The sequence below is a fragment of the Yoonia sp. genome (genome assembly GCF_030731595.1).
Classification (GTDB): Bacteria; Pseudomonadota; Alphaproteobacteria; order Rhodobacterales; family Rhodobacteraceae; genus Yoonia.
Window position 1 is genome coordinate 1 of record NZ_JANQTS010000082.1, and the last position, 178,199, is coordinate 178,199.

At 59.3% G+C, this 178,199-nt stretch carries 169 protein-coding genes and 1 tRNA gene; 71 read left to right on the plus strand and 99 right to left on the minus strand.

The genetic code is table 11. The annotated features are described in order from the left end of the window. The first annotated feature begins 104 nt into the window (after window positions 1–104). Window positions 105–776, plus strand: coding sequence for a hypothetical protein (locus NWQ23_RS08885; protein ID WP_306165928.1), 672 nt, complete (start codon window positions 105–107; stop codon window positions 774–776). 2 nt (window positions 777–778) lie between these two features. Here NWQ23_RS08885 and NWQ23_RS08890 read toward each other — a convergent pair whose 3' ends face one another. The 7 genes from NWQ23_RS08890 to NWQ23_RS08920 all read right to left on the minus strand — a co-directional run bounded on the left by NWQ23_RS08890 (window position 779) and on the right by NWQ23_RS08920 (window position 9,344). Further along, the gene (locus NWQ23_RS08890; protein WP_306165929.1) at window positions 779–2,017 is read right to left on the minus strand and encodes a VWA-like domain-containing protein; all 1,239 of its coding nucleotides are present in this window, start codon (window positions 2,015–2,017) and stop codon (window positions 779–781) included. After that, the gene (locus NWQ23_RS08895; RefSeq protein WP_306165930.1) at window positions 2,014–3,132 is read right to left on the minus strand and encodes an AAA family ATPase; all 1,119 of its coding nucleotides are present in this window, start codon (window positions 3,130–3,132) and stop codon (window positions 2,014–2,016) included. The genes NWQ23_RS08890 and NWQ23_RS08895 overlap by 4 nt, the downstream gene beginning before the upstream one ends. A gap of 112 nt (window positions 3,133–3,244) precedes the next feature. Further along, window positions 3,245–4,741, minus strand: coding sequence for a tripartite tricarboxylate transporter permease (locus NWQ23_RS08900; RefSeq protein WP_306165931.1), 1,497 nt, complete (start codon window positions 4,739–4,741; stop codon window positions 3,245–3,247). Window positions 4,742–4,756: 15 nt separating this feature from the next. After that, window positions 4,757–5,311, minus strand: a complete 555-nt coding sequence (locus NWQ23_RS08905; RefSeq protein ID WP_306165932.1) for a tripartite tricarboxylate transporter TctB family protein — start codon at window positions 5,309–5,311, stop codon at window positions 4,757–4,759. 51 nt (window positions 5,312–5,362) lie between these two features. After that, complete coding sequence (locus NWQ23_RS08910) at window positions 5,363–6,316, minus strand: tripartite tricarboxylate transporter substrate binding protein (RefSeq protein WP_306165933.1); 954 nt, start codon at window positions 6,314–6,316, stop codon at window positions 5,363–5,365. Window positions 6,317–6,414: 98 nt separating this feature from the next. Continuing rightward, complete coding sequence (locus NWQ23_RS08915; RefSeq protein ID WP_306165934.1) at window positions 6,415–7,938, minus strand: AMP-binding protein; 1,524 nt, start codon at window positions 7,936–7,938, stop codon at window positions 6,415–6,417. Beyond that, window positions 7,935–9,344, minus strand: a complete 1,410-nt coding sequence (locus NWQ23_RS08920; protein ID WP_306165935.1) for an aldehyde dehydrogenase family protein — start codon at window positions 9,342–9,344, stop codon at window positions 7,935–7,937. Before NWQ23_RS08920 ends, NWQ23_RS08915 begins: the two co-directional genes overlap by 4 nt. Before the next feature lie 97 nt (window positions 9,345–9,441). On the opposite strand from NWQ23_RS08920, the gene NWQ23_RS08925 reads away from it, so the two are divergent. Further along, window positions 9,442–10,473: a LacI family DNA-binding transcriptional regulator gene (locus NWQ23_RS08925; protein WP_306165936.1), complete on the plus strand. Its 1,032-nt coding sequence runs from the start codon at window positions 9,442–9,444 to the stop codon at window positions 10,471–10,473. Window positions 10,474–10,495: 22 nt separating this feature from the next. Here the strand turns inward: NWQ23_RS08925 and NWQ23_RS08930 are convergent, their stop codons facing one another. From NWQ23_RS08930 to NWQ23_RS08945, 4 genes are read right to left on the minus strand one after another with little or no spacing between them, the layout of a single operon-like run. Next, window positions 10,496–11,509 carry a glycosyltransferase gene (locus tag NWQ23_RS08930; RefSeq protein WP_306165937.1) on the minus strand — a complete coding sequence of 338 codons (1,014 nt, stop codon included), beginning with the start codon at window positions 11,507–11,509 and terminating at the stop codon, window positions 10,496–10,498. Further along, window positions 11,506–12,486 carry a glycosyltransferase family 2 protein gene (locus NWQ23_RS08935; protein WP_306165938.1) on the minus strand — a complete coding sequence of 327 codons (981 nt, stop codon included), beginning with the start codon at window positions 12,484–12,486 and terminating at the stop codon, window positions 11,506–11,508. The genes NWQ23_RS08930 and NWQ23_RS08935 overlap by 4 nt, the downstream gene beginning before the upstream one ends. Window positions 12,487–12,504: 18 nt before the next feature. Continuing rightward, window positions 12,505–13,428 carry a glycosyltransferase family A protein gene (locus NWQ23_RS08940; protein WP_306165939.1) on the minus strand — a complete coding sequence of 308 codons (924 nt, stop codon included), beginning with the start codon at window positions 13,426–13,428 and terminating at the stop codon, window positions 12,505–12,507. 3 nt (window positions 13,429–13,431) lie between these two features. Beyond that, window positions 13,432–14,667, minus strand: a complete 1,236-nt coding sequence (locus NWQ23_RS08945; protein ID WP_306165940.1) for an oligosaccharide flippase family protein — start codon at window positions 14,665–14,667, stop codon at window positions 13,432–13,434. Window positions 14,668–14,863: 196 nt separating this feature from the next. Here NWQ23_RS08945 and NWQ23_RS08950 point away from each other — a divergent pair, with 196 nt between their 5' ends. Beyond that, window positions 14,864–16,078 (plus strand): polysaccharide biosynthesis/export family protein, encoded by a 1,215-nt coding sequence (locus NWQ23_RS08950; protein ID WP_306165941.1) that lies wholly within the window; start codon window positions 14,864–14,866, stop codon window positions 16,076–16,078. Window positions 16,079–16,096: 18 nt separating this feature from the next. Here NWQ23_RS08950 and NWQ23_RS08955 read toward each other — a convergent pair whose 3' ends face one another. From NWQ23_RS08955 to NWQ23_RS08970, 4 genes are all read right to left on the minus strand, one after another. After that, window positions 16,097–18,571, minus strand: coding sequence for an ATP-binding protein (locus NWQ23_RS08955; RefSeq protein WP_306165942.1), 2,475 nt, complete (start codon window positions 18,569–18,571; stop codon window positions 16,097–16,099). 69 nt (window positions 18,572–18,640) lie between these two features. Beyond that, window positions 18,641–19,156, minus strand: coding sequence for a molybdopterin-dependent oxidoreductase (locus NWQ23_RS08960; protein ID WP_306165943.1), 516 nt, complete (start codon window positions 19,154–19,156; stop codon window positions 18,641–18,643). A 100-nt stretch (window positions 19,157–19,256) separates the two neighbouring features. Continuing rightward, window positions 19,257–20,144 carry a UTP--glucose-1-phosphate uridylyltransferase gene (locus tag NWQ23_RS08965; protein ID WP_306165944.1) on the minus strand — a complete coding sequence of 296 codons (888 nt, stop codon included), beginning with the start codon at window positions 20,142–20,144 and terminating at the stop codon, window positions 19,257–19,259. A gap of 30 nt (window positions 20,145–20,174) precedes the next feature. Next, window positions 20,175–21,554, minus strand: coding sequence for a WecB/TagA/CpsF family glycosyltransferase (locus NWQ23_RS08970; protein ID WP_306165945.1), 1,380 nt, complete (start codon window positions 21,552–21,554; stop codon window positions 20,175–20,177). A 250-nt stretch (window positions 21,555–21,804) separates the two neighbouring features. On the opposite strand from NWQ23_RS08970, the gene NWQ23_RS08975 reads away from it, so the two are divergent. From NWQ23_RS08975 to NWQ23_RS08985, 3 genes are all read left to right on the plus strand, one after another. Further along, entirely contained in the window at window positions 21,805–22,419 is a 615-nt protein-coding gene (locus NWQ23_RS08975) for a response regulator transcription factor (RefSeq protein ID WP_306165946.1), read from the plus strand. Between the two features lie 107 nt (window positions 22,420–22,526). Then, on the plus strand, window positions 22,527–23,972 hold the full coding sequence (locus NWQ23_RS08980; RefSeq protein WP_306165947.1) for a hypothetical protein: 1,446 nt from the start codon (window positions 22,527–22,529) through the stop codon (window positions 23,970–23,972). After that, window positions 23,972–25,237 carry an O-antigen ligase domain-containing protein gene (locus NWQ23_RS08985; protein ID WP_306165948.1) on the plus strand — a complete coding sequence of 422 codons (1,266 nt, stop codon included), beginning with the start codon at window positions 23,972–23,974 and terminating at the stop codon, window positions 25,235–25,237. The genes NWQ23_RS08980 and NWQ23_RS08985 overlap by 1 nt, the downstream gene beginning before the upstream one ends. 71 nt (window positions 25,238–25,308) lie before the next feature. Here NWQ23_RS08985 and NWQ23_RS08990 read toward each other — a convergent pair whose 3' ends face one another. Both NWQ23_RS08990 and NWQ23_RS08995 read right to left on the minus strand, forming a co-directional pair. Beyond that, on the minus strand, window positions 25,309–26,010 hold the full coding sequence (locus tag NWQ23_RS08990) for a GntR family transcriptional regulator (protein WP_306165949.1): 702 nt from the start codon (window positions 26,008–26,010) through the stop codon (window positions 25,309–25,311). Further along, a complete protein-coding gene (locus tag NWQ23_RS08995) occupies window positions 26,007–27,374 on the minus strand; it encodes a formimidoylglutamate deiminase (protein WP_306166100.1) in 1,368 nt (455 codons plus the stop codon). Before NWQ23_RS08995 ends, NWQ23_RS08990 begins: the two co-directional genes overlap by 4 nt. Before the next feature lie 71 nt (window positions 27,375–27,445). Between NWQ23_RS08995 and hutI the strand changes: the two genes are divergently transcribed. From hutI to hutU, 4 genes are read left to right on the plus strand one after another with little or no spacing between them, the layout of a single operon-like run. Then, complete coding sequence (hutI, locus tag NWQ23_RS09000) at window positions 27,446–28,648, plus strand: imidazolonepropionase (protein ID WP_306165951.1); 1,203 nt, start codon at window positions 27,446–27,448, stop codon at window positions 28,646–28,648. After that, a complete protein-coding gene (gene hutH, locus NWQ23_RS09005) occupies window positions 28,645–30,171 on the plus strand; it encodes a histidine ammonia-lyase (protein ID WP_306165952.1) in 1,527 nt (508 codons plus the stop codon). Before hutI ends, hutH begins: the two co-directional genes overlap by 4 nt. Then, a complete protein-coding gene (gene hutG / locus NWQ23_RS09010; protein WP_306165954.1) occupies window positions 30,168–30,950 on the plus strand; it encodes an N-formylglutamate deformylase in 783 nt (260 codons plus the stop codon). Before hutH ends, hutG begins: the two co-directional genes overlap by 4 nt. Further along, window positions 30,947–32,620: a urocanate hydratase gene (gene hutU, locus NWQ23_RS09015; protein ID WP_306165955.1), complete on the plus strand. Its 1,674-nt coding sequence runs from the start codon at window positions 30,947–30,949 to the stop codon at window positions 32,618–32,620. The genes hutG and hutU overlap by 4 nt, the downstream gene beginning before the upstream one ends. A 75-nt stretch (window positions 32,621–32,695) precedes the next feature. Here hutU and NWQ23_RS09020 read toward each other — a convergent pair whose 3' ends face one another. The 7 genes from NWQ23_RS09020 to NWQ23_RS09050 all read right to left on the minus strand — a co-directional run bounded on the left by NWQ23_RS09020 (window position 32,696) and on the right by NWQ23_RS09050 (window position 39,700). Next, the gene (locus NWQ23_RS09020) at window positions 32,696–34,543 is read right to left on the minus strand and encodes a heavy metal translocating P-type ATPase (protein WP_306165956.1); all 1,848 of its coding nucleotides are present in this window, start codon (window positions 34,541–34,543) and stop codon (window positions 32,696–32,698) included. A 6-nt stretch (window positions 34,544–34,549) separates the two neighbouring features. Then, window positions 34,550–35,536, minus strand: a complete 987-nt coding sequence (locus NWQ23_RS09025) for an FAD:protein FMN transferase (protein ID WP_306165958.1) — start codon at window positions 35,534–35,536, stop codon at window positions 34,550–34,552. Beyond that, window positions 35,517–37,724 (minus strand): PepSY domain-containing protein, encoded by a 2,208-nt coding sequence (locus tag NWQ23_RS09030; protein WP_306165959.1) that lies wholly within the window; start codon window positions 37,722–37,724, stop codon window positions 35,517–35,519. Before NWQ23_RS09030 ends, NWQ23_RS09025 begins: the two co-directional genes overlap by 20 nt. A gap of 12 nt (window positions 37,725–37,736) precedes the next feature. After that, window positions 37,737–38,207, minus strand: a complete 471-nt coding sequence (locus tag NWQ23_RS09035) for a DUF2271 domain-containing protein (protein WP_306165960.1) — start codon at window positions 38,205–38,207, stop codon at window positions 37,737–37,739. Window positions 38,208–38,251: 44 nt separating this feature from the next. Beyond that, a complete protein-coding gene (locus NWQ23_RS09040) occupies window positions 38,252–38,626 on the minus strand; it encodes a hypothetical protein (RefSeq protein WP_306165961.1) in 375 nt (124 codons plus the stop codon). 134 nt (window positions 38,627–38,760) lie between these two features. Continuing rightward, window positions 38,761–39,411, minus strand: coding sequence for a cytochrome b/b6 domain-containing protein (locus NWQ23_RS09045; protein ID WP_306165962.1), 651 nt, complete (start codon window positions 39,409–39,411; stop codon window positions 38,761–38,763). Beyond that, a complete protein-coding gene (locus NWQ23_RS09050) occupies window positions 39,383–39,700 on the minus strand; it encodes a PepSY domain-containing protein (RefSeq protein WP_306165963.1) in 318 nt (105 codons plus the stop codon). The genes NWQ23_RS09045 and NWQ23_RS09050 overlap by 29 nt, the downstream gene beginning before the upstream one ends. Window positions 39,701–39,844: 144 nt before the next feature. Between NWQ23_RS09050 and NWQ23_RS09055 the strand changes: the two genes are divergently transcribed. After that, window positions 39,845–40,504, plus strand: coding sequence for a response regulator transcription factor (locus NWQ23_RS09055; protein WP_306165964.1), 660 nt, complete (start codon window positions 39,845–39,847; stop codon window positions 40,502–40,504). Further along, a complete protein-coding gene (locus NWQ23_RS09060; RefSeq protein WP_306165965.1) occupies window positions 40,501–41,841 on the plus strand; it encodes an ATP-binding protein in 1,341 nt (446 codons plus the stop codon). Before NWQ23_RS09055 ends, NWQ23_RS09060 begins: the two co-directional genes overlap by 4 nt. An 88-nt stretch (window positions 41,842–41,929) precedes the next feature. Here NWQ23_RS09060 and NWQ23_RS09065 read toward each other — a convergent pair whose 3' ends face one another. Beyond that, a complete protein-coding gene (locus tag NWQ23_RS09065) occupies window positions 41,930–42,394 on the minus strand; it encodes a DUF3237 domain-containing protein (protein WP_306165966.1) in 465 nt (154 codons plus the stop codon). Between the two features lie 90 nt (window positions 42,395–42,484). Between NWQ23_RS09065 and NWQ23_RS09070 the strand changes: the two genes are divergently transcribed. From NWQ23_RS09070 to NWQ23_RS09080, 3 genes are read left to right on the plus strand one after another with little or no spacing between them, the layout of a single operon-like run. Then, window positions 42,485–42,964, plus strand: a complete 480-nt coding sequence (locus tag NWQ23_RS09070; protein WP_306165967.1) for a MarR family winged helix-turn-helix transcriptional regulator — start codon at window positions 42,485–42,487, stop codon at window positions 42,962–42,964. A 1-nt stretch (window position 42,965) separates the two neighbouring features. Next, a complete protein-coding gene (locus NWQ23_RS09075; RefSeq protein WP_306165968.1) occupies window positions 42,966–43,733 on the plus strand; it encodes an SDR family NAD(P)-dependent oxidoreductase in 768 nt (255 codons plus the stop codon). A 16-nt stretch (window positions 43,734–43,749) separates the two neighbouring features. Continuing rightward, entirely contained in the window at window positions 43,750–45,537 is a 1,788-nt protein-coding gene (locus NWQ23_RS09080) for a feruloyl-CoA synthase (protein WP_306165970.1), read from the plus strand. Window positions 45,538–45,541: 4 nt separating this feature from the next. On the opposite strand, the gene NWQ23_RS09085 is transcribed toward NWQ23_RS09080, so the two are convergent. The 4 genes from NWQ23_RS09085 to NWQ23_RS09100 form a co-directional block, all read right to left on the minus strand. Then, window positions 45,542–46,873: a TRAP transporter large permease gene (locus NWQ23_RS09085; protein ID WP_306165971.1), complete on the minus strand. Its 1,332-nt coding sequence runs from the start codon at window positions 46,871–46,873 to the stop codon at window positions 45,542–45,544. After that, a complete protein-coding gene (locus NWQ23_RS09090; protein ID WP_306165972.1) occupies window positions 46,870–47,400 on the minus strand; it encodes a TRAP transporter small permease in 531 nt (176 codons plus the stop codon). The genes NWQ23_RS09085 and NWQ23_RS09090 overlap by 4 nt, the downstream gene beginning before the upstream one ends. A 77-nt stretch (window positions 47,401–47,477) precedes the next feature. Continuing rightward, the gene (locus tag NWQ23_RS09095; RefSeq protein ID WP_306165973.1) at window positions 47,478–48,527 is read right to left on the minus strand and encodes a TRAP transporter substrate-binding protein; all 1,050 of its coding nucleotides are present in this window, start codon (window positions 48,525–48,527) and stop codon (window positions 47,478–47,480) included. 72 nt (window positions 48,528–48,599) lie between these two features. Next, a complete protein-coding gene (locus tag NWQ23_RS09100; protein WP_306165974.1) occupies window positions 48,600–49,382 on the minus strand; it encodes a crotonase/enoyl-CoA hydratase family protein in 783 nt (260 codons plus the stop codon). Window positions 49,383–49,482: 100 nt separating this feature from the next. Here NWQ23_RS09100 and NWQ23_RS09105 point away from each other — a divergent pair, with 100 nt between their 5' ends. The 4 genes from NWQ23_RS09105 to NWQ23_RS09120 are packed head-to-tail and all read left to right on the plus strand — an operon-like array spanning window position 49,483 to window position 54,410. Continuing rightward, a complete protein-coding gene (locus NWQ23_RS09105) occupies window positions 49,483–50,373 on the plus strand; it encodes an amidohydrolase family protein (protein WP_306165975.1) in 891 nt (296 codons plus the stop codon). 27 nt (window positions 50,374–50,400) lie between these two features. Beyond that, complete coding sequence (locus tag NWQ23_RS09110) at window positions 50,401–51,579, plus strand: cytochrome P450 (protein ID WP_306165976.1); 1,179 nt, start codon at window positions 50,401–50,403, stop codon at window positions 51,577–51,579. Between the two features lie 8 nt (window positions 51,580–51,587). Next, on the plus strand, window positions 51,588–53,114 hold the full coding sequence (locus NWQ23_RS09115) for an acyl-CoA dehydrogenase family protein (RefSeq protein WP_306165977.1): 1,527 nt from the start codon (window positions 51,588–51,590) through the stop codon (window positions 53,112–53,114). Window positions 53,115–53,132: 18 nt separating this feature from the next. Then, entirely contained in the window at window positions 53,133–54,410 is a 1,278-nt protein-coding gene (locus NWQ23_RS09120) for a flavin-dependent oxidoreductase (protein ID WP_306165978.1), read from the plus strand. On the opposite strand, the gene pcaQ is transcribed toward NWQ23_RS09120, so the two are convergent. Next, entirely contained in the window at window positions 54,407–55,357 is a 951-nt protein-coding gene (gene pcaQ / locus NWQ23_RS09125; RefSeq protein ID WP_306165979.1) for a pca operon transcription factor PcaQ, read from the minus strand. The two genes, NWQ23_RS09120 and pcaQ, sit on opposite strands and share 4 nt — an antisense overlap. Window positions 55,358–55,419: 62 nt before the next feature. Between pcaQ and pobA the strand changes: the two genes are divergently transcribed. The 6 genes from pobA to NWQ23_RS09155 are packed head-to-tail and all read left to right on the plus strand — an operon-like array spanning window position 55,420 to window position 60,256. Further along, the gene (pobA, locus tag NWQ23_RS09130) at window positions 55,420–56,589 is read left to right on the plus strand and encodes a 4-hydroxybenzoate 3-monooxygenase (protein WP_306165980.1); all 1,170 of its coding nucleotides are present in this window, start codon (window positions 55,420–55,422) and stop codon (window positions 56,587–56,589) included. Window positions 56,590–56,631: 42 nt separating this feature from the next. Continuing rightward, window positions 56,632–57,015: a 4-carboxymuconolactone decarboxylase gene (gene pcaC, locus NWQ23_RS09135; protein ID WP_306165981.1), complete on the plus strand. Its 384-nt coding sequence runs from the start codon at window positions 56,632–56,634 to the stop codon at window positions 57,013–57,015. Beyond that, window positions 57,012–57,731, plus strand: coding sequence for a protocatechuate 3,4-dioxygenase subunit beta (gene pcaH, locus NWQ23_RS09140; RefSeq protein ID WP_306165982.1), 720 nt, complete (start codon window positions 57,012–57,014; stop codon window positions 57,729–57,731). Before pcaC ends, pcaH begins: the two co-directional genes overlap by 4 nt. Window positions 57,732–57,733: 2 nt before the next feature. Next, complete coding sequence (pcaG, locus tag NWQ23_RS09145) at window positions 57,734–58,333, plus strand: protocatechuate 3,4-dioxygenase subunit alpha (protein ID WP_306165983.1); 600 nt, start codon at window positions 57,734–57,736, stop codon at window positions 58,331–58,333. A gap of 8 nt (window positions 58,334–58,341) precedes the next feature. Further along, on the plus strand, window positions 58,342–59,178 hold the full coding sequence (locus NWQ23_RS09150; protein ID WP_306165984.1) for a 3-keto-5-aminohexanoate cleavage protein: 837 nt from the start codon (window positions 58,342–58,344) through the stop codon (window positions 59,176–59,178). A 31-nt stretch (window positions 59,179–59,209) separates the two neighbouring features. After that, window positions 59,210–60,256, plus strand: a complete 1,047-nt coding sequence (locus tag NWQ23_RS09155; RefSeq protein ID WP_306165985.1) for a 3-carboxy-cis,cis-muconate cycloisomerase — start codon at window positions 59,210–59,212, stop codon at window positions 60,254–60,256. 3 nt (window positions 60,257–60,259) lie between these two features. On the opposite strand, the gene NWQ23_RS09160 is transcribed toward NWQ23_RS09155, so the two are convergent. The 7 genes from NWQ23_RS09160 to NWQ23_RS09190 form a co-directional block, all read right to left on the minus strand. Further along, window positions 60,260–60,457 (minus strand): DUF2783 domain-containing protein, encoded by a 198-nt coding sequence (locus NWQ23_RS09160; protein WP_306165986.1) that lies wholly within the window; start codon window positions 60,455–60,457, stop codon window positions 60,260–60,262. 3 nt (window positions 60,458–60,460) lie between these two features. Next, the gene (locus NWQ23_RS09165) at window positions 60,461–62,083 is read right to left on the minus strand and encodes an FAD-dependent oxidoreductase (protein ID WP_306165987.1); all 1,623 of its coding nucleotides are present in this window, start codon (window positions 62,081–62,083) and stop codon (window positions 60,461–60,463) included. Between the two features lie 5 nt (window positions 62,084–62,088). Next, on the minus strand, window positions 62,089–63,039 hold the full coding sequence (locus NWQ23_RS09170) for an MBL fold metallo-hydrolase (protein ID WP_306165988.1): 951 nt from the start codon (window positions 63,037–63,039) through the stop codon (window positions 62,089–62,091). 226 nt (window positions 63,040–63,265) lie between these two features. Continuing rightward, window positions 63,266–63,601, minus strand: a complete 336-nt coding sequence (locus NWQ23_RS09175) for a NirD/YgiW/YdeI family stress tolerance protein (RefSeq protein ID WP_306165989.1) — start codon at window positions 63,599–63,601, stop codon at window positions 63,266–63,268. 32 nt (window positions 63,602–63,633) lie between these two features. Continuing rightward, window positions 63,634–63,771, minus strand: a complete 138-nt coding sequence (locus NWQ23_RS09180; protein ID WP_306165990.1) for a hypothetical protein — start codon at window positions 63,769–63,771, stop codon at window positions 63,634–63,636. 86 nt (window positions 63,772–63,857) lie between these two features. Beyond that, window positions 63,858–65,192 (minus strand): HAMP domain-containing sensor histidine kinase, encoded by a 1,335-nt coding sequence (locus NWQ23_RS09185; RefSeq protein WP_306165991.1) that lies wholly within the window; start codon window positions 65,190–65,192, stop codon window positions 63,858–63,860. Then, a complete protein-coding gene (locus tag NWQ23_RS09190; protein ID WP_306165992.1) occupies window positions 65,189–65,866 on the minus strand; it encodes a response regulator transcription factor in 678 nt (225 codons plus the stop codon). Before NWQ23_RS09190 ends, NWQ23_RS09185 begins: the two co-directional genes overlap by 4 nt. Window position 65,867: 1 nt before the next feature. Between NWQ23_RS09190 and NWQ23_RS09195 the strand changes: the two genes are divergently transcribed. The 3 genes from NWQ23_RS09195 (at window position 65,868) to NWQ23_RS09205 (ending at window position 68,528) form a co-directional block, all read left to right on the plus strand. Then, window positions 65,868–66,008, plus strand: coding sequence for a hypothetical protein (locus tag NWQ23_RS09195; protein WP_306165993.1), 141 nt, complete (start codon window positions 65,868–65,870; stop codon window positions 66,006–66,008). A 115-nt stretch (window positions 66,009–66,123) separates the two neighbouring features. Further along, complete coding sequence (locus NWQ23_RS09200) at window positions 66,124–67,056, plus strand: 3-hydroxyacyl-CoA dehydrogenase NAD-binding domain-containing protein (protein ID WP_306165994.1); 933 nt, start codon at window positions 66,124–66,126, stop codon at window positions 67,054–67,056. A 74-nt stretch (window positions 67,057–67,130) separates the two neighbouring features. Further along, on the plus strand, window positions 67,131–68,528 hold the full coding sequence (locus NWQ23_RS09205; RefSeq protein ID WP_306165995.1) for an aminotransferase: 1,398 nt from the start codon (window positions 67,131–67,133) through the stop codon (window positions 68,526–68,528). A 40-nt stretch (window positions 68,529–68,568) separates the two neighbouring features. On the opposite strand, the gene NWQ23_RS09210 is transcribed toward NWQ23_RS09205, so the two are convergent. From NWQ23_RS09210 to NWQ23_RS09235, 6 genes are read right to left on the minus strand one after another with little or no spacing between them, the layout of a single operon-like run. Continuing rightward, window positions 68,569–69,186: an ABC-type transport auxiliary lipoprotein family protein gene (locus tag NWQ23_RS09210; protein WP_306165996.1), complete on the minus strand. Its 618-nt coding sequence runs from the start codon at window positions 69,184–69,186 to the stop codon at window positions 68,569–68,571. A 4-nt stretch (window positions 69,187–69,190) separates the two neighbouring features. After that, the gene (locus tag NWQ23_RS09215) at window positions 69,191–70,906 is read right to left on the minus strand and encodes an MlaD family protein (RefSeq protein ID WP_306165997.1); all 1,716 of its coding nucleotides are present in this window, start codon (window positions 70,904–70,906) and stop codon (window positions 69,191–69,193) included. Beyond that, complete coding sequence (locus NWQ23_RS09220) at window positions 70,906–71,694, minus strand: ABC transporter ATP-binding protein (protein ID WP_372340120.1); 789 nt, start codon at window positions 71,692–71,694, stop codon at window positions 70,906–70,908. Before NWQ23_RS09220 ends, NWQ23_RS09215 begins: the two co-directional genes overlap by 1 nt. Beyond that, window positions 71,694–72,821 carry an ABC transporter permease gene (locus NWQ23_RS09225; protein ID WP_306166101.1) on the minus strand — a complete coding sequence of 376 codons (1,128 nt, stop codon included), beginning with the start codon at window positions 72,819–72,821 and terminating at the stop codon, window positions 71,694–71,696. The genes NWQ23_RS09220 and NWQ23_RS09225 overlap by 1 nt, the downstream gene beginning before the upstream one ends. A 35-nt stretch (window positions 72,822–72,856) precedes the next feature. After that, entirely contained in the window at window positions 72,857–73,246 is a 390-nt protein-coding gene (locus NWQ23_RS09230) for a hypothetical protein (RefSeq protein ID WP_306166000.1), read from the minus strand. Beyond that, window positions 73,243–73,554 (minus strand): hypothetical protein, encoded by a 312-nt coding sequence (locus NWQ23_RS09235; RefSeq protein ID WP_306166001.1) that lies wholly within the window; start codon window positions 73,552–73,554, stop codon window positions 73,243–73,245. Before NWQ23_RS09235 ends, NWQ23_RS09230 begins: the two co-directional genes overlap by 4 nt. 259 nt (window positions 73,555–73,813) lie before the next feature. Between NWQ23_RS09235 and NWQ23_RS09240 the strand changes: the two genes are divergently transcribed. After that, window positions 73,814–74,026, plus strand: coding sequence for a DUF2892 domain-containing protein (locus NWQ23_RS09240; RefSeq protein WP_306166002.1), 213 nt, complete (start codon window positions 73,814–73,816; stop codon window positions 74,024–74,026). A gap of 40 nt (window positions 74,027–74,066) precedes the next feature. Here NWQ23_RS09240 and NWQ23_RS09245 read toward each other — a convergent pair whose 3' ends face one another. After that, a complete protein-coding gene (locus tag NWQ23_RS09245; protein ID WP_306166003.1) occupies window positions 74,067–74,396 on the minus strand; it encodes a chaperone modulator CbpM in 330 nt (109 codons plus the stop codon). Continuing rightward, window positions 74,393–75,337 (minus strand): J domain-containing protein, encoded by a 945-nt coding sequence (locus tag NWQ23_RS09250; protein WP_306166004.1) that lies wholly within the window; start codon window positions 75,335–75,337, stop codon window positions 74,393–74,395. The genes NWQ23_RS09245 and NWQ23_RS09250 overlap by 4 nt, the downstream gene beginning before the upstream one ends. A gap of 207 nt (window positions 75,338–75,544) precedes the next feature. Between NWQ23_RS09250 and NWQ23_RS09255 the strand changes: the two genes are divergently transcribed. The 4 genes from NWQ23_RS09255 to NWQ23_RS09270 all read left to right on the plus strand — a co-directional run bounded on the left by NWQ23_RS09255 (window position 75,545) and on the right by NWQ23_RS09270 (window position 79,963). Then, entirely contained in the window at window positions 75,545–76,714 is a 1,170-nt protein-coding gene (locus tag NWQ23_RS09255; RefSeq protein WP_306166005.1) for an efflux RND transporter periplasmic adaptor subunit, read from the plus strand. Beyond that, on the plus strand, window positions 76,714–77,919 hold the full coding sequence (locus NWQ23_RS09260; protein ID WP_306166006.1) for an ABC transporter permease: 1,206 nt from the start codon (window positions 76,714–76,716) through the stop codon (window positions 77,917–77,919). Before NWQ23_RS09255 ends, NWQ23_RS09260 begins: the two co-directional genes overlap by 1 nt. After that, window positions 77,916–78,593: an ABC transporter ATP-binding protein gene (locus NWQ23_RS09265; RefSeq protein WP_306166007.1), complete on the plus strand. Its 678-nt coding sequence runs from the start codon at window positions 77,916–77,918 to the stop codon at window positions 78,591–78,593. The genes NWQ23_RS09260 and NWQ23_RS09265 overlap by 4 nt, the downstream gene beginning before the upstream one ends. A 104-nt stretch (window positions 78,594–78,697) precedes the next feature. Further along, on the plus strand, window positions 78,698–79,963 hold the full coding sequence (locus NWQ23_RS09270) for a SulP family inorganic anion transporter (protein ID WP_306166008.1): 1,266 nt from the start codon (window positions 78,698–78,700) through the stop codon (window positions 79,961–79,963). Between the two features lie 31 nt (window positions 79,964–79,994). Here the strand turns inward: NWQ23_RS09270 and NWQ23_RS09275 are convergent, their stop codons facing one another. Further along, on the minus strand, window positions 79,995–80,414 hold the full coding sequence (locus NWQ23_RS09275) for a cupin domain-containing protein (protein ID WP_306166009.1): 420 nt from the start codon (window positions 80,412–80,414) through the stop codon (window positions 79,995–79,997). 231 nt (window positions 80,415–80,645) lie between these two features. Between NWQ23_RS09275 and NWQ23_RS09280 the strand changes: the two genes are divergently transcribed. Next, the gene (locus NWQ23_RS09280; protein ID WP_306166010.1) at window positions 80,646–80,858 is read left to right on the plus strand and encodes a hypothetical protein; all 213 of its coding nucleotides are present in this window, start codon (window positions 80,646–80,648) and stop codon (window positions 80,856–80,858) included. A gap of 80 nt (window positions 80,859–80,938) precedes the next feature. Next, window positions 80,939–81,103, plus strand: a complete 165-nt coding sequence (locus NWQ23_RS09285; protein ID WP_306166011.1) for a DUF3309 family protein — start codon at window positions 80,939–80,941, stop codon at window positions 81,101–81,103. Window positions 81,104–81,116: 13 nt separating this feature from the next. On the opposite strand, the gene NWQ23_RS09290 is transcribed toward NWQ23_RS09285, so the two are convergent. Continuing rightward, the gene (locus tag NWQ23_RS09290; protein WP_306166012.1) at window positions 81,117–81,842 is read right to left on the minus strand and encodes a Crp/Fnr family transcriptional regulator; all 726 of its coding nucleotides are present in this window, start codon (window positions 81,840–81,842) and stop codon (window positions 81,117–81,119) included. 156 nt (window positions 81,843–81,998) lie between these two features. Here NWQ23_RS09290 and NWQ23_RS09295 point away from each other — a divergent pair, with 156 nt between their 5' ends. The 5 genes from NWQ23_RS09295 (at window position 81,999) to NWQ23_RS09315 (ending at window position 85,608) form a co-directional block, all read left to right on the plus strand. Next, the gene (locus NWQ23_RS09295; RefSeq protein ID WP_306166013.1) at window positions 81,999–82,235 is read left to right on the plus strand and encodes a hypothetical protein; all 237 of its coding nucleotides are present in this window, start codon (window positions 81,999–82,001) and stop codon (window positions 82,233–82,235) included. A gap of 204 nt (window positions 82,236–82,439) precedes the next feature. Beyond that, window positions 82,440–83,261, plus strand: a complete 822-nt coding sequence (locus tag NWQ23_RS09300) for a sugar phosphate nucleotidyltransferase (protein WP_306166014.1) — start codon at window positions 82,440–82,442, stop codon at window positions 83,259–83,261. A gap of 105 nt (window positions 83,262–83,366) precedes the next feature. Continuing rightward, window positions 83,367–83,495, plus strand: a complete 129-nt coding sequence (locus tag NWQ23_RS09305; protein WP_306166015.1) for a hypothetical protein — start codon at window positions 83,367–83,369, stop codon at window positions 83,493–83,495. Between the two features lie 248 nt (window positions 83,496–83,743). After that, a complete protein-coding gene (locus tag NWQ23_RS09310) occupies window positions 83,744–84,664 on the plus strand; it encodes an MBL fold metallo-hydrolase (protein ID WP_306166016.1) in 921 nt (306 codons plus the stop codon). Continuing rightward, window positions 84,661–85,608: an MBL fold metallo-hydrolase gene (locus NWQ23_RS09315; RefSeq protein ID WP_306166017.1), complete on the plus strand. Its 948-nt coding sequence runs from the start codon at window positions 84,661–84,663 to the stop codon at window positions 85,606–85,608. Before NWQ23_RS09310 ends, NWQ23_RS09315 begins: the two co-directional genes overlap by 4 nt. 2 nt (window positions 85,609–85,610) lie before the next feature. Here NWQ23_RS09315 and NWQ23_RS09320 read toward each other — a convergent pair whose 3' ends face one another. The 14 genes from NWQ23_RS09320 to NWQ23_RS09385 all read right to left on the minus strand — a co-directional run bounded on the left by NWQ23_RS09320 (window position 85,611) and on the right by NWQ23_RS09385 (window position 98,143). Beyond that, window positions 85,611–86,669, minus strand: a complete 1,059-nt coding sequence (locus NWQ23_RS09320) for a YeeE/YedE family protein (RefSeq protein WP_306166018.1) — start codon at window positions 86,667–86,669, stop codon at window positions 85,611–85,613. 74 nt (window positions 86,670–86,743) lie between these two features. Beyond that, entirely contained in the window at window positions 86,744–87,964 is a 1,221-nt protein-coding gene (gene hemA / locus NWQ23_RS09325) for a 5-aminolevulinate synthase (protein WP_306166019.1), read from the minus strand. An 8-nt stretch (window positions 87,965–87,972) separates the two neighbouring features. Further along, window positions 87,973–88,404 (minus strand): DUF302 domain-containing protein, encoded by a 432-nt coding sequence (locus NWQ23_RS09330; RefSeq protein ID WP_306166020.1) that lies wholly within the window; start codon window positions 88,402–88,404, stop codon window positions 87,973–87,975. 77 nt (window positions 88,405–88,481) lie between these two features. After that, window positions 88,482–89,744 (minus strand): NAD(P)/FAD-dependent oxidoreductase, encoded by a 1,263-nt coding sequence (locus tag NWQ23_RS09335; protein WP_306166021.1) that lies wholly within the window; start codon window positions 89,742–89,744, stop codon window positions 88,482–88,484. A 28-nt stretch (window positions 89,745–89,772) separates the two neighbouring features. Next, on the minus strand, window positions 89,773–90,468 hold the full coding sequence (locus tag NWQ23_RS09340; RefSeq protein WP_306166022.1) for a c-type cytochrome: 696 nt from the start codon (window positions 90,466–90,468) through the stop codon (window positions 89,773–89,775). Continuing rightward, on the minus strand, window positions 90,468–91,496 hold the full coding sequence (locus NWQ23_RS09345; protein ID WP_306166024.1) for a c-type cytochrome: 1,029 nt from the start codon (window positions 91,494–91,496) through the stop codon (window positions 90,468–90,470). Before NWQ23_RS09345 ends, NWQ23_RS09340 begins: the two co-directional genes overlap by 1 nt. Beyond that, on the minus strand, window positions 91,480–92,751 hold the full coding sequence (gene soxC / locus NWQ23_RS09350; RefSeq protein WP_306166025.1) for a sulfite dehydrogenase: 1,272 nt from the start codon (window positions 92,749–92,751) through the stop codon (window positions 91,480–91,482). The genes NWQ23_RS09345 and soxC overlap by 17 nt, the downstream gene beginning before the upstream one ends. A 16-nt stretch (window positions 92,752–92,767) precedes the next feature. After that, on the minus strand, window positions 92,768–94,471 hold the full coding sequence (soxB, locus tag NWQ23_RS09355; RefSeq protein WP_306166026.1) for a thiosulfohydrolase SoxB: 1,704 nt from the start codon (window positions 94,469–94,471) through the stop codon (window positions 92,768–92,770). A 100-nt stretch (window positions 94,472–94,571) separates the two neighbouring features. Then, window positions 94,572–95,417, minus strand: a complete 846-nt coding sequence (gene soxA / locus NWQ23_RS09360) for a sulfur oxidation c-type cytochrome SoxA (protein WP_306166027.1) — start codon at window positions 95,415–95,417, stop codon at window positions 94,572–94,574. A 33-nt stretch (window positions 95,418–95,450) separates the two neighbouring features. After that, on the minus strand, window positions 95,451–95,780 hold the full coding sequence (soxZ, locus tag NWQ23_RS09365; RefSeq protein ID WP_306166028.1) for a thiosulfate oxidation carrier complex protein SoxZ: 330 nt from the start codon (window positions 95,778–95,780) through the stop codon (window positions 95,451–95,453). A 16-nt stretch (window positions 95,781–95,796) separates the two neighbouring features. After that, window positions 95,797–96,213 (minus strand): thiosulfate oxidation carrier protein SoxY, encoded by a 417-nt coding sequence (gene soxY / locus NWQ23_RS09370; protein WP_306166029.1) that lies wholly within the window; start codon window positions 96,211–96,213, stop codon window positions 95,797–95,799. Window positions 96,214–96,243: 30 nt separating this feature from the next. Further along, complete coding sequence (gene soxX / locus NWQ23_RS09375) at window positions 96,244–96,717, minus strand: sulfur oxidation c-type cytochrome SoxX (RefSeq protein ID WP_306166030.1); 474 nt, start codon at window positions 96,715–96,717, stop codon at window positions 96,244–96,246. A 107-nt stretch (window positions 96,718–96,824) separates the two neighbouring features. After that, window positions 96,825–97,394 (minus strand): thioredoxin family protein, encoded by a 570-nt coding sequence (locus tag NWQ23_RS09380; RefSeq protein WP_306166031.1) that lies wholly within the window; start codon window positions 97,392–97,394, stop codon window positions 96,825–96,827. 11 nt (window positions 97,395–97,405) lie between these two features. Continuing rightward, on the minus strand, window positions 97,406–98,143 hold the full coding sequence (locus NWQ23_RS09385; RefSeq protein ID WP_306166032.1) for a cytochrome c biogenesis CcdA family protein: 738 nt from the start codon (window positions 98,141–98,143) through the stop codon (window positions 97,406–97,408). A gap of 47 nt (window positions 98,144–98,190) precedes the next feature. Between NWQ23_RS09385 and NWQ23_RS09390 the strand changes: the two genes are divergently transcribed. The 3 genes from NWQ23_RS09390 (at window position 98,191) to NWQ23_RS09400 (ending at window position 100,160) form a co-directional block, all read left to right on the plus strand. Beyond that, complete coding sequence (locus NWQ23_RS09390) at window positions 98,191–98,589, plus strand: hypothetical protein (RefSeq protein WP_306166033.1); 399 nt, start codon at window positions 98,191–98,193, stop codon at window positions 98,587–98,589. Window positions 98,590–98,710: 121 nt separating this feature from the next. Beyond that, on the plus strand, window positions 98,711–99,046 hold the full coding sequence (locus NWQ23_RS09395; RefSeq protein ID WP_306166034.1) for a helix-turn-helix transcriptional regulator: 336 nt from the start codon (window positions 98,711–98,713) through the stop codon (window positions 99,044–99,046). A gap of 55 nt (window positions 99,047–99,101) precedes the next feature. After that, window positions 99,102–100,160 (plus strand): YeeE/YedE family protein, encoded by a 1,059-nt coding sequence (locus NWQ23_RS09400; RefSeq protein ID WP_306166035.1) that lies wholly within the window; start codon window positions 99,102–99,104, stop codon window positions 100,158–100,160. 23 nt (window positions 100,161–100,183) lie between these two features. Here the strand turns inward: NWQ23_RS09400 and NWQ23_RS09405 are convergent, their stop codons facing one another. The 6 genes from NWQ23_RS09405 to NWQ23_RS09430 all read right to left on the minus strand — a co-directional run bounded on the left by NWQ23_RS09405 (window position 100,184) and on the right by NWQ23_RS09430 (window position 106,948). Next, on the minus strand, window positions 100,184–101,710 hold the full coding sequence (locus NWQ23_RS09405; protein ID WP_306166036.1) for a fused MFS/spermidine synthase: 1,527 nt from the start codon (window positions 101,708–101,710) through the stop codon (window positions 100,184–100,186). A 108-nt stretch (window positions 101,711–101,818) separates the two neighbouring features. Then, window positions 101,819–102,589, minus strand: a complete 771-nt coding sequence (locus tag NWQ23_RS09410) for a citryl-CoA lyase (protein ID WP_306166037.1) — start codon at window positions 102,587–102,589, stop codon at window positions 101,819–101,821. Continuing rightward, window positions 102,586–103,779, minus strand: a complete 1,194-nt coding sequence (locus NWQ23_RS09415) for a CaiB/BaiF CoA-transferase family protein (RefSeq protein WP_306166038.1) — start codon at window positions 103,777–103,779, stop codon at window positions 102,586–102,588. The genes NWQ23_RS09410 and NWQ23_RS09415 overlap by 4 nt, the downstream gene beginning before the upstream one ends. After that, window positions 103,769–105,286 (minus strand): tripartite tricarboxylate transporter permease, encoded by a 1,518-nt coding sequence (locus NWQ23_RS09420; RefSeq protein WP_306166039.1) that lies wholly within the window; start codon window positions 105,284–105,286, stop codon window positions 103,769–103,771. Before NWQ23_RS09420 ends, NWQ23_RS09415 begins: the two co-directional genes overlap by 11 nt. Window positions 105,287–105,298: 12 nt before the next feature. Continuing rightward, entirely contained in the window at window positions 105,299–105,829 is a 531-nt protein-coding gene (locus NWQ23_RS09425; RefSeq protein WP_306166040.1) for a tripartite tricarboxylate transporter TctB family protein, read from the minus strand. A gap of 132 nt (window positions 105,830–105,961) precedes the next feature. After that, on the minus strand, window positions 105,962–106,948 hold the full coding sequence (locus NWQ23_RS09430) for a tripartite tricarboxylate transporter substrate binding protein (protein ID WP_306166041.1): 987 nt from the start codon (window positions 106,946–106,948) through the stop codon (window positions 105,962–105,964). 105 nt (window positions 106,949–107,053) lie between these two features. Here NWQ23_RS09430 and NWQ23_RS09435 point away from each other — a divergent pair, with 105 nt between their 5' ends. The 8 genes from NWQ23_RS09435 to NWQ23_RS09470 all read left to right on the plus strand — a co-directional run bounded on the left by NWQ23_RS09435 (window position 107,054) and on the right by NWQ23_RS09470 (window position 118,261). Beyond that, window positions 107,054–107,713 carry a response regulator transcription factor gene (locus NWQ23_RS09435; protein ID WP_306166042.1) on the plus strand — a complete coding sequence of 220 codons (660 nt, stop codon included), beginning with the start codon at window positions 107,054–107,056 and terminating at the stop codon, window positions 107,711–107,713. Next, entirely contained in the window at window positions 107,710–109,086 is a 1,377-nt protein-coding gene (locus NWQ23_RS09440) for a sensor histidine kinase (RefSeq protein WP_306166043.1), read from the plus strand. The genes NWQ23_RS09435 and NWQ23_RS09440 overlap by 4 nt, the downstream gene beginning before the upstream one ends. Then, entirely contained in the window at window positions 109,056–110,081 is a 1,026-nt protein-coding gene (locus NWQ23_RS09445) for an ABC transporter substrate-binding protein (protein ID WP_306166044.1), read from the plus strand. Before NWQ23_RS09440 ends, NWQ23_RS09445 begins: the two co-directional genes overlap by 31 nt. Before the next feature lie 453 nt (window positions 110,082–110,534). Then, a complete protein-coding gene (locus NWQ23_RS09450) occupies window positions 110,535–112,070 on the plus strand; it encodes a phosphate ABC transporter substrate-binding/OmpA family protein (protein WP_306166045.1) in 1,536 nt (511 codons plus the stop codon). Window positions 112,071–112,496: 426 nt separating this feature from the next. Next, the gene (locus tag NWQ23_RS09455; protein WP_306166046.1) at window positions 112,497–113,861 is read left to right on the plus strand and encodes a type IV pili methyl-accepting chemotaxis transducer N-terminal domain-containing protein; all 1,365 of its coding nucleotides are present in this window, start codon (window positions 112,497–112,499) and stop codon (window positions 113,859–113,861) included. A gap of 299 nt (window positions 113,862–114,160) precedes the next feature. Further along, on the plus strand, window positions 114,161–115,180 hold the full coding sequence (locus NWQ23_RS09460) for an AraC family transcriptional regulator (protein WP_306166047.1): 1,020 nt from the start codon (window positions 114,161–114,163) through the stop codon (window positions 115,178–115,180). 238 nt (window positions 115,181–115,418) lie between these two features. Continuing rightward, the gene (locus NWQ23_RS09465; protein ID WP_306166048.1) at window positions 115,419–116,597 is read left to right on the plus strand and encodes an acyl-CoA dehydrogenase family protein; all 1,179 of its coding nucleotides are present in this window, start codon (window positions 115,419–115,421) and stop codon (window positions 116,595–116,597) included. 209 nt (window positions 116,598–116,806) lie between these two features. Beyond that, a complete protein-coding gene (locus tag NWQ23_RS09470; protein WP_306166049.1) occupies window positions 116,807–118,261 on the plus strand; it encodes an aldehyde dehydrogenase family protein in 1,455 nt (484 codons plus the stop codon). Between the two features lie 104 nt (window positions 118,262–118,365). Here NWQ23_RS09470 and NWQ23_RS09475 read toward each other — a convergent pair whose 3' ends face one another. Genes NWQ23_RS09475 through NWQ23_RS09500 form a run of 6 tightly spaced genes read right to left on the minus strand, consistent with a single transcriptional unit; the run spans window position 118,366 to window position 122,794 of the window. Then, window positions 118,366–119,271 (minus strand): metal ABC transporter substrate-binding protein, encoded by a 906-nt coding sequence (locus tag NWQ23_RS09475; RefSeq protein ID WP_306166050.1) that lies wholly within the window; start codon window positions 119,269–119,271, stop codon window positions 118,366–118,368. A gap of 4 nt (window positions 119,272–119,275) precedes the next feature. After that, complete coding sequence (locus tag NWQ23_RS09480) at window positions 119,276–119,611, minus strand: hypothetical protein (RefSeq protein WP_306166051.1); 336 nt, start codon at window positions 119,609–119,611, stop codon at window positions 119,276–119,278. Next, complete coding sequence (locus tag NWQ23_RS09485) at window positions 119,611–120,378, minus strand: DUF4198 domain-containing protein (protein WP_306166052.1); 768 nt, start codon at window positions 120,376–120,378, stop codon at window positions 119,611–119,613. The genes NWQ23_RS09480 and NWQ23_RS09485 overlap by 1 nt, the downstream gene beginning before the upstream one ends. A gap of 30 nt (window positions 120,379–120,408) precedes the next feature. Next, window positions 120,409–121,566 carry an ABC transporter permease gene (locus NWQ23_RS09490; protein WP_306166053.1) on the minus strand — a complete coding sequence of 386 codons (1,158 nt, stop codon included), beginning with the start codon at window positions 121,564–121,566 and terminating at the stop codon, window positions 120,409–120,411. Next, complete coding sequence (locus NWQ23_RS09495) at window positions 121,563–122,237, minus strand: ABC transporter ATP-binding protein (RefSeq protein ID WP_306166054.1); 675 nt, start codon at window positions 122,235–122,237, stop codon at window positions 121,563–121,565. Before NWQ23_RS09495 ends, NWQ23_RS09490 begins: the two co-directional genes overlap by 4 nt. Continuing rightward, the gene (locus tag NWQ23_RS09500) at window positions 122,234–122,794 is read right to left on the minus strand and encodes a hypothetical protein (RefSeq protein WP_306166055.1); all 561 of its coding nucleotides are present in this window, start codon (window positions 122,792–122,794) and stop codon (window positions 122,234–122,236) included. Before NWQ23_RS09500 ends, NWQ23_RS09495 begins: the two co-directional genes overlap by 4 nt. Before the next feature lie 318 nt (window positions 122,795–123,112). On the opposite strand from NWQ23_RS09500, the gene NWQ23_RS09505 reads away from it, so the two are divergent. The 6 genes from NWQ23_RS09505 (at window position 123,113) to NWQ23_RS09530 (ending at window position 129,023) form a co-directional block, all read left to right on the plus strand. Next, window positions 123,113–123,577, plus strand: a complete 465-nt coding sequence (locus NWQ23_RS09505; protein WP_306166056.1) for an Rrf2 family transcriptional regulator — start codon at window positions 123,113–123,115, stop codon at window positions 123,575–123,577. Continuing rightward, the gene (locus NWQ23_RS09510; RefSeq protein WP_306166057.1) at window positions 123,574–124,245 is read left to right on the plus strand and encodes a Crp/Fnr family transcriptional regulator; all 672 of its coding nucleotides are present in this window, start codon (window positions 123,574–123,576) and stop codon (window positions 124,243–124,245) included. Before NWQ23_RS09505 ends, NWQ23_RS09510 begins: the two co-directional genes overlap by 4 nt. An 88-nt stretch (window positions 124,246–124,333) precedes the next feature. Beyond that, window positions 124,334–124,546 (plus strand): DUF2892 domain-containing protein, encoded by a 213-nt coding sequence (locus tag NWQ23_RS09515; protein ID WP_306166058.1) that lies wholly within the window; start codon window positions 124,334–124,336, stop codon window positions 124,544–124,546. A 128-nt stretch (window positions 124,547–124,674) separates the two neighbouring features. Further along, the gene (locus NWQ23_RS09520; RefSeq protein ID WP_306166059.1) at window positions 124,675–125,556 is read left to right on the plus strand and encodes an MBL fold metallo-hydrolase; all 882 of its coding nucleotides are present in this window, start codon (window positions 124,675–124,677) and stop codon (window positions 125,554–125,556) included. Window positions 125,557–125,573: 17 nt separating this feature from the next. Beyond that, a complete protein-coding gene (locus NWQ23_RS09525) occupies window positions 125,574–127,247 on the plus strand; it encodes a bifunctional protein tyrosine phosphatase family protein/NAD(P)/FAD-dependent oxidoreductase (RefSeq protein WP_306166060.1) in 1,674 nt (557 codons plus the stop codon). Between the two features lie 57 nt (window positions 127,248–127,304). Further along, window positions 127,305–129,023: a SulP family inorganic anion transporter gene (locus NWQ23_RS09530; RefSeq protein ID WP_306166061.1), complete on the plus strand. Its 1,719-nt coding sequence runs from the start codon at window positions 127,305–127,307 to the stop codon at window positions 129,021–129,023. Here NWQ23_RS09530 and NWQ23_RS09535 read toward each other — a convergent pair. Next, entirely contained in the window at window positions 129,020–130,180 is a 1,161-nt protein-coding gene (locus NWQ23_RS09535) for an acyl-CoA dehydrogenase family protein (RefSeq protein ID WP_306166062.1), read from the minus strand. The genes NWQ23_RS09530 and NWQ23_RS09535 overlap by 4 nt on opposite strands. 260 nt (window positions 130,181–130,440) lie before the next feature. On the opposite strand from NWQ23_RS09535, the gene NWQ23_RS09540 reads away from it, so the two are divergent. Next, entirely contained in the window at window positions 130,441–132,057 is a 1,617-nt protein-coding gene (locus NWQ23_RS09540; RefSeq protein ID WP_306166063.1) for an alpha-glucosidase, read from the plus strand. Here NWQ23_RS09540 and NWQ23_RS09545 read toward each other — a convergent pair. From NWQ23_RS09545 to glgB, 7 genes are read right to left on the minus strand one after another with little or no spacing between them, the layout of a single operon-like run. Then, window positions 132,054–134,447, minus strand: a complete 2,394-nt coding sequence (locus NWQ23_RS09545) for a glycogen/starch/alpha-glucan phosphorylase (RefSeq protein ID WP_306166064.1) — start codon at window positions 134,445–134,447, stop codon at window positions 132,054–132,056. The genes NWQ23_RS09540 and NWQ23_RS09545 overlap by 4 nt on opposite strands. 19 nt (window positions 134,448–134,466) lie before the next feature. After that, entirely contained in the window at window positions 134,467–136,341 is a 1,875-nt protein-coding gene (locus NWQ23_RS09550; RefSeq protein WP_306166065.1) for an amylosucrase, read from the minus strand. A 14-nt stretch (window positions 136,342–136,355) separates the two neighbouring features. Next, window positions 136,356–137,987 (minus strand): alpha-D-glucose phosphate-specific phosphoglucomutase, encoded by a 1,632-nt coding sequence (locus NWQ23_RS09555; RefSeq protein ID WP_306166066.1) that lies wholly within the window; start codon window positions 137,985–137,987, stop codon window positions 136,356–136,358. Window positions 137,988–138,039: 52 nt separating this feature from the next. Further along, window positions 138,040–140,115, minus strand: coding sequence for a glycogen debranching protein GlgX (gene glgX, locus NWQ23_RS09560; RefSeq protein ID WP_306166067.1), 2,076 nt, complete (start codon window positions 140,113–140,115; stop codon window positions 138,040–138,042). Between the two features lie 2 nt (window positions 140,116–140,117). Further along, on the minus strand, window positions 140,118–141,542 hold the full coding sequence (gene glgA / locus NWQ23_RS09565) for a glycogen synthase GlgA (protein ID WP_306166068.1): 1,425 nt from the start codon (window positions 141,540–141,542) through the stop codon (window positions 140,118–140,120). Beyond that, a complete protein-coding gene (glgC, locus tag NWQ23_RS09570) occupies window positions 141,539–142,795 on the minus strand; it encodes a glucose-1-phosphate adenylyltransferase (protein WP_306166069.1) in 1,257 nt (418 codons plus the stop codon). The genes glgA and glgC overlap by 4 nt, the downstream gene beginning before the upstream one ends. Window positions 142,796–142,820: 25 nt before the next feature. Then, window positions 142,821–145,037 carry a 1,4-alpha-glucan branching protein GlgB gene (gene glgB / locus NWQ23_RS09575; protein ID WP_306166070.1) on the minus strand — a complete coding sequence of 739 codons (2,217 nt, stop codon included), beginning with the start codon at window positions 145,035–145,037 and terminating at the stop codon, window positions 142,821–142,823. 206 nt (window positions 145,038–145,243) lie between these two features. Between glgB and NWQ23_RS09580 the strand changes: the two genes are divergently transcribed. Then, entirely contained in the window at window positions 145,244–145,507 is a 264-nt protein-coding gene (locus tag NWQ23_RS09580) for a hypothetical protein (protein WP_306166071.1), read from the plus strand. Here the strand turns inward: NWQ23_RS09580 and NWQ23_RS09585 are convergent. Together NWQ23_RS09585 and NWQ23_RS09590 are read right to left on the minus strand one after the other, a co-directional pair. After that, a complete protein-coding gene (locus tag NWQ23_RS09585) occupies window positions 145,504–146,592 on the minus strand; it encodes a Gfo/Idh/MocA family protein (protein ID WP_306166072.1) in 1,089 nt (362 codons plus the stop codon). The two genes, NWQ23_RS09580 and NWQ23_RS09585, sit on opposite strands and share 4 nt — an antisense overlap. Window positions 146,593–146,597: 5 nt before the next feature. After that, on the minus strand, window positions 146,598–147,305 hold the full coding sequence (locus tag NWQ23_RS09590; protein WP_306166073.1) for a GntR family transcriptional regulator: 708 nt from the start codon (window positions 147,303–147,305) through the stop codon (window positions 146,598–146,600). Between the two features lie 104 nt (window positions 147,306–147,409). Between NWQ23_RS09590 and NWQ23_RS09595 the strand changes: the two genes are divergently transcribed. The 6 genes from NWQ23_RS09595 (at window position 147,410) to dctP (ending at window position 153,326) form a co-directional block, all read left to right on the plus strand. Further along, a complete protein-coding gene (locus NWQ23_RS09595; protein WP_306166074.1) occupies window positions 147,410–148,567 on the plus strand; it encodes an LLM class flavin-dependent oxidoreductase in 1,158 nt (385 codons plus the stop codon). Beyond that, on the plus strand, window positions 148,567–149,457 hold the full coding sequence (locus NWQ23_RS09600) for an aldo/keto reductase family oxidoreductase (protein WP_306166075.1): 891 nt from the start codon (window positions 148,567–148,569) through the stop codon (window positions 149,455–149,457). The genes NWQ23_RS09595 and NWQ23_RS09600 overlap by 1 nt, the downstream gene beginning before the upstream one ends. After that, window positions 149,457–149,960: a flavin reductase family protein gene (locus tag NWQ23_RS09605; protein ID WP_306166076.1), complete on the plus strand. Its 504-nt coding sequence runs from the start codon at window positions 149,457–149,459 to the stop codon at window positions 149,958–149,960. The genes NWQ23_RS09600 and NWQ23_RS09605 overlap by 1 nt, the downstream gene beginning before the upstream one ends. Before the next feature lie 109 nt (window positions 149,961–150,069). Next, a complete protein-coding gene (locus tag NWQ23_RS09610) occupies window positions 150,070–150,666 on the plus strand; it encodes a TRAP transporter small permease (RefSeq protein WP_306166077.1) in 597 nt (198 codons plus the stop codon). Beyond that, window positions 150,666–152,237 (plus strand): TRAP transporter large permease, encoded by a 1,572-nt coding sequence (locus NWQ23_RS09615; protein WP_306166078.1) that lies wholly within the window; start codon window positions 150,666–150,668, stop codon window positions 152,235–152,237. The genes NWQ23_RS09610 and NWQ23_RS09615 overlap by 1 nt, the downstream gene beginning before the upstream one ends. Before the next feature lie 24 nt (window positions 152,238–152,261). Next, window positions 152,262–153,326 carry a TRAP transporter substrate-binding protein DctP gene (gene dctP, locus NWQ23_RS09620; protein ID WP_306166079.1) on the plus strand — a complete coding sequence of 355 codons (1,065 nt, stop codon included), beginning with the start codon at window positions 152,262–152,264 and terminating at the stop codon, window positions 153,324–153,326. Between the two features lie 68 nt (window positions 153,327–153,394). On the opposite strand, the gene NWQ23_RS09625 is transcribed toward dctP, so the two are convergent. The 3 genes from NWQ23_RS09625 to NWQ23_RS09635 form a co-directional block, all read right to left on the minus strand. After that, complete coding sequence (locus NWQ23_RS09625; RefSeq protein ID WP_306166080.1) at window positions 153,395–153,994, minus strand: PepSY domain-containing protein; 600 nt, start codon at window positions 153,992–153,994, stop codon at window positions 153,395–153,397. Next, window positions 153,991–155,226 (minus strand): PqqD family peptide modification chaperone, encoded by a 1,236-nt coding sequence (locus tag NWQ23_RS09630; protein WP_306166081.1) that lies wholly within the window; start codon window positions 155,224–155,226, stop codon window positions 153,991–153,993. The genes NWQ23_RS09625 and NWQ23_RS09630 overlap by 4 nt, the downstream gene beginning before the upstream one ends. Before the next feature lie 747 nt (window positions 155,227–155,973). Further along, window positions 155,974–156,423, minus strand: a complete 450-nt coding sequence (locus tag NWQ23_RS09635) for a tetratricopeptide repeat protein (RefSeq protein ID WP_306166082.1) — start codon at window positions 156,421–156,423, stop codon at window positions 155,974–155,976. An 84-nt stretch (window positions 156,424–156,507) separates the two neighbouring features. On the opposite strand from NWQ23_RS09635, the gene NWQ23_RS09640 reads away from it, so the two are divergent. Then, window positions 156,508–157,761 carry a cytochrome-c peroxidase gene (locus tag NWQ23_RS09640; protein ID WP_306166102.1) on the plus strand — a complete coding sequence of 418 codons (1,254 nt, stop codon included), beginning with the start codon at window positions 156,508–156,510 and terminating at the stop codon, window positions 157,759–157,761. Here the strand turns inward: NWQ23_RS09640 and NWQ23_RS09645 are convergent. The 8 genes from NWQ23_RS09645 to NWQ23_RS09680 form a co-directional block, all read right to left on the minus strand. Next, window positions 157,758–158,942 carry a glycerate kinase gene (locus tag NWQ23_RS09645; RefSeq protein ID WP_306166083.1) on the minus strand — a complete coding sequence of 395 codons (1,185 nt, stop codon included), beginning with the start codon at window positions 158,940–158,942 and terminating at the stop codon, window positions 157,758–157,760. The genes NWQ23_RS09640 and NWQ23_RS09645 overlap by 4 nt on opposite strands. A 3-nt stretch (window positions 158,943–158,945) precedes the next feature. After that, the gene (locus tag NWQ23_RS09650; protein WP_306166084.1) at window positions 158,946–160,142 is read right to left on the minus strand and encodes a hypothetical protein; all 1,197 of its coding nucleotides are present in this window, start codon (window positions 160,140–160,142) and stop codon (window positions 158,946–158,948) included. After that, entirely contained in the window at window positions 160,139–161,053 is a 915-nt protein-coding gene (locus NWQ23_RS09655; protein WP_306166085.1) for a hypothetical protein, read from the minus strand. Before NWQ23_RS09655 ends, NWQ23_RS09650 begins: the two co-directional genes overlap by 4 nt. A 115-nt stretch (window positions 161,054–161,168) precedes the next feature. Continuing rightward, complete coding sequence (gene xylA, locus NWQ23_RS09660; RefSeq protein WP_306166086.1) at window positions 161,169–162,470, minus strand: xylose isomerase; 1,302 nt, start codon at window positions 162,468–162,470, stop codon at window positions 161,169–161,171. Continuing rightward, a complete protein-coding gene (gene xylB, locus NWQ23_RS09665; RefSeq protein WP_306166087.1) occupies window positions 162,467–163,906 on the minus strand; it encodes a xylulokinase in 1,440 nt (479 codons plus the stop codon). Before xylB ends, xylA begins: the two co-directional genes overlap by 4 nt. After that, complete coding sequence (locus NWQ23_RS09670) at window positions 163,906–164,670, minus strand: ATP-binding cassette domain-containing protein (protein ID WP_306166088.1); 765 nt, start codon at window positions 164,668–164,670, stop codon at window positions 163,906–163,908. The genes xylB and NWQ23_RS09670 overlap by 1 nt, the downstream gene beginning before the upstream one ends. Window positions 164,671–164,681: 11 nt before the next feature. Beyond that, window positions 164,682–166,019, minus strand: a complete 1,338-nt coding sequence (locus NWQ23_RS09675; RefSeq protein WP_306166089.1) for a sugar ABC transporter permease — start codon at window positions 166,017–166,019, stop codon at window positions 164,682–164,684. A 151-nt stretch (window positions 166,020–166,170) separates the two neighbouring features. Beyond that, a complete protein-coding gene (locus NWQ23_RS09680) occupies window positions 166,171–167,196 on the minus strand; it encodes a substrate-binding domain-containing protein (RefSeq protein ID WP_306166090.1) in 1,026 nt (341 codons plus the stop codon). A gap of 210 nt (window positions 167,197–167,406) precedes the next feature. On the opposite strand from NWQ23_RS09680, the gene NWQ23_RS09685 reads away from it, so the two are divergent. Next, window positions 167,407–168,672 carry an ROK family protein gene (locus NWQ23_RS09685; protein ID WP_306166091.1) on the plus strand — a complete coding sequence of 422 codons (1,266 nt, stop codon included), beginning with the start codon at window positions 167,407–167,409 and terminating at the stop codon, window positions 168,670–168,672. Beyond that, window positions 168,669–170,135, plus strand: a complete 1,467-nt coding sequence (locus NWQ23_RS09690) for a CRTAC1 family protein (RefSeq protein ID WP_306166092.1) — start codon at window positions 168,669–168,671, stop codon at window positions 170,133–170,135. The genes NWQ23_RS09685 and NWQ23_RS09690 overlap by 4 nt, the downstream gene beginning before the upstream one ends. Here the strand turns inward: NWQ23_RS09690 and NWQ23_RS09695 are convergent. The 3 genes from NWQ23_RS09695 to NWQ23_RS09705 form a co-directional block, all read right to left on the minus strand. Continuing rightward, a complete protein-coding gene (locus tag NWQ23_RS09695) occupies window positions 170,132–171,445 on the minus strand; it encodes a cytochrome-c peroxidase (protein ID WP_306166093.1) in 1,314 nt (437 codons plus the stop codon). The genes NWQ23_RS09690 and NWQ23_RS09695 overlap by 4 nt on opposite strands. Before the next feature lie 63 nt (window positions 171,446–171,508). Continuing rightward, window positions 171,509–172,789: a DUF3422 family protein gene (locus NWQ23_RS09700; protein WP_306166094.1), complete on the minus strand. Its 1,281-nt coding sequence runs from the start codon at window positions 172,787–172,789 to the stop codon at window positions 171,509–171,511. A gap of 124 nt (window positions 172,790–172,913) precedes the next feature. Further along, a complete protein-coding gene (locus NWQ23_RS09705) occupies window positions 172,914–174,086 on the minus strand; it encodes a type III PLP-dependent enzyme (protein ID WP_306166095.1) in 1,173 nt (390 codons plus the stop codon). A gap of 246 nt (window positions 174,087–174,332) precedes the next feature. On the opposite strand from NWQ23_RS09705, the gene NWQ23_RS09710 reads away from it, so the two are divergent. Continuing rightward, complete coding sequence (locus NWQ23_RS09710) at window positions 174,333–174,875, plus strand: pseudouridine synthase (RefSeq protein ID WP_306166096.1); 543 nt, start codon at window positions 174,333–174,335, stop codon at window positions 174,873–174,875. 39 nt (window positions 174,876–174,914) lie between these two features. On the opposite strand, the gene NWQ23_RS09715 is transcribed toward NWQ23_RS09710, so the two are convergent. Continuing rightward, window positions 174,915–175,001, minus strand: a tRNA-Leu gene (locus tag NWQ23_RS09715). Between the two features lie 105 nt (window positions 175,002–175,106). Between NWQ23_RS09715 and lipB the strand changes: the two genes are divergently transcribed. Further along, window positions 175,107–175,772 (plus strand): lipoyl(octanoyl) transferase LipB, encoded by a 666-nt coding sequence (gene lipB / locus NWQ23_RS09720; RefSeq protein ID WP_306166097.1) that lies wholly within the window; start codon window positions 175,107–175,109, stop codon window positions 175,770–175,772. Here the strand turns inward: lipB and NWQ23_RS09725 are convergent. After that, on the minus strand, window positions 175,769–176,902 hold the full coding sequence (locus NWQ23_RS09725) for a carboxylate-amine ligase (protein ID WP_306166098.1): 1,134 nt from the start codon (window positions 176,900–176,902) through the stop codon (window positions 175,769–175,771). The two genes, lipB and NWQ23_RS09725, sit on opposite strands and share 4 nt — an antisense overlap. 224 nt (window positions 176,903–177,126) lie before the next feature. Between NWQ23_RS09725 and NWQ23_RS09730 the strand changes: the two genes are divergently transcribed. After that, window positions 177,127–178,199: cbb3-type cytochrome c oxidase subunit I (locus NWQ23_RS09730; protein WP_306166099.1), on the plus strand; the 1,073-nt coding region annotated here is incomplete at its 3' end.

Genomic DNA, 178,199 nt, shown 5'->3' on the forward strand with positions numbered 1-178,199 from the left:
CTGGATGGATATACAGGTCACTTATGCAGGTTTACTCTGGTGTCATCCCTGTCGGCGCGGCAATTCCGCACTAAGTTCGGACCACATGCAACGATGGAAGTGCAATGCTGATCCTGACCCATGACACTGTGCGCAACCCCGCGATTCTGGCCGTCAGGCAATTGCCGCGCAAGTTTTTCGGGCGCGTCACTGTCTGGCCCAAAGGCAAGGTTGGCCTGCGGGGCATTGCGCGGATCGCCGTCGAGTTCCAGTGGGTGCGCTACACCGTGTCGCTCTTGCCGCTTGTGATGATTGGTTTGGTCTGGAACGATCTGGCGATGCCTTTGGCGCAGGCGCCCATCTTGATGCTGGTCCTGATCTGGTGGGTTGAAATGCGGGTGTTGCGCGTGCCGAAATCCAAGCGGGGCCAGATCATTGACGCAGCCGACGCAGAACGCGGGCTGGACCTTTTGCGCGTACAGGCCCGCGCGGTACTCACACAGATCGCCGCACTCCGGGACTTGCGCAGCGGCCAATTGCATCTTGTCGTCGAACAATCCGACTTGGGACTTTTTGCGCCCCTGACCTATGTCACGGTCCAGAGTGAAGACGGCCCCGCCGTGCTGGCACTGACCCGCCAAGAGCGTGACATCATCGCGCAGGGTCTGTTTCAAGCGCCACTCGACGAAGGGCTGTTGCTGCGGATCAACCAGTCGCAAAACACCTTCCTGCGCGATATCACGCTTAATGCGCGCGGCGTGTCGGCCCATGCGCGGCTGGCGGCGGCGCTGGCCTGAACTTAATGCGACAGGTCGATCAACTGCCCAAAGGGCGCGGTTAGCGCCCCCGCATCCGGCACCGCCCAGATCACGCGCAACCCACGAGGCGGCGGCCCCGGATCGCCCTCCAGATCCGTCAGAATAACAAGAGCCGCAGCACCCAGATCGCGGGCCTCCTGTACGACAGGCACAAAGGCTGTCCCGCCACCGCGCGGTAAATCGGGCAAGCTGATCTGCGTCTGGCTTGGCTCAATCCGCGCGCGGTAGCGAATACCGTCATCAAACACCAAAAGGTGCAATTCCGCGCGCATCCGGCGGGTGATCCCCAGAACCTCGGCCCAGAAAAGCGCAAGCCGCGCGTCGTCGATACTGCCCGAGGCATCAAGTGCAACGGCAATCCGCGGCACATCGCTTAATGGCGAAGAACCCGGCTCGAACCCCGGTGATGGGCCACCGGACCGCGCGGCCTGTGCGGTCCCTGCCAGCCAGCGGCGCGAAGGACGGTGCGGGGCCACACGCGGGGCCACGGTGACCGCCCGCGTCAGGGTGCGCCGCAGGATCAGCTCCCACGGGGTGCGCGGTTGTGGAATATCGAAAACCGCGTGACCGATCAGACCGATCCCACGCCCCGCCTGCTGCCCGACATCGACCGCGCGGGCCAGATTTTGCCGCCAACGCGCGTCTTGTTCCAGATCGCCCGCCGCGCCTTCGCCGTCTGCGGATGGCGCGACATCAGGATCAAAGCTGCGCTCTTGCGCATAGCCACGGGCCTTGTCCTGCGCCTTGCCTGCCCCGCCCTCGCCCGTCATCAGTGCAAAATAAAGCCGGTCGATATCCCATGTGGCCAGCGCCTCTTGTGGTGACAGATCCTGTTCCAAAGCTTCGGCCAGCAGACCCGTGAGAGTGACCGCAGGGCGTGGCAGCGCATACTCGGCCAGCAACAGCGTTTCGTTCACAAGGGCATCGGCGGCAAGGTTGTAAAGTGCGGCATCAAAGCCACCCCCCAAGCGCGTTTGCAGGTGTGTCAGGCGCGCTGAATGGCGCAAGGCCACGTGCAGGATATGATGTGCCGCAACCCCGATCTGTTCGTGCCGTGCAAGTGTTTCGAAGTCCGGGCCATAGGAGATCGTGCTGCCATCGGTACAGGTCGCATCCCCATCACGGTGGTCACACCAGAGCGACAAGGCGGCAAGCGCAGGGTCCGCCTCGACCAAGGCGCGCAAGGCCGGACTGGCACGTTTCGAATGCGCCGATGTCACGCGAGCCCGCGTTGCTGGCGGTCGGCCACATAGGCAGCATAGGATTGTGAGGTGCGAAACGCCTCTTGCAGGTCGTGTTTGAGCGCCTTTTCAATCAGCAACTCAAACCCGTAGGTGCAAAGTTCACCCAAAGGAAGCGTCGCAAATTCCCGCCTGTCCTCGGTCTGGGCCAAGGTCCCAATACCGGCCATGACGTCAATGACATCCGCCATGTGCGCTTTGTCGGCCAAAGTGACCAACGCATAGATCAAGGCCGTCAGACCATGCAAGCTGGCGGGGTACATCGCGCCCCTCTGGGACGGTTTCGCCTCGAGCATCGCGGTCGCCTGAACCGATATGGCGACGTCTTCGGCAATCAGGATGAACTCGGCTGCGGGTGCTTCGCCCAAGGTGCCCGCCAGCAGGATATCGCGCAGCATCTTGTCCTGGACCGCATACATGATGGTGCTGGCCCGCGCCCAAGACCGGGGCGTGCAGGCAATCATCTGCCCGCGCCGCAAGGTATCTTCGGTTGTTTCCAGCAGGTCGGGCCTTGTACGGATAAAGGCCGTCACCGCCGGGTGCAGACCATTTGGCACGGCATAGCCTGTCAGCCAATCGGTGGCTGCCGCCCGGATCGACAGATGGATCAGCCGGTCCGACAGCGCCGTGCCCATCTCATAGGCAAGCGCGCCGTCCTCAACCGCATTGCCGGCAGCCACGATAAAGGTTGTATCCGGCAGCCGATGCCGTCCGACGCGCCGCTCTTGCAGCAGACCGTAGACAGTGGGTTGGAGCGTCGGTGCAGCGGCCGTCAATTCGTCCAGAAACAGGATCGCGGGGGCTGCGGGATCATCGGGCAAATCCTCGGGGCGATACCAGACCGTGCGGCGTGTCTCGTGGTCATAAAACGGCAGGCCCCGCAGGTCCTGTGGTTCGATCGTTGTCAGGCGCAGATCAACCAGCTTGGCCCCGGTCTCGTTGGCCAATTGCTGCACGATATCCGTTTTGCCGATCCCCGGACGGCCATGCAGCATCCATGATGCGGTCATCGTGCCCGCTTTTTGTTCCGCATAGCCTAATCGCAAGGCCTCAAGCGCCTGCCCTGCCGAAATTGCCGTCGTATTCAGAGACATGTGCCACGCCCTTGTTTCCTCGTCAGGTAACTAGCCTAACTGGCCTTGAGGACAACAGTCGCTTGTTTCCAATCCGAAGCGCACTGTGCGTGCAGCCTTGCGGATGCGCCAATCACGCCCGGCGTGCGATCCAAAGACGCTTGATGCCGGGAGAAAGCGACCACAGGATGAAAACCAACGCCAAACCCAAGATGGTCCCGCTGATGGGGCGGGTAAAAAACACGGTCCAGTCCTGCTGGGCGTTTGCCATGGATGTGAGGAAGTAACGCTCTGCCAGAGGGCCAAGGATCACGCCAAGCACCAAAGGTGCCGATGGAAAACCGACCCGCTTCATCCCCCAGCCCAGCACGCCGAAGGCAAGGCAGACATAGACGTCAAAGATGTTATTGCGCACCCCGAATGCACCCACAACGCTCAGCACGATGATGAAGGCGGCAAGGATCGCGGGCGGTGTGCGCATCAAGGTCGAGAACAGTTGCGCCACGCCGATACCTGCAAAAATCATCAAGATATTGGCAATGATCATGGCGGCAAAAATCGTATAGACCATTGTCGGGTCCATTATGAACAACAGCGGCCCCGGGCTGACGCCATGCAGCATCATGGCCGCCAGCATGATCGCGGTTGCCGCACTGCCCGGAATACCCAGCGTCAAGAGTGGAACCATAGCCGCACCCGTTGTCGCATTCTTGGCAGCCTCGGGAGCCGCCAGTCCTTCTTCGACACCGGTACCAAAGTCTTTGCCCCGTTTGGAAACCTGCTTTTCAATGCCATAGGCGATGACCGCGCCCGGCGTGGCCCCTGCACCGGGGATCATGCCGATCAGACAGCCGATCCCCGTGCCCCTTGCTATGGCACCCTTTACGTTCAGGATGTCGCGAAAGCTGGCGCCGATTGCCTTGCCTTGGGACTTCTTTGGCCGCAGGTCCCTGTTGGTTGCCAGTAGATCCACCACTTCGCCAATCGCGAACAGGCCGATCATCACCACGACAAAACGAATGCCGCTTTCCATTTCGGGCACGCCGAAACTGAAACGCGCCTGCCCGTAAAGCGGATCAACACCCACGGTGCCCACGACGATACCCAATAGCAAGGAAACCATCGTAATCACCGGCTGGTCCTTGGCAATCGCGATGACGCTGACAAGGCCGAGAATGGTGGCTGCAAAAAATTCAGGTTGCGAGAACTTCAGCGCAAAGCTTGCAAATGGGGCCGACAGGAACGCCAGCACCAGAGCGCTGACCAAGCCGCCTGTCGCAGAAGCGGTCACGGCAATCGTCAGGGCGCGTTTCGCTTCGCCCCGCTTGGTCATGGGGTATCCGTCCCATGTGGCAGGCAAAGAAGCGGGCGTCCCCGGCACATTGATCAAAATGGCCGAGATCGAGCCGCCAAAGACACCGCCCACATATATGCCGCCCAAAAACAGCATGGATTGGGTCGGCTCCATCACATAGGTAAAGGGCAAGGCCATCGCCATGGCGTTCACGAACGAGATGCCGGGCAAGGCCCCCGCGACAACGCCCACCAACAGGCCCGTGACAATCGTCATGAACGACCAGAATTGGAATGCGGCCAGAAATCCGCCGCCCAGTAGATCTAACGCAGCCATCAGGTTTCCAATCCGCTAGTAAATCCCGGTCGCCCGCAGCAACCAGATACTGAAATTATCAAAAACGCCAGCGCCGCGCGGCAAGGGCATCAGCGCCAATCCCATGAACAGCCACAACAGCGCGATGGTCCCGATCAGGGTCACCGGCACGACGACAAGCAGGTTACGCAGCCCGCCGAAAAGGCACCAGACCAGGATAAAGATCGCAGTGGCCGTGGCAAAACCGATCTTGGGCAGAAGCCAGCCATAGGCCACGATCATGATCAGCCCGATGATCGCTTTGCCGAAATGATAGGGCGTGTCTTCGACAGGAATGGACAGTGTCGGCTTGCGGCCCGCAGCACTCAGCACCCAGATGTCGCGCGCGATCCAGAGGGCCGCGAAAACCGCCATACCCATCAGCATCGCGCGCGGCCATGCAGCAGGGCCAAGGCCGACCCGGCTTGCCGTTTGATCGCTTTGAAACATGTGACCCGGCAAGACAAGTGCCAGCACCAAAAGCGCCAAAGGTATCAGCGTCGGCAAAAGACGGAGGAAACCGGGAGGGATACCCCTCCCGGCCTGTGGCATCTGGCCAAGGTCTTGATTTGGTTTTGCAGACGCCATTGATCCCGCCCCCGCCTAGTTGGCGAGTTGTGCCGCGATCAGATCGCGGAAGTCGCTGACCATGGCTTGCGCAGCGTCGCCCGTCACAGGCGTGATGCAAGAGTAGGTCTTGGTGCAGAAAGCTTTCCACTCATCCGATGCGGTTGCTGTTGCAACTGCTTCCGACAGTTTGGCGACAATATCTGCGGGCGTCCCAGCGGCCACAGCGATGGTGCGGTAGTTATCAAGGCCCGAGATATCGATGCCAAGCTCGGCCGATGTCGGCACATCCGGAAACTCTGGATGCCGCTCTGCTGCGAAAACGACGACCGGAACAAGCTGGCCCGCCTGCACAAACTGCGCCACATCGCCGGGCTCTTCATAGATCGCGGCTGTATGCCCGCCGATGGGGGACGCATAGCGCTCTGCGGGGGCCTGGAATGGTACGTTCTCCATCTGGATGCCCGCATTCGCCAAAAGCTTGAGCGTCACATCGTCCTGCGTGCCATAGCCTGAAGTGGCGACCGTGATGGCACCGGGATTGCCTCTGGCAAACTCGAACAGCGCCTCTGCTGTTTGATGCGCGCCGCTGGACGGCACAAACAGGAACGAGGGCGAGCTTTGCACGACCGCGATGACTTCAAAGTCTTCAGGCTTGTTGTCGCCCAGACCAGAGGCCCAGGACGCGACAGTCAGCGAAATCAGCGTGCCCATCGTATAGCCGTCCGCAGGGTTGGTGCGCAGCTGTGTCAGCCCCGCATTGCCCGAAGCACCGCCGACGTTGGACACAGGAATGGACACGCCCAGCGGCCCTTCCATCAGTTGGGCCATTGTGCGACCCATCAGATCCGCACCACCGCCCGGACCGAATGTCACGATCAGCTCGACCGGACGGTCAGGATAGCCCTGGGCCATTGCGGTTCCGCCCATGGCCATTGCACCCATCAGCAGCGTCGCGCCCAGTGTTGTCTTGTTCAGTAGAGTCTTCATGTCTTCCTCCCGTTTATGGTTTGTGACCCGGATTCTTGACCTTCCCGGGGCCTTTCGTTTTGCGGCCTCCCCCTCCTCCAAGGGATGAACCGCGTCATTTAAGCTGTCATTTCAGCCAGCCTTAATCGTTGGATTTTGCCCGACGGTCCTTTGGGCAATTCGTCCATGATATGAACGACGTCAGGGCATTTGAATTTGCCCAGCTTTTGCAAGCACAGCGCCACAAGCTCGGATTGCAAGACCGTGGCACCGTCACGCAGTTTCACAGCAGCTTCGACCCTTTCGCCGTAACTGGCGCAATGGCGGGCGAATGCCGCAGCCTCGACCACATCAGGATGGGAATAAAGCGCCTCGTCAACCTCGCGGGGTGCGATGTTCTCGCCACCTTTGATGATCAGTTCTTTCAGACGCCCCGTGACAAAAACATATCCATCCGCGTCCATCTTCCCCAGATCGCCCGTGCGCAGCCATCCTGCCTCTGTAAAGGTGGCCTGCGTCGCTTCGGGGTTCTTGTAATATTCCCGCATGACGTTTGGCCCGCGGATCACGATCTCGCCCTCGGTCCCGCAGGGCACGGGCTTGAGGTCGGATGACAGGATCGCAACCGCATTGCCGTATGCCTTGCCGGGCGATCCGATCTTGCGCAACCCGGGCGGCAAGGGGTTGGACAGGATTTGCGCAGCGGTTTCGGTCAACCCCATCGTTTCGATGATCGGGATGCCAAAGCGCGTCTCGAATGCAGAGTGCGTTTCAACGGCAAGTGCCGCCGAGGCCGAACGGCCAAACCTGATCCGTGCCTTGGTCGCTGCATCAGGGTCGGTTTCTCCGTGCAACAGGTGCGAAATGATCGTTGGCACTACCGAAAACCATGTGATGTCATGTGCCGCACAGGTCTTCCAGAACCGGCTGGCCGAGAATTTTTCGCAGACAACCACCGATCCGCCAGAGATCAGTGGCCCCATCACGGTTACGCAGAGCCCGTTGATATGGTAGATCGGCAGCACGCAGAGGGCGCGGTCCTTATCCGTCAGGTGATGGGCCAAAGTCGTTGTCCAGCCGCCCGCCAGCAGGCTGGCATGGGTGTGCAACACGCCTTTGGGCCGCCCTGTCGTGCCGGATGTATACATCAGCATCGCATCATCCTGTGATGCCAGATCACACAGGGTCCCCGATGGCGTGCCTTCCGGCCAGTCGATTGCATCGCTGACGACAATGCGCCGCCCTTTGACGGGATGGGCCGCAGCGGCACCTGCGTACAAGTCCTGCTGTGCGGCCCCTACCAAGACCACCTGCGCATCGGAATGCGTCAGGGCATAGCCCATCGCCTCCGCCCCTGCCCCGAGGTTGATCAGCGCCGTGCGAAAGCCGCCATAAAGCACACCGAACAGGCACAGAATGCCGGGCCTGCCATTGGGCAACATCAGCGCGACACTTTCGCCTTTGGCCAGACCCAGACCGGACAGCTTGCCAGCGATTTCAGCCGCTGACCTGCGCAACTCCGCCCATGTGAGCGGCTCTGCATCAAGGAAATAGTGGCTTATTTCTGCGCCCTGCCCGTCAGCGCGGGCATCAAGCCAGCTGCGCACCGTACCTGTCGGCGGAGATGCGGTCACTTGCGTCATTTTCCCGCCTCGGCCCAATAGGACCCAAAGATCGCATCAAGGCCGGGTTCGCGCGACGGGATCGGGCGGACCACCTTGGTGCGCTGCATGAAATGCCGCCAATGCAAATTGTCGTCGATCGAATTGCCGCCCCAGCTGCCGCATCCCATCGACAGGGAAAACGGCAAGCCGTTCTCGAACGACCCGCCGGTGGCAAAAGTATGGGCCTGATTGACGATCACCCGGCAGGTCGGCATGTGCCGCCCAAGATCTGTCGGACGGTCCGGGTCCGTCGTGTGCAAGCCAATCGAATGGCCCGCACCCTGATAGGCCAAGACCCGCTTTGTGATGGCAACCGCATCGTCATAATCGCGCGCCCGATAAAGGGCCACCACACGGCTGAGTTTTTCACCCGACAAGGGATGATCCGGGCCGATGCCATCTGTTTCAACTGCGATAAATCTGGTTCCCGCAGGCACAGAGCCCGCAAGCCCCAGCTTGTCGATCATGACATCCGCATCCTTGGCGATCACGTCACGGTTCAGGTGGCCATGCGGCCAAAGCTTTGCGATGATGCCTGCCGCCTGCGCATCGGGCACCAATGCGCCCCCTTCTTTGGACATGGCCGCAACAAATGCGTCATAGACTGCATCGACGACCACAAGCGCGTTTTCCGACGAACAAGAGGTGGCATTGTCGAACGTCTTGGAGGCCGCAATCTTTGCCGCCGCCAGCGCAAGATCGGCGGTTTCATCGACGATCACGGTGACATTGCCCGCGCCCACACCGATAGCCGGCGTCCCGCTGGAATAGGCACGGCGGACATTGTCCTGACTGCCCGTGACCACGGCTAGGTCGGCCAGTTCCAGCAAACGCTGGGTGTCGGCTTTTGTCCCCGGCGGCGGGATCATCTGCACAAGGCGTTTGTCTTCGCCGATCTTGTCGAATTCCGCGTGGATAAACTCCAGCAGCATCACACAACAGGCAACACCCTTGGGTGAGGGTGACAGAATGATCGCATTACCGCATTTCAGCGCGTTGATGACATTGTTGGCAGGCGTGGCCGCAGGGTTGGTCGAGGGAACCACGGCCCCGATGACACCAAGCGGTCGGGCAATTTCTGTCACCCCTGTGGCGGGGTCGTCGGATACGATGCCAAAGGTCTGCGCACCCGCAATATCGCGCATCAGGCCAAGCGTCTTGCGGTGGTTCTTGGTGATCTTGTCAGGCACATTCCCAAGACCTGTGGTCTGCACCGCAAGCTCTGCCAGCATCCGGTTGCGCGCAGGTTCCATAATCGCCCAAGCCGCTGCCTGTGCGGCACGGTCATAGCGCGCCTGACTGCCCTCTGCCTCATAAAGGGCCTGTGCTGCGCGGGCGTCGGCGATCAGGGCATCCACGGGGCTAGGATCGGCAGAAGTCAACATTCAAAACCTTTATTGTCGGTTGGCATCAATGAACGCTAAGCCATGAAAATAGTATTGCAAATGTTTTCATAAAATCGCAGACTCGTGCCGAATTATCATGAAAAAACAAGCGTATAAAGTTGATATCACCTCTGTGGCCAAGGCCGCTGGCGTTTCTGCGGCCACAGTCTCGCGGGTGATGAATCACCCTGATCTGGTCAATCCCGCAACGCGCAAAAAGGTCGAAACCGCGATCCGCAAGACCGGCTATATCCGCAACCGCGCGGCACAGGCGATGCACGGGCGGCGCAGCGCGACACTGGGGCTTGTGGTACCGACGGTGAACTATTCGATCTTTGCGGAACTGGTGCAATCCTTCAATGATGCGGTCACCGATCTGGGCTTTACCCTCCTGCTGGCCACACATGGGTATGACCTCAAGGCCGAATATCAGGTCCTGCGCAAACTGCTGGAACATCGCGTCGACGGGATCGCCCTGATCGGCCTTGATCACAGCGACGATACCTACAGGCTTCTGGCCTCTCAGGATGTGCCTGTCGTCGCGGTCTGGAGCTATTCCGAAACCTCACCCCTGTCCTGCATCGGTGCGGACAACCGCGAGGCGGGGCGTCTGGCGGCAGAGCATCTTTTGTCGCTGGGCCATCAGCGCATCGGTTTCATCTTTCCGCCGACCGATGAGAATGATCGCGCGCGCGGACGCCTGCAAGCCGTCCAATCCGTGTTCGAGGACGCAGGAATCACAATCCCTGATACGTGGTCAGTGCAGTCTCTTTATAGCATCGCGCAAGCCAAAGCCGCCTGCCTGGAGCTTTTGGGGCGCGAACAGGGACTGACAGCGCTGGTTTGCGGCAACGACATCATTGCACAGGGTGCGATATCAGGCGCGATGCAACGCGGGCTGCGGGTTCCGCAGGACCTGTCGATCATCGGGATCGGTGATTTTGCGGGCTCTGCGGATATCTATCCCGCCTTGTCGACGGTCCATATTCCGGCACAAGAAATCGGTGCGCAGGCGGGCCGGTATCTTGTCGAACGTATCGCTGATTTCGATGCCAAGGATATCGTCAGGTGCAAGATCGAAGTCACCCTCAAACTGCGCGAAACGACCGCACCTCTTGTCGCGAAGTGACCCAAGATACTGCCCCGTTGCTTTACGCCCGCACCGCCGCGCGCCTGTTCCCGATTAGGTCAAGCGTCTCGGCCCACCCTTGCAAGAATCTTTCCTCAAGAAGACGGCCCTGACGATAGGGCGACAAGTTGCCCGCGGCATCCTTGTCAGCGACAAGATCTGTCATCACCTGTTTCAGGTCATTGATTGACCCGCGGCGAAAGACCATCGCTCCGCCCCGCACATGATCATTCAGTCCGTCGATATCGGCACAGATCAGGTGCCTTCCCGCACTCAGCGTCTCGATGGCGACCAGCCCATAAGCTTCCCATCGGGACGGCATGACAACTGCATCAACCTGTGCAAGGGCTGTGACAGGGTCCGCGGCAAAGCCGCGAAAGACGATACGTTCATCGTCGCCGGCCAGCTCGCGCAGCATTGGTTCCTGATCGCCTTCGCCGAAGATGTGCAATCTCAGTTCGGGGTTCTTGCAGGCCCGAAATGCGACGATGAGCGAGTCAAAGCCCTTCTGGAAATCCAGACGCCCGATCGCGCCGAAAACGCGGACGGGCCCATGTGGGGCCGTCAGGTTCCGGAAGGCTTCCAGATTGACGCAGGACTGGATCGTGGTGATTTTTTGCGGCGCGCATAACCCGCGGGATTTGATCCACTCGGCCTGTGCCTCGCTGACCGCAATGATGTGATCGAAGATCGAGAACGAGACTTTCAGCAATGCTGCAAACCGGCGCTTGTTCTGTACGTTGAGCGCAACAAAGGCTTCTGTATAGCTGTGTTCGATATGCAGAAACGGCTTGGAGGCGTTGCTGGCCCGCATGGCAAGCAAGGCAGGCAGGCTGCGCCAACTGACGGCCAGATGCGAGACGAGGATATCGGCATCAAATGGCTTTGCGATCAACTTCCCGCGCTTCACATGCAGCACGCGATGTTCGCCGAACGTCGCCATATCCGCGGAGGTGCGGATGAATTCGACCACCCGCATCACCCCGCCGGCAGTGGCGTCGTCAACCAAGTGTAGGATCACTGGACGGGCGTTCATGTTCGTGCCGCCCGTTGAGACATGATCGCAGCCAAGGCTTCGCGTCCGCCCAAAGCCAAAGCGGCAGTCGCAAGAATGGTGACAGCGCTCTTGAGCGGTTCTTCGAAGAGCGGACGCTTTGATTCCCGCAAGGAGGCCAGCAAAAGCCTTTGTGCCCGCTCGGCATCAAGATCGCTAATCGCGCGCCGCGCCAGATAGCGCAACTGGTAGGCGCGGGCCACCGGTGCGTGCCGGGTAAAGAATGCGGGGGCCAAAGGCGTAAGCTTGGTCACCATATTTTCCCATGCCATGTGCTGACGATCTGTCGCGGCGGACAGCCCGTTTGCACTGATCCGGTATCGGGTCAGCAGACCGGGGACACCTTCGAAAATCCAATCCGTGCTCAGAGCAATGCGCAGCCAGCATTCAATGTCTTCGGACTGGCGAAAGGTCTCGTCAAAGTACCAGTCGCGCTCGGTCTCGGAGGCGGGGCGAAAGGCGATGGCATCAAAAACAGCGCGCCTGATGACAGGGGCAGAGCCATTGCCGATCGGATTGCGTTTGAAAACATGAACGGCTTCGATGTTCTTGAGGCGCGGCTTCTGGCTCTGGCCAAGGAAATCGCCGTTGTCGTCGATCAGGGATGACCCTGCGTAGCTGACCCCGACTGCCGGATCCGATTGAAGATGCTGCACGTGGGCTGCCAGCTTACCCGGCTCCCAGATGTCGTCGGCGTCACAAAATCCGATAAACGCACCTTCCGCCACGGCAATACCTGTATTGCGCGCGCCTGCCAGACCGCGATTGCGCTGTCTGATGAAACGGACCCGAGGGTCTGTCTGATAAGACTTTGCAATCGCATAGGTCGCGTCGCTTGACCCGTCGTCGACGATGACAATTTCGAAGTCTTCAAACGTCTGTGCGAGGAGGGCATCAAGCGTTTCACAGAGCGTCTTTGCGACATTGAAGGCTGGAACTACGATCGTGGCGAGTGGCATGGGAAAATCCTTCTTGGATTAGCGAGAAAAGATGAACTGGTTAAGACGGCCGGGCAGTACGAGCGATACAATTGCCCCGGCGATTGTGAGGAAGCCTCGCTTTGGAGAACTGAAAAAACCGGATGGGCTGGCCCAAAGACCTTGCAGTGCAAATTTCAGAGCATCGGCGCGACCATGCCCAAGCCGGAGCGCGCGCCGCGCCAGATAGCGCAGATGGATTGCGTTCGCCCATGGCGTCGGGGCAAATCCGAAATACGCGGCTGATTGCAGGGCGATTTCTCTGCTCTGGGCCATGCTGGACAGATCGGCAGACAGGCCGTGGGCGCTGGCGCGGTAGTAGGTCTGGCACTTGTCGATCCCGATAACGCGGGCACCGGCACCGACCAAGCGGATCAGCCACTCGAGGTCTTCATTGTGGATGATGTCTTTCTTGAAGCCCTGCGATGCGATGAAGGTCATGCGACGCACCGCCATGTTCGACATGGTACACACAGGGTTTTCACCCAGCAGCATCGGGATCGACAGATCAGTGCGCGGGACTGTTGAAAAGACAGATGCCTCATGCGGATTTTTGGTGAAGAAGGCGATCTGGCCATAAGCGCCGTCGACCTCGGGATCGGCGAAAGCCACGTCAAGTTCAGCCAGCTTTGTCGGGCTCCAGACATCGTCTGCATCGCAAAATGCGATGATGTCGCCGCTGGCAAGCACCTTTGCGCCAAGGTTGCGTGCTGTGCTCGGGCCTTTGGAGACGTTGAACGCGAGCTTGATTCTGGGATCTCTGGCCGCCGCGTCACGGATGATCTCGCAGGTCAGGTCGGTGGATCCGTCATCGACGCAGATCGCTTCCCATGAGGGACAGGTTTGGGCGCGCAGACTGTCCAAAGTCTCGGGCAATGTATGTGCTGCGTTGAAGCAGGGAATGACGATAGAAAACTTTGGCATTGTTCAAGCCTCGACTGGGGTGGTGGAAAATGCGGTCAGAATGGCCGGGATTGATGCGATCACCATGATCGTGGTTGCTGTCACCGCATAGCCGACGGCCACAACGGTCAGGCCGAAGGGGGCAAGCACAAGAGTGTTCAACACGACGCCGATGGTCAGAACGATGGTCACCAGCAGTTCGATCTCTGGACGCTCGTTGGCGCGCAACCATCCGGCGGCAGCGGTCCAAAGGGTCGTCGGGATCGCTATAAGACAAAGGATCGCAACAATATCGGAAATGCCGTCCCATCCATCGCCAAACAGGAATGGCACATAATAAGGGGCGGCAAGGGCCTGTGCGATCACAACCGGGCTGATCAGGCCAAGGCCGATCAGAATGCTGTTGCGCAGTGCAGCCACGCGATCAACCGTCCGTGTCAGATGCGGAAACAGAACGGTCGAGAAGGCCACGGTAAAGGCATTCGACAGGCTCAGCCCGGCGTTGAACGCCATGAAGTAGAGGCCCAGCGCATCCGCTCCCATTGTCATACCGATCACCAGCTTGTCAGCCTGCAAGCGCAGGGCCTTGACCAGTTCAACGCCCAGGACGGAACGGCCATAGGTCAGGAAAGGGCGCAGCGGCGCAAATCCTGCAGACCGGTCAACCGTCCACGGGTGCAGACGGCGCACCGCAATCAGCCAGATCGGCGCAGACAGCAGACGCGGCAGCAAAAGCGCCAAGGCAGATGGCCAAACAAGAACCAGCACGACCGACATCAGGTTTGCCCCGACAACCTGCGCCCCCGCGATAGAGGCTGTCTGCTTGAGTTTCCCTGCCCGCATGGCGAGGGCCACATGAACAAGGCCTGCGGGCATCAGCAGGTATTCCGCACCCAAGATCAGGATCAGCAGGGCAAGCAGCGTGTTGTCGCTGTAGAAAAGGAAACCGCCAGCGATGACGGCCTGCATCAAGAACAGACCGGTGCACCAGAACCAGAAAATCCGCTGTGCAGTTGCACAGACGGCGGCAAGGTCTTCTTCCTTGGCGGCGATGATCCTTTGACCAACACCGTTTTCCGTTAGCGACTTGAGGATGTCGCCCGCGGCAATGGCCGTGGCAGCAATACCGATTTCCTTCAACTCCATCGTGCGCGCAACGGCCATCACGACCAACAGCCGCGTTGCCTTAGAGGCAACCTCTGATGCGCCATAGGCCATCAGGTTTCCTATCAAGGCCTTGGATTGGGTGGTGATCGGCATGGTGTTTGAGTCCTGTTTTCGGGTTGAAGCCAGAACTAAAGCCTTGCGCAAACCAAGTCGCGGACGCCTCGGGCGAGAAAGAGGGAGCAAAGGTGAAGGATTGTATCCGTTCGTATAGCTGCCGATACAACGTTCCCGTAGACCATCAATCGTGATACCCGTAAGGAGAGACGAATTCATTTTGCGTGAGGCTGGCTTGTTATCTTCTTTCAAAAACCGCTGCGCTGCGTCTGCCCTGATCCTTGCTGCGGCCTGCGCCAGCTTTGACCCACCCGACAATCTGGAAGCCGTGGCCACCGGCGACGCGTATCAGGCGCAATACCGTGAACCTCATGTGACGCGGGAAAATGCAGAGTTCTTGCGTTCCGCCACTCTCAATGCCCAAAAGTGCCTGCCCTATGGCGGCTTTGACGGGCTTGGCAAAGGTTCCGCGATCGCTGCGGCAGCGCTGCGCGGCGAACGTCTCAGCCGCAATGATCTGGTTGATATCCGCATCGGCAATGACGAAACCTTCAATGGCGACTATGTCATCTCGCGCGACGGCACATTGAAACTGCCGTTCCTGTCGCCGATCCGCGCACAAGGCCGCACCACTGACCAGATCGAGGCGGACATCGCGCGCCAGCTCTTGGATAATGATTTTTACAGTGACGCGCCGCGTATTTCCGTGCGTGTCGCCGATTTCGCCTCTGTGACTGTTGGCGTTTCGGGCGCCGTTTTCGAACCGCGGGCTTCAGAAATCGGCGTTGTTGGCGGCAGCAGTCTGGACACCCGCCGGCAAGACGCTTTGGGTGCCTCGACCGAAGGTCGCAACCTGTCTGTCGCGCTCCGCTCTGCGGGCGGGATTCGCCCTGACGCCGATATTTCAGCGGTCGAAGTGCGTCGCGACGGTCAGCTTTACCGGATTGACATGCGCGGCGTGTTTGAAGGCCAGAACGCGGTCGATATCATGCTGCTGACAGGCGACGAGATATCGGTTCCAAGCCGCCAGTGCTTTCAGGAAGACCTGATGCGCCCGAGCCCGATCAGCCCACCGGGGGTCAGCCTTTACCTGTCAAACCTGACACAACCCGCAACCAATAACGCTTCGGCCGGGATCGGTCAGACAGTGCGAGAGATCCCCTATGGGACGCGCTATCTTCAGGCTGTGATCGACGCAAACTGTGTCGGCGGTTCGCGCAGCACCAGCGCGGCAAGATCATCGGTCTTGTTCACGCGCAACCCGATCACCGGTGTCTCTGCAGTCATCGAACGCGATATCGAGGATCTGCTGCGGCGCGCGGATCGGGATGATTATGACCCCTATCTGCTGCCGGGCGATGCGCTGGCTTGCTACGACAGCACAATCACCAACATCACGGAAATCGGCCGCGCGCTGAGTCTCGTCGGGGCAGTGGCGCTGCTCGAATAGATCGAAGCGCGAGAAACCTTATTCAACCAAGGCGATCTTGGTATCACGCCAGACACCGTTCAGGCCGAAGACAACCCGTTCGATGGTGGCATTGTCACCGGCTTTGGCGGCTTGCTCGATCAATTTGAGCGCTTCGCGCAGTTGCACAGCGCCAAAAACAGCAGCACTGCCTGCGACTTTGTGGGCGCGCGCCGCAATCTCGAGGTAATCCTGTGTCTCATCGGACTGCAACCAAGCCACCAGGTCTTCGACTTCGCGCATGAAGCGCGCGCGCAGTTTCGCAAAAGCCTCTTCGCCCAATGCGTCTCGCGTTTCGGCGCTGTGTTCATGCGAAACAAGGCTGGCGTTGCCAGCGTAGCTTTGGGGTTGATGAATACTGAGCGTATGGCGCAGCGCGGTGCGTGACAGCGGTTTGGTCAAAATACCGTTCATGCCGTCCGACTTGAAATCCTCTTGTTCCGAAGCCATCGCATTCGCGGTCAGCGCCACGATGGGCGCATGTGCAGAGGCGCCATGGCCTTTTCTGATCTCGCGCGTGGCAACACGCCCGTCCATGACCGGCATGCTGATATCCATAAAGATCAAATCGAATTTCTTGGTCTTGGACAGTTCGACCCCTTCGCGACCGTCATGGGCAAGGGTGACGCTATGCCCTTCGGCCTCGAGCATTTCGCGGGCGACAATCCGGTTAATCTCGTTATCCTCGACCAAAAGCACGTTCAGGGGGCGGGTTGGTGCCTGGATTTCCGCAGGTTGTTCTGCTCCATTTGGTGCAAGGGCCGGCGTCACAGGAAGCTGCACCCAAAACGTGCTGCCCTTGCCCTCCACGCTGTTCACGCCGATCTGGCCACCCAGCGCCGTCACAAAGCGTTTCGCAATGCTCAGACCCAGCCCTGTCCCGCCGACTTCGCGGTCATAGGCGGTGTTGCCCGTCACAAAGTCATCAAAAATGCGCGTTGCGAGGTCTTCCGAGATGCCGGGTCCGGTATCGGCGATCTCGATGTGGAGTTGATCATTGTCGTCTTGGGTCATTTTACGCAGAACGACAGAAACCTTGCCCCTTTTCGTGAATTTCACGGCATTGCCGATCAGGTTCATCATCACATGCTGAAGCCGGTCGTAATCGGAATTGATCCAATGCAAGGCCGGACCGTCCCAACCCCACTCCAACCTTGTTTCGTTCCGAGACGCAGTGCTGCTTTGGTTGTCGATAATATCTTGCAGCAAGGCAGAGATATTCATGGGCGCGGTCATGGTGCTGAGTTTGCCCGCATCATAACGCGTAATATCGAGCACATCCGAAATATGGCTCATCAGCAATCGCCCCGAGGATTCCATATACCCGACATAGCGGTCTTGCAGATTGTTCAGCGGCGTATCTCGCAAAAGGCTCATATTGCCCAACAGCCCGTTCAACGGTGTGCGGATTTCATGGCTCATCGTCGCCAAAAAGTCGGTCTTCATCTTTTCGCTGGCCAAGGCCTTGTCGCGGGCGGCGACAAGCTCTGCCTCGGCGGCGACGCGATGCGAGATATCGCGCAGAAAGGCGATGAAAATCTGGCCTTGGTCCGTGGTCGCAGACTGAAGGGCAAGCTCTACCGGGAAAACCTCTCCATTTGCACGCTTGGCATCAAGCCTGACACGGCCTTTGCCGACAACGTGCCTTTCGCCGCCTTTGCGCATCCGCTCCATGCCCGTATCATGGGCCGCCCGCATATGGTCCGGGACGATGACCTCGCCAACTTCCAACCCCAAGACATCCGCGGTCTTGTGCCCAAAGATGGCCTCTGCCGCAGGACTGAATTCAAGGATGCGCCCTTCGCCATCGCTGATGATCACACCGTCAAGCGATGTCCCCATGACCGTGCGCATCCGCGTGGCCGTCTGGTTGTTTTCAAGCTCGCGATTGAAGATGCGAATGTTCAGCCGGTAAAGATAGACGATTGCGAGTGCCAAAGCGCCGATCAACGCGGCCAATGCCACCGCAAGTTCTGTCAGCGTGCGGGCGACCGCCTGGCGTTGCTCATCGGCGGTTTCCGCAAAAAGCCGCAGCCCTGACAGGCTCATCGCACGCACGATCGGGCGCAACTGCTCTGATCTCTCGGCAAGTGTTGGCAGGCCGGCCAAAAGCACCGCATCGTCAGCGTCGATCAAGGCCACCGTTTCATCCAGAAAGGCGGCAATAGCATCCAGATGCGCGCTGGAAATTTCGTTTGCCCGGAGTTCCGCAAAGACCGCCGCACGGTTCACCATGCCGATACGGCTGTAGAAGATATCAAACCTTTCGCGCAACTGCCCAAGATCGACCGGGTCGGCCTCAATCTGATTTTGGAGCGCGAGAAACTCGACTTCGGTCTGGGTCAGCGACCATTGCACATTATCAGAGCTTGCTGATCCAAGAAGGCGAATTTTTCGCGCCACATCATACGAGAGAAATCCAATCGCGATAAACGCAACAAGACCAGCCAGAACCGCAAGGGTTCTGCTGATCATGGGTAACTTGAACTTGGGTTTCCGCATGTCGGCCCCCTCAGAACGCGATGTCCGTGTCGCTCTTAGGGGTTACTTTACCACTTCGATCCTGTCGAGTTGCCAGATACTGCGGGAATAAATCACTTCCGAACGGTAATCGGCCGACATATCGTAAGGATAAACGACCCAGAGCGGTCCCTTGTCGCGCACTGACATCGTTTCTCCGTCCATCTTGAAGGCGATGATCGGACCATCCGCGACCGCATCAGAAACGGGAATTTCAACCGTATAGTCATTGATTGCGGTTGCCAGAAGCGTGCCCTCCTGCGCCCCGATCAAATCCGTTAGCGTCTTAAGCGACACCCCTTCAAACCGGTGCAGGCCTTCGGTCCAGATCGTGGTGGTTTCAAATTCCTCGGTGCCTAGGGCTGCCAGCGTTTCGCGGTCAAAGATCAACGTGCCATCAGCATTCGCGACGTCAATTTCGCCTGTTACGGTCAAGACGACCGCACCTTGCGGCAAGGCGATGTCTTGCGCGCTCGCCGCGGCGGCGATACCGATCACGGCGACCAAACCAAAAGTCGTTTTTACAATCTGAGCAAGCACGGCATTCTCCTTATGCGTTTGTGTCTCTATGCCATGCTCTTTTCGCTGACGCATGCGCGCATCGGGATAGGGTCCTATCCTTTCGGATAGGAGTCCCGTTTCAGGCCGCCATTTGCTGCCGGCTCAGCCTGTTTGACAGAAACATTTCAAAGGCACCTGACAGCTCTGGACGGTCCAGTGCATAGGCGGCAGTCGCCTGGACAAAGCCTTGAACCGATCCGCAGTCAAACCGCTCGCCCTCGAAACTGAAGCCAGTCACGCCAACTGTTGGGACATCGGCATTGATCGCATCTGTCAGTTGCAACTCGCCGCCGGCACCGGGGCGCAGAGCGCTAAGACGGTCGAAAATGGCTGCATCCAGAATATAGCGACCGATGACAGCTTTTGTGGATGGGGCCACGTCAGCGCGCGGTTTTTCGACCATGCCGCGGGCATAGGCAATGCGCCCCGATTCGCTTGCGATGTCCAGCACACCATATGCACTGGTTGCGGCGCGCGGGACATCCATCGTCGCGACCATATGGCCACCAACCTTTGCATGGGCCTGCACCATCTGCTTGAGCGCGCCCGGCTGTCCCTTGATCACATCATCAGGCAGCAAGACCGCAAAAGGCTCGTTTCCGATCAGTTGGCGGGCCTGCCGTACTGCGTGACCCAGACCCAAAGGGTTTGCCTGACGCAAGATTGTCAGCGCACCTTCAGGCATCCGCGCCCGCTCGAGCGCGGCAAGCGCATCTTTCTTGCCAGCGGCCTCCAGGCGGTTTTCCAGCGCCGCTGCGGTGTCGAAATAGTCTTCCAAAGCGCCTTTGCCGGCAGCAGAGACAAAGATGAACTGCTCGATCCCTGCTTCGCGGGCCTCATCGACCGCATATTGGATCAATGGGCGATCCACGAGCGGCAGCATCTCTTTGGGGACGGATTTGGTTGCTGGTAGGAAACGTGTACCCATGCCAGCGACAGGGAAAACGGCTTTGCGGATATGTGTCATGTGATTATTCCTTTTGTCTTGGATGTTGTGTTAGTGCGCGCCGCGGCCGGTGATGACGGCGCGAAAGGTCATTGCGATCAGGATGATGTCGAGCATCACGTTGCGCGACGCGGCATAGGCGAGATCCATGTCGATCATCTGGTCAAAACCGATCTCGGCCCGGCCAGAGACTTGCCAGACACCCGTGATCCCCGGCTTCACGGCCAAGCGACCATAGGCGCGCGCAGGGTAAGCTGCGACTTCCGAAGGCAGCGCCGGACGCGGACCGACGATGGCCATTTCGCCGCGCAGGACATTAAGAACCTGCGGCAATTCATCAATCGACAAGCGGCGGATGATTCGGCCAACGCGGGTGATCCGCGGATCGGTGCGGGACTTGAAACAGATGCCTTCCCGATCTGATGTTGCCAAGATAGCGGCGCGGCGCTTTTCGGCGTCCGTCACCATCGAGCGGAACTTATACATCGAGAACGGTTTGCCATCCTTGCCGATGCGGGTCTGCTTAAAGAATACCGGTCCCTTGCTTTCGACCTTGATGGCGATGGCCGTCGCAAGAAAGACAGGGGCCAGCGCAACGACTGCCGCAGTTGCGACTGTGACATCAAGCGCCTTGCTCGCAACCGAAGCCGTCTTGACCTGCTTGAGCGTGTTCATTCCCGCATGTGCAAGAAACGTGACGTTGCCAAGAAGATAGCGCTTGGCCATCCTGCGTGGCTCCATGGCGAGGCGCCAAACCCATTCGGATTTGACCTTGCGCACGATCTTGGGCGCACGAACCACGTTACCGGCCAGAAAATCAAGCGCGGCGCCAACACCCATTGTCAGGTCTGCATTGATGCGGCGCACGTTACGCTGCAACCACAATTCCTGCATCGGCACCCCAAGGGCGACCAGAACGATATCAGCTTTGCGCGCGTTGATGTCTGCAACCACAGCCTCTTCGTCAGCGGCCTCGTCATAGCCATTGCGCGTGCCAGCAACGATCAAGTTCGGGATCTGTTGCAGCAACGTCTGGGCGGCACGTTCGGCGGTGCCCGGCTTGCCACCGAAAAGATAGACCGATTTGCCCATCTTGGCTGCTTCCGCCAGCAAGGCAGGTACAAGGTCAGTCCCGTTCAGGTTTGCTGTCAGGTCTTGACCTGTCATTTTTGCGGCCAGCGCGACGCCGATCCCGTCAGGCAGCAGCAGATCCGCGCTGCGCACTGCGCTTGCATATTGCGGATGGCTCCGCATCATGTTGCAGCAATGCGCGTTCATGAAATAGACGCGACGGCGGCCGGGGGCCAGAAGATCTGCAATAACGGTGTTGCTGTCAGCATCCACCAGAGCAAGATCGAGTGAGGGAAGATAGTTTCCGGTTAGCTTGCGTGTAATCGGTGTCGGTGCGGTGTCGAAAGTTGCGTGCTTCATCTGCGAAATCCTGTTTGCGTGTTCGATTTGCGTCTTGATCAACGAAAACAGGCATTTGGCTCAACTGAGCAGCAGGATATGCAGCGGTGGCAAGTGGAAGAAATTAACCACGTTCGAACATGGTGAACAGCAACATGGTTAACAACAACTACCCAATTGGGTTAACCAACTAACCATATTTTCACTCATTTACGCCCTTGTACGGCCAAAGTTACAACCTACAGTGATCTCAACAACTAAGGAACACGCGATGCGTATACTGATTGCGGACGATCATGATCTCTTGCGGGATACGCTTGTCCTGTTTCTTGAAGGGGCCGGCGACATTCAGACTGCCGCCGTGGGGACCTTTGGCGAAGCATGTATCGAGATGGAAAAGGGTGAACCCTTTGATCTTGTCCTGCTGGATTACAACATGCCCGGTATGAACGGGCTCGAAGGCCTCAGGACCGCGATTGCCTTGGGCGCCGGCCAGCGTGTTGCCCTTATTTCTGGAGAAGCAACAAAGCAGATCGCCGAACAGGCGCTAGAGGCAGGCGCCGCCGGGTTCGTGCCAAAGTCGCTGCCGGCCAAATCTCTTGTGAACGCGGTCAAGTTCATGGCGATGGGCGAGCAATACGCCCCCATTGATTTCATGACTGCCGTCGAAGAGGTTCATCAGAACCCGCTGGCCGAAAAATTGACGGACCGCGAGATGCAAGTCTTGAAGGGCCTGACAGAGGGCAAGTCCAATAAGGAAATTGCCCGCGATCTGGACATCCAAGAGCCAACGGTCAAACTGCATATGAAGACGCTCTATCGCAAGGTTGGTGCCGCCAACCGGACCCAAGCCGCACTGATTGCGCGCGAAGCGGGACTTTTTTGATCTATCCGATCGGATAGGGTCCGTCCCGAATGCTTTAACCAGTTAACCATCCGCGCGGATGATGGGATCGGCCTGTTTCGCTAAGACATCGGCAAAGGAGATTTCCGATGCGGATTGAAGCGACACTGCCAATTGCGGCACCCAGAACCAAAAAGCCCCGTGGCGGCTTCGTGCGTCGCGCCCTGATGGGTGGGCGACTAAGCGATTTGGGACGCTTGCCGCGCTACATGGCTTTCGCGCTTCTTGGCTGCGGACTGATCTGGGCACCGATCACCGGATATCTCAAGACAGCCCCGCTGAGCTATAAATCAAGCACCTCATTGATCTTGCCGGGCTCCGGTGCGTCAGCCTCGTTGAACCTGAGCGGGATCGGACAGGCCTCGTCTTATGCAAGTTCGGCCTTTGCCAGCAGTGCGGTCAGCCCCACAGAAACCTACAAGCGGCTTCTGAACGCAGACCGTATTCTGGCAGCTGCAGCGCAATCGCTTGGTATCGAACAGTATCAGCTGGGATCACCACGGGTTCAACTGGTGGATCAAACCAGCCTGATCCATGTCGAAATGACGGGACGCAGCCCTGTTGAAGCCCAAGCCCGAGCCAATGCCATTCTGGATGCATTCTTTACCGAACTTGACGCCCTGCGCTCTGACGAGGTCAGCACGCGCGAATACAGTGGCTTGCAAGCGATCGCCGATTATCGCGATTCCGTGGCCAGTACCCGCAGCGAGATCGCCAGTCTGCAAAATGAAAGCGGGCTGTTGTCCGTCGCCCAATACGCGGCCTTGGTTGACCGTCACCTGATGCTTGAGGCGCAAGTTCTGGACCGCGCAGCCTTGCTGAGCGAAAAGTCCGCCGCCGTCGCGCGCCTTGAGGCAAAACTGGGTCTCGACGTGCAAATCGCAGCGGCGACGCTGAAACTCTTTGCTGACAGCGGCTATCTGGCCTTGCTTGCTGAAACGTCCCGTTTCGAAGCGGAACTGGCCGAGGCAACCGCCCACTATGGCACGCGGCACCCCGAAGTGCAGGCCGCCCAAGACAGCCGTGACACGGCTTTGCACGCAGCATTGGGCCTGGCGCAAAGGATTACGGGCCTGCCCGCCGACAGGGTAGCACAGCTTGATCTCGCGCCACAGGGCGCGCGCGCAGAGCTTTTGGCAGAATTGCTCCGCATGGACGCCGAACGCGCGGGCGCTGCGGAAGAACACGCCACTTTGCTGGACAGACTGGAGAACAGTCAGGCCGATCTGAATGCAAAAGCGGCAGCGGCATCCGAATTGCAAGACCTGGAACGCGACTTTTCCGTGGCCGAAGCGGTCTTTGCCTCGGCCATTGCCCGCGCGCAATCCAGCAAGTCTGACGTCTACGCGTCCTATCCGCTTGTGCAGGTGCTGGAAAACCCGTCCTTGCCGGAACGCCCGTCATCACCCAACCGCAAGCTTGCTTTTGCTGCCGGCATCGCCGCGACCTTCATGCTCTTTGTCAGCTTGATCATGGGTTGGGTCCGACTGGCTGTCATCAGCCGCCTTCTGCACCAGCCATCAGGCGCCAAGTGATGGATCACAATCCGATCGAGCGGTTTGTCTACAAGACACTCACCCTGACATGGCCTCTTTATGCGGTGGGCGCACTCTATGTGGTGGGCCCCGTCATCGCCTGGCTTTTGGGCGGTTTGGCCGTCTTGGTCTTGTACCTTGGACCGGCAGTGCGCGCCGATATGCGCGCGACCGGACCAATCCCGCCTGTGGTCTGGGGCTGGATCGCGGGTATGGCTGTCATGTTGGTTGCCTTATGGATTGGACATGCGGACTGGGGATTGGGGCTCAAGCAAACCATCAAATCCTCCATCGGCTGGGCAAAAGGGTGGGCGCTCTTGGCGCTCTTTCCACTTGCAGGGGCGATCCTGCCGATCCGGCGCGAGGTCTTGGTGCGCGCGCAGTGCGTCGTGGGCCTGTGGACATTGATCCTTGCGCCGATTTTGCTGGTTGCGCCCTTTGCCGGGTTGCCCGAACGGATTTTCACCTCGCCGCTCAGAGCCGTCGGTGGTCCGGGGCCAGAGTATTTCACAGTTTATTTTTTCACTTGGGATCCTGCCAGCATGACACCGCGCTGGCAGTTCTTTGCGCCATGGTCGCCCTTTGCCGCCCTGCTTGGCTTGATCATGATCCTGTTCGCGCTGGAAGAGAAATCAATCAAATGGCGCGCAATCGGCGTGACCGCGGGGATGCTGATGATCTTTGCCAGCAAATCGCGGATGGGCCTTGTCGGTCTTGTCGCCTGCACCATCGGTCCGCGCATGATGTCGCTTTTGTTGCGCGGGTGGGCTTGGCAGGTTGGTGCCGGATTGGCGGCCTCTTTGGCGGTGATTGGCGCCAGCTTGGCTACGGCTGCAACAAATGCGGTGGCAACGTTCAAAGGCGCGCGCGCCGATAGCACCCGTGTGCGCGAACTGCTTCAGCGTATCGCCGCCGAACGCTGGGAAAACGACGCCTATTGGTTCGGTCATGGCACTGTCCATCCGGGCTCTCACGCTGTGGAATACATGCCGATCGGCAGCCATCACACGTGGTTTGGTCTGCTATTTGTCAAAGGTCTGGTCGGGCTGTTCAGCCTTCTGGTGCCATTTGTCTGGCAAACGCTGCTTGCGATGAAAGATGCGACACTCTCGCCTCGGGGGTATCTGCCGATGGGGATCATGATGACACTGACCCTCTTGTCCTTTGGCGAGAACATCGAAATCCAAGCGTATCTTCTTTGGCCCGCTTTGTTGATCCTGGGTGTGCATGCAAGAGAATTGCGAGACACACAAGAGACGCCTTAACCCGTCAGGGCAGCGGGCAGCAGCCTTGCGTCGGCCCCTTGCGTTGCACGTTCAACCTGTAGCCGAGCGCATCAGTTTTGCGCGGCAACCTGATATCCTGGCGCAGCCACGGACTGAACTGTGGTGATCGGGTCTTGCCCGATCCACGTGGTGCGCTCGATCACCAGCAATGCGCTTTCGGCACTGGTCGCAAGATATCTGGCACTCTCGCCCTGGGCTATCACGGCATAAAACCGCACATCGACGCGACTGTAAGGTTTGTTGTGGACCAGCCATTCGTTGGCGCTCTGAACCTGTAGATCCACATCCAGTATACCCGGTGTCGATCTGGTATCGACCCAGCGATCCTCGAAGATAAAGGGGCGATTATCTGCCAGATGCAGCGCCTTGACGTGCAACATCGGGACGGGCTGCTGGATACCAAGCCGGGCCATTACCGGAATTGGCGTCTCTTCCATCTCACGGCTGATCAGTTGGTAATCATACTTGCGGCCCTGCTGTTCCACCTCGCGCCGCGTGATCGGAATGTCGAATGTCGCACGGGTCACAGGATCGGCCCTGACATGGGTGCCGCCTTTGCGTTTGCGCTCGACCAGACCCATCTGCGACAGGTCCTGCATCGCGCGATGGACCGTGGTGCGCGCGCAGCCCAGTTCTTGCGCGATATCTTCATCCCGCGGCAGCCTGTCACCGGGCGCATAGGTACGGTCAAGGATACGGGTGCGGATCGTCTCGCGCACATCCATCCACGACAGGCGCAGGGGGGCGGTCAAATCCGTGTCTCCAGCTGGCGCATCGTGGCCTTGAAATCCGCGACAATCGCCGCGCGCCGGACATGCTGCCCGTCTTGCACGACATGACGCCCGGCACTCCAGACATCCCGCACGCAGGACTGCCCGCCGCCACCAAAGATCAAACTATCAAGGGTGGCATCACCGCTGCGGTTGCAGAGCCATTCGTTATCATCATCCAGCCCCAGAAGGTCCGCCCAGGCGCCCGCCGCGATCCGGCCACTGTCGCGCCCGCCCGCCTGTGCGCCGCCTTTGGCCGCAGCCTCGAACAAAACCCGCCCGGTCGAGCGGTCCGGCATCGCCAATGCGGCGCGGGACAGGTCGCGCAGACGTTGCGAATATTCCAGTGTCTTGAGTTCCTCGAAGAGCGAAATATGCACGTTGGAATCAGAGCCGAAACCAATTGTCCCGCCCTGCCCCAAAAAGGTCGTGCCGTTGAATATCCCGTCACCAAGGTTCGCCTCGGTCAGCGGACACAGGCCCGCGACGGCACCCGTTGCTGCGAGCGCCGTGGTTTCGTTGTCGGTCATCTGGGTGCAGTGGATCAGGCACCAGCGGTCATCGACCGCGTGATTATTGAGCAGCCACTCGGTCGGGCGGGCCTGCAGATGGGCCAGCACCTCGTCCACTTCAGCCACCTGCTCGGCCAGATGCATATGGATCGGGCCGGAAGTGGCCTGCGCCAATATCTGGGACAGGCCCGCAGGATCGACGGCGCGCAGCGAATGCGGGGCCATGCCGATATCATAATCCGCAGGGGCAGCAGCGACAGTGGCACGCGCCTGCCCATGCAGCCGCAGAAACCGGTCCGGATCGTTGCCAAAACGCTGCTGCCCGCCGTTGAGCGGACGCAGGTCACAGCCACCAAACTGATACTGCACCGGCAAAAGGGTGAGCCCGATGCCCGCTGTACCCGCAGCCGCCACGATCCGATCAGACATTTCAGCAAGGTTGGCATAAGGCACACCCCCGACACCGTGGTGCAGGTAATGGAATTCGGCGACCGCGCCATAGCCCGCCTCCAGCATCTCCATAAAGACAAGACCGGCAATCGCTTCGACCTGATCCGGGGTCAACTGATCCAGGAATTTGTACATCAACCGCCGCCAGCTCCAGAAGCTGTCGCGCGGGTCAGGGCCACGCGCCTCGGTCAGCCCCGCCATGGCGCGCTGGAACGCATGGCTGTGCAGGTTCAGCGGTGCAGGCAAAAGGACAGGGATGCGGTGATCGGGCGTCCGGCTTTGCGGGGTGACCGCTGCGATTCGACCCAGTCCGTCAATGGTCACCTCAAGATCGCTTTGCCAGCCCTGCGGGGTAAGCACCTGTTTTGCATGGATGATCTGCACCAAGACAACTCCGTTGACTTTATTAAGTATGCACATATTAATAATAAGTAGGTTTATTGCAAGGAATCTCTATGCCCGCCCCCTTTGTCTTGACCGGACTTGCGGCCGCCACGATGGCCCCCGATGCGGGCGGCTATGGGCTGATCCGGGATGCGGCGATTGCCGTGGCGGATGGGCTGATTGCCTGGGTGGGTCCGGCGACTGACCTGCCCGCCGCGTTTGCGGGGATCATGCAGCAGACCTATGACGGGCGGCTGGTGACTCCTGCCTTGATTGATTGCCATACCCATATCGTCCACGGCGGCAACCGCGCCCGCGAATTCGAGATGCGGTTGAACGGGGCAAGCTACGCAGAAATCGCCCGCGCAGGCGGCGGGATCATTTCGACAGTGACCGCGACCCGCAGCGCCAGCATGGAAGACCTGCTGGCCAGCGCCCTGCCCCGTGTGGATGCGCTGATCGCCCAAGGTGTGGGCGTCGTTGAAATCAAATCCGGCTATGGACTGGAGAGCGCGACCGAATTGCGGATGCTGCGCGCCGCGCGCAGACTGGCCGATCTGCGGCCGATCCGCGTTGTGACCAGTTTTCTGGGGGCCCATGCGGTGCCTGTGGGCATGGATGCCGACCACTATATCGACACCGTTTGCATTCCAACACTCGCCGCCGCCCATGCCGAAGGGCTGGTCGATGCGGTCGACGGCTTTTGCGAAGGCATCGCCTTTGACCCAGACCAGATTGCCCGCGTCTTTGACGCAGCAAACGCCCTTGGACTGCCGGTGAAACTCCACGCCGAGCAACTTAGCCACAGCGGCGGCACGGCATTGGCGGCCCGCTACGGTGCCTTGTCCGCTGACCATGTGGAATATGCGACGGCTGCCGATGCCGCAGCCCTTGCCGCCGCCGGCACCGTGGCCGTCCTGCTGCCCGGTGCGTTCTATACCATCCACGAAACGCAGGCCCCGCCGGTTCAGGCGTTCCGCGACCATCGCGTGCCGATGGCCGTGGGGACAGACTGGAACCCCGGATCATCGCCGCTCGGATCGCTTTTGCTGGCGATGAACATGGCCTGCACCCTGTTCCGCATGACCCCCGCCGAGGCGCTTGCCGGCACCACACGCCATGCCGCGCGCGCGCTCGGGCTGACCGATTGCGGTGTGATCGCACCCGGGATGCGGGCCGATCTTGCGATCTGGAACGTCGCTGATCCGGCCGAGCTCTCCTATGGCATCGGCATCACCCCCCTTCATTCCCGCATTTTCGGAGGTGTCGCGTGACACAAACCCTCACTCCCGGCACAACGACACTGGCACAGCTAGAGACACTCTGGCGCGGTGATGGCCCTGTGGCCCTTGATCCCGCAGCCCGCAGCGCGGTTGAAGCTTCTGCAGCACTTGTCGCCAAGGCCGCCAAAGGTGAAGCGCCGGTTTACGGGATCAACACGGGCTTTGGTAAACTCGCCTCTGTGCGGATTGCGCCCGACGACACTGAAACCCTGCAACGCAACCTGATCCTGTCGCATTGCTGTGGCGTGGGCGAACCGCTGGAGCCTGCAACCGTCCGCCTGATGATGGCGCTGAAACTGCTCTCGCTCGGGCGCGGCGCATCGGGCGTGCGTTGGGAAATTTGCGACCAGATCGCCCAAATGCTGACGCGCGGCGTACTGCCAGTGATCCCCGTGCAGGGGTCGGTCGGGGCCTCGGGTGATCTGGCACCGCTGGCGCATATGGCCGCAGTGATGATCGGCGCGGGCGAGGCCGTGTTTCAGGGCCAAACCATGGCGGGCGGCGATGCGCTGCAACAGGCAGGTATGGCACCGATCGTGCTGGGGCCGAAAGAAGGGCTGGCACTCATCAACGGCACCCAGTTTTCAACGGCTGCCGCTCTTGCGGGGCTTTTCGAAGGCTGGCGCGCCGCGCGGGCCGCGATTGTCACCTCGGCCCTGTCCACCGATGCGATCATGGGGTCGACCGCGCCCTTGAACCCGGCCATTCACGCCCTGCGCGGGCATCAAGGCCAGATTGACGTGGCCTCTGCCATGTCGCGCCTGCTGGACGGTAGCATCATCCGCGAAAGCCACCGCGAAGGCGATACCCGCGTGCAAGACCCCTATTGCATCCGCTGCCAACCGCAGGTGACGGGTGCCGCGATAGACCTCTTGCGCTTTGCGGGACGCACCTTGGAGATCGAGGCGAATGCCGTCACCGACAACCCCTTGGTGATCGCTAACACCGGCGAAATCCTGTCGGGGGGCAATTTCCATGCCGAACCCGTGGCCTTTGCTGCCGACCAGATTGCGCTCGCCCTTGCTGAAATCGGTGCAATAGCGCAGCGCCGTGTGGCCCTGATGGTGGACCCGACGCTGTCATTTGATCTGCCGCCGTTTCTGACGCCCGAACCGGGCCTGAACTCTGGCCTGATGATCGCCGAAGTCACCACCGCCGCCTTGATGAGCGAGAACAAGCATCTGGCGAATCCTTGTTCGACCGATAGCACCCCGACATCGGCCAATCAGGAAGATCACGTCAGCATGGCGGCCCATGGTGCGCGGCGTTTGCATCGGATGACCGCCAATCTGTCCGTCATCTTGGGGATCGAGGCGATCTGCGCTGCCCAAGGCATCGAACAACGCGCGCCGCTTGTTACATCGGCACCTTTGCAAGGCGCCATGGCCTGCCTGCGCGCGGTCGTTCCCAGCTTGCAGCAAGACCGCTACCTTGCCCCCGATATCAAGGCCGCCGCCGCCTGCGTGGCCGATGACAGCCTTGCCATGGCCGCAGGCGTGGACATCGTGCTATGATCGCGGTGCGCCAAGGCCGCAGCCCGCTGGTGCTGGCCCTGCCGCATACCGGCACGGACATCCCGCCCGATTGCCTTGCCCGTCTCAATGACACAGGGCGCGCCATGGCCGATACGGATTGGCATATCGAAAGGCTTTATGCGGGGCTGGTCGATGATGTGACGACAGTGCGCACGCCGGTCCATCGCTATGTGATCGACGTCAACCGCGCCCCAACAGGGGAAAGCCTTTATCCCGGTCAAAACACCACGGGGTTATGCCCGTTGACCGATTTTGATGGCCGCCCGCTTTATCTGGCAGGGCAAGAGCCGGATCGCGCCGAGACTGCGCGCAGGACAACCCTCTATCACGCGCCCTATCATGCCGCACTTTCAGCAGAACTTGATCGGGTTAAGGCGATCCACGGATTTGCACTGCTTTATGATTGCCATTCGATCCGGTCGCATATCCCGTTTCTCTTTGACGGCATCTTGCCGGACTTCAACATCGGCACGAACGAAGGCGTCACCTGCGCGCCAGACATCGCGGATGCAATTCAGACTATATGTTCAAAAGCAGAGGGTTACACGTCAATCCTCAACGGTCGCTTCAAGGGCGGCTGGACCACGCGCCACTATGGGCACCCCGCCCAGGGTGTACATGCCATCCAGATGGAACTGGCCCAATCCACCTATATGATCGAGCGCGCGCCTTGGACCTATGTCAGCGACATCGCCGACCGCACGCGCGCCCATCTTCAAACAATCCTCGCAACCCTGTCCGACTGGAGGCCCCAATGACCGACCCCCGCAAGAATGCGCGCGACATCTACCCGCCAACCGGCCCCGAACTGACCGCGAAAAGCTGGCAGACCGAAGCGCCGTTGCGGATGCTGATGAACAACCTGCACCCCGATGTGGCCGAGAACCCGCATGAACTGGTCGTCTACGGCGGCATCGGGCGGGCTGCGCGGACTTGGGCTGATTTCGACTGCATCGTCGCCAGCCTCAAAGACCTTGAGGCCGATGAAACGCTGGTCGTGCAATCAGGCAAGCCGATTGCCATTGTCAAAACCCACACGGACGCGCCGCGCGTCCTGATTGCCAACTCCAACCTCGTCCCGCATTGGGCGACATGGGATCATTTCAACGAACTCGATAAAAAAGGGCTGGCCATGTACGGCCAGATGACCGCCGGATCGTGGATCTATATCGGCAGTCAGGGCATCGTGCAGGGCACCTATGAAACCTTTGTCGAGGCAGGACGCCAGCACTATGGCGGCGATCTGAAAGGTAAGTGGATCCTGACGGGTGGTCTGGGTGGTATGGGCGGTGCGCAGCCTTTGGCGGCGGTCATGGCGGGGGCCTGCTGTCTGGCCGTCGAATGCAACCCTGACAGCATCGATTTCCGCCTGCGCACGCGTTACGTGGACGAACGCGCCGATACGCTGGACGAGGCGCTTGCGATGATCGACCGCTGGACCAAAGCGGGCGAGGCAAAATCCGTGGGGCTTTTGGGCAATGCGGCTGACGTCTTTCCCGAGCTTTACCGGCGCGGTGTGCGCCCTGATATGGTGACAGACCAGACCAGCGCCCATGATCCGCTGCACGGCTATCTGCCGCAGGGTTGGACCATGGGTGAATGGAAAGCCAAACAGGAAAGCGACCCCAAAGCCGTTGAGAAAGCCGCCCGCGCCTCTATGAAAACCCATGTCGCCGCGATGGTCGATTTCTGGAATGCGGGTGTGCCGACGCTGGACTACGGCAACAACATCCGGCAGGTCGCACTTGACGAAGGGTTGGAAAACGCCTTTGCCTTTCCCGGTTTTGTGCCTGCCTATATCCGCCCGCTGTTCTGTCGGGGTATCGGACCGTTCCGCTGGGCGGCCCTGTCCGGCGATCCCGAAGATATCTACAAAACCGACGCCAAGATGAAGGAGCTGTTCCCCGACAATACCCATCTGCACAATTGGCTGGATATGGCGCGCGACCGCATCGCCTTTCAGGGACTGCCTGCGCGGATTTGCTGGATCGGGCTGGGGGACAGGCATCGCGCGGGGCTGGCCTTTAACGACATGGTGGCCAGTGGTGAATTGAAAGCCCCCGTCGTGATCGGGCGCGACCATCTGGACTCGGGCTCTGTCGCCTCGCCCAACCGCGAAACGGAAGCGATGAAGGACGGCTCTGACGCGGTGTCGGATTGGCCGCTTTTGAATGCGCTTGTCAATACAGCTTCAGGGGCCACATGGGTCAGCATCCACCACGGTGGCGGTGTGGGCATGGGGTTCAGCCAGCACTCCGGTGTGGTGATCTGCGCAGACGGTACGCCAGAAGCGGCCAAGCGGATCGCGCGGGTGCTGTGGAACGATCCGGCGTCCGGTGTCTGGCGGCATGCAGATGCGGGCTATGAAGATGCGATCGCTTGCGCGCGCGAAAACGGACTGCGTCTGCCCCGCATACTGGGCAACTGAAGGGGTACGACGATTTGCAAGGACGCGAGCCAGCCGTCGCAAGAGCCTTGCGGTTTTGACAAGAGTGCTTTGGTCTTAGCTGGTGCCATGCGGCATGATCCGCAAAGCCCGCAGTGCATTGAGAATGACAGCCACGTCGATCACCTCTTGCAGCAAGGCGCCCTGCACGGGTGTCAGATAGCCAAAGGCCGCCGCAATCATGCCGGCAACCGACAGGCCGATGCCCGCGATCACACTTTCAACCGCGATCCGGCGGGCGCGGCGCGCGATCTCGATCCCGGGACCCAAGCGGTCGACCCTGTCCACCAGCAAGACCACATCCGCCGCCTCGGCAGAGGCCGCTGCACCGCGCGCACCCATGGCCACGCCCACATCGGCGGCGGCAAGGGCCGGCGCGTCATTCACCCCGTCACCGACCATCATCACCGGGCCATTCTTGCGCTCGCTCAGCACCAGCAGGACTTTTTGGTCCGGCGTCAGCCCAGCGCGCAGACCGTCAAGCCCAAGACCTTCGGTGACGCGCTCTGCCACATCGGGACGGTCGCCGGTGGCCAGCAGAATACGGCTGATCCCTTCGCGGCGCAGGCCGGCCAGCATCTCGCGGGTTCCTTCGCGCAGTGGGTCCGCCATGACAAGATGCCCCACCATCTGCCCGTCAACCGCGACAGCGACCATGACAGCACCTGCCGAAAGTGCCGGTTGCGCGTTCGCCCCTAGCCCGGACCGCTCTGCGACAAACCCGTTACCGCCAACGATGACCGCCTGTCCTTCGACGCGCCCCAAAACCCCTTCGCCGGGGATTTCTTCAACCTCGGTCGGCACCGGCAAGACAAGGTCGCGCTGCTTTGCTGCGGCAACGACGGCTTGCGCCACCGGATGCTTTGACGCCTGATCCAGTGCTGCGGCAAGGCGCAGAAGCTCAGTCTCGGTGATGTCCCCCAAAGTCTCGATCGACACGATCTGCGGACGTCCGTCTGTCAGCGTGCCGGTCTTGTCGAGGATCAGCGTCCGGATCCGCGCCATCGCTTCGAGCGGGCCTGCGCCTTTGACCAGCACACCAAAATGCGCCGCCCGCGACAGACCGGCCACCAGCGCGACAGGCACCGCAAGGATCAGCGGACAAGGCGTCGCAACGACCAGCACCGCCACGGCGCGGATCGGATCGCCGGTGAACCACCACGCCGCAAAAGCGATCGTGACGGTGACCAACAGAAAACCCAAGGACCAGCGATCCGCCAAGCGCGCCATCGGCGCTTTGGAGTGCTGTGCTTCTTCGACCAGCCGGACGATGCCCGCATAGGTGCTTTCTGCCGCAAGCCGCGTTGCGGTCAGGTCAAAAGGGGCGCCCGCATTGGTGGATCCGCTCATCGCCTCTGCCCCTTGGGACAGGCGCGCAGGCAGGGATTCACCCGTCAGGGCCGCGGTATCGAGAAACGCCGCGTCAGATGCGATTGTACCATCCACCGGGACCACATCCCCTTGGCGGATCAGCAGCCGGTCCCCCGGTGCGATTTCGTCCAGCGGGACATCTTCCAGTCCGCCGTTCTTGTGCCGGGTGGCGGTGCGCGGCACACGCGACAACAGGTCGTGCATCTCGCGTCTTGCGCGGCCTTCGGCAAAGCTTTCCAGAAAGGTGCCACCGGAATACATGACCGCCACAACCGCAGCCGCCAGCGTTTCGCCAAAGGCGAGGGCGGCCGTCATCGACAGTGCCGCCACAATATCAAGACCCACTTCGCCCTGCCGCAGACTGCGCAAAATCTCGACCACAAGGGCCGCCAAAACCGGCGTTACACCGACAAACCAGACCGTACTGGCCAGATCAGCCCTGCCCGCCAGATAAAGCGCCAGCCCGCCCAGAAGGCCGCCGACGGAAAGCAGCAAGAGCGCTTTTTTCAGACGATCCGTGCCAGCATGCTCCATGTCTGTTCACACTTTCATAGCAGTGGTGCTTTTGGTCTGCTCAGATGAAAACAACGGCCCGACCCCCATGCTGCGCAGCGTTCCCGCATCATCGCGTATCATGAAAAGCACCTGAAGTCCGTGCTGGTCTGCCAGTGTCGCGCCGGCATCTGCGCCCAAGACCATCAGTGCAGTGGCCCAAGCGTCTGCTTCGGCACAGGTTCTTGCGACGACCGTCACCGACGCGGGCGATGATAAAAGCGGCGCACCCCGCTGCGGATCCATCGTATGCGATAGGCGGCGCCCCCCTACAGTGACCCAGTGACGATAATCGCCCGAAGTCGCCACAGCCGCATCATGCAGTGCAAGCACCGAATGTGGCGCACGGCGGTCGGGGTCCGGCGCTTCTACCGCGATGGTCCATGGGCTGCCATCAGGCCGCAAGCCCAGCGCACGCATTTCGCCGTCGATGCCGACCAAACCGGCGGCAATTCCAAAAGCCGTCAGCGTATCGGCAAGCAGATCAACGCCGTAGCCCTTGGCGATCCCGTTGAGGTCCAGTGTGACAGGGGCAGTCTTTCGCAGACGCCCGCCCGCCACATCAAGCGTCAAGCGTGTCGAAATCGGCACCGGCGGTCCAGCGATGGCACGACTGATCTGCGCGGGGTCAGCGGCGTCAGGCCCGAAGCCCCATGCGGTGACCGCGTCTCCCATGCCGATATCAAAGGCCCCATGCGACGCCTCACCGATTTTGCAGCCCAGCGCGATCACCTCCAACAGAGGCATGGGAACGGCCTGCCACGCGCCAACAGGGGCGGCGTTCAGGCGCATCAGATCGCTGAGCGGTTTCCACGTCGACATTTGCCCGTCAACCTCGTCCGCCGCCGCCTGCAGTGCCGCGTGCAGAGGGGCTGTATCGAAATGAGGTGCGCTGTGAAAGATCGCCGACCAGCGGGTGCCCATCGTGGGGCCGTTCAAGGCAAAACGTGTCGGATCAGTAGACATCTTCGACATACCTTCCTTCTGTCTTGAGCTTGAGAGTGGTCAGCCCCATGGGGGCCAGAATATCCGTGAACGCCTCTGCGACCCCGCTGGCCATGCCACGCCCGCCGCAGACCATCACGCGCGCGCCGTTGCGGATCAGGCGGGTGATTTCTGCGTGCTCGGCGCGCAAGGCGTCCTGCACGTAGTTCGGTTTGTTACCGCGCGAGATGGCTGTGTCCAGCTTGGTCAATTGGCCATCTTGCTGCCAAGCTGCGAGGTCTTCACCATACAGAAAGTCATTTTGCGGATGGCGCATCCCGAAGAAAAGATGGATCGCCCTTTGTCTTTTGTTGCTGCGAATGAACCCCGCCAAAGGGCCGATCCCTGTACCGGCCCCGATCAGGATCAGCGGCGCGCGGCCTTTGCCCGGTTTGAACCCGGGGTTTGGCCGCACAAAGCCGGTCGCGGTATCGCCCGGCGCAAGCTGGGTCAGTTGCGCCGAGCACAATCCGCTTGGCTGGCGCTTTACGACAATCTCGACAAAGCCGTCGCGCCGATCCGAGGCCAGCGAATAAAGGCGCGGGATCGCAGAGCCCTTGGGCACAATCCCCAGCAGATCGCCCGCCGCGAACCGGGCAAACCCCTGCCCCGTCAACCGCTGCCAGACTGTCACCTTCGGCAGCGCAAACCGCAGGATGGCTGTCGGGGCCTGCATTTCAGCCCCATAGTCCCGACGCGACACCAAGGTCAGCGTTTCGACCTTTGGCAGCACCGGCTCATGGGTCAGTTCCAGATCAAAGCCAAGGACCTGACCAAGCAAGCGCCCCCAGCGCGCGAAATCCTGCGGCGACTGGCGGTCGATTGTGTCGAAAGGCAAAAGCATCCGCCACCCTTTGGCTTTGGCCGCTGTCTCGACCTGTTGCGCAAAACCGCAATAGTCGGGATAGCTGCGGTCACCGAAGCCCAGCACCGCTAGGGGCGCATCCGGCGCGGACTTGAGCGCCGCGATGCGTTCCAGAAACCCAGTGGCAGAGGACGGCGCATCGCCATCACCGTAGGTCGCTGCAAGTACGACGAACTGCTGCGCCTTGGCAAAGCGGGCCGGATCGAAACCCGTCATTGGCGCAACATGCACACTATGCCCGCGCGCGCTCAGCGCCTTGTGGAGCGTCGCAGCAAAACCCCAGGTGCTGCCGCCCTCGCTTCCGACAAGGAGGATGGTATCCGCGCGCGCCGCCGCTTGATTGCCGGGTATCCGGGGCCTGCCACGGCGTCCGGCCAGCCACACCAGCGTTCCGGTGACACCCAGGACCGGCACGCCCAGTGCCATGAACCCCAGAACCAGCCCCAACAGGGCAGCGCCCTGCCCCGTATGCAGCATGTAGATCGTTTCAAACAGACGCTCCGAACCCGCCAGATCGGCCCAATCCAAGACCGCGCCGGTCCCTTGATCCAGATATCCGGTGCCCTGATCGGTCTTGAGCGTAAAAACGTCCGTCGCATCGCCGGGATAAGGGAAATTCAGCGCGCGCAGGTCCTCGACCGGGGTCTGTAACAACGGTTCGATCGTGCCGACCGCCACCCCTGTCTCGCCACTCACGTCGGCCGGAAAGGCGGGCATCGATTCAGTCACGGGCAAAAGTTCGAAGGTGACCGCAGACATCCACAGCGCCGTCATAGCCGACAAGGCAAGTCCCACGACCGCGACCCGCGCGATCTCGACATGCAGACGGCCGGACAGCGGGCCGCGCAACGGCGCGAACCAGCGCCGCCAGCCACCGGCCCGACGCGCGACAAGCAAAGCGCCCGATACCGCAAGAACAAGCATTGCTGCAGCACCCACCGCCATGGCGATCCGACCGCCGTCGCCCAGAAAAAGCGACCTGTGCAGATTGGTCAGCCATCGCTCGACCGGGTTTGGATCGGCAGAACCCACCCCTTCGCCCGTCGCAGGATCAATCACAGCCGACCCTGGCGTGCCATCGACAAACCAGTAGGCCGTGATCTTTCCCGATGGCGATTGCTTGATCTGTTCGACACCGGGATAGACCGACTGGATGCGCGCTGCGAGCACTGCAACACTCAGCCCGGCTTCTGCCTGCGGGGCTGAAAGACGCTCTGCCGCCGGAAAGACAGACAAGGCTGCACCGCTGAGCGTCACAACAACAAGGAGAACGGCAGCCAGAAGACCCGGCCAACGGTGCAGACTGCGGATCATGGCCGTCGCTCCTTACATGTCGTAGGTAAAGTTGGCGACATAGCGACGCCCATTGACCGGCGTGCCGGCACCCGCCGTCGTCAGCGGCACCGCCACCTCGTTTGGACTGTCACGCATGTCTTCGACCGCCGCATCGATGTGCAGCGTGTAGCCTGCATCAAACAGGGCGTCGGCCAGATCAAGCGTGATCTCGAGCGTCCGGCCCGACCCGACGCTGGCCCCGGTGATGCCATTGATTTCAGCCGTACTGCCGCCGGTTGCACGATCCCAATCGGTCAGGTGCTTGTAATACTTCGACTTTCCACCAGCCATCCACAGACTGCCGACATAGTCACCCGCGGTGTCAGTGACATAGAAGGCAAGATAAGCGCCATCGCCGCCATAGCTGTTCAACGTGGTTGTGAGAGTGACGGGACGTGCCATTGCAAGTCCTGGCATGGTCAGCGCGGTCGTCAGCGCAAGTGTTGCAAGAAGTGATTTCATCTGTGCGTACCTCAGTTAAGGAATTTGACTGCGAGGGGTGAGCCTCAGTTCATCTTGACCGTCGGCTGCGCGCCGCTGCCGAAAAGACCGTTTTGCGGCGGTGCGACAGTGCCTGACGGGGCTGCGTTCTGTGCCGTCCCGATGCAATCATCGTCATCGTCGTCATCATGATCGTCGTCGTCATCATCATCGTCGTCGCAATCGTCATCCTCATAACGCGCGCCCGTCCGATATCCGTCGTCGTCATCATCATCGTCGCTCACAAGAACCAGCGGGACAGCGCTGCGGGCCGTATCAAAGGCCGCCGCATAGGACTGGCCAATCGTCTCATCTGCATTGCGCATCGCACTCCATGCCGGAAGGCCAAGGACAGCGACCAGCGATGTCGTCGCGGCAAGAACGGTGAGGGTCTTTTTCATGGCAGGAACTCCTTTTTGTCTGCTGAGACGAATATGGTGCGCGCACCTGAGCGCTTCCTGACGCAGCACCACTTTCTGCTTCAGCTTGCGTTCAGGTGAAACCACCGGGGGTAAGGTCTTGGACCGGATGCCATTCAGACGACATCGTCCGGTCCGGCTGCGCGCTTGTCGCCCGTGACCATCGCCCTTGCGAGGTTTTCATGATGGCGCACAGAGGCAAGAATGACGCCGCCCACATGCACCGCAATCAAGAAAAGCATCAGGTTGGCAAGCACCTCATGCACGTCTTTGATCGCCCCACCATCGCCTTCGCGAAGGGTTTCCGCCACGCCATCCTCGTCCGCAAATGCGGGCGACACGATCTGCGGCATCTGGGGCAGCATCGCGACGCGGCTGGTGTCTTCCAAGAGCCATCCGGTAAAGGCGGTGCCCGAAAGCGCCAAAAGCAAAGCCACGATCATCGCGGCTCCTGCGGGGTTGTGGCCAAGATACCGGCGTTCCGTCCCGCGCACCATGTCGCTGACATAGGCCAGTGCCTTTGACGGGCCGGTCAAGAATTGGCGAAAGCGCGCGTATTTTCCGCCCACGAGCCCCCAGACCAGCCGAAAGGCGACCAGTCCTGCCACCACATAGCCTGCAACCTCATGGACCGTATCCAGTTCCTCGGCGGTCAAATAGGCCACGGCAAATGCGACAACCAGCGACCAGTGAAAAATGCGGATCATCGGGTCCCAGACACGCAGCGTTGCAGCGCCTTTATCTCCGGCTGTCGTGGTCGTCTTCATCGTCTTGATCCTCTTGCTCATGCTCGTATTCAAATTCAATCACCGCCAAGGTCTGGGGATGCAGCATGACCTCGATCCAGCGGCCCGCAGCGTCGCGGCCATGGATTTTATAGCATCCGTCATCAATCTTGATCCGGGTCACGGTCCAGCCATTGTCGGCAATCAACTGCGCGACCGCTTCACGCGGTTGCCAATCGGCCATCGGTACAAAGCAATGGTTGTCATCGGCAAGCGCGGCAGCCGTCGGCAGCACGCATATCAAAGCCAGCATTGTCAGTATCTTCTTCATACGGCACACTCCGGGCTGCGATCCTATTTGCAAACCTTGCCCGTTCCACCTGACAGGTTCCTGAAGCGCGGGGGCTGATGCACGTCAGCTTTGCGTAAGCTTGGCTGGTAAAGAAGGATCACCTGACAAAGGAGCCAAACCGCGATGCGTGTCCTGCTGATCGAGGATGATACTGTTCTAGGCGCTGCGGTGCGCGACCAGATCGTGGCCGACGGCCAGTCGGTGGACTGGGTGACGCGCCTTGATGCGGCAGCCGAGGCGATGGCCGTTGCCGCCTATGATCTGGTCTTGCTTGACCTCATGCTGCCCGATGGCCGTGGGATCGGCTTTCTGAAGGGACTGCGGCAAAGGGGCGATGTCACCGCAGTGATTATCCTGACCGCCCTTGACCAGATTTCGGACCGGATCGAGGGGCTGAATGCTGGCGCGGATGATTATCTTGTCAAACCCTTCGACCTTTCGGAACTCTCTGCCCGGATCGGATCGGTGGCGCGGCGCTACTCTGGCAATCCGAACCCGATCATCACCCATGGCGCGCTTGAGGTCGATCTTGCGTCTCGCAGCATCTTCCGGGATGGCAAGCCCGTGCAACTGACCGCACGCGAATGGGCCTTGTTCGAGGCGTTCCTGTCCCGCCCCGGTCAGCTTTTGTCAAAGGCGCAGCTTGAGGACAAACTCTATGCCTTCGGGGTCGAAATCGACAGCAACACGATCGAAGTCCACATCAGCCGCCTGCGCAAGAAACTGGGCGCTGATGTTGTGCTGACAGAGCGCGGGATGGGCTACCGATTGGGCGCGCCATGAGGCTGGCGCGTAGCCTTCAGGCCCGTCTGGGGCTGTCGCTGGGTTTTGTGCTGACATGCCTTTGGGTCGGCACCGCGTCGGTCACGGGTGTCAACCTGCGACATGAAATGGACGAGGTTTTTGATTCCGCGTTGCAGGAAACCGCGCAGCGCCTGCTTCCTCTTGCGGTCCAAGAGATTGTCAATCGTGACGATGACGGCGTCACCCAACGCCTTGGCGCGGTCCGCGAACATACAGAGTTCTTTACCTATATCGTCAGCGATGCGCGCGGGCGCATCCTGCTCAAGTCACATGACGCCGATCCAGAGGTGTTCCCCCCCTATGACGGGGCAGGTTTCCGACAGACCGCAACCCATCGGCTTTACAATGACGATGCGTTGCAGGGCAGCATTCGCATCACTGTGGCCGAACCGCTTGACCACCGCACAGCGGTGGCACGCGAAATCCAGATGGGTCTTGGCCTGCCACTGCTGATCGTGATCCCGCTGGCCTTGCTTGCCATCGCGCTGGTGGTGCGGGCAAGCTTTGCCTCGGTGCGCCGGTTTCGCGAAAGACTGGGCGCGCGCGACGCAGGCGACCTGTCGCCAGTTCCGGACACTGATATTGCGCTGGAATTCGCCCCCGTGACCGCAGCGCTGAATGGGCTTCTTAGCCGCCTCAAGGGGGCATTCGACGCTGAACGCAGCTTTGCGGCCAACGCCGCCCATGAATTGCGCACGCCCCTTGCAGGCGCCATCGCGCAGGCGCAGCGGCTTCAGTCAGAGACCAAAGAACCTGCCGCCAAAGCGCGCGCCGCCGACATCGAGGCCACGCTCAAACGGTTGACCCGCCTTTCCGAACGCCTGATGCAACTGGCCCGCGCCGAAGGTGGCCGCCTGCGGCTGGATCAGGCTTCGGATTTGCGCGGCATTGCGGATCTGGTCATCACGGAAATGGCGCGGACAACGACGGCTGAAAGGATCACTTTGGCGTTGCCGGATAAACCCGTGATGTCGGATCTGGACCCTGACGCCTTTGGCATCCTGTGTCGCAACCTTGTCGAAAATGCAGTGCGGCACGGGTCAGAAACAGAACCTGTCGCCGTAAGTCTATCACAAGACGGCACATTCCGTGTCGCGAACGCGGGTCCTGTCATCCCCGAAGCGACCCTTGCCAGCCTGACCGCCCGCTTCGAAAGGGCCGGAGCCGAGACAAGTGGCAGCGGACTTGGCCTAGCCATCGTCGCGGCCATAGCGGAACGGATAGGCAGCCGCCTGATCCTGCGCTCTCCGCGCTTGGGCCATGCAGACGGTTTCGAAGCAGTGGTCCAGATTCCCCTATCGGTGTCGGATAGCTGACAGGACGCTGGAACAGGACAGGCAAAAGTACTGTCCAAAGCCGGTATGGTCCCTGGCTCAGGACGCATCTGCGACAGAAATGGCCGCGCTACATCAACGCATAAAGCCGCATGAGAACCGTTTGCTCTTTGCGCGCTCCGACACCGACAAAAAGCGTGCGATTGACCCAAGCATAGCGGTCATCGCCTGTCTCCAAACGCGCATGTGTGCGCATGTAATAGCTGTCGGGTGACACTTCTTCGCCGCGGGCAATCGCCTCGATCACCGCTTTGGGGCCATGCCGATAGCCGTAGTTGATGATTTCGATCGTGGCACCGTCATGGGTTTCCAATGCATAACGGGTATCCAACTCGGCCAGCCCATCGGCAAAAACGGTTTGCCAATCGGCACCTACTGCCAAGATTTTACCCTGCAACTTCGGGCCAGACATGGTTCCGCCCACAATCGGTATGATCCTACGCTCTCCGGCTCTGCCCTGCCCCATAGCGCGGATCGGGTCCAGTGCGACGGTCAGATCCGTGACCAGTTCAAGCTTGGGGACGGGAAGAACCATCGCAATCATCCTTTATGTGCCATCAATGCAAAACTGTTTACCTGATTAACAATACACAGTACACCTGTCGATAGAATAAGGAACATGGTCATGGCACCCCGCACAGTTACAAAAAGCCTCGAATTTGAAATGACAGATGTTGTCTCTGACCTTGAAACTTTGGTCGGCTACAACATGAAACGGGCCTATGTTGCGATCCAGAAAGATTTCCGCGCCGCCTTGGGCGAAGGCGGGCTTTCACCGCGCACGTTCTCGGCGCTTTCGCTTGTGGTGGCCCACCCAAATATCAGCCAGAGCGATCTTGCACGGATGCTGGGCATTGAACGCTCGGGCCTTGTGGCCATCATTGACGATCTGGAAGCCCGGAAGTTCCTGAGCCGCACACTTGTGCCCGGTGATCGCCGCGTGCAGGCTCTGGTCCCCACGAAGGCGGGGATCGCGGCCTATGGTGCAACACTGGTCACGGTTCAGGCCCATGAGGACCGGCTTCTGGCTGACCTTTCCACATCCGAAAAAGACACGCTCATGCAATTGCTGATGAAAATCCGCCTGACCGATAGGGAAAGCTAGAATGCAAGATTGGGCGGGGTACGGCGCAATCGTCACAGGGGCTGCATCGGGGCTCGGGGCCGCCACTGCGGCGCGGCTGGCCCAAAGCGGACTGAAAGTCACGGTTTTTGATCTGAACGCCGACGCGGGACAGGCGCATGCCCAAAGCATCGGCGGCGCCTTTGCCAAGGTCGATGTCGCGGACCCGCAATCGGTGGCAGCGGGCATTGCAACAGCCGCAGCGGCCCATGGTCCGACGCGCATTCTGGTCAACTGCGCTGGCATTGGCGGCGCGGCCAAGACCGTGTCGCGCGGCGCACCCCATGATCCAGCGCTTTTTGAACGGGTGATCCGCGTCAATCTGCTGGGCAGTTTCAACTGCGCCAGTCAAGCCGCCGCAGGCATGGTGGCCGCCGATCCCGTTGATGCGGACGGCGCACGCGGGGTGATTATCAACACAGCTTCGGTCGCGGCCTATGACGGGCAAATCGGGCAGCTGGCCTATGCGGCAAGTAAAGGCGGGATTGTGGGGATGACCCTGCCTATGGCCCGTGATCTGGCCGACAAGGGCATTCGTGTTTGCACCATCGCGCCCGGTCTGTTTCTGACGCCGCTGCTCCATGAACTCCCCCCCGAGGTGCAGGCTTCGTTGGGCGCGCAGGTCCCTTTCCCGTCACGACTGGGCGATCCGGCCGAATACGGCGAAATGGTCGATCACATCACCCGCAACCCGATGCTGAACGGCGAAGTCATCCGCTTGGATGGCGCTATTCGCATGGCACCCCGCTAAAACAGAGCCCAAGATCATGACCCAAGACACCGCAGCCACTTCGGGCGATTTCTGGAACCCGACATTCCTTTACGACCAGCGCGATGATGGATCGCTCGTCATGCGCCAGGACGGCGTACTGCCGGACTATCCTCCATTGCTGGCCGACTACATGGACAAATGGGCCGATGCGACGCCCGAGGCCACATGGATCGCCCGCCGCAAGGATGGTGGGGACTGGCAGCATATCAGCTACGGCCAAGGGCGGATGCAGGCCCGCGCGATTGGTGCGGCCTTGCTGGGTATGGGGCTGGGCCCAGAACGTCCTTTGCTGATCCTGTCGGAAAACAGCCTTGAACACGCGCTCCTGGGGATGGCCTGCGCCTATGTCGGCGTCCCTTATGCGCCGCTGTCCCCCGCCTATTCGCTGGTTTCGACCGACCATGCCAAGCTGCGCGATATTGCGGCGTTGCTGAAACCCGGTGCCATTTTCGCCGATGACGGGGGCAAATTCGCCAATGCGATTGCGGCAATCAGCAGTCATGGCACCGCGGTTATCAACCTCACCAACCCGATCAGTGGTGCGGTCCCCTTTGCGGACCTGCTTGCGACCGATCCCGCCCCTGCCGCTGCCGCGCGGGCCAGACTGACGCCAGAGTCCGTGGTCAAATACCTGTTTACGTCAGGCTCTACAGGCTCTCCGAAGGCTGTGATCAACACCAACCGGATGATCTGCGCGATGCAGGCGATCGTGCGCGATTGCTACAGGTTCTTGACCAAACAACCGCCCGTCGTGCTGGATTGGGGCCCGTGGAACCACACCGCTGCAGGCAACAAGGTCTTTTACCTCGTTATGACAAACGGCGGTAGCTATTACATCGACGATGGCCGTCCCGTGCCGGGCAAATTCGACGAGACCCTGCGCAATCTGCGCGACATTTCCTGTACGTGGTATTTCAACGTGCCGATGGGTTACGATTTGCTGGTCGAGCAGCTCGAGGCGGACCCCGCACTGGCAGCGACCTTTTTCAATAAATTGGGCATGATGTTTTATGCGGGCGCCGGAATGGCGCAGCGCACATGGGACAGGCTGCGCGCCGCAGGGCGTGCCGCGACGGGCCACGAGGTGCTGCTGGCCACTGGACTGGGTGCCACAGAAACCGCGCCCTTCGCCTTGGCCTGCACCGAACCGCAAGAAAAGTCCGGCAATGTGGGTGTGCCTTCTTTGGGACTTGCGCTCAAGCTGGTGCCGAACGGGGGCAAGTTGGAGGCACGGATCAAGGGGCCAACCATCTTTCCCGGCTACTACGGCGACCCTGAGCAAACCGCCAAGGCCTTCGACGCGGATGGCTATTACTGCATGGGCGACGCGTTGCGCCCTGCGGACCCTGATGACTTTACCAAGGGTTTCTTCTTTGACGGGCGGATCGCCGAGAATTTCAAGCTCTCGACCGGCACATGGGTTGCGGTCGGCGCAGTGCGTGCGGGTCTGGTCGATGCTATGGACGGGCTGATCCGCGATGCGGTGATCACCGGCGAAGACGAAGCGGAACTGGGTGCGATGGTCCTGCTATCACAAGAAGCCCAGAAAATGCCCCAGACCGATTTGCGCGCAGCACTTTCAGAAAAGCTGGCCGCCGCGGCAAAGGCCGCGACAGGCTCTGCCAGCCGCGTGCGGCGGATCATTGTGCTGGAGGAGGCCCCCAGTTTCGACAAGGGTGAAGTGACCGAGAAAGGGTCCCTGAACCAGCGCGCGCTGCGGGCTCAACGTGCCGACACCCTTGCACAGCTTTATAGCGACGACCCCGCGGTCATCGCGGTCTGATTGCCTAGCCAAAACCGTCGATAAACCAGACCAGCCAGAGCGTGATGGCAGGAAAGGACGCCAAGATGACGACGCGGATCAGGTCGGTGACCACGAAGGGCAAGGCACCCTTGTAGGTTTCCTTGATCGGCGTGTCCTTGGCCATCCCGTTGATGATGAAGAGGTTCATCCCCACGGGCGGCGTAATTAATCCCACCTCGACCACGATCAGCACCAGAATACCGAACCAGAGGCCAAAGTCCTGCGGTGACATGCCGAAATCCAGAACGATCATGATCGGATAGATGATCGGCACCGTCAAAAGCACCATAGACAGACTGTCCATCACGCAACCGAAGACCAGATACATGAACAAGACAATCGCCAGTACGACCCACGGCGAAAGGCCCGCATCGCCAACCCATGCGGCGGCAGTCTGGGGCAACTGGCTGAGGGCCAGAAAGCTGTTGTAGAACCCCGCGCCCAAAATAATCAGATAGATCATGGCCGAGGCGCTGGCGGTCGCAAGGATCGCTTGCCTGAGGCGCGCCCAAGTCATCTGCCCCGAAAGAATGCTGATCAGCCCTGTACCTGCGGCACCGACAGCCGCCGCCTCTGTGGGTGTAAAGACACCGATATAGATACCGCCCACCACAACCACAAAGATCGTCAGAACCGGCCAGACCTTGGCCAAGGCGACAAAGCGCTCTGCCCATGGCACACGGTCCTTGACCATCGCGGCATTCGGGGACACCCGCACCCAGATCGAAATCGCAAGGATATATCCAAGCGCGGCCAAAATCCCCGGGATCAGCGCAGCCACAAACAGTTTTTCAATGTTCTGCTCGGCCAGAATGGCGTAGATTACAAGGATGACCGAAGGCGGGATCAAGATGCCCAATGTCCCACCCGCCGCCAAGGTCCCGGTCGCAAGCGACCCGGGATAGCCGTAGCGGCGCAATTCGGGCAAGGCCACCTGCCCCATTGTGGCCGCCGTCGCCAAGGAACTCCCGCAGATCGCGCCAAATCCGGCGCAGGCCCCAATCGCCGACATCGCCACGCCACCGCGGCGATGGCCCAGAAAACTTTCTGCGGCACGGAACAACGAGGCAGACATCCCCGAAAGGGTCGCGAATTGCCCCATGAGCAGAAACAGCGGAATGATCGAGAACGAATAATTGGAGAAAGTCCCATAGGTGACATTCTTGAAGGCGTTCAGGACAGGCAGTGCTGTGCCATAGACCAGATAGGCCCCGCCAATGCCTACGCTCATCATCGCCAGAGCGATCGGGACGCGCAGAAAAACAAGCAGCAAAAGAACCGGGAATGACCAAAGTGCAAGGGCCAGATCACTCATGTCTGGTGCTCCACGACCGGCTCTTGCCAGATCAGGCTCCGGACCGAGCGCAGCACACAAAAGGCGGCGACCAGCACAAAACCGACTGCACCGACCAGACAGGCGGCATAGCCGATCCAGACCGGGACTTGAGCGATCAGGGTTGTTTCGCCAAAGCGCTGTTTATCCAACATGCCAAGCCAGAGCCGGTGCGCGATCAGGGACGCCAAGACCAGCATCGCCGCATCAATAACGAGGTTCAGCAGGCGGTTCACGAGATCGGGCAAAGCGGGTTTAAACAAATCGACAGCGGCATGGGCTGTCAGGTATTGGCACCAGGGCAAGAAGGCAAAGATCGCGGCGCCCACGGCGATTTCCGTGTAATCATAGATGCCGCGGATCGGTCCACAGCAGATGCCTGCAGAAAACAAGGCCCTGCCCATGATCGAGACGCATGTCAGGACAACGATCACCACGAGCAATAGTCCGCCCGCAAGCGCCAACATGCGCGCGACGGCCCCCGCAGACCGTGAGAGCATCTCATACATCGCTATCCCCAGTGCATCTAAACAAAGCGTAAAGATCCGGGCGCCTCGCAGGGCGCCCGGATCATTGTGAAGAGGTGTTAGACGCCAAGCATCTCTGATTTTTCGTCGATCAACGCTTTGGCGCGGTCGATCAATGCCTGACCATCAATACCCTGAGACGCCATGTCGGCAATCCAGCGGTCGATAACCGGCTGTGCGGCCGCTTTCCAACGCGCAACTTCGGTTTCATCCAGCGTGATGATGTTGTTGCCTGCATCCACCGCGATCTGACGACCCGGTGCATCATAGTCCAACATGACCTGCGAGAAGGCCTGCGCCATTGCAGCACCGCTTTCCGCGTCAAGGATTTCGCGCAGATCGTCCGGCAGCGCATTATAGGCGTCCTTGTTCATCACCATGATGATCGTCGCCGTATACAGTGCTTCTGGACCGCCGAACTCGGTGTGGTTCGAAACCAGCTCTGCCAAACGGATGGACGGTGTGACCTCCCACGGGATCACTGTGCCGTTGATGACGCCTTTGGACAGCGCCTCTGGAATGGCAGGCAGCGGCATGCCGACAGGTTCGGCACCCAGTTCCGACAACAGATCGTTGATGATCCGGGTCGGACCACGCAAGGTTTTACCCGCCATATCTTCGAGCTTTTCAATCGGCTCTTCCGAGTGGATCAGGCCCGCTCCGTGGACCCAACCGGCCAATACCTTGAAGTCCCCGTATTCGCTTTCGGCAAAGTCGTCTTCGATCATCTGTTGGAACGCCAAAGAGGTGGCAATCGAATTCTTCATGATGAATGGCAGTTCGAACACTTCGGTCCGTGGGTAGCGGCCCGGTGTGTAACCCACAACGGACATCGCGATGTCCACAACACCGTCACGTGCCTGATCGAGCAGTTCAGGTGGACGCCCACCCAATGCCATGGCGTCAAAATGCTGAATGCGCAAACGGCCACCGGAGGCTGCCTCTAGGCGCTCGCCCCAAGGTTTGAACGCAAAGGCAGGGAGCGGTGCGACAGGTGGCAAGAACTGATGGAACCGCAGGGTCGCGTCCTGCGCAAAAGCCATATTCGGCCCGACACCGGCGGCAAATGCACCAGCGGCAGTGGTTTTCAGAAAGTCTCTTCTTTTCATGGTAACTCCTCCCAAAGATTTCCAGTTAGATGCGCAAGGGTTATTCACTCTGCGCGTTGATTTTGCCTCTTGTCACCTGAATTTAGGCTCCCGCTTCTCAAGAAAGGCACGCAGACCTTCCTTTGCCCCGTCAGATGACTGCGACATCGCTGCCGCAAGGCTCTCGGTGAACATCCCATCGCTTCGTGACATGTCCCCAATTCGTGAAATCGCATTGATCATCAGATAGTTGGAGAACGGCGCGTTGTCCGCAATGCGGCGCGCCAGTGTCCGCGCCAGCGGGACCCCCTCGCCCTCGGCTACCGCATAATGGGTCAAGCCCATCGCCAACCCGTCCTCAGCGCCATAACTGCGCCCTGTCAGCATCATTTCCCGCATCCGGTCGGCCCCCAGGATACGGCCCACGCGCACGGTCGCACCGCCACCGACAAAAATCCCGCGTCGCCCTTCAGGCAGTTGAAACCGCACAGAAGGTTCGGCAATCCGCACATGAGTCGAGGTCGCGATCTCGAGCCCGCCACCAATGACCGCACCTGTCAGCACAGAGATCACGGGCAGCCCTCCGAATTCGATCAACTCGGATACACGGTGCCAGTTGCGCGAATGGTAAACGCCCGGGATCGGCTTTCTGCATTCATGCTCGGCCAAATCAAGGCCGGAACAAAAATGCCCGCCCTCGCCACGCAGAATAACAGCATTCACGCCTTCGGGTGGCTTGGAAAAGAACACATCAAGCGCATCGACCAGCGCATCATTCATGGCGTTGCGCTTTTCAGGACGATTGAAGATGATTGTCGCAATATCCCCGTCCACTTCAACGCGCGTGACAGAAGTATCGAGGTCCGTGGACTGCATCTTTTTCTCCGCAAAGGGTCGTTCTTGAAAACTGTTGTATATGGTTAACAGTTTTGCTGTATATCTTTTTTTGCATGATGCACACAAAAGGGAGGTTCGCATGGTCGATTTCACCAAGGTCAAGGCCATTGATTTCCACACGCACGCCGAAGAACCCTGCTGTGATCATCGCGATGATGGTTACAATGAATTTCAAGCAGGCATGGCCGCTTACTTCAATAATCCTGCAGGCGCGCAGGGAATGTTGCCCACTGTGCAGGACACCGCCAACTATTACCGCGAACGCAATATCGCCGCTGTGATCTTTCCCGTGGATGCCGAACGCGAAACCGGATTTCGACGCTACTCCAACGAGGAAGTCGCCAAAATCTGTGCCGAGAATGACGATATCCTGATTCCTTTTGCCTCGGTCGATCCCCACAAAGGCAAGGCAGGTGCGCGCGAAGTCCGGCGTCTGGTCCGCGACTTTGGCGTGCGCGGGTTCAAGTTTCACCCCACCATGCAGGGGTTTTACCCCAATGATCGCGAAACGGCCTATACCGTGCTTGAAGCCTGCGCCGAGGAAGGGGCTATCACGCTCTTTCATACCGGCCAGACCGGTGTGGGATCGGGTATGCGCGGTGGCATGGGGATGCGGCTGAAATACTCTAATCCGATGTACCTTGATGACGTGGCCGTTGATTTTCCCGATATGCCGATCGTATTGGCCCATCCGTCGTTCCCATGGACCGAGGAAGGTCTGGCCGTCGCCCAGCACAAGCCCAATGTCTACTACGATATGTCCGGCTGGTCGCCCAAATACTTCCCCGAGACCTTCATCCGCTACGCAAACTCGATCCTGAAAAAGAAGATGCTGTTCGGCTCCGACTGGCCCGCGATCACGCCGGACCGCTGGTTGGCCGACTTTGAGAACGCAGCATTCAAAGACGAAGTCCGGCCTTTGATCCTGAAAGAAAACGCATTGCGGATTTTGGGCGAAACCACGGCTTAGGGCGGGACGAACGGGAGGGTAAACCACATGGCAGAGCAAGCACCACAGGATGACCAGATCACGCTGGACCAATTGGACCGCGACCCGTTTCCGATCTATCGCCGCCTGCGCGCCCAGACCCCCGTGCTGCGGGTAAAATCCGCAGGCCGCACCCTGCTGACCAAGGCCGTCGATACAAAATACGTCAAGGACAACCCCGCCATTTTCAGCTCTGACGACCCCAATACCCCGATGAAACGCGCCTTTCGCGCCCATACGCTGATGCGCAAGGACGGCGAAGCGCACCGCCGCGAACGCATGGCGATGGCCCCCGCCTTTGCGGCCAAGGTGATCCAGAATGACTGGATGCCCAAATACGAGCAAATCGCCCGCGACTACGTGGGCCGCCTGCCCCGTGGCGAGGTCGTCGACCTCTTTGCGATCCTGTCAGGCGCCTATGCCGCCCGCGGCCTTGCGATCTTGCTTGGCATGGAAGAGGCCAGCGACGCGGACATGCTGGAATGGTCCCAAGCCCTGATCGAAGGCGCTGGCAACTTCGGTTGGCGGGATGAACCCTTTGCCCGCAGCGACCGCGCCAATGACGCCATTGATGCGCTGCTGGACCGCATTCAGGATCGCCACCGCGCCGCCCCGAACAATTCGGCCTTTTCAGTGATGATCAATGCCGATGATCCGATCCCCATGTCGCAAATCTATGCGAACATCAAAATCGCGATCGGCGGCGGGATCAACGAACCGCGCGATGCGCTGAATACGATCCTTTACGGGCTGCTGACCAACCCTGACCAACTGGCCGAAGTGAAGCGCAATGATGACTGGGACAAAGCATTCGAAGAAGGCGTGCGCTGGGTCGCACCCATCTCTGCCTCTTCCCGTTTGGTGACAGAAGACACCGAAATTCGCGGCTATCTGATCCCCAAAGGCGATACGGTCATGACCATTCAGGCCAGTGCCAACCGCGACGAAGACCTGTTTGACGATGGCGAGGTCTTTCAGGTCTATCGTGACAAGAACCCGCATCAATCCTTTGGCAACGGCCCGCACTTCTGCCAGGGCACTCATGTGGCACGGCGCGCGGTGGGCAAGGTGATGTTGCCGATCCTGTTTGACCGTTTTCCCAATATGGAAATTCCCGATACCGATGCGGTGATCTGGCGCGGCTTTGGCTTTCGCGGGGCTGTTCAGATCCCTGTCCTGTTGAAGTAGCCGCTGTTTTGACCGCCTTTATTGCCCCGACCGAAGATATCCTGTTCTCGCTGCACCATGTGGCGGGGGCCAGCAGCCTTGCAAGTTGGGACCCTGAGTTGGCAGGCGACATCTTGGGCCACTTTGCCGGTTTTGCCGAAGGTGTCATTGCGCCGCTCAATGCGGTCGGCGACCGCCAGCATGCGCAACTGGTCAACGGACGCGTGCGGATGCCCGACGGCTTTGTCGCTGCCTATGCCCAAATGGCCGAGGACGGCTGGCAAGGGCTGACAGCCCCCGAAGCCTTTGGCGGCATGGGAGCCTCGCCCTTGATCGCGGCAGGGGTATCCGAGGTATTTTCCGGCGCGAACCACGCGCTGCAAATGGTCTGCAATCTGGTGCCCGGTGCGATTGCGACGCTGATGAAATACGGCACGCTGGCCCAGCAAAGCGAGTGGATTGCGAAACTTGCCTCTGGCGCTGCCCTCTCGACCATGTGCCTGACCGAAGCGCAGGCGGGATCGGATCTCTCGGCGATCCGGTGCCGCGCTGAAAACTCTGATGAGGGATGGCGGATTACGGGCGAGAAAATCTTTATCTCCGGCGGCGATCAGGACATGACTGCCGAAATCCTGCATCTGGTACTGGCGCGCAGCGGCCCCGCAGACTCTGGCATGAAAGGGCTGTCTTTGTACCTTTGCCCAGCCCAGCCCGGAGTCAGTGTTACACGGATCGAAGAAAAGATGGGGCTGCATGCCTCGCCCACCTGCCAGTTGCGTTTTGACGGGGCCAAGGCAGAATTGATCGGGACCGAGGGGCAAGGGTTGCAAGCGATGTTCACCCTGATGAACCACGCCCGCATCGATGTCGCCCTGCAAGGGGTGGCCCACGCAAGCCGCGCCGCCGATATCGCCGCGGCCTATGCGGCCGAGCGCGTGCAAGGTCGCCTTTCTGACGGATCGCCCGCCCTGCTGCACCACCACGCAGATGTGCAGCGCATGTTGGACGACCAACGCCGCCTTGCCTTGGGCGCACGCGCGATGTGCCATATAGCCCTTGTGGCGCTCGAGACAGGTGACAGCCCCGCCCTTTGTGATTTCCTGACCCCGCTGTGCAAAGTCTTTGGCTCCCAGGCGGGTATCCGCGCCGCCGACCTCGGCATCCAGATCCTTGGCGGCTATGGCTATCTGACTGAATACGGCCTTGACCAGATTTGGCGCGATGCGCGGATCTGCGCAATCTACGAAGGCGCCAACGGCATCCATGAACGCAATATCGCCACCCGGGGGCTGCGGCCGGGCGGCGGCGCGGATGAGTTTGCGGGCCTCGTCACAGAACTGGCTGGTGGGTCCAAGACTGTGCTGGAGCGTTTGGCCGACTGGCAGATCTGGCGCAGCGCGATGACCCAGGCATCCGATCCACTGCCGCAAGCACACGCTTTCGCGCAGGAAACGGCCAATCTGTTTTTTGCCGCCGCTTGGGCGCGCATTGACGCTGTCGCGGATAATCATCAAACACCTCAAGAGCTCAAGCGCCTCGCGCTGGCGTTGATCTAGTCAAAAGGCACTCCATTCATGACACACCCTGATGTTCTGATCGCCGGTGGCGGCATTGGCGGGCTGACCTTGGCGCTGACATTGCACCAGATCGGGGTCAGCTGCCGCGTGATCGAAAGCTCGGCTGTGATGCAGCCTTTGGGGGTTGGCATCAACATCCAGCCCAATGCCGTGCGCGAATTGTTTGATCTTGGTTTCACCGCGCAGGACTTGGACAGCGTGGGGGTCCCCGCCCGCGAATGGGCCTTGGTCGGACTGAACGGCAAAGAAGTTTATGCCGAGCCGCGCGGGCTGGAGGCCGGCTATAAATGGCCGCAGTACGCCGCCCACCGCGGGGCCTTTCATATGCTGCTTTACCGCAAAGTCATCGCACGACTGGGCGCAGATGCCGTGCTTTTGGGATCGCGTGTGACGGGTTATCGTCAGTCTGGCACTGGTGTCACAGCTTTGGTGACACGGCCCGATGGCCGCACAGAAGAACAAGGCGCGCAACTCCTGATCGGGGCCGATGGCATCCATTCCGCCATCCGCGCCCAGATGCACCCAGACCAGCCGCCTATTCATTGGGGTGGTGCTGTGATGTGGCGCGGCACGGTCCGCGCCAAGCCGATGCGGACCGGATCATCCTTTGTCGGGCTTGGGACCCATGAACACCGCATGGTGATCTATCCGATCTCGGCCCCCGATAGCGAAGGCTATGCGCAAATCAACTGGATTGCCGAAGTGACCCGTGACAACGCAGGGGGCTGGCAGGAACAAGGCTGGTTCCGGCCCGTAGAGGTTGCCGATTTCGCGCATCATTTCGATCAGTTCCGCTATGACTGGCTGAATGTGCCAGAGATGCTGGCGCAAACCGATTGCGCCTATGAAAACCCGATGATCGACCGCGACCCGATCCCGACATGGGTCGACGGACCTGTTGCTTTGATGGGCGATGCCGCCCACGCGATGTATCCGACAGGGTCCAATGGCGCGAGCCAAGCCATCGTCGATGCCCGCGTGATCGGGGCGCAGATGCTCGCACACGGGGTGACGGCCACAGCACTTGCGGCCTATGACGCACAGCTTTGCGCACCGATCTCGGCGCTTGTCTTGCGCAATCGCGGGGCTGGGCCGTTCGGGTTGCTCAATCTTTTGGATGATCGCTGCGGCGGTGTGTTCGAGGACATCGAAGATGTTATCCCCGCGCAGGAGCGTGCGGAGTTTATGGCAACCTACAAGGCGGCGGCGGGCTTTGCGATTGACCGGTTGAATGCCGCGCCGCCAACGGTGCCGGTCGGAATGACTGTGCCCTAACCTTGGGCGATCGCATCCGGTGCTGCACGCAAAAGCGCACTGATGAAGGCACGCGCCGCGACAGAGCGGACTTCCTCTGACCGTGACATGATGCCGACCGCGCCGGTGGTGGCCGAGGTGTCCAGATCAAGCGCCACCAATCGCCCTTCGGCAAGGTCGCCCGCCACGACGCCATAGCTGATGACCCAGACCGTTTGCAGATCCGCCAAAGTCACGGCACGCCCGAAGGCAGAGGATGCAGACTCGATCCGATGTGTGAAAAGCGGCACGCCCTGGGAAATCAGCAGCCGCGCCACAAGTGACCGGATCGCGGAATCTTGCGGCGGATAAAGCACGCGGAACCGGTCCAGATCCTGAAACTGGCGGACCGATACCGCCGGACTGTCGGGGTGCGCCACCACAACAACCTGTTCCGTATAAAGCTGCAGGAACTCCAATCCCGTCATCGTTTCGGGCCGCCCCAGACGACCCACCACCAGATCAAGCCCGCCGCTGCGCAAACGTGTCGTCAAATCCTGATGCGGGCCTTCGTGAAGCTCCAGCAGGGTATCGGGGTTTGTTGCACCAAAATCGGATACGGCTTGCGGCAGAAGATGCGATGCGACACTCGGCAGCGCCCCGATGCGCAACTTGCCCGCAGACAGACCTGTGGCGCGCACATTGCGCAACCCGTGGCGCAGGGCAGAGGTGCTTTGTTCCGCAAATTGCAGGAAAATGTCACCTTCGGCGGTCAGTTGAACGCCCGCTCTGCTCCGCTCGAGCAGGACAACCCCGATAATCTCTTCCAGCTCCTTGAGCGCCTTGGAAATCGCCGGTTGCGTCAGGTTCATCTGTTCCGCGGCGCGCTTGAGACTGCCGGCACGGGCAATGGCGCTGAACGCATTGAGATGTCGAAACTTGATCCTGCGATCCATATAGTTTCCAAAAATAGCAATCAAAATGGTCAATTAGTTTATTTTCATCACCATTTCAACATGCCATTCCTGTTCAGCAAGAGGAGTAGAGCTGCATGAAAACCCAAGTCGCAATCATCGGTGGCGGGCCGTCGGGGCTTTTGTTGGCGCAACTTCTGCACACACGCGGCATCGAAAGCGTCGTTCTGGAACGCAAGACAAAGGACTATGTGCTGGGCCGAATCCGTGCAGGCGTTCTGGAACAGGGTCTTGTCAAACTCATGGAAGAGGCCGGATGCGCAGACCGCCTGCATGCCGAAGGCTATGTGCATGATGGCACGCTGATTTCCTACGGCGACGAGATGTTCCGCATCGACTTTACCGAACACACTGGAACCCCTGTGATCGTCTACGGGCAGACCGAAGTGACCCGCGATCTTTACGCTGCGCGGGAAAAAGCAGGCGGGCGCATTGATTTCAATGTCGACGATGTCGTGATCCACGGTGCCGATACCGATGCACCCTTTGTCACCTATACCGTCGCTGGTGAGCACCGGCGGCTGGAGTGTGATTTCATCGCCGGGTGCGACGGGTTTCATGGAGTCAGCCGCCAGACGATCCCGCTGGATGTGCGCCGCGAATACGAAAAAGTCTATCCTTTCGGCTGGCTTGGCATCCTGTCCGAAACCCCGCCGGTGAACCACGAATTGATCTATGCCAATTCGCCGCGCGGCTTTGCGTTGTGTTCGATGCGCAATGAGAACCTCAGCCGCTATTACATCCAGTGTTCGCTTAGCGACAAGCCAGAGGATTGGACGGACGAGGCGTTCTGGCAGGAACTCAAGCGGCGGATCCCGGCGGATCAGGCCGCCAATCTGGTGACAGGCCCGTCGATCGAAAAATCCATAGCACCCTTGCGGTCTTTCGTGACCGAACCAATGCGCTGGGGCCGGTTGTTCTTGTGCGGGGATGCCGCCCATATCGTGCCACCGACGGGGGCCAAAGGGCTGAACACGGCCGCCTCTGATGTGCATTATCTCTACAATGGGCTGCGCGATTTCTACGAGAAAAACAGCACGCAAGAGATTGATTTATATTCGCAAAAGGCGCTTGCGCGGGTCTGGAAAGCGGAACGGTTTAGCTGGTGGTTCTCATCCATGATGCACCGCTACCCCGACCAGTCCGCATTCGACCTCAAAATGCAGGTGGCCGATCTGGAATTTCTGCGCTCGAACAAATCCGCCCAAAAGGCGATGGCCGAAAACTATGTGGGCTTGCCGTATTGATTTGCGCAGCCCAATCGCATTCACTGCAAACGGAGGATCACGATGGCTGATCACTATGACACAGGCATGACCACACGGCGCGCCGTCTTGGGTGACGCCCATGTGGACAGGGCAGAGGCGGCCAAGACCGACTTTGACACCCCCTTTCAATCGCTGATTACGCAAAGCGCATGGGGCACGGTTTGGGCATCAGATGCGATCACGCTGCGCGAGCGGTCGATGATCACGCTGGCCTTGCTGGCCGCAACGAAGAACTTTGACGAAATCCCGATGCATATCCGTGCCACCGCCAATACCGGTGCCAGCAAACAGGACGTGATCGAGGTCTTTCAACACGTCGCGATCTATGCGGGCGTGCCTGCAGCAAACCATGCGATCAAACTGGCCAAACAGACCTATGCCGAAATGGAAGGGGAACAGACATGACCGCAGAGCTTTACCAACGCGACCGCGAGTGGCACCCCCCTGCGCTGGTCCAGAACTACAAGACCAGCCTGCCCCGTTCCCCGCGCAACGCCCTTTTGTCGCTGCAAGGCTCTGCAAGCGAACTGACCGGCCCGACCTTCGGGCACAATGACATTGACGCCATCGACAATGATTTGCTGCGCAACTACGCCAAATCAGGTGATCCGATCGGTGAACGCATCATCGTGCATGGCCGCGTGCTGGATGAAAACGGCCGCCCGGTGCGCAATACACTGGTTGAAATCTGGCAAGCCAATGCGGGCGGGCGCTATCGTCACAAGAAAGACACCTATCTCGCGGCGATTGACCCCAACTTTGGCGGCTGCGGGCGGACCCTGACCGATGACAACGGCTATTACAGCTTCCGCACCGTGAAACCCGGTGCCTATCCGTGGCGCAACTGGATCAATAGCTGGCGGCCTGCGCATATCCACTTTTCCGTATTCGGAACAGCCTTTGCCCAGCGCCTGATCACCCAGATGTATTTCGAAGGTGACCCGCTGATCGCAAAATGCCCCATCGTGCAGGCGATCCCCGACCAGCGGGCCGTTGACCAGCTTGTGGCCGCCCTTGACCTGAACGCCACGATCCCGCTCGACAGCATCGCCTACAAGTTCGACATCGTGCTGCGCGGCAGCCGGTCAACTTTCTTTGAAAACCGCCCCGAGGGGAACTGATCATGACGCAATCGCTTGACTACCTCAAAGAAACTGCGTCCCAGACCGCAGGCCCCTATGTGCACATCGGTCTTGCACCGGGTGATGCGGGCTTTGACATCTACCGTCAGGAACTGGGGCATGACATCACAGGCCCGAACGCCAAAGGCCAGCAGATCACCGTGACAGGGATCGTCACTGACGGCACCGGCGCGCCGGTCAAGGACGTGCTCATCGAAATCTGGCAGGCCAATGCCGCAGGCACCTATGCCGGACACGGCGAGGTCGAAGACGGGTTTCGCGGTTGGGGGCGCGTGATCCCCGACTTTGAAACGGGCGAGTTCAGCTTTGAAACCATTAAGCCGGGTGCTGTGACGGGTCGCGATGGCCGTCCTATGGCACCGCATCTGAACCTGTGGCTGGTGGCACGCGGTATCAATGTCGGCCTGAACACGCGGATGTATTTCGCGGACGAAAGTGCCGCGAATGCCGCCGATTCCGTGTTGAACCTGATTGAACAGGCCCACCGCCGCGCGACGCTGATTGCGCAGGGCGACGGGACCAATTATCGTTTCGACATCAGCCTTCAGGGCGAGCATGAAACCGTTTTCCTTGATGTATGAGTGACCCCATGACAAACCCCTGCATCATCTGTGTCGCCATCACCGGATCACTGCCCACCAAGGCCGATAATCCGGCAGTTCCCGTCACAATTGCCGAACAGATCGAAAGCACCCACGAGGCTTTTGAGGCAGGCGCAAGCATTGCCCATTGCCATGTGCGCGATGACGCAGGCAAACCCACCTCTGACCCGGACCGCTTTGCGCGGTTGAAGGAAGGGTTGGAAAAACACTGCCCGGGTATGATCGTGCAACTATCGACCGGTGGGCGGTCAGGCTCGGGACGCGAGCGCGGCGGCATGTTGCCGCTTTCACCCGATATGGCGTCCCTCTCGGTCGGCTCGAACAATTTTCCGACCCGCGTTTATGAAAATAGCCCCGATCTGGTGGATTGGCTGGCCGCTGAGATGATCGCCAACGACGTGAAGCCCGAGATCGAGGCCTTCGACCTCAGCCATATCGTGCAGGCCACGCGCATGGCTGGCGACGGACGGCTCAAAGCCCCGCTTTACGTCCAATTCGTCATGGGGGTGAAAAACGCGATGCCGGCGGACGAGCCGATCTTTGATTTCTATATCGAAACGCTCAGGCGGCTGGCCCCCGACGCGCAATGGTGTGCCGCGGGTATTGGCCCTGCGCAACTGGTTGTGAACGAATGGGCGATCTCCAAAGGGGGCCATACACGGACCGGGCTGGAGGATAACGTGCGGCTTGACCGCAACACGCTGGCCCCGTCGAATGCAGCGCTTGTGCGCCGTGCGGTGGAGCTTTGCGATAAATACGAGCGCCCCGTAGCCACTTGGCAAGAAGCCCGCGACATCCTTGGCCTGCGCAAGGTGGCTGCATGAATGACGCCGCAGGGCAAGACAGGACCCGATGATGGGGCCTTTTGATCATCCTTGGCTTGGCTGCCTGTTGGGCGATGCACAAGCGGCATCCATCTGGGGACCTGACCAGCAAATCCGGCATATGCTGACGTTCGAGGCGAGCTTTACACGGGCCTTGGGTGCCGTGGGGGCGATCCCTTTGGAGCAAGCCAATCGGGTTGCAGAGCTGATAGATGGTTTTCAACCCGATCTTGTGGCTCTGAATACAGCGACCGCACGCGACGGTGTCCCTGTCCCCGAACTGGTCGCACAATTGCGCAAAGCTGCGGGCTCAGATGCCCAAGCCGTCCATCATGGAGCGACCTCTCAGGATGTGATGGATACGGCGCTAGCGCTGACGATACGGTCGTTCAATGACCTTGCTGCTGACCGCCTGACCACAGTTGCGACAGGCTTTGATGCGCTCTTGGATCGCTTTGGCGCGCGCACGATCATGGGGCGCACCCGGATGCAGGCAGCGCTGCCGATCCGCTTTGCCGACCGTTTGGACACATGGGCCCTGCCCTTGCAGCGCCATGCACACAGGCTTGCCCAGATGCGCCCTGCTCTGGAGGCGCTGCAATTGGGTGGTGCTGTGGGCGATCGCGCGGGCCTTGCTCCGCATGGCGATGCGATTGCGGCCCGGATGGCCACCCTTCTTGGCCTCAGCAACCCCGCCAAAGCCACCCACGCCATGCGCGACCATATCGCCGATTATGCCAGCCTCTTGTCGCTGATCACAGGCAGTTTGGGCAAGATGGGGCAGGATATCTGCCTGATGGCGCAACAGGGCATCGAAGACATCGGGCTGGACGGCGGTGGCGGATCATCGGCGATGCCCCATAAACAAAACCCCGTTCTGGCCGAACTTCTGGTCAGCAACGCTGCGTTCAATGCAACCCAACTGTCCGGCATGCATCATGCACTGGTGCATGAGCAGGAACGCTCTGGCGCCGCTTGGGTTCTGGAATGGATGATCCTGCCGCAAATGGCGCAAGTCACCGCCCGCAGTCTTTCTGCTGCAATTGACCTGATCGGCCGCATTCACCGGATCGGCTGAGCCTTATCTTGCCGCAGCGCGCGCGGCCTCCAGCGCTTGGCGCAGAACGCCCTGATCCCCAATGTGATTTGCAAGGATCAGCACAAGGCGCGCATTCAGCGCATGCATCGCAGCCTCGGACAGCCCCTCGTGCGCCGCGAGCAGTTCAGCGTAGAAATCATCGGTGTTTTCAAGATTGGGTGCGAGGATCAGATCCGCCATTGTTCACGCCTTTCCAAGCGCGCGGTGCAGCGCGCTCTCTATTTCCGCAAGATCAAGGCGATCCCAGCGTGCCACGACATGCTGATCCGGGCGGATGAGATACACAGCCGCAGGGCAAGTGCCGAGGTATCGCGCGGCCAATGGTCCTGAGGGATCATCCTCTGTCGAGACCGCGATCACCGGAATCTCTTTGCCCGCAATGGTCAAAGCAGCGGGGCACCCTGTGTTGATCGTCAGAACGGTGAAGTCACCGCGCAGATGGTCCAGCAGGAAACTATCCCCGCAAGGTGCATCGCTGCAAGGGCTGCCCGGGCGTGACCGCGCAGGGCCCTCGGGCAAGGCATCAGGTCCGTTCAGCGGCCCCGCGTCGTAGGTGCAAGGGACGGATAACCGCCCCGAGTTCACCATCGGGCGCGCAAAGGGGAAGTGTTCGACCAGATCCAGCACCGCATCGCGGAAAAGCGCATGCGCCGGATTGCGCGGGGTCAGGAAATCCGCAGAGCGCGACGAATTCTTGATGTTTTCCATCGCCCCGTGCTTGCGCTCGGCGTGATAGGTATCAAGTAGCGCATCAGGGGCTTGCCCGGTGATCACGGCGGCCAGTTTCCAGCCAAGGTTGTCGATATCCTGCATACCGCCATTGGCCCCGCGCGCCCCAAAGGGGCTGACCTGATGGGCGCTGTCGCCTGCAAAAAAGACGCGCCCGTGGCGGTAGTCTTTCATCGTGCAGCAGCGGAAAGTGTAGATCGAGGTCCAGACCAGTTCAAACGGGATATCCGCCCCGATCATGGCCGCCACGCGGCCGCGGATGCGGTCAGGGTCAAGTTCGGCCTTACGGTCAATGTTCCAGCCCAGCTGAAAATCGAGCCGCCAGACATCATCAGGCTGCTTGTGCAACAGCGCTGTTTCACCACGATTGAAGGGCGGATCGAACCAGAACCGCCGTTCAACAGGAAAATCGGCCTCCATGCGAATATCGGCGATCAGAAAGTTGTCCTCGAACACGCGGCCCTCGAAATCGAGGCCCATCATGGCGCGAACGGGGGAATTGGCCCCGTCACAGGCCACCAGATAGTCCGCTTCGATCTGGTAAGGGCCGTCAGGCGTGTCCACATCAAGACGCACATGATCGCCCATCTGCACCATCGCTGTCACACAGTTCTGGCCACGAATTTCGATAGGTGCCCCTGCGGCCTGCTGACGGCGGATTTCTTCCACAATGAATTGTTCAAAATACGGTTGCTGCAGGTTGATAAAGGCGGGGCGCTTGTGCCCCTCTTCCGGCAAAAGGTTGAAGGAATAGATTTCCTTCTCGTCGCGGTAGACCCGGCCAAGGTTCCAGACGACCCCTTTTTCCACCATCGGGTCAGCACATCCCAAACGGTCACAAATTTCCAGCGTACGCTTGGCGAAACAAATGGCGCGGCTGCCCTTGCCCACCCCGTCATGATCATCCAGCACAAGGCAGGCGATCCCCCTCTTGCCCAGATCAAGCGCAAGGCCCATGCCGATCGGACCACCGCCCACGATGACAACGGGGTGACGCCTCGGGGCCGTGGCCTCCTGATCCGGGACCTTGGCATAGGGATACAGGCGGAACGCTGTTTGATATCTGACCGCGACCATAGCGTTTACCCTTGCAGAGCCTCCCACATTTCAAGATCGCGGGCGGCGGTCCAGATGCGCGGATGCCAGATCCCGCGGGCCTCGTCATAGGCGCGGGAAACATTGAACGGCAGGCAGTGTTCATAGATCGCGTAGTCCTTGAACTTGGGATCACAGACATCGCGCACCGCATCCCAAGCCTCTTTGAGCGTGCCGCCTTTCATGGCCACACGGGCCGCAGGCTGATAGGTGCTGTTGACAAAGTCACGGGTGCTTTCGATGGCGCGTTCCACGGCATCCTTGCCCACAAGTGCGCCACCCCGACCGGGGGCAATGGCATCCACATCATAGGCCTTGATCGCATCAAGCGTCTTGCCCCAATCGGCAAAATGCCCGTCCCCGCAATAACAAGCAGAGTGATCCTCCACGATGTCACCTGTGAACATCACGTTCTGGTCAGGCACATGGATGACCGTATCACCCGCCGTATGGGCGCGGCCGATCTGCTTGATATCCACACGGCGGTTGCCCAGATAGACCGTCATGGCGTCGCTGAATGTCGTGGTGGGCCATGTCAGACCGGGGATGCTTTCATGCCCTTCAAACAGGCGCGGAAAGCGTTGAAATTCGCTGTCCCAGTCCTCTTGTCCGCGTTCCGCGACCATGGCGCGGGTGATATCGGACATGATGACCTGCGGCGCATCAAAGGCAGAGGCGCCCAGAACGCGCACGGCGTGGTAATGGGTCAAGACCACATGGCTGATCGGTTTGTCGGTCACCGTGCGGACCTTCTCGATCACCTTATGGGCCAGTCGGGGCGTCGCCTGCGCCTCGACGATCATGACGCTGTCGTCACCGATGATGACGCCGGAGTTCGGATCACCTTCGGCGGTAAAGGCATAAAGCCCCTGACCGATCTCATCGAAAGTGATCTTTTTCTCGGTCATATCCCCTTGGGATGCGAATGCTTTTGCCATTGTTTGCTGTCCTTATGCGCAGGATATTCTTGCGGCACGGTGGGCGACTGTAAAGGGACAGTTGCGCCATACCAGACGCCAAGGGGCAATATCCTCACACAATCAGCAATACTCTTGCCGGGCTGAGCACCTGGAGGCAGTACCTTCGCTCGGGCGCGAAACAGCAAGCCAGTTGCCGCCGCGCCAAAGGGCAACAGCCGCAGGCCATCGCCCTTTGGCATCCGCATCAGTCGTAGCGCAGATCAAAGGTAATCAGGGTGCCGTCGCCCCGCGTCAGGTTGCGCGCATAGATTTCCCGAGGACCCGGATCGTCATCGACAAAGCCGTTGACGGTCACGTTCTCGCCCACATCGACGGGCACCCAGTTCGGGCCCACATAGATGCGGATCTCGCCGCTCGCGTCGGCAAGGCGGAATTCATCCTCGTCTGTGATCCGTTCGACCGTGCCTTGGACGGTGACCATTGTGCCGCGCGCGGCATCAGCAATCGGGGTAATGGTCTCGGCCTGCGCCGCAGTGGCGGTTATCGCGGCGAACAGCGCGGCAGTTGCAAGATATCTCATCGGTTTGCTCCTATGGATATGAAGGGAATGGATCAGTCGAAGGCGATGATCAGCAGCACAACAAGTGCAATGCCGCCAGCGACCAACCATAGCTTGGGCATCCGGATTTCGACCTCGCCTGACAGCCAGGTACCCGCTTGCTTGAGATTGAATTTCTGCACGTCGTTCATGTCTTTCTCCTGTGTTTGTCTGGATCATGTCTTGATCCGATGACAGGAGGAATGCAGGCTGAGTCTGACAGTAGTCTGACCGGCTGTCAGGATTTCGCCGGGCGATAACCAAGGGTGAATTCTGTGCCGCCACCGGCCGGTGACTGCACATCAACCGAGCCGCCCTGACCACGCTGCACCCGGTCCACAATCGCCAGCCCCAGCCCAGCGCCGCCGGGCAGCGCCCCCTGTCCGCGCCAGAAAGGTTTGAACATAGAGGCCTTGCCTCCGTGTGGCAGACCCGGCCCATAATCGCGCACCCGGATCACCGGACCGGGGCCCACTGTGATCTCCACGCTGCCGGCGCCGCCGTGCAGAATGGCATTCTCGACAAGATTGGCCAGCGCCACCTCGATCCCTTCGACATCGGCCTGCGCCAGAACCGGCTGATCGGGCGTTTCCAACGCCAGTTCCACACCTTTGTCATAGGCAAAAGGGGCAAGAGCGGCCGTGACGGCCGTTGCCGCAACACGCAGATCAACTGCGGTATCCTCGGCCACCGTCATCCGGTCGGCGCGGGACGAGGCCAGCACCTGCTTGACCGTGCGCGATAGCGAGGCGAGGTCTGCGCGCAAAAGCTCGGTCGACGCACTGGGCGGCAGCGCGTCCAGCCGGGCCACCAGCACCGCAACGGGGGTGCGCAGGGCATGGGCGGCCTCGGCGGCATGGCGGGTTTCAGCCTCCAAGGCCGCGGCCAGACCATCAAGGGATCGTTGCGTCGCCTTAACCAGATCAGCCACCTCGGCAGGCAGGCCCGCGACCGGCGGCGGCGGCACAGCCACACCGGGGCGCAGGCTTCGCGCCCAAGCCGCCGCCTGCGCCAAAGGTGCAAGCCCCTTGCGGATCAGCAGTGCGTTGGTCCCGATCAGCAACAACACCACAGGCAGCATCGGCAGCCCGACATGGCGGTAGAATTCTGTCAGGAAAGCGCCGCGCAGCAGGCCCGCAGGATCGTCGGCCATGACGAAGACCATCCGCAGCCCGTCAGCCCGTCCTGCAAATTCATGCCCTGCAACAATCAGCGGAGCACCCGACAGATCAAGCCGCGTAACCCAGTCGTCGGCAAAGATATCCGCCGCCAGCGGCGGGATCAGAGCGGGGTTCATCACATCCACGACCTCGCCGCCCCGATCGACCAGCGCAAAGGCATAGGCCTCGGGGTATGCGGCAAAGATATCGCGCAGGGGCGCATCGGCAGGCAGCGCAGCGCCCTCCAAGGCTTGTTCGATCCGTTCACGCATCTGTTCGATGGCCTCGGTCTCTAGCTCGCGCCGGTCCGAACCGTAGTAAAGCCCGACCGCCGCCACATTGAGCAGCACAACGACACCGGCCATCACCGCCAGCTGCCGCGTCAGGACTTGTGCAAGTGGCCGCGCGCTCATCGGGCGGCCTCGCGCGGGAGCATCCAGCCGATGCCGCGCACGGTCACGATCGGCAGCGGGCAACCTGCCGCCTCGAGCGCGCGGCGCAGGCGCGAGACCGCCGCATCAAGCGCATTCGGCGTCACCGCGTCATCCAGCGTATAGATCGCCTCTTCCAGCACTGCGCGGGGGGCGACGCGCCCGGCGCTGCGCATCAGTTGTTCCAGAACGCCCAATTCGCGGCGGCCCAATTTCAGCGGGGTCGCCCCCATATGCGCATGACGCGCGACCGTATCCAGTGACAAAGGCCCCACGCGCAGCAGCATGGCAGACCTGTCGCCGGGCCTGCGCAGGACCGCCCGGCAGCGCGCGATCAGCTCCGGCATCTCGACCGGTTTGACCACATAGTCATCCGCCCCGCCATCCAGTCCAGCCAACCGGTCGGCCAGTTGATCGCGGGCCGTGAGCACGATCACCGGCACCTGCCCTTCGCGCCGCAGATCGGGCAAAAGCCGCAGCCCATCCCCATCGGGCAGACCCAAATCAAGGATCACAAGCGCCAAATCAGCGATCTGGGCGATCTCGCGGGCCTCAGCCGCCGTGCCTGCGTGATCAACACTGAACCCCGCGCGACGCAGGGCATCCATGACTGCCTGGGCCAATGGAGGGTGATCTTCTACAAGAAGGACGCGCATATTGTTAACTTCTGTTCAGGTTGGCACCGCGGGCCAAGCCCAGTGGGTCGTGCGGATTATGTTACGGGACGCGCTGGCGATCCCCAAGGCAAAACCCGACAGGCGGCGGCGCAACGGTGGCGTCTTTGGGCGTCTTTTCTGACAGCTGTCTGACGAATTCACAGCACTGTGGCGGAGTTGCGTTTCGATGAATTGTCGCGCCCATCTCATCCCGATACCCTGACAGGGCAAGGACGCAATCAGGCAGTGAGGGAATCATGACAGGCGACCTATCGGGAACACGGATCGCTATCGTCGGATGTGGGCTTATCGGTCTGAGTTGGGCTGCGTTGTTTCGGCACTACGGTGCGGATGTTACCCTTTGGGACCCGGATGCGGCAGCCAGAGCTGCGGCTGAAGACCGCATGATACACCCCCTTGCGCAACTGCGGGAACTCACCCAAGGCCCGGAAAACGCCGGCAGCGTCAGCGTCACAGCAGATCTGGCAGAGGCCTTGAAGGGTGCTGCGCTCATTCAGGAGAACGCACCAGAGGATCTGTCGCTCAAGCGGGGCCTTTATCGCGAGATCGAGGCTTTGGCCGATCCGCAGGCAGTGCTTGCCTCTTCCACCTCGGCGCTGACGTGGTCGGATCTGGCACCGGGCCTTGCGGACCCCGGCCGCCTGATCACGGCCCATCCGTTCAATCCGCCCCACCTTGTGCCTCTGGTCGAGCTATATGGAACCGATCCAGCCGGTTTGGACCGTGCAGAGGGGATTTATCGGGCCGCGGACCGTGTGCCCGTCCGCCTGAAGAAAGACGCAACCGGACACATTGCCAACCGTCTTGCCTCGGCGCTTTGGCGCGAGGCGGTGCATATCGTCGCCGAAGGCATCGCCGATGTGGCAGAGGTCGACATGGCACTGGTGCACGGACCCGGGCTGCGATGGTCGGTTCTGGGGGCGCATATGGCCTATCACCTTGGCGGCGGCAGCGGTGGCATAGAAGGCTATCTTGCCCATCTGGGGCCGAGTCAGGAAAGGCGCTGGTCCACCTTGGGCACCCCGTCCCTGACCGACGCGGTGCAGGCCGCACTGATCGAAGGGGTCTTGCGCGCGGCAGAGGGCCGCGACATCCTGACATTGGAAGCCGCACGCGACGCGGGCCTGATTGCCGCCCTGAAAGCACGCCGCATGTCAGAAGACATCTAGAATAGAACACCAAGACCACGTCTTGACCCGTAACAGCCCAGCGACCGCAGGTCGTCAACCAAAGGACCCCAAGAATGAATGACCGCACAAACATCTCGCTCGCCGATCTGGATCGCGCGGCACATTTCCATCCCGTCACATCGATCCATGATCTGGAGAAGAACGGGCCGGTCATCTATACCAACGCGCAAGGCGTCGAGGTCACGCGCGACAACGGCCAAACCTTGATCGACATGGGTGCGGGCTTGTGGTGCGTGAATGTGGGCTATGGCCGTCAGGAATTGGTCCAGGCGGGCGCACAGGCGATGCAAACACTGAGCTTTCAGCATTTCTTTGGCGGGGCCGCAGCGGAACCCACGATCCGTCTGGCGGACCGTCTGTTAACCCTGTTTCGTGAAACTGTGCCGGGATCGGACATGGCGCGGGTCTTCTTTGGTTGCTCTGGCTCTGACGCCAATGACACGGCATTCAAATTAGTGCGCTATTACAACAACCTGCGGGGGTTACCGCAGAAGAAAAAGGTGATCTCGCGGCTTGGGGCCTATCACGGCCTGACCTATGCGTCAGGCAGCCTGACCGGGATCGAGGGCTATCACAAGGCCTTTGACATGCCGATTGCGGGCGTGTTGCACACCGGCTGCGCGCACCACTATGCCTTTGCCAAGGACGGCGAAAGCGAAGCGGATTTCTCCGACCGCCTGATTGCGGAACTGGAACAGATGATCGACCAGGAGGGCGGCGAAACGATTGCGGCCTTCATCGCCGAACCCGTGATGGGCACAGGCGGTGTCTTCACCCCGCCCGCAGGCTATTTTGCCAAGCTGCAAGACCTGCTGGACCGCCATGATATCCTACTGATCGCTGACGAGGTCATCACCGGTTTCGGCCGGACTGGCCAGTGGTTCGGCTGCGGGACTTACGGCATCAGGCCTGATATCGTGTCACTGGCAAAGGGATTGACCTCTGCCTATTTCCCGATGTCAGCCTCCATCATCTCGCGCCGCATCTGGGATGTACTGGAACGCGCTTCCCCCGAGATGGGGCCGGTGATGCATGGTTTCACCTATTCCGGTCATCCGGTCGGCAGCGCGATCGCAATGGCAAATCTTGATATCATGGAACGCGAAGACCTGCCCGGCCGCGCCGCCCGTTTGGGGCCGGTGCTGCTTGATGCACTAAAGTCCAAAGTCGGGGACCATCCCTTTGTTGGCGAGGTACGCGGCGTCGGCCTGATGGCCGCAATCGAGTTTGTGGCCGACAAATCAACAAGAGCCCGCCTGCCCTACGGTGCGCACAAGATCGTCGCGGCCAAGGCATTGGAACATGGCGTGCTCAGCCGTGGCCTGCCCTTCTTGCCGGTGAACTCGATGTCGCCACCACTGAGCATCACAGAGGCCGAGATCGACGAAGCCACAACCCGCTATGCCGCGGCATTGCGGGCGGCCACACCTGAAATCGAGGCGATGAGATAACATCGCCCGACAGCCTTGCGCGCAAGCTGCGCAAGCGGGATCAGGCGCGGGCCAAGACCCAATCGGTCATCGCGGGCATCAGGCTGTCCACAACGGTCTGGAATGCCGCCACAATTGCTGCGGGGTCGTCCCCCGCAGCCTCGGCCGATTGCGCAAAATTGCGACTGCCGATGACGCGCTGGTCACGGTCATTCAGCACAGTCAGCGTACATGCGATCCCCGCGACCAGCCGGCCATCGGGCGTCACATCGACCTGAAACACATCGATCCGCACAAGCAGCACACGATCCGGCACCGGCCCGCCATCGCTGCGCCCGACATAGCCAAGACGGCCCGCAGCCGAAAGGCTGCGGATCAGTAGCGCCTGCAAGACCAAAGGGGCCTCATCGCTCCAGCGCGCATCGGGCAGATAGGTGATAGAGGCCGGATCGGGCTTGATCATGATCCGGTCCGTGGCAAGGGCGGCAGGTGCTTCGGGGCGCGCGACCAAAAGTGTGCGGGCGCTGCCTCCACCACTTTGCCCACCGACCGCCGGTGACAGATCATAGGTATCAAGCGGCTGCGCAGAGGCGTTCAGTGCCGAGACGGCACTGCATCCGCCAAGCATGGCAGAGGCCCCCAAAAGGGCAACCCGGCGCGTCAGGTTTGCGGTGGACATGGCTTCATCTCCTATATTCAGGGACACGGTCGTCGAGCAAGAAGCGCGCCGGATCGCGATCAATACGGCGCGCAAGACTGTCCAGCGTGCTGACCAGATTGCGGGCTTCGATACTCAGACGGTTCAATTCAGGCAGTCCGGTCTGGGCGAAATCGCTGATCCCCGGCGCACTGTTGGCCACAGCCGTTTGCACCTGTGCCACAACGGCGTCACTTCGGGCAATCAGGGCTCTGAGTTCTGCGGTGATGTCGGGCATGTCGCGGGTCACGTCTTCGACGGCGACACTGATCCGGTCCGATGCGGCGCGGATGTCGGTCAAAACCGGACCAAGGTCCGTTTCAAGAATGTCTGATGCGGAATCAAACGCCGTTTCGGCAGACAAGAGTGCACCGCTTGCATCAGCAAGCGTCGCGTCAAACGTGGTCAGACTGCCCTGCGCCTGCGCAAAAAACGCATTTGCCGTCGCCAGCGTTTGCGCGGTCTCTTCGGCCAATGGATCAAACCGGCCCGTCAGCCCGGTCACATCGGCCGCGACCTGATCGACCGCGGTTGCGGCTGTGGCGACAGCGGCGCGGATGTCGGCCAAGATTGCCGGGACCTGGTCGATCACGACAGCATCGATATTGCCGATGGCGGTCTTGGCCAGCGCCAGCACATCACGCGCCTCGACCACCATCAGCGCACCGTCACCATTGACCAATGTATCAAAACCGTCCGACGCTTGGGTGACTGCAACAAAGGCGGTATTGGCGTCCAGCAAGGTCTGTTCGAGTTCGGTCAATCGCATGTTAAGCAGTTGGGCCGTCTCTCCAAAGCCGTCCAGCGCCTGTTCCGAGCGCTGCTGGATATTGGCAACGGCCGTGTTCAATCCGGCCACACCCTCTGAAACCTGCCGCAGGATATCGGGCACCTGTTCGCGCATGAGCAGGTCCGCTTGGTCAAAGGCGCTGCCCGCGCTGTCAATGGCGCTTGCGGTGGTCGCCAGCGTGCGATCCGCTGCATCAAACGCCCCCTGAGCGGACAAGAGCGCGGCATCTGTCCGCTCCAGCGTCGCCTCCACCGCTGTGCCGATGTTATCCATCCTTGCTGTAAACTCTGCGATCTGGGCGGTTGCATCGCTGACCGTGCCGGTGATGGCCGAGAAGTCGGAGAGTGCTTGTTCAAGTTGTCCCGACGCGGTGTCCAGATTGCGCAAGAGACTTGTCACATGCAGGCGGTTTTCTTCACTCACGAGCCCTTGGAGTTGCTCCAGCAGCAGTGCCGCATCGGCGATCAGGTCGGGCGCATCTTCGACAAGTGTCTGCACGGTCGAGCGGCGCGAAGGAATGATCGGAATCCCGTTTCTTTCCGTAACCAAAGGCGCAGCCTCCGGGGTCCCGCCCGACAAAGAGATAGAGGCGACACCGGTCACACCTTGCGATTGCAGTTGTGCGACGGTGTCGGACCGCACAGGTGTTGCAGCGCTGATTTCCACCGTCGTCAGGACGCGCGAAGGGTCCTGGCTGTCGATTTCAATACCAATGACGCGCCCCACGGAAATCCCGTTGAAAAAGACGTCGCCAGACGGATCCAGCCCCGAGACATCATCGAACAGTATCCCGTAGGTCGCATATTGCCGGTCGATCTGGACACTGGCCAGCCAGACAAAGAAACCCAACGTGCCAATCATCGCAAGAAGAGTGAAGGCCCCGATCAGGATATAGTTGGCGCGGGTTTCCATTATGTTGTCCCTTCCGCTGATACCATGGCTGCGCGCGCACGCGGGCCTGCGAAATACTCGCGCACCCAAGGGTGATCGACCTCCAGCATATCCTGCATCGTCCCCACTGCGATCACACGTTTGTCTGCCAGCACCGCCACCCGATCACAGATCGCATACAAGCTGTCCAGATCATGCGTGACCAGAAAGACCGTCAGTCCAAGTGCAGCCTGCAACTTCCTGATCAGAATATCAAAGGCCGCAGCCCCGATCGGGTCAAGACCCGCTGTGGGTTCGTCCAGAAACACGATTTCAGGGTCCAATGCGATGGCACGCGCGAACCCCGCACGTTTGCGCATACCGCCAGAAAGCTCTGACGGATAGTTGCCCAGCGCATTTTCTGGCAAACCCACCATGCGCACTTTGATGCCCGCAAGCATGGCGCGCAGATCATCATCCAGATCCAGTTGTTCGCGCATGGGCGCCTCGACATTCTGGCGCACCGTCAGCGATGAAAACAGCGCGCCATCCTGAAACATCACTCCCCACCGACGGCGCAATTCCCTGTAGTCTTGCTCTGACGTGTCCCGGACGCTTTGCCCGAAGACCTCGATCTGGCCTTCAGCGGGTTTGAGCAGGCCCACAATCGCGCGCAACAGCACCGATTTGCCAGAGCCGGAGCCACCCACGACCCCGATAATCTCGCCGCGCTTGACATCAAGGTCCAGCCCATCGTGGACCGTATGGTCCCCGAACCGGGTCACAAGACCGCGGACACGGATGATATGATCATCGGACTCAGCGCGCATCATACCCCCACCACGGCAAAGAAGATCGAAAACATTGCATCCATGACGATCACCAGAAAGATCGACAGCACGACCGAGATAGAGGTCCGCCGCCCCAGCGATTCCGCATCGCCGCCGACCATCATGCCCTCGTAACAGCCGACGATTCCGATGATCAGGGCAAAGAACGGTGCTTTGATCATCCCGACCGAGAAATGCCAGACATCGGTATTGCTGACCAAGCGTGACTGGAACACGGCAGGCGAGACGCCCAATTCGATCCACGACATAACCGCCCCGCCGACCAAACCAGAGATGTCGGCGATAAACCCCAAGGCGGGCAGCATGATGATCAGCGCCAAGACCCGTGGCACCACAAGAATCGTCACCGGATCAAGCCCGATCGTACGCATCGCATCGATCTCTTCTCGCATCTTCATCGTGCCAATAGCGGCTGTAAAGGCCGACCCCGAGCGCCCCGCGACGATAATCGCGGTCAACAGGATTCCAAGTTCGCGCAAGACCGAAATCGCGATCAGATCAACGACAAAGACCTCGGCCCCGAACTGGCGCAACTGTGCTGCCCCCTGAAATGCGAGGACCACGCCGATCAAAAAGGCCATAAGGGCTACAATGGGGACAGCATCAAACCCAACTTGCTGGCAATGATGCACCAGTGAGGTCAGGCGCAAACGGCTTGGATGGCGGATGATCGTCGCTATGGTGGCAACGACCTGACCCAGAAAAGCGATCAGATCGACGGCCTTACCCAAAGAGGTGACGACCAGTTCACCAAATGCCGCAAGCCGGTCGGGCAGCGTTTTGGCCTGTGGTACCTTTGTATCCTGTGGGGGCATGTTCTGGCGCACGACGTCAATCAACTGCGCCTGCGCATCACCTGCCCCCTCGATTGTAAGCTCATGCCCATTCAAACTGGCCCGCCGTTGCAGGTCAACGAGAACCCAGGCCCCGGCCGTGTCGATCCGTGTGAGCCCTTTGATATCAATCACCAAAGCCTGCTCTGCCATGCGCCAAAGTTCGCCAAGGTCAAGGCGCTGCAAGGCGTCGATATGCAGATCGCCTGTGACCTCTAACCGTGACCCCGAGACGATGAATGCGGCGGGAGCGGATGAGGCAGAACCATGCATCTTGTCGTGTCCGGTCAAGACGCGCACCTTTTCGTTCAGTCCCGTTTATCGTAGGCCAAGTATCTGGCAAGTACAAATGCTGCGGTAAACGCTATGATTGAACCCGCCTCCGCCATATCCGCCTGAGGTGGGGTGACGGCGGCCTGATCCGGTGTAGTCGCAGGGGTTCGTGATGCACCTCTTTTGGACAAAGCCAAAAGCAGCCCCCCCAGGACCAGCAAGACAAAGCCCAAGCAAAGTGCCGCTGTTTGCGCACCCAATACGGTGCTGAGTGCCATGAACGCTGACGCGATCATGAACCCAAAGCCCGCGACCGCAAGAAGACAGCAGGCCAAACCCAGATAGATGTGCCACAAGACCCTGTGCACCCTGTCTCGGCCAGCTGTTTCGAGATCGCTGATCAATTGCGCGAAAAAACGTTTCAACGCCGCGACATAGCACCGACTAGCAGACCTGCGCCCGCGGCAAGGCCTACTGCAAGCAAAGGATGCGCGGCCACGGATACCTCAAGCTGGTGTTCCGCGGACTTGCCGGTGCTTGCTGCATAGTTTTTGGCTTCGTCAAATCCTTCTGCGATGTCGGACACCAGATGGTCCCGGCGGCGTCCTGCGATCCCGGTCACTGTTTCCGCAAGCCGCGACATATCTTCCCGCAGCGCTGCCAACTGCTGGCTGACCGCTTCGAAATCACCGCTGGCCGCGCCACTGGTGGTCGTTTTGTGATCTAGTGACATTTTGTGTCCATTCTCTGAAAAAATGTGGGTGTTACCGCGCCAGTTGCCCATCGGGACCGCGCCGCAAGACACCAGATCGAAACCTGACATCACACAGCGCCACCTGACCAGTAACAAGCCCAACCCTGTCTCTTTGCGAAGCGGCCTGCACTGATCTAGGTCAATTACTGTTGACAAAAAACATGGTCAAATGGGTCGATCGCAGCGTTGGGCTCGTGTGCTCTGGCTGCGACAGAACTTGAATTGAGGAGAAACCATCATGTCCACAAATGTTGGAACGACAGACAAAGTCATTCGCATTGTCGTGGGGCTTGCTTTGTTGCTGACCCCGTTTGTCGCGAACCTGTCCATCTTCGACAATAGCTTTGCGGTCTATGTATCGCTCGCCGTCGGGGCGGTTCTGGTGCTGACGGCTTTGATGGGCAGTTGCCCGCTTTACAGCATCTTCGGCATCAAGACCAACAAGGTCTGAACCCTGCCCACGGGCGCGGCGGACTGCCCCGCAGCGCAGTTCAAAGCTGCCTGAGCGAAATGCCAAGGCGTGCCCGCACATCAGCGGGCAGCCTTTCTATTGCCAGCGCCATCGCGGCAAGGTCTTGCCGCGCGGCGTGCAACTGGTCGAGAAGCGAGACAACGATGCCAAGCGCGGTCTGATCCAGATCAAGATCCTGCGACAAATCACACAAAAGTTCGAGCCGCGCGATGTCGATCGGGCGAAACAGGTAGCCGCTTGGTCCGCGCTCTGGCTTGACAAAGGCGTCTTCGATGAACTGCGTCAACTGACTGCGGGTCAATCGCGTGACTGTCACGACGACGTCGTCTTCAGAGAAAAGCTGTGTCATGTCTGTGCCCCTTTCAGCAGATCGGCCCTTGGATCAAAGGCGTGGGCCTTGCGCCACTCGGCCAGAAAATCGCGCAATTGCGCGTCCGGATCGGACGGCACAACAATCTTGAGGTCCACAAGCTGGTCGCCTTTGGCCTTTTGGCCTGCCCGCGTCACACCGCGACCTCGTAGCCGCAAAACGCGGCCGGAACTGGCACCCGGTGGCACGGTCAGGCCGACGGGGCCATCAATGGTGGGCGCGGTCACCTTTGCGCCCAGAACAGCCTCGTCGATCGTAATGGGAAGGGTAACGAAAATATCGTCCCCCTCCCGCCGAAACACCGGATGGGCGCGCACGAGGATGGTGATCAACGCATCCCCGGACGGACCGCCGCCAAAGCCGGGTGATCCTTTGCCGCGCAGGCGCAGGGTCTGGCCATCCTCTGTGCCGCGCGGAATCTTGACCGCCAGGCTATTGCCATCAGGCAAAGTGATCGAGACCTCATTGCCGCGCACCGCATCGAGAAAGGACACTTCCAGCCGATAGCGCAGATCCGCCCCACCGGCCTGATACCCGCTTGCAAAGTCATCTCTGGCACTCTGACGGCCCCTGTTTCGCAAAATCTCGGCAAAGATGTCGGCCGGATCGACATTGGGGCCAAAGCCCTGTCGTTGTTGATAGCTATTGTCGGGAGCGTCCGAGAAATCGCGGTAATACTGGCGTTGCGGCCGCTCTGCGCCAAGTCCGTCGATCTCTCCGGCATCAAAGCGGGCGCGGGTCTTTGGGTCCTTCAGCAGCTCATAGGCATTGGCGACTGCCTTGAACCGGGCTTCTGCACCGGCATCATCTGGATGCAGATCAGGGTGATTCTTGCGCACATGCTCACGGTAGGCCTTCTTGATCTCGGCTGCGGTCGCCGACTTGGTCAGGCCCAGCACGTCATAAGGGTCGTTGGACATCCCGCCTCCTTCTTGCGCCGCGCGCATGGTCTTTGAAGAAACCATCGGGTTCGCACGGCTCTGCCTTTGGAATGACATGTCCTTTCCGGTGTCGTCATTGATCCATGTCAGTACATGGAAAATGAGTGGGGCTAATATGACCCAAAGGAAATCGGCTGGCGCGCATTGCGTACCCGGTCGCTGCCGTCATGAGGAAAGGGCACTATATTGACCGCAGTTCAACAGGCTTCACAAAAAGGGAGCGCCACAGAGGCAGAGTCGCGCCAACCTGCCTCGGAACCGCCTCTCCCTGCCCTGCGCCATGCGCAGCCTGACAGCAAACCAAAGCGGCGGTTATGGCTTTGGGGCGCTACAGGTGTCGGTGTCATCGCCCTGTCCGCCCTTGCCTATACGCAATTCTGGATGGCAGGTCCGCTGCCGGTTGCGGTCGAGGTGGCCGCCCTCGCCCCGGTCACACGGGTGCTTGCGGTCAATGGCCGGATCGCTGCGGTGGACTCTGTCGAAATTCGGCCTGTTGTCACCGGCAGGCTCATCACCCTTGCGGTGGACGAAGGCGATGTGGTGACTGTGGATCAAGTGCTGGCGCGGGTGGACGCGGAAGCGCAAAACACCATCGTCCGGCAAGCATTGGCCGGGCTTGATGCCGCGCTGATCGGCCAGCAGCAAGCACAAGAGGTTTATGATCGGGCGTTGTCCTTGGGCCCGAACATCACCAGAACCGAACTGGAAAGCAATGCCCATGCTGTCGAAATCGCGGCACAGGACGTGGCCATTCAAACTGCAGCACTCGATCAGGCCCGAGTCGCACTGGCCAATTACACAGTGCGTGCGCCCATCGCGGGCACCGTGCTTGTTCTTGATGCCGAAGTCGGGCAGTTGACCGGACCCACCACCGCTTTGATGACACTTGCGGATCTGACCGATCTGGTGGTCGAGGCCGATGTGGATGAAGCCTATGCCACCCAGATCGCGCGCAACCAACCAGCGGTGCTGCAACTGGCGGGCGAAACCGTCAAGCGCGATGGTCACGTGGGATTTGTCTCGGCGAGGGTCGATGCCGCCACCGGCGGGCTTGCCGTGAAAATTGCTTTTGATGCACCGGTCACAGCCCCGATCGGACTGACCGTCGCCACCAATATCATCGTCGAGCAACGCGCAGCCGCACTGACCATTCCACGCACCGCCCTGCAAACCGATGCGGGCGAGACAGGCATTTTTGTGCTCAAGGACGGGAGCGCGGTGTTCCAACCGGTCACAGTCGTGGATTGGCCTGCTGCCCGGCTGATCGTGTCGTCTGGCCTGTCGGAAGGGGACATGGTCATTGCCGATGCCAATGGCATCATCGCCGGGCAGGCCGTTGCGGCGGACCAACCCTGATGCTTTATGCCTTCAAGATTTCGGCCCGATACCTGACCGCAAACAAGGGGCAGACGGTGCTTTTGGTCACGGGCGTCGCCGTGGGTGTCTTTATTTTCATCTTCATGTCGGCCCTGATCGGCGGACTGGCCGAATTCATATTGTCGCGCACCGTCGGCGATCTATCCCATATCACGATCGCGGCCGAAAGTGATGATCCGGCCATCTTGGTCACGGCGGACGGGCATATGCTGGTGGTCACGGAACGTGGACAAACACGCACCGCAACTTTGGCCGAGGCGGCAACCTGGCTTCCCCTGATCGCCGCAGTACCCGGGGTCAAAGCCGTATCGCCGCAGATCAATGGTGCCGGTTTCCTGACACGGGGCGGGCAGGTTTCGCAGGTCAGCGTGACCGGCGTGGAACCGGGGCGCGAATCCGCGATCCTCGACCTTGAAAGCTATATGATCGAAGGCTCTGCACGGCTTGGCTCTGGGCTGATCGTGCTAGGGACAGATCTGGCCGACGATCTGGCCTTGTCGCTTGGGCAAACGCTGCGCCTGCAAAGTTCCCAAGGCGTGAGTGCGGCCCTGACGCTCAGCGGCATCTTTGAAACCGGCAACGGCGGCATGGATGGCGCGCGCGCCTTTGTCAGCCTTTCGACCGCACGCACCCTATTTGCCATGCCGCAAGGGGTGACGCAGATCGAGATCAAGCTGGACGATCTGAATATGGCAGATGCCACGGCCCGCCATATCGTGAGCCTGACTGGTCTGGATGCGGTGCCTTGGACAGACGGTGCCGAGCAGCTCATGGAGGCGCTGAACGCGCAGGCGCAGACGGGCTATTTTCTGAAAACCTTTGCGCTGATCACCATCGTGATCGGGGTTGCCTCTGCGCTTTTGCTGTCGACGTACCGCAGGCGTCCCGAGATCGGGATCATGCGCGCAATGGGTGCCGGGCGGGGATTTGTAGTCTTCGTCTTTGTGACACAAGGTGCATTGGTCGGATTGATGGGCGGGCTTATGGGTGCCTCATTGGGCTATCTGGCCCTATTGCCATTTCCATCCCGCGATGCATTTCGGGCAGGCACGCTGCCGATGGACATCACACAGGGGTCTTATGGACTCGCGATCACCCTGACCGTGATCGGCGCAATCTTTGCCTCGATCCTGCCCGCGCGCGCTGCGGCGAATGTCGATCCGGTTACGGCGATCGGGCAATGACGGCGCTGCTTGACGTCAAGGATCTGGTCAAGACCTTCGGGACCGGCGATGTCGCAACGCAGGTTCTGCGCGGCTTGTCGCTGGACCTTGCAAAGGGCGAGATGGCCGCTTTGCTGGGGCCTTCGGGGTCCGGCAAAAGCACCTTGCTCACGATCCTTGGGACATTGATGAAGCCCACATCGGGCCGCTATCACATGCTGGGGCAGGATCTGATCGCAGCACAGGACAAGGAACTGACGGCCTTTCGCAATCTGCATATCGGTTTTGTGTTCCAGTTTCACAATCTGCTGCCCGATTTTACGGCGCTGGAGAATGTGATCTTTCCCACCGCTGTGCGCGAAGGACGCGAGAGCCCCGCCGCCCGCGCGCGCGGTCGCGATCTTTTGGTCCGCATGGGACTGCAAGAGCGGATCGACTTTCCTTCGACGAAACTCTCGGGCGGGCAAAAGCAGCGCGTCGCGGTTGCGCGTGCATTGATGAACAGCCCCGAACTGGTCTTGGCAGATGAACCCACCGGCAATCTGGACCGCGCCTCGGCGATGCAGGTCATGGAGCTTATTGCCCAGATCAATCGCGAGGAAGGGACGACCTTTCTGATTTCGACCCATGACGAGAAGATCGCTAACCTGTGCCGACGCCAGTTGATGGTCGGGGATGGGGTTTTGACGGGATAAGGCATGTTGAAGGGCGGCACGGGACGATGCAAAGCTGCTGATGAACCTTGGTCTGCCTTGATCACGGCTGATTGCGTTTCCGCGCCAAAAGGTAAGGTCTGTCCATGAAGCCGAAAATCCTGACCACACTGCCAACATATACCCGCGCGCAATTTGCCAGCGACCTTGTTGCGGGTGTGACCGTCGCGATGGTCGCCTTGCCCCTGAGCCTTGCGATTGCCATCGCCTCGGGAGCTGCCCCTGAAAAAGGAATCGTCACCGCAATCGTCGCGGGGTTCCTGATCTCGCTTCTTGGCGGCAGCCGCGTGCAGATCGGCGGGCCGACAGGCGCGTTTATCGTCGTCGTCTTTGGTGTCATTTCCGAACATGGCTATGACGGGCTTGTGCTTGCGACATTCATGGCTGGCATCATCATGCTGATCGCCGGGTATCTCAAAGCGGGCAATCTCGTGGCCTATGTGCCTGAACCAGTCATTAATGGCTTTACCATCGGGATTGCGGTCATCATTGCCGTCAGCCAGATCAAGGACCTGCTTGGCCTGTCGATGGCGGCAGTACCGGCAGACTTTATCGCGAAAATCGAAGCCCTTTGGCTGGCGCGCCAAAGCGTCAGTGCCTTTGCCCTTGGGATCGGTCTGGCGACGATGGTCCTGATCATCGTGCTGCGCCGTCTGTGGCCAAAGTTTCCCGGTCTGATCGTTGCGGTCGGTCTGACATCAACTTTGGTCGCCGTGGCTGCCCTGCCGGTCGAAACGATCTTTTCCCAGTTCGGCCCCTTGCCGCGGACGCTTCCGGTTCCGGCCTTTCCGCAGATCAGCGTGGAACGGATGCAGGAATTGCTGCCCTCGGCGCTGGTCATCGCCTTTCTTGCCAGCATTGAATCGCTACTCTCGGCGATGGTTGCGGACAAGATGATCGGAGGGCACCACAGGCCGAACGCCGAAGTCCTCGCGCAGGGCTTTGCCAATATCGGTTCCGCTCTGTTTGGTGGTCTGCCCGCGACCGGCGCCATTGCCCGCACCGCCACGAATGTCCGCGCTGGCGGCAAGACCCCCATCGCAGGTATTGTGCACGCCTTGACCATTCTTCTGATCATGCTGCTGGCGGCCCCTCTTGCGGGCTATCTTGCGATGCCTGCGCTGGCCGGATTGTTGATCCTGACCGCGTGGAACATGAGCGAGCCGCACAAATGGCGCAGCTATATGCAAACCCCGACCGCGGACCGGATCTTGCTTTTGTTGACCCTGTTCCTGACGGTCTTTGCTGATCTGACAGTCGCCATTGGTGTGGGCGTCTTTGTCGGCCTTGCTTTGCGGCTGCGTCGCAACAAGGCGGGCATCACGTCGGACTGGACGCCACCTGACCGTTAGGCAGGCAGCGATGGGTCTTGCGCGCGCCTCATTAGACCCGCACGACCTCTGCGGCCGGTTCGGTGGCTTGGCCGCCAAATGATTCGTCGGATGCATCCGCTTCGGCCTTGGTCTTTTGGACCAGTTGATCCTGGTGATGCGCGGGGCCATAGATCGTATAAAGCTTGAGAGGACGATGGCCCGTGCAGATCACATTGTGATGTGCGCCTGCCGGCACAACAATGCCGTCACCCGCTGCGATCTTGTGGGTCTTTCCATCAATGACACAGCGTCCCTCACCCTCTTCAATCCGGAAGAACTGATCCGTCTCTGCGTGGATCTCGCCACCGATTTCTTCTCCCGGAGCCAGTGCCATCAGCACCAGTTGCAACTTGGTGCCGGAATAGAGGACCTGCCGAAAGTTGCTGTTCTGCTCTGTCAGATCTTCAATATTTGCGAAATACCCAATCATGTCGAACCTCCTTTGGTGGCGCTGCCATTACTGGCCATGTGCCGCGAGTCTGGATCAAAGCAGCACTTTGCACACTGATCGGGGTTAGCATGGGGGACATCGGGCTGTCTTTTGCGGCGGGCAGATCAACGACATGCAGCTGCGCACTAACACCGATCAGCACAGACGCCGCTCCCTTCACCTAGGCTGAAGGACGCAGTTACCCGCTCCCGCTGGAAAGACCCCAAACAGATGCAAAAACCCGATACCCAAGCCGATACACCACAGAACGGCTGCGGCATTGTGCATGCGGTCAGGGGTGCGGTTGTGGATGTGGTCTTTGCCGATCAGGTACTGCCACCGATCAACACGGCGCTCGATGTTGTCTGGGATCAGCCGACACAACTGACTTTGGAAGTGCACAGTCACCTTGACGAGAATGGCATGTCTATCGAAGGAAATTAATTGCTGCGGCCATAGGCCAGAAGCATTTGCATGGGCCGACAGCGTCTTTGACGCCACGCCTTTTTACAGGAGAATACATCATGTCACTTGGCACCATTCTGTTAATCATTGTGATTATCGCCCTTCTGGGTGGCTTTAGCGGGCGCATCGGTGGTTATGGCTACGGCTTTGGCAACTCTGGTGTCGGCGTTCTTGGTGCCGTGCTGATCATTGTGGTTGTGCTGATGCTGCTTGGCAGGCTTTGAGCCGTCGCCAGGGTCATGCAAGAAGCGGTCCGATCTGATCCAGATAGGTCGGATCGAAATCTGCAAACTCTGTCAACCGCTCGTAGTTGTCGAACGTCACATGACCATCCCGGAATGTGACCAAACCCGCCTCGCGCAGCTGCCGCAGCACCCGATTGACGTGAACGGCACTCAGCCCCATGGCGTCCGCCAAAAGGTACTGGGTCAACGGACAATCATACCCCGCCTTGCTGCCCATGCCGACCAGAGTGAGCCGTGAGCCAAGTTCCAGCAGGAAATGCCCCATCCGTTCAGCAGCGTCCCTGCGCCCGATGTCGACAAGATGTTCGACCACCATCGCCTCGTCACGCGACGCGGCCCAAAGTACGGCGGTCGCCAATCGGGGCGTCTGCGCAAAGGCCCCCAAAAGATCAGACACATGGACTTCAGTCACCTCGATATCCGTGACCGGCTCGATACTATGATCAGACATATGGAGCAGCACGCTGCGGAGCCCCAGAAAATCACCGGGGATCTGGAAATCGACTATCTGACGCTGGCCATCCTGCAAGATCTTGTAAGAGCAGGCCCACCCCGACATCAGGATATATGCAGCCTGATCCGACTGCCCCTGATGCACCAGATCGCGTCCGGCAACAAAAGTCCTGCGGCGCTTGTGAAGCCGATCAATCACGCTGATCTCAGCCTCGGACAAAGCAACAAAGGCACCCAGTTTGCGGAGAAGAGGCTCGTTCTTCATATGTTTCCCTAATTGGACGAAAAAATTTATGACTTACCAAACAAAAACCGACCTCAACTGATGTCGATCAGTACACGGCGCCACATTATTTGAGAGTTTGGATCAAGGCGATGAAGCGTCCTTCCCAAGCAATTAATCCAGAGAGGCAAATACCTGATGTCGGATCATAACATATATTCTGGCATCGCGGCGCTTTCTATTTGCGAAGCCCTGTTACTGGCGCTGAACGACGCAAATATCTTGCCCGAACGCGAGATCATGGGCATTCTTGAAGATGCAGCCGCCTCGCACGAGAATGCCGGTGGGTCCGAGGCTGAAATCGCAAGCCATAAGGCTGTCGCCACACTGATCAACAAGATTGTTGCGGGTGGCAATTCTGTTCGCCGAACATGATATTTGGTGCGTCCGGGCACTGCGGACGCTCCGTCCTGTTTGACCACCTCAAGTCCTGCTTTGCACAGGTGTTGCTGCGCGACCGGCGGGACGAAAGCCCTTGCGGTCAAAGCCCGCCAATCCACCTGAGCGACTGGCCCTGCGCGATAGGCGCTCGATCCTCAATTTCATTTATCTAATATATATATCAGGGGCTTGCGCACCATGAACTATGAAATCAACCGTCCACCAATGGCCGTCATCCTTGCCGCTGATGCCGGTGCACAGCTTGGCCCGCTGACGGATAGCAGTGCCACCTGCATGTTGCATGTCGGCGGGACCGTTATTCTGGAACGTATGATCCGCAACTGCCTCAGCTGCGGCATATCGCAATTTGTTCTTGTCCTTGGTCCCAGGGCGGACGAGATCAGGCAGGTTCTCAACAAGACCTTTCGCGGTATTCGCATCACCTATGTGATCAACACACGATACCGCGAGACCGATACAGCTTATGCATTGATGCTGGCCGCCTCTGCCGTCGGAACGGCGGCCTTCGTCACCTTCGATGCCGACTTGGTTTTCGAGGTCAAAATCCTGCGCCAGCTTGTCGACATGGAACTGCCCAATGTCCTGTGCGTCACGCGCGATCTGTCCCTTGCAGAGGGGGCATTGCAGGTTCTCGTGGATGAGGACATGCATGTGATCGATGTCGCGCGCGCCATTGATCCCAAGCTGGCGTTGGGCCGTGCAGTGGGGATCGAAAAGATCAGCGCGCGGACCGGCCCCCTCGTTTTCGCGGAGCTTGCCCTGATGATGGAAAACCCCGGCAACCTGAAAGCACCCAATGAAGCCGCTTATGCGCGGCTGGTGGACAAGGGCACGGTCGTGGATGTTCTGGATATCACCGGTTTGCAGTGGACCGCCATCAAGTCGACCGAAGACCTTGGAACCGCAAACAGGATGTTTCAGTCACCGATCACAACTGTTTCGCGTGGCCAGCAACGGGCGTTGGATGAAGACGCCAAAAAGGACACTCATCCGACTTAGCGCACGACGACATTCCGCTGGCTGTCATTGACTGGCAGCCAGTGCCTACCGCAGCCAACCCCTGCCATTCCGGCATCGGATCGTTGCATTTTGAAAGGACAGACCATGGCCAAAGGCAAAAACAGCAACAAAGAGAGCAAGAAACCCAAGCAAGAGAAACCAAAGGTTTCTGCCACCGCCAACGCCCTCTCGGCCAAGCCCGCAGTGGCGATTGCAGGAAAGAAGATCAAGTAAGGCGTACAAACCAGACAACGGGTCGCCGCGGTTTTGAACAAATGCCGGCGTGCGAGTATGGGCAGCGACCCGTTGTCACGACAGATAGGCCCGGCCGCCTTTTTGGGGATCGCGACAGATATGTCTGGCCATAAACCACCTAGAGGGCTTTTCCCGAACACTATTTGTTTGCTGAAAAGGGTCAGAAAACAGTTTCAAACGCGCGTGCACTTCTATATTATTCAATAATTAGAATATGAAGGATCGTCATGTTTCTCACACGCAGGCAAACGATGCGATGCGGCTTGGCGGCGGGGCTTTCTGCCGCTCTGCCCGCGCGCATCTGGGCACAAACCACGCTGCAAATGGGCGGCGTCACTCTTGATACCCTAAGCGACGGCAACCTTGTATTGCCCAAAAGCTTTTCACTGGGTGATACGCCACCACAGGGCGCTGACGAAATCTTGGCACGCTACGGGCTGACCGGTGACACGCTGGAACCTGATTGCAACGTGACCTTGTTGCGCTCCGGTGACCGCACGGTGCTGTTTGATGTGGGGGCGGGGCAGGAATTCATGCCCACCGCAGGCAAGCTTCTGGATGCATTCGACGCGCTCGGCCTTGATCCAAGCGAGGTGACAGACGTCGTCTTCACCCATGCCCATCCCGATCACCTTTGGGGTGTTCTGGATGATTTTGGCGACCTGATGTTCCCTGATGCGGCCTATCATATCGGGCGCGCGGAATGGGACTACTGGACCGATCCCGATACCGTTTCGACGATCGATGCTGGCCGTGTAACCTTTGCCGTCGGGGCCAAGAACCGTCTGGCAGAGCTTGAGGCGCAAATCATGCTCTTTGACGACGATCAGGAAATCCTGCCGGGTGTCGCATCGCGTCTGACGCCGGGGCACACGCCGGGCCATATGTCTTTCGAGGTCCGCATGGGCGACGAAAGCCTGATGATCGTGGGCGACAGCATCGTCAACCACCATGTCGCCTTTGAGAAACCCACTTGGCTCTCGGGCTCGGATCAGGATGCGGAGCTGGCCGCCGAGACCCGTGTATCCTTGCTCAACCAACTCAGCGACGCGCAGATGCGCCTGATCGGGTTCCATTTGCCGGGTGGTGGTTTGGGGCGTGCAGACCGCAGCGGCGACGGCTTTGTCTTTGTCGGTGAAGAGCAATGAGACCGCTTGCGGTCTTGGTGACAGCACTCTGGGCCAGCACCGCCTTGGCCAATGAAAACATCGCCGATCAGTACCCCGGCTCCGCGCTCTACAGCGCGCCGGTCGAGTTCATCCCCGGCGTCTTTAGCGCGATCGGGGCCACCGCCCCACCCACCTATGAAAACAGCGGGCATAACAACAACCTGAGCTTCATCATTACCGGCGAAGGCGTTGTGGTGATCAACGGCGGCGGGGCCTATATCCTGGCCCAAGCCCTGCATGAGGAAATCAAGGCGCGGACCGACGAACCCGTTGTTCTGGTGATCAATGAAAACGGTCAAGGCCACGCGATGCTGGGCAACTCCTATTGGGCCGAACAAGGCGTTCCGATCATCGCCCATGAAGACGCCGCAGCGGAATTTGAAGAGAACGGCTTTCAGATTCTCGAAAGCATGAAACAGGTCAATCGCGACAAGGCCGCAGGCACGTTCCTGCAAGGCCCGACCCAGACTTTTGCAGATGAATACATCCTTGAACTGGGCGATTTCCGGATCGAGGTGCGCTATCTTGGCCCTGCCCATAGTGCCGGCGATGTGGTGGTCTGGTTGCCCAATCAAAGCCTTGTGATTTCGGGCGATATGGCCTTTCACGAACGCATGTTGCCGATCTTCGAGGACACCTACACCGCTGATTGGCTCGAGACCTGGGACACGGCATTCGAACCGCTGAATGCCACCTATGTCATCCCCGGCCACGGTCACCCCACGAATATGGATATCGTGCGGCGCGAAACCAAAGGCTATCTGGAATATCTGCGCGGGCAGATCGGCGCGCATATTGATGCCGGTGGCGGTTTGGCTGATGCCTATTATGTGGACCAGTCCCCCTATGCCTATCTTGACACCTTCGAGGAACTGGCCACCAAGAATGCCGGTCGTGTCTATGAGCAGATGGAATTCGAATAGGCTCAGGCGGTGACAAGTGACGCGCGTTGCATCAGCCGGTGGGTCGTCATCGCGCCGATCCACATGCATCCCACCGCGACCCAAGCGGTCAGCGCAAAGATCGCCCCGCCCGACATGCCCGCGCCCACAGCACAGCCTCCGGCCAACATACTGCCGAAGCCCATCAAGACAGCGCCGATCAGGTAACGCTCCATCGGGGTGTCTGCGCCAAAGCGCTGGATCTTGGCCTCTCCCGTCGCCAGCGCCATGGCCCCTGCCCCAAGGAAAACGCCAGGCACCAGCCCGATGCCAAACCCGAATGGGAGTTGGGCACTATTGACCAGCCCCATGAGCGTATCCGTTGACGGACCGGTAAAGGTGACGGATGAAATCGCGACCACCTCGAAAGAGTTGATCGCCACAAAATAGGTCCCCATCCACCCCAGCGCGATCGCCGCTCCAACACACGCGGCTGCAATTGCGTGGCTGGTTTGGACGTTCTGGCGGCGGGCATGGAACAGCGCGATACCAAATGCGATGGCGGCGATGGCTGTTGCCTGCCCTGATGACATACCGATCTGACTAAGCATACTGCGCGTGGCACCACCTTCGACCAGCCACAATGATGCAAGGTTTTCCCGCAAGGGCGACAACACGCCGCGCAATGCGGATTGGGCCACAAGCGTAAGCACCAACCCCGTCATGATCGCGCGCAGGTTTCCGGTGGCAGACAAGACCAGCAACCGGCTGGCGCAACCACGCGCAAGGATCATCCCGACACCGAACATCAGCCCGCCGATAATCGCCCCTGACATGCTGCCGGTTGTCGCCAACTGGCGGCTTTGGCTGACATCCAGCCAGCCTGCTGCAATCGCACCCTGCACCGAAAAGACAGCCGCCGAGAAGGCAATAAACCAGATGGCGACGCGCGGACCAAGCTGGCCGTCTGCCACTTCTGCCGTGGCTGCCCGCAGACAAAATCGGGAGTGTTGCGCCGCCGCGCCAAAAAAGGCGCCGACCAGACCGCCCACGGCCATCAGGACAGCGCCTTCCCCGTAACGCGTGATGAGCTCTTCAAACATAGGTCGGCCTCATTGGATGCTATGGGCTAGTGCTACCCGACCGCGCCTGAAATAGCTTTGACTTGGGTCAAACCCTACTGCGCGGCCATGGGCAGCCGCGCCAGTTGGCACTGGTGCCATAGCAGTTCCAACGTGGACACCAGATGATCGATATCCGCCTCTGAATGCACTGGCGACGGTGTGATCCGCAGACGCTCTGTTCCCTTTGGCACGGTCGGATAATTGATCGGCTGGATATAGATACCGTGGTCGCGCATCAGGATGTCGGACAGGTATTTGCATTTGACCGGATCGCCCACCATCACCGGGATGATATGGCTTTCGTTGTCGAGATGCGGGATACCGATCTCATCAAGACGCGCGCGCACCTGCGCTACTTTTTCTTGCTGCGCGGTGCGTTCCACCTCGCTTTGTTTCAGATGGCGGACCGATGCAGCAGCCCCTGCTGCCACGGCGGGCGGCAAGGCGGTGGTAAAGATAAAGCCGCTGGCAAACGAGCGGACGAAATCACACAGGCTGGCGGATGCAGCGATATAGCCGCCGACGACACCGTAGGCCTTGCCCAGCGTCCCTTCGATAACCGTCAGACGGTCCATCAGTCCTTCGCGTTCGGCAATGCCACCTCCGCGCGGACCGTAAAGGCCAACGGCATGGACCTCATCAAGATAGGTCATGGCGTTGTATTTGTCTGCCAGATCACAAATCGCGGCAATCGGAGAGATATCCCCGTCCATCGAATACACGCTCTCGAAGGCGATCAGCTTGGGCCGCTCCAAAGGCTGTGCCGCCAAGAGCGCTTCAAGATGCTCCACGTCATTGTGTCGCCAGATTTGGCGCTCGGCTTTGGAGTGGCGGATGCCCTCGATCATGCTGGCATGGTTCAGCGCATCGGACAGCACCAGACAGTCCGGGATTTGCGACGCGAGCGTGCCTAAAGCGGCCCAGTTGGATACATAGCCGCTCGTGAACAGCAGCGCCGCTTCCTTGCCGTGCAGATCCGCCAGTTCAGCCTCTAGCAGGACGTGGTGATGGGTTGTTCCGGAAATATTGCGCGTCCCGCCTGCACCGGCACCGACCTTGTCGAGCGCCGTATGCATTGCGGAGATCACGTCAGGATGCTGGCCCATCCCCAGATAGTCGTTGGAACACCAGATCGTCACTTCACGGGTCTTTTCGCCATGATTTGTTGCCTTCGGAAAGGCCCCGCGATGCCGCTCGAGATCAGCGAAAACGCGGTAATTGCCTTCATCGTGCAACTGCGTCAAAGCAGCCGCAAAAAACCCCTGATAATCCATACTCTTCCTTAGCCGCCAATTGCTTCTTGAATGATGTCGTCCAGAAGAGTCTGCACCTTCTGCATCTCGCCCTCCGGGTAGGTGCGGTGACCGATCATGACCGCGCCATCCATCTCGGCCACGAAGATCCCATAGGGGCAATGCGCGATATTCATCGGATCAGCCTCCATGACCTCGCGCGACAGTTGGGCAGAGCAGAACAGAAAGATGTCCGCCGCCTCGAACAGTTGAACATCGCTGCCCACGTCAGCCCCCGTGCGGCTCAGCATCTCGCCTGTATGACTGACATAATCAATCACAAGACCTCTTCCGATGATGGCATTCTCGACCGAGAAGGCGGCATCGCCGAAGCTGCCATCAAAGGGATAGGTGACCGCCTCTTGTGCGACGACAGGCGTTGCCAGCAAACCCATGACCGCGCCGATAATTGTATGTTTCATTTCACATCCTCCATTGGCGAGAGTCTTGCAGATTTCGGGGAAACGGGCCCTGACTTAGATCAAGGCCCGCGTCTGTTCTAGCCGAACATGTCGGCGACAATGCCGTCGTACCAGCCGACCGATTCAAGGTAGGTTGCTTCGCGCAATTCGGCACTTTCGCCGGTCTGGCTGACAAAACCCTCAACCTGCGCGATCTTTTCTGCGGTGGCCTCGTAGGTCGCCCCCACCTTGACGCCATCATTGGTATCGATGAGCGACCAGCAAGTATTTGCAAACCGCGCCGGAAAGATCGTGGAACCGGTAAGCGCGCCGCGCACAGCATTGGCGCAGACCTTGGCCTGACTATTGGCCGAGAAGCCGGACTTAGGCATGTCGCCCTGTGCGGCCGCATCACCCAGAACGTGGATATTCTCATCCATTTTCGAGGACATGTCGGCGGCGTTCACGGGGGCCCAGTTCCCTTCGGTGATGCCTGCGATCTCTGCTATGCGGCCTGCTTTCATGGCGGGGATCACGTTGCAGACATCCACATTGGTGACATCACCGTCAATCGACAAGGTCATGGCATCGGGATCAACCGCGACATCTGCGCCGCCAAAATCTGGCCCGATCCGTTCGATCATGCCATCATAGTGCGTGCTCCAGCCTTCCTGGAACAGTCCCTGCTTTGAGAAGCTTTCCTTGGGATCGGCAATCAGGATCTTGGCGGTTGGATTGTTCTGCTTGAGCAGATGCGCCACCATCGATACCCGTTCGTATGGTCCAGGCGGGCAGCGATAGGGATTGGGTGGTGCGACCATGGCAAAGACACCGCCCTGCGGCATCGCCATGATCTGCGCTTTCAGCAGTTCAGTCTGCGATCCGGCCTTATAGGCATGGGGCATCGCGTTCTGTGCAGAAATATCCCACCCCGGCACGGCCCCATCGACAAAGTCGATACCGGGCGAGAGGATCAGCTTGTCATAAGGCAGGCTGGCACCCCCTGCGAGCGTCACCGTCTTGGCGTCGCGGTCGATACCGATGGCCCAGTCATGGACGACGTTGATGCCATAAGCGGCGGCAAGCGTGCCATAGCTATGGCCCAGTGATCCCATCTCGCGGAATCCGCCCAGATAGAGGTTTGAGAAGAAGCAGGTGTAATAGGTGCGCGATGGTTCGACCAAAGTCACATCAATCGCTCCCGCACTGTCTTTGGCGATATAGCGTGCAGCCGTGGCGCCTCCCGCGCCGCCGCCGATCACAACAACACGGGGTTTGCCTTGCGCGCGCACCATCGGCGCGGATAGCAGGCCGGCAGTGACAACAGCCGTGCCAAGAAACGTCCTTCTGTTAAAAGTCATGTCTTCCTCCCTAAGTTTGAGGCGCCATTCATTTGACGCTCTCGAAATATGCAGCAAGGGCTGCAATCTCTTCGTCCGACAGCCGCCCTGCCATCATCTGCATGACAGGGTTGACGCGGACTCCCACCTTGTAGGCGTGCATGGCGGTCACGAAGTTCTCGGCCGGCCAGTTGGTGATTGATGGGATCCCCCCGCCAGCGCCACTGACCTGATGACAGGATGTACATTCGCCCGACAGATATTCGCCGTAAGCCGGATCCCCTACGATCGCGAGAATTTCAGGGGCGACGGAATGGTCCACCGCGACAGACGTCGGTGCGGCTTCTGGGATGTTTGACGGATTGGCCGAGAAAAGCCGCAGATAGGCCAAGAGATCATCGCGATCCTGCTGGTCCTTCATGCCCCGAAATCCCATGCGGGTGTCGGATACCAAGGCGCGCGGGTTCTCCACATAGGCGTCGAGTGTTTCGAAAGTCCACTTCAGCCCACCGGCCGCAGCCCGGGTCAAACCGGCAGAATAGCGATATCCTTCGGCGGAACCCGGTGACCTGTCGAAGATATTGTTGAGATGCGGACCGACAGTGTCCCGCGCATCTGGCCCGACCTGATGGCAGGCGCTGCATTGGCGAAACAGGTCTTCGCCCCGCTCTGGGTCGCCACCTGCATCGGCATGGGCAGCCCCGGCGAATGTGATCAAAACCAGTGTCAGGAGCCGCGTCACCATCAGTCGTCAAAGCTCTCCATATAAGCGATCAGCGCGGCAATATCCTCTGCGTTGCGCACGCCACGGAACGACATCTTTGTGCCAGACATCGTGCCGCGCGGATCGGCGAGGAAGGCTTCAAGGCTCTCGGCGGTCCAGACATCGCCAGCGGCGGCGGCATTTTGAAACACAGATGAATAGCGGAAGCCTTCGACAGCCCCCATCGTGCTGCCGATCATGCCGTGCAACGCAGGGCCGGTCCGGTTCACCGCACCCTCGCCGATCTGGTGACAGGCAGAACACTGACGGAAAAGACCCTCGCCCGCTGCAATCAAGGCGGGATCAACGGCAGGTGCCGCCGGCTCGACAACTGCGGCCTCTTCCACCACAGCGTCTTGCGTGACAGCCACGTCTTCGGTCTCTGGCGTCACATCCAAGACACTCGCGTGCATCGTGATTTCGGCGCTGTCCTTGCAGTTTTCCATGCAAACCGCAGCAGAGAAGACGGGCAGTTCCGTCTCGGCCCGATCATCCATGAAGAAATTGCCGGCGTTGGGCATTTCCACTTCGAGGAAGTTTTCGTTGCTCAGCTCGAAATCGTCCGGGACCACATCGTTCATGTAAAGCAGATAGGCCGTGATCGAATAGACCTCGTCAGGCTCCAGCGATTGTGCCTCGCCAAAGGGCATTGCGCGGTAGATGTAGTCATAGACCGTCGACAAATAGGGCCAGTAGGACCCGATTGTCTTGACCGGGTCCCTATTGGTCAGAGTCCCTGCACCGCCAGCAAGAACAGGCCAGCGTCCTGTGCCCTCGCCAAAGTCACCGTGACACACGGCGCATTTCTCGACAAAGACCTCTTCGCCGGTAAAGACATCGCCGCTGCCCACAGGCAACCCCAGACCGTCAGGCCGGATGTCGATATCCCATGCCGCGACCTCTTCGGGCAATGCCGCGCGGCCAAGGCCAAGCGTGTCTTGCGCAAACGCAGGCGCAGCAAGCAAGACAGCCGCGCCGATTGGTGCCAGAAATTTAAGAGATTTCGACATTTTCAGCGACCCCCTGTTCGTCCACGGCCCAGGTTTGAATGCCGTTGTTGTGATAGATTGAGTTTTCGCCACGCACGCTGCGCAACTGTTCTTTCGTAGGCTGCACATAGCCGGTGCTGTCATGCGCACGGCTTTGCAAAAGCATCGGTTTGCCGTCCCAGTTGAACTCGTAATAAAAGCGGTGCATCGACTTGTTCAGGCTCGGCCCTGAAATCCGCGCCGCGTGCCAGTTGATGCCGCCGTCGATTGTCACGTCCACACGCGGGATCGTACCGCGACCGGACCACGCAACGCCTGTCATCACAACCGGACCGGGGCCATGGGTGATCGGCTTTTGCGGGCTGGGGCTGGTGATGACGGATTTCGCATCCATCTCCCACGTAAAGCGGCGCGCCTGACCATTGGCCAGAAGATCGGTGTATTTGCTGGTTTCTTCGCGGTGGTGCCAGGGTTCATCGCCGACTTCGATGCGGCGCAGCCACTTGACCCACATATTGCCTTCCCAACCGGGAACGACCAAGCGCACAGGATAGCCCTGCTCGGGACGCAGAGCCTCGCCGTTCATCTTGAAGGCGACAAGACAGTCATCCATCGCCTTTTCCATCGGGATCGAACGGGTCATCGCTGATGCATCGGCACCTTCAGGCAGCAACCATTTGCCTGTGGTCTTGACACCGGCCTCTTGCAGGATCAGCCGCAGCGGGACGCCAGTGTACATCACGTTATGGATCATGCCGTGGGTGAACTGGCAGCCGTTCAACTGCGCGCCTGCCCATTCCATGCCGGTATTGGCTGCACATTCAAGGAAATAGACGTGGTTTTCGCGTGGAAAGCGCATCAGGTCTTCCATGGTAAAGACCAGAGGTCGGTCCACCAGACCGTTGATCATCAAGCGGTATTCGCCGGGATCGACCTCTGCCACACCCGCATGGTGGCGCTCGAAGCACAGACCGTTGGGCGTGATGATCCCGTCCAATTCATGCAGCGGCGTAAAGTTGATGGAACTGACCGGATCGGCGGTCAGCCACGGCACGTTCTGACGGCGCACATGCGCCTCGAACTTTGACGGCATCCCGTATGGGGCCTCGTCCACACCGGCGCCCAGGAACTGTGCCCAAGGCTGTTTTTCCAAAATCGCGGGGTCACCTTCGGCGCGGGCCATGCCTGCACCACCCACCAAGGCCGCACCACCCGCTGCGGCACCGCGCAGAAAGTTCCGGCGCGACGGCTTCATACCTTTGTAAATCTCGCTCATCTCTGGTCCTCTTTTCTTATGCGCCAACGACTTGCACGGAGGTGTTGGGTTCAACCGACACCGTGCCTTGCTTGCGAATGTAATCTTCAACAACGTCCCAAATCGGCGGGCCTTCGGTGCCTTCGTTGACAGAGGCCCAACCGGCGACAACATAGGTCTTGGCGGGATCAATCGCCTCGCCCGTGCGTGTCAGGGTCATATCGGAAATGCGGCTGCCAATCGGCTGATTGATATCGATCCGGTAGCCCATCCCGCCTATGCGGACCATGTCACCGCCCTGCTGGTAATAAGGGTCGGTATTGAACAGATTGTCGGCCACATCTTCCAGAATGGTATGGATGAATTCGCCAGTCATTTCCGTGCGGTACGCATTGGGATAGGTCATCGAGGTCACGTTAAAGATATCCTCGCGCGTGATCTCTTGGCCCGGCATGATCGACGGCCCCCAGCGCACGCCCGGCGACATCGAGATATCGGCGTCGCGTTCCTGAATCAGGGCTTCGCAGATCAGGTCATCCCATGATCCGTTGAAGTTGCCGCGCCGGTAAAGCAGCGTGTCGTCTGCCGTCTTGCCAATCACTTCGGTCAGGTCGGCAAGGAAGGGCGCGCGTTCCGCGTCAATCGCGGCGCTCACGTCGGCATCGGGCGTGATGACGTCCGAGAAGATCGGGATCAGCTTGTGACGGAAACCCATCATCCGGCCGTCCCGCACATCCAGATCGACGCGGCTGACGAATTTGCCGTTAGAGCCCGAGGCGATGATGATCGTCTCGCCGATCAAAACCGGCTCTGGCAGCGCGTCATGGGTGTGACCGGCAAGGATCACGTCGATCCCCGTCACGCGCTCTGCCATCTTCTTGTCCACGTCAAAGCCGTTATGCGACAGACAGACCACCAGTTCGGCACCCTGCCCACGCACCTCGTCCACCATTTCCTGCATGCGCTGGTCGCGGATACCGAAGGAGTATTCAGGGAACATCCAGCCGGGGTTTGCGATCGGCATATAGGGAAAGGCCTGACCGATCACGGCAACCTTGACGCCACCTGTTTCGTAGAATTGGTAAGGCGCGAAGTCCTCGGCCGGTTCGTCCCATTCCACATCAAAGATGTTCTGGCCCAGTGCCGCGAAAGGCAAATCGCCCACAATCTCGCGGACCCGGTCGGACCCCAGCGTGAATTCCCAGTGGAAGGTCATCGCATCAGGCTTGAGAAGATTCATGACGTTTACAACGTCTTGCCCTGCGGTCTTGTGGCAGGTGTAAGAGCCGTGCCATGTATCGCCGCCATCCAGCAGCAGGGCATCGGGGCGATCCGCGCGGATGCTGTTCACGACGGTCGCAACACGGTCCATACCGCCCATCTTGCCATAGGTCTGACCAAGGGCAGCAAAGTCGTCATAGCTCAGCGCGTAATGGGACGCGCTGCCATCGTCGATCCCATAAAGCTTGCGGAAGTCGGCACCGGTGATGTGGGGCACCTGCCCCTTGTTGCTGCCGACACCCAGATTGATCTCGGGCTCGCGGAACCAGATCGGTTTGAGTTGGGCGTGAATGTCGGTGATATGGATCAACGAGACATTTCCGAAGGTGTCAAACTGGAGCAGATCACTTTGGCTCAGCGCCTGCTGCGCGGCCAGTTTGCCCCAGTTGCCGAACCCCGAAGCACCGACAATCGCCGAAGCGGCCATGCTGGCTTGCAAAAAATCACGCCGAGAAATCATTTCTATTGTCCAGTTCTCGATTTTCACATTCGGTATTTTGAATGTTTAAGGAAAAAGAAAGGCCGCCCCCGGTTACCCGGACGCGGCCAGTTCAGGGAGGTTAGTTGCGGACAGACGGTCCTTCGACCGACAGCCCGTTGCCGCGTGAAGCCACGTAAAGCTCTAGAGCAATCAGTTCTTCAACGCCGACGCCATAAGTCTCGCCGCGCGTGTCACGAATACAACCACGGAAGCGGGATTGTACTCCGTTAAGCTGCGCATTCTTCAGACGATAGGTTGGAAAGCCGTTGATCTGACCTTGGCTCAAATGGTCCGAACGGATGTTGTTGCCATAGTTGTCTTCGTGGCAGTTCGCACAGGACAGATCCAGTTGACCAAAGCGGGTATAGTAGATCTCGCGGCCCAGTTCCCACATGGACTGTGCAGGACCATCAATGGCCACATCAACAGGCATCCCGCGCGAAACCGATGCGATCAGGGCTTCCATGTTGATCATTTCTTTGCCGTCGTATTTCCAAGCCTCGGCGCCCATCCGTTCGGTACGGCAGCCGTTGACCTGCATCGCGATGGTGCGCACTTCTTCGGCCTCGTCGTTCCACTTGGGATAAACAGCACGTACACCGGCCAAGCTCTCTGGCTCTCCGTGACAGGCGGCGCATGAATTTCCTGCAGTGCCATCCACGGTGTTCCAGGCATCAATAGCGTCATCGACAAAAATCATGCCTGGATTTTCGAAGTCATCCATCTGCAACGACTGTGTCTCGTCAGACCGGAACACCCAGCCTGAATAGATCGTGCCAAGTTGCGCGACATGCTCGGGCGCGTCGGTGCGCACAGTGATCTCGATATCACCGTTGATCACCAGATTTGCTTCTTCATCGGCCTGCGCCGCCAGAGCCGCAAAAAGTGCGCCCGCGACAACCCCACCTCTAAACAGTAATTTCATGGATATTGGCCCTCCCTGGCGCATACACTGTCGTTACCCGACGGTGATCTCTTTGCTGTCGGTGTAGACAGACCCATCGTCGTCGTACCATGTGAACTCAAATGTTCCGCTTTCGGGAACAATTGCCTGGAACTCGAAATACGGGTTCGTCGAAATCGCTGGCTCCATCGTCACATCAATGACGGGTTCGCCGTTGAAGGTGCAGGTGAAGCGGTTGATGATCGACCGCGGGATCGGGTTGCCGTCGCCATCTTTGCGCTGGCCCGATTCCATCGTGTGGCTGATCAGTGTCTTGATCGTGATTTCTTCGCCGGCTGTTGCGTCACTGGGAACGCGCACGCGGGGTTTTACATTATCTGCCATTTTATCTTTCCCTCACTCAGCCGCCGCAGCCGCCGATGGTGACTTTTACTTCCTGACTGGCTTGCACAAAGCTGCCGTCAGGCATCCGCGCAATTGCAATAACGTCCTGTGTTCCGGCAAGCCGGATACGGGTGGACGCGGATTGCTGGGCCGCAAGCGGGCCAAAGTTGAATGTTGCAACGTCTGGCGTCGGGTTGCCTGCCGCGAAAACGATGATCGCTTCGGCACCGGGAGCGCTGACTTCGATCGGCACGGTATTGCCGTTCTCTGCAATCTCCGGGGCAATCAAAGTGATACCGCCGGTTCCGACAGCTGCACCGCCGGTAAAGGCTGTGATATTGTCCTCAACAGCGGCGAAGGCCCGGAACGGTAAAATCGCTGCGACAGCGGACCCAAACGCCATCAAGAGCGTATGTCTGCGTGTAAGTTTCATAGTATCTCCTGTGTGTATGCTGGTCACAGATCAGTCTTGCAAAGTCTGAAGGTAAGCCACGACATCTTCGATTTCCTGCGCGGTCAGCAGTGGGGCCAGTTCGCCCTCTGCCGCCTTGCCGGTAAAAGCATTGCCCGGACGGTTAAAACCGCTGGTGCGGTAAAAGGCTGGCATGATGGTGCCTTCGAACGTCATTTTTGGATTGGCCAGGATGCCGCGCAGTTCTTCGGCTGTCCGATAGCCGCCGACGCCGTCCAAGATCGGCCCAACGTCACCGTGGAACGGATATTCTTGCAATGCCGTAACCTGATGGCAGGCAATGCAGTTGCCCTTGCCCCGCGATACCATGATTTGCAGACCGGCAGCCGGATCACCAGCCTGCCCTGAAAGGGACGCTTCGACTTCTCCGTATTCACTGAAAACCACGTTGTCTGGCGCGACATCCTCGGCGAATGCGAGCGTCGCTGCGACTGTGAAAGCGCTGGCTGTTATTATACGCTTCATGTTCCCTCCCTGGATCACAAATACCTCTTGTATACCGTAGACTACGAAACCCAAGAGTCGCAACATCAAAATCAACTATTTGAATGTTTATATATAAAAAGCTGATTTTACTCAGAAATTCCCTGCTCCTGAATGATCCGCGCATGATACTTCTGGAAGGATTCATCGCCCAGATAGCCCTCTGCGGTGATCCAGTTGAGCAAATTCAGCGTCGTCCAGCGACCGAACGCGCCCGGCATGACCGCAACTGCGGCCTGCGTAGCCGTGACATCCTCGGGAACCTCTTGCGGGAAGAACATCATCGTGGGCGTGAACAGCGCGTTCCAGCGCCGCACCATGTCTTTTTCCGGCAATGTCGTGCCGTCAAAGTCGGTGACTTCCACATCGCCGAACATATTGATCTGGATGACAAAGAACTGGTCATTCAGAGCCGCGTCGATTTCAGGCATCGGGAAAACCTCTTCGTGCATCTTCGTGCAATAGATGCAGCCGCGCTGTTCGATAATGATCAGCAAACGCTTGCCCTCGGCATTCGCCTCTTCCAGATCCTCGCGCAGGTCCTTGAAGGTGTCGCGCATCCAATCGGTCTTGTGCAGCCCGTCGTCCCCCAAAGTGGCGGCGAATGCAGGCAGGGCCAGAACAAGAGCGGCGGCAGTCACAATACGACGTAGAAACATGGTCTTTCCTCCTATCCAAGATTTCCGAATGACGGCATGACCTCGATCATCCATTGGGCGATGTAGTTGACGGAATTGGTGGCGATGAGGATTGCAAAGACGATCAGCATGACACCCATGATTCGTTCCACATGCACCAGATATTTGCGGTTGCGCTGCACCCAGCCCAAGAAGGGCCGCGCGAAAAGGGCGGCGATCACAAAGGGCGCGGTCATCGACAGCCCGTAGACCAGCAGCAACAGCCCGCCCTTCCAGATATCGCCCATCCCGCTGGCGACCATCAGGATCGCGGCCAATGCAGGACCGACGCAAGGGGTCCAGCCAAAGCCAAAGGCGAGGCCCATCAGATAGGCCCCGATGATCGTGGTCGGGGCAGCACTGCTTTCGATCTTGGCTTCACGATACAGAAGCGGGATGCGCATGATCCCCAGGAAATGCAGACCAAAGATCAGCAAGATCCCTGCTGCAACATAGCGCAGCGTATCGCGCCACATCCCGAAGGTCTGGCCAATCGCGGTGGCCCCCATCCCCAGCAAGACAAAGATTGTCGTCACGCCAAGCGCAAAGAAGATCGCCGAGATGACCAGCCGCTTTTGCGCGCCTTGCGGGATCGCCTCGTCCGAGCGGAGCTCGTTCATCGACAAACCGGCCATGTAGCACAGATAGAACGGAACCATCGGCAGGACGCAGGGGGTAAAGAAAGACAACAGACCTGCGAGAGCGGCCCCAAGATAGCTGATATCCAACATCGACAAGCTTCCTTGATTAGATGCATCATTCATATTAAGATAATTGAATGTTTGTAAAGCGCATCATCTCGTTTCTGCAAAAGTCTCTCGCTGCGCCAGTTGCCGTGGTGCTGTTGAGCGGGCCGCTTTGGGCGGAGACAACGCTCTTGATGGCAGAAGAGCCCGGATGCATGTGGTGCGCCCGCTGGAACACCGAGATCAGCGCGATCTATCCAAAGACCGATGAAGGTGCTGCCGCCCCTTTGCGCAGGATGAACATCCAAGACCCTGTACCCGAGGACATCGCACTCGCACGCCGGATAAATTTCACTCCGACCTTTGTCTTGCTCGTCGACGGTGTGGAAAGAAACCGGATGGAAGGCTATCCGGGCGAAGATTTCTTTTGGGGCTTATTAGCGCGCATGCTTGATCAAGAAGGCATCACTTATGCGTCAAAAAGCGAATAATTGGCGCAATATCCGAGATTGCGACTGGCGATTGAGGAAAGACACAGCTAATCAGCCCGCATCTCTTGGGATGGATGAAGAGATCTTGGCAAGAAGACGAAGCGCGAGGCTTGGGTAAATTATGTCACTTCCGGTTTTTGATGAGAACGTCGACGACGCCAAGCTTGACCAAATGATGGACAACGCGACCCTCGCGACCAATTATTTGAAAGCCATCAGCCACGAAGGCCGCCTCATGATCCTGTGCCATCTGGCGACAGGCGAAAAATCCGTGACAGAGCTGGAAACGCTTTTGTCTGCCCGACAGGCCGCCGTCTCACAACAGCTTGGCCGTTTGCGGCTTGAGGGGCTGGTGCGGCCCAGACGCGAGGGCAAGGTGATTTACTATAGCCTTACGGATGAAAGATCGCGCAAGATCATCGGGCTGGTTTACGAGCTGTTTTGCAAGGTCGACTGATCTGCTAGCTTACGCAAAATAGAACGCATCATGACGACTTTGGGAGGAGGCGCCAATGCTGGACGTTTGGGGGGACGCGAATTTCGCGGCAGTCGTTGGGCTGTTCGGGGGTATTTTGCTGGGTCTGGCCGCAAGGCTGGGCCGGTTCTGCACCTTGGGCGCGATCGAAGACTACCTTTACGGCGGCAATGATCTGCGTCTGAGGATGTGGGGGCTGGCGATCGGGACTGCGGTGATCGGCAGTTTCGCCTTGATGGGTTCTGGCCTGTTTGATCCGGCAGCGTCGTTCTACCTCTCGCAACAATGGTCCCCCCTCGCCTCGATCGTCGGTGGTGGGCTTTTTGGCTATGGCATGGCTTTGGCGGGGAACTGCGGCTATGGGGCCATCGCCCGCTTGGGCGGCGGTGATTTGCGATCTTTTGTCATCGTTCTTGTCATGGGCATCACGGCCTATGCCACTATTTCCGGCCCTTTGGCTTGGGCGCGGGTTGCCCTGTTTCCCACGTCACCTGCCGGCCAGGTGCCCAACGGTATTGCCCATGCGATTGGCGACCTCACAGGACTGTCGGTTGCTGCGGTCGGTCTCTTTATCGGGTGTCTGATCTTTGTTGCCGCCCTCGCGGGCAAGAGCCTGCGCAAGCACCCTGCCTCGGTGTTGTGGGCGATGGTCGCGGGTTTTGCTGTGGTCAGCGCCTGGGCTGGCATGCAGTACGTCCAAGACAACGGCTTTGACGATCTGCCCATCGTCTCGCACACGTTTTCCGCCCCCATCGGCGACACCATCCTTTACGGCATGTTGGCATCGGGCCTTTCGCTGTCTTTCGGCATCGGGTCGGTCGCGGGCGTCTGGATCGGTGCGTTCATGGGCAGCTTGATCAAGGGCCACTTCCGCTGGGAAGCCTGCGAGGACCCGCGTGAATTGCGGCGTCAGATCATCGGCGCGGGGCTTATGGGCGTCGGTGCGGTGATCGCGGTTGGATGCAGCATCGGCCAAGGCCTGTCGGCCTTTTCGCTGCTGGCCTTCAGCGCCCCCGTCACTTTTGCTGCGATGTTCGCGGGGGCTGCCTTGGGATTGCGCCAGTTGATCGTCGGTTTTGCACCAGCCATTGACTAGGCATCGCCACTTGGCAAACGCGCCTAGTCCACGACCTTGTCGAACCCGATCAGATAGCTGAGCGGCGCGTAGTCATCGGTCAGAATGCCGGCGTCTTTTTCGCGCAAGATGGCGTCAATAAAGCCGGTATCCAGCACCTGAAACCGCATCACATCCGGCGCGCGCGCATCAATAGCAGAGACCGGACTATCCGTTGCGCTGGCCAAGATGACAAAGGTCCGCCTGTCACCCGGCAGCGGCGGCCCCGCGATGGTCCAAACCTCGACGCTGTCGAAAACCTCGCGCAGGGTCGCAACCACGGCGGCCAGCGCATCCATCCGGTCGATCGTGTCGATCAGGTTCATCGCAAAGACACCCTCAGGTGCAAGCCGGTCCGACACGAGCTGAAAAAACTCAAGCGTCACCAGATGCTCTGGCACGGCGATATCGGTAAAGGCATCGCCGACGATCACATCAAAGCGTTGCGCGCTGTTGCGTAGCGCAAGGCGGGCATCTTCGTGCAGGATCGTGGCGGTGCTGGGATCGAACCAGAAGTCTTGCGCCGCCATATCGGTGATTTCGGGATCAATCTCGGCGATGGTGATGCCGGTAATGCCTCTGTCGGCCCAAGCGCGCGGGACCGAATAGGTGCCGCCGCCGATATGAAACGAGGTGAAATCCCCCCGCCCCATCCGCATCCGCGGCAGCACATCCAGCATCGCTGCATGTTCGGTGTACATCAGGCGCGGCGCGTTCTGGCCGCTGACACCGTGGGCCAGATGATCGACAACCATCAGGGACACGGGATCTTGCGGATCATCCGAAAGCACCACGGTGCGCAGGCAATAATAGCTGCTTTCACGGTCACAGACGGCAGGAAGGCTAAGTGCGCCAAAGCTGGTCAAGAACGCCACTCCGATCCCCGAGACCGATAGCAACACCGTCCCGCGCGACGATTTGCCCAGCCAGAACAGGATCAGCGCGGCGATGGCGTAGATGACCACAATGACAAGCAGCGTCCGGACCGATCCGATCAAGGGCACAAACAGGAACCCCGCAAGCAGCGTCCCGAAAATCGCCCCAATCGCGCCGGATGCAAACATCGCACCCAAAGCGCGTTCCGACTGCGCGCGCCCCCGCATAGCCGCCACGGTCAGGACCGGCGCCGGCACGCCAGCAAAAAGCGAAGGCAGGAAAAACGCCAGCGTGCTGAGCGCCGTGATAGCCACCAGAGGGTGCGGAAAGGCCGCGATGATCGGCCCGGCAAAAGCCCGCAAAAGCAGCGTGGCTGCGGCTGTGGTCAGGGCTGCGGCGACCATCATCCACCCCGTCACCCGCAGGGCGCGGCTGGTATCTTGCGCCGCAATCCGCCCGCCCCACCAATGGCCCACCGAAAAGCCCGCAAGCACAACAGCAATGATCGAGGTCCACGTATAGAGGCTCATACCCACGTAAGGCGCGATCATACGCCCTGCCACGATCTCGACCACAAGGCTGGATGCGGAAATGCCAGCCTGCAGGAAGATGAGCAACCAAAGTGGAATAAGTGCGGGATGAGACTGATTTTGCATTACCCTGCCAGTAACGCTTTGCCAAAAAAGCGGTCAAGGGCCATTCGTACGCCTGAAGCAAACACAACTGTGCAAGTTCTCGGGCAGGTGGACGCGCGACGCCGCCTCTTAGGCACCATCATAGGTCCAGCGATAGTGCGGCGGGGTTGGACCCTTGTTGCGCCCGCCCTGTTCGGTCTGTTCCCAGGCATGGGCCAATATCCCAACCGAACGGGACAGACAGAAAAATCCCCGCGCCAAGGGTGCAGGGCAACCAAGCTCGGCATAGATCACCGCCGTCGCCCCGTCGATATTCATCGGAACAGGGCGGCCCTTTTCGGCGCTCAGATGCGCCTCGATCGCTTGGCCGACCTGTGCGAAATGGCCTGATACGGCCCCTGCGCTTGCCGCGTCTTCCACCAAAGCCATCAGGCGCGGGGCGCGCGGGTCCTTTGGTTTGTGGAACCGATGCCCGAAACCGGGCAGGAACATCCCATTGTCCTTGCGCCATGCATCAAGCGTGTCCGGCAATGCCGCAAGGCCAGCATCGGCGCAACGCTGATACAGCGTAACGGCTTGCTCGCCCGCACCGCCATGCACATCGCCCAGCATGTTCACGCCGGTGGCAATCGCATTATTAAGCCCCACACCGCAGGTCGCGGCCATACGGGCTGCTGCAATCGAGGGCGCTTGCGGCCCGTGGTCCACCGCTGCGACCAAAGCTGCCTCGAACAATTTGGCCCGCGGGCCGTCCAGCGGGGTGCCCATGACCATCAGCCAGATCATCTGGGCAAAACCGGTATTGCCGATCAAGCCTTCAATCGGCTGGCCGCGCAAGGCAATGCGGCCCGGTTCCATGTCGATAATCGCGGTATGCCACCAGTCAGAAACATCGCTCATATCACACCCTCGGCTTTTAGCGTTGCGATATCATCGCCCGACAGACCCAGCCCCGCAAGCACCCGCTCGGTATCGGCGCCCAGAACCGGCGGCGGGTCATCAACTTTGGGCCGCGCGCTATCTATGGCAAAGCCCGTGCGCAAAAGCGCGATATCACGCCCCAGCCCTGCCACGTCGGCGAATTGCGCCACCAGCCCGCGCGCGGCGATCTGTGGATGGGCAAGGATTTGCGGCACACTCAGCACCGGGCCTGCGGGCACGCCGATTTTGTTCAGCCCGTCGACCCAAGTTTGGGCGGGGGCCGTTGTCAGCACGGTTTCCAGCTCGGCTTTCAAGCGCAGGCGGTTGGCCTTGCGGTCCTCGCGGCTGGCAAACTCTGGTCGCGCCAAAAGGTCCGCGCGGCCCAGATGTCGGGCCAGCGCCTCCCATTGTTCGTCTTTATTGGCGGCAATATTGATCAGCCCGTCACTGGCCTGAAACGTGCCTGACGGCGCACTGGTCGGGTTTTCGTTGCCGTGGCGTGCCGGTTCCACACCGCCGATCAGGTAATTCGACACCACCCAGCCCATGGTCGCCAGCGTCGCTTCAAGCATCGAGACATCTATGAAACAGCCTCTCTTGGGCGCGCTGAGCGCTGCCGCGATAGCCATGGCCGCAGTCAGCCCGCCCACCGTGTCCGACAATGGATAACCCACGCGCAACGGTTCCTGATCACCGGTGATGGACATCACACCTGACGCGCCTTGGATTATCTGGTCATAGGCGGGGTTGTCTTTCCACGGTCCGTCCTGCCCAAAGCCGGAAATCGCGCAGTATATCAAAGCGGGGTTTTCGACCTTCAGGGCTTCATAGCCCACCCCCAGCCTGTCCATCACACCGGGGCGAAAGTTCTCTACCAGCACATCGGCCCCGCGCACCAGCTTGCGCAGAATGTCCTTGCCGCGCGGGTCTTTGAGGTTCAGCGTGACAGAGGCTTTGCCCGCATTCTGCGCCAGAAAGCTGATCCCCATCCCCTTGGCCGACAACGCCGGATCAGCGCCCAGATTACGGGCGAGATCGCCGCGCCCGACAGCCTCGATCTTGATCACTTCGGCGCCAAGATGCGCCAGTTGATGACAGGCAAAAGGGCCTGCCAGCACATTGGTCAGATCAAGGACCTTTGTGCCGGCAAGCGGTGCTTCAGTCGCCATCTGCCACGCCTTGGGCGCGCTTGTTGGCACGCAGTCTGCGGTAGCTTGGCAAGATCACCAGCAAGGCGGCCAGCACCAACAGACCCAGCGTCATCGGCCGTTCAGTGATAAAGCTGAACCCGCGATAAAGCTGCATCGCACGGGCAAAGTTATCCTCGAGCATGGTCCCCAGAATAAAGCCGATCAGCAGCGGCGCCAGCGGGTAATCGGCAAAGCGCAAGATCGTGGCCACAACACCAAAACCCACAAGGATCAGCAATTCCGTGGAATTGTTCTGCCCGATGTAAGAGCCCATCATCGTAAAGAACAAAATGAACGGGATCAGGTAGGTGCGCGGAACGGTCAGGATCTTTGCGATATAAGGGATCAAAGGCAGATTCAGGATCAAGAGCACCAGATTGCCGATATACATGGAGATGATGACAGCCCAAAAGACCTCTGGCTGGTCGGTCATCAGCCTCGGGCCAGGTGTGACGTTGAGTGCGATCAGGGCTCCCAGCAGGATCGCTGTGGTGCCAGAGCCGGGAATACCCAGTGTCAGCAGTGGCACGAAAGAGCCTGTACATGCAGCGTTATTGGCGGCCTCTGGCGCGGCCAGACCCTTGATCGAGCCCTTGCCGAATTCCTTTTGCTCGTCGCCCTTGGCGATGTTGCGTTCCACCGCATAACCGAGGAACGACGCGATCGTTGCCCCCGCGCCGGGCAGCACACCGATAAAGAAACCTTGCAGCGATTGCCGTCCGATGACCGGCGCAATCGTGCGGGCCTCTTGGCGGGTGATGCGCAGATTGGTGATCTTGCCGCCGTCCGCACCTTGGGTGCTGCGCGCGGGGTTCATCACCAGAAACATCGCCTCTGGCAGTGCAAACATTGCCATAGCCAGCGTGATAAAGGAAAAGCCCGATTGCAGTTCCATCACCCCGAAGGTGAAGCGCGGCATGTTGGACAAGGCACCCTCGCCCACGGTGCCCATCATCAGCCCCAGTATCGTCATCATCAGCGCTTTGCCCACCTGCCCCGTGCCTGCAAAGGCCGCGATAGCCGAAAGGCCAACAACCATCAGTGCGAAATACTCGGCGGAATGGAACAAGAGCGCGACCGACGACAAAGCAGGCGCAAAGATCATCAACAAGATCGCGCCGATTGTGCCACCTGCAAAAGAGGCAATCGCCGCGATGGTGAGCGCTTTGCCGGCTTGCCCCTTGCGGGCCATGGGGTAGCCGTCAAAAGAGGTGGCAACTGTGCCCGCGACCCCCGGCGCATTCAGCAGGATAGAGGAGGTTGAGCCGCCAAAGATCGCACCATAATAGACCCCCGAAAGCAGGATCAGCGCCGCTGTCGGATCACCCAGCCCGATGGCAACAGGGATCATGATGGCGATAATCGACATCGGTCCCAGCCCCGGCAACATGCCGATCAACGTGCCGATGACACAGCCGAAGACCACCATCATCAGGTTAAAGGGCGTCACCGCGGCGCTGAGCCCGATCAGAATTCCTTCTAGCATCTCACGCGCTCCTTACATAAATCGCGGCAGCGGGCTGAGAAAGATGCCAAGCACCTCCTGCACCAGATACCAGATGACGCCTGTGGCAATGACAGCCACAAGGATCATGATGTGGAATTTGCGCTCGCCCAAGAGCGCGCCACCGGCGACCAGAAAGGCCACGGTCGCAAGCAAGAACCCCAGCGGACGCAACAGCAAGGCATAGGCCACCATTGCCACCAGCAGGGCCACGGCTTGCCAGACGTTGTAGTCACCCAAACGCTTGAGATCGATGACCGCATCATCGGGGGCTTCATCGGCTTCCAAAGGGTCAAGCCCGCGCGCCTTGGCTGCTGCATCGACCTTGGGCGGTTTGGAACCGAAAAGAACGACCAGCCCGACGATCACACCGCAAATCGCAAGGATCTTGGGGAATGTCGAAGGCCAGATCGGATTGCGCTGCAAAATCGGAGGCAGCAATTGGTCCATCGTAAAGAACGCCGCGTAGCCGTAGACGAAACACAGTGCTACGAATATCAACGCGATCCAGCGATCCAGCGCCATGATCTTTCCCTTCGTTCCTGAATTATTCTTGCGGTCTTTTCCACACAGGCATTTGCACTGTTGGACAAAGACCGAAATGTGGGGGCGGATGCCTTAGTTGGCCCACCGCCCCCGCTTTTGTCGCATCAAGACTTAGAGAAAGCCCAACTCGCGCATCAGATCACCGATCTGCTTTTCCTGCGCTTCAAGGAAGGCCTCGAATTCTGCGCCCGGCTTGTAGATGTTGACCAGACCCATACGCGAACGCACGGCTTCCCACTCGGGCGTGTCGTACATCGCAGCCAGCGTTTCCTGATAAAGTGCAACCTTGTCGGCAGCCATACCCGGTGCCGCAAAGAAACCGCGCCAGTTTACGAAGTCCGCGGTGATCCCTTGCTCGGCAAAGGTCGGTGCGGCGTCATAGGCGGGCACGCGCTCTGGCGCTGTGACACCCAGAATACGCACTTCACCTTGTGACGCCAAAGCGATCGCCTCGGAGAAGCCGGTCGACAGCGCGTCAATCTCGCCGGACAGAAGACCAGCCATCGCTTCGCCACCCGCATCATAGCCGATGTAGTTGAACGCAGTCGGGTCTTCGCCCGCACCTTGCATCACGATCGCTGCGACCAGGTGGTCCATGCCGCCGGGAACCGAACCGCCACCGATGGCAAAGTCAGCTGGATTGGTGCGATATTCGGCCAGAGCATCTTCCATCGACTGCCATGGGCTGTCAGCAGAGACAACAAGTGCCGCATAGTCGCCCACAGTCCCTGCAATCAGTGTCAGGTCACGGAAGCTTTGCGAGATTTCGCCGGTCAGCGCGCGGATCACGATCGGGGTCGAGTTGACCATCAAGGTGCCGTCGCTGCTTTGTGCGTTCTCGATCAAGTTCGCGATTGCCACGCCGCCGCCGCCGCCGGACATGTTTTCATAGGTTGCTGTCCCGATCAGGCCCGAGTTGACCAGCGCTTCGCCAGTACCGCGTGCGGTGCCGTCCCAGCCGCCACCTGCGCCACCTGGAACCAGGAAGTGGATTGAATCAAGCTTCTGATGCCCATCGGCCTGCGCCATGCCAGCAAAAGAAATCGAGGCCGCAGCAGCAGCCACCATGACCCGGCGGGTCAGAGTAAAAGTCGTCATTGGTTTCCTCCCATTTGACAGGCGTACAAACGCCGCCCATGGTTCGCAAACGAACACAGAAAACTGACATCGACCTGACACGCACAAAAAAAGGGCAAAATAAAAATGCGGTTCCTTTTGGTTGAGGACAATCTGGAATTGGCCGAAGCCGTGGTGAAACGGCTTGGGCTTGACGGACATGCGGTTGACCATGCCGCTTGCCTTGCCATGGCCGAAGACTGTCTGGCGGCGGCCGACTACGATCTGATCTTGCTCGATGTGATGTTGCCCGACGGCGACGGGCGCGAGTTTCTGGCCCGCAAACGCGCCGCACTCGAAACGCCCGTGATCGTCCTGACCGCACGTTCACAGGTCTCGGACCGCGTTGGGGCGCTGGATCAAGGGGCAGATGACTATATCACGAAACCTTTTGATTTTACAGAACTCGAGGCCCGTTGCCGCGCCGTCTTGCGGCGCCGTGGCGGTTCGGCGCGTAACGAATTCAAACTGGGAACTGCTGTTTTTGACCCCAATTCGGGTACCATCGTGCAGGCGGATCAGACGATTGATCTGCGCAACCGCGAAATCCGTCTGCTCGAGGTCTTCGCCCGCCACCCCGGTCAGATCATGTCCAAATCGCAATTGCTCGACCGGCTGTTTTCCCATGATGCCGAGGTCACGGAAAACGCCATCGAGGTTTATGTGGGCCGACTGCGCAAAAAGCTTGATACGGTCGGAGTGCGGATCGAAACCGTGCGCGGTCTTGGCTACCGGATTTGCCCTTGATCACCCAGACCTTATCCATCGGGCGGCGCTTGACCCTGCTCTTGGGAGCGATTGCAGCGCTCTTGGCGTTCTTGTCTTGGGGGATGGTTTCAAGCTTTTCGGGGCAAGCCGCAGCGCGCACACAAGACAATGTACTGGCCGCTTCGGTGGCCACCATCGCCGAGACCTTGCGCAGCGAACAAGGCACGGTGCGTCTGGAACTGCCCTATTCCGCCTTTGCGATGCTGGGGGCCATTAGCGAGGATCGGGTCTTTTACCGTGTTTCCGTCGCGGGCGAGACCTTGACCGGCTATGACGATTTGCGCGGCGGGCGCATCCCCGAAGCACCGGGCGAAGTGCTGTTCGACACATTGGAGTATCGCGGCGAAACGGTGCGGATGGCCAGCATCTCGCGCGTCGTTCTGGCCGGACGGGAAGGTGCGTCGGTGACCGTTTCCGTCGCCCAGACCCGCAACGGCATTGCTGCTGTAACCGCAGGGTTGTCGCGGACGGCGGCTGTCTTGTCTGTCGCTTTCTTTGTGCTTGCTGCCGCACTTTCGGCAATCGCAGCGCGCGCCTCTCTGCGCCCGCTCAATGAAATTGCACAGTCGGTTTCAAGGCGTGGTCCCTCTGATCTGCGCCCGATCCGCAGGCCCGCCCCCAGCGAACTTGCCCCGCTTATGACAGCGCTGAACCGGCTGATGGACCGTTTGGGCCAATCCATCCGGCGTTCCGAAGACTTTATCACCGAGGCGGCACACCGTGTCCGCACGCCTTTGGCGACCGTGCGCGCACAGGCAGAGATCGCGCTGCATACTGTGACCGGCGAGGAAGAAAAACGATCGCTGCGCCGCGTGATCCGTGCCGTGGACGAAAGCTCGCGCTCGGCCGGACAGCTGCTGGATCACGCGACTGTGGCCTTTCGGGCCGAAGATCTGGACCGCAGCCCTCTGGATCTGTCGGACCTGACCAGAGCGGTGGTCGAAAGCCTGAGCCCGACAGCCGAGATGAAGGACATTTCCTTTGCGGTTACGACCGCGCCTGCGGCCATACGCGGCGATGCCATTCTGCTGCAAACCGCATTGCGCAACATCCTTGACAACGCCATCAAGTACTCGCCCCCTGAAACCACAGTCAGCATCCAAGTCACGCGCGCCAAGGCAGAAGTGCAGGTCGAGATTTGCGACCAAGGCACCGGGCTGGGGGCAGGCCCTGTGGCACATCTCACAGAACGCTTCAAACGTGGGGACAATGTCGAAGGTGTTGTCGGGTCTGGGCTTGGGTTGACGATCGCAGAAGAAGTGATGCGCGCCCATAACGGCAGCCTGACGCTGCGCAACATGACAAAGGGAGGAACCGGTACATGCGTCTTGCTTGTCTTGCCTTCGGCCTAGGCCTTCTGGCCCAGATCGGCCTCGCCCAAGAGATAGAGGTCGAGGCCCACCGATTCTATGAAGGGACATCTGACAGCGTCGTGCGCGTGATCTCGACAGCCGATCTTGATGTTTTCGAGCCCTTTTTGCTGGAGTTCCAGCGCACGCGCCCCGCGATCGGCATCGACTATACAGTAACGTCCAGCACCGAACTGCACCGCGCGATGACACAAGATCATACTTTTGACCTCGCCATCTCATCCGCGATGGATCTGCAATTCAAGCTGGCCAATGACGGGTTTGCGCAAAGCTATCGGTCCTCGGCCACCGATTCGCTGCCCGCGTGGGCCAGTTGGCGGAACCTGATCTTCGCTTTCACTTCGGAACCTGCGGTCGTCGTCATTTCCCGTGATGACTTTGTCAGGCAGCCAAAACCGGTCACACGGCAGGATCTGATCGCACTTTTGCGCGAAAACCCGGCGCGGTTTCAGGGTCGCGTCGGTACATATGATGTCCGCGTGAGCGGACTTGGCTATCTGTTTGCGACACAAGAGGCCCGCGCGTCAGACGCCTATTGGCGGCTTACGGAAGTGATGGGGCGGCTCGATCCCCAGCTTTATTGCTGTTCGGCCCAGATGATCGACGATGTGGCCTCTGGGAAACTTGCCCTCGCCTATAATGTTCTGGGCAGCTACGCCGCACAGCGGATTGCCGAAGATGACAGGTTGGAAATCCTTGTCCTCGAAGACTTCAGCAATGTGATGCTGCGAACAGCCATCATTCCGCAGTCAGCACAGAATGTCGAATACGCCGGCGCATTGCTGGATGATCTCTTGCGCGCGGGTATGCGCGACACACCAAGCGCATGGGTGCTCCCACCGCTCAGCGACAGGCGCGATCCCCTGCCCGCTGCATTTGGCCCGATCAGGCTGGGCCCCGGCCTTATGGTTAATCTCGATCAGCTCAACCGGCGTGCCTTTTTGGACGCATGGGAAAGCGGAATGGAACAGCGTTAATGATCGGCAGGTTTTTACCGGCGGTCTGCGTTGTTCCCGAATCAAGCCCCGTGAAAATGCGGCTGATCACACCAAAGTCACGATTATCCGTCTTTGCGCGGGTTTTGAGTTTCTGGCACACGCGGAAGTGCAAGGGATATGAGGCAATTGTCGCTTGACGCGAGATAGTCAAGCAAACTGCAATTTGCATTAATTAGGCTTGTTCGCGCTAACGCGCCCAAAAATGCCTTAGAAAGAACCATCTTTCGGACACAATTTCCACCAATTCACCTGCTTTGTTTCCATCAGTGATTTGGAACAGTCATGAAGCTTAATACTTCTGTCCGGCGATTTTGCGGTCATCGGTGAAGGGTCCAAACAGGCTTGAAATTTTAGAGAGGAGTGAAGACTTTGGTGTTCAATCTCAAGAGACAACTGAAAACGTCTGCGGCGGCAATCGCTTTGTCCTCCGCAATGCTATTGCCATCTTCAGGTTTTGCGCAGGAAGTCACGCTGAACTCGACCGATGGTACAATCAACATTACCGGTGAGTTCATCGATTTCCGCGATGACAACTATATCATCCGGACAGCACTTGGTGATCTGCGGATCGCGGCCAGCAGCGTTGTATGTAACGGTGCTGCTTGTCCGACTTTTGAAACAGTCACAGCAGATGTTGCGATCGTCGGCTCAGAAGCCATCGGGCTTGGCATGATGCCACTCTTGATGAGCGGTTTTGCTGCTTCGCTGGGTGCAGATGCCGAAGTCAACAACACAGCAGCCGGCCAAACGGTCGTTAGCTTGATCGGTGAAGACGGATTTGGCGACCAGATCGGGTCCTACCTTGTCTCCGCTGTTGGCGATGACAACGCATTCGAGGCACTGCTTGATGGAAGCGCAAAGATCGGCATGTCTGCCCGCCGGATTACACCGGACGAAGCACGTGCATTGCGTGATGCGGGTTCTGGCAGCATGGTCAGCCCCAACCAGGAGCGGATCATCGCGGTTGACAGCATGGTTGTCGTGACACATTCCTCCAACCCAGTGAATGAACTCAGCCAAGAACAACTGGCAGGCATCTTCTCCGGTCAGATCACGAATTGGTCCGAGCTCGGTGGAACCGACCGTCCAATCACCGTCATCTCGCACGAAGAAGGCTCTGCCAGCTACGACTATTTCATGTCGTTCCTTTATGGTGACGAGCGGCCAAGCTTCCGCCCACAGGCGATTGCAGCAGACGATCAGGCGATGTCGAATGTGATGTTCCACGACCAGAACGCCATTGGCTACCTTGGCTACGCCTTCCAGCGTGGTGCGAAGCCGATGACATTGCTGAACGAGTGCGGCATTGCCACGACACCCGATGCATTCTCGGCCAAAACCGAAGAATACACCCTCAGCCGTCGGATGTATCTCTATAACCGCTCCGACAACCTTGACCCGCAAAGCCAAGCGTTTCTTGATTTTGCTGTATCGGACACTGCTGACAGCGTGATCGGGAAGTCAGGCTTTATCGATCTCGGTATCCTGCGCCGTAGCCAGGCTGAAGGTGACGCACGCCGTGCTGCGCTGATCTCCGAAGTTGGACGCTATGATGTCGGCTTCGAAGGTGAAGTGATGGCAGATATGCTCGAAAAGATGGATCAATATGATCGCTTGTCGACAACCTTCCGCTTCCGGACCGGCTCGTCACAGATCGATGAACGCGGCAGATTGGACATGCAGCGCCTTGTTGCGTTCCTCGAAGATGCGCCAGCTGGTACTGAAATCACCTTTGTCGGCTTTACGGACGATGTGGGTGCATTCGAAGGTAACCGTGAGCTTGCAATCAGCCGCGCTGATGCTGTTCTTGACGAAATGCGTGCGGTGGCCGGTGATCGGTTGAACAACATCGAAATGAAGATTGCGGGCTACGGCGAGATCGCGCCATCTGCTTGCAACATCTCAGATCGTGGACGTGGTATCAACCGCCGCGTTGAAGTCTGGATTGCGAACACAGTCGAAGGTTAACGATTTGCGGCGATGCGTGCCCGTAAGGCACGCATCGCTGACAGTAACGATTTTTGTTCTTTACGCCCTGAACACTGTCTTGTGCCTCAAAAGACAACCATAGCTCTCTAGCGCACCAAATTCGATCGCTGGCCACGAAATGCATGCACGCAGGATCGGGGACGGGATCAATTCGGATCACGAGAGGGAAAGATACCCCTTGTCATCGCCAAAGGCGCGACATCGGACGAGGCTTTGGCAAGGGTTACGGGTTTTGACCCAGTGATTACGTCACCGGCAACCCCGGTACAACGAGATAGGAATCATTCCATGAAAATGACGAACAGGACATCTTCCAGCCGCTCAAAGAACCTCCCGCCAAAAATGATCGGCGTATCAAAGACAGTTTGCCTTGCACTCGGCATTGCGGCCCTCCCTCCTGTCGGGGTGTTGACGGCGCAAACAGTCGCGGCGCAAAGCATCGACGAGTCGCTCTACAATGGTGGCAAGGCCCGCGTAAATCGCTCTGCCAGTCTGCGCTCCTTGACCGAGGCGGTCGCATCGGCCAGCTGCCGGGCAAACGGGGGAATTGGCACCGAAGAAGCGCAAAGGCAACTTGCGTCCTGGAGCGCGGAATTCGATACCATCATCGATGGTCTGGTCAATGGCAGCCCCGCACTTGGCATGCCCACGCCCGAGACACGTGCCAAGACACTCAAGGTCCTGAACGACACTGCCATGATGTGGCAGCCATTGGAGATAGCGGCCAATAAGATGTCGGCAGCTTCTGGTTCGAGTGCCGATGCCACCACAATCAGCAGTAGCTATCGGGACCTGTTCGAGCAGACAGAACTCCTCGCCGCGGCCATTTCAGGGCAATACTCCGACCCGCAGCAACTTTTGCAAAGTGACGCGACCGTGTTGAACTTTGCTGTCAGGCAACGCGCGCTGGCCTATCGGATGACCCGCGCGATGTGCGAACTGGCAACAGGGACAGGTACCGCTGAAACACAGCAGGAACTTCAAACGACCGTCGATCTGTTCCAGCAAACACTTTTTGCCTTGCGTGACGGTTTCCCTGCAGCCGGTATCAACCCGCCGCCCAACGATGCAGTGCGTGCAAGCATCGAGGCCACCTTCGCGCTTTGGCAAGAACAGCGTGGCATTTTCGATGCGGCCCTCGCCGGACAATCCCCGTCAGCCGAGAATGTCGTGGCCTCTGCGACCCTTTCTGAAGCACTTTCTGTGGCGATGAACAACACGATCACTCTGTATCTGATCGCGACGCCGGGTCAGGATGACGTGTATCGCGTCCCATTGGAGGCCTACGCACGGGGCGAGTTGACCAACTGGCTGTCAGATCCGGCATTGATTGCGGCGATCAACGCCCAAAACGCCGCACATGCGGACCTTACCGAAGAGGCGGTGATCGCGCTTGATCAGCAATGGCGTGCCGAAGCCGGTAACGGCGGTGGCCCCTTGATCGAGAGCCTGCTGACGGCACCCGTGTCGACATGGTTGCTTGACCAACAAGTGGCCACAGCAGGTTTTGTCACCGAAGTCTTCATCATGGACAACAAAGGCCTGAACGTCGCCCAAAGTGTCGAGACTTCTGACTACTGGCAAGGCGACGAAGCCAAGTGGCAGGAGACCTACTCTGTCGGGCCAAACGCCTTGCACATCAGCGAGGTCGAATTCGACGACAGTACAGGCTTCTATCAGTCGCAAGCCTCACTTTCGATCACCGACCCTGCCACAGGCGAAGTCATCGGTGCCGTCACTTTCGGGATCAACGTACAAAACCTGATGTAAGATCAGTTCAAACCAAAGACAGCGGGCCCATTGCGGCCCGCTTTTTCGTTTCAAACGCTTGATTGCCATGTCCTTTTCTCCAGCCACGTTGAAAAGCATCCCGTTGCTGCCGGCCAATTGGCCTTGTGTAACCAGCAAAAGGATTTGTCGGGCAAGGCTTTGAGGGTGGCTCGTTGGTCCATAGGCCACCACCATCTTGCTGATGACAAGGCAACGGATCTACTGTTCGGCAAAAGAACCTGTCACACGCAGATGAACCGTGTTGCGCCGCGACGGGTGATGATAAGCAGTTGTCCAAGATGAAAGCCCCTGCCCCCACGATCCTTTCCACCGTTTCGATGCCCTTTATCGACGATTGGGTTTTGGCCTTGCGCGGCCTGTGTACCGAGGCGCAGCTGGCCTCGTTTCTGGAAAGGTCCGGCTTGGCGCCTGATCCAAAGCGCCCCATGACGCGGGTGACCTTGGATCAACTGGTGCGCCTTTATCAGATCGCAGCGGTTGAAACCGGAGACGAGATGATGGGCCTATGGAGCAGGCCGATCCGCCCCCGTGCCTTGCAGCATCTGCTGACCTCGGTACGCGAAGCGGCGTCATTGCCCTCAGCACTCTACAGGTTTTCGACCTTCTGGAACCTGCTGCTGGATGACTACCAGTTCAAGCTGACCGAAAGCGGAAATTGTCTGCAACTCGCGCTGCACCCCTGCGGGGAAGTGCCGGTACAGCGGTTCGGACATATGCTGATCCTCAAACTGGCGCATGGGCTATTGTCTTGGCTTGCGGGCCATGAGGTGCCTGTAATCTGCGTCAATTTTGCCTTCGCGCGACCCGATTTTGCGGGGGATTATGCAGTTATTTTTCCGGCACCCGTTCAGTTCGGGACGCCCGTCACCGCAATTTCTTTCGATCCCGCGCGACTTGGTCCACCGCAAGCGCGCAGCGGGTCTGACCTTGCCGATTTCCTCAAGAACGCGCCTCGTGACTGGATTTTCACCAGTTCTTATGAACATACCCAATCGCTCCGCGTGCGGGCGTTTCTGTTGCGGTCGCACTGGGTCGACTGCACTTTGGCAGACGCGGCGCAAGCGCTGAACATGACACCGCGCACGCTGATGCGCAGGCTGGATAGAGACGGCACATCCTTTCAGGCGATCAAGGATGGCTTGCGCCGCGACATTGCGATCCGTGACCTGCAAGCAGGCCACAAAAGCATCGAGGAAATTTCGCAAGATGTCGGGTTTTCTGCTGCCGCGAACTTTCATCGCGCTTTCCTGCGATGGACGGATGCAACGCCGAGCGCCTACAGAAAGCCGCGCGGCTAGCGCCGGTTCTCGTACCATTCAACGTATCGCCGAAGTGCCAACATTTGTCACTTTCTGATAGGGACTTGGCGCAGGATGAGATTTCATCAACCTGCGCAGATTGCTACACCATTTCAAGATACGCCTGAAATAAGGGATTTTGGCCTGTCATACGCTTGCTTTGTAAATGGGCGGTCAAACCACCCGCAACTCTGCAAAACGTCACTTTCCGAAAGTCCCGCAGAACAAGGAACACCCGATGACCAGCACGCTCGACACCATTCTGGCCGCCGCAAAAGACCACGCGGATACCGTAATCAAGCCCAATATCGATGCTTGGAACGCAGGCACCGCATGGCCAAGGGACGCATCCGACAAGGCGGGTGCGGCAGGTCTGACAGGGCTTTATGCGCCTGTGGAACTGGGCGGCCAAGGGTTGCCTTTGTCCGAGGGCATTCAGGTCTATGAACAACTGGGGATGGGCGACGGGGCCTATGCCTTTGCCCTTTCGATGCACAATATCTGCACTTTCGCAGGATGCGGTTATGGCACCGAAGCCTTCAAGGAAAAATGGGCGCGCGAACTGACCTCGGGGCGCAAATTGGCAAATTTCGCGCTGACAGAACCGCAGTCGGGATCGGACCCGATGACAATGTATACGCGCGCGACGATCAACGGCGATGGCACTTGGACGATCAGCGGATCCAAAGCCTGGGTCAGTCTCGCGGGCGAGGCCGATATCTATTTCACCGTGGTTAAGACCTCTGACGCGCCGGGGCACAAGGATATGGCGATGATTGCCATTCCGGCCGACGCCAAGGGGCTGAGCTTTGGGCCCCGTTATGACACGCCTTCCTATAACTTCCTGCCCATGTCCGAAATGTATCTGGACAAGGTAGAGGTCAGTGAGGACAACATCATCCTGCCCATCGGTCAGGGGCTGCAAGGCTCGCTGATGGCGATCGATATCGCACGGGTGTCGATCGCGTCGGGCTGCTGTGGCCTGATGCAAACCGCACTTGATACCGCACTTTCCTATTCGAAGAACCGCAAGATGTTCGGCGGCAAGAACCTTGATCTTGATGGTATTCAATGGATGCTGGGAGAGGTTGCAACAGATCTGGAAGTCTCGCGCCTGCTTTATCGCAAGGCCGCAGCGGCGCTTGGCACGGCCGAAGGGCCACTGATGGCAGCCCATGCCAAACGCTTTGTGCCTGACGCGGCGGTAAAGGCCGCGAATACCTGCACCCAAGTGATGGGCGGGATGGGGTTGTTGCAGCCCTACGGTCTGGACCGCCTGTCACGGCTTGCGCAAATGCTGCGGATTGTGGATGGCACCACCGAGATCAGCCGCGTCGTGATCGGGCGGGCACTGCAGAAACGTGCGGCCACATTGCCGGACCTGCCTGTGCCTCAGGGCTTTGGAGAAGGCCGATAGCGGACCAAGGCGCACACCAAGCAACACATCGCCCGAGGTGACAAAACCCACCTGTGCGCAACGGCGCACGGCATTCACAATCGCCACGGCCAGTTCAACGCCTTTGGTGGTGTTGCCGGAAAAGTCATGCCTTGTGCAAAGCGTGCAAGGCGGGGTTAACTCTGGGCACTCTGTGATGCAGTTACAAAAATGGATGCGGGACGCTGTCGATGACTGAAATCAAACCATATTGGAAAAACTATATCGACGGCGCTTGGGTCGATGGTGGCGCGGGCCGGATCGACGTGATCAACCCCGGTACGGGCGAAAAGCTGGCCGAACATGCGCTGGCGGATGCGGCAGACGTGGACCGCGCTGTCATGGCCGCGCGGCGGGTGCATCTGTCCGGCGCACTCAGCGACTTGCGCCCTGTCGAACGGGGCCGGATGGTGCAGGCCATGGGCCGCTATCTGCTTGACCGTATCGACGAGATCGCGCCGGTTCTGACGCTGGAACAAGGCAAGCCGCTTTGGGAAGCAAAGATCGAGATCAAAGGTGCCGCGCGCTATTTCGAATACTATGGCAATCAGGCCGAAACGGTCGAGGGCCGCTCGATCCCCTTGGGCAAAGGGTATTTCGACTTTACTACCTATGAACCCTTTGGGGTGTCGGCCCAGATCATCCCGTGGAACTATCCCGTCGAGATGACGGCACGGTCGCTTTCTGCGGGTTTGGCGACCGGCAATGCTTGCGTGATCAAAACACCCGAGATGACGCCCCTGACAAACGCCTGGTTCGCCCATGCTGCCGAGGCCGTGGGCCTGCCTGCTGGTGCGGTGAACATCATGTGCGGCTTTGGCCATGAAGCGGGTGCCGCACTTTCAGCGCATCCTTATGTGAATCAGGTCGTCTTTACCGGCTCTGTTCCCACAGGCATCGCCATCGCCACAGCAGCCGCGCAAAACGTCGTGCCTTGTGTGCTGGAACTGGGCGGCAAATCCGCAGCCATTGTGCATGATGACGCCGATCTTGCCGCATTCGAGACAGATGTCCGCCGGGGCATATACTTTAACGCAGGGCAAGTCTGCTCGGCCATGTCCCGCGTCCTCGTCCATGACAGCATCCATGACGCGCTGGTGGAACGGATGGTCGGTGTCGCGCGCAGCCTGACCGTCAAACCGGGGATCGAGCAGCCTGAATTTGGCCCTACGATGGGGGCCATGGTGTCCGAGCGGCAACGCGACCGCGCCTTTGGCATGATCGGCGATGCTGTGGCCGCGGGTGCTACCATCGCCGCAGGCGGGCGCAAACCCAATATTCCGGGGGCTTTTCTCGAACCTACGGTGCTGACCGATGTGACCCCTGACATGACCATCGCCAACGAAGAGGTCTTTGGTCCTGTCGTTTCGGTCATGAAATTCAGCACGGACGCCGAAGCGATCAAGATCGCCAATGGCACCCCCTACGGCCTTGTGGGTGGCGTCTTTACCCGTGATCTGGACCGCGCAACACATGCGGCACGCCACATCAGGGCCGGTCAGGTTTTTGTCAACGAATGGTTTGCCGGCGGGGTCGAAACCCCCTTTGGCGGCTATGGCAAATCCGGTTACGGGCGCGAAAAAGGCCGCGAGGCACTTTGGAATTACGTCCAGACCAAAAACGTCGCCATCAAACTGAAAGGCTAGGCCATAGGCGCATCCGACGAGGACCTCGTCTCTAAAGGGGTGCGAACAGTGCAAGACCACATGCGGCGCGACCTATGCGAAAACGAACCTTGTGGAGGGCCATCCTAAGGCAGCTGTTGCAAAGCCGCCTCTAGCTGGTCAAGCGAGGCCGTCATCTGGCCCAGAAAATCGCCATCCGCGGGGCTGTTGGCCAAAGGCGGAAAGACCACGTCGATCATGCCAAGGCGCGCCATCCGGTCGCGGGATGCGGCTGACGGCTCTGCCTCCCAGATAAAGAGCCCGGCGCCGGTGTCTGCAATCATCGCCTCCAGCGCGGCCCATTGGGCCTCATCGGGGCCCGCTTGCGCATCCCATTCCACGGCTGAAATCGCCAGATCATAGGCCGCACCAAAATACTGATAGCGCGGGTGCGCGGCAATGACCGCCTTGCCCGCTGCCGCGCCGCCGATGACCGCAGCGCGGGCATCAAGTGCGGCAAGGTCCGACAAAAGTGCTTCGGCTTGGGCGGCAATTTCATCTGCCTGCGCAGGCATCTGCCGCGTCATCGCATCGGCCAGCACCTGTGCCTGAGCCATCGCCAAACCGAAATCGAGCCAGGTATAGCTTGCGGTGGCCGTATGCGAATGCTCGCCCCCTTCACCATGAGAATGCGTCACTGTTTCTGTCTTGATCAGACGATCCGCGAAACCCGCCGATGTATCGACAGTGCGCGATCTTGGCAGCGAGGCTTTGGTCGGCCAAGTGGCAAATCCGGCCCCGTTCAACGCAATCACATCCGCCGCCTGAATGGCCGCGATATCGGAAATGCCCGGTCGCCAGAACGACGGGTCAACATCGGCAGGAACCGCAAAGAACACGTCAACCGCACCATTGCCCAGCCGCTCGGCGAAATAGGCCAGCGGATAGTTGGCGACCGCAACGACCGGCCGGTCCTGGGCCGCTGCTGGCATCGCCGCGACGGCACAGATCAAGCCAAGGACGGTCCGGCGCGCAAAGGTGTGAAAAGGCATGGGACTAGCTTCCTGATCCGTTAGCGATGTCTTCGGGGGTCAAAATCCAGTAATCCGAATGGCCTTCGCCCGTGGTGACCTCAATCATCATACCACCTGTTGCGGCCTCCACATCCAGCGGAAAGCGCACCGTCCCATCCGCGGCAAGGGGCAGTGTCAGGATGACCTCGGAACTGGCGTTCAGCACCTGCACTTCGCCCGATACGGGGATCTTGCCGGTTGAAAACTTGGTTTCCACAATGACCGTGCCGTCCTCGACAAAGGCAAAGACATTCAATTGATGGGCCTGCGCGGCAGAGGCAAACGCCACTACCGCCAGTATTGCAAGAAGGCGACGCATCAGTCGTCCCACTCTTCAAAACGGACCCAGATGACGGCCCCCAACTCGACCGCTTTTTCCACGCCTTCAAAGGCAAGGGTTTCGGGTGCGGTATTGAGCGCAGCAAAGCCCCACCAGCCGTCTGTCGGTGTGGCATAGGTGAAGACCCCGTTCTCATCTGCCTTGACGGTCTGGGTGATCATCAGTTCGCTGGGGACGGTCGCCTCTAGGTCCTCGTTGTAGTATTCCACCTCGACCTCGGCATAGGGCACAGGTTCGCCTTCCAGCATCACGATGCCTTGAAACACATTGCCCTCCCACAGGCCGAAGGGCTTGCTCAGGGGGACGATCTCGGTGCGCAGGCCAAGCTCGGTATCCCAGCCTTCGTCATCATCAAAGGCGCTGACATAGGTCTTGGTGTAGTGGATGATATAGCTGTCCTCGGCGGGCTCCCAATAGGGTTGCGGCTCCATCGCGAACACATAGGTGCCGGGGCGTGCAAGCGGGTAATCAAGGGTAAAGCCGGGCTGACCCATGACCTCTGCACCGACCAGATCACCCAAAAGATCGGTCGTTTCGCCATCATGGGTGACGCTGAAAGAGACCGGCGCGTCCAGCACCATTCCGTTCAATTCGAACGGGTGGGAAAACGACATGGTCAATTGCACAGACCGCCCGTCCTCTTGGCTGATCATCGGATCATTGGGAATAATCATCCCGTAGTGCGCCAAAGCGGTGGTGCCGGTCAGGGCGGCAATGGCCAAGGTGGATGTGAAAATTGATTTCATGGATCTGACTCCCGTTGTTATCCGTTTCTTTTATGTCGCAAGAAGCCACGCAACGATGGCCGTCCCGTTCGTTTGCACCGCAAGTGTGATCGCCAAGGCAATCACACCTGCAAGACAGAGAAGTATGGCGGTTTCCGCTGCAATCAAGCGCAGGATCATACCGCGACGCGCCCCGATCTTGAACGCCGTCTGCATCTCGCGCGCCCGCAGACGGTAGCTGAGAAACACCGCGAGACCCACGGCAGCCAGCGCCGCGCCACCCACGATCAAGGTGACGGCATCCAGCAGGGATTTGATGCGGAATATCCGGCCCACCAGTTCGCCGATCACATCGCGGGGCACGATGATCTGAACGGGATTTTCCGGATCAAGGTAGCGCCCGCGCAGGATTGTGGCAGCACGGTCGTCGTTGGGGACAAGCAGGATCGCCGATACCGGATAGTCTGCAGTGGCACCGTGAAAATGGAAACTGTCGATATTCTCTTCGGTGATCCGGTTGAATTCCACAATGGCGGCAGAGGCCACGATATCACCCGACGTAGCCCCCGCTGCCAGCACCCCGTCATGGCCATGACCGATCCCGGCAATCACCCAAGAGGTCTTGATATCCACAAAGACAGCCTCGTCATCAGGGGTGCCTGTCGGGGCAAGAACGCCCACGATATTCAGTTCCAGCGGATAGACCCCATCCAGATCAAAAAGGTTCTGTGGCGCAGAGATCACCGTATCGCCCGGCCCCAGCCCAAGGCGTTCGGCGGTGGCGGCCCCCAAAAGGGCCTCGCCCAGTAGTGCAATCTGGCGACCCTCTGATACCTCAAGCCCGCGAAATTCGAAATATTCAATCGACGTGCCGACGATGCGCGCGCCATTGGTTTCAAAGGCCGTGTTGAGCGGGATCGGCAGGCCCAGCCCTGTGTCCCAGATCACATCCGCATCCGCCATCGTCACCGGACTGGCGCGGTCGTCGGAAAAATAAAGGGCGTTCATCGCCAGATCAAGCTGGCTGCCGCGACGACCCAACACCAGCGGCGTCTGTTCTGCCCGCTCGGTCAGGGCGGTCTGCGACCCGTTGAGCAAGACCTGACTGATGATCGGCACAGACAGGATCAGGGCCGCAACCAGCACCAGCACGGCAGAGCGCGCCCAATGATAACGCAGGTAGGCAAGGGCAAGGAAAAGCGCGTTCATACTGCCCCCTCTTGCGCCTGTCGAAAGGTCGAAAAGTCGATCACACGGTCAAAGCGCGGCAGCAATTCGTGGTCATGGGTCACGGCCAGCAATGTGGCCCCCTGTTCAGCGGTGCGCGCAAAAAGCAGATCCAGAATGGCGGTCTTGTTGGCCGGATCAAGGTTGCCTGTCGCCTCGTCAGCCAGCACAAGGTCCGGCTGCATGACCAGTGCGCGGCACAGGGCAACGCGCTGTTGTTCGCCTTGGCTCAGGGCACCCGGACGGCGCTCCAGCTTGCCCTCCAACCCGCAAGAGGCGGCCAGCTGTGCGGCACGGGTGCGGGCGGCCGCGTCAATCTTGGCGCCCGCGGCAATGCGATACGGAAACAGGATGTTTTCGCGCGCACTCAGATAATCGAGCAGGGCGAAATCCTGAAAGACAAAGCCGATCTTGGCGGCCCGCAGCGCGCGGCGCGCGGCGTCATTCATCTGCGATACCGTCTGATCGCCAAGACGCACTGACCCGCTTTGCGGCACCGTGATCCCTGCGATCAGGTTCAACAGGGTCGTCTTGCCCGTCCCGCTTGGGCCGACGACGGCGACTTTCTCTCCCGGCTCCAGAACAAGGCTCGGGATCGTCAGCCGGAAATCGCCCCCCGGATAGGCAAAGGACAGGTTCTCGATTGTAATCATTCGGCTGCCACCAGCACGCCCGCATCGGTCCGGTCCACGTCTGTCAATTCGAAACGGGTCATGCGCCATGCGCCATCGACCGGGGCAATAGTCAGATTTGCCGCATAGGTGTTGCCTCGCACATGCAGGTGTGTCGCATGGCCCACGGTGCCGACCACGCGCCAGGTGACATTCATGTTAAAGGTCGTGCCCTCCTGACGCGACGAAAGTCCGGCCAGTTCCATGGCGTGCAATTCCTGATCCGCCTCGTCCAGCCCGCCGCCGACCATAGCACCGACCCGTTCCAGATAAAGCGTCTCCAGCGCCTCGTCGGCCGATACCTGCGCCAGACTATCGTAGATCTGCTCTTCCTCTGTCTCTGCAAAGGCGCGGTAGATCACGGCCAGCATCTCGGGCACGATCTGGAAAGAGGCATCGCGAAATTCTGTCGCCGATATCTCGCCGAATTCAAGTGCTGCAAAGGAACTGTCCACCTGTTCTGCAGGGCGCAATAGCAAAAAGAGCAACAGCACCATCCCTGCGACAGCAGCTCCACCTAATCCAAGCTTTTTGGCCACTGGCCCCCCTTGCTCTGTCTTGGCCGATGCGTCGCGTCATCGGCAGTAGACTAGTCGGAAACTACCCTTGATCGCACGGAGGTCAATGTCTGGGCGTGTCACATATCAGAGATTATCCGTGTGGCTTTGCCGCAATCAAAGGGATTTTGCTTATCGGACGACTTCGCGCGTTCAGGCAAATGCGCTTTTCGCACATGCGACGCGGCCGACAACGCTTGGTCCTCAACACATTGGGTCGGTTTTTCGCACAGCATGGCCATTTGGATTTACAAAAGACATATTTCCAAAGTATCTTTGCTGTCTGTAAGGGGGCACTCCATGAAATTGACCAGCTACACCAATTATGCGCTGCGCTCCTTGCAGCTTGCAGCACTCAAAGACCCCGAACTGGTCCGCGTGGATGACGTAGCCAAAATCCATAACCTCTCGCGCCCGCATATCATGAAAGTCGTGCATGAATTGGGGCGCGCGGGCTATCTGGAAACGGTGCGCGGACGCGGCGGTGGCTTTCGTCTGGCCCGCCCGCCGCAAGACATCGTTGTGGGCGACGTCGTGCGCATCACCGAAGGGCCGCTTGACCTTGTGGAGTGTTTCAACCCCGACAAGAACACCTGCCCGCTGATGGGCATCTGTGTGCTGTCGCGCAAGATGAAGGAGGCGACCGCCGCCTTTATGTCCGTGCTTGACGATCTGACCATCGCCGATATCGCCGCGAATCGCGGACAATTGATGGACCGGATCGCACCGCTCGAAATCCCCAGAAAAGAGACAGCACCCCAATGAGTGATACAAACGAATGGGTTGAACGCTTCCCCGGACTGTCGCGGCTGGAACCGCGGATCAAGGCACTGATCTTGTCACGCAGCACAGTGATTGACGTCCCGATCGGCACCACCATTTTCGGGCCGGGAAAGTCGCCCGAGAACATGCTCTTTCTCTTGGATGGGACCGTCAGGGTGCAGCAGGTGTCGGACACGGGCCACGAGATTGTACTTTACAGGATTCAAGCGGGGCAAAGCTGCGTGCTGACCACCGCCTGCCTTCTGGCATATGAGGATTATTCCGCCGAAGGCATCGCAGAAACCGCCGTACAGGCCGCCGCCATCCCGCGCGATGTTTTTGACGACCTCGTGGCGCAATCCAAATCGTTCCGCGACTTCGTCTTTGCGGCCTTTTCCAAACGTATCACCGACCTTTTTCTGATGATCGACGAGGTTGCTTTTCAAAAGATGGATGTGCGCCTTGCCGACAAGCTGATCAGCCTTGCCAATACCGAAAACGTCGTCTTGACTACACACCAGATGCTCTCGGTCGAACTGGGTACCGCGCGCGAGGTCATCTCGCGGCAGTTGCAGGAGTTCCAGAGGCGCGGATGGATCGCACAATCGCGCGGCAGCGTCAGCCTGCTTGATCGCACACAGCTTGAAAAGCTGGCGCATCATAACGCCTGAACGATTTCTTTTCGCTTTGTGACTATGTCACCAAAGGTGGCGGCACAAAGGGCTAAAGTAAATATATCTTTAGAAAGGAATCGATGAAATGACTACGAATGTTGGCACAATCGACCGCGTTTTCCGCCTTGTCCTGGGGATCGTCTTGCTGGCGGCCCCCTTCGTCAGCGGCATGGCGCTTTTTCAATCCGGCCCGGCGACGATCGTCTCTGTGATCGCAGGAATTGTGATGGTTGCGACGGCAGCCACGAAATTCTGCCCGCTTTACGCCCTCTTCGGAATCCGCACCTGCAAAATGTAATCAGCGTGCGCGCTACCCTGCCCCGCGCCACGTGGTCTTGACATAGGTCAGGATCACCGCCGCGCGAAAGGTGTAAGCCATACTTACAGATCGGGCATCTGCCCGCCCTATAAACGCGAGGAAATCCCATGACCTATCCTGTCAATATGTCCGTCAAACCAGAGGTTTCAGCCCATTTTGACGAAGCCACCAATACGATCAGCTATATTGTCAAAGACCCCAACAGCAACCATTGCGCCATCGTTGATAGCGTCATGGACATTGACTATGCGGCGGGCAGGATCACTTATGCCCACGCCGATGCGCTGATCGCGGAAATCCAAGAGCGGGGTCTGACCCTTGACTGGATCATCGAAACCCATGTCCATGCCGACCACCTGAGTGCCGCCCCCTACATCCAGCAAAAGCTGGGTGGCAAGATCGGTGTGGGCGACAAGATCATGGTCGTGCAGGAAACCTTTGGCAAAATCTTTAACGAAGGTACCGAATTCCAGCGCGATGGCTCGCAATTCGATGCGCTGTTCAAGGACGGCGACACCTATATGATCGGTACGATGCAGGCCTTTGCCATGTATACGCCCGGTCACACACCGGCCTGCATGGTCCATGTTGTCGGCGACGCCGCTTTTGCGGGTGATACGCTTTTCATGCCCGACGGCGGCTCTGCCCGTGCGGATTTCCCCGGCGGTGATGCAGGTGTCCTGTATGACAGCATCCAAAAGGTGCTTTCGCTGCCTGACGAAACCCGCCTGTTCATGTGCCACGACTATGGCCCCAACGGGCGTGCCATCGCATGGGAAACAACCGTGGCCGCACAGAAGACCGACAACATCCACGTGGGTGGCGGCAAGACCCGTGAAGAGTTCATCAAGTTCCGCACCGCACGCGATGCGCAACTCGATATGCCCAAACTGATCCTTCCATCCCTGCAAGTGAACATGCGCGCCGGTGCAGTCCCAAAAGACAAAGACGGCAACCCAATGTTGAAAGTACCGATCAACGCAATCTGATCCGGGAGAGAGAGATCATGGATATCAAAACACTTACCGCTGGCCTTTCGGTCAGCGAACAAGTCTTGGCTGACGACATGCAGGCCATCAAGGACGCGGGCTTTCGCGCGATCATCTGCAACCGTCCGGACGGCGAGGGTGCCGATCAGCCGACGTTCGAAGAACTGTCAAAAGCTGCCAAAAAGGTTGGTCTGGAAGCCACCTATCTGCCGATCGTTTCCGGTAAGGTGATGGACGAGGATGCAGCGGCATTTGACAAGGCGCTCACCGATTTGCCCGGTCCCGTGCTGGCCTTTTGCCGCACAGGCACACGGTCCGCGACCCTTTGGTCGCTGTCCCAAGCCAAGCAGCGCAGCGTGGCCGATATTCTGGCGGCAACCAAAGCCGCTGGCTATGATATGGGTGGCGTCGTGCGCCGCATCGTGAATGGCGGCAAGACGCCCACGGACACCGGCGACGCGAGCTACGAGATCGTGATTGTCGGCGCGGGTGCAGGCGGCATTGCCGCTGCTGCCAGCCTCAAGGCCCGCAAGCCTTCGCTCGAAATTGCGATCATCGACCCCGCCGATATCCACTATTACCAACCCGGCTGGACGATGGTTGGCGGCGGGATTTTTGAACCCGAAGAAACATCGCGCACGATGGGGTCTTTGATCCCCAAGGGCGTGCATTGGATCAAGTCCGCCGTCGCGGCCTTTGAGCCGCAAAACAATGCGGTCATCCTCGATGGCTGCCGCGTTGTGAAATATAAGCGCCTGATCGTCTGTCCCGGGATCAAGCTGGACTGGAACAAGGTCGAAGGTCTGGTGGACACGCTGGGCCAGAATGGTGTGACCTCGAATTACCGCTATGATCTGGCGCCCTACACTTGGGAATTGGTGAAGGGGATGAAAGAAGGCCGCGCCATCTTTACCCAGCCGCCGATGCCGATCAAATGTGCCGGCGCGCCGCAAAAGGCGATGTATCTGTCCGGGGATGCGTGGTTCCGGCGCGGTGTTCTCAAGAACATCGACATTCAGTTCAATAACGCCGGTGGCGTGCTCTTCGGGGTCAAGGACTATGTCCCTGCCCTGATGGAATACATCAAAAAATACGACGCGACGCTGAATTTCTTCCACAATCTTGTCGCCGTTGACGGACCTGCCAAAAAGGCTTGGTTCGATGTGGCCAAGCCCGACACCCCGGTTGAGCGGGTCGAGATGGACTTCGACATGATGCACGTCTGCCCGCCGCAGACCGCACCTGATTTCATCCGCGTCTCACCGCTGGCTGATGCGGCAGGCTGGATTGATGTCGATCAGGCCACGCTGCGCCACAAGACCTATGACAACATCTGGTCCTTGGGCGACGTGATGAATGCCCCCAACGCAAAGACAGCAGCGGCGGCACGCATTCAAGCGCCCGTTGTGGCCGAAAACATCATCGCCGACATGCGTGGTGGGTCGGCTGTGGCACAGTACAACGGCTATGGCTCCTGCCCGTTGACTGTCGAGCGCGGCAAGATCGTTTTGGCAGAGTTCGGCTATGGCGGGGCAATGCTGCCCAGCTTTCCCAAGGCCCTGATCGACGGCACCAAACCCAGCCGTGCCGCATGGTTCCTGAAGGAAAAGCTGCTGCCGCCGATCTATTGGCGCGGCATGCTCAAGGGGCATGAATGGATGGCAAAGCCTGAAAAGATCACCGTAAAGTAAATCAAGTCTGCGGCCCCTCGCCTATGCGAGCGGTCGCACCACATATCCGAGAATAAAATGAAAAATGCCCTGACGCGCTACCTGCCCATTTTGACTTGGGGGCGGGACTATAACCGCTCTACCCTGTCAAGCGACCTTGTCGCGGCCCTCATTGTGACGATCATGCTGATCCCGCAATCGCTGGCCTATGCGCTCTTGGCGGGTCTGCCGCCCGAGGCGGGGCTTTATGCCTCGATTGCCCCGATCATGCTTTACGCGATTTTCGGGACCAGTCGCGCCTTGGCGGTCGGGCCGGTGGCGGTTGTCTCGCTGATGACCGCCGCAGCGCTCAACAACATCGTCGAACAAGGCACGATGGGCTATGCGGTTGCAGCGTTGTCACTGGCGGGTTTGTCTGGTGTTATCTTGCTTGCCATGGGTCTGTTCCGTCTGGGTTTTGTGGCGAATTTCCTGTCACACCCCGTGATCGCGGGCTTCATCACGGCCTCGGGCGTGATTATCGCGGCCAGCCAGCTCAAGCATATTCTGGGGATCAATGCCGAAGGGCACAATCTTCTGGAACTGGTGATTTCGATTGTCGAACATATCTCTGAAACCAACTGGATCACAGCCATGATCGGCATCCTTGCCACCGGATTTCTGTTCTGGGTGCGTAAGGGGTTGAAGCCTTTGCTGAAAAAATTCGGCCTGTCCGATGGCCTGACCGGTGTTCTGGTCAAGACCGGCCCCGTGGCCGTCGTTGTGGCAACCACTCTTGCGGTCTGGAGTTTGGGCCTTGCCGACAGCGGCGTCAAAATCGTGGGCGAAGTCCCTCAAAGCCTGCCTCCGCTCACGCTCCCTTCCTTTTCGCCTGCATTGCTGGGCCAACTTCTGTTGCCCGCCTTCCTGATCTCGATCATCGGATTTGTGGAATCCATCTCGGTCGCGCAAACACTGGCCGCGAAAAAGCGCCAGCGCATCGACCCCGATCAGGAATTGATCGGGCTTGGCGCGGCCAATATCGGCGCATCCTTGACGGGCGGTTTTCCGGTCACCGGTGGTTTCTCGCGCTCAGTGGTCAACTTTGACGCCGGGGCCGAAACCCCCGCCGCAGGTGCCTTTACCGCTGTGGGCCTTGCAATAGCGGCCCTTGCACTCACACCGCTGATCTACTTCCTGCCAAAGGCGACCCTTGCGGCCACCATCATCGTCGCCGTGCTGAGCCTTGTGGATTTCTCGATACTCAAACGCAGCTGGGGCTATTCCAAGGCCGATTTCTCTGCCGTGCTTGCCACGATTGTTATTACCCTTGCCTTCGGTGTCGAAGCAGGTGTGTCCGCAGGTGTCGGCCTCTCGATCCTGCTGCATCTTTATAAGTCATCCAAACCGCATATCGCCGAAGTCGGCCAAGTGCCCGGGTCCGAGCATTTCCGCAACATCCTGCGCCATGACGTGATCACCGACCCCAGCATCGTGACGCTACGGGTGGATGAAAGCCTTTATTTCGCGAATGCCCGCTTTCTTGAGGACAAGATCCACAACCGTGTCGCCGGTGACAACAATATCCGGCACGTGATCCTGCAATGTTCGGCGATCAATGAAATCGACCTCAGCGCCCTGGAATCGCTTGAAGCGATCAACGAAAGGCTGCGGGAAATGGATGTGAAGCTGCACCTGTCCGAGGTCAAAGGCCCAGTCATGGACCGCTTGAAACGCGCGCATTTCCTGTCGGATTTGACAGGGCAAGTCTTTCTGTCACAGTTCGAGGCCACTCAGGCGCTGCGTCACACGCCCTAAGCCCCCAGCGGACGCAGCAGATCGCGGCTGATGATGTGGCGCTGGATTTCGCTGGTACCGTCCCAGATGCGTTCAACCCGCGCGTCGCGCCAGAAACGCTCGATCGGGAAATCGTCCATCAGGCCCATACCGCCATAGATTTGCAGGGTCGCATCGGTGACCCGCGCGAGCATTTCAGAGGCATAGAGCTTGGCCGAGGCGATCTCGCGATTGGCGGGCAGTCCTTGATCCAGTCGCCAGGCAGAAGCAAGCGTCAGCCAGTCGGCGGCGTCGATCTCGGTGATCATATCGGCGATCTGGAACCCGACGCCCTGAAACTTGCCAATCGGCTGGCCGAACTGTTCGCGTTGGGCGGCATAGGACAGCGCCATATCAAAGCAGCGCCGCGCGCGGCCCACCGCCATTGTCGCCACGGTGATCCGCGTGGCATAGAGCCATTCATTCATGACCGCAAAGCCGCCATCGACCTCACCCAAAACCTGCGCATCGGACAGGCGGCAATCGTCGAATTCCAGAATGCAGTTCTTGTAACCCCGATGGCTCACAGACTTATAACCATCCCGAATAGTGAAACCGGGCGTGCCGCGATCCACAAGGAAGGTCGTAATCCGCTTCTTTGGCCCGCGCGGGGTTTGATCCTCGCCCGTGGCCACAAAGACAATCACGAAATCCGCGTGATCCGCACCCGAGATAAAATGCTTGGTGCCATTCAGCACCCAATCGCCGCCATCGCGACGCGCCTGACATTTCATGCCCCGCACATCCGATCCCGCACCCGGTTCGGTCATTGCCAGCGCGTCCATCCGTTCCCCCCTGACGGCGGGAAATAGATAGCGTTCGCGCTGCTCGCCCGCGCAGGCCATCAGGATATTCTGCGGTCGCCCAAAGAAATGGGTGAGCGCCATGGACCCCCGCCCCAATTCGCGCTCGACCAGCGCAAACTCAAGATGGCTCAGGCCCGCGCCGCCCACATCTTCGGGAAAGTTACAGGCATAAAAACCCAGATCGATGGTCTTTTGCTTGATCGCTTGGGCCACGTCTTCGGGCACGATACCTGTCCGCTCGACCTCTGCTTCGTGCGGATAGATTTCGTTTTCCACAAAACTGCGCACGGTCGAGACGATCATCTCTTGTTCTTCGGTCAATCCAAACTGCAACTCATTTCTCCATATAAAGTACGGCGCGCCGCGACCTCTGCGATACCGAATCTGCCACAACACGCATCCGGCCTTCATGCTGGCAGCAACTTTGAACGGCGATTTGCGGTAACCGCAAGCATCATCATTGGTTTTGGTCGCCTGATCCGGCGCGTAGTGACGAACGGGTCTTGCATTTTGCAAAAGGCTCATGCACCCCCAAATGATGCGCCGGACACCCCAAAGGGATGGCCGCCAAGTTACAGGTAAGGAACGAGCACATGCAGGAATGGTGGCGCAGCGCGGTGATCTATCAGGTCTATCCACGGTCCTTTCAGGACAGTGACGGCGATGGTGTGGGCGATCTCAAAGGGATTACCAGCCGCCTAGATCATATTGCCGCGCTTGGCGCGGATTGCATCTGGCTGTCGCCGATTTTCGCCTCGCCGCAGGCGGATATGGGGTACGATGTTTCGGACTATATGGCCATTGATCCCTTGTTCGGTGATCTCGACGATTTCGACATGCTCATCAGGTCTGCCCATGATCGCGGTCTGAAAGTGATCGTCGATCAGGTGCTTTCGCACACATCCGCCAAACATGACTGGTTCAAGCAATCCCGTGCCAGCCGCGACAACGATAAAGCGGACTGGTACGTCTGGGCCGACCCGCTGCCGGACGGATCGCCGCCGACAAACTGGCATAGCCATTTCGGCGGCCCTGCCTGGGAATTCGATCCCCAGCGTGGACAGTATTATCTGCACCATTTCCTGACCTCGCAGCCCGACCTGAATTTCCACAATCCCGATGTGGTCGACGCTATTCTGGAGACCTGCAAATTCTGGCTTGATCGCGGTCTTGACGGGTTCCGGCTCGATACTGTGAATTATTATTTCCACGACAAGGAACTGCGCTCCAACCCGCCCGCGCAGACCAGACCGCAGGTCATGGCCACCGATCTTTACGGGATGCAGCACAATCTTTACAACAAGACCCGCCCCGAGAACCTTGGCTTTCTGGAACGCTTGCGCGCGCTGACCGAAAAATACGACGACATCATGATGGTCGGCGAAGTGGGCGAGATGGGGCACCGCTCGATCGAGATCATGGGCGAATATACCGCTGGAAATGACCGCCTGCACATGGCCTATAGCTTTGCGATGCTGGGGCCTGATTTCAGCGCTGAACATTTTCAGAACTGCATCCAGGGATTTCAGCGCGGCGCACCTGATGGCCACCCCTATTGGTCTTTCAGCAACCACGATGTCCCGCGCCAAGTGACCCGCTGGGCAGAACATGCCGTGTCAGAGGATGCAATGGCGCGGCTGGCCTGTGCGATGCTGATGTCCTTCGAAGGCACCATCGGCATCTATCAGGGCGAAGAACTGGGCCAGACTGAAACCGAACTGACATTCGAAGAACTCACCGACCCGCCGGCGATCCGGTTCTGGCCCGCCGTCAAGGGCCGCGATGGTTGCCGCACACCGATGGTCTGGGAAAAAGACGCGCCCAATGCGGGCTTTTCGACGGGCAAGCCCTGGCTGCCGGTCAAGGCCCCGCAAGCAGCCAAGGCTGTGGATCAGCAGGGCGAAGGCAGCATTCTGGCCTATTACAAGCATGTCATCGCGTTGCGGAAATCACACCCTGCCCTCACGCGCGGCAAGACGGTGTTCCTGCCGCTGCCCGAGCCCGTCCTTGGCTTTACCCGCACAGCGGATGAAGAGACGATGACCTGCGTCTTCAACCTCTCGCCCGATCCGCAGGTGATCAAAATCAAAGGCACGGCTTCGGTCGTCTTGTCCAATGCGGCGACCCTTGGCGCAGACAGGCTGACGCTGGATGGCAACGGCTTTGCCTACCTTTTACATGGCACAGGTTTTGCCGTGCTGAAGGGCTAGGTCAGACTCCGGGTGTTCCAGATGTCGGCCATGTAGCCTTTGATCGTGCGGTCCGACGAAAAGAAGCCCGACCCTGCGATATTGCGCAGCGCAAGCCTGTTCCAATGGTCGGGCTGCGCATAGGCGGCGTCAACCTCTGCTTGGCTTGCCAGATAGCTGTCGAAATCGGATGCCACCAGATAGGGATCATGGTTCCAAGTGGCATCCACCAGCCCAAGGTAGCGACCTTTGTCATCGGGGCTGAACCGCCCTTCAACCATCATTTGCAGAATGTCCTGTAGCGGCTGGCTGGCAAGGATCGCCTTGCGCGCGTGATCTTTGACCTGATAGCGCTTCTGCACCTCTTGCGCCGTCATCCCGAAGAGAAAGAAGTTCTCTGCGCCCACCTGTTCGCGGATTTCCACATTGGCCCCGTCCAGCGTGCCGATGGTCAGCGCCCCGTTCATGGTGAATTTCATATTACCGGTGCCTGACGCCTCTTTGCCAGCGGTCGATATTTGTTCGGACAGATCGGCCGCGGGGATCAGCCGCTGGGCCATCGAGACATTATAGTTAGCCGGATAGATAACCTTTAGCAGATCGCCCGTGACAGGATCATTGTTAATTGTTTGCGCCACATCATTGATAAAGTGGATAATTTCCTTGGCGACAAAATATCCCGGGGCTGCCTTGCCGCCAAAGATTTTGACGCGCGGGGTCCAGTTGCCTTGCGGATTGGCGCGGATCGCGTGCCAGCGGGCAATCGTTTCGAAGATATTCAAAAGCTGGCGCTTGTATTCATGCATCCGCTTGATCTGCACATCGAACATCGCATCAGGGTCAAGGGCGATCCCCAGATGATCGGCGGCCCAATTGGACAGGGCGACCTTGTTTTCCCGCTTGGCCGCGCCAATGGCATCGCGCACTGACGCGTCTTCTTGGTGGGCCGCAAGCTCTGAAAGCCGGTCAAGATCAGCCTCCCATCCTGCACCGATCGTCCGGGTCAGGACAGTGGACAAAGCAGGGTTCGCCATGCGCAGCCAGCGGCGCGGTGTCACCCCGTTTGTCTGGTTCACGATCCGGCCCGGATAAAGGCCGTTGAGACCGGCAAAAACCGTTTCTTTCATCAGGTCCGTATGCAAAGCCGAGACCCCGTTCACATGCGACGCCATCACAAAGGCCAGCGTCCCCATATGCACCTGGTCATCCTTGACGATGGCAAGGTCTGGCTTGCATTTCGTGGCAGCCTGATGGTCACGGTCGATATGTTCGATGATCTGCATATGGCGGGGCAAAACGCGCCCCATCAACCATGTGGACCATGCCTCCAGCGCTTCGGGCAAGAGCGTGTGGTTGGTATAGTTCAGACAGCCCGCCGCGATGCGCTTGGCACTCTCCCAGTCCTGCGCATGTTCGTCCATCAAAAGCCGGATCAGTTCCGGACCTGCCAGAGCGGGGTGTGTGTCGTTCATCTGGATTGCCACCTTTTCGGGCAGCAAGGCCAGATCATCATACTCGCTCAGGAACCGGCGCAGGATGTCCTGCAAGGCAGCGGAAGTGAGGAAAAACTCCTGCTTGAGTCGCAGTTCCTTGCCGCTGTCTGTGGCGTCACCGGGATAAAGGACACGGGACAGCATCCGCGCCAAGGCCTCTGGCGTGGCGGCAGCGGTGTGATCGCCGGAATTGAACCGGTCCAGGTCAAAAAGGTTCGTCGGATGCGCGCCCCAAAGCCGCAAGGTATTGGCCCATTTGCCCTGCCAGCCGACCACGGGCATGTCATAGGCGCGGGCAAAGACTGTTTCGGACGGGTGCCAGACGGGTTTGCCCTCAACCAGTTCGACAGTGCCCTTGAACGGAATGGTATAACGGGCCTCGGGCCGTTCGAATTCCCAAGGATGCGGCTGGTTCAGCCAGTCTTCGGGGTGTTCGACCTGCCGGCCACTTTCGAATTCCTGCCGGAACAGCCCGTGTTCATAGCGGATGCCATAGCCATAGGCAGGGCAAGCCAGCGTCGACATGCTTTCCAGAAAACAGGCGGCCAAGCGGCCCAAACCGCCGTTGCCCAGTGCTGCATCCGGTTCATCCTCGATCACATCGGACAATGCGATGCCTTCGTCAGCCAGCACATCCTGCACGATCTCGCGCAGACCAAGGTTGACCATCGCATCTTCAAGCAGGCGACCGATCAGGAATTCCATCGACAGATAATAGACGCGCTTGCCCTGTGCGGCATAGGTCTTGCGGGTCGCGGCAAACCACGGCTCGATGATGACATCGCGGACGCTATAGCTGACGGCCATGCGCCAGTCATAGGTGCTGGCGTGTGACTTATCCTTGCCCATCGTATAGGTCAGGTGATGCAGGATGCGCTGGCGCAACGCCTCTGCGGACAGATCGGTCATCGCGTTCATCAAAAATCCCTTGTCTCGTTTAGGTCAGCCAAACGCGCCCGTAAGGCGGCAGGGCAAAAGTATCGTCTGTCAATTCTACCGGCCTATCTGACAACGCATCGTGAAAATGCGCAACGCCCTGATCGCGGAGCCACTGACCAGCCAGATTTTGCCAGTCTTCGGTGAAATTGAAAAGGCACAGAAGGATGCCTGCGGGTGCAATGCGTTGAAACGCGAAGATCGCGGGGTTCTGCGCATCGCGCACGCGGCAGGCATAGCCGCCGTGCAATTGATAGGTCGCTTTGCGGCGCGCATAGATGTGGCGGGTGCCTGCAAAAACACGCCCCTGAGGCGAAGCGGGGTTTTCCTGAGCCGCCGCAACACGGTCCCAATCCATAAAGGGCCGATGGGTCCATCTGCTGTCATGGGCAAAGTCCGGTACGGATAGGTAGCTGTCATCATTGGTCAGCGCGATCTCGTCGCCCATGTAGATCAGCGGGACGCCCCCGTAGGAGGCGATCAAGGCATTCCCAAGCAAGATACGCTGCACGGCCAGATCGACTTGCACAGGGTCGGTGTCTTCCAGCGCGCGCTCCAACCCTGCAAGGGACGCAAAGGTGCCGGATATGCGTTTGTCGCCTGTGGCCGCGTTTTCCTGAAACAGCGCACCGCGCGCAAAGGTCCCGTCAAACGTGCCCTCGTAGAAATCCGACAGGTAGGCGCGATGCGCACCACCTGAAAAGCCCAGCGCGCCCGCATCCTCATCGGTGATGGCCCAGCCGATATCATCGTGGCAGCGGATATAGGTGGCATAGGTGGCATTGGTCAGGTTTTCGGGGAAATGCGTGCGCAAGACATGGGTCATGAGCTGCGTATTTCGGGTGGCAAGCGCACTCCAATACTGGACCATCAGATTGTTATGATAGGCAAGATTGCCCTCGCGCCCGTCATGTTCACCGCGCCCGAAATAGGTCAGCATCTCGGCAGGGCCGACAATCGCCTCTTCCAGATGCAGGACACTGGCGGCGCAAATGCGCGTGACCGCGCGCAGGGCGCGCAGGATCACATGGACCTCGGGCTCTGACTGGCAGCGCGTGCCCATGCGTTTCCACATGAACGCCACAGCATCCAGCCGCAAGACATTGACCCCGCGGTTGGCCAGAAACAGCATGATTTTCGCGATTTCCAGAAACACCCGTGGGTTGGACCAGTTCAGATCCCACTGATGTTCGTTGAAGGTTGTCCAGACCCATTTGTCGATATCATCGTAATGGGTAAAACTGCCCGGGGCATTGTCAGGGAAAATCTCGATCAGGGTTTTTTCATAGGCCTTTGGCGTGCTGTCATCGTCAAAGAACCAGTACATATCCTGATACGCCTGGTCGCCCTTGCGCGCCTTGACTGCCCATTCATGTTCTTTGGCGGTATGGTTGAGCACCATGTCCACACAAAGCGAGATCTTGCGCCGGCGCAGGGCCTTTGCGAGCGCCGAGAGGTCTTTCATGGACCCAAGTGCGGGGTTGATCCGGCGGTAATCCATCACCGAATACCCGCCGTCACTGTCACCGGGGCGCGGTTTCAGACAGGGCATCAGGTGAACGTAATTAACCCCAAGGCTTTCAAGATAATCCAGCTTGTCATGAACGCCCTGAAGATCACCAGCAAAACGATCAATGTAGAAAACATAGCCCAGCATATCGGGTCGCTGAAACCAGTCCGGTTCCAGATCGCGTTCAAGATCGAGGTTCTTGAGGTCTGCCGAGCGCGCTTTCCATGCGCGGCGCATCTCGTCCAGCAGGTCGTTGCGCATTGCCTGATAGTCGGGATGCGCCCCGTAAAGCTGTTCCAGCATAGGCCAGAGATCATCGGCGCTCCGCTTGAGCCTTAGATCGAATATGTCTTTTATTTCTGTCATTTATCTGTCGTAATTTATGTAATAACATCCGGTTCTGTCCGACCGGTCAGCGCAGTCAGGTCCGACAGGATCATCGCCGCGCCGCGCACGTTCTCCAGCGCTTCTTCGGGCGACATCTGAAGCTTATCGGCGGCGGTTTCAAGCTGCTCCAGATACAGCCGGATCGTGGCGCCCGCGGTCCCTGTGCCGGACAGACGGAACACCGCACGCGCGTCACCTGCGAAGGCGATCCTGAGCCCTTGGCCCGTTGACCGCGACCCATCGACCGGATCGTCATAGGCAAATTCATCCGCCGCCTCGACCGTCAGACCGCTGACCTGCGTCCCTGCAAGTGTGGGCAGTTTGGCACGCAAGGCATCCATCATCGCGTTGGCCTTGTCGCTCTCGACCTCTTCGTAATCGTGGCGCGAATAATAGCAGCGCCCGTAGCTCGCCCAAAAATCCGCCATCAGTTCCGCAACCGATTTTCCTGTTTCGGCAAGAATGTTCAGCCAGAGCAGGACCGCCCAAAGCCCGTCTTTTTCGCGCACGTGATCCGAACCGGTTCCCGCACTTTCTTCACCACACAGCGTGGCTTTGCCCGCATCCAACAGGTTGCCAAAAAATTTCCAGCCTGTGGGGGTTTCATAACAGGCAATCCCCAGGCTGTCGGCGACACGGTCCACCGCGCGCGATGTGGGCATCGACCGCGCCACCCCTTTCAGCCCGTCCTTGTAGGCCGGCGCAAGATGGGCATGGGCGGTCAGCACTGCAAGACTGTCCGAAGGGGTGACGTAGGTGTTACGCCCCACGATCATGTTGCGGTCCCCGTCCCCGTCCGAGGCCGCGCCAAAATCGGGTGCCAAAGGCCCGTACATCGTATCCATCAGGTCTTTGGCCCAGATCGGATTGGGGTCAGGGTGACCACCACCGAAATCAGGGCTTGGCTTGCCGTTTACGACGGTGCCTTTGGCCGCACCCAGACGGCCTTCAAGGATCGCATGGGCGTAAGGGCCGGTGACCGCATGCATCGCGTCAAACCGCATGGTAAAACCACCCGCGAAAAGCGCGCGTATCTTGTCGAAATCAAACAGTGTTTGCATCAGTGCGGCATAATCGGCGACCGAGTCGACGACCTCGACCTCCATCCCTTCGTGGCGGCGCAGACCCAAGGTATCAATATCAACAGGCGTAGCCGCAGTGATCTTGTAAAGGTCGATGTCCCGGGTATTGGCAAAGATCTTGTCCGTCACGGTTTCCGTCGCAGGCCCGCCATTGGGCCCGTTGTACTTGAGACCAAAGTCGGCATCAGGACCGCCGGGGTTATGACTGGCTGACAGGATCAAGCCGCCATCCGCCTTGCGCTTGCGAATAAGGTGCGAGACAGCAGGCGTGGACATGATGCCGCCTTGCCCGACAATACAGCGCGCCGCCTCATTGGCCGCCGCCATGCGCAAAATCACCTGAATCGCGTCATCGTTAAAATAGCGGCCGTCCCCGCCAATCACGAGCACTTTGCCCCGCACGCCGCCAATCCCGTTAAAGGTGGACTGCACGTAGTTTTCCAGAAAATGGGGGCGTTTGAAAACGGATGTCTTCTTGCGCAACCCGCTGGTCCCGGGCTTTTGGCCCTCAATCGGGCTTGTCCGTACGATCTGCATGGGCATCGCTTTTCCTCCTCCTTGTGACTTTCAAACTGCGCAAGTGCTGCGCATTCCTTTACTTTTCGTGCGAGAACACGACGACGGCGTTTGCAGCAACCTGCATGCCCTGCGTGACCGCAATGGCATCCTCCTGACTGGTATCAAACCGGCGCACCCACTGTTCCCCAGCGGGTAATGCGGGCGGTGTGATCTCAAGTTCCGCCCCCCTGTTGAGAACCACAAGCAACGCCCCCTCGCGCTGCACATATTCCGGCGTACCCGAAGCCATGCGCATTTCGGCAATCAGCGTGCGCAGATCGGGGTTGTCCCAGTCTTCCTGCCGCATCGGTTCACCGTTCACCTGCCGCCAGAACAAATCCGGCTCTCCGTCCAGCAGGCGCTGGCGCGAATGCAAGAACCGTTTTTGCCGCAACAGCGGGTGCATCTTGCGAAAGGCGATGGCCTGCTGGCAGAAGGTAAAGAACGGGTCTTCTTCATCCGGCCATGTCACCCAGCCGATTTCATTGTCCTGACAATAGGCGTTGTTATTGCCGCCTTGCGAATTGCTCAGCTCATCCCCCGCAAGAATCATCGGCGTGCCTTGCGACAACATCAGAGTCGCCATCATGTTGCGTTTGCGCCGGATGCGCGCAGCAATAATTGCAGGATTATCCGTCGGCCCCTCGACACCCATATTGTCAGAGTAATTGTTGGAATGCCCGTCGCGGTTCCCTTCGCCATTGGCGAGGTTCTGTTTGTTCCAATAGCTGACTGTGTCATGCAACGTGAACCCGTCATGGGCCGTGAGGAAATTCAGCGATGACGTGGCAGACCGCCCCTCGTGGTCAAAGAATTGCGCCGATCCACTGATCCGCGCAGCCATATCCGCCACCTTGCCCCGATCCCCGCGCCAGAACTGTCGGGTCTGGTCGCGGTATTTGTCGTTCCATTCCGCAAAGGGTGCAGGATAGGCTCCCAACTGATACCCGCCGGGGCCGATGTCCCAAGGCTCTGCAATCAGTTTGACACTGTTCAAGACCGGGTCTTGGCCAATCGCGCGGAAAAACGGCCCGTCCCGTTCAAACCCGTACCGCGTGCGCCCCAAAGACGAGCACAGATCAAACCGGAACCCGTCCACATGCATCACCTCGACCCAATAGCGCAGGCTGTCCATGACAAGTCGGATGACAAAGGGGTTTTCGAAATCCAGCGTATTGCCGCAACCTGAATCGTCGATGTAATAGCGTGGATCATCCGCCAGACGGTAATAGCTCGCGTTATCAAGCCCGCGAAACATCAGCGTCGGCCCCATCTCGGAGCCTTCAGCGGTGTGGTTGTAGACGACATCAAGAATGACCTCGATGCCCGCGCTGTGAAACCGCTGCACCATCTGCTGAAACTCTGCAATATCAGAGCCTTGCATATAGCGCGGGTCGGGGGCAAAGAACCCATAGGTCATATAGCCCCAGTAATTCGTCAGCCCGCGATCCAGCAGGAATTTCTCGTTCAGAAAGGCTTGTACGGGCAGCAGTTCCACCGCTGTCACACCCAGATTGTTCAGATGTTCAAGGATCGGATCAGACGCCATGGCAAGATAGCTGCCAGCATTGGGAATATCCGCCCGCCCTGCTGTCAGCCCTTTGACATGGGCCTCGTAGATCACCGAGTTTTCAAGCGTGTGGCGCGGCCTGTCCGTATCGCTCCAGGCAAACGTCGGGTCAACAACGACGGATCGTGGCATGTAAGGCGCGCTATCGGCATTGTTAAAGCTCAGGTCCTTGTCCTTGTGACGCGGTTTGTAACTGAACAGCGCATCATTCCATTCTGGATGACCGGTCAGACGCTTGGCATAGGGGTCGATCAGCAACTTGTAAGGATTGAACCGATGGCCCTCTTCTGGCTTATAGGGTCCGTCCATGCGAAAGCCGTACTGCTGGCCTGCTTTCATCCCCGGGAAATAGCCATGCCAGACATGCCCTTCGCGTTCCGGCAGCCGTATCACCTGGTGTTCGTGGCCGTCCTCGTCGAACAGACACAACATCACCTTTGTGGCATGGCGCGAAAAGACTGCGAAATTGACCCCGCCTTCGTCAACCGTGGCGCCAAGCGGGGATGGCCGTCCGGGGCGAATTGCAAAGTTGGCAAGCGTCACTGTCAGGCCTCGGTCAAGGATGCATAGATCGCGTGGTAGTCAGCAGCGGATGTTTCCCACCCCACCGGCTGCTTCATCGCATTGCGCTGCATCGTTTTCCAGGTCTTTTGATCCGCATAAAGATCGCAAAGCCGCACGAAGGCATTGCCAAGCGCTTGGGTGGTCACCGGAAAGAACTGCACGCCCGTCGCAACACCGCTGGCCAATGATGCAGGTGATGCATTGATCACCGTATCGGCCAAGCCACCGGTCAGCGCCACCAGCGGCAGCGTGCCATAGCGCAACCCATATAGCTGGGTCAGACCACAAGGTTCGAACCGCGAAGGCACCAGAATGGCATCGCCACCCGCGACCATCTGGTGCGAAAGGGCTTCGTCATAACCGATCTTGACTGACACGTTTGGATGGCCTGCCGCCGCTTCATGCAGAGCCACTTCAAGGCGCGGATCGCCCGAACCCAAAAGCGCCAGTTGCCCGCCACGGTCCAAAAGCTCGGGCAAGGCACCTAGCAACAGATCAATGCCCTTTTGCTCGGTCAGGCGCGATACCAGCACGCACAGCGGCCCTTCGGATTGGCCCAGTCCGAATATCTTTTGCAGCGCTTTCTTGTTCGCGGCCTTTCCGGCAGCGCTCTTGTAAGGTGTGATGTCAGGGTCGGTTGCGGGGTTCCAGATGCCTTCGTCGATCCCGTTCACGATCCCGACCAGATCAGACTGGCGGTAGCGCAAGACACCATCCATCCCCATGCCGAACTCCGGCGTCAGCAATTCCTCTGCATAGGTCCGCGAAACCGTGGTGATCTTGGCCGCCCCTGTCAGCCCCGCTTTCAGCGCGGAAATCTGCCCCCAGAATTCGAAATGATCTGCGGTAAAGCGCGCGGGGTCCAACCGTAGGGCGCCCAGCCTGTCTGCGGGCAGATTGCCGTGAAAGGCGATGTTATGGATGGTAAAGACAAAAGGGACCGTCGCGCCCAGCGCCTGCATATATTCCGGCGTCAGCCCCGCTTGCCAGTCGTGGCCATGCACGATGTCCGGCCGCCAGCCACCGGCCCCCGATACTGCAATTGTGGCCGCGACATAACAAAGCGCCGCAAACCGTTCCGGATTGTCGGGCCAGTCACGGCCCGCCGCATCGACATAGATGCCACCGTCCCGATCATAAAGATGCGGCGCATCCAGCACCAAAAGATCAAGGCCCGCGACAGCGCAAGCCAGCAGTCTCGCAGGCCCGCCGAAAAGATCAGGGAATTTTTCAACCACCTTGGTCTTGCCCAGTTTACCCATGACAGCGCGGTAGCCCGGCAGCAATGTGCGCACCTCATCGCCATAGTCCGCCAATGCGCCGGGCAAGGCTCCGGCGACATCAGCCAGCCCCCCCGTTTTGATCAGGGGCGCACATTCGGACACGACAAAGAGGGTTTGCGTCATAGGCTGGCGGCTCGTTTGTTCAGCATATCTTGGGTAATCAGCGTCGTGCCGCGTTCGGTGACGCGGAACCACTTGGCATCCTCGGTGGGGTCCTCGCCCACGACAAGACCTTCGGGGATAACAGCGCCGCCATCAATCACCACCTGCCGCAACCGCGCAGAGCGATGCACGACGACACTTGGCAAAAGAACGGCATGATCCAGCACGGCGTAGGAATTGGTATGCACATTCGTGAACAGGACCGAATTACGCACTTCGGTGCCGGAAATAATGCAGCCACCCGAGACCATCGAAGAAATCGCCATCCCGCGCCTGTCGCGTTCATCATGGATGAATTTCGCAGGCGGGACGCTTTGATTATATGTCCAGATCGGCCAGTTGCGATCCCAAAGGTCCAGTTCCGGCGTAAAGTTGGTCAGATCAATATGCGCCTGCCAGAAGGCATCAACCGTTCCCACATCTTTCCAATAGGCCGGAGCCCCTTCGACGCGCACGCAGCTGTCATCAAAGCGGTGCGCCATCGCCTTGCCGTGTTTGACAATATCGGGGATCAGATCATTGCCGAAATCATTGCTCGAATTGGGGTTTTCCGCATCCCTTTGCAAAAGATCGCGTAGGAATTTCCAGTCAAAGACGTAAATCCCCATCGAGGCCAAAGCTTTGGTGGGATCTTCGGGCATCCCCGGCGGGTCGCTGGGCTTTTCCAGAAAGCTGGTAATCCGCCCGTCCTTGTCCGTGTCCATCACACCAAAGGCCGTGGCCTCCATCCGTGGGACAGTCAGGCACCCGACAGTGACATCGGCGCCCGATTCCACATGCTGGCGCAGCATGATTTCATAGTCCATCTTGTAGATGTGGTCGCCGGCAAGGATGATCACATAATCGACACCATAGCTGTCCACGATGTCGATATTCTGCGTGACCGCATCCGCCGTCCCTTTGTACCAGCTTTCCGTCCCGCCCCGCTGCGAGGCAGGCAGCACATCCAGAAATTCGTTGCGCTCTGCCCCGAAAAAGTTCCAGCCGCGTTGCACGTGGCGGATCAGGCTATGGGCCTTGTACTGAGTGGCGATCGCCATCTTGCGGATGCCGGAATTCAGCGCATTCGACAGGGCGAAATCAATGATCCGTCCTTTTCCGCCAAAGGGCACCGCAGGCTTCACGCGCCGGTCAGTCAGCTCTTGCAAGCGGCTCCCCCTGCCGCCCGCCAGCACGAAAACCATCGATCTTTGCGTCAGACGCTTTGTTGGCATTCTTGTTCCTCCATCCCTGTCCATCTTATCTTCTTTCCCGCAGCCGCAAGACCACGACCGACAATGGTGGCAAGGTCAGGGTGACGGATTGCGCATGACCATCAGCGGCCAGATCTGCAGCCTCTCCTCCACCCAGATTACCACGGTTTCCGCCGCCGTATATGGCGGCGTCTGTGTTCAGCACTTCCTCCCAGAAGCCTTGCTCCGGCACGCCAACCCGGAAATTCAGACGCTCCACCGGTGTAAAGTTGCAGACCACGACCACCGGCGCATCGCCTGCCGCGCCATAGCGAGCAAAGGCTATCGTTGATTGGGCTGGGTCATTGCTGAGCCACGCAAAGCCCTCTGGCAGGCAATCGTTGACATGCAGCGCGGGTGTGGCGCGATAAAGCGCGTTGAGGTCCCGCACCAATTGCTGCACGCCTTTGTTGGCGGGCTGCTCTGCGGCCCCCCAATTCAGTTCGGCATTATGGTTCCATTCTTCGGGCTGGGCGAATTCACAGCCCATAAACAGCAGTTTCTTGCCCGGATGCGCCCACATAAAGGCATAATAGGCGCGCAGATTGGCGAATTTTTCCCAGTCGGTCCCCGGCATCTTGTCGATCATCGACCCTTTGCCGTGGACGACCTCGTCATGGCTGATCGGCAGGATGAAATTCTCGGTAAAGGCCCAGTCAATCGGGAAGGTCATCAGGTGGTGGTCGTGCTGGCGATAGATCGGGTCTTTTTCCATGTAGCGCAGCGTATCGTTCATCCAGCCCATGTTCCACTTGTAGCCAAAGCCAAGCCCGCCCATGTGCACAGGCTGTGACACCGCAGGAAAAGACGTGCTTTCCTCCGCCACCGTCATGATGCTGGGGTCTGCACCGTAGACCGCAATGTTCATTTCCTGCAGAAAGGCAATCGCCTCGTAATTCTCGCGCCCGCCGTCCTTGTTGGGCACCCATTCGCCGTCGTTGCGCGAATAGTCGCGGTAAAGCATCGAGGCCACCGCATCGACGCGCAACCCGTCCAGATGGTATTCCTCCATCCAGTAAAGCGCATTGGCGACAAGGTAGTTTTTCACCTCGCGGCGCCCGTAATTATAGATCAGCGTGTTCCAGTCCTGATGAAACCCTTCACGCGGATCGGCATGTTCGTAAAGCGCTGTACCATCAAACTTTGCAAGCCCATGCGCATCGGTCGGAAAATGCCCCGGCACCCAATCCAGCAAGACGCCGATCTCTGCCGCATGCGCCGCCTCGACCAGATCGCGGAATTCATGGGGCGGACCGAACCGGATTGTGGGCGCGTAAAGCCCGACAGGCTGATAGCCCCATGAGCCGTCAAAGGGAAATTCGGAGACCGGCAGCAATTCGATATGGGTGAAGCCCATGAATTTGACATAGGACACCAGATCGCGCGCAAGCTCTTTATAGCTCAGCGGCCGCCCGCCATCGTCATAGCGCCGCCGCCATGAGCCCAGATGTACCTCGTAGATCGAGATGGGGCTGGCACGATCCGCACGCGCGGCACGCGCCTTCATCCAGCTTTCGTCTTTCCAGCCATACCCAAGGATATCGCGCACGATCGAGGCTTTTTCCGGCGGATGCTGCGATCCGAAGCCAAGCGGGTCGGCCTTGAGCGCCACATGGCCATCCGCCCCGACAATTTCGTATTTATAAAGTGCGCCCTCGCCAACCTGCGGCAGGAATACTTCCCAAACGCCGGTTTGACCGGCGCGGCGCATCGGATGCCGGCGCCCGTCCCAGTTGTTGAACCCGCCCACCACGCTCACCCGACGCGCATTTGGTGCCCAGACCGCAAAATGCACCCCGTCCACCTTTTGATGGGTGGTGACATGGGCGCCAAGCACGCGCCAAAGTTCTTTATGTGTGCCTTCACCTACAAGATATTCGTCGAATGCCGTCAGGACCGGATCAAAGGCAAAGGGATCATGGGTGGTAAAGTCAGCCCCGTCTGCGTAGCGCATGGTCAGTGTATAGGATTTTCCAGACACGGGGCCTGCAAAGACAGCGCCATGAACGCGCGGCAGTGCGGTCTGCTTTCCCGCAACCGTGGCGATGACCGCTACAGCATCAGGCTGGAATGTGACGATCCACCGGCGGTTGCCCACTTTGTGCGGACCCAGAACATCAAACGGGGCGTGATGGGTGCCGTTGTTGAGCGCCTCTACGTCATGAAACGACAGAAAGTCCGGCAACGGGTTTTGTCGAGATTGCCCGATGTTTTCTTGATCCATCCAAATGTTCCAAAACCCAGGACGTGGGGCCGCGCTGCCCCTTCATGCGAACCCAACTTGAACATGGGCAGATAGGTCCCGTCAACACGAAGACGCAAATGCACCGAATCCCTGTCTTTTTGGAAAGGACAGGTTTCAATTCTCTTATGTTTCGCGCGATCCCCTGCTAGCCAATAAATGTAGACGTTTTTTGAGTAGCAAGTATCATGTTTTATCACACAAACCGCTTTGCCAGTGCGGCAATAGCAACAGGCATCCTTTTTTTGTCAGCTTCAACCGTCAGTGCCAGTGAAATCGCACTGACCTTCGCGGACCATGACCTCACCATCTCCGGTGACTTCGCCGGTTTCGAAGATAACCAATATGTCGTGATCACCGACATCGGGGCCATCCATGTTCCGGCTGCGATGGTGACTTGCGCCGGGGCGGATTGCCGCGATGTCGTTCTGGCCTCACAGGCCAACGGCTAAAGGCTGACCGCCTGCCCGGTCCGCGCGCTTTCCTGCGCGGCCATACCCATCGCAACCGCCTTGGCCCCATCGGCCAAGGTGACCTCGACGGCGCCCTCGCCGCGCACCACCGCGTTGAACCGCTGGTGCTGGTAGAAGGTTGATCCATTGTGATCGCCCGCAGCCAGCAGCGTCGGATCAACCGGAATTTCCGACACAAACGGCCCCTTGGGTGCGCGTGGGCTGATGATCAGCTGTGGCACAGGTGGATCGCCCAAAAGCTGGGGCCAAAACCGTCCCGGGCCGGGCACCAGCGCTTCGATCTTGCCGTTTGGACCTACGGCGCTGATCTCTTCTTGATACTTCGACCCTTCCGCAAACATGCATAGTTCCAGCATGGCACGCGCCCCGTTGGCGAAATCCACAATGACATAGCCGTTGTCCCAGATATCAGGGGTCATCCCGTCATAGCTTTCGTCCATATGGTTCAGCGTCTGTCCCGCACTTGCCATCACACGGATAGGTTCGTCCTGCATGATCAACCGCATCAGATCAAAGAAATGGCAGCATTTCTCGACCAGTGTGCCGCCGGTTTTGGCATTGAACCGGTTCCAGTCCCCGACCTTCGGCAGAAACGGAAAGCGGTGCTCGCGGATCGTCAGCATCTTGACCCCGCCCGTCGCATGTTCGGCCTGTGCAATCAGTGCAGCCACAGGAGGCATATAGCGGTATTCCATCGCGACCCAGACAGGGTGCGGATAATCCGCAAAAAGCTTTTCCAGAACGGCTGCATCCGCCGGATCGGTATAAAGCGGCTTTTCGCACAGGATCGGCATCGGGCGCGTGGCCGCGATCTGCTGCAACTGTGGCACGTGCAGATAATTGGGGCTGACAATAACCACGGCATCAAGTGTTGGATAAGCAAGCAGGTCTTGCAGCGATGCCGCGACATGGGCATCCCCTGCAAGGGTCGCTGCGGCCTCTGCCAGTTCCGGAACAGGGTCATAAACCACCGACACGCGGCCCTGCGGCAGCAGATTGATATTAGAAATATGTTCGCGGGCCATCATGCCGCAGCCAATCAGGCCGTAGTTTACCGTATCCACGTTGTTTAACCTTTTCCCATACGCGAGATGTAAGTGGCGCGCTTGGCGTCATACCAAGTGCGCGAAAATTCGGCAGGGTGCTTGGCGGCGGTCCAGCTGACCCGCTCGATATACCCCACCGTATCCCCGGCGTTCAGATGGAACGCCGCAGGTGTCCAATCCGGCATCACAGCGACGCCAATGCGATCCTCGACAGAGGCAATCACCAGTCCCAATTCGTGGCGGTAGAAGTGATAAAGCGAATCCGACAGATCAGAGACCGCGATGACATCACGCTGCCCGCCATCCAGCCAGATTTCTTCCAAGGCGATCAGGATGCCGTCCAAAGACCGCAACCGCCGGATGCGATGCCCCTGTGGCGCGCCACCCAATTTCGCAAAAGTGTCAGGCTTGGGTAGCCGCTCTACCGACAGCACCTTGGCCGTGGGCAAACCGCCACCTTTCAACAGTTCCAGACGAAAGAAAGCATAGACGGAATCGACCGCTGGCCGGTGCCGCACATAATTGCCCGACCCTTGCACACGGTCCAAAAGCCCCTTGGCTTCGACGTCCGCCAGCGCCTTGCGCAATGTGCCGACCGCGACGCCCAGATCATCCGCCATATCCCGTTCAGGCGGCAAGCGCGACCCGTCCACCAGATGCCCGGCCGCAATCTCGCGGATCAGCATCTCGCTGAGCTGAATGAACTTCGGCAAGGTCGAGGTTTTCGCCATGGCGACCCCTCCCCTGGCTCACACATGAAAATTGATACACTATTGTTGCACACAAAATTGCGTGCTAGGCAAGTGCAAAGACAAGAGCCTGGGGAGGAGAATCAATGACCATCGTGCCCGTCACGAGCGCCGATCTGGACGCCGCTGAAGTCTCTTGGTTTTCCGCGCTCTGTTCTGATGACTACCAGTTCTTGGGCGTGCCCGACGGTGACCTGCGATCCTCATGGGAGCATTGCCGCGACATCGCACTGACCGCCGAAAAGCAGGGGTTCCGCAATATCCTCGCCCCTTCCTCTTACCAGGTCGGGCAAGACACGCTGTCGTTCGTCGCAGGCATGGCGCCGCTCACCGAAAAGATCAATTTCCTTGCTGCGATCCGCTGTGGCGAAGTGCAACCCATCATGTTGGCCCGCACCATTGCGACGCTGGATCACATGCTCAAAGGGCGGCTGACACTGAACGTGATCAGTTCCGATTTTCCAGGCGAAGTCGCCGAAAGCAGTTTCCGTTACAAGCGCAGCCACGAGGTTGTGGAAATCCTGCGCAAATGCTGGACCCAGGACGAGGTCAGCTATGACGGGGACATCTACCAGATCTCGAAACTGACCACCGATCCCGCGCGGCCCTATCAGCAAAATGGCGGCCCGCTTTTGTACTTCGGGGGCTATTCACCGGACGCGCTAGAGCTTTGCGGGGCGCAGTGTGATGTCTATCTGATGTGGCCCGAAACCACCGATATGCTGGAACAGCGGATGAAGGACGTGCATGCACGGGCCGCAGCGCATGGACGCACGCTGGACTACGGGTTGCGGGTCCATATGATCGTGCGCGACACCGAGGCCGAGGCCAAGGAATACGCCGATTACATCGCCTCCAAGCTGGATGACGAATACGGCAAACTGATCCGCGACCGCGCCCACGACAGCATCAGCCTTGGGGTAGCGCATCAATCGCGTGCGCGCGAACTGGCGGATAAATTCGGGTATACCGAACCCGGCCTCTGGACCGGTGTGGGGCGCGCCCGCTCTGGGTGCGGGGCCGCCCTTGTCGGGTCAACCGACCAGATCATGACCAAAATCGAGGCCTATCAAAAGATGGGCATCCGTGCTTTCATCTTCTCGGGCTACCCGCATATCGACGAGGCCGAACATTTTGGAACCCGCGTCATGCCGCACCTGAAGACCTGCTCGCTGCCACATGCCTACGGGCGTGTGCCAACCGAAACACCAGCTACGCCATTGGGCACAGGACCACGCCGCTAATGAACCGTATCAAGATCACAAATGACCTGTCTTTCAGCCGCATCGTCTATGGCATGTGGCGGCTGGGCGATGACAGCGACACCTCTGTCGCGCATGTCCAAGCCAAGATCGAAGCCTGCCTTGCGCAGGGGATCACGACAATGGATCAGGCGGACATCTACGGCGGATATGCGGCGGAAGAGGTTTTGGGGAACGCACTCAAAGCCGCGCCCGCGCTGAAAGACCAGATCGAGATCGTGACGAAATGCGATATCGTCGCGCCTGTGGGGCGCTATGCCAACGCGCGCGTGAAATACTATGACACCAGCCGCGCGCATATTCTGGCATCCGTCGATCATTCGCTGCGGCTGATGAACATCGACAAGATCGACACGCTGCTGGTGCACCGGCCCGACCCGATGATGGATCACCATGAAACCGGGGCTGCCTTGGACGAGGTTGTGGCCGCGGGCAAGGTGCGCTCTGTCGGTGTGTCCAACTTCAAACTGCATGACTGGACGCTGCTGCAATCGGCGATGAAAACACCGCTGATCACCAACCAGATCGAACTCTCGGTCACGGCACATCAGGGCTTTACCAATGGCGATGTGGCCTATCTGCAAGAACGCAATGTCCCCATCATGGCATGGTCGCCCTTGGGCGGAGGTAGCATGATGACCGGCACCGGCGCGGTGCAGGACGCCTTGGCAAAAGTCGCCGCGGAAAACGGCGTTGACCAAAGTGCCGTCGCCGTGGCTTGGCTGCTGGCCCATCCGGCCAATATCATGCCGGTGATGGGAACCAATAATATCAATCGGATCAAGGCGCTCTCTGACGCTTTGAAAGTCAAGATGGACCGGCAGACCTGGTTCGAACTCTATACCGCCGCACTCGGCAAAGAGGTACCATAATGGACGCAGGCACCATCGCGACATTCGACCCCAGCACCGACAGCGACAGCTTTCGCGGCGCACTTGGCACTTTCGTGACGGGCGTCACAGTCGTGACGACCGATAGCCCCGAAGGGCCGGTTGCCATCGTCGCCAACAGCTTTGCCAGCGTTTCGCTGGACCCGCCTTTGGTGCTCTGGTCGCCCGCGAAATCATCCAAGCGGTTTGAACATTTCGCAGGCTCGCGACGCTTTGCCGTGCATGTGCTGGCCGCTGATCAACGCGATATCTGTGCAGCGATCATCAAATCCAAAACCGCGATCAAGGACGTGCCGACCCATCTGTCCCATTGCGGCATGCCGATCATCGAAGGGGCGCTGGCCACTTTCGAATGTAACCTCGAAGCCACCCATGATGCGGGCGACCACGTGATCGTCGTGGGGCGCGTCACCAAAGCACACCACCGTGGCGGCGAACCACTGGTCTTTCACGCAGGCAAATACGGAGCCTTCACGGAACAATAATTTGCATTCTTCCGAGCCTAAATATCCCGGGGGAATTGTCCGGAACGGACAAGGGGGCAGCGCCCCAAACCATCAGGGCGAAAAGCCCGCATAAACAGGGGAGGAGCCGATGTCGGTCCTGTTTGGCCTTTTATGGCCGCTTGAACGGTTCAATACCGTGATCCTTGCCATCGGCAAGCTGATCGCGGTGACGGCGCTGGCCGTCATGGTCGCCCTGATCCTCGGTCAGGTGTTTTTCCGCTATGTGCTGAACGACGCCCCCAATTGGACCGAGGAAGGAGCACGCTTTGGCATGCTCTGGATGGCGGGCCTGATGGCGCCTCTTGCATTCCGGATGGGCGGTTTCGTCTCCATCGACATGCTGGAACGCGCCCTGCCCCGCGTTGTGTCCGGACTTTTGACGCTTCTGTTGTTGATGATCGCCCTCTGGGTTCTTGTCGTCGCATGGGAGCGCGGGTTGAACAACCACGTCGATACGCTTTCGGGGCGCGGTTGTTCTTCGTCCCTGCGCTGGCCTTTCGGGATCGAGATCGGCAAATGCGGCAACAAGTTCCAGAACAACTATCAATATGCCTCGCTTTGGGTCGGGGTGAACTTGCTGATCTTGGTCAATGTCGAACTGATCTTGCGTCAGGTCATCAAACTGGTGGGCCAGGGTGACCGGCTCAAGCCGCTCGGCGCCGATGATTTCGCAGGAGCCGAATAATGCTGCTTTGGTTCCTTCCCCTCTTCCTTGTCCTGATCATGATCGGCCTGCCCGTTGTCTTTGCGCTGCTGGCTTCGCCTTTCGCCCTGATCATGCTCGAAGGTGATAACCGCAATGTTGTCGCGGGCCTTTACCGTAACCTTTACAATGGCATGGACAGCTTTCCGCTGATGGCTCTGCCTTTCTTCATGCTGGCAGGCGAGATCATGAACCGCGGCGGGATCACCCTGCGGCTGGTGGAATTCGCCCAAGCCTTCATGGGCCACCTGCGCGGCGGTCTGGCCCATGTGAATATCCTGTCCTCGATGCTCTTCGCGGGCCTTTCGGGGTCTGCTGTGGCTGATACCTCGGCCATCGGGTCCACCATGATCCCCGCGATGGAGAAAAACGGCTATACCCGCCGCTTTGCCGCAGCAATCACAGCCGCCTCGTCCGTCATCGGGCCGATCATTCCGCCTTCGGGCATCATGATCATCTACGCCTATGTCATGGGTGAAAGCGTGGCGTCCCTGTTCCTTGCCGGCATCGTGCCGGGGATTATGGTTGGCGTGGGCCTCATGATCATGGTCCGGCTGATGGCCGACCGCTATGACCTGCCCAAGGCCGAACGGATCGTCACCAAGAACCAGACGATTACACCGGTTGAATACTGGGTCAGCTTCGCGCTGGTGCGGCTCAATCTGGCGGGCCTGCTCATGGCGATCTACGCGGGTGCGGCCACGTCTGTGGGCCTCGCGTCAATCAATGAAGCCGGGGACAAGGTTCACAACCTGAACCTCTGGATCGTCTTTGCAGCCTTGCTGATCGCTGCGCATTTCATGCTGATGGGCTACCGCAAGCGGGTCAGCCAGGATTTTCGCATGGTCTGCAAAAAGGCCGTGGCACCTTTGCAAACGCCCATCATTATTCTGGGCGGTATTCTGGTCGGGGTCTTCACCCCCACAGAGGCCTCTGCCGTCGCCGTCGCCTATGCGCTGATCGTCAGCTTCTTTGTGTTGCGGTCGATGAAACTGCGCGATCTGGGGCAGGTTCTGACCAAATCGGCATTGGCCACGTCAGCCGTCCTGTTGCTGGTCGGTGCGGCGGTTGCGTTCAAGACTGTCGTATCCTTGTCATACGCACCGCAGATCCTGAGCGACTATATCCTGTCGCTGTCGGAAAATCCGCTTGTCCTGCTGTTCCTCATCAACCTTCTGCTCTTTATCGTGGGCATGTTCCTTGATGCAGGGCCCGCGATCATCATCCTTGGCCCGATTCTGGGGCCGATCTTTGTCGACCTTGGCGTGCACCCCGTGCATTTCGCGATCATCATGAGCGTCAACCTGACCGTGGGGCTGGCGACGCCACCCATGGGGCTTGTGCTATTCGTGGCCAGTACGGTCTCGGGCGAGCGGGTCGAAACCATTGCCAAAGCGATCCTGCCATTCCTCGCGGTCGAGGTGCTGGTGATCTTCCTGATCACCTATATCCCCGCCATTTCCATGACAGTGCCTTACCTTGCAGGTTTCTTGGGCTGCGGCCCAGAAGTCGGGTTCAGCGCTTGCATTAGCCCACCACCGGGCATCAACTAACAGCATCAAAAGGGAGAGAGACTAATGCTGAAACACCTCACGAAAGCCGCGGCCACGGCCGCACTGCTGGCGACACCATTCGCTGCATGGGCTGGAGGCCACACGGAATTCACGATCCGTGCGACCGCCAACTCAAACGAGAACGACGAAGACTATGACGGTCTGGTCGTCTTTAAAAACTATGTCGAAGCGGCCTCGAACGGGCGCATCGCGGTCGAGCTTTTCATCGGCACACAGCTTTGTGCGACCGGTGCGGAATGCCTTGAGGGCGTTTCCGAAGGTTCCATCGACGTCTATATTTCCACCTCGGGCGGTGCGGCTGGCATTTTCCCTTATGTGCAAGTGCTCGACCTGCCCTACCTGATGTCATCCGACCGCGTGGCCGAAGCTGTGCTGTCCGGCGATTTCGTCCGGATCATGCGTGACAAAGCGCTGGAAGACAGCGATGGCACGATCCGCCTGATGACCGTGGGCAACACCGGCGGCTGGCGCAACTTTGCCAACACCGAACGCCGCGTGACGACCCCCGCCGATATGGCAGGCCTGAAACTGCGCACCGTTGTGGCCGATCTGCCTGTGCAACTGGTCGAAGCCATGGGTGCCTCTGCGACACCGATCCCGTGGCCAGAGCTGTTCACATCGCTGCAAACCGGCGTTGTTGAAGGCACCGCAAACGGCATCACCGACATCATGGGCATGAAGTTCCCTGATGCGGGCCTGCAGTACCTGACACTTGACGGGCACTCCTACATGGGCGCGCTGTGGTGGATGAACAACAACAACTTCTTGGCGATGCCAGAAGACCTGCGCCGTGTTGTCGTCGACGGCTTCTCTGCACTTCAGCAGGCGACTTTCGCCTCACCAAAGCGCAAGTCGATCGAAGCCTATGAAGCCTTCGTTGCAGGGGGCGGCGATATCTACGTCCCATCACCAGAAGAGAAAGCCGCATTCGCCGCAGCAGCCGAACCAGTGAACGCATGGTTCCGCGAAAACGTCGAAGGCGGGTCTGAAATGCTGGACGCGCTGATTGCAGCGACAGCAGAAGTCGAGGCCCAACTGGCCGCTGACTATGCCAGCGACCTGAACTAGGACCGATCAGGCCAGAACGCGAAAGGGCCGTCCCGTCGGGGCGGCCCTTTTGTCATTGTCGGTCGACTTTATTGCGATTGCGGCCCGCCACCAAAACCCAATGCCCGCTTGAAGCGGCGCACGCGCGGGATCCAGAACAGCACAAGGCCCGTCAGCCCGAAAAGCATCATGGAGATCGCTGTAATATCGGCCAGCCAGGTCGCAAAGCGACTGTCCAGCCACCCCCGCGTATGAATGCGCTTGAAGACCGTGCTCCAGTAAATCTTGCTGTGGACCTTTGTGCCATCGGGGGCATAGGTGGTGCGCCTGAAATCCGACTTCACATAGTAATGCCCGGTCTGTTGGGCCACGATCACATCGCCAGAGGGGCGTTCGAACTGGTAGGCATCAAAGCCGTGATAGCTCTCCCACGTTGGTTCTGGCAGCGGCTCTTCGGGCCAATACTGCGCGGCGATGACAGCCGCTGCGTCGCTATCCAAAGGCCCCGCGCCGGGCCAATCCGCCAGGGTGCTCTCTTCGAAGTTTTCTGGCTCGATCCAGTTCAGCACAGTCCGCGCGTGGTTGAGATAGAAGCCGGTTGCGCCAATCGCAATAATCCACGGCAGCAACAGAAACCCCAGCCAGCCATGCAGGCTGCGCAGGGTCTTGAGGGTTTGGGCTTTTGTCATTTCGGGGCCTCCACAATCAAATTCTGTTGCCACAAGAACGTCATGGCTTGCAATACGTCCTCTTGCAGACGCGCGCGCGGAACGTCTGCAAACACCTCTTGCATCGCATCCGCCAGATCATCTGGGCGCATTGGATCCTGCAAGAGCATCCAGATCACGCCCGAAACCGCATTGAACCGATGGATCGACCGGCCCTGCGCATCCGCAAGATAGAGCGCTGCCTGGGTCTGCACCTCGACAAATCCGGGCACCCTGCCATAGCGCAGACCGGGATCAAATGCTGCGGTTTGATCGTCTAGCGCGTCCGGCAGAGGTGCCGGCCGGTCGGTCGAAGGATGGTCATCAGACGACAGTGTCGCCGCAGACAAGCGGGCCAAATGCGGGCTGTCGTGCAAAAGTGCTGCGGCGTCAGCCACATCGTCATAGACCAAACGGTAGACTGGAACAGAGGTGGCGATGGCCGCAATCACTGACAGGATTGCGCCTGCATGCACCTGACGGCCAAAGTTCTGGATCACGAGGGCCGCAATCGCATCATCGTCGGAAACAGGTTCAAGTAAGGCGGAGGCCGTGCGCCCCTCTTCCCGGTCAAGTAGAACAACTGCGCCGATAGGGGCTTTCGTGCCGGACAAAGGCAGGTCTATGCCGGTCAGATACCCATATCTTTTATTGGCAGGGTCTATGCCTGCGGCAATCCAGTTACTGAGTTCTATCGGCAGGTTCGGCGGCAGTGGCAGCCGCAAGCGCGGTGCGATGCCATTGGCGAGGCCATAGATAGTTCCGGCCTCGACCGCCACAGGCACGAAATCGTCCGAAAAGACCGCATGACCCAGTTTGGCCAGTGTCGCGGTCAAAAGGCTCTTTCCTGCCCTTCGCGCATTTGGGAAGATCACCAAGTGATCGCCAAACCCGATGGCCGCCGCATGGAGACACAGCAGATCAGGCCGACTGCGCAAGCGCTCCCATGACATCTCGACCACAAGATCGCAGATCGCGTCTACCGGATCGTGGTGGGCAACGGGGCTTGCTGCGAGCGGTGCCAACAGACGCCAACTTTGATCATCAATAGGGCCGATTGTTGCAAAGGGCGGTCTGGACTGCGGTTGTGCGGCAGAGATTTCTTTGAACGGCCAAGCCGCCATCACCGGATCAAGCAAGGGCCGCACGATCTGTGGATCAGAAACCTGCAAGGGCGCGTCCAGCCCGTCAAAGGCCAACAGATGTACAGGCACATCAACCACCGTGACGCGACCTCTGGTGGGAGGCCGCGTCACAGAGTTCACAGATTGAACGGATGAAAGTCATCGCAGTTCTTGGCGTAGACCATCCAGCGCTAGGTTGGATTGTCGCAGCTCGTGCCGTTCCAGACGCCGCCGGTTGCAGCGCAGGAATTAGGGCCACTTGGGCCAGATGACCGGCTAGGCGAACTTGCCTTGCTTGCGGCACTTTGAGGGCTTGGCGCGCTTTGAGGGCTTGGCGCGCTTTGACGGCTTGGTGCGCTTTGACGGCTTGGTGCGCTATTTGAAGAAGCAGCCGACGCCCCGCTGGAGGCATGCGCCATGGACATCGTCGTGAAGGCTGGCACTGCATAGGCAGCAGTTGCAAGTGCGCCGATACGGGCCAACAGCTTGCGGCGAGACAGATCGTTTGGCGTTTTGTCAGTCATGAACTTTCCTTTTCTTGTGTTCTTGGATCTTTGATCCTCATTGAGGCGTGTTGGTTTCAAACTAGGTCAGCATTCTACTTTGTGTGAGTGGTCGTGAGTGGGTGGCGATAGCTGATGATCCGACGATGGCCCAAGAATTTTGAACCGCGCAATACGGATTTAGTTTATCGGAGCCATATAAACTTTAGTTATACGCCTGTTTTCGCCACAAGAATCCTGATTTATTGGCTATTTTATGGGTCGTGCAGGTCTTTTCACATGATCTGCCGATCCAGCCGAACATGAAAGAAAATCGCCTTCCAGACTTTTCTTTTTACCGGAACGGATACATCCAGACCCGGTAATCATCCACCAGAACCTCGGCCCGCGCCCGTTCTTGGGCTGTCAACCGCGGCGTAATCAACTCCAGCGAATCAAGCGCGTCAGGGTCCCCGCCTATTGCCGACAAAGCATACCAAAGGTAGGCTCTGACCATATCTGGCGCAGGAATGCCGCGCCCGACTTCGTAGTACCAGCCCAAACCAGATTGCGCCCCCGGATGCCCTTTCATCGACGCACGCAGATACCAGTCAAAGGCCCGCTCGTCGTCGCGGTCGACCCCGAGGCCAAGGGCATACATGACGCCGATCAGTTCTTCGGCTTCGGCATTGCCGGATCGGGCAAAGACTTCGAACATCGCACGGGCCTCGGCGAATGCGCCCGCCTCCATCAGATCGCGCGCCTCTTCCATATCGGCCTGCGCGGGCGCGGCCAAAAGCAGCATCGCGGCACAGATGTATCTACAGGTTCTGGACGCTTTCTTGACGCGATACATGCGGCATTCCTCGGGCTGGTCTTCGGGGCCAATCTGGCCACCGCACAGGTTGTTTCGCCCGAGGATTACATCCCGGTCGACCCTGATCAAGCCCGCATCGGGCAATTGCTTTTCTATGATAAGATACTGTCAGGAAACCGGAATATCTCTTGCGGGACCTGTCATCATCACGATCATGCTGGCGGCGACGGGCTTTCGCTGGGGATCGGCGAAGGCGGCATGGGTGTGGGGCCGGACCGCACAGCAGGGATCGGCCCCGACCAGATCCGCAAACGCATCCCGCGCAACGCGCCAAGCCTATGGAATCTGGGCCATAATTCCGTGCGCGTGCTCTTTCACGACGGACGCCTGTCAGTGTCCGATCTTTACGGCAACGGCTTTGATTCCCCTGCCGAGGAATGGCTGCCCCAGGGCCTTGATACCCTTTTGGCGGCACAGGCGCTTTTCCCGATGGTCGCGCAGTTCGAGATGGCCGGAAACCCGCGCGAGAACGAGATCGCAGGGGCGACCCACGACCGGATTGATGTGGCATGGCCGATCATCGCCAAGCGCGTGCGGACGATCCCTGAGTATGGCGCGATGTTCGTGCAAGCCTTTGATCATATAGAAGAACCCGCCGATGTGACGATCGTGGAAATTGGCAACGCATTGGGGGCATTCATTGCCAGCGAATGGCAATCCTACGACAGCCCCTATGACAATTGGCTGGCAGGCACGCCCCTGCCCGATGATGCCGAACGGGGCCGCCAGCTCTTCTTTAGCATCGGCTGCGCATCCTGCCATTCCGGCCCCCTGTTCACCGATCAGGACTTTCACGCCATCGCCCTACCCGCTTTCGGACCGGGCCGAACCCGCCAATGGGACCCGATTCCGCGCGATGTGGGGCGCATGGGTGAAACGAATCTACTGGAAGATGCCTATAAGTTCCGGACCCCTTCGCTGCGCAATGTGGCGCTGACCGCCCCCTATGGGCACAACGGAGCCTATCCGACGCTCGCGGCAATGATCCGTCATAAAGCCGACCCCGACGCCGCGCGTTTGGCCTGGACACCCCAGATGGCTGGCTTGCCTGTTGTCCCTTGGCTCGCAGCGGTGGATTTTGCGATCCGCGCCGACAGGCCAGAAATGGCGCGGCAAGCCGCAGTGCAGGATTTGCCCGCGATGACAATCTCGGAAACTGACATTGCCGATCTTGTCGCCTTCCTGAACGCGCTGACCGGAGAGACGGCCCTGACCCGCCCGCTTGGGCGGCCCGATCACGTTCCCAGCGGTCTGCCCGTCGACTAGCGCCGGATCATCACGCCAAGGTCGGCCACATTGGTGCCCGTCGCCCCGGTAACCAGCAAATCGCCCGCCTGCGCCAAGGCCGCATAGCTGTCGTTATTGGCCAGCAGCCCCTCGACATCGCTGATCCGCCCCAACGTGCCCTGATCGACCAGCCCGCCCGCTGCGTCTGTTGGCCCGTCACGACCGTCGCTGCCGCCTTGCAAACAGACCCAATCGGTCCACCCGCGCTGGCCCGCCTCTTGCGCGATCCGCAACGCCAGTTCCTGATTGCGCCCGCCTCGCCCGGTGCCGCGCAATAGAACCGTGGTTTCACCGCCCCAGACCGTGATCCCGGGCCCTGCATGATCACAGATCAGCCGGGCCGCTTGGGCGACATCGCCCTCTATCGGCGTTGCGATCACATGGGCCGATGGGGCGGCCTGCGCCATAGCGGCAACGCTTTTGGCGTTTGATCCCACCAGAATATTCGTGGCATCCGGCACCGCTGGCGGTGACCCTGCCGCCTGCAAGTGCACGCGCACGCTGTCGGGTACCTGAAACCAAAGATCTGCTTGCTTGAGGAGCGCGATTGCATCCTGCGCCGTCCCCAATGGGCCAACGGTCGGCCCGCTGGCAATCGTGGCCAGATCGTCACCAATCACATCCGACAGGATCAGCGCGGTCACATGGTGCGGGGCCGCATGCCGCAACAGACCACCGCCCTTAAGGGCAGAAAGCTGCTGGCGGATCAGGTTCATCGCGGTGATATCCAGCCCCGCCCCCAAAAGCAGGGCATTGACCGCGGCCTTATCGTCAAGGGTCAGCGCCCCGGCCGGAGCAGGCAGCAAGGCCGACCCCCCGCCCGAGATCAAGGCAAGCACCGGCCCATGTGTCTGCGTGAGTGCGGCGATCACCGCCTGTGCAGCGGCAGCCCCTTTTGCATCGGGGACGGGATGCCCCGCAGCCATGACCTCTGCCCCTTCAAGGGCCTGCGCGTTTTCATAATTCGTCACGACCAGACAAGGCACGCCCGCAAACCGTGCCAGAGCGGCCTTGGCCATCAGGCGCGCAGCCTTGCCGACAGCGATGATCAGTGCAGGTGCAGGCACACGGTCCAACACCCCCGCCACCGCCACGAAAGGATCGGCGGCATCGACGCCGGCTTGAAAAATTCTGCGGGCTTCCGCCCTTTGCGCATCCATCCCTTAACTCCTTTGCCGCGACATGAGTGCCGCCATGCGTTGCACAACCTCAAGCTCCAGTTCGGCCGCAGGCGATGCACTGAGCGAGGGCATGGACAAGGCGATCAGCAGACGTGGCCTTTCCATCCCCAAGATGACGTGGGTCGCCGCATAGCGTGTGAACAGATAGGCAATATGGTCATCGGCAACAGGGCCAAGATCGGGGGGATCGGCGCGGCGCAACACAGGGGCTGCGGCAAAGATCTGATCCAGCACCGCGTCTTGCAGGCCGGACAGGCTTTCTGCGCTGACGACGACCGCTCCTTCGACCAAAGGATGCGCCTGCAGGTCGCGCAGGAAGGCCATCGCATCATCGGTCTTTGCCGTTGCCAGATGGCGCAAAAGGCCAAGGCTCTGTTCTTCCGCGCGCAACGCGCGGGCGTCTGTCAGGATCGTCACCACGAAAAGCATCGTCATGATGGATGCAATGACGAGCAAGACGCCATCGCGCTCAAGTGCGGCAAAAACCCCGATCATACTGCCCACAAAGACCGCAGCCCCGACCATGACAGCCAGATTCCCCAGCACTGCCCGGTGCCCTTGGTGCGCTCGGCCCAGTCCGATTGCCAGCCAGCACAGAATAAGGACGCCCAGCGCCGAAAACTGGATTGGCAACCCGATTGCCAGCAGCAGGAAGTCCCCTGCCGCCAATGGAATGAAAAGGACCAGCGACAGGCCCAGACGCACAACCATCGCGTTTTCACCGCGCGAAAGAGAGGTCTTGTCGCGCGTCAGGACCAGCCAACCCGAACAGACAAACCCGAGCAGTTGAAAGCCCAGCAGGCTGAAACTGCGCGCGGGATCAATGCTGTCTGAATACCACAAGGCCAACAGCCCGAACCCGACTGCCCCCCCGCCAATCACCGCCTTCATCATCGGCGGCGCATGCCGGCGCAACAGACCTTCGGTCAGCAGCAACACCGCCAAGGGGATCAGGGCCGCCGCCGCCAAGATCAGGATACGAAACGCCTCGATCCCTGTGACGATCATGAGGGCACGGCCCGCAAAAAGCACCATCGTGACCCGGATGCCAAACAGAAAGCGCCGGTTGATCGGGTCCGTCGCATCGCGGCGCACCAAGACGGATTGCAGGACGTATAGCCCCAGCAAAGCGGCACAGGACAAAAACAGTTGGGTCAGAATGGTTGCTGCGGCGATCATTCCGGTCCTGCCTTATAGGGGCGCAGGATCGACCAAGCGCGCCGACTGTCCGCCCAGTAGACGGCTGGCAAAACGACCCGGCGCAACGCAACCAAGGCCCCCGTCAGGACCAATCCGAAGACGGCGGATCTGGGCACTTCGCGCGCCAGATAGCTGCGCATTGCCGCCAGATCCATCAGCCCCAATTGCAGCAGATCATCACCGCGTGTGTAGTCAAGCGCCTGCTGGCAGAAGGCATTGTATCTGTCGTCCCGGTGCTTGGGTGCCTGGTCCCATGTTTTTTGCAGATCATCGGACCCACCGGTGTAAGCGGCAGTGATCACGAATGTGTCTTCGATGAAACCGGCCTCGGGCCCAACCCCGAAAACATGCCGCTGCGACGCCATGATGCCCCGCGCCAGCAACAGATGGGTCAAGGTCCGCCGCCCCTTGTCCGGGCCGGGCCAGACATCGGAAAACATCTGCGACACCATCCCCACAACGGCGGGCACTTGTGTGACATTGGATATCCAGACAGGCCGAAACTGGCGGCGAAAGAAGATCAGAAAACAGGTCAGCCCGTAAAGCACCCAAGACAGGTTCTTGGACCTCTCATCGGGGTCCACCATGACAAGGCCAAGATGCAAGACCTCGGTCGGCTGCGGTGCCGTTTCAAGTGTCATGATGGCAAGCGCATTGAAGGCGACAGGGGTGCCATCGCGCCGCGACACGAGGGTAATGATCACCTCGCCCATGCGGGATTTATCACCAGAAAAGACACCATAGGTCAGACTGCCTGCCTCCAGCGTCCGTGCCGCAATGCGGCGCAGGTTGTGGCTAAGATCGGCCAAGGCATCCGGTTCCATCCACAACCCCGGCCGCTCGATGATGCGCACGACATAGTCCGGACCCGACCGCAGGGTCACATCCATATATTTACGCCCGAAGGCTTTGAAAACTGTGCCAATCACGCAGCCAGACCTGTCCCTTTGTCGCCCACGTTAGGCAGGGCGGCACACAGGCACAAGGTCAGGGTTTACGGACCGCCTAAAGGTAGCGGTTCACGAGGTTTTCCAGCCGTTCCTGACGGCCAGAGCGTGGTTGCGGATCAAGCCCCTCGGCCAGGACTTTGGCGGTGATGCTGTCCAGATCGCTGGCCATCAGCGCCTTGCCATCGGCGGTATCCCAGCCGGCATAGCGGGCATTGCGCGCGGCCTCCAGCTTGCCGTCCTCCAGCATGGCGGCGGCGGCTTTCAGGCCTGCGGCGCAGGCATCCATGCCACCCACATGCGCAAGGATCAGATCTTCAGGATCCAGCGACTGGCGGCGCAGTTTCGCATCGAAGTTTGTGCCACCGGTGGTAAAGCCACCGGCGCGCAAGACCTCGTAATAGGCCAGCGTCATTTCAGGAATATTGTTCGGGAACTGGTCGGTATCCCAGCCGGATTGGTAGTCATTCCGGTTCATGTCGATGGACCCGAAAATCCCCAGTTCACGGGCTACCGCAAGTTCATGTTCGAACGAATGACCCGCAAGGATCGCGTGGCCCTGTTCGATATTCATCTTCACTTCGCCCTCAAGCCCGAAGTCTTTGAGGAAACCGTACACCGTCGCCACATCGTAATCATACTGGTGCTTGGTCGGTTCCTGCGGCTTGGGTTCGATCAGGATCGCGCCCTTGAAGCCCATCTTGTGTTTGTAATCGACAACCATCTGCAACATGCGGCCCGCCTGTTGACGCTCGCGGCCCATGTCGGTGTTGAGCAAGGTCTCATAGCCCTCACGCCCGCCCCAAAGGACATAGTTTTCGCCGCCCAGCTTCATGGTGGCATCCATACAGGTTTTGATGGTGGCTGCCGAATAGGCAAAAACGTCAGGGTCGGGATTGGTGGCGGCACCCGACATAAACCGGCGATGCGAGAACAGATTGGCCGTGCCCCAAAGCAGTTTTACACCGGTCGAATCCATCTTTTCGGCGAAGTAATCGACGATGGTTTCAAGGTTCTTGGTGCTTTCGGCAAAGCTCGCCCCTTCTGGACGCACATCTGCATCGTGAAAACAGAAGTAAGGCACGCCCAAAATCTGGAACATCTCGAACGCGACATCGGCTTTGAGCCGTGCGGCATCCATGCTGTCGCCAAACCAGGGCCGGTCAAAGGTCTGCCCGCCAAAGGGATCACCGCCGGGCCAAGCAAAGGAATGCCAATAGGCAGCAGCAAAGCGCAGGTGATCCTTCATCGGCTTGCCCATCACCACCTCGTCCGCGTTGTAATGGCGGAAGGCGAAATCATTGTCGCTGTCGGGCCCTTCATAGGTGACGGCAGGAATACCTTTGAAGAAGTCGGTCATGTCAGTCCTTTCAATGCACCATAGCTGGCGCGATAACGTGTGTGGGCCTCGGCGAAGGGCGCGGTCAGATGTGCAACGGGTGCGATTGTCCGCGCGATCTGCGGCGGGGTCGCAATCTCGACCCCGGCCCCGGTCGCAGCCATCATGCCAAGCCGGGCGGCCCCGAAAGCCCCGCCAAAATCACCCGCGACGGCCAAGTCGATGGGCATGTTCAATGATGTCGCAATGGCCTGCACCCAATAGTCGGATTTCGACCCACCACCGACGGCAATCAGCCGGTTGATCTGTGTGCCGGTGCTGGTCAGCGCATCAAAATTGTCGCGCAGGGCGTGGGTGACCCCTTCCAGCACGGCGCGGGTCATGGCTGTGCGGTCGGTACTGTGATCAAGATGCAGAAATGATCCACGGATATTGGCATCATTATGCGGGGTACGTTCGCCACCCAGATAAGGCAGGAAAAGCGTCCGGCTTGGCGCTTGCAACGGGCCAAGACCGGCCGTCAACGTGGTCGCGGGTGTACCTGCAATGCCTGCAAACCAGTTGAGCGCATCAGCGGCGGCAAGGATCACGCCCATCTGGTGCCATGTATCGGGCAAGGCATGGCAGAAAGTATGCACCGCCGTGGCCGCATCGGGTTGATAGGCATCAGAGGCCGCAAAAAGCACACCGGATGTCCCCAGCGAGACAAAGGCGTCGCCTGCTTTCACCACCCCTACACCCACGGCACTGGCCGCATTGTCACCGCCGCCACCGGCGACGACGACACCTTTGGGCAGGCCCCAGCGCTGCGCCAGTTCATCGCGGATTTGCCCTGAAACCTCGGAACCCTCTACCAAGCGCGGCATCTGGGCGCGTGTCATGCCCGACGCAGCAAGCAGATCATCCGACCAATCCCGCTTGCCCACGTCAAGCCAGCTTGTACCTGCGGCATCGGACATTTCGGCCACAGCCTCGCCGGTCAGCCACAGGCGCAGATAGTCTTTGGGCAACAGGACCTTGGCTACTTTGGCAAAGATCGCTGGTTCATGACGGGCGACCCAGACCAGTTTGGGCGCAGTAAAGCCCGGAAAGACAATATTGCCGGTCAGCGCGCGGAACCTAGGGTCGGCGTCCAGTTCGGCCGCTTCAACAGCGGCGCGGGTGTCATTCCACAAGATGCAGGGGCGCAGCACCTCGTCATTGGCATCAATCAGGGTTGCCCCATGCATTTGCCCCGAAAGGCCAATGCCCATTACCCCCGCCAATGATACCTGCGCGCCCAAAGAGCGAAAGACCGCATCGGCCGCATCCAACCATGTGGCGGGCGCCTGCTCGGACCATCCGGTTTCAGGCCGCACGGCTTCAAGCGGCGCTGTCGCCTCGGCCAGAATGGCCTGCGCATGGTCGATCAAGACCGCCTTGAGGCCTGATGTCCCCAGATCAAGGCCGATAAACATTAGGCTGCTTTTTTCGGGTTCTTGCCCAGAATGATCATCGACAGAATGTCGTCCTCGGTTACATCCTCAACCCGCTCGTTCCCGATCAACTGGCCGTTCTTCATGACGGCCACTCGGTCGCACAGGTCCATCATCTCGCGGGTGTCGTGGCTGATCAGGAAGATCCCAAGCCCTTGGGACTTCAGTTCCTTGATCAGATCCGCGACCATTTCGGTTTCATGCACACCCAAGGCAGCGGTCGGTTCGTCCATAATCAGGATGCGCGCGTTGAAATAGACCGCGCGCGCGATGGCAACAGACTGGCGCTGACCACCTGAAAGGGCGCTGACAGGTTCCTTGAACTTTTTGAAATTCGGGTTGAGCCGCGCCATGATCCGGCGCGTTTCGGCCTCCATGCGTGCATCATCCAGAAACCCGAAGGGCGTGGTCAGCTCGCGCCCCAGAAACAGATTGCTGGCTGCATCAAGGTTATCGGCCAAGGCCAAGGTCTGGTAGATGGTTTCGATATTGAGATCGCGACTGTCACGCGGGCTGGTGATCTGGGCTTTCTTGCCGTCCACCCAGAATTCGCCACTATCGGCCTGATAGGCCCCCGACAGGCATTTGATCAGCGTCGATTTACCCGCCCCGTTATGGCCCAAAAGGCCCACAACTTCGCCGGGGTAAAGATCAAGCGACACGCCGTCAACGGCACGGATGCCACCAAAGGCAATCGAAATATTCCGCATTTCGACAAGCGGGGTTCCTGAACGTAGATCAGTCATCAAAAGGACCCTTACTTTACTTTTTTGCGATAAAGATTGTCGAGATAGACAGCGAGCACGAGCACGGAGCCCACCACGATCTGCTGCACAGATGTATCAAAGCCGATCAGGACCATGCCCGACTGCAAACTTTGCATCACCAGCGCACCAAGGATCGCGCCATAGATCGTACCGATGCCACCCGCCAGTGACGTGCCGCCGATCACTGCTGCCGCGATCACGTAAAGCTCGTCCAGAAGGCCCAAGGCATTTGTCGCAGAGTTCAAGCGCGCCGAAGCGACCACAGCCGCCAAACCGGCCAAGCCCCCCATCAGCATGAAAATGCGCATCGTCATCCATTTGACGTTGATACCCGCCAGTTCTGCCGCTTCGGGGTTGCCGCCGATGGCAAAGACGTTGCGACCAAACCGTGTCCGCTTGACCAGAATGGTCATCAAGATACCGACCATGACGAGGATCAGCACAGGAATGGCAAAGCCATGGCTGATAAAGAGCCCCTCGGGCGGGACTTCGATGTTATTCGCCGCAGCATATTGGTTCACAATGCCGCGCGGCCAGGGATAGGAATTCACCAAAAGAACCGATCCGATGATCATTGCGCAGGTCAGGCCACCCACCGTCAACTCGCCCCACATAGGGCGCAGCGCAAAGCCATGCCTTTGGCGGCTGCGCCGGCTTGAGACCATGAGCCAGACGACAGCGGCACAGGCGATAATGCCGACAATCCAACTGCCTGTGGCACCGATTGTGCCATAGGGGCCGCCCCCCAGAAGCTGGAAGGTCGAATCCACTGGAGAGATCGTTTTGCCGTTATTGGCCAGAAACGCCGATCCGCGCCAGACCAGCAATCCACCCAGTGTCACGATGAAAGCGGGAATGCCGCGATAGGCGATCAGCCAGCCATGGAAGGCACCGATCGTCATACCCATCAGGATGCCGATCGTCGCTGTGATGATCCAGATCATCGGATGCCCGAGGCCAAGATACTGCGGCAAGATTTCGACCTGAATGATCCCCATCGTCATGCCGGTCACGCCGACCAGCGCGCCGACCGAAAGGTCGATGTGACGGGTCACGATGACCAGCACCATGCCGGTTGCCATAATACCAATAGACGATGTTTGAACCGACAGGTTCCAAAGGTTGCGCGGTGTCAACATTGCACCGAACCCGTTGAAAACCATGCCGTAAATGTGAAAACCGAACCAGATCAGGGCAAGCGCGCCGAACATCCCCAATAGGCGGGTGTCGATTTCGGTACCTTTGAGGAATTTACCGACCAGCCCCAATTGCTGCTGGCTGCCCTTGGTTTCAGTAGAGGCCCCAGTGCCCCCGGTCGTGTCAGTCATACCAATATTCCCGTTTTGCAAAAGCCCTGGTGGCCGCATGATCATCCTGCGCAGCCTCTGCCGAGGCCGTCATAATTTCAGATGATCCGCCTTGTGCAGGCAAAATAAAGACCGGTGCCGAGAGTGTTCTCGGCACCGGTCAGATCATGGATTATTCGCAGCCCACGACGCCTGCGATAGCACCTTCACAAGCCTGCTCTTTCGAGATGTGGCCTGCATCGATTGCAACGTTGAGGTTGTCGCGTGTCAGAGGTGTTGGGTCCAGCAAGATTGCGTTGACCGGAATACCCTTTTCACCGTCAGAGAAGATGCCAGCACCTTCGATGTCAGCCATGGCTGTGCCTGCGGCAAGATCAGAGGCGATCTGACCAGCGGCTGCACCCAATGCACGGGCATCTTTCCAGACAGACACAGTCTGCAAACCACGTGCAACGCGGTTGATCGCAGCCAAGTCACCGTCCTGACCACCGACGGGGATCACAAGACCTTGCGCGCTGAGTGCGGCAACAACACCGCCGGCCATGCCGTCGTTCTGGGACAGAACAGCATCAACATTGTTGTCGTTGGCTGTCAGGATCTGCTCCATGTTGCGCTGTGCGCTTTCTGGCTTCCATGCGTCAGAGAAGGCTTCGCCAACGATCGTGATCGCACCGGAGTTCACGCTGTCACCGATGACTTCCATCATACCTTGCAGCAGGAAACCTGCGTTCGGATCGCCCGGGTCGCCCTTGATGATCGCATAGTTGCCTTCAGGCTGAACAGCCAGAACGGACTGCGCGATGATCCGGCCAACACCGACGTTGTCGAATGTCAGGTAGAATGTACGGTCGTCCTCGATCAGACGGTCATAGCCGATGACAGGGATGCCTTCGTTTGCGGCCGCGTCGATAGCGGGGCCGATGGCGTCTTTGTCCCATGCGTTGATGATCAGAACGTCAACGCCTTGGCTCATCAGTGCTTCGATGTCTGTCAGCTGCTTGGCAGCAGAAGACTGCGCGTCAGCAGAGATATATGTGTTGCCGTTGGCTTCGATCGCCGCAACCATGGCTGCTTCGTCGATCTTCCAGCGCTCTTCCTGAAAGCTGGCCCAGGATACGCCAACGCGCATGCCCTCGGCCAATGCAGCCGAGTTGAAGCCAACGACGGCGATTGCCGCCATAATAATGGATTTATGCATGTTTTCCTCCCAATGATGTGCCCCCATGCATTGAGGGCGCGGGCCTTTTGACCCTACGACGTCCAAGATGCCGAATTAAATTCAGTTGTCAAAATAAAAATTGCCACAAAATGCCAAATTTTGCTTTGCGAATGCGCGAATCTTGGGCAGAGTTAGGAAATGGGGACGAATACGGGGGTCTTCAGGCTGCTATAATTCAGGCAATGAACTATGTATGACGTCATCACTGTAGAAAGCGACGAATCGGGAGGCAGTTCTGGCTGCGGCCCATTGTTGCCTGCGAGCGGTGCGGAAGCAAAGCCGTTGCGTCAACAGATCTTCGAATATGTCCGCGCTTCAGGACGTGCTGCGCGCACCGATCTGACCCGCGCGCTGGGAATCAGTGCGGGCTCTGCCACGACACTGACGGCAGACCTGATTTCGGCGGGCTTGCTGCGCGAAGTCGAGGGATTGCCCCGCGAAACCGGCCGTGGCCGCCCGCCCGTCGCCTTGGAGGTTGTCCCAGAAGGCCGCTATGTGATCGGGATCAAGATATCGGACGAGAACCATTCGGCTGTGCTGACCGATTTCGCCGGTCAAATGCTGGCTGATGCAACCCTTGCAACGGCACCAACACCCAAGACGCTCGACGGCTTGCTGGAAGAGATCGACGCCTTGATGGACATCGTCCTCAAGGCCGCCGAAAAAGCTCTCTCCGACATTTCCGCGGTTGGCATTGGCTTGTCGGGCATCGTCGACCACCAAAGCGCCACTGTCGCGTGGTCCCCCCTTCTCCGCGAACGTGAGGTCGATCTAGGCACAGCGTTTTTGGCGCGGTTCGGCGTCCCCCTGCATCTGGACAACGACGCCAATGTGCTGACCTTGGCCGAACTTTGGTTCGGCGTGGGACGGTCCATGTCCGACTTTGCCGTTGTGACCATCGAACATGGCGTCGGCATGGGGCTGGTTCTGGACAATCGCTTGTTCCGTGGATCGCGCGGCATGGGGTTGGAGTTGGGCCATACCAAGGTGCAACTGGACGGCGCACTGTGCCGCTGCGGGCAAAGGGGCTGCCTCGAAGCCTATCTGGCCGATTACGCGCTGGCGCGCGAAGCTGCGACCGCCCTGCACCGCAATCCGCGCAACCTGCAAAGCGCCCATGCGATGCTGGATGCGCTTTTCACCCAAGCCAAGTCCGGCAACGAGGCCGCACGCACAATCTTTCGCCGTGCCGGTCGTTATCTGGCTGTCGGACTGTCGAATGTCGTCCAACTTTTTGATCCGGCGTTGATTATCCTGTCAGGCGAAAGGATGCGTTATGACTATCTTTATGCCGATGAGGTGATTGCCGAGATGCAAAAACTGACCTTGAGTCACGGACGCAACCCTTGCCGGATCGAAACCCATGCATGGGGTGATCTGGTTTGGGCGCGCGGCGCAACGGCGCTGGCACTCGCGGCAGTCACGAATGCCGCCTTGGGAGAAGCGCGCGAATGATCCGTCTGCTGCCCGCGCTGCTGGTTGCCTCGACGGCCAGCGCCCAACCGGTGTTCGAGGATCGCTCGGCCGGATTGCCTCACCACATCTACGGCGGCGGGTGGGAGCATTTTGTTGGCGGTGGCGTGGCGGTCTTCGACTGCAATGGCGATACGCTGCCCGATATGTTTGCAGCAGGCGGCGAAAACCCTGCCGCGCTCTTTGTGAACGCGGGCGATTTTACCTTTCAGGATGCCACCATCCCTGACCTGACGGGCGTGACAGGCGCCTACCCTCTCGACATCAATGCCGATGGGCATATGGACCTTTTCGTGCTGCGCATCGGGCAAAATCAGGTGCTTTTGGGGCAAGGCAATTGCAGCTTTACGACTGGATTTGCACTGCCCGAAGATGACGGATGGTCCACCGCCTTTTCCGCGTGGTGGGAAGATGACGGGCCTCCGGTGATGGCCGTGGGCAATTACGTTGACCGCGCCAATCCTGCCGGCCCGTTTCAGGCCTGCGACAGCAACGAATTGCTGCGCCCCTCGGGGGACACATATCAAAGCACCGCCCTGACCCCCGGCTTTTGCCCGCTCTCCATGCTGGCCGCCCGCGATGCGCGGGGCCGCCAAACGCTGCGGATATCCAACGACCGCCAGTATTACGTCCGTGGCGGATACGAGCAGATGTGGGACATCGCCGATCAGCGCTTTCTGGGGCCCGAGGACGGGTGGGAAAATGTGTCACTCTGGGGGATGGGCATTGCGAGCCGTGATCTGACCGGCGACGGGCGCGACGAGGTGATGCTGACCTCTATGGGGGATCAATTGCTGCAGATTGCCCAGGCAGACGGGACCTATGCCCCCGCACCTTTTGGCATCGGCACCTATGCACATATGCCCCATACTGGCGAGGACGGGCGTCCTTCGACCGGATGGCATGCAGAGTTTGCCGATGTGGACAATGACGGGCGGGCCGATCTTTTCATCGCCAAAGGCAATGTCGATCAGATGCCCGGCCTTGCAATGCAGGACCCCAACAACCTGCTGATGCAGAATGTCGATGGCACCTTTACCGAAGCGGCCGCCACCGCTGGCATCGCCACAACAGAGCGGTCGCGCGGGGCCGCTTTGGCGGATTTTGACGGTGACGGGCGGCTTGATCTGGTGGTCATGAACCGGCGCGCGCCGATGGAGCTTTATCGCAACGTCACGCCCGAGACTGGAAACTGGCTGGAAATCAAGCTTGAACAGCCCGGCGGAAACCGCCTTGCTGTCGGGGCAGTGGTGACTGTCCAAGCGGCTGATATCACCCAGTCCCAGCAGTTGCTTGTGGGTGGTGGACATGTGGGAGGCAAGGCTCTGCCTTTGCACTTTGGGCTGGGGGCCGCGGAAAACGTCCAGATTGCCGTTGACTGGCCCGATGGAACAAGCACGCGCCACGAGGCCCCGGTCAATACCGCGATCACGATTAGCCGCTAGCGCGGGCGGTCCACGGGTAAACCGCTAGGCACTGTTTCGGGGACACCAAGCCGCCCCTCGACGCTCGCTGGGTCAGTCAGTGCGTCCAAGAAAGCGATCAGTGCTGTCACATCGGCTTCGCTTACCTGACGCGGAGCATAGTCGACGGCTGCTGCAATGGCTTCGAAATCCACGCGCCCGCGTGCGTCATCGACCGGAAGGTCCGGCAGGGTTGCCGCTGCAAGATCATAGGCGCGCAGGCTTTTGACGGGATCAAGATGCGCTTCGACAAAGGCGCGCAAATCGCTGTGGCTTCCGGCATGCCCGTAGGGTCCGGTCAGGGCCACATTGCGCAAAGATGGGGTGCGGAAAGCATAAAGGTCTTCTGCGGCTCCGGTGACGCGATACCTGCCTTCGTCGCGCACATGGTTTTCAAAGCGGGCCGCTTTGCCGGGCCCAATTTGCGGCGCGCCCATCGCGTGGAAATCATGATCTGTCAGGAACGGGCCGCTGTGGCAGCTGGCGCAGCCTGCTTCGCCATAAAACAGCGCCATGCCGGTTGCTGCGGGTTCGGGCAACGTAGCCTCACCCCGCAACACCCGATCGAAGGGCGCATCATCGGACCGCCACTCGAAGGCCATGAAGGCCGCAATCGCGTTCGAGATATCGGCAAATCCGATCTGTGCGGGTTCTTCGATGTGATCGTAGACCGCAATAAAATCCTGCGCATAAGCCGGAATAGCCGCAACACGCCGCGCAATGATGTCCCATGCCCCGCCTTCGCCGGTAATCACCCCCAGCCGGACAGCTTGGGCCACATCGTTCTCACTATAGTGTCCGGCCATCTCGTCAGAGCTAAGGACCGGGAACATCGTTTGCGCCGACAAAAGCGAGGCAAAGCCGGTGACCATATCGCCATCCAGTGGCGTGCGCAGACCACCGGGGCGGTCGGGATCAACCTCGATCCGGCCATCATGGAACAGGACGGTGAATTCATGTGCGCCGAGGTTGAACAAGGCCGGAGCATTTCGCGGGATGCGTTGCTCGGGCATGTTGGCGGGGTCTGCGACGCGCTGCGTGCCCAGCCCTATTCCCCCGTCACCCAAACCCAGCGACAGACCATCGCTGGTGCCGAAAGCGGGATGATGGCAGGTGCCGCAAGACACAGAGCGATTGCCTGACAGGATGGGATCGTAGAACAACAGTTGCCCCAAACGCGCCTCTGCCTCATCGACCGGAGCATAGTCAGCGTCTGTCAAAGGCGGCGGAAGACCATCGGCCACGGCCCCGCCTGCAATCACCGCCAAAATTGCTGCTGCAAAAATGCGCATCCATCCCCCCTGCATACCTTGCAAAAGGTTAGCATGGATGCCCGTTCAAACAAGAGCCTTCGATCACTCCATATGCTTGCGGATGCGGTTCACCATCATCCAAACCAAACCCAAGACAACAGGCGTGGCCAAGGCCGCCATGACAGCCTTGCTTACACCAAATGACTCTTCCAAAGGGCCGGTCATGTAGAGCACCAGATTGACAGCGTAATAGCTGATCGCCACCACTGAAAGGCCTTCGACCGTGCGCTGCAACCGAAGTTGCAGGTCGGCACGTTTGTCCATGCTGGTCAGCAGTTCCTGATTCTGGGCCGAGCGTTCCACATCCACACGGGTCCGCAGCAAATCGCCGGCGCGCAGGGCGCGATCGGACATGGCCTGCAAACGCTCCTGCGTCGATTTGACCGTCCGCATCGCCGGATCGAACCGCCGCATCATGAATTCGCCAAAGGTCTGACGCCCTGTAAAGCGTTCCTCGCGCAGCACAGCGATACGCTGGTTGACGATCGTCTCGTAGGCGCCCGTTGCACCAAAGCGGAACGATGACTGCGCGAGAGTGTTTTCAATCTCAGCCGAGACCTCGAGCAGCGATTGCAGGACCTGCGCAGGATCGGCAGTCGCACTGCGCATATCTTCCAACAGGCCTGTCAATTTCACATCAAAGGCCGCCATACTGCCCCCCAAAGACCGGGCGCGCGAAAGCCCCAGCATGGACATGCTTTTGTAGGTTTCAATTTCACAAAGCCGCTGCACCACGCGGCCAATCCGCCGGCTGCCCACATGCGGACGCGCAAAGACCGCAAACCGCGTATGGCCCCCATGATCTATGCGGAAATCTCCTGCGACGACCAGATCGTTCTCGACCACACGGCTGATGGCGAGGCTTTCAGGCACGAACCAATCGCGGGCCTTTTCGATGATCCCGTCATCGCCTTCGGCAATCTCGATCCGGATCAGCGCAGATGTGACCCGCGTACCGGGTGCCGCGTTCAACCAGTCTTCGGGGAAAACCGCAAAAGTGGCGGCATCAAAAGGGCGTTCGGCCACGCCATCGCCGAAGATTGTATAGGTCACGAATTCGGTGTGGCTTTCCCACTTCAACCGGTGTTTGCCGATTGTCCCGAAATAATGCGTGGCATCAGGCTGAGGATGCTGAGCGCCAAAACGGTCCAACAGATCAATCAGATGGGCCCGATCAGCGGCGCGATCACGCCCCGCTGCATTCTTGGCAGGCTTGATCGCAAGATAAGCTGCGCGACTGGGGGCCTCTACAACCGGAAAAGGCCGCGCATGCAATTCATTGGCCATCGCATAACGCAGCGGGTGATCTTCAATCGGGGGCATATCAGCGCCTCTTAACAACCTTATAAATGCAACCTAGCTGGCTTTTGCGCACTGTAAACCACAAAAGTTGTTCATTTATAAATGCTTAGCCGCACACGCTGGTATACCGTGTGCGGCTGAAGGCTCAGATCACCACAACGTCCAGTGGCGGGAAGCCATTGAAACAAACCGATGAATAGGTCGATGTATAGGCGCCGGTATTGCGGATCAGGACCCTGTCACCCGACTTCAACGAAAGCGGCAAAGACACCGGACGCTTTTCATAAAGGACATCCGCACTGTCACAGCTTGGCCCTGCCAGAATGCATGGACCCATCGTTTCTGCATCGCGCACGGTTTCGAACTGGTAGCGGATCGCCTCGCCCTCAGTCTCGGCCAGACCCGAAAAACGACCGATATCCAGATAGACCCAGCGGTGCATGTCACGGTCGGATTTGCGGCTGACCAGCATCACTTCGGCAACGATCACGCCTGCTTCGGCCACAAGGCCGCGGCCCGGTTCTGCCATGATACGGGCCACATTGGGAAAGCGGGCCTCGACCAGCGCGATGACCTGCGCGGCATAAGCTGTCGGGGCGTCGATCTCTTCGCCGTAAAAAGCAGGGAAACCACCGCCGATGTTCAGCAGGCTCAGGTCGTGGCCCGCATCCAATGCGGCACGCCAGATCAGGGAAAGCGCATCAAGCGTGGGCGCCCACATTTCGGCGCGGCGGGTTTGCGAGCCGACGTGGAACGAAAAACCGACCGGGTTCAGGCCAAGCGCCTTGGCGACGTCCAGAAGGTGCAGCGCCATGTCGCGGTCGCAGCCGAATTTGCGTGAGAGCGGCCAATCAGCCTGGCTGACTTCGACGATCAAACGGATGTAGACCGACGCACCTGGTGCATTTTCTGCAATCTTCTCAAGTTCTTCTTCGGCATCTGCGGAAAACAGTGTGATCCCCCGCTCCCACGCCCATGCGATATCAGAGGCACGCTTGATTGTGTTGCCAAAAGAAATCTCGGAGGGCGCAGCGCCTTCTTCAAGACAAAGCGCAATTTCGCCCCGCGAAGCTGCGTCAAAATGCGACCCCAGATCGACAAGACGGGCAATGATCTGCCGTGCTGGGTTTGCCTTGACCGCATAGTGGATGTCGGCCCGGCCAAGACCCGCCTGCAAGGCGCGGTATTGGTCAGAGACCCGATCAAGGTCCATCACGAGTGTTGGCTTGTCAAAGTTCTGTCCAGCCACATAGGCGTCAAGGCGTGAAGCGGAGTCGACAGAAAAAGGCGCCGCATTGGGCGCGTAGTGAATGCTCATTGGTCATCTCCAAAAGACTCGGCCATAATGGGGCTTCCCCACCTAAGACCGCTCAGTTCCAAGGGAGACGTTACCGTCGCTACGTAAACACGTGTGCGTTGACATTCACCGGCCAGAGGCGCGTGCGTTGGCGTCTATGTTTGCGCATTTGCGGTAGTTTTGGATTCGTTGCAAGTGGGAAAATGTATCGCAACGAATTTTCATATCGCTGTGGACCTGAATGCATAACTCGCGTTAGGCAGAACCATGTCCCGCGTCATTCTTTTTAACAAGCCTTTCGGTGTCTTGTCGCAGTTTACAGACGCCAAAAGCCCCTCGCCCCGACCGACGTTGTCGGCCTATGTGGCCGTGCCAAATGTTTACCCTGCGGGGCGGTTGGATCGCGACAGCGAAGGTTTGCTGGTGCTCACCGATGACGGGCCGTTGCAGGCCAAGATCGCCGATCCCAAAAACAAGATGAGCAAGACCTATCTGGTGCAGGTCGAAGGCGCGCCGTCCGACAGGGATCTGGAGGCCTTGCGCCAAGGTGTGACCCTCAACGATGGCCCGACACGGCCCGCCAAAGTGCAGCTGATCGATCCGCCGGAACTCTGGGAGCGTGACCCGCCTGTGCGGTTCCGCAAATCGGTACCCGATACATGGATAGAAGTGACCATCACCGAAGGGCGCAACCGGCAAGTCCGGCGCATGACCGCCCATATCGGCTATCCGACGCTGCGGCTGGTGCGCTGGCGGGTGGGTAGCTGGAGCTTGGACGGAATTGAGAACGGTGTCTGGCGAGAGGCATAAGCCGCGCGGGACGATGCTTGCTAGCTGGCAAAAGCAACTTGGTGCGGTCGGGGGGACTCGAACCCCCACGAGTGTTACCTCACAGCGACCTCAACGCTGCGCGTCTACCAATTCCGCCACGACCGCAAGTCCATAGCTGGCAAGTGCGGCACTCATAGACGAGCCGTTTTGTGATGCCAAGAGGGAAAACATGCCCTTTTCAACGCGCCTTCGCAGCGTTACCTCGGTCTTATGGTGGAATGGATCATCTCTGACGGTTTGACCGCGTATCCGGAAGCGCTGGCCTTTATGGAAACCCGTGTGAACGGAATTATTGCAGGTGAGGCAGAGGAATGCATCTGGCTGCTGGAGCATCCCCCCCTTTATACGGCCGGAACTTCGGCCAAGGCTGCAGATCTGATCGATCCGGACCGTTTCCCTGTCTATGATGCGCGTCGTGGTGGCGAATACACCTATCACGGCCCGGGGCAGCGGGTGGTTTATGTCATGCTGGATGTGGGGAAACGCGGCCATGACGTCCGCCAGTTTGTCAAAGACCTTGAAGCATGGGTGATTGCCACACTCGACACCTTTAACGTCAAAGGTGAGATCCGCGAGGGCCGTGTCGGGGTTTGGGTCCAGCGTCCGGACAAGGCACTGTCCCCCGATGGATCACTCGCCGAGGACAAGATCGCGGCGCTTGGGATCCGGCTGCGCAAATGGGTGTCCTTTCATGGCCTGTCGATCAATGTAGAGCCGGATCTGCGCCATTTTGACGGGATTATCCCTTGCGGCATTGCAGACCACGGGGTGACGTCGCTGGTGGATCTGGGGCTGCCGGTGACGATTGCGGATGTGGACGTGGCCTTGCAGCAAACCTTTGCCACCGTTTTTGCCACAAAGCCGGACCCATCCTAAAGATCGGCGGCGAATGCAGCCACCAATGACTCCACGACGGATTGCAAGGCCTCATGCGGGGTCGCACCTGCCGCGATCGCCGCGTCATGGACCTTGCGTTGCTGGTCAGCGCTGGTGCCATCGCGCAGGATATGGCGCGCGGCGGTCACTTCAGCGACACAGTTCAGCGCAGTCGCATCCTCGGCGATCAGGTCCAGCATCTCGTCTACCGCCTGTTCAAAGGGGATCAGGGCCTTGCGCCCGAAATCGATCTGACCTTTGGATACGCCATAGCGCTGTGCCCGCCATCTGTTTTCATTGATCATGAAGTTATCCACGACCTGCCAGCCATCCGCGTCGACAGACTTGCGCCACAGCATCCGGGTCAGGCATTGGGTCAGCGCGGCAAGGGTCAGGGTCACTTCCATACGCGGCGCGACATCGCAAATCCGCGATTCAATTGTGGGGAATTTGGCGGACGGGCGCAGGTCCCACCAGATTTTGGAAGCATCCTCGATCAGGTCCAGATCGATCAGTGTCTTGACGGTGGACGCAAACTCGGCCCAGTTGCGCATATAGGGTGGCAGGCCCGTGCGCGGCAGATTGTCAAAGACCGTCAGCCGATAGGACTGCATGCCTGTATCCTCCCCCTGCCAGTAGGGCGAAGATGCCGACAATGCATGCAAGTGCGGCAGGAAATACTTCAACTGGTTCACAAGGTTGATCCGCATGTCCTTGTCAGGGATGCCCACGTGCACATGCATCCCGCAGATCAACATCCGGCGCGCCACACCGGCCAGATCGCGGCGCAGCTGATTGTAGCGTTCCTTGTCCGTGTGGTGCTGGTCTTTCCAATCCGCAAACGGATGACAAGACGCAGCGATAGGGGCCAATCCGTAGTCGGCCGCATGGCGCGCCACAGTCCGCCGCAGATGTGCAAGATCGGCACGCGCCTCGCCTATCGTGTGGCAGACACCGGTCCCGACTTCAATTTGGCACTGAAGGAATTCGGGGCTGACCTTGTCCTTGAGATCCGCCGTGCATGCCCTGATCAACCCGTCAGGGGCCTGGGCGAGCGCCAAAGTCGCCTGATCGACAAGCAGGTATTCTTCTTCAATTCCAATGGTGAAAGGGAGATCGGGTTTTGCCATGCATTTCCTCCGGACTGCACCCAGCCTAGCGGCAAAACCACGATCTGTCAGCGGTTCAGATGCCCGTACATGCCGATTAGTCCTCCGGCCCTGCGCCAAATTAACCCATGCCAAAGACGTGATCCTTTGTTGCCCCCGCAGCACCAACCGATTAGAACCGCTGCAAATGTGCGCCGTGTCACGACTCGTCGCCATGAAAAGTAGCCAATACGAGGAGAGCCAAAATGGCAGACGCAGCCATCCACGGCGACGCACACGAGGACCAAAGGGGCTTTTTCACCCGTTGGTTCATGTCTACAAACCACAAAGATATCGGTATCTTGTATCTGTTTACCGCCGGTATCCTGGGGTTTGTATCGGTCGCCTTCACTGTTTACATGCGTATGGAGCTCATGGAGCCCGGCGTGCAGTACATGTGCCTAGAAGGCGCACGTCTGACAGCTGCAGCAGCAGGGGATTGTACGCCCAACGGGCACCTGTGGAACGTGCTGATCACTTACCACGGCATCCTGATGATGTTTTTTGTGGTTATTCCGGCCCTGTTTGGCGGTTTTGGTAACTACTTTATGCCATTGCAGATCGGCGCGCCGGATATGGCGTTCCCCCGTCTGAACAACCTGTCTTACTGGATGTTCGTGGCGGGCGCATCTTTGGGTGTGGCGTCGATGTTGGCACCTGGCGGCAATGGCCAAGCCGGGTCTGGCGTTGGCTGGGTCATGTATGCGCCGCTCTCCACCAGCGAGACGGGCATGTCGATGGACCTTGCGATCTTTGCGGTTCACCTTTCGGGTGCCTCTTCGATCCTCGGTGCGATCAACATGATCACGACCTTCCTGAACATGCGTGCACCGGGCATGACGCTGCACAAGGTACCGCTGTTTGCCTGGTCGATCTTTGTGACCGCTTGGCTGATCCTTCTTGCTCTGCCTGTCCTGGCTGGCGCGATCACCATGTTGCTGACAGACCGGAACTTTGGCACGACCTTCTTCCAGCCTGAAGGCGGTGGAGACCCGATCCTGTATCAGCACATTCTGTGGTTCTTCGGACACCCAGAGGTCTACATCATCATCATCCCGGGCTTTGGTATCATCAGCCACGTCATCGCAACCTTCAGCCGCAAGCCGATCTTTGGCTATCTGCCGATGGTCTATGCGATGGTTGCGATCGGTGTTCTGGGCTTCGTTGTCTGGGCGCACCACATGTATACCGTGGGTATGTCCCTGACGCAGCAGTCCTACTTCATGCTGGCAACCATGGTCATCGCGGTGCCGACAGGTGTGAAGATCTTTAGCTGGAT

What these genes read in the sequence shown, in the direction of transcription:
- NWQ23_RS09050 (WP_306165963.1), bottom strand. Translation starts at nt 39,700, where the DNA reads ATGAAGAAGATACTGACAATGCTGGCTTTGATATGCGTGCTGCCGACG.
- NWQ23_RS09430 (WP_306166041.1), bottom strand. Translation starts at nt 106,948, where the DNA reads ATGACGACTTTTACTCTGACCCGCCGGGTCATGGTGGCTGCTGCTGCG.
- NWQ23_RS09645 (WP_306166083.1), bottom strand. Translation starts at nt 158,942, where the DNA reads ATGGATGCGCAAAGGGCGGAAGCCCGCAGAATTTTTCAAGCCGGCGTC.
- NWQ23_RS09240 (WP_306166002.1), top strand. Translation starts at nt 73,814, where the DNA reads ATGTCCACAAATGTTGGAACGACAGACAAAGTCATTCGCATTGTCGTG.
- NWQ23_RS09260 (WP_306166006.1), top strand. Translation starts at nt 76,714, where the DNA reads ATGCTTTATGCCTTCAAGATTTCGGCCCGATACCTGACCGCAAACAAG.
- NWQ23_RS09595 (WP_306166074.1), top strand. Translation starts at nt 147,410, where the DNA reads ATGACCATCGTGCCCGTCACGAGCGCCGATCTGGACGCCGCTGAAGTC.
- NWQ23_RS09465 (WP_306166048.1), top strand. Translation starts at nt 115,419, where the DNA reads ATGACCAGCACGCTCGACACCATTCTGGCCGCCGCAAAAGACCACGCG.
- NWQ23_RS09295 (WP_306166013.1), top strand. Translation starts at nt 81,999, where the DNA reads ATGTCGGATCATAACATATATTCTGGCATCGCGGCGCTTTCTATTTGC.
- NWQ23_RS08955 (WP_306165942.1), bottom strand. Translation starts at nt 18,571, where the DNA reads ATGATCAGCAGAACCCTTGCGGTTCTGGCTGGTCTTGTTGCGTTTATC.
- NWQ23_RS09245 (WP_306166003.1), bottom strand. Translation starts at nt 74,396, where the DNA reads ATGACACAGCTTTTCTCTGAAGACGACGTCGTCGTGACAGTCACGCGA.
- NWQ23_RS08940 (WP_306165939.1), bottom strand. Translation starts at nt 13,428, where the DNA reads ATGCCAAAGTTTTCTATCGTCATTCCCTGCTTCAACGCAGCACATACA.
- NWQ23_RS08905 (WP_306165932.1), bottom strand. Translation starts at nt 5,311, where the DNA reads ATGCCACAGGCCGGGAGGGGTATCCCTCCCGGTTTCCTCCGTCTTTTG.
- NWQ23_RS08935 (WP_306165938.1), bottom strand. Translation starts at nt 12,486, where the DNA reads ATGCCACTCGCCACGATCGTAGTTCCAGCCTTCAATGTCGCAAAGACG.
- NWQ23_RS09205 (WP_306165995.1), top strand. Translation starts at nt 67,131, where the DNA reads ATGAATGACCGCACAAACATCTCGCTCGCCGATCTGGATCGCGCGGCA.
- NWQ23_RS09400 (WP_306166035.1), top strand. Translation starts at nt 99,102, where the DNA reads ATGCTGGACGTTTGGGGGGACGCGAATTTCGCGGCAGTCGTTGGGCTG.
- NWQ23_RS08885 (WP_306165928.1), top strand. Translation starts at nt 105, where the DNA reads ATGCTGATCCTGACCCATGACACTGTGCGCAACCCCGCGATTCTGGCC.
- NWQ23_RS09605 (WP_306166076.1), top strand. Translation starts at nt 149,457, where the DNA reads ATGGACGCAGGCACCATCGCGACATTCGACCCCAGCACCGACAGCGAC.
- soxY (WP_306166029.1), bottom strand. Translation starts at nt 96,213, where the DNA reads ATGAAACTTACACGCAGACATACGCTCTTGATGGCGTTTGGGTCCGCT.
- soxC (WP_306166025.1), bottom strand. Translation starts at nt 92,751, where the DNA reads ATGAGCGAGATTTACAAAGGTATGAAGCCGTCGCGCCGGAACTTTCTG.
- soxZ (WP_306166028.1), bottom strand. Translation starts at nt 95,780, where the DNA reads ATGGCAGATAATGTAAAACCCCGCGTGCGCGTTCCCAGTGACGCAACA.
- NWQ23_RS08945 (WP_306165940.1), bottom strand. Translation starts at nt 14,667, where the DNA reads ATGCCGATCACCACCCAATCCAAGGCCTTGATAGGAAACCTGATGGCC.
- glgB (WP_306166070.1), bottom strand. Translation starts at nt 145,037, where the DNA reads ATGGATCAAGAAAACATCGGGCAATCTCGACAAAACCCGTTGCCGGAC.
- NWQ23_RS09275 (WP_306166009.1), bottom strand. Translation starts at nt 80,414, where the DNA reads ATGATTGGGTATTTCGCAAATATTGAAGATCTGACAGAGCAGAACAGC.
- NWQ23_RS09235 (WP_306166001.1), bottom strand. Translation starts at nt 73,554, where the DNA reads ATGTCACTAGATCACAAAACGACCACCAGTGGCGCGGCCAGCGGTGAT.
- NWQ23_RS09600 (WP_306166075.1), top strand. Translation starts at nt 148,567, where the DNA reads ATGAACCGTATCAAGATCACAAATGACCTGTCTTTCAGCCGCATCGTC.
- NWQ23_RS09085 (WP_306165971.1), bottom strand. Translation starts at nt 46,873, where the DNA reads ATGAGTGATCTGGCCCTTGCACTTTGGTCATTCCCGGTTCTTTTGCTG.
- NWQ23_RS09340 (WP_306166022.1), bottom strand. Translation starts at nt 90,468, where the DNA reads ATGGTGACGCGGCTCCTGACACTGGTTTTGATCACATTCGCCGGGGCT.
- NWQ23_RS09080 (WP_306165970.1), top strand. Translation starts at nt 43,750, where the DNA reads ATGACCCAAGACACCGCAGCCACTTCGGGCGATTTCTGGAACCCGACA.
- NWQ23_RS09165 (WP_306165987.1), bottom strand. Translation starts at nt 62,083, where the DNA reads ATGGTCGCGGTCAGATATCAAACAGCGTTCCGCCTGTATCCCTATGCC.
- NWQ23_RS09315 (WP_306166017.1), top strand. Translation starts at nt 84,661, where the DNA reads ATGAGACCGCTTGCGGTCTTGGTGACAGCACTCTGGGCCAGCACCGCC.
- NWQ23_RS09435 (WP_306166042.1), top strand. Translation starts at nt 107,054, where the DNA reads ATGCGGTTCCTTTTGGTTGAGGACAATCTGGAATTGGCCGAAGCCGTG.
- NWQ23_RS09040 (WP_306165961.1), bottom strand. Translation starts at nt 38,626, where the DNA reads ATGAAAAAGACCCTCACCGTTCTTGCCGCGACGACATCGCTGGTCGCT.
- NWQ23_RS09510 (WP_306166057.1), top strand. Translation starts at nt 123,574, where the DNA reads ATGAGTGATACAAACGAATGGGTTGAACGCTTCCCCGGACTGTCGCGG.
- NWQ23_RS08985 (WP_306165948.1), top strand. Translation starts at nt 23,972, where the DNA reads ATGGATCACAATCCGATCGAGCGGTTTGTCTACAAGACACTCACCCTG.
- NWQ23_RS09420 (WP_306166039.1), bottom strand. Translation starts at nt 105,286, where the DNA reads ATGCTAGAAGGAATTCTGATCGGGCTCAGCGCCGCGGTGACGCCCTTT.
- hutU (WP_306165955.1), top strand. Translation starts at nt 30,947, where the DNA reads ATGACCGACCCCCGCAAGAATGCGCGCGACATCTACCCGCCAACCGGC.
- NWQ23_RS09215 (WP_306165997.1), bottom strand. Translation starts at nt 70,906, where the DNA reads ATGGAAACCCGCGCCAACTATATCCTGATCGGGGCCTTCACTCTTCTT.
- NWQ23_RS09020 (WP_306165956.1), bottom strand. Translation starts at nt 34,543, where the DNA reads ATGGAGCATGCTGGCACGGATCGTCTGAAAAAAGCGCTCTTGCTGCTT.
- NWQ23_RS09070 (WP_306165967.1), top strand. Translation starts at nt 42,485, where the DNA reads ATGGCACCCCGCACAGTTACAAAAAGCCTCGAATTTGAAATGACAGAT.
- pcaG (WP_306165983.1), top strand. Translation starts at nt 57,734, where the DNA reads ATGACGCAATCGCTTGACTACCTCAAAGAAACTGCGTCCCAGACCGCA.
- NWQ23_RS09055 (WP_306165964.1), top strand. Translation starts at nt 39,845, where the DNA reads ATGCGTGTCCTGCTGATCGAGGATGATACTGTTCTAGGCGCTGCGGTG.
- NWQ23_RS09525 (WP_306166060.1), top strand. Translation starts at nt 125,574, where the DNA reads ATGGATATCAAAACACTTACCGCTGGCCTTTCGGTCAGCGAACAAGTC.
- xylA (WP_306166086.1), bottom strand. Translation starts at nt 162,470, where the DNA reads ATGACCGACTTCTTCAAAGGTATTCCTGCCGTCACCTATGAAGGGCCC.
- NWQ23_RS09685 (WP_306166091.1), top strand. Translation starts at nt 167,407, where the DNA reads ATGTATGACGTCATCACTGTAGAAAGCGACGAATCGGGAGGCAGTTCT.
- NWQ23_RS09030 (WP_306165959.1), bottom strand. Translation starts at nt 37,724, where the DNA reads ATGATCCGCAGTCTGCACCGTTGGCCGGGTCTTCTGGCTGCCGTTCTC.
- NWQ23_RS09110 (WP_306165976.1), top strand. Translation starts at nt 50,401, where the DNA reads ATGGCAGAGCAAGCACCACAGGATGACCAGATCACGCTGGACCAATTG.
- NWQ23_RS09410 (WP_306166037.1), bottom strand. Translation starts at nt 102,589, where the DNA reads ATGAGCGATGTTTCTGACTGGTGGCATACCGCGATTATCGACATGGAA.
- NWQ23_RS08915 (WP_306165934.1), bottom strand. Translation starts at nt 7,938, where the DNA reads ATGACGCAAGTGACCGCATCTCCGCCGACAGGTACGGTGCGCAGCTGG.
- NWQ23_RS09485 (WP_306166052.1), bottom strand. Translation starts at nt 120,378, where the DNA reads ATGAAATCAATTTTCACATCCACCTTGGCCATTGCCGCCCTGACCGGC.
- NWQ23_RS09460 (WP_306166047.1), top strand. Translation starts at nt 114,161, where the DNA reads ATGAAAGCCCCTGCCCCCACGATCCTTTCCACCGTTTCGATGCCCTTT.
- NWQ23_RS09385 (WP_306166032.1), bottom strand. Translation starts at nt 98,143, where the DNA reads ATGTTGGATATCAGCTATCTTGGGGCCGCTCTCGCAGGTCTGTTGTCT.
- NWQ23_RS09515 (WP_306166058.1), top strand. Translation starts at nt 124,334, where the DNA reads ATGACTACGAATGTTGGCACAATCGACCGCGTTTTCCGCCTTGTCCTG.
- NWQ23_RS09425 (WP_306166040.1), bottom strand. Translation starts at nt 105,829, where the DNA reads ATGGCGCTGGATCGCTGGATCGCGTTGATATTCGTAGCACTGTGTTTC.
- NWQ23_RS09200 (WP_306165994.1), top strand. Translation starts at nt 66,124, where the DNA reads ATGACAGGCGACCTATCGGGAACACGGATCGCTATCGTCGGATGTGGG.
- NWQ23_RS09380 (WP_306166031.1), bottom strand. Translation starts at nt 97,394, where the DNA reads ATGTTTCTACGTCGTATTGTGACTGCCGCCGCTCTTGTTCTGGCCCTG.
- NWQ23_RS09090 (WP_306165972.1), bottom strand. Translation starts at nt 47,400, where the DNA reads ATGTATGAGATGCTCTCACGGTCTGCGGGGGCCGTCGCGCGCATGTTG.
- NWQ23_RS09105 (WP_306165975.1), top strand. Translation starts at nt 49,483, where the DNA reads ATGGTCGATTTCACCAAGGTCAAGGCCATTGATTTCCACACGCACGCC.
- NWQ23_RS09330 (WP_306166020.1), bottom strand. Translation starts at nt 88,404, where the DNA reads ATGAAACATACAATTATCGGCGCGGTCATGGGTTTGCTGGCAACGCCT.
- NWQ23_RS08980 (WP_306165947.1), top strand. Translation starts at nt 22,527, where the DNA reads ATGCGGATTGAAGCGACACTGCCAATTGCGGCACCCAGAACCAAAAAG.
- NWQ23_RS09450 (WP_306166045.1), top strand. Translation starts at nt 110,535, where the DNA reads ATGCTATTGCCATCTTCAGGTTTTGCGCAGGAAGTCACGCTGAACTCG.
- hemA (WP_306166019.1), bottom strand. Translation starts at nt 87,964, where the DNA reads ATGGATTATCAGGGGTTTTTTGCGGCTGCTTTGACGCAGTTGCACGAT.
- NWQ23_RS09280 (WP_306166010.1), top strand. Translation starts at nt 80,646, where the DNA reads ATGCAAAAACCCGATACCCAAGCCGATACACCACAGAACGGCTGCGGC.
- NWQ23_RS09060 (WP_306165965.1), top strand. Translation starts at nt 40,501, where the DNA reads ATGAGGCTGGCGCGTAGCCTTCAGGCCCGTCTGGGGCTGTCGCTGGGT.
- NWQ23_RS09710 (WP_306166096.1), top strand. Translation starts at nt 174,333, where the DNA reads ATGTCCCGCGTCATTCTTTTTAACAAGCCTTTCGGTGTCTTGTCGCAG.
- NWQ23_RS09045 (WP_306165962.1), bottom strand. Translation starts at nt 39,411, where the DNA reads ATGAAGACGACCACGACAGCCGGAGATAAAGGCGCTGCAACGCTGCGT.
- NWQ23_RS08925 (WP_306165936.1), top strand. Translation starts at nt 9,442, where the DNA reads ATGAAAAAACAAGCGTATAAAGTTGATATCACCTCTGTGGCCAAGGCC.
- pcaH (WP_306165982.1), top strand. Translation starts at nt 57,012, where the DNA reads ATGACCGCAGAGCTTTACCAACGCGACCGCGAGTGGCACCCCCCTGCG.
- NWQ23_RS09680 (WP_306166090.1), bottom strand. Translation starts at nt 167,196, where the DNA reads ATGCATAAATCCATTATTATGGCGGCAATCGCCGTCGTTGGCTTCAAC.
- xylB (WP_306166087.1), bottom strand. Translation starts at nt 163,906, where the DNA reads ATGTTTATCGGCCTTGATCTGGGGACATCAGGCCTCAAGGCGGTCTTG.
- NWQ23_RS09095 (WP_306165973.1), bottom strand. Translation starts at nt 48,527, where the DNA reads ATGAAAAGAAGAGACTTTCTGAAAACCACTGCCGCTGGTGCATTTGCC.
- NWQ23_RS08900 (WP_306165931.1), bottom strand. Translation starts at nt 4,741, where the DNA reads ATGGCTGCGTTAGATCTACTGGGCGGCGGATTTCTGGCCGCATTCCAA.
- hutG (WP_306165954.1), top strand. Translation starts at nt 30,168, where the DNA reads ATGATCGCGGTGCGCCAAGGCCGCAGCCCGCTGGTGCTGGCCCTGCCG.
- NWQ23_RS09550 (WP_306166065.1), bottom strand. Translation starts at nt 136,341, where the DNA reads ATGACAGAAATAAAAGACATATTCGATCTAAGGCTCAAGCGGAGCGCC.
- NWQ23_RS09250 (WP_306166004.1), bottom strand. Translation starts at nt 75,337, where the DNA reads ATGTCCAACGACCCTTATGACGTGCTGGGCCTGACCAAGTCGGCGACC.
- NWQ23_RS09395 (WP_306166034.1), top strand. Translation starts at nt 98,711, where the DNA reads ATGTCACTTCCGGTTTTTGATGAGAACGTCGACGACGCCAAGCTTGAC.
- NWQ23_RS09445 (WP_306166044.1), top strand. Translation starts at nt 109,056, where the DNA reads ATGCGTCTTGCTTGTCTTGCCTTCGGCCTAGGCCTTCTGGCCCAGATC.
- NWQ23_RS08920 (WP_306165935.1), bottom strand. Translation starts at nt 9,344, where the DNA reads ATGTTGACTTCTGCCGATCCTAGCCCCGTGGATGCCCTGATCGCCGAC.
- NWQ23_RS08910 (WP_306165933.1), bottom strand. Translation starts at nt 6,316, where the DNA reads ATGAAGACTCTACTGAACAAGACAACACTGGGCGCGACGCTGCTGATG.
- NWQ23_RS09695 (WP_306166093.1), bottom strand. Translation starts at nt 171,445, where the DNA reads ATGCGCATTTTTGCAGCAGCAATTTTGGCGGTGATTGCAGGCGGGGCC.
- NWQ23_RS09545 (WP_306166064.1), bottom strand. Translation starts at nt 134,447, where the DNA reads ATGAACGCGATGACCGATCTGTCCGCAGAGGCGTTGCGCCAGCGCATC.
- NWQ23_RS08970 (WP_306165945.1), bottom strand. Translation starts at nt 21,554, where the DNA reads ATGAAGCACGCAACTTTCGACACCGCACCGACACCGATTACACGCAAG.
- NWQ23_RS09650 (WP_306166084.1), bottom strand. Translation starts at nt 160,142, where the DNA reads ATGATCGCCGCAGCAACCATTCTGACCCAACTGTTTTTGTCCTGTGCC.
- NWQ23_RS09700 (WP_306166094.1), bottom strand. Translation starts at nt 172,789, where the DNA reads ATGCCCCCGATTGAAGATCACCCGCTGCGTTATGCGATGGCCAATGAA.
- NWQ23_RS09675 (WP_306166089.1), bottom strand. Translation starts at nt 166,019, where the DNA reads ATGACTGACACGACCGGGGGCACTGGGGCCTCTACTGAAACCAAGGGC.
- lipB (WP_306166097.1), top strand. Translation starts at nt 175,107, where the DNA reads ATGGTGGAATGGATCATCTCTGACGGTTTGACCGCGTATCCGGAAGCG.
- NWQ23_RS09610 (WP_306166077.1), top strand. Translation starts at nt 150,070, where the DNA reads ATGTCGGTCCTGTTTGGCCTTTTATGGCCGCTTGAACGGTTCAATACC.
- soxX (WP_306166030.1), bottom strand. Translation starts at nt 96,717, where the DNA reads ATGAAGCGTATAATAACAGCCAGCGCTTTCACAGTCGCAGCGACGCTC.
- NWQ23_RS09345 (WP_306166024.1), bottom strand. Translation starts at nt 91,496, where the DNA reads ATGTCGAAATCTCTTAAATTTCTGGCACCAATCGGCGCGGCTGTCTTG.
- NWQ23_RS09270 (WP_306166008.1), top strand. Translation starts at nt 78,698, where the DNA reads ATGAAGCCGAAAATCCTGACCACACTGCCAACATATACCCGCGCGCAA.
- pobA (WP_306165980.1), top strand. Translation starts at nt 55,420, where the DNA reads ATGAAAACCCAAGTCGCAATCATCGGTGGCGGGCCGTCGGGGCTTTTG.
- hutI (WP_306165951.1), top strand. Translation starts at nt 27,446, where the DNA reads ATGCCCGCCCCCTTTGTCTTGACCGGACTTGCGGCCGCCACGATGGCC.
- NWQ23_RS09180 (WP_306165990.1), bottom strand. Translation starts at nt 63,771, where the DNA reads ATGAACGACGTGCAGAAATTCAATCTCAAGCAAGCGGGTACCTGGCTG.
- NWQ23_RS09300 (WP_306166014.1), top strand. Translation starts at nt 82,440, where the DNA reads ATGAACTATGAAATCAACCGTCCACCAATGGCCGTCATCCTTGCCGCT.
- NWQ23_RS09220 (WP_372340120.1), bottom strand. Translation starts at nt 71,694, where the DNA reads ATGCGCGCTGAGTCCGATGATCATATCATCCGTGTCCGCGGTCTTGTG.
- NWQ23_RS09035 (WP_306165960.1), bottom strand. Translation starts at nt 38,207, where the DNA reads ATGAAATCACTTCTTGCAACACTTGCGCTGACGACCGCGCTGACCATG.
- pcaC (WP_306165981.1), top strand. Translation starts at nt 56,632, where the DNA reads ATGGCTGATCACTATGACACAGGCATGACCACACGGCGCGCCGTCTTG.
- NWQ23_RS09310 (WP_306166016.1), top strand. Translation starts at nt 83,744, where the DNA reads ATGTTTCTCACACGCAGGCAAACGATGCGATGCGGCTTGGCGGCGGGG.
- NWQ23_RS09635 (WP_306166082.1), bottom strand. Translation starts at nt 156,423, where the DNA reads ATGCTGCTTTTGGCCGCGCCCGCGCAGGCCGATATGGAAGAGGCGCGC.
- NWQ23_RS09160 (WP_306165986.1), bottom strand. Translation starts at nt 60,457, where the DNA reads ATGGCGGATCTGATCCTCGCACCCAATCTTGAAAACACCGATGATTTC.
- NWQ23_RS08930 (WP_306165937.1), bottom strand. Translation starts at nt 11,509, where the DNA reads ATGAACGCCCGTCCAGTGATCCTACACTTGGTTGACGACGCCACTGCC.
- glgC (WP_306166069.1), bottom strand. Translation starts at nt 142,795, where the DNA reads ATGCCAACAAAGCGTCTGACGCAAAGATCGATGGTTTTCGTGCTGGCG.
- NWQ23_RS09590 (WP_306166073.1), bottom strand. Translation starts at nt 147,305, where the DNA reads ATGGCGAAAACCTCGACCTTGCCGAAGTTCATTCAGCTCAGCGAGATG.
- NWQ23_RS09170 (WP_306165988.1), bottom strand. Translation starts at nt 63,039, where the DNA reads ATGGCAAAAGCATTCGCATCCCAAGGGGATATGACCGAGAAAAAGATC.
- NWQ23_RS09505 (WP_306166056.1), top strand. Translation starts at nt 123,113, where the DNA reads ATGAAATTGACCAGCTACACCAATTATGCGCTGCGCTCCTTGCAGCTT.
- NWQ23_RS09210 (WP_306165996.1), bottom strand. Translation starts at nt 69,186, where the DNA reads ATGTCCACCGCAAACCTGACGCGCCGGGTTGCCCTTTTGGGGGCCTCT.
- NWQ23_RS09475 (WP_306166050.1), bottom strand. Translation starts at nt 119,271, where the DNA reads ATGCCTTTTCACACCTTTGCGCGCCGGACCGTCCTTGGCTTGATCTGT.
- soxB (WP_306166026.1), bottom strand. Translation starts at nt 94,471, where the DNA reads ATGATTTCTCGGCGTGATTTTTTGCAAGCCAGCATGGCCGCTTCGGCG.
- NWQ23_RS09725 (WP_306166098.1), bottom strand. Translation starts at nt 176,902, where the DNA reads ATGGCAAAACCCGATCTCCCTTTCACCATTGGAATTGAAGAAGAATAC.
- glgA (WP_306166068.1), bottom strand. Translation starts at nt 141,542, where the DNA reads ATGACGCAAACCCTCTTTGTCGTGTCCGAATGTGCGCCCCTGATCAAA.
- soxA (WP_306166027.1), bottom strand. Translation starts at nt 95,417, where the DNA reads ATGAAATTACTGTTTAGAGGTGGGGTTGTCGCGGGCGCACTTTTTGCG.
- NWQ23_RS09655 (WP_306166085.1), bottom strand. Translation starts at nt 161,053, where the DNA reads ATGGATGTGACCCTGCGGTCGGGTCCGGACTATGTCGTGCGCATCATC.
- NWQ23_RS09470 (WP_306166049.1), top strand. Translation starts at nt 116,807, where the DNA reads ATGACTGAAATCAAACCATATTGGAAAAACTATATCGACGGCGCTTGG.
- NWQ23_RS09025 (WP_306165958.1), bottom strand. Translation starts at nt 35,536, where the DNA reads ATGTCGAAGATGTCTACTGATCCGACACGTTTTGCCTTGAACGGCCCC.
- dctP (WP_306166079.1), top strand. Translation starts at nt 152,262, where the DNA reads ATGCTGAAACACCTCACGAAAGCCGCGGCCACGGCCGCACTGCTGGCG.
- NWQ23_RS09150 (WP_306165984.1), top strand. Translation starts at nt 58,342, where the DNA reads ATGACAAACCCCTGCATCATCTGTGTCGCCATCACCGGATCACTGCCC.
- NWQ23_RS09555 (WP_306166066.1), bottom strand. Translation starts at nt 137,987, where the DNA reads ATGCCCATGCAGATCGTACGGACAAGCCCGATTGAGGGCCAAAAGCCC.
- NWQ23_RS09490 (WP_306166053.1), bottom strand. Translation starts at nt 121,566, where the DNA reads ATGAACGCGCTTTTCCTTGCCCTTGCCTACCTGCGTTATCATTGGGCG.
- NWQ23_RS09670 (WP_306166088.1), bottom strand. Translation starts at nt 164,670, where the DNA reads ATGACTGATCTACGTTCAGGAACCCCGCTTGTCGAAATGCGGAATATT.
- NWQ23_RS09405 (WP_306166036.1), bottom strand. Translation starts at nt 101,710, where the DNA reads ATGCAAAATCAGTCTCATCCCGCACTTATTCCACTTTGGTTGCTCATC.
- NWQ23_RS08895 (WP_306165930.1), bottom strand. Translation starts at nt 3,132, where the DNA reads ATGTCTCTGAATACGACGGCAATTTCGGCAGGGCAGGCGCTTGAGGCC.
- NWQ23_RS09520 (WP_306166059.1), top strand. Translation starts at nt 124,675, where the DNA reads ATGACCTATCCTGTCAATATGTCCGTCAAACCAGAGGTTTCAGCCCAT.
- NWQ23_RS09175 (WP_306165989.1), bottom strand. Translation starts at nt 63,601, where the DNA reads ATGAGATATCTTGCAACTGCCGCGCTGTTCGCCGCGATAACCGCCACT.
- NWQ23_RS09155 (WP_306165985.1), top strand. Translation starts at nt 59,210, where the DNA reads ATGGGGCCTTTTGATCATCCTTGGCTTGGCTGCCTGTTGGGCGATGCA.
- NWQ23_RS09625 (WP_306166080.1), bottom strand. Translation starts at nt 153,994, where the DNA reads ATGACAAAAGCCCAAACCCTCAAGACCCTGCGCAGCCTGCATGGCTGG.
- NWQ23_RS09075 (WP_306165968.1), top strand. Translation starts at nt 42,966, where the DNA reads ATGCAAGATTGGGCGGGGTACGGCGCAATCGTCACAGGGGCTGCATCG.
- NWQ23_RS09690 (WP_306166092.1), top strand. Translation starts at nt 168,669, where the DNA reads ATGATCCGTCTGCTGCCCGCGCTGCTGGTTGCCTCGACGGCCAGCGCC.
- NWQ23_RS09100 (WP_306165974.1), bottom strand. Translation starts at nt 49,382, where the DNA reads ATGCAGTCCACGGACCTCGATACTTCTGTCACGCGCGTTGAAGTGGAC.
- NWQ23_RS08975 (WP_306165946.1), top strand. Translation starts at nt 21,805, where the DNA reads ATGCGTATACTGATTGCGGACGATCATGATCTCTTGCGGGATACGCTT.
- NWQ23_RS09185 (WP_306165991.1), bottom strand. Translation starts at nt 65,192, where the DNA reads ATGAGCGCGCGGCCACTTGCACAAGTCCTGACGCGGCAGCTGGCGGTG.
- NWQ23_RS09390 (WP_306166033.1), top strand. Translation starts at nt 98,191, where the DNA reads ATGTTTGTAAAGCGCATCATCTCGTTTCTGCAAAAGTCTCTCGCTGCG.
- NWQ23_RS09415 (WP_306166038.1), bottom strand. Translation starts at nt 103,779, where the DNA reads ATGGCGACTGAAGCACCGCTTGCCGGCACAAAGGTCCTTGATCTGACC.
- NWQ23_RS09335 (WP_306166021.1), bottom strand. Translation starts at nt 89,744, where the DNA reads ATGACTTTTAACAGAAGGACGTTTCTTGGCACGGCTGTTGTCACTGCC.
- NWQ23_RS09580 (WP_306166071.1), top strand. Translation starts at nt 145,244, where the DNA reads ATGTTTTATCACACAAACCGCTTTGCCAGTGCGGCAATAGCAACAGGC.
- NWQ23_RS09540 (WP_306166063.1), top strand. Translation starts at nt 130,441, where the DNA reads ATGCAGGAATGGTGGCGCAGCGCGGTGATCTATCAGGTCTATCCACGG.
- NWQ23_RS09290 (WP_306166012.1), bottom strand. Translation starts at nt 81,842, where the DNA reads ATGAAGAACGAGCCTCTTCTCCGCAAACTGGGTGCCTTTGTTGCTTTG.
- NWQ23_RS09530 (WP_306166061.1), top strand. Translation starts at nt 127,305, where the DNA reads ATGAAAAATGCCCTGACGCGCTACCTGCCCATTTTGACTTGGGGGCGG.
- NWQ23_RS09065 (WP_306165966.1), bottom strand. Translation starts at nt 42,394, where the DNA reads ATGGTTCTTCCCGTCCCCAAGCTTGAACTGGTCACGGATCTGACCGTC.
- NWQ23_RS09480 (WP_306166051.1), bottom strand. Translation starts at nt 119,611, where the DNA reads ATGCGTCGCCTTCTTGCAATACTGGCGGTAGTGGCGTTTGCCTCTGCC.
- NWQ23_RS09615 (WP_306166078.1), top strand. Translation starts at nt 150,666, where the DNA reads ATGCTGCTTTGGTTCCTTCCCCTCTTCCTTGTCCTGATCATGATCGGC.
- NWQ23_RS09705 (WP_306166095.1), bottom strand. Translation starts at nt 174,086, where the DNA reads ATGAGCATTCACTACGCGCCCAATGCGGCGCCTTTTTCTGTCGACTCC.
- NWQ23_RS08965 (WP_306165944.1), bottom strand. Translation starts at nt 20,144, where the DNA reads ATGACACATATCCGCAAAGCCGTTTTCCCTGTCGCTGGCATGGGTACA.
- NWQ23_RS09190 (WP_306165992.1), bottom strand. Translation starts at nt 65,866, where the DNA reads ATGCGCGTCCTTCTTGTAGAAGATCACCCTCCATTGGCCCAGGCAGTC.
- NWQ23_RS09495 (WP_306166054.1), bottom strand. Translation starts at nt 122,237, where the DNA reads ATGATTACAATCGAGAACCTGTCCTTTGCCTATCCGGGGGGCGATTTC.
- NWQ23_RS09285 (WP_306166011.1), top strand. Translation starts at nt 80,939, where the DNA reads ATGTCACTTGGCACCATTCTGTTAATCATTGTGATTATCGCCCTTCTG.
- NWQ23_RS09225 (WP_306166101.1), bottom strand. Translation starts at nt 72,821, where the DNA reads ATGCATGGTTCTGCCTCATCCGCTCCCGCCGCATTCATCGTCTCGGGG.
- NWQ23_RS09120 (WP_306165978.1), top strand. Translation starts at nt 53,133, where the DNA reads ATGACACACCCTGATGTTCTGATCGCCGGTGGCGGCATTGGCGGGCTG.
- NWQ23_RS09265 (WP_306166007.1), top strand. Translation starts at nt 77,916, where the DNA reads ATGACGGCGCTGCTTGACGTCAAGGATCTGGTCAAGACCTTCGGGACC.
- NWQ23_RS09305 (WP_306166015.1), top strand. Translation starts at nt 83,367, where the DNA reads ATGGCCAAAGGCAAAAACAGCAACAAAGAGAGCAAGAAACCCAAGCAA.
- NWQ23_RS09320 (WP_306166018.1), bottom strand. Translation starts at nt 86,669, where the DNA reads ATGTTTGAAGAGCTCATCACGCGTTACGGGGAAGGCGCTGTCCTGATG.